The sequence below is a fragment of the Nitrospira moscoviensis genome, from assembly GCF_001273775.1.
In the GTDB taxonomy this organism is placed as follows: domain Bacteria; phylum Nitrospirota; class Nitrospiria; order Nitrospirales; family Nitrospiraceae; genus Nitrospira_D; species Nitrospira_D moscoviensis.
In genome coordinates, this window is record NZ_CP011801.1 from 1,839,975 (window position 1) to 2,062,526 (window position 222,552).

A 222,552-nucleotide genomic window follows, 5' to 3' on the forward strand; every position below is an offset into this window, starting at 1 on the left:
GGACGTCGGGGGGAAAGTCCATCGCTTCCAACGGGATCGGCTCCTTGGCGGTGAGCAGCCGCATCACGACATCTTCGTTGCCGCCGGCCGTCGGCAAGGTGGCGATGCGCAACTCGATTTCGCGGGCCTGGGCGAGCTTGTAGCGGATCTTTCCATCCTGCGGCTTGCGGCGCTCGGCGATATCGAGATTCGCCATGATCTTGAGCCGCGATACGATCGCGCGGCGATAGACGGCCGGAATGCGCATGTAGGTGAAGCAGGTGCCGTCCACCCGGAACCGGACCGCGGTTTCTTTGCGGTCGGAGTAGGGCTCGATGTGCACGTCGGAGGCGCCCAGGCGATAGGCCTCGGCGATGACCTGGTTCGCCAGGCGGACGATGGCGGAATCGTTCTCGTCGATCTCGCCCTTGTCCGCGTCGGCGGCCCGTTCGGCGCCCGCCTCATTGACCAACTCGCCGAGGATTTCGCTGATGGAGCCGCCCGCGGCCTGGCCCCGGATCACCACAAAATACTGCTCGATGTCCCGGCGCAGGGCGACGGAGAAGCGGATCGTGTAGCCGGGGAACGCGCGGCGAATATCCAGGCCTTTTTCGACATCGTGCGGGTCGTTGATGACGATGTCCAGGACGGTACCCTGGCGCTTCAGAGGAATCCAGGCGTTTGTCCGGAGATAGTCGAGGCTGAGGTTCTTCAGGAGATCCGGGTCGACGACCGTTCGTTCGTCGTACGGCACGTAGGGGCACTGATAGAACTCGCTCAGCGCCGCGCCGAGGTCGGCTTTCGGGACGCAGTACTTGTCGAGCAGAATCGTCTCGAGCTCGACACCGCGGCTGAACGCCTCTTCCACCGCGGCATCCAGGTCGCTTTGGCTGACGAGCCCCCGGTAGGCCAGGCAGTCCAGCAGGCTGCGTTCCATCGCACGGCGGAATTTCTTCGGCATGGGATCGAGGTGACGGGCTGATAATCGGTACGCGGCCGTACCGGGGCGCAACGGAGGAAATTGTAACTTATCCGACACCATCCGCAACAAAAACGGCCAATCGCAGATCGCGATGGAGGCGCCGGAAGTGTGGAAGCCGTACCGTGAGGCAGTCCAGACGACTCACGAGCACCTCGTCCGAGGCTCTTCGACGCTCGTGGTCACGGCTTGCGCACCAGCCGGCCGAGCGTCCCGCCGGCCGCCAGCCGGGCGAACTGCCGCTGCATCGACTGGACCCGCGCGAGATAGGCCCTCGCGTCGTGGTCGCCGCAGCGCTCGCGGGGAAGCAGGCGGAAGCCGCGTCGGGCAAAGGCCTGTCCGGCCCCGGCACCGCACAGATGGATGACCGCGGCCAGGTCCTGTTTCTGATGCAACGTCGCCGCAGTCAGACGATGATCGGCGAGCGCGCGAGCCACCCGCCGGTCCAGATAGGCGGCCGTCATTTCGATGGCGTGGGTGGGGAGTACGCGGAGGTAGAGGCTGTTGAACCAGCAGGAGCGCAGGTCGTGCCACGGTCCGTCCTCGACGACCGCATGGTCGTGAATGCAGAACCGCTTCGCTTCCTGGAACGTCCCGTCCGTCATCTGAAACATCCCCACGGCGCTCGACGCCGGCCGATAGACTTCGAAGGGATTCCACGCCGGCCGCCAGCGCCAATAGGTATGCGCCACCGGATTGCCTGCGCCTTCCACCTGTGCCAGCGAGGCCAACAATTCGGGCGTGATGACCGCGGTCGAATGTTCCCGAAAGAGCGCGCCGTACTCACGCCACGTGTCGGCCAAGCTCTTGTCGAGCGCAGTGTCCAACGGAAAGAGGACTTCGGCCGGTTTGTTGGCGGCGTGATAGACCCAATTGACGGTGAGCCAGAGCGCGACGGCCAGCGCCGCGCCGACGACGAGGCGAAGCGCCGGCGGCGACTTCCACCACGCACGGAGAAAGAGGCGCAGCTCGCGCCAACGCCGGCGCGCGAAGCGATAGAGGGATTTGTAGAGCCGGCGGCCGGACCGGCGGCGCCGAGCGCGGCGATTCCGACGAGTCGAGCGAGGCGGCATGGGGGAAGAGTAGCAGAAAAAGAGCGCGCCTAGCCCGCATTATTCATGACGGTTCGTCGCGAAATCGCGGAGCCGCGTCGCGAGACCGGCGCGCGGAGCCCTGAGGACCCGACGCGTACTCGTGCAGTACGTGGAGGATCTGAGGGGCGAGCCCGCCGGCCGAAGGCTCGTCGCAGCAGCGGATCGGCGATTGCAGCAGAAGCGCTCATGAATAATGCGGGCTAGTCCAGTGGCTCTCCAACACCACGATGGAGCTCAAGAACCCGTCCCATCCGTCTACGTCTTGGCATGGTGCCGAGCCAGTGCGTTCAACGCACGGACATAGTCGTCCGTGGCTTTCATCGCCTGGGCCAAGCAGGCGCAGGCCGCCCGTGCCAGCCCGCCGTGATCGGTAATCGTGATGGTATTGTAGGTCTTGTGCACCAGACCCCGATCCTGGAAGTCTTCGAGCGCCTCGGCGGCCGCCGCCCGCGGCACGCCCGCTTGCGCGGCGAGAAACTCCGTGGTGAAGGGGAACGTTGCAAGGCCGGTGCGGTGCCAGTGCGCCTTGAGCCATCGCGCCAAACGCTGAGGCGTGGAATGGAATTGACTGCAGCCCACGGAGACCACGGCATGGTGCATCAAGAGCAAGTTGTACCGTTTGAGCGCCGCGTGAAGATAGGGCAGCAGCGGAAGACCGTCCATCACCACGGCAGTCTGAAGGCGAACGGCCCTCCCGCCGATTTGGATCATGGCCATACAGGGAGACCGATCGCTTCCTTGGACCACTGAGGCCCCGGTACAGCCCTCTTTTCCCGTCACGGAAACTTCGACGATATGCTGTTCGTCGCGCATGTCCGTGACGCTGATCGCCGCATCGACGGGAAAGTGCAGGAAGCGGATGGGCTGCTCCATTTCATCGATGACCTCCCCCAAATGGACTTCCCGAAGCTCACAGGCGCCGATGATCTGCTCGCGTTCGACCGCAGGCAGACCGGCGAGGATCAGATTGGTCGAGAACGCATCCATAGTCCTCCATCCACGATGGCCAACCTCCGAAGGGGCGGCCACAAGGAAGGCCCCTGGCAGACCGCCGAATGGTACGTGGCGGACGGGTGTGGAAATACGGGACCGGGTCAGTCGGATCGAGTCAATGGACCGGCGGCTCGTGCGCCCAGATCTGTTCCGTCTCCTGCTCGAACGGATAGACGTGGAGCATCCAGCCGAAGACTTGCGGGTAGAAGCGCCCGCCGGCGCGGTCGCACTCCGCTTCCGTCGCGATGGAGCCTTTGAAGCCGAAGCGGGTCCAATCGACGTGGGTGCGGTCCGCTTTGCGCGGCGGAAAGCAGAGGTTCACATGGGCATGCCAGCGCGCCACGCTGAGCGGCACACGTTCGTCGAGCGTCTGCTCGCTGTACCCTTTCGGCGCCGTATACATGGCTCCCAGTAATTCGTAGCCGCCGCCGGTTTTCCGATAAAGCAGCGAGGTCGGCGCAGCGGGATCGAACCCGAAGGCGGCTTTGAAGCCGTTCCATTTCCGGGTGAAGTGATAGTGCGGCTGCCGGACGTCCGGCAGGAACGGCTCAAATCCCTCCGCAATCGCCACCCGATAGTCCCGATACTTCCCCAACGCTCCTCGCAACGCCGCGACGACGGCATCCGCCCGCCGCCGATCCTCCGCCGTCGCCAGCCGAGCCTGTGTCCACTTCATATGCAGGTCATGGTGATGATGCGACCCCGCCATCGCCTCGACGGCGTCTCCTTCATGATGATGCTCCGCCTCCGCCGGCGGCTCAGGCTGCGCATGCATGCCGGAACGGGCACAGCCGAGGGAAAGGAGCAAGAGGATGAGGGCCAGTGAACGGGTCAGGGAAGCGAGTATTTGCCGGGCGGGGATCATGAATGACGGAGGCACGTTACTGCGGCGCGGGGAGGGAGTCAACGGCGTTGATCGGTCGCTCAGTACAGCACGGAAGGGAGAAAGGCGCCGGCGGGTTTTTGGTAGAGGCCGCGGCTCATCAGCGTCATGGGCTGCACCACGCGGAGCCCCTGGGCGAGACACCAGCGGAGCAACTCGGCATTTCGCGTCGGAAGCAGGAAGCCGGGACCGGTGAACGCCGGTGCGGCGCCGATCAGCGCCTTCAGATCATCATTGGTCCGGCCCACCGCGTGGGCGAAGTAGCCGAGGTTCGTCGCATAGCCCGTGATCGCCCCGTCATGCTCCACCACCGTCGCGGTCCCGTCCGCGATCGCCTGCGCCACCTCGCCATGCCGGTCGTGGCCATGCACATTGGTACATAGTGCATCGCACGCGGCGAGATCTTCGGCGGTTGCCTTCCGCACGCGGTAGCCCGGCAGCGCCAGCCGGAGCGGCGGCCCCTGCAGCACGGTCAGCGGTTCCCGCGCCTGAAAGTCGAGCTTGGTATACACGGACAGGGATCGGTTGTGATACGCCGCCTGCACGAGCCGCACGCCGACCTGCCGCCGGCTGTGCGCCCGCTCCAACACGCGCTCCATCAACCGCCGCCCGATTGAGCCGTTCTGCGCAGCCGGCGCCACGGTGATCGGTCCCACACCGCCGATCGTATCGCCCTCCCAGAGGAAGTTGCTCCCCACCACGCGCCCATCCACTTCCGCGACGGCCGAGTACACATCCGGCCGCGAAAAGATCATCATGTAGAGACCGACAGCGACTTCGGGGGAGGGGAAGTCCGGGGGAAAGTTATGCTGTTCGGCGATCGCCTTGAACGCCTCGTAGCAAATGATGCCGCACGCCGAAGCGTCGGCTGTTGTGCCGGGTCGGAAAATGATGTCCATGTGACGCTCCCGGGAGAACTTAATGCCGTGGAGGGACGGCAGTCAATGGAGCGGGAAAGGATTGTTGAAACGCAAGACTGGGGGGCGTCACCGGATCTCGCTAGCCGCACGCATTACTTCCAAGTCGTACCGTCCACCTCGTGATAGGAGTCGGCTCTCGGCGACGTGCGCGGCATTATCGCCTACCTTCGAAAAACATAACCGCGACACAGAAGGGTCCCGGAATGAGCTGGCTCGGGCTTAATGATTCGCGAGGCGCATCTGCGGCGTGAGGCCGCGGCCGGACGCTACAGCCCGGGCGGGTCTTCGCGGTCTTCTCCCGTGAGCATCCCGACTTCCTTCGCTTCCATGTCGGTCATTTCGGTCAAGATGCCCAGCAGCACTTGCCGGCGCTGCTGGACAGCGGTCTTCGGCAAATCCCGCGCCATCGGTTCCTGCGCCGATGTGGGCAGGTTCACGAGCGCTTCCGCTTCGGCCAGCGTCGCATACTTGTAGGCTTCCACGTACCGGTGACTGTCTCCGTACAGGCGCACGAGCAAGGCTTCCGTCTCGCTGTCGAAAGCCAATAACATGGGCTGGACCGGCGCACGGTGATCCAACGCCGCCAGCTTCTCGATCTGCGCCTTCAGCTCGTCGCTCCGCATGCGGGGTGAAAATGACGCGTTCGTGTTCGGCATGGCCGCACTCCTTTCTGTGTCCGCACCGTCTCACACGATGGTCGTTCATCCTCTCTGACGCGCGTCAGGGAGAGGACTAGGAAATGCCCGAGGGCGAGCCGGCACCGGTGACCCAACCCGACTTGAAACTATCTGTCCTCTCTGTTGGGCGTGAAGGTAGATCTGGTAATGAGGGACAGTCTCAAGCCGTTGATCGACCGACGGATTCTCAGCGAAGTGGTCGGTCTGTGACGCGCAAGCGAGAGTTTCTAGATTACCTCTCCAATATCCAAGATGCCGCCCAAATATCTCACAGTTCATTGCAGGCATGACGTGGGCCGACTTCGCGCAGGACCAGAAGACCCTCTACGCTGTCGTTAGAGCCTTCGAGATCATCGGAGATGCATCCACGCGCTTCTTCGTGTCCGGTACATTCCAAAGACCAACTGCTGTAGAACCGCCACTGCCGGCGTGCGAATCGCCAGTGCGGCGTTCCGGGAAGCGTTTCCTGCTGTGATCCTTTGGCTTATTTGCTTTGGCTTCTCAGAAACGTCACAACATGGCCTTGAAGTGCGGCCACGAACCGTTGAAAAGTTAAATCCTGAGCCGGCTGTGTGATTGTGGTCCGTGCCGCGTTAGTCGCCATTAGAAAACAGGCGGACGTATAGAGGCGTTCCAAAACCAAGCGGCGACAAAGTAGCTCATATCTCTTGCTGTAAGAGACTCCTCTGTACCGCGGCGCGCCCTTCTTCTTGAGTGCTTCCCCGCGAAATTCCGGATCAACCTGGAAAAACGGCTCCTTATTGCCGACAGGCGTTTTCACGTTGTCTCGATCTTCGAGCAAGAACAGATAGCCGAGAAACGGAGGAGGGGATGGCCCGAAACGGCCCTCCCGGAATGCGGTCCAGATGTCCTTCGCGCTGCCTACCGCTTCTTCGGATCGATTGTTGACGTTGTTCCCGATTGACTTGCCGGCTTGGGACTTGAACTCCATCGCCAGAACGAGTGCGCCGTTTGAGACGACGATCAGGTCCCACTTTTTTGTGGCCCTGAAATAACCGGGCAGCTCCAGGGCCGTTCGTGTCCGGACATCGAGTTTCTTGAGACCGGCTTCGCAGAGGATGTCGGAAACCAAAACCTCAAGCGCACCCATTTGGGTACCTCCGGTCACCTCTCCCCTGGTCCCTGCATCGATTTTTCCGGATTGGACTTGTTTTTCCTTGTTCTTCCTTCGTGCGTCCCAGTAGCTCTGGATGGCGGCTTGCAGCCTCTTCTCAATGTTCAAGCGCCGCCTCCATCAGATTCGGATCGATCCCATACACCTCCAAGGCAATTTGCGTTGCGAGCTGCCGATTGCGCTCGCGGAAAGCGTTTCTCAATCCCTGAACATGGTCGGCTGCTATGGTGTGCGGCGCAGGAACTCGGATGCGTCGCAAATATTGGGCTTGGAAACGCAAGTAGCCGCCGCGCATCCGGACTCCGTACGACTCCACAAAAAATTGCCCGATGGCGGACATCAGGAGACCGCCAAGGACTTCGAGATCCCACTCGTCTGACTGCACGAAATAGAGATTGTGGTGCGGATAGGTTTCGCCGCGATCTAACACCGGCTCCAAGGTGTTCTTGATATCCGGGATATACAGCTTGTGCTTGCCGAGCAGCCCGTGGTTGACACGATCGATGGTCTTATACCATCCGGCCGTATTCTTTTCGGCGGTGTGCCGTTTTCTCAGCGCTGAAGCATGGTATTCGACATACGCTTTCAGCTTCGGATAGGCGTTCAGGTTCACTAAGCCCTCGCTATCCCATGGATTGACAAGATAGTGTCCGGACCACTGCACTGTGCCGCTGGACAAATCTTTCGCAAGCGCAAGTTTCAGGAGGCGGGATGGCTCGACTAAATTGGGGTCTTGTGTGATGTAGACGCTATCGTTGCCGGTGGCAACGCCGATGCCTACTTTGGCGCTCGCTTCCAGCGGAGGGTATTGATCTTCCAGTCGACGGAGCAATGCCAGTTGGTCCGGTGAGTAGCAGGGCCATGGATCTGCGCCTTTGAACCAGTGTCGGACCTGAGCCACTCTGATGCCCGGCAGCGGACGAGACGACATCTGTTTCGGTTCTGCTTTGAGGATCGCCACTAGCCGGTTTGTCTGCACGCGTTCCGCTTCGGGGCCGGCACTTGCGACGACCACCGACTCTTGCTTCATATGTCGAATGATCGTCACAGCCGGATACGCGTCCACCTCGTCATCGAACGCGTTCACGGTATGCATGCTGAGCAGCATGTCGATGCTATAAGCGGATGTGACAAGCTGTCGCAGCTCCGCGCCATATTGGTTGCGCATCCAACGGTCGGCACAGATGAATGCGCAGACACCGCCGGGCTTGAGTTGGCGCAGCGCCGCTTCAAAAAAGGCCACGTAGAGATCAGCCCTTCCGCGCATCGTCGGATACATATTTCTGTACACGATGGCTGTTTCCTCGGGAATGTCCTCCAACCGCACATACGGAGGGTTGCCGATCACAAAATCCGCCGGTCTGTTGCCCGCGTCAAACAGGTAATCTTTGGCAACGACCCATCCCTCCGCCAGTTCGTCGGCTAACCTGCCGGTCACTCCATGCTGGACGAGAATGTTCTTGGCCAGCGCACGTGCGCGCGCAGCGCTGAGCTCATCGAGTTCATATGCAAGCAATGACCCGCGACAATCGGACAGGGACCGCCCGACTCTCCGACATGACTCCAGGAGACGCTCGATCATGGGTCCAAGAAACGCACCATCGCCGGCGGCGGGCTCAACCGCTAAAGCAGCAGCCAAGTTTCTCTCCGGGCTATAGCCGCTCAAATCAAGAATGAGTTCAACCACCCAGCGTTTGGTGTAGACAACGCCCTTGGGCTCGACTGCCGCAATCGTGGGGGAACCTGGCGAAGGCGTCAGCAGCTGGAGTTGAATGCCCTGGGTCGAAATGGACGAGGCAGTCTGCCGGTCGGTCACTGAGCCCTCAACCTGTAGCGTGGAGGTGATGAGCGGCTGATAGTAGCCCGTCCAATATTTTCGTTCAAGGAGTGAATGGCCGAAGCTGAGATTGGCGCTCAGGCCTCCGGAGGAATTCCGTTCTTGAGACGATCTTCCGATCGCCGCTGTGCCTTGGAAGTCAGGAATTCTTTGCCAGGTTCATAGAGAGTGATGGCGGCACAGCAATGCAGGCAGTATCAGACGCTCATCCGCGAACTATTGGAAAAGGCAGCTTCCCTCGAGCATGAGTCTTTGATTGCAATACCTGAGGTAGGCCTGAGTCGCTGGGCCCTACCCCGGCAATCGTATCGTCCTTCCACAGGAAGTTGCTGCCGACGACTCGCCCATCCACTTCGGGGCGACCGGGGCACATATCCGGCCGGGAAAAAATCATCGACAGCAGGCCGATGGCGATATTGGGGAGAAGTGGCAGTCGTGACGTCCCCCCGGAAAACGACGACAGGTCAAAACGAGAGTACAATGCCGCTTCGACGGTGCCATGGGAACAGGAGGGGCCCCATGAAGCGGTCGAGGTTTACCGAAGAGCAGGTGGTCTACGCGCTTCGTCAAGCGGAGAGCGGGACGCCGGTGGGCGACGTCTGTCGGCAGCTGGGCGTGGCCGAAGCGACGTTCTATGCGTGGAAGAAGACATACGCCCATCTGGGCGTGAGCGAGCTGCGACGCTTGCGACAACTCGAAGAGGAGAACGCTCGGCTGAAGCGGCTGGTCGCAGATCTCTCGCTCGACAAGCACATGCTCACGGAGGCGCTCCGACAAAAAGTCTGAGGCCCGCCCGGCGCCGAGAATTGGCCCACTGGTTTCGGGAGACCTTCTCGGTGAATTGTGCGCGGGCCTGTCGCTTAGCCCAGTTCAGTCGCGCCTCCTGGTATCGGCGGAGCCGGGCGAAAGATCAAACCGCCTTGCGGGTGCGCATTCGCGATCTGGCCCATGCCCGACCGCGGTTTGGGTATCAGCGGATCTGGGTGTTGCTCCGGCGTGAAGGCTGGGCGATCAATCGGAAGCGCGTCCGACGCTTGTATCGCCTGGATGGCTTGCAACTGCGCATGCGGGTCCGCCGACGAAAACATATCGCGCTCCACCGGGGGCCAGCGCCCGTCCCTGGAGGCCCGCAGGAACGGTGGAGCATGGATTTCGTGCATGATACGTTGGCCGATGGACGGCCGTTTCGGATTCTGACCGTGGTCGATAACTGGAGCCGCCACAGTCCGGTGCTAGAGGCCGGGGTTCGGATGTCGGGCCGCTCGGTGGCGGCGGCCTTGGATCGAGTATTGGGCGATGGCCCAGGCCCGCGCTCGATCACCGTCGATCATGGCACGGAATTTCAGTCGCGGGCACTGGAAGATTGGGCCTATCGGCGCGGCGTGCAGTTGGACTTCATCCGACCAGGGAAACCCGTGGAAAATGCCTTTATTGAATCGTTTAATGGCCGCTTACGCGATGAGTGTTTGAACGTGCACCAGTTCGCGTCACTGGCCGAGGCCCAGCGGATCATCGACATGTGGCGGGTCGATTACAATCAGCGCCGGCCTCACAGCTCCCTTGGGCACCTGACCCCGGAGGAGTTTGTTCAACAACGTCAGGTCAGCATGGGCGCCGAAGAAGCGGTCTGCTCCAGTTAAGAGTTGTCTCGGAACGGGACCAACGTCACATGCACTATTCACGCTGGCAGGATATCGAGGAACCGATGGCCCTCCAGTAGGGGGTTCAGCTTACAGGTCGCATTCAACTCTACTGCTTCAGAGGATCGATAGGCACCTTGCAGACAGGGCAGTTCCACTTACCATCCTTCACTGCCAATAACTGATCGACCTGAAATCGGACCGTCCGTTTACAATTAAGGTTAGGGCACAAAACGAGGATCGCCTCCCTTGCCTCGTCTAAAGCTGTAGCCTGTTCTCGAAGCAGAGCTTGATAGCCAGGGGAATTTTTCGTCCTCTCATCCATTATAGTTTTTATGATTGCTCCTACGGCTGCCCCGCCTAGAACAGACAGCCAAAAGAATCCCTGATCGGTAATCTTGGGGTCGGTGAAGGCTAGAAGCAATGCAACAACGACGATCCCGGAAGCCCAGTACTGCCAAAACGGAAGGTCAATAAAATGGGATTTGAGCCTTGCATCATATCTTAATTGCAGTGCTAATTCCTGTGCGGCAAGTTTCGCATCGATTTCTTTTTTGCGAGCAGCGGATTGCTCCTGTGCATATCGTATGGCAGCCGACCTTTCTCGATCGGCACGTTTAAAAGATTCATGAATCACTCCGCTGCCCGCAGAGCGCTGTATTGCCGCAATCGCTTCCTCACATGAGCATCGGAACCATTCCTTCCGTTCCCGCCAGTTCTTAAGGGCATTATGTGCCTGTTGCTCTACGCGAGCCGGCTGCTCGATAAGCATCTCATACTCAACGATGTAGGGATGTGGGCTCCCGGTACTGCTCAGTTCGCGTGCCCGCAGTTCTGGATCTTTGGTGGAGTGTCCGACTTTTATTAACCCCGGCATGGCGGGGTTTGAAATAACGTATACCCAACCTTTCATGGCACCTCATGCAGGTTCGGGTTTGGGGTGAAAAAGTACGGCTTAATTGGTTACAAAATCAAGTCGGGTGCATAGCACGACAAGGAGCCCAATACGTGATCCGGTCTTTCAATCACACACTTGCCAACCACCGTGTCTGGCGACTCGGCCGGCGCGTGGCTTGGCGGACGGCGAGGTGTTGTCGACGGGGAAATACCGGTTCCGCTTTCTGGCGACGCCGCATGTGCCGCACTGCTGGGAGGCCGGGCTTATGTTCGAAGAAACGCAACGGACGCTGTTCTGCTCCGACCTCTTCCATCAAGCCGGCGATGTGGAGCCCACCACTGAATCCGATGTGATCGGCCGATGCCGAAGCGTGTTGATCGAATACCAGCAAGGCCCGTTCGCGAACTACATGCCCTACGGCACGTTGACCGACGCGACGCTCAGGCGGCTGGCGGAGCTTCGGCCGAAGACGTTGGCCACGATGCATGGTTCGGTCTATGCCGGCGACGGCGGCCAAGCGCTTCGGGACCTGAACCAGGTCTTTTGGGAAGTGTTCCAACCCTGAAGGGCAGAATGACTGTAGTGTTCGGTGTAACCCATCAGCAAGGATTCGCGGTGTCTCCGTCCATCATCATCGCGCACCTCGCGGCGACATAGTCTGCGGGACTTCGCGTCTTGACCGCTTCTTCATGCGGGGCGTAGAGTAAAGATCCTTCGAGCCGCCTCAATCCGGAGGTGGTGCCATGATCCTCCGTGGACGAACGATCCATCGAGACGGACATGGCAGGTGCGGCCTCCTCTCTATCAAGAGCTTTTTCCCACAACATAGCGAGCGTGCCCTGTTCACGTCCTCCGAGGCGACGACTGCATGCAGCCTAGCCCTGGCGCGTGCCCAGGCCCACGCATCGTTCGAACGGAGCACGCTGTCTATGGGTGGAATGGCCGCAAGGTATCGGATGGCGGATAGCCGCCATAACAAGGACTCGCGTGGCGCTCACGCGAGCGTGTGACGTATGTCATGGGTCTATTGGGGAATCGTGGCAGGTTTGGTCGCGATGGTGGTGGACTTGCTCATCTGTATCGGTCTGGCCTCTCCCAGAACCAAGGCGTCGCATGAGGCCGGGAGCGGCGGGGCTGATCAACCGAGCCGGGCCGTCAAGCCGACCATGGCGGTCCATGGTCGCGCTGCGTAGGACGTGTACGACAAGACGGAAGGGGCGCACAGTCGAGACAAGAGAGGTGACCTATGGTCGAGCTCATCGGTCTCGGAACAATGGGGATGCTGATATGGCTGATCGCCTGGTCGATGGCGGGAGAGAGCGAGTCGGAGAAAAGGCGGATCTCGATGGATCACGAGAACCGTCAAGCCGGAACGGGGACGATACGGGCCAAGTACGCAGCCTGAGCCGGAAAGTCCCGCCGGCCACGCAGCGCGCTCTGATTCGAACCGCGGCGGTGGTGCGTCCTGTCGGCGATCCGGCGTGACCGTCTCACCGAGCGCCGCACAATCGGCTCGCGGACACCGCGCAGCTGAGGAGAACCACTGTGCGCGACGGCCGTCTACTTCGCGATGGAGGAGCACGACTCGTGCGTCTTCATCGCCGCGTCGTATAGGGGGACGGAAAGAGGAAGGAGACGTAGGAAATGTTGTGGTCCCAGAACCACCAACTCTCAAACACGATCACGAGCAGCGTCGGGACGATGAGCAGGAACAAACCGGCCATGTCCAGGATGGTGAGAGGGGAGTGCACCAGCGGACAGGCGCCTTCGGCGCCCTCCTTCACCGCCCGAAGCAGCAACGCCGCATTGATCGCATTGCTCTTGAAGTGAAAGGAGTAGATATCGCCGATGATCGGCACTGCTCCGAAGACCCCGTTCTTGAAATAATTCCATCCCATTCGCGCCACGACAGGCCACGGTACGTTGAGTTGGCGGGCGATTACGAAGAGCGAGGCGCCCAGCAAGGCGACCAGGGCGTCGCCGATGACGGGCAGGAGTCCCACCAGCGGGTCCACTCCCATGCTCATCCGTGAGCCGGGAAGGCGGACGAAATTATCGAGCACGCGCGCGATGGCTTCGGCGGATCGCTCCTTGGAGCGGACGAGCGCCATCGTCGGATTCTACGCCGGTCGAACGGCAAACGCAGCCACTCCTGGGGTCGGTGCGGGCCCGTTCGCCGCCTCCCCGTGACGCTCTGTAACGGTTCGATCCGTTCGGCGGCGCAGCACCGCCGAACGGATCGCAGGGTTGGTCTCTAGCTCTTCTGTCCGACAAACAACAGATAGTCGGTCAGCTCTTCCATGGCGAGGCAGGGGAGGTCGCAGGAGATGCGATAAAACTCTTCCCCGCGCTCGCCCACGGTGAATTCGACGGCAGAGCTCTTCGGCCCGTCCGCCGTGATGCGCTGGGCGGTCACCTCCGTCTGCGCGGAATGCACCGTGAACTGATGGGCGTTGCCGTTGCGGTCCGCATAGTCGAAGACCAGCCGGACGCGGACGCCTTTGGGGATCGTGATCTTCTTCTCTTCCATCTTTACGTCGCTGGTGACCAAACCGTCTTTCGTGACCTTGAAGCGGATCGTGTGCTTCTCTTGGGCGTGGGCGGGAAGCGGACGATTACGACGCGATCAAGCAGCATCTTCCGCGCCCGCAAATCGGGTAGGCTTTGCGATGCACCGCCGCTTCGCCGGCCAACTCCCTCTTCCCCTCGCACTGAGCTCGTTTGGGGTTTGCCCGATATTCCCCGAAGGGCGTATCGCGTACACTGCCGTATAAAGGATTCGCCGGATGTTGAGACGGTATGCGTTGTTCGCCGGGTTCTTCGCCGCCGCGCCGCTTGCGGCGTCATGCTGGCCTTACCGCGTCGGACCGGCGGTGGAGGTCATCGAACCGGATGACAGGGAAACTGCCGAGAAGAATCTCGCCGCGGTGCGCGCGATCGCGCGGGAATGGAGCAGCCTGCCTCTGACCGGTCCGCCGGCGGAGGGCGCCGCGCCACCGCAGTCTTTGACGGCGGTGGAGAAAGCTCCGCTCCTCCGTGTACCCCCCGGCACGCCGCCGTCCGAAGCGGCGGCCTCGCCGCAGACCCGCAGTTCCACGGCCCTGCCTTGGGTTCCGCCGCAGATCCCGCGACCGAGTCCTCCCGACCGCCCCGTCCCGGCTTATACCGTGCCCGCGCCAACCGGCCCGCAGGACGCCGGATCGACTCGCTGTGTACCGGACGGGTTGGGAGGACAGCGCTGTTTGCGACCGTGAAGCCGCCGGACCTCTTCACTTGAACGTCGTACGGGCCGGATGGCGCTTCCCGAGTGTCTCTCCCGGTTCGTGCAGTATATCGAGAGGATCACGCTTCGGTTCGACGGCTGCTTCGGTGCTCCTTCGGCTGAGGTCCTTGTCCAGATTCTTCAGGACCTCCTCCGGGGTTCTCGGACCGATGCTGTCGAGGAACTTCATGGAGTCCGATGGGAAGCCGGCCGCCTCCGGAAACCGAAGCGGCGGGGCGCTGATGGGTCGATCGGGCGTTCGGACGTCGCCGGAGGTTCCGCCCATCCGGTCGAGCTGGGCCTGCGCGGGAACCGCGGCCATGGCGGTGCCGAGTATCGAGAAAGCCAACAGCCGTCGCATGGGAGTCGTCTTCACGGTGGTCAGCGGAGCTAGGGTACGTCGCAACTGAATCCCAACGCCAGCCGGATCGTGTCGTGAATCCTCATGACTTGATCCTTGGAGACGAAGGCGACTGCGCCCGCCGTCCGCATCGCGTTGTACGTGGGCGCGGCATACTCGCCGGTGATCCCGATGACCGCCGTATGAGGACAGGTTTTTCTGATGCGGTGCGTCGCTTCGATGCCGTCGATATGCGGGAGGGCGATGTCCATGAGGATGACGTCCGGCTGATGGACGGCGGCTAAGACCACCGCTTCTCGTCCGTCGCCGGCCTGCCCCACCACCTGCATGTCCGGATAGCTTTCTAAAATATCGCGCCATAACTGGCGCGTCCATTCGTCGTCGTCGACGAGGAGGATGCGACAAGGGGGCTGGGTGGAGGAGGACGGGTGGGGCTCTCTCGCGGGAGCCGGCCTCTGTTCTACGGGACGATCACTGGCCGCACAGGCGATCATCGATGGCCTCGCTTTGCTCCGGTCTCCGATTTCGGCACACTCTTTCCGCTGTCTCTTTATAAGATGAACACCCTTCCGCTCAGCCTAGGGAGAACCCGAAAGGAAAGGCGGAGGGACATGGAATCGCGCCGGCATGGTATCCGGGATTCGTCGGGAACTCGCCGCGCCGCCGGCGCCGTTCTAGGGAACTGAGCAGTTTCTGATCGCGCCCAGATCGGTCATGGTGGCTGGTCTTGAACCTGAACGGAGGAGGACACCCTATGGCGACAGAAGTCGGCATCCAGGATCCGGTGCAGGCGAAGCGGTATTTCGAAGCCAAGATGGCCTTTACCACCGGCCCGGTCGAGCTGGAACGGATGATGAAAAACAACGAGGTGAACATCGTCGATGTCCGGGCGGCGGAAGACTATGCCGAGGGCCACATCCCCGGCGCGATCAATCTGCCGAAGGAGCAGTGGCGGACGCTGAACGGGCTGCGCAAGGACAAGACGAACGTTCTCTACTGTTACTCGATCGTCTGCCACCTCGCCGCGACGGCCGCGGTGGAGTTCGTCGGCAAAGGCTATCCGGTCATGGAACTGGACGGCGGTTGGCGCTGGTGGAAAGACGACGGGTTCGCCGTCGAAAAGTAATCACTCGCGGAGGGCCCGGACAGAGCCGCAGCGGCTCTGTCCGAGGCGCTGACAGCGCGACGCTTAACCCGGTGGGAGCATCAGATACGTTCCGATGGCCAGAAGCGGGGCGCCGACATACAAGGCCTTCTTGCCGAACGTATCGTACAGCCCGTAACACAAGACGACCCACATGAGCGTGTAATACATCGATGCGATGCCGCGGTAGCTGCCGCCGGCGCCCTCCGCCCACGCAAGCGAAGGAACCCAGACGGCAAATCCTGCCAACAGACTGAGCACCAGCCTCATACATTCCTCCTTGGTGACGATGGACTCCTGTTCGCTGGCACAGGGAGGAAGGAAAAAACAAACGCCCTCACGGCGTGATCCTGCCGTGAGGGCGTCGTGGTGTACCGGACCGGCTCAGTCTCGTAGGATCACCCAGGACTACCCCGGTTCCATAGGTGCCTCTCGGAAAGCAGCTAACGCCAGATCATGCGCCTCCGGCGGCGCGCTGTCAACTGCCGTGCGACGGGTTGCGAGGAGTCAGGGAACGGGCATCCTCCAGTTGATATTGCCCGCGCGCGAGCACGGGATAAAACGAGAAGAGGGGCGTGTTCGCCGGCACGACGGCGGCCGTCACGTCGGGCAGCAATTGGAGATGCATATTGATGAAGTTGAAGCTCAGGCCACGTTGCCACGGCTGCGCGCCGGCCCCGGCATAGGCGGGCGTTTTTTCGGTGGCATAGGTCCTGGTCAGCAGGCCGGCGCCGCCCTGCAGCCCGTACTCGTGCAGGTCCGGCGCGCCTTGGATCAGCAGGGAGACCGAAGCGGCGTCGAACCAGACTTTGATGTTGCAACTGACCTGGACGTACGGGCCCAGCGTGTTCGTTCCTTCCAGGTAGGCGCGCGGCAACCCGATGTCGAAGGGCAGCTCCGGCGACATGGCGCGCTCGACGGCGCCCACGTTCTGCTCTTTCAGCGGCGAGACGGAGACGAACAGCAGATGCTCGTCCGTCATGTCGAGATCCAGCACCTGGTCGTCGTAATAGCTCACCAGCCGGCCCATTTCGTACCGCAGCGGAAACGAATAGCCGGTCTTGGCGTACCAGATGCGGAGCCCGGCATCGAGCGGATCGTCCGGCGTCCGGCTGATCTTCAGATCGAAGGGCAACATGACGTGCCAGGCGCCGGTGCGGGCCTGGACGAACGGGGCGCAGGCTCCGGGAAATTCCTTCTGCACGGCGGGATTGTTCGGCTCGAACGTACGTGTGCGGCCGGCAAAGTGTTGGGCGATTTTCGCTTCCTTCGAGAGCCGGTATTTCTGTTGGTAATACTCGGCAGCCCGCTGCTGCGCGATCGAGAAGAAGTAGTCCGGCATGTCGGTTTCGACGATGATCCGCTGCCGGGCGGCGGCGTCTCCGGCTTTCGGCCGGTCCGGCTTCAAGGCGGCATTGTAGAAATCGAGCTCCGTCGTGAGGCGCTGGATCTCCTGTTGGATCTGGCGCGCGACGGCCGGATCGTAAAAGACCGTTTTGGGGAAGATCTCGAGCGCTTTGTGCAGGCAGTCGAGCTTGTGACCGTAGCGTTTGGGCTCGTCGGCGAAGGCGTCGGTGATCGCCATCAAGAGGTTGAACTGTTCTTCAGGCGTCAGGCCCGCCGTGGGATAACTGTGGTCTTTGATGAAGGCGAAGGCCATCGGGCCGAAGGATTCGGCCTTGCGGATGCAGAGCGTGAGCAGGAAGTTATAGTGCGCCCGCGCTTCCTCCGGGGTCATGGTATCGCTCCGATCGCCGGATTGTAGCCAGCGGGACCTCGGCCGGGCAAGCGGGAGCCTTGTCGAGCCCGCCGCCCGCAAACGCGCTTTCGCGCCATGGAGCCGTTCCCTTATGATGGAGCATGAGAGGCGATCGAGCCATGAAGGACATCCTGCGCGTTCACACCGGCCGGGTGAAAGAGGTCGTCGACCTGACCGATCGAATCGAATCGCTGATCAGTCGGGCGCAGATCGCGGACGGCCTCTGCACCGTCTTCGTCACCCATACGACGGCCGCGGTCACGACGGGCGAGATCGGAGAGGGGACCGAGCAGGATTTCCTCGAAGTCGCTGAACAGATCATCCCGCGCATCCGGTTCCGGCACCTCCACGATCCCTCCCACGCCTGGTCCCACATGGCGGCGTCGCTCCTCGGTCCTTCGCTGACGATCCCCGTCTCCGGCGGAAAGCTGATTCTTGGCACATGGCAGTCGATCATGCTGGTCGAGTTCGACGGCCCGCGCGAACGGGAGGTCCATGTCGCGGTGATCCCTGCGTAACGGGCTCGCGCCGGTGGCTCCGGCCGTTTCACGGCGCCAGGAGGTTTTCCCAGTGTCTCCGGCCGTCCGAATCTGGAACGCTCTTCTCAGGCTCGCGCCGTGGGGGCGTGAGCCGCTTCACCGGAACGAAGCCTATGACCCCTGCCGCGAACCCGCTGCCCGCCGGCTATCACACCGTGACGCCGCATCTCATCACCGCCGATGCGTCCCGCGTGATCGAGTTTCTGCAACAGGTATTCGGCGCGATCGAACACTATCGCTTGTCGGGCCCCCAGGGGCGGATCCTCCATGCGGAAGTGCGGATCGGGGATTCGCTCATCATGGTGGCCGAGGCGACGGACGAACAGCCTCCGCTGCCGGGCTCCTACGCCCTCTATGTGGACAACGTTGACGATGCGTACCGGCGCGCGCTGGCAGCGGGCGCGCGCTCGCTGCGGGAGCCGGTGGACCAGTTCTACGGAGACCGGAGCGGCGGCGTCGAAGACCCGGCCGGCAATCGTTGGTGGATCGCCACCCACATCGAAGACGTGCCGCCGGACGAAATCAAGCTCCGCGCGGAGCGCTGGCTGAAGGCGCGGACCCGCGTCGGGGCGTAAGCAGGAGAACGAGAAGGGAACGCATGCGCATTCTGGTCGCGGTGGATGACTCCGAAAACGCCCGGCGCGCGGTGCAGTATATCGGCTCCGGTTCTTTCACCCCTGACGCGGCGCGCCGGAACCCGGCAGCTCGGTGAGGAGCGATTGCACCGTCTCACCCGCCAGCGCCCGGGCGACGGCGTCGTCCCGGCGGCGGAGCAACGCCTCGAGAGGGTGGTGGAGATCGATGGGGAGGGACGCGTCCGTCCGATGACCGTCCCGAACGGTATCCAACACCTCTTTGACGGAGATCAAGTCGGGTGGTTTGATCAGCGCCAAGCCTTCGGGCTCCTTCAGGACGCCGACCAAGCCGCTGTCCACGAGTCGGTCGACCTGTTCATCCACCAGCGAGGCGGGGAGCTTCAGCGTGATCGCAAGATCGGAAGGGCGCAGGGGCGGCGCGCCCTCCCGGTATCGACGCGCGAGCGCCTGCAGAACCGTCAGCGCCAGCCGCTCACGAAAGGCCGGGGTGCCCTGCTGCCATAACAGCCGGGACAGATAGGCGGTCGGATGCTGGTGGAAAAACGAAAACTGTGCGCCGATCAGCACGATCAGCCACCCGGCGTAGAGCCAAAGCAAGAACAGGATCAGCACGGCAAAACTGGAGTAGATCGCGCTGTACTTCGCGGAGGCGGCGACGAATTTCGCGAACGCCTCTCCCGCAAGGCCCCAGAGGACGGCGGCCGACACTCCGCCGACGAGGGCCGAGCCCGTAAACACCGTCGTATTGGGAATGAACTTGTAGAAAAAGGTGAAGACGCCGCAGAGCAGAAGAAACGGCGTCAGCTCGGCGATCCAGAGGAGGAGCGTGCCGAACGGTTCCGTCTCCATGAGGCGCTGCACCACCGTATGGCTTTGCAGCGATGCCAGGAGTCCGAGCGCCGTGAAGACGAGGACCGGCCCCACCAGGACCGCGCTCAGGTAGTCCGTAAACTTCCGCCCCCAGGGACGTCCGTGCCGCACCATCCAAATGGCGTTCAAGGCCTGCTCGATCTTATCCACCAGCGAGTAGGTCGTATAAAAGAGACCGGCGACGCCGACGACTCCCAACACGCCGATCTTCAGGTTGTCGACGAAGCCCACGATGCGGTGCGTGATCTCCACGCTCTTCGCCCCGAGCGGTTCCAGCGCCTGAGCCAGAAACGGCTCGATCAGATGATGGACGTCGAAGGCCTTCAACGCCGAAAACATGACGGCGAGAAACGGGACCAGGGAGAGCAGCGTCGTAAACACAAGGCCCGCGGCGCGGGCGTCGAGCAGCCGGTGGCGGAATTCGAGGCCGACGGCGATCGCCAGCCGCAGGGCGTGAACGCCGAGCCGCCTGGGGAAAGGCAGGGTCGCGAGATCCAGCGTCCACATGTCGTGCTTGAGAAACCGGGCGATGCGGGCGCTGGTCGGCATGCTTCACGCTCCTCGGGGGCTCACTGTACCTGGAATCGGGCTCCTTGTGAACCGGCGCATCAATTCTTCGCGCTCGCGCGGCTCCCGGCCCCCGCGTCAGGCCGTCCCGCGATCCGGTTGACATCGGCGCTCCGCGAATCGTAGCCTCGCTCGTCCGCATCTGTCTGTATCCATATCCGAAAGGAATCAGCGCCTCCATGAAGCATGATCACATGCCGTCCTCCGCCGTGCCGGCCGCGACCGGGTTTTCGCCGGGCTTCGCGGCATTGGGTCTCGAAGCGTCGCTGCTCGCCTCGCTGGAGGCGTTGGGCTACGAAGAACCGACGCCGATTCAGCGCGAGGCGATCCCTCCGCTCCTCGCCGGCCGCGATCTCCTCGGACAGGCGGCCACCGGCACCGGCAAGACGGCGGCCTTCACGTTGCCCCTGCTGCAGCGCATCGCGCACGGGACCCCGGCGCGCCCGGCGGCGCTGATTCTGGTGCCGACGCGCGAATTGGCGATCCAAGTCGCTCAGGCGGTGCAACGGTACGGGAAGGAATTGCGGCTCGGCGTGCTGGCCGTCTACGGCGGGCAGGCCATCGGCCCGCAGCTGCATGCCTTGAAGCGCGGCGTCGAGGTCGTGGTGGCCACGCCCGGCCGCGCGCTGGATCATATCCGGCGCGGGACATTGAAACTCGAGCACGTCGGAATCGTCGTGCTGGACGAAGCGGATGAGATGCTCGACATGGGATTCGCCGAGGATCTGGACGCGATTCTCGACCGGACGCCCGCGGCCAAGCAAACGGCCTTGTTCTCCGCCACGATGCCGCCGCGCATCCGCTCGATCGCCCACCGGCATCTCCGCGATCCGGTCGAGATCACCATCGCGAAAGAACCGGTCAAGGCCGGCACGGCGCCGCGCGTGCAGCAAACCGCCTATGTTGTCGCGCGATCCTATCGGGAAGCGGCGCTGGCCCGCGTGCTCGACATGGCGGGCCCCAAGTCGGCGCTCATCTTTTGCCGCACCAGAGTGGAAGTCGACGACGTGACGTCCATGCTGAACGGCCGCGGCCATCGGGCCGAGGCGATTCACGGCGGCATGAACCAGGCGCAGCGCGACCGGGTCATGCAGGCGTTCAAGAGCGGCCGCACCGAGCTGCTGGTCGCCACCGACGTGGCGGCGCGCGGCCTCGACATTCCCAGCGTGTCGCACGTCGTCAACTACGACCTGCCGTCCTCCGCCGAAATCTATGTCCATCGCATCGGCCGCACGGGCCGGGCGGGCCGCGAAGGCGCGGCGATCACGATTCTCGACCCGCGCGAGCAGCGCCTCTTGCGGAGCATCGAGCAGCACACGAAGGCCCGCGTCACGGTCCTGCCGATTCCGAGCGTGGCCGACCTCCACGCCAGGCGGCTGGAACGGACGCAGGCCGCGGTGGAAGACGTCTTGAAAGACGGAGATCTGAAGGGCTTCGCGGACGTGGCGGAGCGGCTTGCCGCCGCCTATCCGCCGGCCGATGTGGCGGCGGCCGCGTTGAAGCTGCTGGTCCGGGCACAGGGCGGAGAGCGGCCCGAGCAGGAAATTCCTGCGATGCCTGTCCGGCCGCCGGAATTCGGGCGGCCGGCGCGGGAGGCCGGCCGGCACCGGGACGCGCCAGCCGACGCGCGGCGGCGGCCGGCGGGATGGACGGCTCAGCGCCGGCGGGAGGCCGGCATGGCGCGCGTCTACATCGGCGCGGGGCGGGCGGCGGGTATTCGGCCGGCCGATCTCGTCGGCGCGATCGCGAACGAGGCCAAGGTGAGCTCCAACATCATCGGCGCCATCGAGATCGAAGACCGCTTCTCCGTGGTCGATGTGCCGGAACCCATGGCGCCGGCGATCATCGAGGTGCTCGGCCGCGCCCGCATCAAAGGCCGGAAAGTTCCGGTGCGCTTGTTTCGAGACTGACGAGACCGATCGGAGCGTTCGTGGGCAGGATTCCAGGCCGCGGCGATGGGACGGGCGGGAGCGGGTGCACGAGGCGGCAACTCCTGAAGGGGATGGGAGGGGCTTCGCTCCTCGCGTTCGGCGGTTCGTGGCAGTCGAGTCCGGCTAGGGAGTCCGTGCCGGAGGATGCCGGCGGCGCCGTTCCTCTGCGGATCCTGGGGCGGACCGGGGTGCGCGTCTCGGCCTTGGCCTTCGGGGGCGCCCACTGGGCCTATAACGCCGGTCCGAAGCCGGCGGCCATCCGCCTGTTGCACGAGGCGCTCGAAGCCGGCATCACCTTCATGGACACGGCCTGGGAATATGCGGACGGCCGGTCGGAAACCATGATGGGCGAGGCGCTGCAGGGCCGCCGGGCGCAGGTGTTTCTCATGAGCAAAGTCTGCACGCACGGGCGGGGCAAACAGGTCGCCATGCGGCAATTGGAAGAATCGCTGCGCCGTCTCAAGACGGACTATCTCGATCTCTGGCAGATCCACGAAGTGAGCTATGAAGGCGAGGCCGCCCGGCACACGGCTCCGGGCGGAACCGTCGAGGCGCTCCTGGAGGCCAAACGCCAGGGCAAAACCCGCTTCATCGGCTTTACCGGGCACAAGGACCCGGCCCGGCATCTCGACATGCTGGCGCACGAGATTCCGTTCGACACCTGCCAGCTGCCGCTGAACGTGTTCGACGCCACGTACCGCAGCTTCGAGCGGGAGGTGCTGCCGGTCCTCGTGAAGCGCGGGATCGCGCCGCTCGCGATGAAGAGCTTCTGTGGCAACGCGGAGCCGATTGTGCAGGGGATCGTCACGCCGGAAGAGGCGCTGCGGTACGTGTTGAGCCTGCCGGTCGCCTCCGTCGTGAGCGGCATCGACTCGCGCGAAGTCCTCAGGCAAAATCTCGATATCGTCCGCCGGTTCACGCCGATGGGCGAGACGGAGATGCAGGCCTTGCGCGCGAGGGTCGCGCCGCACGCCGCGGACGGGCGCTACGAGATTTTCAAGACGACCAGGGACTACGACAGTTCCATCGGACAATCCCTCCACATCCGCTGATGACGCACTCCGATTGACAGCGCCCTCAGGGCTATGGGCGGTTCCGATCGGTTGACGATCCCCGCGTGCAGGACGTAGCCTAATCATAGGGGGCTGAAAGGATTCCGCATGAAGGAACGGAGCGTTGAGCCGCATCTCTTTATCATCCTCGGCGCGACCGGCGATCTCACGCGCCGGAAGCTGCTGCCCGCCCTCTTCCATTTGCGCACATACGGCGAGCTGGAGAAACACAACACGCTGATCGTCGGCGCCTCCCTGCCGGAGCTGAGCGAAGAAGCGTTTCGCCTCTGGGCCTACGAGGGCTTGAGAAACTCCGGCGCGAGGAATTCGGGCGAGCTGAGACAGTGGTGTGAGGACCACCTGCACTACCAGACGATGCGGGAGGGCGACCCTTCTGACTATGACGCACTGGCCCGCTTCATCCGGCGGCTGGAGATCGCCCGCAATCTTCCGGAGAACCGGGTCTTCTATCTCGCGCTGCCTCCGTCCACCGTGCCCGACACGGTGGAGCAGCTCGATGCGGCGGGATTGCTGAAGAGCCACGGCTGGGTGCGCGTGGTCTTCGAAAAACCGTTCGGCCACGACTTCCCCTCCGCCCGGGCCTTGAACACGCTGCTGCACCGCTACCTCGACGAATCGCAGATCTACCGCATCGACCACTATCTCGGCAAAGAGACGGTGCAAAATCTGTTGGCGTTCCGGTTCGCCAATCCGATCTTCGAGTCGCTCTGGAACCGCGACACGGTGGACAACGTGCAGATCACGGTGGCGGAGGATCTCGGCGTCGAGCACCGCGGCGCCTACTATCACGAGGCCGGCGCCTTGCGCGACATGGTGCAGAATCACCTCACGCAGCTCATGACCGTGGTCGCGATGGAGGTGCCGGTGTCGTTCGAAGCCGGCGCCGTGCAGAGCGAGAAGCTGAAAGTGCTGCACTCGGTGATGCCGATCGATCCCCGCGACGTCGTGTTCGGCCAATACACCGCCTGGCATCTCGACGGCCAGACGATCCCCGGCTATCTCGAAGAGCCGGGCGTGCCGAAAGACTCGCGGACGGAGACCTTCGTAGCGCTCAAGGCCGAAATTCACAATTGGCGCTGGCGCGGCGTGCCGTTTTATCTCCGCACGGGCAAGCGGCTGCCGCGGAAAATCACCCAGGTGGCGGTGACGTTCCGCGAAGCCCCGGCCCAGGTGTTCCGTTCCGTAGAGCCCGGCCAGATCGGCCAGAACAAACTGCTCATTACGCTGCAACCCAGCGAAGGATTTTCCCTCTGCTTTTCGGTCAAGACCCCCGGCCGCCCGTTCAGCTTCACCGATCGGGCGCTGAGCTTCGATTACGCCACGGCCTTCGGCGGCGAGTTGCCCGAAGCCTATGAGACCCTGCTGCGCGACATCATGATCGGCGATCAGACGCTGTTCGTGACCGCCGACTTCACCGAAACGGCCTGGCGCCTCTATGACCCGCTGCTGGCCCGCGAGCGCGTCGTATATCCCTACACGGCGGGCTCGTGGGGGCCGCGCGAAGCCGACGGGATCGTGGAACGCAACGGCCATCGCTGGCAGCTCGGCTGGTAGGACCTGTCCGCCGGGCCGGCTGCCGCCGGCAGGACGACCCGCCGTGCCGGCTTCCCACCGTGCTACCATGGGAACATGGCCGTCGAACCCAGCGCCTTGGTCACGACCAACATTCCGCAGCGGCTGGACCGCTTGCCCTGGTCGCGCTGGCATTGGCTGGTCGTCACGGCGCTCGGCATCACGTGGCTGCTCGACGGGCTGGAGGTCTCGATCGTCGCGGCGCTCGGGCCGGTGCTGACGCACCGGACCACGCTCGGCCTCACCGAGTCGGAAATCGGCCTCACGGCGTCGGCCTATCTGACCGGCACCGTGCTCGGCGCGCTCGTGTTTTCCTACCTCACCGACCGCCAGGGTCGGAAAAAATGGTTCATGCTCACCCTCGCGCTGTATCTGGCGGCGACGGTGCTCAGCGCGTTCGCGTGGAATCTCTGGAGCCTGATGGTGTTCCGGTTTTTCACCGGGGCGGGGATCGGGGGAGAATATGCGGCCATCAATTCGGCGATCGACGAGTTGATTCCCGCCCGCCGGCGCGGCCATACCGATCTGGCGATCAACGGCAGTTGGTGGCTGGGCTCGGCGGGCGGCGCGCTGCTCACGCTCGTTTTGCTCAATCCCGATTGGGTGCCGGAATGGCTCGGCTGGCGACTGTGCTTCGTGTTCGGCGCCACGCTCGGCCTCGCCATCGCGCTGGTGCGGCGCGTGCTTCCGGAGAGCCCCCGCTGGCTCATGACCCACAACCGGGTGCAGGAAGCGGAGGCCGTCGTCGCGCGGATCGAGCGGCAGGTGGCCGCCCACACCGGCGTCGATCCTTTGCCGGTTCCCGAAGGCTCGATCCGGCTCAGGCCGGCGGCGGGCGTCACGATCGCCACCGTGGCCCGCGAATTGTTCCGCTCGTATCGCCGCCGCACGGTCCTCGGCATCGCGCTGATGGTCACGCAATCGTTCATGTACAACGCGGTGTCCTTCACGTTTCCGTTCGTCCTCACCAAACACTACGACGTGCCGACGAGCACCATCGGGCTCTACATTCTGCCGTTCGCCCTCGGCAACTTTCTGGGACCGCTCCTGCTCGGCCGCTGGTTCGACACCGTGGGCCGGAAGCCGATGATCAGCCTGACGTACGGAGTTGCGGGCTTGCTTCTGGCCGTCACCGGCTATTCGTTCGCGCAAGGCTGGTTCAGCCTGTCGACCCACCTGCTGGCGTGGTCGTCGATCTTCTTTTTCGCCTCCGCCGGCGCGAGCGCCGCCTATTTGACGGTGAGCGAAGTCTTCCCCATCGAAATCCGCGCCATGGCCATCGCGTTTTTTTTCATCGTGGCGCAAGGGGCGGGCATCGCCGCCCCCTGGCTGTACGGCCGTATGATCGAAACCTCGATCGCCAGCATCGCCTACGGCTACCTGGTGGGCGCGGGCCTCATGCTCATCGGCGCCGTGGTGGAACTGGCTCTGGGCGTCAAGGCCGAGCGGCGATCGCTCGAGCATATCGCCGCGCCGCTGTCCGCGCACCCGGACTCCCACGAGCGCTCCTCCTGACGGCCGCTGCCGCCGGTCCGGTCGGCGCGCGCCCAGGGGTCTCCCCAGTTCGTGTCCGGTTCCCGGCGTGTTACCGCATACGATGTCGCTCGTTGTCTCCGTGCGAAAGGAGCCGTTATGCCGCCGGTCGAGCAGGTCGTGAGAGTTGATGGACAACCGGCGCCGCTGTCGGCCGCCCATGTGAAGATCGTCTACGACGGCACGATGGCGACGCCGCAACTCGACCATCCCGAAGGGTTGGCGTTCGATCACGCGGGCCGGCTCTATTGCGGCGGGGAGCGCGGACAGATCTTCCGCCTGTCGCTGGAGGACCGGATGCTGGAACAGGTCGGTGACACGGGCGGCTTTTGTCTCGGGATGGCCTTCGATGCGGCGGGCGATCTCTTCATCTGCGATTCCCGGCACGCGGCGGTGTTTCGCTTCCGTCCGGACACCGGCAAACTGGAGCGGTTCGCCGAAGAGGCGGCGGGACGGCGCCTCCGCATCCCGAACTTTCCGGCATTCGACGCGCAGGGCAACCTGTATGTCTCGGACAGCTATGAGTTCAAGGAGCCGGGCCCCGGCATCTACCGCTTCACGCCGGACGGCCGCGGCGAACTGTGGTGCCCCGAGCCGCTCAATTTCGCCAACGGTCTCGCCGTCGCGCCCGACGGGTCGGCGTTGTACGTCGTGGAGAGTTTCGCGCGGTCCGTCAGCCGCGTGCCTATTTTGGCCCACGGGGAGGCGGGAGCCAAAGAACATGTGGCCGTGGTCGGCACGGTGCCGGACGGGCTCGCGTTCGACGCCGAGGGACGGCTCTATGTGTCCTGCTACGAACCGAGCGCGGTCTACCGGCTCACGCCGGACGGAACGGTGGAAACCCTGTTCCACGATCCCGAAGCGATCCTCTTGTGCCACCCCACCAATTGCGCGTTCCGAGGAACCGCCTTGTACACGGTGAACCTCGGCAAATGCCACATCACCGAGCTGGCAATCGGCGTCGGCGGAGCCCCTCTGCCGCCGGTGCCCGCTTAGCGAAGATTCAAGGCGGGCAGGATCACCCGCACAAACTGGTTGGCGATTTCTCGGTGGCCGGCATTGTTCGGATGGAAGCCGTCCGGGCCGAAGACGAGGTCGTCCCGAACGGGGCCGGCGAACAGATCGACCAGGGCGGCGCCCACCGCCTTGGCTTCTGCGGCGATGATCCGATTGAAGGTCGCCACCCGCTCCGCCGTGACGGAAGGATTGGAGCCGTTGCGGAAACGGGGCAGCCGGGTCAGATCGGGAAGATTGGCGATCACGATGGTGCGTGCAATGTCGTCGTCCACCATGCCGAGCAGCGCCCGCAAGTCTTCTTGAAATCTTTGCGCATCGTCTCCGTTCACCAGATCGTTGGCGCCGGTCCAGACGGTGACCAGGTCCGCTTTCGCGCCGGCTTGTCTGGCGAGGCGAACTTGCTCCTTGATCAAATCGATGCGCGCGCCCGGCACCCCCAGATTCATGAGAAAGACCCCCGGCATCCGGCGGTCCAGGTCGCGCTTGATGAGATAGACGTACCCCTCGGTCAGCGGCACGGCCCCCACTCCGGTCGCATCGCTGGCGCCGAGCGCCAGGTAGACGAATTCGATCGGCCGGTCCCGAGGCCCCGCACAAGCGCTCAGACTGACGGCGGAGAGCAACAGCGCCGCAACCCATCTCACGACTGTTTCCGCAGCGTGCATGGTCCCTCCGCATGTAGTACTCTCCCGATCCTACGCCGCTGCGCCCGCCGCCATGCCTGGGAATTCCCCCGGCCGCCGCATACTCCCGACCGCGACCCCCGCTTCCGAGGGATCTTGACGAAGCACGGACGCCGTGCTATCGATTAGGAGTCCTGAATGACAAACCGGCTGCGGATAAACGAAAGGAGCGGGCATGGAGACGGTGAAGGTCTTCGATACATGGGTCGAGGTGCCGGGGCGGACGCTGCATTTCGACGTGATGACGGGCGATGAAACGACCGCCTTGAAGCTCGCCAACGAGCACGTCGCGGCCTTGGGGCATCGCGCCGTGACCGTGACGGCGCAGGAGTGCCGGTTCTGCCATGCGGAGCCGTTGGTGATGTTCAGCGAGCAGCAGCAGGCCGAGTTCCGGCGTTCGGGAGGATTCATCGTCTCGTTGCCGGCATAACGACCGGAGGTCGTCGGGGATCTCCGAGAGAGGACCGCGATCATGAGCACATCCTTGCCGATGCACGGAGACAAGTCGGTGGCCGATCACATCACGATCGGCCTGTCGAAGGTGGCCGCCGCCTTGCGGAGCCAGGCGTGGGAAGGCGGCACGGCCCGGCGCTTGACGCCGACGCAGGGTCAGATCCTGGCGCTGCTGGCGGAGCGGGCGGGCGAGCCCGTGCGGCTGAATCAGGTGGCGGCCGAGCTCTGCATGACGGCCGCGACCGCGAGCGACGCCGTCGCCACGTTGGAACAAAAACGGCTGGTCACCAAAAGCCGTTCGTCGGACGACCATCGGGCGCTGACGATCGCACTGACCGGCGCGGGCCGGCGCGAGGCGCAGCGGACGATGGGATGGACCGACGTGGTGCGGGCCGGAGTCGCGGGGATGACGCCCGACGAGCAGGCGGTCTTTTTGCGGGGCCTCACCAAAATCATTCGGTCGCTGCAGGAGCAGGGCGTCATTTCCATCGCCCGTCAATGCGCCGGCTGCACCTATTTCCAACCTTACGTTCACGCCGACGCCGCGAAACCTCACCACTGCGGGTTCGTGAACAAACCGATGGGCGAGGGGCAGTTGCGGCTCGATTGTCCGGATTTCATCCCGGGATCCGAGGCCGAGCAGGCCGATCGATGGCGGCAATTTCTGGATGGCAGCAAGGGGCGGTGACGCCCGTTTTTTAATCACTCGTAAGGAGGGACACGATGAAGCGGTTGAGCATGATGAGTGTGGCGGTCATGAGTGTCGTGTTGACGGCGGGAGCGGCGACCGCAGCCGCCGGCGCGAAGGGCAAGTCGTTGTACGACCGACTGGGCGGCAAAGGCGCGATCACCGCGGTGGTCGACACTTTCGTCGGCAATGTCGGCGGCGACAAGCGGATCAACGGGTACTTCGCGACCACGGACATTCCGAAGCTGAAGATGCATCTGGTGAACCAGATTTGCGAAGCGGCCGGCGGCCCGTGCACATACACCGGCCGCACGATGAAGCAGACCCATGCCGGCATGGGTGTGGACGAGGCGGCCTTCAACGCGCTGGTGGAAGATTTGGTGAAAGCCTTGGACCATCACAAGGTCGGCAAGGCCGAAAAGGATGAGCTCCTGGGCATCCTCGGCCCGATGAAGAGCGACATCGTCGAGAAGAAGTAATCCTCACCAACCAGCCGGCGCGGAAGCTCTCCGGAGGTTCCGCGCCGTCCTGTTCATGGCGATCGGCCCGGCACGGTCGCCACTGTCCCGAGAGAGCCCTCAAAAATCACATCAGAAAAAGATGGGTTGACTCATCCGGCGAAGCGACGTACGGTGCCGCTACCGTGGACCGGATGGCGGGCAGGACAAGCCTGTGGGTGCTCCTGTTGGGCTGCGTGCTGTGGGCGGGGCGCACCGCCGGGGCCGCGGATCCTCTGCCGGGGCACGAGCCGAGCCTTGAGCCGGAGTTCCAACGACTGCGCGAGACGTTGCGAGGGCTGCCGGAATTCAGGGGCGCCGATGCGCAGTCCAGTTTCCGCCTCGCCGAGGAATTGGCCCATCGCGGCGATGTCCATGGCGCCGTGGCAGCCTATCGCGACGCGATCGCCCTGAATCCGAAATGGGCCGAACCATACCGCGGTCTTGGGCAGGTGTTCCTGGACCACCACGACTATGCGCCGGCGGCTGACGCGCTCCAGACAGCCATCAGACTCGGCACAGGCGACCCGCAGACCTTCCATTGGCTGGCCCGCGCCTTCATGGGGAAACAGGACCTGCCGGCCGCCGCCGCCGCTTTAGAACGGGCGACCGGACTGAAGGCGGACGACGCCGACGCGTTCGCCGATCTGGGCCTGGTTCGGATGGCGCAAGGCAAGCTGTCCGATGCGGAGCAGGCCTTGTCCCGGGCCATCATGCTGAAGCCCGATTACGCCGATGCGCATCGGCTGCGCGATGTTCTGATGAAGCACCGCCGGGACCCGGAGCAGGCGAAGCAGGCGGCGCTGGCCCTGCTGGCCGCGCTCTTTACGAGACCGTGAGGTCAGGGACTCCACTCGGGCCGGACATCGTCGGACGACAGCACGACGGCCTGCACGAAGAGTTGGTGGCCGTCCGGCTGTTCCCACGTCTTGAGCCACATGAGATGCCGTGTTCGGACTTCGATCCATCCCAAAGACACCCAACCAGGCTCTTTCGGCAAAGCGCCCTTCACGCAGGTTTTGGCGCAGAGATTGATCCACGGATGGCCGGGATCGCCCGCCCCGAAGACCCAGACGGCATAGCGTCCTTCCGGGAGATGCGAAGTGGCCCGGAGCGGCGAGACGCCCGGCAGGGGCTGGCGGAACATCACGACGCGCTCGGCCTGTTCGCGCGGCACGCCGCACTTCTCACGCGTGGCGTAGACCCAGAGGGTGTATTCCCCGGAGTTCGCCGTGCAGCCTTCAAACGCGACGTCGGAACCGCCCCGCCAATCGGCGGCGCGGAACACCTCGGAGCGCGACTCAACCGCCCGTTCGTCGATCGGCTCCTGCGCGCCGGCACCTCCTTGATACGTGAGACAGAGCAGGAAGGCGGCCTGCGGCAACCACCGGCGCGATAGGAAAGATGTCGCCATCGTGAGCCTGAGTCTTCTAGCGAAGTCTCAGGTTCCCGTCAATCGGAACATCGCGCAGGGAGAAGACACGACGAGAAGCGGGACGGGCTGCGACCGGTTGGGAAGTCTGTTCAGCGGCCGGAGTCCTTGGACGCCGACTGTTCCGATGAGTCGCGATAGAATTGCTCCAGCCGTTCGCTGATCCGGCCCTGTGCGATCGGCTCGTCCATCTGTCCGCGCCGCAAGCGCTCTTCCAGGAACTCGCGGGATAAGGGCGGTTGGCTCGGTTGGTCGGAGGGCCGCGGGGCGGCGGCCGGTTTCCGGCTCTTCGGCTTGGCCTGCGGAGGGTGGTCCAGCGCGCTCCCGCGGGAGCCGGCCGAACCGGTCGCGGCCGCGAGCGACGGCGGGTCGAATCCGACGCTGAGGGCGACGCCGACGAGGGCGGCGGCCATAGCCGCAGATTTCACCACGCTGGTTTCCTCACACGTTCGTGAGAACGGTCCATCTTACGGGATGCGGGCGACCGGGTGGCCTAGCGAAATCCCGGATCCTCCATTGACAAGGTCGCACCGCTCCCCGTAGCCTTCCCTTATTTTTCCAAGCGTGAGGAGGCTCATGGCGACACGTCGGCTCAATCCGTCACAGATCATGCAATTGGGGATGGGCTTCTGGGGATCCAAAACCCTCTTGAGCGCCATCGAGCTGGGTCTGTTCACCGAGCTGGCGAAGGGCCCGCTCGATGCGGAGCAGTTGCGGGCCCGCCTGGGGCTGCATCCGCGGAGCGCGCGGGATTTCTTCGACGCGCTGGTCGCGCTCGGCATGTTGAAGCGAACGGGCGCACGCTACGCCAACACGCCCGAGACCGCCCGCTTTCTCGACCGCACCAAACCGACGTACGTCGGCGGCATGCTGGAAATGGCGAACGCCCGGCTCTACCGGTTTTGGGGCTCGCTTACCGAGGGGCTGAAAACCGGCAGGCCCCAAAACGAAGCCAAGACCGGCGAAGACTTCTTCGGCGCGCTCTACGCCGACCCCCGGCGGCTCGAAGGCTTTCTCAAAGCGATGACGGGTCTCAGCCTCGCGTCCGCGCAGGCGATCGCGAAGAAGTTTCCGTGGAAGCGCTACCGGACCTTCACGGATGTCGGCTGTGCGCAGGGCGGGGTGGCCGGCGAGATCGCCGCCGCCCATCGCCATCTCACGGGATACGGGATGGATTTGCCGGTGGTGCAGCCGGTGTTCGAGGCCTATGCCATATCCAAGAAACTCGCCGGGCGGCTGCGATTCCATCCGGGCGATTTTTTCAAAGAGCCGCTGCCGCAGACCGACGTGCTGATCATGGGCCACATCCTGCACGATTGGAATCTCGAAGAGAAGACGATGCTGCTGCGCAAGGCCTATGACGCGCTGCCGCCCGGCGGCGCGTTGATCGTCCATGAATCGCTGATCGACGACGCGCGCAAGTCGAACGCGTTCGGGCTGCTCATGAGCCTCAACATGCTGATCGAAACCCACGGCGGGTTCGACTTCACCGGCGCGGACTGCCGCACATGGATGAAAGACGCCGGGTTCCGCCGCACGAGCGTCGAACGGCTGGCCGGCCCGGACGGGATGGTGATCGGCTTCAAGTGATCCCGCCCGCCGTCCGGGAAAGGAGGCCCGATGAGCGAAGAGACGCCGGGGCGCGTGGACGAACCGGGTCCGACGGCCGATGTGCCGTCCTGGGATCGGCGCCGGTTCCTGGCCGGGAGCGCCTCGCTCATGGCGGCGGCGCTGATCGGTGCGGCCGACACTTCCGAGATCGAGCGGACCCCCGATCCCATGCGCGCGCCGGGAGCGGGGGCCAGGCCCTACGGCGAGCGGTCCCCGTTTGACACCGCGGCGCGATCCGGCGGCGGCTCCCTTTCGCTCACGCCGCTTCAGGACCTGCACGGGATCATCACGCCCTCCTCGCTGCACTTCGAGCGGCATCATAACGGCGTGCCGGCGATCGATCCGTCCCGCCATCGCCTGCTCATTCACGGTCTGGTCGATCGGCCGTTGGTCTTTACGGTCGAGGAGCTCATGCGGTTCCCGCCGGTCTCGCGCCTGGCTTTCATTGAATGCTCCGGCAACACTGCCCAAGCCTGGGGGGAGGAGCGGAACGCCACAGTGCAGGAGACGCACGGCCTGACGAGCACCAGCGAATGGACCGGCGTCAAGCTCTCCCTGCTGCTTGACGCCGTCGGCATGCAGCGCGGCGCAACCTGGATGCTGGCCGAGGGGAGCGACGCCGCCGCGCTGGCCCGCAGCGTGCCGCTCACCGACGAGATCCTGCGCGACGCGCTGGTGTGCTACGGCCAGAACGGCGAGGCGCTGCGGCCCGAACAGGGGTATCCGCTGCGGTTGCTCCTGCCCGGCTGCGAAGGCAACATCAACGTCAAATGGCTGCGCCGGCTCAAGGTGGGAGCGGCGCCATTCATGACGCGTTGGGAGACGGCTAAGTACACCGACCTCATGCCGGACGGCACCGCCTACCAGTTCAGTTTGGTCATGGAAGCCAAGTCGGTGATCACCAGACCATCCGGAGGGCAGCGGATTCACCGGGGCGTTCAGCTCATTCAAGGGCTGGCGTGGAGCGGGCGTGGGGCGATCACCCAGGTCGAGGTCAGTGTGGACGGAGGGCGCACGTGGCGTACGGCGGCGCTGCAGGAGCCGATCCTTCCGAAGTGCCACACCCGCTTTCATTGGCCGTGGCGCTGGGACGGCCGCGAGGCGATCCTTGAAAGCCGCTGCGTCGATGAGACGGGCTATCGACAACCGACTCGGCGCGCGCTGCTCGCCGTACGAGGCAGCGAGTCCCGCTACCATTTCAACGGCATTCAGGGCTGGAAGATAGAACGGGACGGCACGGTGCGGAACATCCATGCCTAAATCGCTGATTGCGAGAGCGGCCATGGTGCTGATCGTGGTCGCGCCATCGTCCGCGTTACAGGCCCACATGGACGGCGCCGGCCTTGGCCGGCCCGCGACGGAGGCCGAGATCCGAGCGTGGAATATCGACGTGAGTCCCGACGGAGCCGGCTTGCCGCCGGGACAGGGCGGCGTACAGCAGGGCCGGCAGGTCTATGCGGCGAAGTGCGCCCGGTGCCACGGGCCGACCGGCACGGAAGGGCCGTACGATGTCCTGGTCGGCGGGCAGGGGAGTCTCCGCACGTCCAAGCCGGTGAAGACCATCGGCAGTTACTGGCCCTATGCCACGACGCTGTACGATTATCTCCGTCGCGCCATGCCGCTCGACGCGCCGCAGTCGCTCGCGCCCGACGAAATTTATGCCCTGGTTGCGTGGCTGCTCCATCGGAACGGCATCGTTCCCGAGGAGGCCGTGATGAACGAACGGACCCTGCCCGCCGTGCCGATGCCGAACCGGCAAGGGTTCGTCCCAGACCCGCGCCCGGACATCGCTCCTCCATAATAGGGCACTTCCACACGATCGAGCCGACGACAGAACCATTCACCGACAGGAGGCCATGATGAAACGCAAAGGGTCCGCAGTCTGGCAGGGCGACTTGAAGACCGGCAAAGGGACCGTCTCAACCGACAGCGGCGTACTCTCGCAGACGCAGTACTCGTTCAGCACCCGCTTCGAAAACGGCGCCGGGACCAACCCGGAAGAATTGATCGCCGCCGCCCATGCCGGCTGCTTCACGATGGCGTTGTCCGGCCAGTTGGGGAACGCCGGATTGGTGCCGGACAAATTGGAGACGACCGCGACGGTGACGTTCGACAAGGTCGACGCCGGGTGGACGGTGACGAACATCCATCTGGACGTGACCGGCAAAGTCCCGAAAGCCGACCAGGCCGCCTGGGACAAGGCCACGCAGGGAGCCAAGACCGGCTGTCCGATCTCGCGGCTGCTCAACACGAACATCACCATGGACGCCAAGTTGGAGCGCTAGTGACTGCGCCGCCCCGGTCCGCTCCCGAGCCGTTGGCCTTTCTCTTCGATCTGGACGGCACGCTCGTGGACAGCGTCTATCAGCATGTGCTGGCCTGGCGCGAGGCCACGCAGGCCGCCGGCATCGAGCTGCCGGTCTGGCGCATTCACCGGCAGATCGGCATGAGCGGCGGGTTGATGCTGCATGCGTTGCTGCGCGAAACCGGCCGGCCGGTGTCGCCGGAGGAGGCGGAGCAGATCCAGCGGGTGCACCGGGAGGCCTATGCAAAGCAGGCTCCGTCGCTGCGCGTCCTGCCGGGCACGCATGAGCTGCTCGACACCTTGGCCGCCCACCGCGTACCGCATGCGGTCGCCACCAGCGGCCGGATGGAGAACGCCAGGCACGCGCTCAAGCTCCTGGGGCTCCGCGACGACGTGCCGGTCGTCACCCGGGACGACGTACGCTTCGCGAAGCCCGATCCCGATCTGTTTCTCGCGGCCGGGGAGCGGCTCAAGGTGCCGATGAACCGCTGCGTCATCGTCGGCGACAGCGTCTGGGATCTGCTCGCCGCGCGCCGGGCCTTCGCCTTGTCCGTCGGTCTGCTCTCCGGCGGCTACGGACAAGACGAGTTGGAGCGGGCCGGCGCCTATCGCGTGTACCAGGATCCGGCGGATTTGCTGCGCCATCTCGATGAAGTCGGGGTGCGGTTGGGATAGCGAATGACAGAGAGACCGGGTCCTGTCGCCCCATCCGCCTATTCGTCCTCGGTCATGGGAAATATGCAGCGGCTACGCGACAAGGTCGCCATCGTGACGGGCAGCAGCAGCGGCATCGGCAAGGCGATCGCGCTGCGCTTCGGCGCGGAGGGAGCGAAGGTCGTCGCGACCGCGAGGCGCTTGACGCTCTGCGAAGAGACGGTGCGGCAGATCCGGCAGCGGGGCGGAGAAGCCTGGGCGGTGCAGACCGATGTGGCCGATGAGCGGCAGGTCGATCGGCTGATCGCGGAGACGGTGAACCGATACGGCCGGCTCGACGTGCTCGTGAACAATGCGGGCGTCGGAGGAGGTGGACGGCTGGCCGAGACGACGACGGAGGCCTTCGATGACGTGATCAACGTGAACTTGCGGGGCACCTTCTTCTGCTGCCGAGCCGGGTTTCAGCAGATGAAACGCCAGGGCGGCGGCGTGATCATCAACATGTCGAGCGTCGCAGGGGTGCAGGCCTGGGCCGGCACCGGAACGTACAGCGCATCCAAGCACGGCATCATGGCCCTCACCAAATCGCTCGCCGACGAAGGCCGGCCGTATCACATTAAAGTGAGCGCGATCTGTCCCGGCGCGGTCGCGGACGAGCTGGTCGACGCCTCTCCGGCGGAGATCGCGCGCAGTGAAAAGATCGATCCGTTCGATGTCGCCGAAACCGCCGTCTATCTGACGACCCTCGGGAAGTACGCCGTGGTGCACCAGATCGTCATCGACCGTTTGGGGGCCGACTGGTAACACGTTGCCGCACAGCAGACCGCGTCGAGATCCATGATTCACCATCCCAGGCGCCAACCGCCGCTGCACATCTATCCCCCACACGAATGGGCTCTCGTGGAACGCGAGTTCATGCCGGAGTTCGTGAGCCAGGGCGAGACCATCTTCGCCCTCGGCAACGGCTATCTGGGGATGCGCGGGTGCTTCGAGGAAGGGGGGCCCATCGGGCAAAACGGCACGTTCATCAATGGGTTTTACGAATCCTGGCCGATCGTCTATCCGGAAGCGGCCTATGGCCTGGCATCGACCGGCCAGACGATCGTGGACGTGACCGACACGAAAATCATCAAGCTGTACGTGGACGACGAGGTGTTCTGGCTGCCGCACGCCCGCCTGCTGCATTTCGAGCGGCGGCTCGACATGCAGGCGGGCACGCTGGATCGCGAGGTGGTCTGGGAAACGCCGTCCGGCAAGCATGTGTCCATCAAGTCGCGCCGGCTGGTGTCGATGGCGCACCGGCACATCGCGGCCATGTCGTTTCAGGTCACGCTGCTCAACGCGGACGCGCCCATCGTTCTGTCGTCGGAAATGATCGCCAACGGGCCGTCGCCCCGCACCAACGGGACCGATCCGCGGCAGGGTAAGGTGTTTTCGGGCAAAGTCCTGCACGCCGAACAACGCGTGGTGAGGGACCACCGGATGGTCCTCTGCCACACCACCGCCAAGAGCCGCATGATCCTCGCCTGCGGCGTCGATCATCGCCTGGACGGCGGAGAGATCCTTTCGTGGCGCACGGAGGCGGCGGAGGACGTGGGCCGCTCGGTGCTGAACGTCGAGGCGCGCCAAGGCAAGCCTGTGACCCTCTACAAGTACATCGCCTATCAGACCAGCCGGACCGCGCCGCCGGAAGAAATGTGCGCGCGCGCCGAGCGCACGTTGGACCGCGCGGTGCGCATGGAGTTCGGCACGCTGCTCGACGAGCAGCGGCGGTTTCTCGACGCGTTCTGGGCCGGCAGCGACATCGAAGTCGCGCTCCGTTCGGTCCCCGGGTGCCCTTCGCCGACGGCGATGCAGCAGGCGATCCGCTTCAATCTCTTCCATGTCATGCAGGCCTCCGCCCGCGCGGAGCAGAACGGCATCCCGGCCAAAGGGCTCACGGGACAGGCGTACGAAGGCCATTATTTTTGGGACACGGAAATCTATGTCCTGCCGTTCCTGCTCTACACCGCGCCCCAGGTCGCCAAGCACGTGCTCCGCTTCCGCTACAGCCTGTTGGACATGGCTCGGAAGCGGGCCCGGGAGCTCAATCAGAAGGGCGCGATGTTTCCCTGGCGCACGATCAACGGCGAGGAGGCGTCCGCCTATTTCCTGGCGGGCACCGCGCAGTATCACATCAACGCCGACATCATCTATGCGCTCAAGAAGTACGTCGAGATTGCGGACGACGTCGAATTTCTCTTCGACGAAGGCGCGGAGATGCTGATCGAGACCGCTCGGTTGTGGCAGTCCCTGGGCTTCTATTCGCCGGACGGCCGCTTTTGCCTGCACGGCGTCACGGGGCCCGACGAGTACAACGTGCTCGTGGACAACAACGCCTACACCAGTCTCATGGCCCGCGAGAACCTGCGCTATGCGGCGGCCTGCGTCGAGCGGCTGCGCGGGGAGCGCCCGGATCGCTTCGAACGGGTCGTCCACAAGACCGGCCTCCGGTGGTCCGAAGTGTCGGAGTGGAGCCGGGCGGCGGACCGGATGTACGTGCCGTACGACCAGACGCGCGACATCACGGCGCAGGACAGCCACTTCCTGGAGCAGGAGCGCTGGGATTTCGAGCATGTGCCGCCGGACAAGTACCCGCTGCTGCTCTTCTTCCATCCGCTGACCATCTATCGGTATCAGGTCATCAAGCAGGCCGACGTCGTGCTGGCCATGCTGCTCCTGCCGCACGAGTTTCCGCCCGACCTCAAGCGGCGGAACTTCGACTACTACGATCCGCTGACGACCGGCGATTCGTCGCTCTCTCCCTGCATTCAAAGCATCCTCGCGGCGGAGATCGGCGATCTCGACAAAGCGATCGACTACGCCTGCGTGGCCACGCTCATCGATTTGGGGGACGTCGGCGGCAACGTCAAAGACGGCTGCCACATTGCCGCCATGGGCGGCGTCTGGATGCTCTATGTCTATGGGTTCGCCGGTCTCCGCGACTACGGCGGGCGGCTGCGGTTTGCTCCCCGCATGCCCGCGAGCCTGGAGAAACTCCGCTTTCGCCTGATCGTCGGCGACCGGCTCTTGGAGGTGGAGATGGAGCCGGCCGTCTCGACCTATCATCTGTGCCGCGGCCGGAACCTCCTCCTGTGGCATGAGGACAAGGAAGTCCGGCTGTCGCCCCAGACCCCCTCGGTGACCATGCCCAATACGTTTCGCTGGACGGCGGAGCCTCCCTCCGCCGAAGAGGCGGCCGCATGACCGGAGCGGCGGAGTGGAGCCGGTTCACGGCGGCGCTCTTCGACATGGACGGCGTGCTGACGCGCACCGCGTGCCTACACGCCCAGGCATGGAAGTGGCTGTTCGACGACTTCTTGCGGAGGCGGGCGGGCGCGGCGGCCTTCCGGCCGTTCGACGAGCAGGACGACTATCGGCGGTACGTCGACGGCCGGCTGCGGGAGGACGGCGTGCGGGCGTTCCTGGCTTCACGCGGCGTGGTGCTGCCGGCCGGCGGCGCCGGCGACCCGCCGGACGCGGAGACCGTCGCCGGCCTCGCGGCGCGCAAAGAAACATATTTTTCGGCGCTGCTCGATGAGCGGGGCGTCGCGGTGTACGACGACGGTGTGGCCTTTCTGCGGGCGGTGCGGGCGGCGGGCTTGCGGACGGCGGTGGTGTCCGCGAGCCGCCATTGCAAAGCCGTGCTCGCGTCGGTGGGGCTGTTGGCGGAGCTCGACGCCGTGGTCGACGGAGAGGACAGCCGCCGCTTGCGACTGCCGGGAAAACCCGATCCCGCCTCCTTCCTGGAAGCGGCGAGGCGGTTGGCCGTGCCGCCTGCCGACGGTATCGTGCTCGAAGACGCGCTGGCCGGCGTGGAGGCCGGCCAGCGCGGCGGGTTCGGTCTCGTGATCGGCGTAGACCGATCCGGCCATGCCTCGGCGCTGCGCGCGCATGGCGCCCACCTCGTCGTGTCCGATCTGCGGCGCCTGTTGCCCGCCGCAGCATCGCCCGCCGCATGATCGGCGCGCGAGGGGCTAGCCCCACTCGCCCGACCGGCTCGTCATGAACGCTGCGTCGCCGACCTCCGCCGATTCGAGCATCGGCTCCGGTTCCAGGTCCGGTTCAGGGAGCTTCCGCAAGAGCGCCAGCAAGCCGACACAGAGGAGGGAGCCGTAGAACGCCGCCGCCATGTCGCGCTGCGGGTCCCAGATGTCCCCTTGATGGCCGACCAATGCCCGTTCTAAATCGGGATGGGCGATTTGCCCGGCCCAGGCTTCGATCATTTCCCAGAACGCGCTGAAGCCGAGGATCGTGATGACGACGAGATAGGGGAGCAGCCACCCCTTCACGCCGCACCGGCGGCGGAACAGTTCGGCGAGCGGCAGGGTCAGAAAAAAGCCGAAGCTGAAGTGGACGATCCGGTCGAAGTGATTGCGGTGAAAATCGAACCATTGGTCCAGCCAGAAGCCCAGCGGAACCTTGGGATAGGTATAATGAGCGGCGACGGTATGGAGAGTGAGCCACGCCGTAATCATCACGTAGGAGGCGTTGGACAGCGGCATCCGGCGGCGGGTGCCGATGAGCACGGCGACGAACAGGACCGGCAGGATGTTCATGGTCCACCAGACTTTGTGGTCCAGCGGGTGCCACGCCATGATGGCAAACCAGGCCGCATACCATGCCAACAGCAGCGCCGGCATGACGCCGGCTTCGGACACCCGCTCGTCGTTGTACGACCGCATACGCACGCTGTACCTCCTTTGTGGGTGATGCCGCCGAACGAAAAAAGCGCAACACCATACCACATGAACGGCGCGGCGATAATTCTGGGCGCAGACCTTAAGGGCAAGCCGAAAGCCGACGCGTGGGTCGTCGGGCTCGTCGCGGCGCTCTTCGCCGCCTGCGCGGACACGCCGCCGCCGCTGACCCTTCCCGACTTGTCCATCGGGGAGCCGGCATTCATGACGACGATGCAGGCCTTCAGCGGCGCGCCGATCAGCGGCGACAACCGCGTCGACATTCTGTTGAACGGCCAGGAAACGTTTCCCGCTCTGCTGGAAGCGGTCCGCTCCGCGCAGAAGACGGTGACGTTCGAAACCTATATTTTCCGCGAAGGCGCCATCGCGGACGATCTCGTGGGCGCCTTCGTCGATCGCTGCCGGGCCGGCGTGCGGGTTTCGATCCTGTTGGATGCCCACGGCGCGGCCGACGTGCCGGCGCGCGATGTCCGCCGGCTCCGCGAGGCCGGCTGCGCGATCGTGCCGGATTTCCGGCCCTTACGGATTTGGGATTTCGAACGGAGCAACAACCGCAATCACCGGCGGATTCTGGTGGCGGACGGACGGGTGGGCATCACCGGCGGGTACGGCATCGACGACGCCTGGGACGGCGACGGCCGCACCAAAGGGCAATGGCGGGAAACCAACGTCCGGATCGAAGGTCCGGTCGTGCACGACCTGCAGGCGGCTTTTCTGGAGCACTGGCGGGAAGCGACGGGCGTCCTGCTGGGCGGCGCGGACTACTTCGCCTATCCGCCCGTGGAAGTCCGGGACCGGCCGGTCCGGGCGCAGGTCGTGCGCAGCTCACCGATGAAGGACGATTATGCGATCCACCGGATGTTCCTCCAAGCCATCCGGGCCGCACGGAAAACCGTCTACATCTCGACGCCCTATCTGTTTCCGGGAGACCAGCTGACCGCGGCGCTGCTGGAGGCCGTCCGGCGCGGCGTGGACGTGCGCATTCTGGTTCCCAGCGTGGTCCGAAGCTCAGGAGTGGAATTCATCACGCAGGCCTCGCAGCGGATCGGCTTTGCGCCGCTGCTGGAGGGCGGGGTCCTGCTGAACGAGTACGAGCCGGCGCTCCTGCACACGAAGACGATGGTCATCGACGGCCGATGGGCGACCGTCGGCAGCACGAACTTCGACAACCGTTCCATGGCGATGAACGACGAGCTGAACCTCTGTGTGTACGATGAGCGGATCGCACGGGAACTGGAAGAGGTCTTCCTGGACGACCTCCGGCATTCCAGACCCGTCACGCGCGATCGATTAGAAGAGCGCCCGCTGCTCGGCCGCCTGCTCGGCTGGCTCACCAGCCCGCTGCACGATTATTTCTAGGACACTTCGGCGGTCTATGCATGTCGATCGTCATGAACGGAGTGTTCAGGGGTGCGGGGATCAGATGCGAATGATGGGGAAGGGGTAAGGACGATAAGCAGGAAACTGGACGGGGCGGGCGCAGCGGCCCGCCCGGATCCGGTTCTGCTTCATTCGACCGAGACGACGATGCGGCGGGAGCGTTCTTTGGCCTCTTCGCTCCATGGAATGCGGATCATCAGCAAGCCGTGCTTGCAGGTGGCTTCCGCTCTGAGCGTATCGAGTCCTTCCGGCAGCGCGACGCTCCGATGGAACGCCGCATAGCGGCGGCCGGCGCCCTGGCCCCCGTTGTCCCGCCATTCGTGCTCCTGCTCGTAACTGATCTGCAGCACGCCGCTTCGGACTTGCACATCGAGCCGCTTCGGATCGAGGCCGGGCACTTCGGCGCGGATGATGACATGCTCGTCCGTCTCGGTCATGTCGAGGCCCTGACCCGCACGAGCGAAGCCGGTCTCAAAGGGCGACATCAGAAACCGATCGAACAACTGATTGATGTCGTCGCGCAAGGACATCACGTCCTGGGTTTCCACGGATTTCCGTTTCCACGGGATGATGTCTTTCAGTTTGGTCATCAATTCCATCGCATCCTCCTTCTCGTTTCGTTCGATGAAGAGCCTACCGCCCGGTAGCCTCAGGCCGCCTTCACATGCCGCTCGCCCAGGCCGCCGGAGGACCGCGGGCCGGCTTCGTCATCGGACCATGAGGCCCACACGGCCGCCGCCCACATGAACCACATCAATGCCGACAACAGTGTGATCGGAAGCATCGGATCTCACCTCCTTTCCATGGACCACTGCGCCGAGTCCGCAAAGACCGGCTGCCGGGCGCCATGGTCTGAAACGGTCCGGTGTCGCCGTGCGGCGGCCTGACGCTCCCGCCGCCAGGAAACGAAAGCGGCCACGGCGAACGCCGCGACGACGCACGCCACCATGACGAGCGAAAAGACCTCCGTCCGCGGCAATTGGGCCCATAACTCGTTCATAGATGATCGTTCCGCTTGCTGCCACGCGACACGCCGCCGTTGCAGGCGACTCTTATCCCGCGCAGGGGAACGGGCAGAGCCGAGAAAGCGAGGACACCCGCGGACGACCGACAGCTGGTCCAGGTAGCAAGCCCTTCCAACGCTCCACCCGGTCTTGCGCCGGCAGGCAAACAATAATCTTCCCTCGACGAGAGTCAAGAGGACACCCGAGGGGGAGCAAGAGCAGCAGGAGACCTACGCCTCACTGCTGTGGGGCAAGACAGGGAAGAAACGACCTATCGTCAGGCGGACAGGGTGTGTGCGGCGGCGGAGCTGTGCGCCATGAGCTCTGCGTATTGCCCGCTGCACGAGGGGCACTCCGTGTGTGAGACCCAGACTTCCCCTGCCAACAGTCCATACTTGGCCCGGTAGTCTTTCAGCGGCACCCATCGGGGAGCCGCCCCGCCGACGTCCTCATCGAGCACCTGCTCGCAGAAGCAACAGATCGGCACGACGACATACATGAGGCCCTCCACTGTTGATGTCAGGCGCGGAGTACCACGCCTATGCCCTCATCTTCAGGGGGCGGATTGTAGCGGACCTGCTGTCCGGCGCACCTAGGATTTCCCCTAGTAGCGGGCATGACCTCTTGGCCAGGGGGTCTCCCGGTATAACGCCGGGGCCGAAGCGGCTATCGTGAAGACCACCATGCTGGTACCCTTCGGCCATTCTGTCGATGTGTTGGCCGCCCATTGGTGGGCTGTGGCCGTGCGCGGCTTGGTCGGCATTCTGGTGGGGGTGGTGGCGTTCTTCCTGCCGATCCCCACGCTGATCGCCCTGGTCTATCTATTCGGCGCCTATGCGCTGCTCGACGGTCTGTTCAATCTCGTGGCGGCCTGGCGCCGCACCGGGAGCCGGCGGCCCTGGTGGGCGCTGGTGCTGTCCGGTGTGGCCGGGATCGCCGCCGCCGCCGTCAGCTTTGTGTGGCCGGGTATTACCGCGCTCGCGCTCGTCTATGTCATCGCCGCCTGGGCCTTGATTACGGGAGGGTTGCAAATCGCCGCGGCGATCAAGCTCCGCAAGGAGATGGAGGGGGAGTGGCTGCTGGCCCTGACCGGCCTCGTGTCGATTCTGCTCGGCGGCTTGCTGGCGGTGTTTCCGGAGGCCGGCGCCATCGGGCTGGTGTGGTACATCGGGGCCTTTGCCTTCCTGTCCGGCGTCCTGATGGTGGCGTTGAGTATGCGGTTGCGAGCCCGCCATGAACACACGCGGTCGGCATCCACGCCGATGGCCGCCTGACGCCGCGCCGGCCGTTCTTATTTTGCGCTGGATTTTGTCCTCCCGCTAGGCGTACAGCGTAGCGATGGCAAAGCGGCTGAGCGCCGGCATTCTGCTCTATCGCCGTCGGAGCGACGCGCTGGAAGTGTTCCTCGTCCATCCCGGCGGCCCGTTCTGGGCGAAGAAAGACGACGGCGCCTGGTCGATTCCCAAAGGGGAGTACGCGGAAGGCGACGACCCACTAGCGGCGGCCAAGCGGGAGTTTCAGGAAGAGACCGGCTTTGCGCTTGACGGCACGTTCACGCCCCTCGCGCCGGTGAAACAACCGAGCGGCAAGATCGTCTCCGCATGGGCGGTGGAGGGCGACGTCGATCCCGCTTCCCTCACGAGCAATACGTTCGAGCTCGAATGGCCGCCCAAGTCGGGGCGGCGGCGGGAGTTTCCGGAGGTGGACCGCGCCGGATGGTTCGATCTACCCGCCGCGCGCCGAAAATTGCTTCCGGGCCAACGGCCGTTGCTCGATCAATTGGAAGAACGGATTCTCCGGCGCTGGGCGGATCGCTGACCGCTCGTCACACGCCGCTCAATCGATGGACGGTCTGCGTCAGTTCATCGAGCTTGGCGAGGACGTGGGCGCGCTGGGCCGGGGTGGCTATGTGATCCAAGGCGAGGATCAGGCGCGCGATGTGCCGTTTGAGCTGTGCGGCGGCTTCCAGAAACGTCGGGTCCTCCTCCGACTCCTGTTCGAGCAGCCAAGCGCGCAGGCGGGCTCCGGTGTCGCCGTCGGTGTTCGATTCCAGCAAGGCGATCAGCCGCTCGTTCCGCTGCCGCTGGCGGGCATGGAAGAGCGGCGCCGTATCGGGGAACGCCATGGCAAGCCGGGTGACGTCCTGCTCCTGCTGGCGGGTCAGCGGGCCGAGCCACTCCGTGGCGAGCGACAGAATCCGGTCGGTCCGTTTGGCGAGCCGCGCGTCGCTGCTGTCGCGCACCGACGGCTCCTGGGCGGCGAGCCGCGCCTCGAGGGTGCGCCGGACGCGCCCGATTTGCGACGCGTCCACCAGGCGGACGAATTCGGTCCCGTCCGGCACGAAGCGGGACAAGAGATCCGCGCGCAGCTGCTCGTACTGCGTGAAGGCCCACTCGAGGTCGTCGTCCATGAGGCCGCGCTGGACGCGCGCGCGGACCTGCGACAGAACTGTTTCGTAGCGGGGCAGCGCTTCACGACGGTGGCGATCCAAAATCCGATCGAGCCGCGCCGCGACAAAGGCTTTTTGGGGGCGCGTGAGGCCGACATAGCCGTCCAGCTGGCGCGCGATCAGCCAGTCGGCATGGTTGTACATCACGGTGGTGCCGAAGGTCGTCGCGCAGCCGGCGATGATGCAGGCCATGAGGCCGGCACAGAACACTGAGGCGGCTCGTCTGGTGGCGGGAAACATAACGGGAGACATAAATGGGACGCCTTCCTGGACCGGGAGACGCTACCATAGTGGACTCCGCTCCGCTACCAGGCAAGTTCCGTAAGGCCGTGGCAGGGCCGGGTGCGCCTGGACGGGAGCGCCGCCCTTGCACTAATCTTGGGATAGTGCCCGTCCCTGGAGGCGGGTCGATCGGAGGTGGGCCATGAAAAAATGCGCCGTCCCCTTGTGCACCTGTCAGATATCCGAAGGGAAGGAGTTCTGCAGCGATGAATGCCGGAACGGGCTGCCTTCCGGCCTCTGTCATTGCCCCCACCCGGACTGCCGGGGGCGTGCCAAGTCGAAATCTTCCCGAGCGTAAGTCGGCCACCGCGCAAGGGCATCACCGTCAGATCGACCGACATACCCGCCTCCTCTGTGCCGGCTCACCCGTTGGACGGCGTCGGGCTTCCTGGCGGCTTCGAAATCTCGCGTAACAGACTGAAGACCGGTTCCGCCTCGGGGACCCGCAGGGCGAGGTCTTTCTGCGCGATGATGCCGATGCAGACGCCCCGGTCGTCCACGATCGGCATCCGCCGCACCTGGGCCTCCTTCATCCGAGCGAGACAGAGCTCGATGTCGTCCTCGGCGTGGCAGGTGACCGGGTTCGGATGGAGAATCGAGAACAGGCGCACCGATTCCGGATGTTTGCCGGGCGCCACCACATCGAGGCACAGGTCCCGATCCGTCACGACGCCCACCAATCGGTGCGTGTCCGCATCGACGACCGGGACGATGCCCACGTCTTCTTCGGACATGATGAGGGCGGCCGCCTGCGCCGTCGCCTGAGGCGTGCAGGTGGAAGGATGCGGCGTCATGACCTGCTTGCACTTCATGGGAAGCGGCTTCCGCTACAAGGTCGCGGTCCTCTATGGTATGCTGCGCGGCGATTATGACGACGACACAGGCATCGGTGGACGGCGAATTGGCGGCCGCGACGGCGCAGCGCCGGACCTTCGCCATCATCAGCCACCCCGACGCAGGGAAAACGACGCTGACGGAAAAGCTGCTGCTCTATTCGGGCATGATCCGGACGGCCGGCATGGTGCGCGGCCGCAAGGGCGGCAAAGTCACGGCATCCGACTGGATGGGCATGGAGCAGGAGCGCGGCATCTCCATCACCGCCTCGGCGATGCAGTTTCATTATAAAGACGCCGTCATCAACCTCCTCGACACGCCCGGCCACCAGGATTTTTCCGAAGACACGTACCGCACGCTGACGGCCGCGGACAGCGCGATCATGGTGATCGACGCCGCCAAGGGGGTGGAAGCCCAGACGCGGAAGCTGTTTGCCGTCTGCCGGCTGCGGCGCATCCCGGTGCTCACGCTGGTCAACAAATTGGATTTGCCCGGCCGGCCGCCGCTGGATTTGATGACCGAAGTGGAGCAGGCGCTCGACATCCAGGCGAGCGCGATCAATTGGCCGGTGGGATCGGGGAGCGAATTCGCCGGCATCGTCACGCGGGCCGACGGGCGCGTGCACCTGTTCAGCAGGACGGCGCCGGGCGGGGCGGCGAAAGTCGGTGTCGAGACCGTGCCGCTCGGGGAGCTGGCGCGGAGCGGCCGCGTGTCGGCGGACGTACTGGCGCAGGTGCGGCACGATCTGGAACTGCTCGACATCGCCGGCAATCCGTTTTCGCGCGAGCGCTTTCTCGCCGGGGAGGTCACGCCGGTCTTCTTCGCCTCCGCCCTGACCAACTTCGGCGTCGAGCATTTTCTGGACGCCTTCGTCGCACTGGCGCCGAGCCCCGGCGCCAGGCCGGCCGACGCCGAGGACGGGCGGGAGCTCACGGTCGATCCGATCGAGACCCCGTTCAGCGCCTACGTGTTCAAGCTGCAGGCCAACATGAATCCCAAGCATCGCGACAGTACGGCCTTCCTCCGCATCTGTTCCGGCCGCTTCGAGCGCGACATGGTGGTGAAGCATCACCGGCTCAATCGCGAGGTGCGCCTCGCGCGCCCCCACAGCATGGTGGCGCAGGCGCGGAGCACGGTCGAGGAAGCGTTTCCCGGGGATATCATCGGCATCATCAATCCGGGGCTCTTCGCCATCGGCGATACCATCTCGCTCACCGGCGGGTTCAACTTCAAACCGCTGCCGCAGTTCCAGCCCGAGCTGTTCGCCCGGATCCGGCCGACCGACGTGGGCAAACGCAAAGCCTTCGACAAAGGCCTGTCCCAAATGGCTCAGGAAGGCACCGTTCAGATCATGCGCAGCCTGAACGACCTCGAGTCGCTGGTCGCGGCCGTAGGACGGCTCCAGTTCGACGTGCTTCAATACCGGCTGCGCCACGAGTATCGCGTGGAGACGGTGCTCGATCAGCTTCCCTACACGTGCAGCGCCTGGCTCGACGGCGATCCGGCGACCTTCAAGCCGCCCTCCGCGTCGATGATCGTGAAGGATCAGCGCAACCGCGTCGTCGTGCTCTTCGGCGATCAGCTCATGAAAACCATCGCGCGCGACCGCAACCCCGATCATCTCTTGCGGGACATGGGCTAGCTCACCGGGGCGAGCGGCCCTGAGCCGATCACGCCGGCGGCAAGAGCAAGTAAATGATGATCGCCAAGATCGGCGCGCCGACGTACAACGCTTTCCTGCCGAACGCATCCAACAAGCCATAGGCGAGGATGGCCCAGATGAGCGTGTAATAAATCGTGGCGATGCCGCGATAGCTGGACTCCACCGCTTCTTCCGCCCAGGCGAGACCGGGCCACCACAGCAGCAGCCCCAGCATCAGGTGCAGCACGGCTTTCATGACTCCTCCTTGTGGATGGATGTGCTGTTCATCAAAAGAAAAAGAGTGTTCGCAATGGATGTGCCTGGTTGGCCCGGCGGGGCCAGGGGTTCGCCTAGTACTCGCCCGGGGGCCGGTCCAGTAGAGTGCACCCGCCATGCGCGACGAAGTGAAACAATTCATGCGGCAGTGCGAACGGCTGATCAGTCTGGCGCTCCAGACCAGGGAGCTGTCCGAGGAAGAGTGCGAGGTGATTTCCTATTACGCCAAGGAGCTGCACGAGAAAACTCATCCGTTCTGCTCCCAGGGAAATCCCGCGCACACCCGGCCCTCCGTCCCGTCGAATTGACCGGACGTCCCGGCCGCCCGGGGACCGGGCGGCCGAGCGGCGATGGCGCTACTTCTTCTTGGCCTTGCCTTCTTCCTCGACGTCAATCACCGTGCCCGACATGGAATCCACGTGGACTTCCATGATCCTGTTGTCCGCCGTCGCGATCTCCACTTCCCAAACCGGCTTGTCGTGCTTCTTTTCCAGCTCGGCTTCGATCACCTTCCCCGGCACCTTTTCAGTGGCGGTCTTGATCGCTTGATCGATCGTGATCGTCGCGTTCTGCGACATCTGCAACTTTTCCTTGGTCTCGGATTTCGCCCAGGCCGTTCCACCGAACGCCACCGCCAACCCGACCGCCAGCACCACCAGTCCTCGTCGTGTCATTGCAACCCTCCTTGCTGAATGTGGGGGACGCGCCATCGTTCCGGTCGAACAGTCTCGCCAGAATCGTGCCGGATCGTGCATGCGAGGCGGGCGCCGGAAAGAAAAAGTTGGGAGAGATTCAGCCTGGGTCGCGTACGGGCAGCCGCTTCGGAGAAGACAAGTTGCTCCGCGCGGCACAGCCTGTCCGGCGCAGGACGGGCTCGCGCCGGCGGGCCGGATGGTGCTACAAGGTCCTATGGCCGTATCGGACACCGCGGTTCGGGATCGACTGGCGCGGCAGCGGACCGAGCTCGCCAACGAGCGGACGTTGTTGGCCTACATCCGGACCGCGCTGGGGTTTTTCATTGTCGGCGTGCCGGCCGTCTGGTGGCTCGATCACCCGCATGTCCAAGGACTCGGCGTCGTGTCCTTGGCGGCCGGCGCGGCCTGTGCGGCGATCGGCGTCCGGCGGTTCCTGGCGATCAAGCGGGTCATCGCCCACGCAGCCGGCTTGGAAGAACGTCGCGAATGAAGACGGGTGGGACCGCCCTCCGCTGTCGCGCGATTTCACGGGCCCGGCCGCGACGGCGTCACGCGGACCCGATCAACGCCAGCTTGTCGGAGCGGCGCAACGCTTTGATCGCCGCTTCCCGCTTCAGCGCGGCGCTCCGCGTGCGGTGGCGTTCGCTGTACCGGAGCACGAAGGGACCTCGGCGCCTCGTATACTTGGCGCCCCGCCCCAGGCGGTGCGCGTCGAGCCGCCGCGCAAGATCGGTCGTGATGCCCGTGTAGAGGCTCGAGTCCGCGCACTCCACGACGTAGACGATCCATGCGCCGGTTCGGCGGGCGAGGCGCGGTCGTCTCCTCCTATTCGTCGGTGTGGACGCCATCGAACTGATCCAGTGATTGGCCCAGCGCGCGGCGCAGTTCTTTCAGTTCCGGCCTGCTGTCGGAGCGTGTCCGGTCTTGCACGACGCGATTGAGGGCGCGCAACGGTTCGAGAATGCGGCGGTCCGTCGTCGTGCCGAGCGCGCGGACGATTTCCGTTTGCGTCGCGACCGGCTCGTGAGGAAGCTGCGCGAGCAAGGCCGGCACGATCGGGCTGTTCGGGTGCAACGGCGCCAGGCGGCCGAGCCCCTTGATCGCCGCCAGGCGGGTCCGCGGGTCGCTGTGCCGGAGCCGGTCCAGCAAGACCGGAATACAGGCTTCGTTGCCGATGGCGCCGAGCGCGACCGCGGCCCGCTGGACCAGCTCCGGATCCTGCTCGTCCAGCGTCCGGCTCAGCGCGGGAATCGCCTCCACGGCGAACATGTTGCCGAGCAGCGTGATGATCGTCGCGCGGTGGTCGGGCGGCGTGGACGGCTGCTCGAGTACGGCCAGCAACCGATCCGGCTGCCCCCAGACGCCCGCAAGCAAGAATGGAAAGGGATCGTCGGCCAGCCGGGCAGCCAACTGCGCGAGCGCCTGCCCGCCGGCCGGGCCGTCGGCCGGTCCGTCCGCCGCATTTCTCTCGGCGTCCCCGCGGATTTCGTGCCGCCAGTCTGATGATTGGTTGTCGATCCGATACGTGATCTGACAGGCCGGGCCCTTCCACAAACGCGCGGCGGCATCCATTCGATCCGCGTCGCCTCCCGAGGTGACCGGGCCTTCCCACGTTTTGCGCTCTTCGCACTTGATTTTGACCGTCACGTCGGGCGGCCGGCCCGGCTCGTTCGCCACCCGGTACCCCAGCGCCTGAAGACGGCCGGCTGCCGCGGCGGCGATGCCGGAGGCATCGGCGCCGCCGTCAGCCGTCAAGGCGACGACGTCCAGCTCGATCCGCTCGGCGGCTTTCAAGCGCGCCTTTTGCTCGGTCGTAAACAGTTCACGGTGGGCTTGTGCCGGGCCGGCGGCGGCCAGCATCAGGGCGACGGTCGAGAGTATGGCGCAGGAACGAATCATCGGTGGTCTCGCCTCCGGTCGGTTCATGTCCGCTCCGGACAGCCGAGTACGTACCGCGCGCGCCCGGAGGCGTCCGTGGACTGGCGTGAATGAAAGGGCGGCACGTCGGCCTGCAGCCGGCGGAGCAGCGACGGGACCTTCATGGCCGCCGGTACTTCACAGAGCCAGACATGCGCGCCGGACTCCAGATCGTCGAAGTGCCGCTGGACGCGAAAACCGGGATGCTCCATGAAATACGCGGACAGGAATCCGGTCACCGCCTGTACGACCCACGGATGCTCCTTGAGGTAGGGATAGCTGAGCCACAGCTCGACTACGGCAAGGTCACGTTCATCGTCCACGCGAGGCTCCATGCGGCTGTCTTGGCCGCACTCTACCAAGTCTCGCATTGAGACCGCCACCGGGATCTGTGTATGGTACGGAAATTCCAGCGGAGGTTCGTATGACGTTGACGGCGTACAACGGGGTGTCCATTCCCTCCTTCATGTACGGGACGGCGTGGAAGAAGGAGGCCACCACCGGTTTGGTCTTGCAGGCAGTCCAGGCGGGCTTCACGGCGATCGACACGGCGAATCAGTTGATCCACTACGACGAAGCCCGGGTGGGGGAGGCCTTGCGCCGGTTGGCGGAGGAGGGCGTGCCGCGCGACCGGCTGTTTCTGCAGACGAAGTTCACCCCCGTGAACGGGCAGGACCATCGGCTGCCCTATGACGGTACGGCGCCGGTCGGGACCCAAGTGCGGCAATCGTTCGAGAGCTCCCTCGCGCATCTGCACACGGAGTATCTGGATTCGTATGTCCTGCACGGGCCGTATTACCGCCGCGGGCTGGGACCGGAAGATTGGGACGTCTGGGCGGCCATGGAGCAGCTGTACGAATCCAAGCGGACGAGAATGATCGGCGTGAGCAACGTCTCGGCCGAGCAACTCGCGCTGCTTTGCGAGCGCGCGACGCACAAACCGATGGTCGTGCAGAACCGTTGTTATGCCGCCTTCGGGTGGGACCGGGCGGTGCGGGACCTCTGCCGCGCTCACCACATCCTCTACCAGGGCTTTTCATTGTTGACGGCCAACCGCGACGTCTTCACTGAGCCGGATGTGCGGGCCATGGCGGCGAAGTACGGCGCCACGCTCGCACAGATCGTGTTCCGGTTCGCCATGCAGGTCGGCATGCTGCCCTTGACCGGCACGACCGACCCGCAACACATGAAAGAAGATCTGGAGTGCGGCCGGTTGACCCTCACGCCCGAAGACGTGCAGCGGCTCGAGACGATCGGGATGTGACAGACGGGGACGATCGGACCCATGAGCGTCGCCATCAAACGTGTCTACGAGCCGGCGGGCACGCGCGACGGGTTCCGCGTGCTGGTCGACCGTGTCTGGCCGCGCGGCATCTCGAAGGCGAGCGCCCGCGTCGACCTCTGGCTCCGCGAGATCGGTCCTTCGACCGCGCTGCGGAAGTGGTTTCAGCATGACCCGGCCCGCTGGAAGACCTTTGCGTCCCGTTACCGCGCCGAGCTCCGCGGCAAAGGCGAGCTCCTCGCGTCGCTGCGCGAACGAGCCAAGCGCGGACGAATCACCCTCTTATATTCCGCACGCGACGAACGGTTCAATCAAGCGGTGGTATTGCGGGACGTTCTCGGAAGGCCGCGGCGGGCACGCCGCACTCGACCGTCTTGAACGGGAGAGTCGTACGGCCGGTCGCCATCGTATCAACCACGACAGCCGCGCCCGGCAGGTGAATCTATTACCTCCAACAGTCCTCTCTCGGCCTTCCCCTGGTCCCCTGGGGCACAAGCCCCTAGCCGGACGGAGCCGCCCTTGGCGTAAGGCGTCGTCTGGCTCGGGGATAGGCGCTCCGCCTGACCGCCCATTCAGACAACTTGTCCGTCGCCCGGACGTTTTGTCCATACACCGTCCCCCCCGGCTGCGTGAATCCTAGAGAATGTGATCGCACCGGTCGGGTCAAAAAGGGAGCGGTTTTTGCGAAGCGTCGCGGCAGTGTCGGACAACATTTCCACAGGCACAGGAGGGAGCCGACCGTGACAGAAGAAGCGTTGCGGGACGTCATTCAGAAATGGATCATCGAGCGGAGTCCGTTGCACCAACCGGTGGACGAGACTGTGGATTTGATTGCAAGCGGGGCGCTCGACTCCATGGGATTCGTCGAATTGTTGTCCCATGTGGAGTCCTGTATCGACCGGAAACTCGATCTGCAGGAGCTCGATGCTGAGGCCTTTACCTCCATCGAAGGCCTCGTGCGGTGTGTGCTCACGCCGAAAACCCCGGTCTAAGAGGAGGCGAAGAGGATGCGATGAACAGCGTGGTGGAAGCCTATTCGCAAGTCGCCGAGCGGTACGATGACGAACGCAATCACATCTCATGCTGGGGCCGATCCGCCGATCACGCGTTTGCGTCCATTCGTCCGGTCGACCATGATCGTCTGGTCGCCGACGTCGGCTGCGGCACCGGACGGCATCTCGCCCGGCTTGCCGCGCAGTATGGACGTCGGATCCAATTTGTCGGGGTCGAGCCGGCCGAGAACATGCGGACAATGGCCGTCGAGAGGACGAACCCGTATCCCAGTGTCGAGATTCGCGACGGCGCCTTCGAACAGCTGCCGATGACTTCGGCCTCGGTCGACTATCTCTACAGCCTCTATGCCTTCCATTGGACGACCGACCTGGAGGCCTCCGTCCGAGAGCTGGCGCGGGTGCTCAGCCCGACGGGACGCCTGGACCTCTTCTTTACCGGCCGGCACAACGGCAAAGAATTCCTCCGCGTGACGACGCCGATCTTCCTGAAATACATGGGCGCGACGGCTCTCCTCCAATCGACCCTGTTGCGGAAGCAATTGACCAAGGAGGCGGCCGGCGCCCTGTTTTCCTCCGTGTTTCCGCCCGAGCGTGTCGTGGTCACCGACTCCTATGAGACCTACTACGATTCGCTCGACGGCCATTGGAGCTGGTGGATCCGCGCTGAGGGACATTTTGCCCAGATGGACCCCGAGCGTAGAAAGCGTTGCGACCTCGACATCAAGCGGGCGCTCGCCGGCCTGATGACGGAGAAGGGGATCCCGTATACGATCCATTGCGTTCACGTCCAGATAGAAGCCGGACCTGGATAGCAGGAATCCCGCCACGCGTCTTAATGTGTCGTGAGCCGACTTAATCCCAAGCGCATCGACGAGCCGGCGGCCAAGCCCGACGGCTTCCGCGTGTTGGTCGTCCGGCTCTGGCCCCGCGGCATCTCGAAGGCCAAGGCGAAGATCGACCTGTGGCTCCCGGAGTACCTGCAGAGTATCCGCGAGGCTCGCCGGGAGTATAAGGCGGGCCGTGTAAAGTCTCACGCCGACGTATTCGGCCGATGAAGTACCGGCTGATCTATACCCACCGTGCCATCAAAAACCGTTCAGGAAGCCCACTTAAACGCAAGCTTCTTCTGATTGAGTGCACAGTCTCGTAGATACAGATTGATGAGGTGCTGGTAGGGCATGCCGAGTTCCTCGGCGAGTCCCTTGAAGTAGGAGATGGTTGAATTGTCCAGCCGAATGGTAATGGGCTTCTTGATCAGACTCCGATACGGGTTTCGCACATCCTTCATCTTTGAGAAATCATACTGTGCTCTCATACATCACCTTCTCGTATGATCGAGTAGGCCATTGGGAGCCTAGAGGCCGAGGTCTTTCAGAATCGCATCGAGTGACTTCGCTCCTTTCTTCTTCGTTTCTGCCAGAGCCGCCCGCGCGTCGGCGAGATCGATCCGATCTTCCAATTCTTCCATGATCGCGCCGGTGCTCACGTCATCCGGTAGCTTCTTAATGAGTTCCAGTGCTTCAGGCTTGGCCTTCGCCATGCGTTCCTCCTCCATCAAATGCTGGTGTTTAGGCTATGCCTGGAAGGCTGAAGAAGCAAGTCAGCCGCGATAGGGGACCGGAAGGTGTGGCAGCTGGGGCAAGGGCGGAATGGTTCCTGCACCTTGTCTTGGCCCTCATACCGCTTTTCTTAGGCCGCAGAGCGGCTGACTTTCACGTCGACCTTCAGGCCGGCGTGGGTCAGCATGGTGATGAGGGTATCGACACTGAACAGATCGATCTTCCCTCGCATGAGGTCGCTGATCCGAGGCTGAGTAACGCCCAGACGCTCGGCGGCTCTTTTCTGCGTCAGGCCCTTCTCTCGAATGTGTTTTTCCAATTCGACCATCAGCATAGCCCGCAGTTTGAGGTTTTCTGCTTCCCCCGCTTTGAAGCCTAAGTCACGAAAGATGTTGTTGCTCGATACTCGCTTCTTCATGTGCGCCTCCGCTGACTCAGTAACAACTGAAGCCGCTGGCGTGCGACATCCAGCGCTGTTTGTGGAGTCTTGCGTGTCTTTTTCTCGAAAGCATGCAGGACATACACAGCCTCAGCCAATTTTGCCAAAAAGATAACCCGATACTCGTGGTCACAGTGAATCCGTAATTCCTGAACACCGCTGCCCACACTCGGCAGGGGCTTCCAGTCCGATGGCTCCAGTCCTGACTGGACCTTAAAGAGCTGATAGCCAGTATCTCGCTGGGCCTCATCCGTCCAGTTGCGGACCTCATCCAAAGATGGGCCTAGCCACACGAGACGTTTCACGGAATGCAGTGTATATAAAATATTGTATAGCCGTCAACTGGCATACCGCTGGTTTGATTAGTCCATCAGTATGAGGGAGCCATCAAAGCGGGAGAGGATCAGAAAGAAAAGATAGGCTGCTCGCCGTAGGACACGCTCCTTCGGCGAGCTCATGGCAAGCAGGCAGGGGGAATGGGGGTTGGAGGGCGTCTTCTGGAGCTCTGCCAGAAGGCGAGGGCGGCCTGCGAAGCCGTTAGGAAAGTAGCCTGTCCCCCTTTTCTTCTCCCACGCTATCTACTTTTTCTTTTTCGACTTCCCAGTAGTTAGTCATGGTCAGCTAGCTTCGAAGTGCGGGAAACAGTTTCCAACCCCCAATTGCCATGGCCAATCCGATGGCCAGATTGAATAAAGAGTTTGCCGGTCCGTGGAATTCGCCATAGTAGAGTCCCATGAATCCCATCAATGTCATGAACGCGCCGAAGAGCATCATGGCGATGGAGGCGAAACCTCTGATCGCATAAGCAAGCCCCTTCATGTACTGAATAGTAACGCCTGGCGGTTGAGAAGGGGAGACAATAAGATTTTGGAATCGATCAAGTTATGGTAGGAGAGGTTGCTTTCTCTGTGGCGATGTTCTTTCTGAGAGGTGCGAGCAGCCACGGCATGCCGGCGAAGAGTAAAAGGCTTAGGTAGTAGGCCGTGCCTGAAATGGGATCACGGTGAAAGAGCGCGTCGCTTGGTGACATGCCGCGAAGGGCGATGCCAACCAGCAAATCCGCGGCGAGTACCAGCCCCATTGCGATCAGCCCAACGATCAGTCTCTTCCGTGCGTCCGCCTCAGCCAGCGGGTGCCGGTTCATCCAGCGAGCCGCGAAGACGATGACCGTCAGCATGAGCGGCATTTCCAGCAGTTCGGCAGTTCGCTCGCCTACGAGCGGAAGAATCAGCAGCACACGGACAGTCCCCAACACGAACCCTGCCCCAAAGACGAGCAGAAAATAAACGACCGCCGGTTTGAACACGTTCATGGGACCGCTAGCGTAGCGGAGAAGGTGAATTTGCTACAATCCCGGCACCGGAGGGTGGGGATGCCGTACGGGACGCTGCCGGTTGTTGTGGGGATCGATCTTGCCGGGTCGCCGCGCCGGCCTACCGGTCTGTGTCTGCTCGACGGGACGCGGGCGGTTACGTCTGTGGCGTTCGGCGATGAGGAGATTCTCGCGCTGGTCAAGCTGGCGCGGCCGGCGATTGTCCCCATCGATGCGCCGTTGAGCTTGCCATCCGGGCGGCGCTCCATCCATGCCCGCACGGGCGAGCATCTGCGGGAGTGCGATCGGGAATTGTTGCGCCGCAAGATTCGCTTTTTCCCCATCACGCTCGGGCCCATGCGCATGTTGACCGCGCGCGGCCTTGCACTGAAACGGCGGCTGGTGAAGATGGACTATCGTCCGGTCGAGTGTTACCCCGGCGCGGCGCAAGACGTCTGGGGCTTGCCCCGTCAACACCGTGATCTGTTCGGGCTGCTGGCCGGGCTGAGACGGCTGGGGCTGCGGGGATTGAAGAAGACGGCGACGAGCGATGAGCTGGATGCGGCCACGGCGGCCCTGGTGGGCCGCTGGTTCCTGGATGGACGGGGAACGATGTTGGGAGGGGAGGAGGGGATTCTCGTCCCGGTCATTGCGGGGTGCGGTCGTGTTGTTTGAGGTGCTGAAGAGTAGACGGCGCTAGGATCTCCCATGCGAATCGACATCCATCAGGCGCAGGCGGACGATGCGCCGGTCATCACCAAGATGGTCGGCGAGCTGCTGGGCGAGATCATGACGGCCATCGGTGAACCGGTCTTCGGCTTTGATCCCGTCGCAACGGAACGACGGGCAAGGACCTGGATGGCGGATGGTTCATCGTTGGTATGGCTGGCCCGCGATTCGGAGTCTCGGCAGATCGTCGGGTTCATGGCTTTTTACGAGGGGTATGCGCTCTATGCGGAAGGGGCGTTCGGGACGATGTCAGAATTGTTTGTGCGCCGTGCCTTTCGATCACAGGGAGTCGGGGCGGCATTGATACACGAAGCGAAACGAGTCGCGAAGGCGCGGCGATGGACCAGGATCGAAGTGACGACCCCGCCGCTGCCCCAGTTCGATCGGACGTATGAGTTCTACACACGCCATGGGTTCACCGTCTCCGGAGGCCGTAAGATGAAAGTCACGGTGACATGAAGCCGGTCGTGCAACTCGATCGAACCGGCTGTGGAATCGCGAGCGCCGCCGCCATCGCCGGGATTTCCTACGGCCGCGCAAAGGCAGCCGCGGCTGCGCTGGGAATTTCCATCGACGACGACAGGCTCTGGTCGGACACCGCGTATGTGCGACAGCTGCTGGGGCAATTGGGACGACGTGTCGACTCTGTACCGAGGCCGTTTCGTTCATGGGACACGCTGCCGGGCTGCGCGCTGCTCGCGATCAAATGGCATCGCCAGGGGACGCGGGCCGCTTGGCACTGGGTCGTCTATGTGCGAGAAGACGGACGGCGATACGTGTTGGACAGCAAGCGGGCGTTGAAGAGCCATGTGCGGCGGGACTTCGGCCGCATGAGGCCCAAGTGGTATCTCGCCGTCATGCCGAGAGGTAGCCGCTGAAGATCGCGATCATCGGGGGAGGACCGGCCGGGTTGATGGCGGCGGAAGCGGCCGTCGAAGGCGGCGCGCAGGTGGACCTCTACGATGCGATGGCGTCGGTCGGGCGAAAATTCCTCTTGGCCGGGAAAGGCGGCTTAAATCTCACGCATTCGGAACCGCTCGAACCGTTTCTCGCGCGCTATGGCGATCGCCGCCCGCAGCTCGCGCCGTTCCTCGCGGGATTCGCTCCGGAGGCGCTGCGGCAGTGGGCCCGCGGCTTGGGCGCGGAGACGTTCGTCGGCACGTCCGGGCGCGTGTTTCCTGCCGACATGAAATCGGCGCCGCTCCTGCGCGCGTGGCTCCGCCGCTTGCGCCGGACCGGTCTGCGCCTGCATGTCCGCCATCGGTGGACCGGCTGGCATGATGAAGGGCTGCTCCGCTTCGAGACGCCGGACGGCCCGCAGAGCATCGATGCCGATGCGGTCATTCTGGCGTTGGGCGGCGCGAGTTGGCCGCGGTTGGGGTCCGACGCCGCATGGGTGCCGATCCTCGCCGGCCGCGGCGTGCCGATCGCGCCGTTGCTTCCTGCGAACTGCGGATTCGACGTACGGTGGACGGACCACTTCCGCATGAAATTCGCCGGCCAGCCGGTCAAGAGCGTCGGCGTGATCGTGAAGACGGTGAGCGGGGAGGTGCTGCGGCGGCGGGGGGAATTCGTCGTGACCGAGCACGGTCTCGAAGGCGGGGTGATCTATGCCGTATCGGCTCATCTCAGAGACGCCGTGATGTCCACGGGCTGCGCGACAATATGGCTGGATCTCTCACCCGATCGGGATGTCACCCGACTCATCGCGGATCTCTCGCAGCCGCGCGGGAAGCGGACACTGGCCACGCATCTCGAACGCCGGGCCGGGATCGCGGGCGTGAAGGCGGGCCTGCTGCGCGAAGCCGTGCCGAAAGAAGCCTTCCTGCATCCGGAGCAGCTGGCCGCCGCGATCAAATCCTTGCCGATCAGCGTCGTCTCTCCACGGCCGGTGGACGAGGCGATCAGCACGGCGGGAGGAATTTCGTTCGCAGCGCTCGACGATCGGTTGATGATTCGCGCGCTGCCCGGCGTCTTTTGCGCCGGCGAGATGTTGGATTGGGAAGCGCCGACGGGCGGCTATCTGCTCACGGCCTGTTTCGCGACCGGCCGCGCGGCCGGTGCCGGGGCCGTGGCGTGGCTGAAGGAGCAGGCGAAAGGGCGGGCGGTGCGTCGATGACGGAGAGCCCCGTGCTCATCGTGCCGGGTATCGGCGACTCCGGACCGCGCCATTGGCAAACGCTCTGGCAAGCCCGGCACCCTGGATGGCAACGGGTCGAACAGCGGGACTGGGATCGGCCCCGGTGCGACGCCTGGGTGCAGGCGCTGGACGCCGCCGTCGCCGCCTGCGCTGGTCCGCCGCTGCTCATCGCACACAGCCTCGGCTGCCTCACCGTCGTCCATTGGGCCGGGCGAGCGCCGCGGCGCGTCCGCGCCATGTTTTTAGCGGCCGTCCCCGATCCGCGCAGTCCCCATTTTCCGGCCGGGGCGGAAGGCTTCGAGCCGCTGCCGCTCGATCGCCTGCCGTGCGCGAGCCTCGTCGTCGCGAGCCGCAACGATCCCTTCGGATCGAGCGGACACGCGCGCCGATGCGCGAAGGCGTGGGGCAGCGAGTTCATCGACATCGGCGAGGCCGGGCACATCAACGTGGCCAGCGGCCATGGCGCATGGCCGGAGGGTTGGGCGCTGCTGAGCCGCCTGACGCAACGAGCCGCCCCGGCGCCTTCTTGACTGTCTTCCCCGCGCGGGCGGCACGATCGGAGGGTCCATGGAAAATCTGCATCAGCTCGAGATCATCATCCTGCTGCTGGCGGCGGTCTTCGCCCTCACGACGATGTCGCAACGCCTCGGCGTCGCCTATCCGATCCTGCTGGTCGTCGGCGGCCTGGCGCTGGGCCTCGTGCCCGGCTTGCCCACGGTCATGTTGCATCCCGACCTGGTCTTCTTGGTGTTTCTCCCGCCGATCCTGTGGGCCGCCGCCTACTTCACGTCGCTGCGCGAATTTCGGCAGAACCTCCGTCCGATCTCGTTGCTCGCAGTCGGCTTGGTGCTGGCGACCACCGCCGGAGTGGCCGCCGTGGCGCATGCGGTGTTGCCCGGCATGGGGTGGGCCGAAGCGATCGCGCTGGGCGCCATCGTGTCGCCGCCCGACGCGGTGTCCGCGACGGCCATCGGCAGACGTCTCGGCATTCCCCGCCGGGTCGTGACGATCCTCGAAGGCGAGAGCCTTGTGAACGATGCGACGGCGCTCGTCCTCTATCGGGCCGCGGTCGGCGCGGCGGTGACCGGCGCCTTCAGCTGGAGCGGCGCGTTGCTCGAGTTCGTGTTTGCGGCGCTCGTCGGCGTCGCGATCGGCCTCGGCGTGGCGCTGATCACGCGCTGGACGCTGTGCGCGACCGAGGACAGCTTTACGCAGATCGGGATCACGCTCCTGGCCCCCTACATTGCCTGGGTGGCCGGCGAGCTGGTCCATGCGTCGGCGGTGCTGGCCTGCGTGGCGGGCGGCCTGCACCTGCGGCGGCATTTCAGCAGCGCCGTGTCGCCGGCGACCCGCATACAAGCGCGGGCCGTGTGGGACGTGGTGGTGTTCCTGCTCAACGGCGTGATTTTCATTCTGATCGGGCTCCAGCTCGGCTCCCTGCGCCAGCAGATTCCCGCCGGGCAATTTCAGCCGCTGCTCGCCGCCGGGGCGTTGATCAGCGCCACCGCGATCGGCGTGCGGCTGCTGTGGGTGCCGCTGGCGGCCGTCTTGCCCCGGTGGCTCAGCGCGTCGGTGCGCCGGCGCGATCCGCTGCCTCCCTGGTCGCATATCTTTCTGACCTCATGGACCGGGATGCGCGGCATCGTGACCTTGGCGGGGGCGATGGCCTTGCCGGTGATGACGGCCGCCGGCGCGCCGTTTCCCTTCCGAGCGGAAATCGTGCTGATCAGCTTTGGCGTGATTCTGATCACGCTGGTCGGACAAGGGCTGTCTCTGCCGCCGTTGATCCGCCTGCTGCCTCATCTGGAAGACGACCGCGCGCCCGAAGAAGAGGAACGGCTCGCCCGCGAACAGGCGGCGACCGCGGCGCTCAGCCGTCTGGATGCGCTGGCGGGAGAAGACTGGCTGCGCGCCGACCAGGCCGATCGCTTACGCGCCTATTACGGCCGACGCGTCGAGCGCTTCGCCGGGAACGGCACGGTGGACGAGGACTGTTCGACGGAAGCCGGCCTGGCGTTCCGGCGGCTCCGGCATGAAACGCTGTCAGCCGAACGGAGGGCGGTGATCGCCCTGCGCAACGACGGCAGGATCAGCGACGAGGTGCTGCATCGCCTCGAGCACGAGCTGGACGTCGAGGCTCTGCGGGCGGGGATCGGCGAACGGCGGAGTGAGCGGCCGGCGCCGTCCGGATAAGAGACTGCCCGATCACGCCCGTCATCCGAAGATCCACTCCCAGATCGTCGTGACCCAACCCTTGATCATGCCGGTCCACGACTCCTCGGTCTCGGCCGGCTCCGCTTTGGTCGGGCGCGGCGCGATCGGCTTCACCGGAGGAGAGGAACCGGCTTGGGCTTGTTGCGGCGGCGCGGCGGGGGCCGCCGGCGACGCGACGATGGGCGCGGGGATCGGTGCAGGGGAGGGTGACGGAGAGGGGGGTGGAGCGAGCTGGGACGAAGAAGTCGAAGGCATGGACCGAGCCGGGAGCGGGGCCAAGCGGAACTCGTCCAGTTCCCGTTTATACTGTGCCACCGAGCCTTGCAACGATGCGCCTTCCTGTTTCGCGTCGGCCAGCTCACGCCCGAGCGCACGGTTCTGGTTCACCAGATAGGCCAGCTGCGTCTGCAGCGCCGCCAGCTTGTCATCCGCCCGCTGCCGGTAGAGGGCCGCGGCGTCCATCTCGCGCTGGATCGCCGCGCGGGTCTCGGTGGTCACCGCATCGGCCGTCCGGTTCAGGGCCTGGAGCGACGCAATCTGTTGCTCCATCTCACGCAGCTCGGCTCGTTCGCTCTCAAGGATCTGCCTGGTCTCATCCGCCTCCGCTCTCGTGTTGTCGTACGTCTGTTGGCTGACGCAGGCGGTGGCGCACATCGCGCTGGCGCAGGCGAAGACGGCAAGGCTCTTCATGGGGATCTGACCTCGTGCTGGACCGGCGTGACTCCGTGGTGCCCGAAGCATCGGCCGGCCGGGTGAGTAGCTGTACGTAGTGTCTCAAAAGCGAAGCGTTCTGACAACTGATGCGCTGAATTTCGTCGCGGCTGGACGGTCTCTGAGCGGCGATCCCTTGGTTTTCGTGCGGGCCTCACGTAGGATACCGCTTGCCTATGAGACCTACCTCTGCGCGCGACAGGACGATGCGCCTCACGCCGGACTGCGAGCCGGCCTTGCTCGAGCGGTTTCTGAAGGCCGAAGCCATGGCGCTCTGGGCGGTGCGGTCGGCGCAACTGCAAGCCGTGCCGGCCAACGTGCAGGTCTTTTTGCGACAGCACGAGGAAGACGAGCGGGACCATCTCCGGCAATTCGAAACCCTCCTCGGCCACCGGTCGCATGAACGCGAACGTCTGCCGGCCGTGCCCCGCCAATGGCCGGCGCTCGCGGTCCAACTCTACGGGTATGAAGCGCTCGGCCTGGAGTTCGCCCACCTGTTGGCGACCGTGCGACCCGACCTGGCATCGATTCTCGCGGACGAAGAAACGCACGTGGATTTTTTCGAGCGCGAAGTCCGGAAGCTTCTCACCGGCGGCGGAGGTCCCGCCGAGCAGGCGAGGCTCTCCGCCCGCGCCTGGTGGCGGAAACTGCCGGGGACGGTCGACCGGTATCTCGACGGCGACTCGCTGCGTCCCTTCAAAGACCGGCTTGCCGCGGACATGCTCGCCGCGATCGGCCGTCGATTCGCCGGAGCAGGACTGCTTGAGGCTGACCAGCGAAGAATAGCGGCAGGTCTTTCCCCTCCTTCGTAAGAAGGGGTGAGGGGAGGCCGAAGCGGAGGAATGGTTCTCGCGAGATTGTCCTAGCCTAGAGCGGCGAGCCCTTCGACCGCTCCGATCGCGCGGTACTTGCGGTCTCGTTCGGCGAGGAGGCGGTCGGGCGGCAAGTCCATCAGAGAGAAGAGATGATTCGTGAGCGCCTTGGCGACCCGGTCGGACACGGCCTTCGGATCCCGGTGCGCGCCGCCGAGGGGCTCCGGGATGATCTCGTCGATCACGCCCAATTCAAGGAGATCCTTCGCCGTCATTTTTAAGGACGAGGCGGCGTCCGGCACTTTGGCGGGATCGTCCCAGAGAATGGCGGCGCAGCCTTCCGGAGAGATCACCGAATAGACGGCATGCTCCAGCATGAGCACGCGGTCGGAAACGCCGAGCGCCAGCGCGCCGCCGCTGCCGCCTTCGCCGATCACCACGGAAATGATCGGAACCGTCAGACGGGACATGACCAACAGATTGCGCGCGATCGCCTCGGCCTGCCCGCGCTCCTCGGCACCGATGCCGGGATAGGCGCCCGGCGTATCGATGAAGGTGACGATCGGCCGATTGAACTTTTCCGCCATCTTCATCAGGCGCAGCGCCTTCCGATAGCCCTCCGGATTCGGCATGCCGAAGTTCCGCTGCATCCGTTCTTTCAACGTCTTGCCCTTCTGATGCCCGATGATCATGACGGTGCGGTCGTTGAACCGGGCGAATCCCCCGACGATGGCGCGGTCGTCGGCGAAGGCCCGGTCGCCGTGAAATTCGAGGAAGCCGCGGGTGAGCTCATGGATGTAATCGAGCGTGCTCGGGCGCTGCGGATGGCGGGCGAGCTGCGTGCGCTGCCAGGGTGTCAGACTTTGATAGAGCTCGTGCTCGGTCTGCGCGAGCTTCGTACGAAGCTTGCGGATGTCGTCTTGCGCGGAGGATTTGCCGGACCCGGCGGCCGAGAGCTTCTCGATTTTTTCTTCGATCTCGCGAATCGGCTTTTCAAATTCCAAATAGTCGCGCATAGACCTCGTGTGGTGAAGGGTGGCGCCGTGAGGGCCGGATGAGCCGCATCAAATACCCGGCTAAGATAGCAAAGATAGGGAGCCTTTGCCTAGCACTTCTTCAACATCCGCCACGAAATGCTCGCTGGCGCTGACGGCCAGGTGAGGCAGCGGCGCCGTGTCGGCCTCCAGCGCGCCGTCGGTCCGGAACGTCATGGAAATGGTGCTGGTGCCCGGGTGGCGCTTGAAGATGTCGAGCAGCTTGGGCAACTGCTCCCGGACCTCCGGACGATCGGTCAAGCAGATCCGGACGCGCTTGATCGACTGGGTCTGCACGTCGGCCAGCGGTTCGATCTTGGCGCCCCGCAGCTTCGTCCCCTTGTCGCCGCGATCGATGGTGCCGGTGATACGCACGAGGCGCTCCGGCGCGATCAGGTCGCCGGCGGATTTGAAGAGGTCCGGAAAGGCGATCACTTCGACCGTGCCTTGCAGGTCCTCCACGGTCAGATAGGCCATCCGGTCGCCTTTCTTGGTCAGCATCGATTTCACGGTGGCGATGATGCCGCAGATCTTCACCTCTTTGCCGTCGGACAGCTCGGCGAGGCCCGCCGTCGTCGCCGTCGAGAGGGCCTGGATCGTCGCCTCGTAGCGCGCCAGCGGATGGGCGGTGATGTAGAAGCCCGTCAGCTCGCGCTCGTACTTCAGCCGTTGGGCCTGGTCCCACTCGGGGATGGCCGGCAGCGGCGGCGTCGCGGCGTGCGCCGGGGTCTCATGCCCGGCCATCGCATCACCGAAAATGCTCGTTTGGCCGCAATCGCGCTCGTGCTGGGCGGCCGCGCCGGCCTCCACGGCCTGATCGAGCACGGCCATGAGCTGCGCCCGCTTCGCGCCGGTCGAGTCGAACGCGCCGGCTTTGATCAGGCCTTCCAGCATGCGCTTGTTCACTTTGTGCAGGTCCACCCGCCGGCAGAAGTCGAAGAACGAGGTGAACGGCCCGCTCTCGCTGCGCACGGCCAACACGGATTCCACCGCGCCTTCGCCGACGTTCTTGATGGCGGCCAGGCCGAAGCGGATCGCGCCGTCGGCGACGGCGAAGTTCTTCTGGCTGGCATTGACGTCGGGCCCGAGCACTTTGATGCCGAGGTCGCGGCACTCGGTGAAGTAGCCGACGATCTTGTCGGTGTTGCCCATGTCGCTCGTCATGAGCGCCGCCATGAACTCGGTGGGGTAGTGGGCCTTGAGATAGGCCGTGTGGTAGCAGACCACCGCGTAGGCCGCGGCGTGGGACTTGTTGAACCCGTAGCCGGCGAATTTTTGGATCAGCTCGTAGAGCTTCTCGGCCTTCTTCTCGGGAATCTTGTTCTGCTTCGCGCCGTCCAAGAACTTCACGCGGAGCTTTTCCATCTCCTCCGGCTTTTTCTTGCCCATCGCGCGGCGGAGAATGTCGGCTTGGCCGAGCGAAAAGCCCGCCACCTTGTTGGCGATCGCCATCACCTGTTCCTGATAGACGATCACGCCGTAGGTGTCCTTCAGGATCGGCTCCAGCTCGGGCGTCTCGTAGGTGATCGGCACCTTGCCCTGCTTCCGCTTGATGAAGTCGGGGATCAGGTCCATCGGACCGGGGCGATAGAGCGCGATGATGGCGATGATGTCCTCGAACCGGTCTGGTTTCAGGCCGGTGAGCAGATCCCGCATGCCGGAGCTTTCGAGCTGGAACAGCCCGGTCGTCTTGCCGGACGACAAGAGCTGAAACGTCTTCGCGTCGTCGAATGGAATTTCCTCGATGATCAACGGGGGGCGGTCGGGGTCGCCGGCGTTGATGAGGTCGACGGCCCGCTTGATCATCGTAAGCGTTTTCAAACCCAAAAAGTCGAACTTCACGAGGCCGATCTTCTCGACGTCGCCCATCGTGTATTGCGTGACGATTTCGTCGTTGGCCCCCTTGTAGAGCGGCACGTGATCGGTCAGCGGCCCTTCCGAGATCACGACGCCGGCCGCATGGGTGGAGGCGTGCCGGGCCAGGCCTTCGAGCGACTGCGCCACCTTCATCAGCTCGGCGATCTTGGTGTCGGTTTCGACCAGCTCGCGGAGCTTCGGCTCCTGCTCGAGCGCCTGCTGGAGCGTGATGTTCAACTGATTGGGGACCAGCTTGGCGACCTTGTCGCACTCGGCATAGGGGATTTCGAGCACGCGGCCCACGTCGCGGATGGCGGCCTTCGCGCCGAGCGTCCCGAACGTGATGATCTGCGCCACGTGGTCGGAGCCGTATTTCTCGACGACGTAATTGATGACTTCGCCGCGGCGGTCCATGCAGAAGTCCATGTCGATATCCGGCAGCGACACGCGCTCGGGATTCAGAAAGCGCTCGAAGAGCAGGGTGTAGACGAGCGGATCGAGGTCGGTGATGCGGAGCGCGTAGGCGACGAGGCTTCCGGCGGCGGAGCCGCGGCCCGGTCCCACCGGAATGCCGCGCAAGCGGGCGAAGCGGATGATGTCCCACACGATGAGGAAGTAGCCCGCGAATCCCATCGAGCAGATCACCATCAGCTCTTCCCGCAGCCGCTGCTCGTACACGGCGGACGGCACCTTGCTCGGCCGCTCCTTCAGCCGTTCCTTCAAGCCGGCGATCGCGAGATGTTCGACGTACGACTCGCGGGTATAGCCCTCCGGTACTTTGTATTGGGGAAGATGGGTCTTGTTGAGCGTCAGCTCCAGCTCGCAGTGATCCGCGATGCGGCAGGTGTTGCTCACGGCGCCGGGGAATTCGGCGAACGCCGGCGCGATTTCTTCCGTCGATTTCACGTAGAGCTGATCCGTATCGAACTTCATCCGGTTGGGATCGCTCAGGGTCTTGCCGGTCTGCAGGCACAACATCAATTCGTGGGGCCGGCTATCTTCCTTGTTCAGATAATGGCAGTCGTTCGTGCCGGCGAGCGGGATGCCGAGTTTCTTATGGATCTCCATCAACCCCGCGTTCGCCACCCGCTGGTGGTCCAGCCCGTTGGCCTGGACTTCGAGATAGAAATGATCTTTTCCGAAGATCTCCTGAAACTCCCCCGCCACGGCCATCGCGCCGGCCATGTCTTTTTGGCCGATGAGATACGGAATCTCGCCGCTCAGGCAGCCGGAGAGGGCGATCAACCCGTCGTGGTGCTCCTTGAGAATCTCCTTGTCCATCCGAGGCTTATAGTAGAAGCCTTCAAGGTAGGCTTTACTGACGAGCTTGATGAGGTTTTGATACCCGGTCAGATTCCGGGCGAGCAGGATCAGATGGTAGTAATCGTTGTGCGCGAGCCCGCTGTCCTTCTTCGCCAGGCGGCTGCCGAGCGCCATGTAGGCTTCGCACCCGATGATCGGTTTGACGCCCGCCTCTTTCGCCTTCCGGTAGAACTCCACCGCCCCGAACATGTTGCCATGGTCCGTCATGGCCACCGCCGGCTGCCCGTAGGCTTTCACTTGTTGGACGAGCGGCTCGATCTGATTCGCGCCGTCCAACAGGCTGAACTGCGTGTGGAGATGCAGATGGACGAAGGATGACGCCACGGGCAGGTGGTCCTCTAAGTCCTGAAAGGTGACACGGAAGGTCGGCGGGATTTTAGTGGCGAGGGGAGGGGAAGTCAAATCGGCATTCCAGGAACACTCCTCGCTTGATCGCGGGCTCTCTGCGCCGCCGTATGAGCCATGATGCTGATGACACAAGGCACACGCTCCGCTATCATGGCGCTGCGAGGATCAACATGAAGAAATTGAATCAGGAAGAAAAAGAAGTGGGTCCGGTCCACACCGACCGCTGACGGCCGAGTGGCCAGAGCCAGCTTCGCAACAACTATAGGAACTTCTATAGGAACTTCAAGTTCCCCAGAGGGCCACACAAAATCCTGCCCGAGGTAAGCCAAGGATGAGTGACAAGGCGCTAACTGCCTACCGCGAAGCTCGTGAAGACCAGCTTGTCCGCAACGAGGCTCGCCACATCCGGTCCAAAATTAACGACGCCCGTGGCAGCCGGCACGACGCCGGAGTCCGTTGGCCGTTCGAACTCTTGCAGAACGCACTTGATGCCGGGCCACGACCAGGTTGTGATCGAGTGTCAGTACGGCTGCGTCAGAGCGGCGAAACATTCGTCTTCCAGCACGATGGCGCGTTTTTCACGCTGAAGGACCTAGCGGCGCTCCTCTCGGGGGGCTCCAGCAAGGAGTTTGAGTCCGAGCACACTACCGGACGCTTCGGCACCGGCTTTCTGGTGACCCATGTGCTCGCTCCTCGGACAACGGTCTCTGGGATCCTCACAACAGGCGAGGGTCTCGAAGACTTCTTGCTCACGCTCGATCGCGCTGGTGATGAGGAGTCGATCGTGGCCAACATGGCTATCTGCGATGCAGCGATTCGATCCGCCAGCCCGTTACCAGCCGCCGATGGGGTTCCATCCGCCAGCTTCACGTACACTACCGACGACGCCTCTGCTCTCCATCTCGGCATGACCTCGTTTCGCGCAACTGTCCCGTACCTGTTCGCGACCTGCGAACGGCTGAGCAGCGTGATCTTCGAAACCGAAGGCGGCCTCCCGGAAACTTGGGAGGCAGAACCGCTGACCTCGAGGATCGTGAATGACGCGCTGGTGCAGGAACGCCTTCTTTTCTTTCGGCACGATGATCGGGTAGCCGAATACCGTGCCGTTCGAGTGGCCGCAGCCTTATCTCCGAGCCAGGCTGCAATCGCAGTTCTCCTTCGTGTCGAGGGCCGCTGGCAACTACAGGTACCTGGCCACGACTTCCCACGCGTGTTCTGTCGGTACCCGATCCGCTCTTCGACGTTTTTGCCCATCAACGCGGTTCTGAATGCGCTGTTCGACCTCGATCAGGAGCGCCGCCGCATTCTCTTGGACAACGAGAAGGTGAGGCGGGTTTTTCACTCAGCGGTAAGCGCAGTCGTGCCGCTCGTCTGTCTCGCCTACGAAGAAGGCTGGGAGGACCGACACTGGCTCGCTCGTGCAGCACCTTCCCCATCATCGTTCGCCGACAAGGAGGACGAGCAGGAGACGAACTGGCTGACGAGCGAGATGGCTTTCCTCGGAAGTGAGCTGGCTCGGCTACCGCTCGTGCTGACAAGGAACGGCCTCGGCGTGTCGGTCAAGGGGGCGGACAGCGGATGGTACGCGGACTTCGTCGATCCGCACACCGACGCCACGACCATGAGCCGGTTGTGGCCCCTCGTTAATGACGCCGAGGAACTATACCCACCTGTTGCTGCGCTCGCTGACTCGTGGGCGACCATCGCTTCTGGATGGCAAGCGCTTGGCGTCCCTGTGAACCAGGTCGGGCTCGTAGCCCTCGCGAAAAATGTGCGTGCTGACGCCGAGCAGGTGGACGACCTACGCGTCCGCTGTGACAAGCGGACATGGCTGGCGGGTTTCCTGGACGTTGTTGGTGAGTGCTGGGCTGGGCGTGGCGTTAACGCCGATCTCGTGGAGCGGATGATTCCCAACCAGAACGGTACGCTCGTTCGACTAAAGGACCTTAAGCGCGACGACGGTATACCCGACTCCTTAAAGGAGATTGCCGAAGCCCTGGGGTGTGGAGTCCGATCGCGGCTGGTCGATCTAGCGATCCTCGACATAGCGCTTGAGCAGTCACTCGAGCATGTCGAGAGCGTGTTGAAGTCCGCCGTGCCTATTGCGATGACGGAAGACAACGTTCTCGACGAGTGTGTCCGCCAGCTTGAGAAGCGGTTCCCCAAGACCGACCGACTCTCCGACTCAAACCGCGCGCTCATCCTCGCTAGCATCCGGCTTCTCGACTACCTCGCACAGAAGGGAGATACGGCCATCTCATTGGCTGCTCGCGTGCCGCTGCTGGCTCGTGACGGGACGTTTGCTCGTACATCGGCTCAGCGAAAGATGATCTCCCCCGCGGAAACTTGGGACGAGCGGGCCCGGGCATTCGTGGCCGCATATCCGTCCGACCGGGTGCTCGCAGCAGAGTACGTCGGGACAAACGTCGTCACAGCGCTCGTTGCTTGGGGCATCGCGTTTCGCGAGCCGTTCATCAAAATGGCTCCGGCCGACCCCATCAAGGACGATCGGCTCCGGTGCCTAGCGACCGATGGTCAGGACACAGACGGCATCCATGTACATGGTGAGGAATTCTCGCAGATCGCACTCCTTCACGAGCTGATCCCTCGCTGCCAGGACCGAGAAGAAGCTGCCTCGCTGTTGGGGCTTGCCCTATGCTACATGACTTCGGCTGACACCTCTTGGCGGGAGACGCGCATCGTAACAGGCCGACGCTCAGGTGCCGACGTTCCTATCACGGTCAGAGGAGCTCTTTGGCTGGCGGACCTTCGGGCAAGAGCGTGGGTTCCCGTGCGTAGCGACGAGGGCAAGACAAGCCAGGTGATGCCGACGCCTGAGTCATTGAGATCTCTCCTCGACCCTAGGTGGCTTCGTGGCAACGCTGCCGCCCTCGAATTGCTGGGTCGCTTTTTCGGATTCGACGCCCTCGATCTGCAACTTCTTGCTGCCCCTGATGACGAGAGTCGGCAAGAGCTTCGCGACCGCCTAGCACGAATCGTGGAACTCGCCGGTGCCAATCCAGAGATGCTGGCCGAAGTGGAGGCAGAGTTCGAAGTGAAGAAGAAGCGGGCGCAGGATGTCGTGCGCTGCCAAAAGCTCGGCCTCGAGGTTCAGGCCGCGATCAAGCTTGCCCTTGAGGCGCAGAACTTGACCGTGAAGATCGTCGACGTCGGCTACGACTTTGATGTCTCGTGTGCAGATCTCGATGATGCGGCAAGCAGGCTCGAGGTCGGCTCGTATTTCATCGAGGTGAAGGCCACAACTCAGGGCGACGCGAAACTGACACCCAAGCAGGCCGAGATCGCCTCGCAACGGGCCGAACGATACGTCTTGTGCGTCGTCGATCTCAGAGGAATTCCCGAAGAACGACTCGATATGCCGTGGTCGATCAACGATGTGCTTTCGATTGCACGTCTCGTTCCCCAAGTCGGCGTGCTAGTGCAGGGGACGTGGGAGCTTGTGGCGGAAGCACGAACCAACGCTGTGGCTCTGCGCAATGAGAATGCCCTCCGATATGCCGTACGTCCTGATGTTTGGGGGAAGGGTTGTTCGATCCGCGAGTGGGTGGCGTCGACATTCGAGGTGGGGACTGCGTGACCACTATCCAAGTGCCGCATAAGACCAGCATGCAGCGGAACGACGGCGACTGCCTGCGTTGTTGAGGAGCGCGATTGAACTTCAAGACAAAGACTTCGAAGCACAACCTGGGAATGGGAAGAACCAATTTCTCTGATATTCAAATAACAGTGAAGTAAGAATAGATAGTTAGAACGGGGGCATCTTGGCTCAAGTTATGGCTGCCACTCTGTCAGACATCGCGAATCACCTGCAAGACGACCTGGTCCAATTCCAGGAGGAAGTGCGCGTCGTGAATGCAACGATCGTTCGGCCAAGCTGGCAAGTTAGTTCTCATCACTTTCCTGTCACCTTGTGGGGGTATGTGATGGCCGGGTTTGCACGACTTGATCTCTATTCGCAGCTCTGGGACGGAAATGTGACGAAGAAACAGACCGCTCGGATGCGCGCATTCCTCAGAAGATTCCTCCCGCGAGACCCAACGGCCGACGCCGTTGCCATTCAGCTGTGGCGTCACACGTTGATGCATACCTCTAGACCGCGTCGATTGCGCGACCGGGTAACCGGCCGGGAATACTCATACCTTCTCCATTGGGGGATTCCTGAATTACCGGCCCATCAGCACTACCAAATCGTCGATGGCAACAAACTCGACTTCGGGCTCGAACACTTCCTCAATGACCTCCAAAATCTGTTGAGTGCATACCTGTTTGCCCTCAGAGAGTCTCCTGATCTCCAAGCCAAAGCCACAGCAACATGGCAAACTATCGTCACTCAAGAATTCGGAGCGTGAAGGCGGGGCCGTCATTGACAGGGCGCCGGATCCGTCGTTTTGAGACGCGTTCACGAGCAACGGCGAGGGAGGAGAAGGGGGTAAGAAAAGGTGTCGGGAGCTGTTAAGAACCATTTCTAGAGCTGATGGCGCAAGGCAGGACGAGCCAAATCTGGCATGATGGAGAATGCAGCGAGTTCGAAAGGTCTCGGGCCGGCTCTTAATAAGCCGCGGAAAATGGTACCTGGCGCCTTTTTCCGGCCTCTTTTTCCGGCCTGGTTCGAAGGAAGTGCCGACTGGAACCTGTTACTCTATTCTAAGGGCGGCCGGGCTCAAGCATCGAGAGGAGTAATATGCTCAACCTCAAGTACTCGCTCGTCATCGAAGCGACGGACGACCCTACCTTCTTTGGGTTTTTCTCCACAGATCTTGAGGGCTTCAGCGGGATCGGCCACTCCATGAAGGTTGCCTGTACCAGGCACGCTGGGGGATGGAAGAGCACCTGGCTCTTCTGAGGGAAAAGGGGCTACCCCATTCCGCCCCTAAGTCCCAATCCCAGCGTCGTCATTCAAAACGAAAAGCGAGCCGGCCAAGCGGTCTGACGGCCTTCCCGCCTACCGGCTCGCTGTCACCGCCAAGCGGAATCCTAGCGCGTGCAGGAGCGCATCGAGGCTTCTGAACTCGGGATTGCCTCACTCGGAGAGTACTTGGGCTAAGAGATGGTGTGAGCCATGACCGGAGCGACTGGAGTGTTTAGTAGTTATCTGCCTCGCCTTGAACTTGCCCCATCCATTTGCTATTCTCCGACACCTTCCGACCGGCGAACCACCATTAGATGGGCGAGATAAAGGAGTGTGCCATGGCCAGCATCAAGCGGGCGTTGATCAGCGTTTCGGATAAAACGGGAGTCGTGGAAATCGCGAAGGGCCTGGAAGCCCTGGGCGCGGAAATTTTGTCCACCGGCGGCACGGCCAAAGCGTTGCGCGAGGCCGGCGTGAAGGTCACGGATGTCGCCGCCTATACGGGCTCGCCGGAGATTCTCGACGGCCGCGTGAAGACGCTACACCCGAAAATCCATGGCGGGTTGTTGGGCCGCCGCTCGGTCCCGGCGCATGTGGAGCAGATGCAGCAGCACAATATCGGCCCCATCGACGTGGTCGTGGTGAATCTCTATCCCTTCGAAGCGACGATCGCCAAACCCAACTGCCATTTCGACGACGCGATCGAGAACATCGACATCGGCGGCCCGTCCATGCTTCGCTCGGCCGCGAAGAATCACGAAGACGTGCTGGTGCTGGTCGATCCGGCCGACTATGGCCGTGTGCTCGACGCCCTGAAGGGTAACACCGTGACCCGTTCGCTGCGCCGGGAACTCGCCATGAAGGTCTTCCAGCATACGGCGCGCTACGACAGCGTGATCGCCGGCTATCTGGAAAAGCAGGTCCAGGGCGGCGAGGTGAAGTTCCCGAAGGTGCTGTCTCTACAGTTCGAACTGGCGGAGATACTCCGGTACGGGGAGAATCCCCACCAGCAAGGCGCCTTCTACCGTGAGCTGAATTCCAACGAGCCGTCGGTGTCGCGGGGGAAGATCCTCCATGGCAAAGCCATGTCGTACAACAACTTCCTCGACGCCAACAGCGCGCTCGAATTGGCCAAGGAGTACGACGAGTGCGCCGTAGCGATCATCAAGCACAACAATCCCTGCGGTGTGGCGCTCGGCGGGACGCCGGTCGAAGCCTATGTGAAGGCACGCGAGACGGATCCGGTCTCGGCGTTCGGCGGCGTGATCGCGTTCAACCGGCCCGTGGATCTGGCGGCGGCGAAGGAAATCACCTCGACGTTCGTCGAAGTGGTCATTGCGCCTGGGTTCGCTGACGATGCCCTGGCCGAGTTGAAACGGAAGAAAGATTTGCGGCTGCTCGACGTGGGGCCGCTCACGAAGGTGAAACAGGAAGGGTATGATCTCAAGAAGCTCGTCGGCGGCCTGATCGTGCAGGATCGCGATCTCGGGACGCTCACCGATTTGCGGGCGCTGCAAGTCCCGACCGTCCGCAAGCCGACCGATGAGGAATACGCCGCCTGCGCGTTCGCCTGGAAGGTCTGCAAACACGTGAAGTCCAACGCGATCATCTATGCCAAGCCGGGTCAGACCGTCGGCATCGGCGCCGGGCAGATGAGCCGGGTGGATTCGGTGAAGCTCGCGGCGATGAAAGCCCAGATGCCAATCAAGGGCTGCGTGATGGCGTCGGACGCCTTCTTCCCCTTCCGCGACGGCCTCGACGCTGCGGCGCAGGTGGGCATCACCGCGGTGATCCAGCCGGGCGGCTCGATCCGCGACGCCGAGGTGATCAAAGCGGCCGACGAGCATGGGCTGGCGATGGTTCTTACCGGGATGCGCCACTTCCGGCACTAATCGGCTTCTGAAAATGATCCCCTGCGGCGTTCTCGGCTCGCCAAAATCCTCAACGTACCCCAGAGGGTACGCCTGCGGTTTTGACTCGCCTGCGGCCTTGCAGGATGATCATTTTGAGAAGCCGTGTCTGCAATGAGTTTGCCTTCAATGAAGATTCTGGTCGTTGGCGGCGGAGGGCGGGAGCACACGATCGTGTGGAAGCTTGCGCAGAGCCCGCGCAAGCCGCAGTTGTTCTGCGCGCCGGGGAATGCGGGGATCGCCGCGCTTGCGACCTGTGTGCCGATCACAGCCGACGACATCGCGGGACTGAAGGCCTTTGTCGTGCAGGAGGGCATCGATCTCACCGTGGTCGGCCCCGAGGCGCCGCTGGCGCTCGGCATCGCCGACGAATTCCGCAAAGCCAAGCTCAAAATTTTCGGCCCGACGAAGAATGCGGCGCGGCTCGAAGCGAGCAAAATTTTCTCCAAGGCCGTGATGGCACAGGCGAAGATCCGCACGGCACGCGCCCAGAGTTTCGAGAAGGCGGCGGAGGCGTTGGCGTATGTGGAGCGGCATGAGCTGCCGGTCGTCATCAAGGCGGACGGCTTGGCGCAGGGCAAAGGCGTCATCATCGCGACCACGCGGGACGCGGCGCGCCAGGCGATCGTCGATGCGATGGAAAAGGCGGTGTTCGGCCAGGCCGGGAAACAGGTGTTGATCGAAGAGTTTCTCGACGGCGAAGAGCTGACGATCATGGCCTTCACCGACGGCCGGACCGTCGTGCCGATGCTCCCGGCGCAGGACCATAAGCGGGTGGGGGACGGCGATACGGGGTTGAACACGGGCGGGATGGGCGCCTACTGTCCTGCGCCGCTCGGGACGCCGGCCTTGCGCGAGCAGGTCACGCGCGACGTTCTGCAACCGATCGTCGATACGATGGTGCGGCTCGGCTCGCCCTTTCAAGGCGTCCTCTATGCGGGGCTGATGGTCGTGAAGGGCCTCCCCTATGTTTTGGAGTTCAACGCGCGCCTGGGCGATCCCGAAACCCAGGTGGTGCTGCCGCTGCTCAAGACGGATCTGCTCGACGTCCTCGAAGCGGTCGTCGAACATCGGCTCGATCAACTATCCGTCGCCTGGCACGCGGACACCGCGGTGTGTGTCGTCATGACGTCCGGTGGGTATCCGGGGGCCTATGCGCAGGGCCTTCCGATCCACGGCTTGCCGTCAGCCGGGTCCGCTTCGACGATGGTCTTTCATGCGGGTACAGCGCGTACCGGACAGGAGATTGTCACCGCCGGCGGGCGTGTTTTGGGCGTGCTCGGCCGGGGGGCGACGCTCGCGGACGCACGGCGCGAAGCCTATCGCGTGGTCCAGTCCATTTCGTTCGCGGGCGGTCATTACCGCACGGACATCGGGGCCCGCGCCCTGGGTTCTGCACGCTAGCCGCGCGTCCGCGTCTCGTCCATGGCCGCTATCCTTCCCTTCATCCCTGGCGAACTGCCGCACCTCGCCCAGGCGGTCGCTCGCACACTCGAGGCCGGCGACATCGTGGCGGTGCCCACGGAGACGTATTACGGCTTGGCCGTGAATCCGTTCGCTGCCCCGGCGATCGACCGGCTGTTCGCCGCCAAGGGACGCGCGGACGGCAAGCCGCTGTTGGTCCTGATCGGAGAGCCCTCACAGCTCTCTCTTCTCGTGCCGGCCGTCTCTCCGGCTGCGCGGGTGCTCATGGAGACGTTCTGGCCCGGCCCCCTCACGATTGTGCTCGACGCCCATCCGTCGCTCCCCGAGAGCCTCACCGCGGGGACCGGAACGGTCGGGGTGCGGTTGACCGGCTGTGTCCCGTTGCGGCAGTTGTTGACGCTTGTCGGCCCGGTCACCGGCACGAGTGCGAATCCCGCCGGCGCGCCGCCCGCGGCCACCGCCGAGACCGTGCAGCAGACGCTGGGCGACCGCCTCGCGCTGATCGTCGATGCGGGCCGCACACCGGGCGGACTGCCTTCGACGGTGCTCGAGGCGCGGGACATCGTGCGCCTCGTCCGCGCCGGCGCCGTCACTCGACATCAGATTGAGAACGTGCTACAGACACACGGCATTGCGGTGACGTGAGTCAACGCATGAACGCCGTATCTTTCATGACGAGAGGAGGGCCATGATGGTGACGACGCGACAGGCACGGGCGTCTTTCGGAATGGTCGTCGGCGCGGCGCTGATGATCGGTGTGAGCGGCTGCGATTACTGGCCGCCGGCGCTCCAGGCGCAGATCGAGCAGCTGCGATCCGAAACCCAGTCGCTCACGTTGGAGAAAACCCAACTGCAATCGCAGGTGAACGAGCTGGCCAGAGCCAAGCAGGATCTCCAGATTCAGCTCGACGATTTGAGCCGAGTGAATCGAGAGAAGACGGGGACGATTGCGAGTTTACAGCATCAGGTGGATCAGCTGCGGGCCAAGGCGGTGAAGGCGATGGCGCCGAAGGCACCGGCCAAAGCGGCCGCGAAACCGACGACGAAGCCCGTGGCCAAGCAGCCGGCGAAGAAGAAGACGTCGACGAAGAAAACTTAGTGTTGTATCCAGAAAGGTCGTGTCTGAAGCCGCTCACCCTGAGCCTGTCGAAGGGCATACAACTTCAACCGTTCCGTTCGTGGTTCGGCCCGCGCGCCACGAACGGACGTCTTGGACGCAAGACTTAAGACGCCTTGGGAGCCGGCGTCGTGCTGCCGGGCGAAGAAGCCGGTGCGGCGGCGGGCGTTGAGGATGCGGTCGGCGCGCCGCCGTTCGACGACGATGCGGCCCCTGCCGGTGCTGTTCCCGCCTCCGAGGTCCCGCCCGACTCTTTCTTTTGACCGTTGGATGAGGAAGCCGCTTCGCCGGACGGCGGTTTCAGCTTGTCCGAATAATCCGTGATGTACCAGCCGCTGCCCTTGAACATGATGGCCGGCGCCGAGATGATCCGTGTGACCGACTTGCCGCAGCGGGCGCAGACGGCGACCGGCTCTTCCTTGATGCTCTGCTTCAGTTCGAAGGTATACGCACAGTCCTGACAGGCATATTCATAAATCGGCACGACATACCTCCCCTGAGTCCGAGACGCCTCCTACAATAAGACCGACCGTGGAAGAGTCAAGAGTGGGCGCGGTCAGATCGTCAATTTTTCAAACGCCGCCGCGATGCGATCGAGGCCCCGTTGGATCGTCTCCATGCCGGTCGCGTAGGACAGCCGCACGTGGTCCCGGCTGCCGAACGGTTCGCCGGGGACGACCGCCACATGCGCATGCTGCAATAGGTATTGGGCCAGCTGGTGCGGCGTCTCGATGGGGCCGTCGGGACCGCGCCGGCCGAGCACCCCGCGGATGTTCGGAAACGCGTAGAAGGCGCCGTCCGGCATCCGGCACGTCACGCCCGGGATCCGGTTGAGCCGGTCGACCATCGCCGTGCGCCGCCGATCGAATTCCCGGACCATGGCGTCCGTAAACAGAGCGCCCAGCCGTAACGCGGCGACGGCGGCTTTTTGCGAAATCGAACAGGGATTCGACGTGCTCTGGCTTTGAATATTGGCCATGGCGGTCAGCAGCTCTTTGGGCCCGGCGGCATAGCCGATCCGCCAGCCGGTCATGGCATAGGCTTTGGAGACGCCGTTGATGATGACCGTCTGGGCCGCGACGTCCGGGCCGAGCGTGGCGATGCCGACGTGCGTGGCGCCGCCGTACACCACCTTCTCGTAAATTTCATCCGAGATGAGGAGCAGCCGATGGCGCAGCGCGAGCGTCGCGATCGCCTCCAGCGTCGGGCGGTCGTACATCGCTCCGGTCGGATTGCAGGGGCTGTTGACGATGATGGCCTTCGTGCGCGGCGTAATCCGGCGCTGCAGCTCCTCCGGATCGATCGCATACCCCTGCGCTTCGTGCGTCGGCAGCAGCACGGGCGTCGCGTCGTTCAACAACGCTTGATCGGCATAGGAGACCCAGTAGGGCGTCGGAATGATGAGTTCGTCGCCGGCCTCGAGCAACGCTTCGGCCAGGTTGTACAGCGAATGTTTGGCGCCGCACGAGATCAGAATTTGCGATTTCTCGTAGCGCAGGCCCTGTTCCACCCGGAGCTTGTCGATGACGGCCTGGCGCAGCTCGTCGATCCCCGAGGACGGCGTATATTTGGTAAATCCGGCGCGGATCGCGGCTTCGGCCGCCGCCTTCACCGGCTCGGGCGTGTCGAAATCCGGCTCGCCGGACGAAAAGTCGATCACGTCCAACCCTTGCGCCGCCATGGCTTTCGCCGTGGCGGTCATGGCGAGGGTCGGGGAAGGGGCGATGCGGCCGACGCGGGCGGCGAGCTTCATGGTTTGAGACTCCGGATGCGGGCTTGCAGCCGGCGGGCGACCTCCGGATGCAGAAATTCGGTCAACGAGCCGCCGTGAATCGCCACATCCTTGATGATGGTGGAGGAGAGATAGGAATATTCCTCGCTCGGCATCAGGAAGACCGTCTCGACGGTCTTGGCGAGTTTGCGATTGATCAACGCCATTTGAAATTCGTGCTCGAAATCCGAGATTGCGCGCAGCCCGCGGATGATCGCGTGCGCGCCGGAGCGCTCCACGTAATCCACCAGCAGCCCCTCGAACGACGTGACCTCGACCTGCCCCACGTCCTTCATGACGAGCTTCACCATATCAAGGCGCTCGGCCAAATTGAAGAGCGGATGCTTGGCCGGATTGGGCGCGACCGCGACGACCACTTTGTCGAACACCCGCAGGCTGCGCGTGATGATGTCGGTGTGGCCGTGCGTGATCGGATCGAAGGTGCCGGGGTAGATGCCGATCTTCATGGCGCGGCTCCCGCCGCCGGCGCATAGAGCGACAGGGACGTGTCGCCGTAGCGGTAGGCGTGAAGGAGCGCCCAGGCGCCGAGGTGCGCCGGCGGCGGAGTCTTCGTCGCATGTTCGATGATCACGCGGGCGTCCGGCGCAAGCAGAGTGTCATCCGCGACGGCGCTCACGAGCGCGGCGAACGCCGGCGCGTCGGCATAGGGCGGATCGGCAAAGACGATGTCGTAGGGTCCGTTCCACCGATCGCGCTGCCTGAGGAATTGCTGCACCGTTTGCGCCCGCACCATGATGTTCTTCGTCAGACCGCAATCCGCCACATTGTGGCGGAGCAACGCGAGCGCCTCGCGCTGGGACTCCACACAGGTCGCCTGCGCAGCGCCCCGGCTCACGGCTTCGATGCCGATCGCGCCGGTTCCGGCGTACAAATCGAGCAGGCGACAGCCGACGACGCGCGGGCCAAGAATGGAAAACAAGGCTTCCCGAACACGGTCAGAGGTGGGACGAAGCGCCGTCCCCCGAGGCCCGCGCAGCCGCCGGCCTCGATGGGTGCCAGCAATGACACGCATATCCCTGGACTTCTGCCTTTCGAAAAGCAGGAGACTCTAACATAGCGATTTTGAAGGGGTCAATAATGAGGAAATAGAGCGGGCGAGTGATGAGCTGCATGGCGATCCGGAAGAGTGCGGGTCACGCGGCTTGGATAATGGCCTTTCCGCAGCGAGAGGAGCGGGCTATAATGGGCGCTCCCGGATCGGCCGATCGTCCAGACCCGATCCGAGCAGGGGCCGGGCGCCGGCGGGCGGATCGGGTGGTGCGGGGGCCGGGGGTGTCAGCGCGCCGCGACCGGCTGGGGCTCACGCGCGGCGAGGCTCTTTCTCCGATTGTTGGAGATCGTGCGATCGATGATCGCGCCGCAGTTGATGCACTTCCAGGCGTAGAAAATGAGAAAGAAATCGGAGAACCGCTCCAGCATCATCAGGCCTTTGCACTTCGGACATTCCATCGAACCCTCCCAGGGTGACAACGTGTACAGCTGGTGCCGCAATCAAGCAAGAGCTGCACCAAATTGTCATGAATCGACAATTCAATGGTTTAGAGCTACGTAGTTGTCTCAGGGGGAAAAAACGGCCCGGTCCGGCAGTACAAAAACGTTCGAGGTGTCATTTTTTTGTGCACTGAGGCGGGGGATTCATGACGGTCAACGGGCACCGGCGGGGAATTACGTACTGGCCTGAAACGGAACGGCCCCGTGAACGGTTGCTCGCCAAGGGCCCGCAGGCGCTCACCGAAGCGCAACTGCTCGCCATTCTGTTGCGGACGGGCCGGCGCGACTCCTCCGCCGTCCAGGTCGCCATGGAACTCCTCCACCGGGTGGGTGGGGTGGGAGGGTTGGCGAAGTGCGGCATCGAGGAGCTCTGTCACATTCCGGGAGTCGGACCGGCGAAGGCGGCGCAACTCAAGGCGGCGATCGAACTGGGCCGGCGGACGCTGGCCGAACCCCTCTCGACCGGCACGCGGATCACCTGCAGCCAGGATCTCTTCAAACATTTCCATCCTACCCTCCGCGATCTCAAACATGAAGTCTTCAAAGTCGTACTGCTCGACGCCAAGCACACCATCCTGAAAGAAGCGACGGTGTCCGAGGGAAGCCTCACGCTGAGCATCGTCCACCCGCGCGAAGTCTTCGCGCTCGCCGTGCGGGAGTCCGCCGCGAGCGTCATTGTTCTCCATAACCATCCGAGCGGCGATCCGACGCCGAGCCCCGAAGACCGGCAGTTGACCGATCGGTTGGTCGCCGCCGGGCGGGTGCTCGGCATTCGCGTCCTGGATCATCTCGTCATGGGCGACGGAAAGTATGTGAGCTTTGCGGATCAAGGCTGGCTCACGGGACAGGGGAATGACTAGCTGTTCACCGACCGGGCAGCGGCCTACATACTAAGCTAAGCGAGAAGGAGCGCGATGCACTAACGCCATTTATTCATTGAGGAGGGCACGCCATGGAAGCACCCCGTGTGGAGCCCGTCAGAAATGTCGCGATTGTGTCCAGCGCCGGCGCGGGTAAGACCTCGCTCAGCGAGGCCTTGCTCTATGTGAGCGGTGCGATTCCCACCCTCGGTTCCGTCCCCCACGGCACGACCGTCTCCGACTTTGAGCCGGAAGAGCTCCACCACCATAGTTCGGCCAGCACCAGCCTCCTGCACTACCGATGGGGCACGATCACGATCAACCTCCTGGATCCACCGGGGGCGCTCAGCCTCCTGGGCGAACCGCTTGCGGCGTTGCGGGCCGTCGATGCCGTGATCATCGTCCTGAACGGCCAGGCGGGGGTCCGCACCGAACTCGCACGGGTCTGGGCCCGCATCCACGCGCTGGCATTACCCTGTTTAGTCTTCGTCAACGGCTTGGATCGGGAAGGCGTGTCCTTTCCGGAGGCCCTGGAGGTCTGCCGGAAACAGTTGGACTGCCCGCCCGTCCCGATGACGCTGCCTCTCAATCCAGGACCCGGGATCGACGCGGTCCTCGACGTCCGTCGCGGGACGCTCATCCGATCCGGGCCGGCGTCGCCCAAAGCCGACCAGCTGCCGATTCCGCCCGAGCTCGAGGGGCTCTATCGCGACGCGCGCAAGCAGCTGATCGAGGCGGTCGCGGAAAGCGACGAACAGCTGCTGGAGGCCTACGTAGGGCAAGGGGACTTGAGCCACGAGGATCTCCTGCGCGGCCTGCGCGCCGACGTCCTGACAAGGCAGTTTCTTCCCGTCTATGCCGGCTCCGCCATACGAAATGTCGGCGTCTGGTCGATCGCGGACGCCATCGAGACGCTTCTGCCCTCTCCCGAGGAGCGGGCGGCCGGCCATCCCTTTGAAGGCCGGCATCCGGAGACAGGGGAGGTCGGTGTCCGCAAGGGGAACGCCACGGAACCGTTCTCGGCCTACGTCTTCAAAACGCTCATCGATCCCTTCGTCGGGCGACTCTCCTACTGCCGAGTGGTGTCCGGGACGGTCCAGGCGGATACCACCGTCTTCAACGCCACGCGGCACGTGCGCGAGAAACTCGGACACTTCTACGCCGTTCTCGGAAAGAGACATACGGCCGTGTCGGCGGCCCGGGCGGGGGAAATCATCGCGATCGGGAAATTGAAAGACACGCAGGCCGGCGACACGCTGTGCCAGGAGAGCGACCCCATCTGCTATCCGGGGCTCGATTTGCCGCGGCCGGTGTTGTCGTTCGCGATCGACGCCAAGTCGAAAGCCGAGATCGACAAAGTCAGCCTGGGTCTGCACAAGCTCATTGAGGAAGATCCGACGCTCGCCTTCGTGCGCAATGCGGACACCAAGGAGATGGTCCTGAGCGGGCTCGGCCAATTGCACATCGATCTGGCGCTGGAGAAGCTCCACCGGAAGTTCGGCGCAGATGTGACGCTCCATACACCGAAAATTCCGTATCGCGAAACGATCAAGACGGCGGCCCAGGCGCAGGGGAAATATAAAAAACAGACCGGCGGACACGGGCAATACGGCGACTGCTGGCTGGAGCTCACGCCGCTGCCGCGCGGGGAGGGGTTCGTCTTCGAAAGCCGGGTCGTCGGCGGGGCGATTCCGCGCAATTTCATTCCGGCGATTGAGAAGGGCGTGGTCGAAGCGATGCACGAAGGCGTGCTCAGCGGCTTTCCCGTTGTGGACGTGCGCGTCGCCGTCTACGACGGGTCCTACCACGTCGTGGATTCGTCGGAAATGTCGTTCAAGATCGCCGGCTCGATGGCGTTCAAAAAGGCGATGGAGAGCGCGCATCCGGTGCTGCTTGAGCCGATGATGACGGTCGAGATCGACGTCCCGACCGACGCCGTCGGCGCCGTGATGGGGGATTTGAACGCGCGGCGCGGGCGGATCCTCTCCGTCCGCGCCAACGACCACGCGGAGCAGATTACGGCGCTGGTGCCGCTGGCGGAAATGCTCAAATATGCGCCGGCGCTGAATGCCATGACGGGGGGACGAGGGAGCTATGTGATGGACTTCGCGCGCTATGAGGAAGTGCCGCGCGAGCTGGCCGGCAAGCTTATCGAGCAGCACAAAGCCGACCGCCAGGCGGTCGCTGCCCATTGATCGAACGTCCAGTTGGTACAGGCTGCGGGTGGACCTTTTAGAGCCTGTCATTCGGTCGATTTGAGGACGACGTAGAACGCGCGGTTCTCGCGGAGGACGCGCAGCAGCACCGTATCGCCGCGCCGGACGCGGGACAGGGCGGACGTGAACTCGCCGACGGAGCTCACCTCGGCGCGATTCACTTCCTTGATCAAGTCGCCTTCCCGCAGGCCTTCGGCGTGCGCCAAGCTGCTGGGCTCCACCTTCGTGATGAGCACGCCTTTCGGCTCGCGCAGTTTGAACTTGTCGGCCAATCCGGCGGTGAGATCCTGGACGTCGAGCCCGAGCTTCATTTCGGTCTTGGCCTGCGGGATGGAGGCCACGACGGCCGCATCCCGGCGCTCGCTCAAAGGGACGTCGAGCACGACATGCTGTAAGTCACGGACGACCTCGATCTTCGATGTGGCACCCGGAGGCAGCGCGCCGATGAGCCGCGACAGTTTGTTGGGCGAATCCACGACCGCGCCGTCGATCCGGATAATGATATCGCCCGGTTTGATGCCGGCCGCCGCCGCCGGGTCTTTGTCGAACACCTCGTTGACTAAGACCCCTTCGCCTTCGTTGACGCCGAACTTCTTGGCGAGCTCGGGCGTCAAGGGCTGAATCCCCACGCCGAGCCAGCCGCGGACCACCTTGCCCTTCGCGATGAGCTGATCGATAACCTGTTTCGCCATGTTCGATGGAATGGCGAACCCGATGCCCTGCGCGAAGTTGATGATGGCGGTGTTGATGCCGATCACCTCACCGCGGAGATTGAAGAGCGGGCCGCCGGAATTGCCGGGATTGATCGACGCATCGGTTTGAATGAAATTCTCATACCGTGACAGATTGATGTTTTCCCGCCCGATCCCGCTGACGACGCCGAGCGTCACCGTCCGATCGAGCCCGAACGGGTTGCCGACCGCGAGCACCCACTGGCCGACTTTGACCGTGGAGGAATCGCCGAACCGCGCGCTGGGGAGCGGCCGATCCGCCGTCACTTTCAACAACGCCAGATCGGTGTCCGGATCCTTGCCGATCACGTGGGCGATCAGCTTCGTCTTGTCGGACAGTCGCACTTCAACCTCGGCGGCATCGCCAATCACATGATTGTTGGTGACGATATGGCCCTCGCTGTCCACGATGAGGCCGGACCCGGATCCCGGCGTGTTGGGCGGAATGCGTTCACTTCCCAGCTCGCGGCTGCGGCCGATCCCTTGCAGCGGAAAGAGGTTCACGACGGAGGGCTTGGCCTGTTCGGCGAGCTCGGTGATGACGGTCTGGATTTCTTCCAGCATGCGGATGCCGGGCGAGTCTTTGAGCCCCACCCCGGCAGCCGGGTCCGCGGTGGCAACCCCGGGGAGCACGAGGCACAGGCTCACCGCGGTCACGCAGGAGCCGATGAAGCGAGATGTCGTCATGCGCGCCCTGTCGTCTATCGAGGCGTCATTGTATCCGAATCCGGGGCGATGTGCCTACTGGCGGCCGGCACACAGTTCATCCCGACTTTGAAACCGTGCGGCTCATGATGGTCGGACCGGTGAACCACGCCGTGACCCGATCGAGGTCCGCTTGCAGGCCGATGAGCACGACGATGTCGTCCGGCCGGAATACCAAGTCCTCGCCCGGAGGCAAGAGAAAGGGCCCGCGCAAGACGGTGGCGATATGGACCGAGGGCGGCCGCGGACAGGCGCGGACGCGCTGGCCGACCGCCGGCGCGCCGCGCGGAACCAAGAGCCGTTCGATGCCGGCCGACCGGAGACTCAGGTCGCATTGCAGGCGCAGCAAATCCTGATGGATCGCTTCAAGTTTGAGCGCGCGGATTTGGGCGTCGATCCGAACCAGCGACTGCTTGAGGTCCTGAACGCGGCCGGCCGCGCGGGTCAGCACGGCATCGAATGCGCTCAGACCTGCATCGGCCTCTCCGCGTACGAGAAACCGGCGGGCGACGCGGTCCACCACGTCCTGACCGACGTCGCCCGCGATCCGGTCCATCCGTTCTAAAAGCATCGCCGCCTGCCAGTGCAGGCGGATGATCTGCACCTTGCGGTTCACACGCTCGGCGATCGCCAGCAGGGTTTCGTAGAGCGCGCTGCCGGTGATCGACAGCTCTTTATGGACGCGGCCCAGTAGCTCAAGACTCATGTCTGATAAGGATGATTATGTTAACTGTCATCTCTTCCGGCTACGCGACCTGCCGCGCCATCTCCCCGGACGACGCTGGTTTCATTTACTCTCCTCCCCCTGCGGCGTCAACCTCCGCGTGCCTTTCTCACCGCCGGTCAGCGTTCTGGAAAGAAACGTTGACACCGGCCGGTCACGCCATGCAACGTACGCCTGTAGCGATCACAGACTGCGCCCAAGGAGATGTTTCGCCATGTCGCTCCATCCATTGGCCGGCAAGCCGGCTCCCGTATCCATGCTGGTCGATGTCCCGCACCTCCTGGCGGCCTATACAGAGCAACCCGATGTCAATGTCCCGCAGCAGCGGGTTTCATTTGGCACATCTGGACATCGCGGCTCATCCCTCAAGCGCAGCTTTAACGAGCGGCACGTTCTTGCCGTGACTCAAGCGGTCTGTGAGTATCGTGCGGCGCAGAAGACCACCGGACCATTGTTTCTCGGGATGGATACCCATGCGCTGTCGCGGCCCGCATTTGAAACCGCGCTCGAGGTCCTGGCGGCCAATCGCGTTGAGGTCAGGATCGACCGAGACGGCGGCTTCACGCCGACGCCGGTCATCTCCCATGCCATTCTGACGTATAACCGCGGCCGAACAGCGGGATTGGCCGACGGCATTGTCATTACCCCTTCCCACAATCCACCGGAAGACGGCGGCATCAAGTACAACCCGCCGGAGGGCGGTCCGGCCGACACGGACGTCACCAAGTGGATCGAGTCGCGCGCCAACGCGCTCTTGGCGGCGCAACTCCACGGCGTCGCTCGGATGCCGTACGAGCAGGCCCGGCGCACGTCCACCGTCCATGGGCACGACTATGTCGGCGCCTATGTCGGCGACCTGGCGCAGGTGATCGATCTGGACGCCATCAAACAGGCCCGGCTTCAGCTCGGCGTCGATCCCCTCGGCGGCTCAGGCGTGGCCTATTGGAAGCCGATCGCCGATCGCTATGGACTGAACATTGAGATCGTGAATCCATCCGTGGATCCCACCTTCCGCTTCATGCCGCTCGATTGGGACGGCAAGATTCGGATGGACTGCTCATCGCCCTATGCCATGGCCAACCTCATCGCGCTCAAAGACCGCTTCGATGTCGCCTTCGGCAACGATGCGGACAACGATCGGCATGGCATCGTGACGAAGTCTGGCGGTCTGATGAACCCCAATCATTATTTGGCGGCCGCCATTTTTTACCTCTTTTCTCACCGACCCGGGTGGACGGTCGGCGCCGGCATCGGCAAAACGCTGGTGAGCAGCAGTCTCATCGATCGCGTAGCGGCCAAACTGACTCGTCGACTGGTGGAGGTGCCGGTCGGCTTCAAATGGTTTGTGCCGGGTTTGCTGGAGGGATCGCTGGGATTCGGCGGGGAAGAAAGCGCGGGAGCGTCGTTCTTACGGCGCGACGGCACCGTCTGGACGACCGACAAGGACGGGATCATTATGGATTTACTGGCCGCCGAGATGATGGCGAAGACCGGGCGCGATCTGTCCGAATGGTATCGGCAGCTCACCGAGGACTTGGGCGAGCCGGTCTACGAGCGGATCGACGCCGCCGCGATGCCGGAGCAAAAGGCGATTCTCGCCAACCTATCCCCGGATCAAGTGAAGGCGACTCACCTCGCCGGGGACCCCATCACCGCCATGCTGACGACCGCGCCGGGCAACGGCGCCGCGATCGGCGGCCTCAAAGTCGTCACGGAACACGGCTGGTTCGCCGCCCGCCCGTCGGGCACCGAGGATGTATACAAGCTCTATGCGGAAAGCTTCCGCGGAAAGGAGCACTTGAAGCGGATTCAGGTGGAAGCGCAAAGCCTCATTGGTCGTGTGCTATCCGGCAAATAAATCAGGAAATCTGTTGCTCCGCATGGTAGGAGCTGCGGACCAGCGGGCCGGATTCGACGTGGTGGAAGCCCATCGCGATGCCCTCTTCTTTCAGCACGGCGAACTCCGACGGGTCATAAAAGCGGGCGACCGGCAGATGGGCTTTCGTCGGCTGAAGGTACTGGCCGATGGTGAGGATGTCGCACTCGACCGCGCGCAGATCGCGCATCACCTCGCGGGCTTCGTCCAACGTCTCGCCCATGCCGACAATGAGTCCCGATTTTGTCGTCATCCCCTCCCGCTTCGCGCTGTGAAGGAGCGCGAGCGACCGCTGATACTTGCCTTGCGGCCGGAGGGATGGGAACAAGCGCCGCACCGTTTCGATATTGTGATTGAGAATCTCCGGCTGTTCCCGGCACACGATGCGCAGCGCGGCTTCATCGCCTTCAAAATCCGGAATCAACACCTCAATGGTGCAGGCGGGGCTCAGCCGTCTCACCTCACGGATGGTCGCGGCGAAGGTGGCGGCGCCGCCGTCGTCCAATTCGTCCCGATTCACGGACGTGATCACGGCATGGCGCAGTCCCAACGCCTGCACCGCCTCGGCCACTCGGCGCGGCTCATCGGGATCGACCGCCTTCGGCCGCCCCGTCTCCACCGAGCAGTAATGGCAGCGTCTCGTACAGATCTCGCCCAGGATGAGAAACGTGGCCGTGCGGGCGTTCCAACACTCCCAGCGATTCGGACAGCGGGCCTCTTCGCAGATGGTGTGCAACCGAAGCCGGTCCATCGTCTGCTTGATATCGAGATAATCCGGGCCGGTCGTCGCCCGTACCTTGAACCACGCGGGTAACCGCGGGCGGTGTGCAGTGCGAAGCTCGTCGACGGGGATCAAACGCATCGGGCTACTCGTTCGCCGCAGAGGGACGGAACCATGCGGCCAGCTTGACCCACCATCCGTTCGCCTGCGGCGCCGGTGGCGGGTCCGGATACTCGACCCAGGGCTCCTGCGAGCCGAGATACTGGCCGGAACGAAAAGTCATTTGTGTGCGGAGCCGGCGATATCCCTCCGCATGGAGCTGCCGGATCAACCGGTGCAGCGCCTCGTCCTGTCCCCGGCACACTTCGGTGGCAAGGCGAAGCGTTTCGTAGCGGAGCACGGCGCGGTAGCCCGCCTCTTCCGGTTCCAGTTCCACGGGACGGCTGAAGCCGCGTTCCTTGTGATCGAAGCCGGCGAGCTGGTATCGGTCCGGGCTGCACGGCCCCATAGACGTTACTCCAGCGCGCGAAACACCGCCACCACATCGCTGAGCGCAATGGTCTTGCTCCGGAGCACGGCTCGTTCCGCGTCGATCGTCTTGCGGCGTTGTGCGTCGGCCGGGCCGGACGAGAGGCAGGCGGCTCCCAGAGCCAGGATGCGGTCGCACTCCTCCGCCAGCTTTCCTTTCACGACCGGATTCACGGACAGGATGTCCATGAGTTGGCGCCTGGTTTCGGTCAAATGCGCCTGCAACTCCGCCTCCGGATAAGTGGCGCGCGCAGCCTCATCGAGGCAACGGTCAAGATACTGCGTAAGAAACACGTAGAGCCGGACGAGCGCGGCGGTGATGTCGGTTTGCTGTTTCGCGGAGACAGCCATGGCGCTCCTTTCTTGCCTTGAGCACCGGGTTAGATCAGCACCTTGACCTCGTCGCCGTCGACCTTGACTTGATACACCGCCACCTTGGCGGATGGATTTTTCACGCATTCGCCGGTGGCCACGTTGAACTGCCATCCGTGCCAGGGACAGGACACCACGCCGCCTTCGACTTCCCCTTCCCCCAACGGGCCGCCGCGATGCACGCAGGTATTGTCGATGGCGTGAAAGGTGCCGTCCACGTTGAACACCGCCAACGTCTTGCCCTGAACCTCCGCGACGATTCCGTGACCCGGTTTGACATCCGCCGTGCCCGCGACCCGGACGAATTCCCCCATTGCCCCCTCCATGATTTCATGCGCGTCAGTTGGACGAAAACGGCTGCTTGATTTTCTTCAGCAGGTTCTCGATCGGCACAGCCTGGCCGGCGCCGCCGAGTGCTCGGATAATCTTCTGGGCGATGTCTCGAAAGGCGGCCGCCTGCGGGGACGCGGGATCGGCCACGACGATCGGATGGCCGGTATCGCCGCCGTCCCTGATGGCCGGATCGATCGGAATGCGCCCGAGAAACGGCACGCCCAGTTTTTCGGCCGCCCGCTCCCCGCCGCCATAGGAGAAGATCTCCGTCCGTTCGCCGCAATGCCCGCAGACAAAATGGCTCATGTTCTCGACAATGCCCAACAGCGGCACGTTGACCTTTTGGAACATCGCCATCCCCTTGCGGACGTCGTACAGGGCGACTTCCTGCGGTGTGGTCACGGTGATGGCGCCGGCGAGCGGCACCATCTGGGACAGCGAGAGCTGCACGTCTCCCGTCCCCGGAGGCAAATCGATGAGCAGATAATCCAATTCGCCCCAAAGCACGTCGCGGAAGAAGGCTTGCAGATATTGATGGACCATCGGGCCCCGCCAGACGAGCGGCGCCTCTTCCGGCACGAGGAACGCCATGGAGATGAGTTTCACCCCATGGTTTTCCACCGGGAGAATCTTGCCGTCCTTCTGCTCGGGCCCGGTGGTGCTTCCCATCATCATGGGGATGTTCGGCCCGTAGAGATCGGCGTCCAACAGCCCGACCTTCGCGCCCGTCAGGGCCAGCGCACAGGCCAGATTGGCCGCCACCGTGGATTTGCCGACGCCTCCCTTCCCGCTGCTGATCGCGATGACGTGTTTCACGCCGGGAATCAGCGTCTCCTTGCCCTGCGCCTGCGGGCCGCCCTGAGCCTGTTCGTCAGCCATGGTGTCTCCTCCTCACGAATTGCCTCGCCTGAGGGTCATCATAAGGGATGGGGGGAAGGAAATGAAATGGGCCGGTCGGCCCCTAGGGTCGTAGCCCGACCGGATCACGACCAGGGAGGCGCTAAAAGACGGAGGGATCGAAGCGGCGCAGATTCGTCGCCAACCCCATCAGCGAGAGCGTGTAAATGATCCATTTGGATGGATCGAAGTTATACCATTTGGGCCCGTTGCGGTAATCGCGGGCATAGGTGTGGTGATAGTTATGATAGCCCTCCCCGAAGCTCACGAACGAAATCAGCCAGCTGTCACGGCTGCTGTCCTCCGTGCCGTGCGGCTGCGTGCCGATCATATGGCACAGCGAGTTGATCGTGAAGGTGGAGTTGAGCACCATGAACATGCGGAGCAGGCCGCCCATCAGCAGCGCGCTCACGCCGCCCATCCACGCGCCATGCCACCAGACTCCGATGGAAAAGGGAACGGCGAGCCCCGAAAGGACGATCAGCCAGTAGTAGCGATGCTGCCAGATCACGATGGGATCGCGGCGCAGGCGGATCTCGTACTTCTCCGAGCGGTGCGGCGTCTCGTAGAACAGCCAGCCGCAGTGGCTGTGCCAAAAGCCCTTCGTGACATTATAGGGATCTTCCTCGGTGTCCGTGCGCGCGTGATGCCGGATATGGTCGGCGCCCCAGATGAGCGCGGAGTTCTGCAGCGCCCAGCCGCCGGCAACGAGCAGGCAGCGCTTGACCCAGTCGGGACAGTCGAAGCTCTGATGCGCGACGAGCCGATGATAGCCGACCGTGATGCCCAGCCCCGTCACGATGTACATCACCAGAAAGAGCAGCCAATCGAAGAGGGTGAAGCCGATATAATAGCCGTACAGTGGGATGCCGATGAGCGTCGCGGCGGCGACGGCGCAAAAGAGCCCCAGTGTCCACCACGAAAACACGGCTTGAGCGGGCACGGTCATTCGTCCTCCTGGTTCTGATGATCATGGGTTCACCGCGCAGCTCCGGTGAACAGACGATTGCCGGGGCGCATGGTAGCGAACCATCGGCGGTTTTTCAACGAAATCTTGCCGACCGGTAGGGGGGATCCCCGTGTGCGACGCCCGTTCCGCCGTGTATACTGAAGCCAGGCGCCTCATGACGACATCTCCGGCTTCTCTCGAACCGGCCATCCTGCGTATCGGTCAGCAGCTCGCGCAGCTGTCCGCGGGGCTCTCCCCCACCCTGTTTGACGGTCGATGGTGGTCCCAATCGGCCATCCATCTCGCCATGAAGGATCCCGTCTTCAAAGCCCGGCTCTTCCATTTCATCGATGCGTTGCCCGCCGTCGCCGACGACGCCCGGGTCGTCTCCCTCGCAGAGGAATACTTCGGAGATCTGGGCCATGACCTGTTCGGGTTGCAGTGGGGACTGCGGGCGCTGGCCGCCACGGGCATCGGCGCGCGCTTGACCGGCAAATCGATCCGCAAGCAAGTCGAGCAGATGGCCCGCACATTCATCGCCGGCGCCACTGTCGAAGAGGCGGTCCCCGTTCTGGCCGCCCTGTGGAAGGAGGGGCGCGCCTGGTCGGTCGATCTCCTGGGGGAGGCGACGATCAGCGAACGGGAGGCGGATCGCTACCGCGATCATTGCCGCCATGCGCTCGCGCTGCTGGGAGACGCCGTGCGCGCATGGCCGGGCGCCGGACGATTGGAGCGGGATCATCTGGGCGATCTGCCGCGCGTGCAGCTCTCGCTCAAGATTTCAGCACTCACGTCGCGCCTCGATCCCATCGACCCCGACGGCGTCTACCGCGCGGTCGCCGCGCGGCTCCGCCCGCTCGTGGAACTGGCGGTAGCCCTGCCGGCCGGACTCACCTTTGACATGGAACAAGCGGACACCAAGGATGTCCTGTTGTCCATTTTCACCCGGCTCTTTGACGAGCCGCCCTACCGAGCGTTTCCTTTCGCCGGGCTCGCCCTGCAGGCCTACCATCGGGACACCGAGCGAGACATTCGGCATCTGCTCCACTGGACCAAGGCGCGGGGTACGCCGATCACCGTCCGGCTGGTGAAGGGGGCCTATTGGGATTCCGACACGGTGCGCTATCGGCAGGCTGGGTGGCCGGTTCCACTGTTCGAGCACAAGGCGGAAACCGACGCGAATTACGAACGCCTGGTGCCGCTGCTCTTCGAGGAGCCGCAGCTGATCCGGCCGGCGTTCGGCACGCACAATCTCCGGACGTTGGCCGCCATTGAAGCCGCCGCTGAGGCGCGCCAGCTGCCGCCGGACGCGCTGGAATACCAGATGATCTTCGGCATGGCGGAGCCGTTTCAACAGGCCATGGTGAAGCTCGGGCGGCGGGTGCGTTTGTACACGCCGGTGGGTCAGCTGCTCCCCGGGATGGCGTATTTAGTCCGGCGGCTGCTGGAAAACACCTCGAACGAATCCTTCCTCCGCAAGGAATATGTGGAGTCGCAGCCCCTGAGCCGGTTGCTGGCGGCTCCCGTTGTGGCCTCGCCGGCCGTGCCCGCCGCCTCCGCGCCCGCCGAGCGCTCCTTCGTCAACGAACCGCACAGCGATTTCGCGCGCGCCGAGGTTCGGCAGGCGATGAGCGCCGCCATTGCCAAGGTCCGCTCGCAACTGGGCGGCCGATGGGAGCCGGCTTCGACCGAACTGGCGCTGGCCGGTTCTTGGTTGGAGTCGCGCAACCCCGCCCGGCCGAACGAGTTGGTGGCCACCGTGCGCGGCGCGGCGGTGGACGATGTCGTCCGTGCGGTTCAGATGGCGTCCGAGCGGCACGAGGCCTGGCGTCGACGTTCGGCCGCGGAGCGGGCCGATATGCTTAGGTCCGCCGCGACACTGATGAACGAGCGCCGGTTCGACATCGCCGCCTGGGAGATTGCCGAAGTCGGCAAGCCCTGGCGTGAGGCCGATGCCGACGTGGCGGAAGCCATCGACTTCCTCCGTTTCTACGCCGATGAAATGGAGCGGCTCGCGCCCCCGCGCCGATTGGGAGACCGGCCCGGCGAATTGAACCACCGGGTGTACGGCTCCCGCGGCGTGGCGGCCGTCGTGGCGCCCTGGAATTTTCCGTTCGCGATTCCCACCGGCATGGTGGCGGCCGCGCTGGTCACCGGCAATACGGTCGTCTTCAAACCGTCCGAGCGATCGTCGCTGCTCGGGCGGATGATCACGGACATCTTCTTCGCCGCCGGCGTCCCGCCCGGCGTGTTGACCTGCCTCCCCGGCGGACCGGAGATCGGGCAGGCGCTCGTCGCCCATCCGCAGGTCGCGACCATCGCATTTACGGGATCGAAGGCCGTAGGCCTGCGGATCATCCAAGAAGCCGCCCGCGTGGCGCCGGGGCAGCCGATGGTGAAGCGGGTGCTCGCCGAAATGGGCGGCAAGAACGCGATCATCGTCGACGAGACGGCCGATCTCGACGAAGCGATCACCGGCGTCATCACTTCGTTTACCGGCTATGCCGGCCAGAAATGCTCGGCCTGCTCGCGCGTGATCGTGCACCGTGCGATGTATGATCCGTTCATCGCCCGCTTGCGGGAGGCGGTGATGAGTCTGGAAATCGGCGATCCGATGGAACCCGGCACGCAAGTGGGCCCGGTCATCGATGCCAGGGCGCAGGCCGGCATTGAGCGCTATATCGAGATCGGCCGGCAGGAGGGCACCGAGTTGGTCCACTGTCCGGTCAACCGGCCCGGCTATTTTGTGGGCCCGACGGTCTTCACCGACATCCGGCCGCATCACCGGCTGGCGCAGGAAGAAATCTTCGGGCCGGTGTTGTCGGTGATGACGGCGGAGAGTTTCGCGGACGCACTGCGGATTGCGAACGGGACCGAGTACGCCCTCACGGGCGGGGTCTATGCGCGGAGCCCGGCCAATCTGGCTTTGGCGCGCGAACAGTTCGACGTGGGGAACCTGTACGTGAATCGGCCCATCACCGGCGCGATGGTCGGGCGCCAGCCGTTCGGCGGGCACCGGTTTTCAGGGGTGGGTGCGAAAACCGGCGGAGAGGACTACCTGGCGCAATTCGTGGTGTCGCGGGTCGTCAGCGAAAACACCCTCCGGCGGGGCTTCGAATCGGCTGAGTGACTCCTTCACCGGCTTCACGTCGTACTCTTCCAATTCTTCGGTGATTTCCGTCACGACGCCGCGATCTTCTTTGGCGGCCGAGAGCTCCTGCCGTTCCACATACTTCACGAGGCCCACGCCCTTCGCAAACCAGGCCGTCATCACGTCGGTGCCCATGGCGGTGCGCTTGCCGCCGGACAAATGGATGCGCATCGTCATGCGCGCCTCCACCTTGATCGCTTCGTCGAACGCCCCGGCCGGAACAACGACCGACTCGCGCCCCACCAGACTGGTCCAGCCCCGCACGTCGACTTTTTCATCCCTGCCGTCCCGATCCATGTCCGTGCCGAAGTCGAGGCCCGTGCGGTCGAACTGCTGAAACGACGACGGGACGGTCAACGGGAAGCGGACGATTTGATAGGGAATGATTTGCTTTTCGAGCGGCGTGCCGGGATCCGACCCGTAATAGACGATCCCGACGACGTCGCGCCGGTAAAAACTGTCGGAGGGGCCGTGATTGCCCGGATTAGTATCGTGAAAGACCGTTACCGTCACACCCTTCAGCGTCTTCGTGCCGGTGACGGTCGAAATGTTCGTGAAGGTTTTGTGATCAATAGTCTGCAGCGGGCCTTCGCTGATTTGCCCGCGATAGGTCCAGCGATTCCCGATGGCGTCCGGAAAATAGTCGGCGGACTGCGAGATGGTGATGGCTTCTTCGGCCTGGACGAGTGGCGGCAGACAACCGAGGGTGAACAGCAGCACGCTGAGAAACACGAACCATCGAGCGAACGGATGATGACACGCCATAGAAACAGATCTCCTTCTCGCTGGATACGACCGTACCATAGGACTCCCGAGAGCGGCAAGCCAAGTGTGCAGGGCGCCATGCTGAACGCTTGCGTTGGCGCGCAGTGCGACCCATAATCCCGCGCATGCCTCCCGAGCGAGATCAGACTGACCCCTCGCGACATGCCGGTCCTCCCGCCGTGCTCGTCACCGGCGCGTCCGGCGGGATCGGCCGTGCGATCTGCCGCGAGTTCGGGAGGGCCGGCTGGCATGTCGGCGTCCACTATGGGCGAAACAAGCAGTCGGCCGAAGCGGCACTGGACGAGCTCGTCTCGGCCGGCGGAACGGGATCGTTGTACCAAGCGGATATTCGTGAAGCCGAGTCCGTGCGCCGAATGGTCCAAGACTTTGCCGGTGCCGTCCCCGTTCCGCCGGTCCTGATTTGCAACGCCGGCGTCGCTGCATCGGCCGTGGTGCTGCGGCAACGGGAGGAACAGTGGACGGACGTCATGGCGACGAACTTGTCCGGGACGTTCCACTGCCTGCGCGCGGCCGCGCCCGTGCTGATCGAGCGCGGCGGTGGATCGATCATCGTCGTGGGCTCCTACGCCGGATGGCACGGGGCCTCCGGACAGGCGGCCTATGCGGCTTCGAAAGCGGGCTTGATCGGACTGGTCAAAACGGCGGCGAAGGAGTGGGGAGCCGCCAACATTCGGGTGAACATGGTGCTGCCAGGTTGGCAACGGACCGGACTTTCTGAAGAAGCGATGCCCGAAGCGGGGTGGCTGGATCATGCGCTCCGCCGGCCGGCCAGGCTCGAAGAAGTGGCGCGCACGATCCTGTATGTCGCGCAGCTCGGAGACCTGTCGGGCCAGGTCTGGAACTGCGACAGCCGGGACCTGTGACCGCGCCGCCCATGAAACGAACCATTGTTGTGACCGCCACGGACACGGGCGTCGGAAAGACCGTCACGACGGCGACCTTGGCCGCGGCGCTGCGCCGATGTGGATACTCCGTCGGTGTGATGAAGCCGATTGAGACCGGCGTGGTGATCGAGCGCCGATCCGATGCGTGGTTCCTGAAGCAGGTGGCGCAGGTGTCGGATGCCCTCGAGCTCATCAGACCCTATGCCTTCCGGCTGCCGGTCGCGCCGCTGGACGCGTCTAGGGTCGAACGGCGCCCCATTCGATTCTCTACCATCAGGCAGGCGTATCGCCGGCTGCAACGCAGGCACGACCTCCTCTTGGTCGAAGGTGTGGGCGGCCTGCATGTGCCGCTCACCGCGGCGGCGGACGTGTTGGATCTCATCGCGATGCTCCAAGCGCCGGTGCTGGTGGTGGGGCGAGCCGGATTAGGCGGAGTCAATCACGCGCGGTTGACCGTGGATACGCTGCGCCGGCGCAAGATCCCCGTTCTGGCCGTGGTCTTGAATCATCCCACACCGGCGCGGACAGCTCTGGCGCGGCGGCAAGCACAGTCGACGGTGAGTCTGCTCCGCGAGCGCGCGGGAGTGCCGGTGGTCGGTCCCCTCCCCCATCACCCGGGGATGGCAGCACGAACCGTGCAAGCCTTGTCGAAGTTGGTTGAGAACAGGGAGATGGGCAAACTTATGAAGCTGGTGTTGGCAGCCGCTCGAGAAAGTCGCCGACGGCGCGCGAAATGTCCGGCGCCGTCAGGATCGCCGAGATGATCGCGACGCCATTCGCTCCGGCGCACATCACCTCCTGCACGTTCTCCGTCGCAATCCCGCCGATGGCGAAGATCGGCAGCGACGTGAGCGACCGGGCCTGTCTGAGGCCTTCGATGCCGGTCACCGGATCGTGATCCTCCTTCGAGCCGGGCTTGAAGATCGGCCCGAAGCCGATGTAGTCCGGCCGCAGCCGCTCCGCTTCCTTGACTTGGTCCGCATTGTGCGTCGAAAGCCCGATCAGCTTGTCCGGCCCCATGATCTTCCGTGCATAGGCATACGGCAAGTCGGATTGCCCCAGATGGACCCCGTCAGCCTCCACCGCCGAGGCCAAATCGCAGCGATCGTTCACGATAAAGGTCACGCCGAGGTCCGCCGCAATGTGCCGCAACGCCAAGGCCTCGGCATAGGCCTCTTTCATCGAAGCGGATTTATTTCGGTACTGAACGAGCCGCACGCCGGCTGATGCACTCTCCCGCAACATATCGGTGCACGGACGAGTGCGACAGACCGTCGGATCGAGAATGAGATACAGACCGGATAGCTGGGGCATCGGAGACATGGGGCTCGATTGTAGCCGGGAGCGGGTGAGAGTCGCTAGGTGCCAAGGAATGGAACAAACGTTACCCCGCCAAAAACCGTTCGAGGAACGTCGTCGAGACGTGGCCTTTTTGGAAGTCGGGGTCGTCGAGGATGCGGCGGTGGAGAGGGATGGTGGTCTTGATGCCGTCGATGATGAATTCGTCGAGGGCCCGGCGCATGCGGGCCATGGATTCCTGGCGGTCGCGGCCGTGGGTGATCAGCTTGGCGATCATGGAATCGTAATGCGGCACGACCACGGCACCGGATTCCATCGCCGAATCGACGCGGACACCGAATCCGCCGGGCGCGCAGTACTTGGTGATCTGACCGGGCGACGGCGTAAATCTTTCCGGATCCTCGGCGTTGATGCGGCACTCTAGGCTGTGGCCGTTCAGCGCGACGTCCTGTTGTCTGAACGACAAGGCATGGCCGGCCGCCAGCCGGATCTGCTCCTTGATCAAGTCGATGCCGGTCACCATTTCGGTGATCGGATGCTCGACCTGGATGCGGGTGTTCACTTCCATGAAAAAGAAATTGCGATCTTTGTCGAGCAGAAATTCGACCGTGCCGACGTTCCGGTAATGCGCGGCCTTGACCGCTTCGACGGCGACCCGGCCGATCTCTTTTCGCAGTTTGTCGTCGACCGCCGGCGACGGCGTTTCCTCCACGAGCTTTTGATGCCGCCGTTGAATCGAACAGTCCCGCTCGCCGAGATGGATGACGTGGCCGCGATGATCGGCCAGCACCTGCACTTCGATATGGCGCGGTTCGAGGAAGTACCGTTCGAGATAGACGCCTTCGTTCCCGAACGTGGATTTGGCTTCGGCCTGCGCGGCTTGGAACGCCCTCCCCAGGTCCTCGGCCTTGTTGACGACGCGCATGCCGCGCCCGCCCCCGCCTGCGGTCGCCTTGATGATGACCGGAAAGCCGATCTTCTGCGCGGCTTGGAGGGCCTCTTCCTCGCTGCGCACCTCGCCCGGGCTGCCCGGCGTGACCGGTAGCCCGCGCCGCGCGACGATTTCGCGCGCCTTCGCCTTGTCGCCCATCATGGCGATGTTTTCCGAGGTCGGGCCGATGAACTTGATCCCGATCGACTCGCAGACCTCGGCGAAGTGCGCGTTCTCGGACAAAAACCCGTAGCCGGGATGGATGGCGTCGGCGCCGGTGATTTCGGCCGCGCTGAGGACGTTCGGAATGTTGCGATAACTCAGGGCGGCGTCGGCCGGACCGACGCAGACTTTCTCGTCCGCCGCCCGCACGTGCAGGCCGGCCGCGTCGGCTTCGGAATGAATCGCCACGGTCTTGATGCCGAGCTCTTTGCACGCACGGATCACCCGCAGGGCGATTTCTCCGCGATTGGCGACGAGGACTTTCTTAAACACGCGTCAGCTCCACCGGCGATGGCGAAGATGGTTCAGCGGACTGCAGGATGCTCAAAAAGGCCGGCCAGCAAGGCCGCAGCGAGCGAAGGGCCGAGGCGTACCCCCCGGGGTACGTTGAGGATCTGAGCGACGCGAGAACGCCGCTGGCGGTTTTTTTCAGCATCCTGCTAAGCGGTGGCTTTGGGATCGATGAGGAACAGCGCCTGTCCATACTCGACCGATTTCGTGCTTTCCGCCAGGATCTTCACGATGCGGCCATCGGTTTCGGATTCGATCTCGTTCATCAGCTTCATCGCTTCGACGATGCACAGGACCTGCCCCTTTTTGACGACGTCGCCCTCTTCGACATAGGGATCGGCGTCAGGCGAGGGCGAGCGGTAGAACGTGCCGACGATCGGCGAGGTAATGGTCACCATGCCGCTGGCGTTGTCCTGCGCCGGGCCGGCGGTGGCGGCCGGCTGCCCGGCTGTGTGAGCCGCCGGCGGCAGGGATTCCTGCACGGACGCCGTGACGGTCTTGACGCCGACTTCGTGCCGCACGCGGATGCGGACACCCTGGCGTTCCAACTCCAATTCGGTGAGATTGTTCTTTCGGAGAAGATCGATGAGCTCTTGGATCTGCTTCGTCTGGGAGCCGGTGAGCAGGGCCTCCGGAACCGGCTGCGATCCGCCGAACTGCTGCGGAAGGATGATGGGACGCGTCTTCCGTTTGGATCGGGTGGATCGGCGCGGGCTCACCGGACGCGCTCCACATAGGCTCTGGTGCGGGTGTCGATCTTGATCACGGTCCCGACCTCCAGATACAGCGGCACTTTGATCGTCGCGCCGGTTTCGACCACGGCCGGCTTGGTGCCGCCCGACGCCGTATCGCCGCGCACGCCCGGCTCCGCATCCACGACTTTGAGCTCGATGAAGATCGGCAGCTCCACCGCGATGGGTCGGTGCTCGTAGATCAGAATCTTAACGACCATGTTTTCCTTGAGCAGGTCCGCATTCTCGCCGAGCTGATTCTTGCCGAAGGTCAGCTGCTCGTACGTTTCGGTGTCCATGAAGGTATAGTCGTTGCCGGTCGCGTAGAGAAACTGCATCTCCCGCTCTTCCAAGTCCGGCTCGTCGAACCGTTCGCCGGACCGGAACGTCCGGTCGAGCACGTTGCCGGAAAGGTAGCTCTTCAGTTTGGTCCGGACGAAGGCGCCGCCCTTGCCCGGCTTCACGTGTTGAAACTCCACGATGTAAAACGGCTCGCCTTCCACCATGAGGCGGACACCATTGCGAAAATCGACGGTCGAAATCACCTTGCGCGTCCTTTCCTTGACTCGGCCCGTGTTCGGCGTGGTTCAAATCACTGTTTGCCGGCCCGGGTCCGGGCGGCCGGCCGGGATCGAGCCGCAGGCTTGGTTCCGTTCGAGGCCAGATGCTCGTGCAGGCCGCGTAAGGCGAGGAGATAGCCGGTCGGTCCGAAGCCGGAAATCTGCGCCAGCGCAACCCCCGAGATATATGAATGCCGGCGGAACTCTTCCCGCCGGTGGATGTTCGAGAGGTGCACCTCGATCGTCGGCAAATCGACGGCCGCCAGCGCGTCCCGTATGGCCACACTGGTATGGGTGTAGGCGGCGGGATTGATTACGATGCCGTCGTACCCGGTGCGCGCTTCTTGAATCCACGTGACCAATTCGCCCTCAAGGTTCGATTGCCGGATGTCCAGCTGGATCCCTAACTCGTCGCCCAGCTCGGCGAGCGCCGCGTCGATCGCGTCGAGCGAGGTCTTGCCGTAAATGGATGGTTCCCGGTTCCCGAGCAGATTGAGATTCGGACCATGCAGGACCAACACGCGACGCATGGCAGCTATAAGCGGCCTCCGACCCAGGGATTTCCGCACACACGATTGATATGAGGCGGCATTCTAGCAGTCCCGTCACAGGGGGTCAAACGAGAGACCTTACGAGGCGGCTGGATACCGAGGGGGTTCGCGGTCCCGCCGGCGCGCCTGAAGGGAGCCGAGCCATCGCTCGAGCCGGAGTGCAGCGGCCGGACGCGCCGGAGCCGACGAGGATTCGGCGCCGGTCGCCCGCGGAGGCGGGTCCATCGCGATCGGTTCCTGGCTATCGGATTCGTCGGCCGGGCGCCCACCGGTTGCAGCGGCCGGCGGCTCCACGTCCGTCACCGCCTGCGCGGTGGCCGGTTCGGGGGTCCCCAGCGCGGCGCGCAGCGACAAGGCTTCTTCATCCTGCGCATTGACTGAGAGGATGACCTGGCAGGAACGCAACGCCGATTCTTTGGCGCCTTGGGCGACGTAAATCTTCGCCAGTGTCCGGTGCGCCCGCAGATTCTCGGGACTGAGTTTCACCGCTTCTTCGAGAATCGCCTTGGCCTTGACCGGTTGATTCAGCTGGTCGTAGACGCGGCCGAGCGCGACCATCGCGGTGATGAAATTGGGATAGGCCTTGAGCCCGTCCTCCAAAACCGCCGCCGCCGCCTGCCACATCCCGGCCTTGCCGTATTCCTCCGCCAGCGGGATGAAGGCCTTGGATCCCGGCTCCTTGGCCAAGGCCAGCGCCAGGCGGTCGATCTCGGCGGCATTGCCGCCTCTGGATGGCCCCGAGGGCATAGGCCTACTCCGTCACCGTCATGGGCCGTGATACTGTCCCGGCGCGCGCGAGCTCCAATGCTGCGGTGAGGAGTTCATCCGCGAGCCGGCGTTTCGGCATCAAGCCGAACTCTCGGGGCGGGCCGGTTCTCGACAGCACGACCGCCGCGTTGTCGTCGCTGCCGAAGCCCGCCCCAACTCTGGTCACATCGTTCGCTACGATCAGGTCCAGGCCCTTCGCGAGGAGCTTGGCCTGTGCATGAGGCACCAGGTCCTCTGTTTCGGCGGCGAAGCCGATCAACAATTGCGACGTGCGCATGGCCGAGAGCATGGCCAGGATATCGGGCGCCGGCTCGAGCTCCAACGACAGCCGGCTCTGTCCTTGTTTCTTGATTTTCTGCCGCGCCGGCTCCGTGGGACGGAAATCCGCGACAGCCGCCGCCATGACGACCACCGTAGCCCAGGCAAACCGTTGGGAGAGGGCATCCGCCATTTCCTGCGCCGTCGTCACCGTGACGACGGCCATGCCAGCCGGCGGCGGGAGGGCTGTTGGTCCGGTGACCAGGACGACCTCCGCGCCCCGGTCGCGCGCCGCTTCCGCGACGGCATAACCCATTTTGCCGGAAGACCGGTTGGACAGGAAGCGAACCGGATCGAGTGCTTCTTGAGTAGGCCCGGCCGACACCAGGACGCGCTGCCCGCGCCAATCGGCCCGTGGCATCACGGCCTGCCGTACGGCCTCCAGGATCTTGTCTTCCGAGGCGAGCCGCCCTTGCGCGATGCGGCCCGACGCCAGCGGCCCCTCGTCGGGATCGATCACGGCCACGCCGCGCGCGCGCAACTCGGCCACGTGTCGCACCACCGTCGGATGGTTCCACATATCACCGTCCATGGCGGGCGCGACGACCAAGGGGCAGCGCGCCGTCAGGAGCATGGTCGACAACACATCGTCGGCGAGCCCGACGGCCGCCTTGGCGAGAAAATTCGCCGTGGCCGGCGCCACGAGCACGGCGTCGGCCTGTTCCGGAATCGACAGATGCTTCATCTCTTGGTGCGCCTCGAACAAATCGGTCGTGACCGGCGCGCCCGACAGCACTTCGAACGTGAGCGGGGTGACGAATCGCGTGGCGGATCGGGTCATGACGACCGACACTGACGCCCCTTCGGCGGTCAGCGCGCGAAGCAGGCTCACCGCCTTGTACGCGGCGATGCTGCCCGTGACGCCCAAGACCAGGCGGCGTCCGCGCAGCGCGGCACGCTGAGGGGCGTCCGCCGTCACAGCTACTCCTCGCCGGAGGCCTGCGCGGGAGCCGGTTTCGCCGTATCGTCCACGTAGACGCTCAGCTCTTTCTTGATCTCCCGGGCGTCTTCGCCGGTCATCATCGCCAACCGCTCGCTCTCGCCTTCTTTGCCGCGCTTCGCTTCCTTCATCGCGTCCCGCGCCTCCTTGCCGGTGAGGAACTTCACCTTGCCGCGCAAGACTTCGTCCAAGGCGGTCGTCGTTTCCTTTGCGAACCGCGACGGGCCGGTCGGTTTGGCGCCCTGGGTCAAGTGCTTGGCCCGCTGGGCGGCCACGATCACCAGCCGGTGGCGCGAATCGAATTCCTTCGGAGAGTACTGGGGCAACAAGCTCAGCATGTCAATCATGGTCGCGTCTGCTCCCTGCTATTTGGTGGATGGACTGTCACGATCGGTCGGTTTCGTCTCTTTTTCGAGAATGAAGTTCTGCTCCAGCCACTGCATGTCGAGCCGCTTGGTCTTGAGGCGTTCGGCCACAAAGATGCTTTGCAGCTCGCGCAGCGATTGGGTGAGGTCGTCGTTGCGGACGATGTAATAGTATTCGCGGTAGCTCCAGACCTCTTCCTTGACTTTCTGCAGCCGGCGCAGGATTTCTTCCGGCGCATCCGACGCCCGGCTCTGCAATCGGGCGCGGAGGGTGTCCATGGACGGAGGCAGAATGAAAATGTAGACGCCGTCCTCGAATTTCTTCTTGACCTGCATCGCGCCCTGGACGTCGATTTCCAGCAGCACGTCGATGCCCTGCTCCATCTTGTCCATCAGGGCTTTGCGCGGCGTGCCGTACCAGTTGCCGTAGACGTGCGCGTATTCCATGAACTCGTTGCGCTCGATCATGCCTTGGAAGGTTTTCTCGTCGATGAAGAAATATTCCCGCCCGTGCTCTTCTCCCGGCCGAGGCTTTCGCGTGGTGTACGAGACGGAATGCCAGAGACCGGCCACCGAGGTGGTGAGTTGTTTGCACAACGTCGTTTTGCCGGTCCCGGAGGGGGCCGAAATGATGAAGAGGATGCCCCGCCGTTCGGGCCCATGATGCCCCTGATTCGGCGCGGACGGCAGGCTGCTTGTGGTGGCGGCGGTCGTCATTCGACGTTTTGAATCTGTTCGCGGATGCGCTCCAGTTCAGCCTTCATCTGGACGACGGACGCCGTGATGGTCGCGTCGTTGGCTTTGGAGCCGACGGTGTTCACTTCCCGGCCCATCTCCTGGACCAGGAAATCCAATGTTTTTCCGACCGATTCGCTGCTGTGGATCGTCTGCTCAAACTGTAGCATATGGGCGTCTAACCTGACCAATTCTTCTGTAATGTCGGACCGATCCGCGTAGACGGCCAACTCCTGATGCAGGCGGGGCAGATCCGGAATCGCCTCCCCCAGCAGTTTCTCGACCCGCGTCTTCATCCGGTCGAACGCCTCTCCGGCCACCGACGGAGCCCGGACGGCGACCGCCGCCTTCATGGTCCGTAACGTTTCCAGCCGCCCCAAAATATCGCGCGCCAGCAGGAGGCCTTCCTTCTTGCGCATGGCGGCCAAGTCCTGCACGGCCTGCAGGCCGTGCTTCTCCACCATCTTGGCAAGCTTCGGGTCATCGGCCGGTTGATCGGAGAGTCCGACAATGTCGCGAAACCCGGCCACCAGCCCTATGTCGATGGAGCCCCCGAGCTTGAGGGTACGCTGGAGGGAGCGGAGTGCCCGATGGTACTGTTTCGCCAACTCAGCGTCAAGCTGCAGGGACCGCTGGCCCCGGCCGCCCTGCAGCGAGACCGTCAGATCCACTCGGCCTCGCGCGCAGCGTTGCTGGATGGCCTTCTTGAACGTCTCTTCCAGGGCGCCCATCGATTTGGGCAGTCTGATGGAGGTTTCCAGAAAACGATGGTTCACCGACTTCACTTCGACGGTCACGGCGCCATCCGGGCTCTGCCGCCGTCCGAAGCCGGTCATGCTGGTGATCATCGCGGCAGTTTTCCTTTCCACGTGCATTCGTCATAGATGGGACAGACGCCGCAACGCGGCGTCCGGGCCACGCAGGTGTAGCGCCCATGGAGCAGCAGGCGCTGGGACACGCCGGTCCATTCCTCCCGAGGATAGATCCGCTGCAGATCCCGCTCGATCTCCACCGGATCACCGGACCCGGTCAGCGCCAGCCGGTTCGCGACGCGGATGACATGCGTATCGACGACCACGGCCGGCTGCCCGTACGCCCCGCCGAGTATGACGTTGGCCGTCTTCCGCCCGACGCCCGGGATGGTGGTCAATTCGTCCATGGTCCTTGGCACCTCGCCCTGGAACCGTTCCACGACCGCCTGGGCGCATCCGACCAGGTTCTTGGCTTTGCTCTTGTAGAAGCCGGTGGATTTGATCAACGTTTCCAATTCGGCGGGCTTGGCCTTCGCCATCTCGTGGGGACCGGGGTACCGGGTGAAGAGGGCCGGGGTCACCTGATTGACGCGTTGATCGGTGCATTGCGCGGACAGGATCGTGGCGACGAGCAGTTCCCAGGGCGAGCGGTGGTTCAGTTCTACCCGGGCCTCCGGCATGGCGCGGCGGAGGTTCTCGGCGATCCGCGCGGGGCGATCCGAGGCTGCGGCTGAGCGACGGCGCATCACGTTCTTCACAGCGGGCTGATTGTGCAGGGGTCAGCGGCGAGATGCAAGCGCGACCAGGTCGCGGTCTGGATGGAAATCCGGCCACGCCGGAGTCTCCGCCGTCAATGAGCGCACGTGCGCTTCCAACTGCGCCAGCAGCGGACGCAGCGTTGCCGGATTCAACGCCGAAATGCCGATGGCCCGGTAGCGGCGGCAGAGCGGCTCCACCTGGTGCGCCGGCAGCCGGTCACACTTGTTGAAGACCAGCAACCTCGGAATGGTATCCAGATGCAGTTCTTGGAGAATGTCGGTGACGGCGGTGATCTGTATGTCGATGTCCGCCGCGCTTGCGTCCACGACATGCAAGAGGAGATCGGCTTCGCGGAGCTCCTCCAGCGTCGTGCGAAATGCGCCGACCAGCTCTTTCGGCAAATCCCGAATGAAGCCGACGGTATCGGTCACGATCACTTCGCGGTCTTCCGGGCAGCGCAGCCGCCGGCTGGTGGTATCGAGTGTTTCGAAGACGCGGTTCTGCGCGGAGACCTGGCTCTTGGTCAGCACGTTGAGCAGCGTCGATTTGCCCGCGTTCGTATAGCCCACGAGTGAGATCACCGGCAAGCCGTGGCGGCCGCGCCGCGCCCGGCGCTGATCTTGATGCCGCGCGAAATGGGCCAATTCGCGCTCCAGATGCGTGATCCGATCGTGGATGCGCCGGCGGTCGGTTTCCAATTTCGTTTCGCCCGGCCCTCGGGTGCCGATGCCGCCGCCGAGACGGGACAGGTGCGTGCCTTTGCCCGACAACCGCGGCAACATGTACCGGAGCTGCGCCAGCTCCACCTGCACCTTGCCTTCTCGGCTGTGCGCGCGGCGGGCGAAGATGTCCAGAATCAGCTGGGTCCGGTCGATGACTTTGATGTCGGTCATCTCGGAGATCGCCCGAGACTGAGCCGGCGTGAGCGTCTGATCGAAGATGACCATGTCGGCGCCCTTGTGCAGCGTTTGGATCAGCACTTCCTTGAGCTTGCCGCTGCCGAGCAGATACCGCTGATGGCCGTCCGGCGTCCGTTGCGCCATCCGGTCGATGACCGTCACGTCCGCCGAGGTCGCGAGCTCGGCCAACTCCACCAGCCGATCTTCCTGCTCGGCCTTCCCCTGCGGCGAGGCGCTGACCAAGATGGCCGACTCCTTGCCGCCCCCGACGGTATGGTGTCCGCGCGCGGCTTGCAGGTCGGCCTCGAGCTCTTCAATGAATTCATCGAAGGCGATCGTACAGTGATGGAGCGGGACGGCCTTGAGGACCTTGAAGAGCTGGCCCGTCTCGCTGGGGGGGAGCAAATGGGCCAGATACAGGTTGCCGGGGTTGCCGTCCGAGGTCACGGAGAGGACGCCGATCAGGTCAAGGCGGAGATAGGCAAGATCCGTGAGGGCTTCCTGGCTCAGCGGTTGGTCGTGCAACTGGGTGCGAATCAGCCGGAGGCCGCGCAAGGACCTGACGCCGGCGCGGAACTTGGCCAACGTCGTGGGCGACAGCGTGAGGTCCGTCCCCACGATGATTTCCTGGACCAAGCCGCGCCGCGTGAGCAGTACGGCGAGCGGCCGGCGGATGTCAAGCGACAGCTGGCACAGCGTTCGCGCCAACTCGGGGGAAAGGATTTTATCCGGCGCAACCCGGCGCCGATACAGGCGCTCGATCGCCGCCAGTTCGCTCGCGCGGAGGCCGGTAATGTGGCCGCGTATCTCCGGAATAACGTCTCCTATGAAACCCGTGCGACGCGTCCGGCGGGCCGGACGCGCCCCTGTCCATTCGGCACGGTCGTCGGATGAATATCCAATGGCAGAAGCGGTTCGACGCCGCGCTGCACAAGCACCTGACGCCCCGCGGCGGCGATCATGGCTGCATTGTCCGTACAGTACGCCATCGGCGGCAGCGAGAGACGCACCTGTTCACGCTCCGCCCGTTCTTTCAACAACGCTCTGAGGCGGGAGTTGGCGGATACTCCTCCCACCACCGCGAGCGCGGACAGTCCGGTTTGAGACAGGGCGGCGAAGGCGTTGTCTACGAGCACCTGCACGATGGACTCCTGGTAGCTGGCGGCGAGGTCGGCGACCTGCACCGGCGTCGGCGGAGCCGGCATGTCACGGAGCTTATAGAGCAACGATGTTTTCAGACCGCTGAAGCTGAACTCCAAGTCGCTCTTGCGCAGCCGGAATCGAGGAAACGCAATGGCCTGCGGATCGCCCGAACGAGCGATCCGGTCGATCGCCGGCCCGCCGGGGAATTCCAGTCCAAGCATCTGCGCGCCCTTGTCGAAGGCCTCGCCCGCCGCGTCATCTCTGGTACAGCCCAACAGGGCGCTGCACCCGTCGGCCTCGCGCCGATACAGATGCGTATGGCCCCCGGAGACGACCAGCACCACGCAGGGCAAGGGAAACGTGGGATCCGCAAGCCAGGCCGAGGCGATGTGGCCTTCCAGATGGTTTACGCCGACCAGCGGAAGCTGCAAGCCGTAGCTGAGCGCCTTCGCATAGTTCACGCCGACCAACAAGGCGCCGGCCAACCCCGGGCCCTGCGTTACGGCCACAGCGCCCAGATCACGTTTGGACACCTGCGCCTGCTGCAGGGCTTCCGCCACGACCGTATCGATCGTCGTGATATGGGCCCGGGCCGCCAATTCCGGCACGACGCCGCCGAATTTGCCGTGCACCGCATGCTGGCTGCTGACGACATTGGCCAGGACGCGGCCCTCGCGGTCCAGCACGGCCCCCGCGGTCTCGTCACAGGAGGACTCGATCCCGAGGACAGGACTCGGTGTCCAGGGTGACGAAGCGGCAGAGCTAGGCATTCACGACCCTCGACGTGAAGCGGGGGAGGAGAAGAAGACGACACGACCCCTGCGGCGGACCGCCGCAGGGGTCGTGCATCGGTGTGGACTGGGGCAACGTCGCGCTCTTCACAAGCCGTGTACTAGACTCCCGCCATCGCCTCCTGTTCGATAAAAGCCGGCGCGCCGTCCCGCAGCACGACCTTAACCTTCCGACTCTCTTTGAAGCGGCCCCGGATCAGCTCGTCCGACAACGGATCGCCGATCGCGCGCTGGATCGTCCGGCGCATCGGCCGCGCGCCGTACAGCGGCTCGTAGCCCTCTTTGATGAGCCACTGCTTCACTTCGTCGTCGACCTCGATCTCGATCCCCTTTTCCAACAGGCGGAGGTTCAGCTCGCGGATGAGGATATCCAGGATGCTGTAGAGCTGTTCCTTCTCTAATTGGTGGAAGATCACGATCTCGTCGATGCGGTTCAGGAATTCAGGGCTGAACGACTTCCGCAACTCGCCCAACACCTCTTCCTTCTTCCGGCGCGCCGCCTCCCCTTCCGTGCTCTGGAAGCCGAGCGAGACGCCTTTCTGAATCATCTTGGTCCCGATGTTGGACGTCATGATGACGACCGTGTTCTTGAAGTCCACTTTCCGGCCGAGGCTGTCGGTCAACACGCCGTCGTCCAGCACTTGGAGTAACACGTTGAACACGTCCGGGTGCGCCTTTTCGATTTCGTCGAACAGGACGACCGAATAGGGACGCCGCCGAACTTTTTCCGTCAACTGGCCGCCTTCTTCATAGCCCACATAGCCCGGAGGAGCTCCGAAGAGCCTCGAGCTGGTGAACTTCTCCTGATACTCGGACATGTCGACCCGGATCAGGGCGTCTTCGCTGTTGAAGAGGAATTCCGCCAACGTGCGGGCCAATTCCGTCTTGCCGACGCCGGTGGGGCCCAGGAATATAAAGGACCCGATCGGTTTTCTGGTCTCTTTCAACCCCGCGCGCGACCGGCGGATCGCCCGGCAGACTGCCGAGATGGCCTCGTTCTGGCCGATGACGCGCTTGTGGAGGAACTCCTCCATACGGAGCAGCTTGTTGGACTCTTCCTCTTCGAGCTTGAACAGCGGAATGCCGGTCATCTTGGAGACGACGTAGGCCACGTCTTCTTTGCCGATCACCGGCTTGTTCTTCTCCTGGTTCTTTTTCCATTCCCGCTTGGATTCGTCGAGCAGCTTCCGCAGCCGTTCTTCTTCTTCCCGATGGCGCACGGCTTCTTCGAAGTTCTGCATCGAGATGGACAGCTCCTTCTCGCGCGACACCTTCTTCAGCTCCTGCTCCATGGCCTTCAACTCGGAGGGCAGCGCATAGGTCTGCAGCTTGGCGCGCGAGCCGGTCTCGTCGATCAAGTCGATCGCCTTGTCCGGTAGGAACCGATCGGTGATATAGCGGTCGGACAGCTTCACGGCTTCGACGATCGCCTCTTCGGTGATTTCGACGCCATGGTGCTCTTCATAGCGGTCCCGCAGACCCTGGATGATCTGCACGGTCTCATCGATGTTCGGTGGCTGCACATGGATGGGTTGGAAGCGTCGCTTCAGCGCCCCGTCCTTTTCGATGTGCTTGCGGTATTCATCCAAGGTGGTGGCGCCGATGCACTGGATCTCGCCGCGCGAGAGGGCGGGCTTCAACATGTTGGACGCGTCGATCGATCCTTCCGCCGCGCCGGCGCCCACGAGCGTATGCAACTCGTCGATGAAGATGATGATGTTGCCCGCTTGGACGATCTCCTTCATCACGACTTTCAGCCGTTCTTCGAATTGTCCCCGGTACTTCGTGCCGGCGACGAGCGAACCGAGATCCAACGCGATGACTCGCCTCGAGAGCAGATTGTCGGGCACTTCCGATTGGACGATCCGCTGCGCCAACCCTTCGACGATCGCCGTCTTGCCCACTCCGGATTCGCCGATCAGCACGGGATTGTTCTTCGTTCTGCGGCTGAGGATCTGGAGAACCCGTTCGATTTCGTCGGCGCGGCCGATGACGGGATCGAGCTGACCTTCCTGCGCCAGCTGGGTCAGATCGCGGCCGAATTCATCGAGGGCCGGCGTGTTGCTCTTGCGATCGCGCTCGCGCGGAGCGGACTTTCTCAGGAATGTCACGGTCAACTGGCGGGCGGTCAAAAGATTCGCGCCGAGGCTCCGAAGAATCTTGCCGCCGATGCCCTCCTCTTCCCGCAGCAGGCCGAGGAGGAGGTGCTCGCTGCCGATATGGTTATGGCCGAGAAGGCGCGCTTCCTCGACGCCATACTCGATGACTTTCTTCACCCGGGGGCTGAACGGGATTTCTCCGAACGTCATCGTCGTGCCGCCGCCGGGCAGGTTGCGCTCGATCTCCAGTCTGATCTGTTCCGTCGAAAGCCCCATTTTTTTGAGGATCATGAGGGCGATGCCGTCGGACTCACGGAGGATGGCCAAGACGAGGTGTTCCGTCCCCAGATAGTCGTTCTGGTGCCGTTCAGCCTCCTCGCGCGCGAGGATGATGATCTTTCGACCCTTGTCCGTGAATCGTTCGAACATCCTGCCTCCTTCTGGATTGGCTGCTGTGATGGATGCGTTCGAGCAAAACCCGCTGAAAAACTTGGCCTAATTCTAACTAGAGCATTTGCGAGTGTCAAGGTTGCGCCGAAAAGACACGGCGCCGAATCGCCTGCCCGGCGGCGGACATTTTCTCCTTACGCACTCGCCAGGATGGCGCCCCGCTTCGTTGACAGAAAAAGAACGGTCCCTATACAATCCCGCACCTTTTGACCGGCGTTGATCGCGATGAAAAGCAAGAGCATCGGCATTCTTACCAAGCCGAAATTCCCCGAAGTCAAAACGACGCTGCACGCGGTCGTCTCCTGGCTGCGGGAGCGCCGCATCGACGTGATTCTTGATCACACGTCGGCGACGCTGCTCGGCGAGCCGGGCGGGCTGCAGAAAACGCAGTTGGCCGGCAAGGCGGACGTGCTGCTGGTGCTGGGCGGAGACGGGACGATGCTCAACGCGGCGCGATTGGCCGGCGAACGCGGCATTCCGATTCTCGGCGTCAACATGGGCGGGCTCGGCTTTTTGACGGAAGTCCGACTGGAGCATCTCTATCCGTCGCTCGACCGGGTCTTCGCGAACGAGTTCGTGCTCGATGAACGGCTGATGCTCAGGACGCACGTGCACCGGCACGGCGAAACCGTCGCGCACGGCGTGGTGCTGAACGACGTCGTCATCAGCAAGGGCACGTTGGCGCGCATGATCGAACTGAAGATCGCCATCCAGGGACGGTTCGTGACGAACCTGCGCGGCGACGGCCTCATCGTCAGCACGCCGACCGGCTCGACGGCCTACTCGCTCTCGGCCGGCGGGCCGATCGTCAATCCGGCGGTGCAGGCGTTGATGCTCACGCCGATCTGCCCGCACACGCTGACCCATCGGCCGTTGATTGTGCCGGGCAATGTCGAGATCGAAGTCACGCTGACCAGCCGGGATGACGGAGCCATGGCGACGCTCGACGGTCAGGTGGGGATCGCCATGAGCCAGGGCGACACGACGGTCATTTCCGCGTCCGAGCATCGGACGCGACTGATCCGCTTTCCCGAGAGCGACTATTATGATGTGCTCCGCGAAAAACTGAAGTGGGGCGACGGGTGACGCGAAGGGGATTGGCCCGTCAGACTTTCTGCCGCTCGATCAACGCGATCATCTCCTGATTCGTCACGTACTTGAACTCGCCGATGGCGTCCGTCGTTCCCTTGTGCACCTTTTCCGCTTCCTCCAAAATGCGGAGCTCTTTGACGGTGACCGGCCGGCTTTTCTTCTGTTTGAGCGTGGCGAGAAGCTTATCGAGCACCACCTTCGGTTCCGCACCGGCCGGCTTGCCGGCCAGATAGCGGCTCACGACTTCGGCGCACCAATCGCCGTCGCGCTTTGCTACGCCGACCAGCCCTTCGCTGGCTTTCCTCGCCCACCCGGCGAGAAAGACGCCCTCGACGACTCTGCCGGTCGCTTCATCATAGGCTTGAAAGAGCGCGTCGTCGGGGTCGTTGCCGGTCTTGTTGGGGTTGGTGACGAAGACGCCGCCTTTGTAGGGCAGCCCGACCGTTTCATCGACCTTGTCGCCGACGGCGAAGACCACGCTGTCACAGGGAAACTCATAGTACTGTCTGAGCCCGACGGCGGCGGTATCCTCCCCTTTGGTCTCCAACTTGTTGTCTTCCATCTCGAGCGCGCGCACCCGGTTATTGCCGTCGACGAGGATTCTCTTGGGCGAAGCCAGGAAGCGGAAGCCCATCTTCGTCTCGCTTACCTTAGGCTCGCACTTGGTGAATTCGTCGACCAGCCCCTTGTAGATCTCATCCGGGTTCTGGCCGACCGCAATCAGGCGATCTTTGATCCGGGCAAACTCGGCCTTGATGCCGTCCAGATCCATATTGGCGCAGACCGCCCGGATCTCTTTCGGGTTGTATTTCCGTTCGGCCGGTCCGCGCCGTACGATGGCGGTCACCCGGTCGACCTTCTTATACCGCGTCAACCAGTGCGCGATATCGACCATGACGTCGCCCGCACCGATCACGGCGACGTGTTTCCCCATGTCGAAGGGGCGGTCGCCGAAGCCCGGTAGGCGGCAATAGTGATAGACCACGTCTTTCGCGTGGAAGACGCCCTTGGCGCTGTCCCCTTCCACGCCGATGGCTTTGGTGCCCTGCGCGCCGATCGCGAACACGACGGCGCTAGCGCCGAGTTCCCGGACTTCGTCAACGGTGAGATCCTTGCCGTTCCCGATCGAGACATTCCCAAAGTAATGGACGTTCGGCCGTTCGAGCAACTCCCAGTATTGCTTCTTCAACCCGCCGCGCAGCTTCAGCTTGCTCGGAAAGATCCCGTATTCCGCCAACCCGCCGAACTTGATGTCCCGATTCAGGATGATCACTTCGTGGCCTGCTTCCGCCAATGATCCCGCCGCGGCCAGACCGGCCGGTCCGGCACCAGCCACAATAATGACATGGGGTTTCTGTGCGCTCATTCGTTTTCCCTGGGAGAAGTGAGTAGAGGGTGTCTAGAACCTCAACAATGGCGCGGACTTTAGCATAGCCGCCGAGAGACTGTCAAAAAGAACCGTCGGCCCGCGAGACGCCTTCCCTATCCCCCCGCGCTGCCGACCGGACCGCCCGGTTCGGTCATGCGCCAGGGATCGAGCAGTTCGGCGAGGCGCTTTTCGGGCAGCACCTTTTGCTCGCGCGCCACCTGGCGCACGGTCTTGCCGGACTTGTACGCCTCTTTCGCCAGCTTGGCCGCGGCCTCATAGCCGATTTCCGGCGCAAGCGCCGTGCACATCGCGAGGCTCTCTTCGATCAGGCTCTTGCAGCGCTCTTCGTTGGCTTTGATCCCTTCGATGCACTTGGCGGCGAAGTTGTTGGAGGCCGCGGCCAGTAACTCGATCGATTGCAGCAGATTGTACGCCATGACCGGCAGCATGACGATCAGCTCGAAGTTCGCGGCCTGCCCGCCGACCGTCACGGTGACGTCGTTGCCGATGACCTGCGCGCACACCATCGTGACCGATTCGGCGATGACGGGATTCACTTTGCCGGGCATGATGGACGAGCCCGGCTGTGTCTCGGGCAGATTGATCTCGCCCAGGCCGCACCGCGGCCCGGACCCGAGCCAGCGGATGTCGTTGGCGATCTTGGTGAGGCTCACGGCCAGGGTCCGCAACTCGCCGCTCGCTTCGACCAGCGAGTCCTGCGCGGATTGCGCTTCGAAATGGTTCGCCGCCTCTTTGAACGGACAGCCGGTCTCCTTGGAGATGATCGCCATCACTTTGCGCGCGAACTGCGGGTGACAATTGAGACCGGTCCCCACGGCGGTGCCGCCCAGCGCCACCTCGCTCAGCGCTTCCTGCGCGCGCCTCATGCGTGCGATGCCCAATTCGATCTGGCGCGCGTAGCCGCCGAACTCCTGGCCGAGCCGGACCGGCGTGGCGTCCTGCAAATGGGTGCGGCCGATCTTGACGATCTTGTCGAACTCGCGGGCCTTCTTCGCGAGCGCCTTCTGTAGACGGGTCAATGACGGGATCAGCTGTCGCTGAATCGTTTCGGACGCGGCGATGTGAATGGCGGTCGGAATGACGTCGTTGCTGGATTGGCCCAGGTTGACATGATCGTTCGGATGCACGAGCTTGCTGCCCCGCGCGCCGCCCAGCAGCTCGGTGGCGCGGTTGGAGATGACTTCGTTCGTGTTCATGTTGGTGGAGGTGCCGGAGCCGGTTTGAAAGATATCGACCGGAAACTCTCCGTCGAGCGTCCCCTCCACGACTTCGGTCGCCGCCTGTTTGATCGCATCGGCCTGGCGTTTCTCCAAGAGGCCGAGCGACTGATTCACCGACGCGGCGGCGCGTTTGATCAATCCCATGGCGCGGATCACGGAGCGCGGCATGCGCAATGGGCTGATCGGAAAATTTTCGATGGCCCGGGCGGTTTGGACGCCGTAATAGGCTTCGGCCGGGACGGCCAACTCGCCCATCGTGTCGCGTTCGATGCGCGTCGCTCCGCCCGGCTTGCCGGCGGGCGAGGGCCTGACCACTGAACCGTTCTTCATGCGTGCCGCTCCATCGTAAGGGTTACCGTAAAGTTCGTGCGGATGCGGGCGGCATGATAAACGTTCATGCGCCGCGGACACAAGGGCAGGGTTCGGCGCGGGAGACGGCCGGCCTCGGGAGCGGCGCGAAAAAAAGAAAGGCCCGCTCCGCGCGGGCCTTTCGTAGGGGACTGCAGGTGTCGCTGAAGCGGCGTTTACGCGACCTTCACTTCGATCGCTTTCGGCTTCACCTTCTCGCTCTTCGGCAGATGCAGGTTCAGCACGCCGTCCTTGTATTCGGCCTTGACGCCGCCTTCCTCCACCGACTCTGGCAGGGTGAAGCTCCGCACGAAGCTGCCGTAGGACCGCTCCACCCGGTGGAACTTCTTGCCCTTTTCCTCCTTTTCCTGCCGGCGCTCGCCCTGCAGCGTCAGTACGCCGTTTTCCACCGTCACCTTCACGTCTTCCTTCTTCACTTCCGGAAGCTCCGCCTTGATCAGATACTCCCCGTCGGTTTCGCTGATGTCGACGGTCGGTATCCAATCGGCGACCGTGAGATTTTCTTTCCCATTGGTCCGCAACGCGGGCCGGGAGAACACACGATTCAATCGATCGGACATTTCTTCGAGCTCACGAAACGGATCCCACCGTACGAGTGTCATACACACCTCCTCCTTCCCCGATGATGCGTATCGTTGATTATTGTCCGGAGGCGCTGCGCCAGTCCTGCCGTCTGGAGGGCAGATAAATCGCAGTCCGACCGAGTCAAGGGGGATTGCCGGCTCAGCGCTCCGAGAGCGGGACATACGGCCGGTTGTGCTCGCCGGCGTAAATCTGGTCCGGCCGGAACAGCTTGTTCTCCCGCAACTGTTCGAGCCAGTGGGCGAGCCATCCCGAGACGCGCGCCATGGCGAACAGCGGCGTGAAGAGATCCGTGCTGATGCCCATCTTGTCGTAAATGATGCCGGAGTAAAAATCGACATTCGGATAGATCGGCTTGCCTTTGAGGAGGTCGGCCGCCGCCCGCTCCACTTCCAGCGCCACGTCGTACAAGGGCGAGCTGCCGCATTCCTTGAACAGCCGCTGACAGAGCCCTTGCAACACGGTGGCCCGGGGGTCTTTCACTTTGTAGACCCGGTGGCCGAAGCCCATCAGTTTCCGCTTGCTCCCGAGCGCCTGCTCGACGTAGCCGCGTGCCTTGTCCGCCGTGCCGATCTCCTTCAACATCACGACGACCTCTTCGTTGGCGCCTCCGTGCAACGGACCCTTCAGCGCCCCGATGGACGAGGCGACGACGGTATAGGGGTCGGCCAGCGTGGAGGCCGTCACCAAACCCGTGAAGGTCGAGGCGTTCATCGTATGCTCGGCATGCAGAATGAGACAGTCATCGAAAATCTCCGCCCACAGCGGCAGCGGCGCCGATTCGGTCAGCATGTAAAAGAAATTTTCGCTGAATCCCAACTCGTCGCGCGGCGGAATCGGGTCGTCGCCGTGGCGCAGACGCGCCCAGGCGGCCACGATGGTGGGCAGTTTGGCGACCAGCCGGACGGCGGACCAATAGTTATTGTCGATGTCTTTGACGTTGCGCCCGGGATAAAACATGCCGAGCGCCGCCACCGCGGCCTGCAGGGCATCCATTGGATGGCCCTGCTCGGGCAGACACTTGAGCAGATCGATGATCCGGAACTTGATGCGGCGGTGATGCGTCACGTCGTCGGTCCACCGAACAAACTCGCTCCGGCTCGGGAGGCGGCCGAACAACAATAAATAAGCCGTTTCCAGATAGGACGACTGGGCGCACAAGTCTTCGACGCGGATGCCACGATATTCCAGCACCCCGTGTTGGCCGTCCACGTCGCTGATCGACGACGTCGCGGCCGGCACCCCCGCGAGCCCCGGCATAAAGTCATGTGGCATGGCGCACCTCGTCTCCGCTGATGGACCGATCGTCCGCTGGCGTCTACCCTATCATGAACCGGTCGTCATGGGGCATCCTTGAAAACGATGCGGGCGGATTGGCATACTGCCGGGCAAGTGGAGGAATCCCGTGCTGCGAGTCCTGCTCGTGCTGGGTCTGTTGGTGTTGGTGCCCGCCGTCCTGGTCTTTTGGCGCACCCGTGATCGCGCCGGCATCCACGCTTCTCCTTCGAACATCGTCGGCACGAGCACGCTGAGCCACGGGAGCCCGCCGCCCCGGCCGGCACGCCATCCGGGTGAAGCGCCTTCCGGCTCGCCTCCAGCGGATGGCAGGTGAAGGATGAAAGGTGCTGCCGGCCTCGCCCTCTGGGTCCTTGCCGCGGGGTGCCTTGTCGTTGCGCCCGCCACGGCCGAGGAGGACGTCATAGCCTTTGCCGTCGTCAGCGAGATGCCCAAGGACAAGAGCCGCGTGCCGGCCAAGTTGGCAATCGATGGCACCGTGATGGATCTCAAGCTGCTGGCCTCCGAGCAGATCCTTGCGAACCCGATCTGGAAAAAACTGGAGATCTGCCACGCGATGAAGCTGGAAGGCCAAAAATCTCCGGAAGGATTTCGGGTCAGCTCGGTGCGAGTGATCGACGGCGCGATGTTGCCGATGGTGCTGCAGGGCTTTGCCGGAGACTGTCTGTTGAAGAAAGCGCTGGAAGTGGCGCCGCTGGTGGACTAGCGACAATCGGGACAACGGGTCGGTTCCTGATCCGCGTCGCTCTCCTCCCGGGTGAGCGAAAACAGGACGTCGCACCCGCCGCATCGCCGGATCTCGAAGTAGGGAACGCCCTGCTCGTCGATCTCCGTAGGCAGGAGTAACTCCATCGGATCGTAGCCGACGATGGCGCCGTCGGAGAACTTCACCAGGGCGATGCGATCGTTGAAGACCTCGAAGGTCGCTTCCTGGCCTTTGCGTTCGAGCAAATGGCCGAGCACGAAGACCGGCTGGCCTTTCCGCTTGGTCTTGAGATCTTTGAGGGTATGCTGCGCGGCGGAGGCGCAAGAGAACTGACCGGATGAGCTGGTTCCGACAAGAGGCATAAGACACCGGATGCCGCTGATGGGTGTGATCTAACACAGCCCGAAAAAATCCGTCAAGACGAGCGATTGACCAAGGAGCGCGCGATGGCCGACATCACGATCTATCAGAAGCCCACCTGTACCACGTGCCGGCAGGCGGTGCAGCTGCTCAAGGAGAGCGGCAAACCGTTCACGGCGATCAATTACTACGAACGGGCGTTCACCAAGGGACAGCTGAAGAGCCTTTTGAAGAAGGCCGGTCTCTCCCCCCGGGACGTGCTCAGGACCAAAGAAGAAATGTATAAGGAGCTGGGGTTGGCGAAGAAGGATCTGTCGGACGACGCGCTGCTCGATCTGATGGTCAAGCATCCGGACTTGATCCAGCGCCCCATCGTCGAGAAAGGCGACACCGCGATCCTCGCCAGGCCGGCGGACGCGGTGAAGAAGCTTTTATAGAGGTCTCACGCGTCGAACTCACTGTAGGCCACGATCCGGCCGGTCTCGGCCCGCGCCGGCTTGGCGATCTCTCCCGCGACAGTGCCGCGCCGGACCACGTTCCCGCCCGCTCCCTTGGCTTCATAGAGCGCGCGGTACGCGGCTTTGATCACCAGGCTGAGCGACGACTTGCCTGTTCCCGCCTCGGCGACGCCGATGCTCGCGGTGAGGGGCAGGGTTTCCGTGCCCGATCGCGAGCCTTCCCAGACCCGCTCGCCCCGCACATACCCTTCAAACTGGTCCACCGCTTTGCGGATCGCCTCCAGCGTGACGAGGGTGTCTGTCGCCGTCTTGCGGGGAAAGAGGATGGTGATCTCTTCGCCGGCCAATCGATAGACCTGGCCCTGCCCCGCCGCCGCTTGGATCTTGGGCGCCACCAGACGCAGCAATTGCTCGCTGACCGGCTTGCCATGTTGGTTGCCGTACTGTTTCAGTTGATCCAGGCCGACGATCGCCACCGTGTATTTGGCGCCGAGGCCCGCGAGAGCCTCTTCATAGGCCTGTTTGCCGAGCAGCCCGGTGAGCTCGTCGCGATACGCCCGCTCATGCGAGGCCTGCACCAACGTCAGGAACAGGATGAGCCCGGCCGCCGAAAAAAAGTTCGTCGGCGTCCATCCATACTGAAGTCCGTGCAACGCCGTGAATGAAGCCGTCAACGCCCAGAGCGCGCCGGCGTCAAGCGGATTGCGCTCGCAGGCGAACCGGACCCCGATCATCGCCAGGGCGCCGAGGAACGCGAGCAGCGCCGGCTGCGTCACCTGGGACCACGCGGTCAGGGAAGCGGGCAGGAGCGGCTGGCGCAGCGCGCGCGCGAGGTCCGCCTGATCCGGCAAGGACAGCCACAGCACCAGAAACGGCTGGGCCAGAATCGGCGCCAACCGGACGATGCCGCGCCAGGTCGAAAGGGCTTCGTCCCTGACGAGCGAGAGCGCCAGAAGGTTCAAGGGCAGCAGAAAGGCCGTCGCCGCAAAGACCGTCGGTCCCATGGATGCGGGATCAGGGTCGATCGGAGGAAACAGCAGCAGGCCGCGATCGGCCAAGGCGAGGACGAGGAGCGACAGGATCAATCGACTGCTGGAGACATACCACCCGAACAGGACGCCGAATCCGAGCACGATAGGGGGCAGGGCACTGATCGGCGTCTGGGCCCATGGCGGCGACCCATGTGGGCGGAGAAATCCTAGGGCGGCGCAGAAGACCAATCCGCCGGGGATGAACAGCGCAGAAACCGTCTTCAGCATGAAAACCCGGCCCCCTCAAGGGTCTACAAGGCACGCGCGGCGGGAAGGAGCGAGAACCGTACCAGCGGGACCGGCTGTCATGAGCAGAATCCGCTAGGAAACTTGGCGGTTGAATGAGAACTTAGGGGAACCGGCGGGGCGCCCCTATCGGCAGCCTGAAGTCGAGAGCGGCCGGATTGTCCGGTTTTGAACGAACGGAGAGAGATGCCCGCTACGTCGAGCGGTCGGCGCAGATGAGCGTTCCGGAAGCGGGATCGATACGGACGGACAATTTTCCTTCGAGCAAACGCAACAACGTGTCGCCCAAGAGTTCCCGGCGCCAGCCCTTGAGCAAGGGCAGATCGAGTTGGGTGCGATCTTTCGCATCGACCAGCGCTTGGAGGTCGGCGGTCGTGGCGAGCAATGCGGGAGCGATCTCCTCCTCCAGCGCGCGGGCTTTCATCACGGCTTGCAGGAACTCCACCAAACCGGCGGACTCGGGCTCGGGTTTGCGCTCTTTCGGCACCTCGGGCCAAGCCGACGGCGGCAGGGCCAATGCCGCCTGGATGGTGCCAAGGATCGCCTCCCCGTTCCGATCGACCTCCGATCCATGCAGACCGCGCACGACGCGCAACTCGTGAAGATGGCGCGGCGGATGGCGGGCCAGTTGCAGTAACACCTCGTCGCGCATCACGCGGCCGCGCGGTACGTTGCGGCGCTTCGCCTCCCCTTCCCGCCACGCCGCCAACTCGCGGAGCACGGCGGCCGATTTCGGTTTCAGCGTATCCCAGCCGCGGACCCGCTGGTACCGTTCCTGCGGCTCACGTCTCGTGTCGGCCACTGCGCCTTCCAGACGCGAAAATTCTTCATGAACCCATTCCAGCCGTCCCAGTCTGGACAGGCGTCCGTGCAGGTGGTCATGGATCGCCAGGAGAAAGGTCACGTCCTCCAGCGCATAGGCCAGCTGATCGGGGGAGAGGGGCCGGGCGCTCCAATTCGTAAAGGTATGGGCCTTGGCCAGCTTGGTGCCGTGGACCCGCTGCACCAGGTTGGAATAGGCCACCTGCGCGCCGAAGCCGACCATGGCGGCGGCGATCTGCGTATCGAAAAACGGTTTGGGAATTTCTCCGGCATGGACGGCGAAGAGATCCAAATCCTGCCGGCCGGCATGCACCACCTTCTGGATGGCCGGATTGCGGATGATGTCCCAGAGCATATCGAGTGGACCCTCGGCCTGCACCGCCGGAAAATCAATCACCGCCGCGGTCGTCTCCGTCGCAACCTGAATCAATTCGAGCTTCGGCACAAAACTGTCTTCGCCGACGAACTCGGTATCCAGAGCCAGCCGCCGGCTGCCCTTGAGGTGGCCGCACAGCTCGTGGAGAGCCTCCCGGCTCGTAATGTAGTGAGGGTGTCGGGACATGCTTACTCGGTATTCACTCGGCCGGGCTGTAGGGGCGATCGGGAGGCCGCATCGGCTCGGTGTTGGAGAGACTCAGATATTCTTTCAGAAACTGGTAGGCCTCCAACATGCGGCGCAGTTCCGGCTCGGAGCTGCGATCGCCGTTGTTCGCATCCGGATGCAATTGCTTGGCCTTGTGCCGAAACGCCGCCGTGACGTCGGACAGGGAGCTGCCGAATTCCACTCCCATGATCGCGTAGGCGTCCACGGCGTTGTTGACTCCCCCGGAGGGATTGGAGAGGTCGCCGCCCCCGCCGGCCGCTTTCAGCATGTCGGCCAAGCTGATGCGTTTCCGGCGCCGCCTCGGCCGTTCCCGGATTTCGCTGTCGAACTCGTCCCACCGGTCCTCGACGAACTCCAGCCTCGATTCGAGCCGCATGGCGCCGGAGAGGTCCCGGACGATGCCCAGCTCCTCTTCGATTTCAATCAGCGACCGGATCACTTCCTCTAGCCCCTGTTCCACGCGGAAGAAGCTGTCCACGCGCGCTTCCATCATCGTATCGACGGCCAGCTCCAAGCTGTCCTCGGTTTTCATGCGCAACGACTCGATGCGCCTTCTCATCCCCCCCTGGAACTTGATGAACTTACTGGTGGAAAAGGGCATGGGCCGTCCGAGCTCCGCGCAAGGCGGCATTCTAGCATAGGCGGTTTGTCCGGTTCATTGGGTTTGTCCGGTTGCCTGAAAGGCACCAGAGAAACCGGACAAACGAAAACCGAGAACCAGGCTGGGCCCTCACTCAATGAATGATGGGCCCAGCTTGGCGCGCCGGCGGGCGACGCCGGTATCCCGCGCCGCCGCCGCCACGGCCCGCGCCACCCGCGGGACGACTTCTTTGTCGAAGAGGCTGGGAATAATGTAATCCTCGCTCAAGGCGCCGTCCGGAATCGCATGGGCGATGGCCTGGGCCGCCGCCAGCTTCATGGCTTCGTTGATCTCGCGGACCTGGACGTCCAAGGCTCCGCGGAAGATGCCGGGAAAGGCCAGCGCATTATTGATTTGATTCGGATAATCCGACCGCCCCGTGGCGAAGATGCGGCAGTGCGTCATGGCGATCTCGGGCGGCACTTCCGGGTCGGGATTCGCCATGGCGAAGACGATGCGATCGGCGGCCATGAGCTCGAGATCCTCCGCCGTGAGCAGATGGCCGACCGATAAACCGATGAAGACGTCCGCGCCTTTCAGCGCGTCGCGCAGCGTGCCGGCCGGCTTCCCGCGTGTGAGACAGGGCTCGAGATCGCCGCGGCAGGCCCGCATCCGCTCGGCCTCACCCGAAAGAATGATGCCCTCCTTGTCGCAGCCGACGAGATGCGACACGCCGGCCGCGAGCAACATCCGGCAACAGGCCGTGCCCGCCGCCCCCAGTCCATTGACCACGACGCGGACATGGTCGAGCTGCTTCCCTGTGACTCTCAGGGCATTCGTCAGCGCAGCCAGAATGACGACCGCGGTGCCGTGTTGGTCGTCGTGCATGACGGGCAGGTCGAGCGAGGCTTTGAGCCGCCGTTCGATCTCAAAACAGCGCGGGGCGCCGATGTCTTCCAGATTGATCGCGCCGAACCCCGGCGCAATCGCCTGCACCACGCGGACGATCTCGTCCGGCTCTTGCGTGGCGAGACAAATCGGCCAGGCATCGATCCCCGCCAGCTCCTTGAACAACATCACCTTGCCTTCCATCACCGGCAGCGCAGCTTCAGGACCGAGGTTCCCGAGCCCCAGCACGGCCGATCCATCGGTCACGACCGCGACGCTGTTGCTCTTGCTGGTGAAGGCATAGACTTTTGACCGGTCTTTGGCGATGGCCTGAGACACCCGGCCCACCCCGGGCGTATAGACCATGGAGAGCAGATTGCGCGTGTTCACCGGGAATTTCCCCTGGACGCTGATCTTGCCGCCAAGATGGAGCAGAAAGATCCGGTCGGACGCCGACAGGACCGCCACGTCGGGCAAGTCGTTCAGCCGGGCCAGGACACGTTCGCCGTGCGCCTCGTCCTGCACGTCGAACGTCACGTCCCGCACCATGCGCGTTTTCGTCGCCGAGACGATGTCCACGGCGCCCAGGTTGGCCCGCTCCTCCGCCAGGACCGCTGCCACGCGGGCGAACATGCCCGGCTTATTGGCCAATTCCAGCCGGACGGTGAGGCGATAGTTCGAATAGGGAATTTCGAGCATGGTGCTATTGTAGCGCCGAACGGACCGCTGCACTATAGAAAGGCCCTCCTCTCCCCGCCGCCGCGACATTTCCAAAGTGGGTGGATAGCGAGCCGAAGGTCTGTTGACTTTGGCCGGCAGTTTGGCTTACGCTCCGCCCACTTTGCCTGGAGTGGAACGGGCACTATTTCATAACCAACAGGGGGGGCAGCATGAAGAGTCTGTTGATGGCGGTGATGGCGGTGGCAGTGGCGATCACGTTCAGCGCACCTTCTTTCGCCGGTGAGGAGAAGAAGAAGGAAGAGAAGAAGGGCGGCCACGTCGTCGTCTACGGCGAAGAGAAGAAGAAGGAAGAAAAGAAGGGCGGTCACGCGGACGAGACCTTCGCCGACAAGAAGGAAGAAAAGAAGAAAGACGCCGGCAAGTAGCCCGTCGTTACAACTTCTCAAGGTTCGAAAGGCCTATGATCTTCACGATCATAGGCCTTTTTTCTTGTCCGCCTCCGTTGACCCCCGTCCGACGCCGATGCTAGCGTGATTCTATGTCTTCCTCCGCGGGCGCTCGACCGAACCGGCTGATCAACGAAACCAGCCCCTACCTGCTGCAGCATGCCTACAACCCGGTCGACTGGTACCCCTGGGATCCGGAGGCGTTGACGGCCGCCAAGGCGGCGAACAAGCCCATTCTCCTTTCCATCGGCTATTCCTCCTGCCACTGGTGCCATGTAATGGAGCGCGAGTCCTTCGAAAACGAGGCGATCGCCGCCCTCATGAACCGCCATTTCATCTGCATCAAAGTGGATCGCGAAGAGCGGCCCGATCTGGATGAAATCTATATGGCGGCCACCGTGGCGATGAACGGCCAGGGAGGCTGGCCGATGACGGTGTTCCTCACCCCCGACCAGGAGCCCTTCTATGCCGGCACCTATTTTCCGCCGGAAGACCGCTGGGGCCGGCCCGGCTTCGGCACGCTGTTGCAGAAAATCGCCGACTATTGGGAGCAGGACAAGGCGGGCGTCACGGCGCAGGGAAAGGAGATGGCCAAGCGTTTGAAGGGCGAAGGCCGCATCCCCTCTCCTGTGTCGGTCAGCGAGTCGGCGCTCGACGACGCCGTCGCGCAATTCAAGGAGGAGTTCGACCCGAAGCACGGTGGGTTCGGGTCCGCGCCGAAGTTTCCTCCCGCCACCGGCCTCTCGTTGCTGCTGCGGTGCCATCGCCGAACGGGTGATGCGGAGACGCTGAAGATGGTCACGAAGACGCTCGATATGATGGCCGCCGGCGGGATCTACGATCATATCGGTGGCGGCTTCGCGCGCTATTCCACCGATGAGCGCTGGCTCGTTCCACATTTCGAAAAGATGCTGTACGACAACGCCCTGCTGGCGCGCGTCTACGTCGAAGCCTATCAGGTCACGAAGAAGCCGCTCTATCGCCGCGTGGCGACCGAGGTGCTCGATTACATCCTGAGGGAAATGACCGGGCCGAACGGCGGCTTTTATTCCGCGACGGACGCGGACTCGGAAGGCGTGGAAGGCAAATTCTTCGTGTGGTCGCCGGCCGAGGTTCGGGCGGCCGTACCGAACGAGGAAGACGCGCGGCGCTTCTGCGCGCTCTATGACATCACCGAGTCGGGCAATTGGGAGCACACCAACATTCCGAATCGGCTGCGGCCGATCGAAGAAGTGGTCACACAGCTCAACGTCACGACCGACGAGGTGCTGGACACGGCCGCGCGGGTGAAGCCCCTGCTCTACGAGGCGCGACGACGGCGCGTGCCGCCCGGCCTCGACGACAAGATCATCACCGCGTGGAACGGCATGATGCTCTCCGCCATGGCGGAAGCGGCGCGGGTCTTCGGCGAGAACCGATATCGCGACGCCGCGCGACAGACCGCAGACTTTCTGCTCAAGACCCATGTGAAGTCGGACGGCCGGCTGCTTCGCACGTCGCGCGCCGGGCGCGCGCACCTCGACGCCTACCTCGAAGACTATGCCTACCTCGCCGATGGTTTGGTGGATCTCTACGAGGCGGGCGCCGGCGAATCCTATCTGCAGGCCGCCGCCCGGCTGGCCGACTATCTGATGACCGATTTTCACGACGCCGAGCAGGGCGGATTTTTCACGACCGCCAAGAACCACGAGTCGCTGATTCTCCGGGCGCGCGAAGGGGCCGACGGGGCGACGCCGAGCGCCAACGCGGTGGCGGCCTCCGCGCTGGCCAAGCTTTCGTTCCACTTCGATCGGCAGGAGTGGCGCGACGCCGCGGCCGGCGCGATTCGCGCCTATGGCCGGCAGATCACCCGCTATCCCAGAGCCTTCGCCAAGAGCCTGGCGGTCGTGGACTTCCTCACGGAAGGACCGGTGGAACTGGCCTTCATCGGCGACGAGGGCCGGGAAGGGCTCATCGCATTGCAACGGGCCGTGGCGGACCGCTATCTGCCCAATCGGATCGTCGCAACCGGTCGTCCGACAAGTCCCTCCGAGCTTCCGCTTCTGAAAGGAAGAGGATTGGTCGGGGGCCGGCCGGCCCTGTACATCTGCCGCAACTTTACCTGCCGTCAGCCCATCACTGATCCGCAACTGGTCGATCAAGCTTTGAGCGCCGCGATGCCGGAAGCGAACCGGCGCAACACCACGATGCTGAGCGGCGCCGAGTTGCCGGGCCGGGCGACGAAGCAAGGCACAGCGGAATATGCGGCGCGCATCATCGGACGAACGGCGGATCGGGACCTCGCCCGCGGCTATACCGAGCTCGGCGGGACGGGCCTCACCGTGAGCCGCCTGGGATTCGGCACCTATCGGGTGGATACCGGGGATCAGGCGCATCGCGATGCCTTGAAGAAGGCCTTGCGGGAAGGCTGTAACCTCATCGATACCTCGACCAATTATATGGACGGCGACAGTGAGCGCTTGGTCGGCTCCGTGCTGCGCGAATTGACCAGCGCCGGAGAGCTGCGGCGCGACGAGGTCGTGGTGGTCTCCAAGATCGGCTACGTGCAGGGGCAGAATCTGAAAGCAGCCGAAGCCAGGGAAAAAGCCGGCCGCCCCTACCCCGAGATGGTCAAGTACGGCGACGGTGTATGGCACTGCATCCATCCGGATTTTCTTGCCGACCAACTGCGCTTCTCGTTGGATCGCCTCGGGCTTGCCACGTTGGACGTCTGCCTCCTTCACAATCCGGAATATTTCTTCTCGGAGGCCGCCCACCGCGGCGACCAGGATCTTCCGAAACTGAGAACCGCGTTTTATGACCGGCTGGCCCGTGCCTTCACCTACCTGGAGTCGCAGGTCGCCGCCGGGCGGCTTCAATATTATGGCGTGTCGTCCAACACCGTGACCGCTCCGTCAGATAGTGCCGAAGCCACGTCGTTGGGCCGGATGTTGAAAGCGGCCATTGCGGCAGCGGCGGCAGTTGGGTCCGCGACCCATCATTTTGTCGTCCTGCAATGTCCCATGAATCTGTTCGAGTCCGGCGCGGTCTTTATCCCCAACACCGGTCCGGAGAATCGACAGACCGTCTTGGAGTCAGCCCAGCAAGCCGGCGTCGCCGTGCTCGTCAACCGGCCGCTGAACGCGATGCCTGCTCCACGCAGCGGCATGCTCCGTCTGGCGGATCTGCCGCTGGAAAACGAGGCCGTCGATCTCGGGAAGCAACTGGAGACCGTGCGGGCGCTCGAACAGGAGTATCGCGCGACCGTTGCGCCGGCGATTCAGCACGGAGGGCACGGGATGGCGCCGGCTGAGTTTTTCAATTGGGCGCAGGAACTGGAACGGGTCCGACCTCAGATTCAGGGACTGGAACATTGGGAGCAGATCGAGCACCACATGATCGCGCCGCAGGTCAATCAGGTCCTTCGGGCGCTCTCGGGCTACCTGGCCGGAGGCGTGGCGGAGCAATGGGAGGCCTGGCGCGATCGGTATATCCCGGCGCTGCTCACGCTTTTGAGCGGGTTCAGGCGGGAGGCGACGGAACGCAGCCGCGCGCGCGCGCGAATGATTACGGCTGTCATCGATCCCCTCCTGCCGGCGCAGCGCCGCGGCGAATCGCTCTCGCGCAAGGCCCTGTGGATTCTTGCCGGCACGCCGGGTGTGACCTCCGTCCTGAACGGCATGCGGACGCCCGCTTATGTCGACGATTCGCTGGCGGTTCTCCGATGGGCGTCACCTCCGGATGTCCGGGCGGTCTACGAGCAGGTCAAGGGTCTCGCCTTTCCATAAAAAATAACTGGTCGCGAGGGTTCAACCCTCCTCATCCCTCTCGCGTGTTCCGAGTGCCCGGAGCTGAGCCGGGAGGAGCCACCACCGGAGAAGGCCGCCACCCGGCTTCACGTCGTTCGGAATATGGATGCAGCCGGCTCCTGATTTTTTCATCGCAAACCCCGGCGCCGCTTGTCCGCACAACAGGAGCCCGGCAACCAGCCCCAGTAAAGGCTCATGTCCCACGCAGGCCAAGACTGAGTCGCTTGGATAAGCGCGGAGCATGGCGACGATCCGCTCCGGCGTCGAGCCGACCGCCAGTTCTTCCCTGACCTCCACCGGGACCGAGCGACAGAGGACGTCCTGGATGATGGCGGCCGTCTCTTTCGCCCTGGTCAAGGGGCTGGTCAGCAGATGGGTCGGCGCGAGCCGAAGCGCGACGAGGCCGCGGGCCGCTTGGCGCGCTTGATGAATGCCCTTCTCCGTCAGCGGACGCAGCGATTCTGAGCCGGTCCATTCCTCCGGTTCCACCGCAATGCCGTGGCGAATGAGGATGCAGTCCATCGGCGGGCCTCGCTTCAGAAAAATAGCATAAGACGGCGCATACCGGTGAGAGGTTCAGCGTGCGGATCAGGAGCGGAGGTCTGTGATCAGGCCGAGAGGCGGAGCGAGGGAGCCTGCCTCATCAGCCGGTACCCGCTGCCCGGGATGCCGGCGATCGGGTGCCGGCCGTTCATGTCGCCGGCGAGCTTGCCGTTGAGCGACATGATCGCCTGATCCAACGCCCGGTCGTGCGAGAGCCCGTCTTCTCCCCACAAGGCGGCGCGCAACTCTTCCCGGGGAACCACCTTGCCGGCGGCTCGCGCCAGACGGGTCAAAATCATCCATTCCGCTGTGCTGAGAATCGCCCGGAGGCCGCGGAACGATACGACGTACTGCGTCTCTTCGAGCACCAGGTCATCGGCCATCCCTTCGTCGCCCATCGGCGCCGCGGCCGCGATGCGGCGCAACACCGCTTTCACGCGCGCCACCAGCTCACGGCCGGCGTAGGGTTTCGCGATCACGTCGTCGGCGCCCGCCTCCAGGGCCGCGACCCGGTGGTCTTCGGACGTCATCGCGCTCATCACGATGATCCCCATGGATTTGGTCTGAGGATCGGTGCGGAGCCGGGCGCAGATTTCTTTGCCGCTCATGCCCGGCGGAAGCAGATCGAGCATGACCAACGCCGGTTTCAGCCGCCTAATATCCTGAATACCGGTCGGGCCGTCACAGGCGACGTTGGTCCGGAAGGACGCTTTGCGGAGGAGCTGATCGATGGCGCGGGCCTGCTCTTGCCCCTCTTCGATGATTTGGATGAGCTCCAGACCCACGCCGACACACTCCTGCACGACTGTATCGGCTGTCGAAAGAAAATCTTGAGGTCCGCGGCGCGAAGAATAATGAGCGTCACGTTTGCGGACGCCCGCGAGGATGGTGAGCGGGGCCGTGTCCCGTGAGCCGACTTGTCCAGCGGCCTGCTAGTGCTTCAACAGGTCTTGCCACGACTTGAACATACCGCCGACCCAGGAGGAATCGCCGGCGGCGGATTTCTTTCCCGGAACCGATCGCCGAGAGCTGAGCTGCTCGATCCGGCCGGCCACGTCCCGATAGCCGGGATCTTCCCTCCTGATCCACCGATACGCCTCGAGGGTTTCAGCAATCCGTCCCAACGATTCCAGCGTGCGGCCCAGCACATAGAGAATCTGGACCGTTTCTCTGGACGATCTCGCGGAACAATGTAGAGCCTGACGAAAGGCGGCGATCGCATCATCGTTGCGCCCCACCGATTTGAAACACAGCCCGATGTTGGCATGGGCCTTGAGAGCCAAGGCCGGATCGCAGGCGGCCGCCTGGAACTGTTCGATGGCGGCCTTGTACAAGCCCGCCTTTTTCAAGGCGAGACCACGTTCGTAGCGTTCCGCCGGATCGATCGCCCGTCCACTGACCTCAGGCGTGATCCCGTCAATCTCAATGTCATGCTGATTTTCACGCATGTGCGCCCTCTGACCCAATAGGATAGCATCATTTTTCCTATGGTCGAGGAATTCACCCTTACCTCCGCGAAACTATTGAGCACTCAAATCGCCCTTCCGATTTCGATGGGAATCACATAAGAACGCTCGAAGGATTGCGATGGCCGGCCCTCTGCGGGTAGGATGAGGGCCCACGATGACGACGATGTCAGCCGCACAGCTCCGGCGCCTCGGTCTGGCTGCCTGCCTCGCGGTGGGCGGTTTTCTGATCGCCCATGCGCTGAATGCCTTTGTCGCCGATGCGCTGCATCTCCCGCCGGATCGCGTGGGGGCGCCGGCCGCGGGCGACGTCGGGCTGCCGGTGTCCTATCAGCCGAAGCAGGCGGCCGAGGATATCCGGGCGAGCGGCTTGTTTGTGCTCCCCGCCGCTCCCCAAGGAGGCGCGGCGCAGGGAGGACCGTCCGGCGCCGGACCGGCCGTGCGCGCCTCGATCGGCGCGGCGGGGAAGATCCGGATGATCGGCGTGGTCTTCAACGAGCAGCGCGGCATCTTCGCGATCGTCGAAGAGCTGTCGAGCAAGAAGCAGGCGCTCTATCGGCTGCATGAGGAAATCCCCGACGTAGGCGAGGTCAGCGAAATTCACCCCGGCAGTATGGTCGTTCGGCAAGGAGATCAGGAGGAGTTGCTCACGCTGGCCGTGACCGAGAAACCTCCCGCGCCGGCCGGCCCGGCCGCGGCCGGATCCCCGCCCGTTCCGGCGCAGGGCTCGCCGCTGCGCAAAGTGATCGATCGTCGCGAAGTCGAGCAAGCGATGAGCGATTTGCCGAAACTGCTCACGCAAGCGCGGGCCGTGCCGAACATGGTGAACGGCGCGCTGAACGGGTTCCGCATCGACTATGTCGCGCCGGCGAGTTTTTACGAGAAGATCGGCATCCTCGCCGGCGACGTGCTGCAGCGCGTCAACGGCGTCGACATTCGCGACCCCACCACCATGCTGAATCTCCTTCAGCAGCTGAAAAATGAACGCATGGTGAAGTTGGACATGGTCCGCAACAATCAGAAGTCCACCGTGACCTACGAGCTTCGATGAGGGATGCGGTCTCCGCCGCATCGCCGGACCTCCGCTTCAGCTAACATCGCGCTAATCGGATCGAAACATAAAGTTTATATTGAACCTTGTTGAGAAGGGCCCAGGCGGCACTTATCCTTGCCTCCGGCCAAGGTCTAAGAGTATGTTGAACCAGGTTCCGGGGCTTTCCCCAGGCGCTCCAGGAGCGGCGCCTTCCACCGACGCGCCTGCATCCATCGAAGGACTCATGACGGTCTCCAACGACAATCAGACCGAGCCGGGATACGGCCGGCCCCTGCTCGGGCGCATCCTGGGCGACAAATTCAATCTGCTGGATTCCAAGCTGGAGGAGGCCCTCGCGTACCAACGCGAAAAGGGAGGCCGCCTGGGGGAGGCGCTGCTCCACCTGCGGCTCTTGCGCGAAGAAGAGCTGCTGGAGGGGTTGGCGCTGCAGTTCGAGTTGCCCTGGATGCCGCAGTTGGAGACGGCCAACGTCGACCATGAATTGATCAAGAAGGTGCCGATCGCCTTCGCGCGGCGCTATCGGGTCCTGCCCCTGCGCCAGGAGGAAGGAGCCATCATCGTCGCCGCGACCGATCCCTTGGAGACCGTGGCCCTCGACGACCTCCGCCTGCTGCTCGGCAAGCCGATCAGACCCGTCCTCACCACCGGCGTCGCCCTCCTGGCCTGCTTGAACCGGGTGTACGACGAGGTCGCGAGCCCCGCCGGCGCCGAACAGGTGATGGAAGACATCGCGGCCAACCGAAATCTCGACGAGCTCGCGCACGAACTCGACGAGCCGCAAGATCTGCTCGACGCCACCGACGAGGCGCCGATCATCAGGTTGGTGAACAGCGTCCTGTTCCAGGCGGTGCGCCAGCGGGCGAGCGACATCCACTTCGAGTCGTTCGAGCGCGGCTTGGTGGTCCGCTACCGCATCGACGGGGTGTTGTACCCGGTGCTGACGCCGCCGAAACATCTGCAGGCCAGCATCATCGCCCGATTGAAGATCATGGCGGGGCTCAACATCGCGGAAAAACGGTTGCCCCAGGACGGCCGGTTCGCCATCCGCACGGCGGGCAAGGACGTCGATCTCCGCGTGTCCGTGCTGCCCACGTCGCACGGCGAGCGCGTCGTGCTCCGCCTGCTGGAAAAGGAAAACCGCCTGTTGAACCTGAACGAAATGGGTTTCACCGGCGAGCGGCTGTCGGCGATCCACCAGCTGATCCAATTGGCCCACGGCATCATCCTCGTCACCGGCCCGACGGGCAGCGGCAAGACGACGACGCTGTACGCGGCGCTGAGCCAGATCAACGCGCCGGACAAAAACATCATCACCGTCGAGGATCCGGTCGAGTATCAGTTGCTCGGCATCGGCCAGATGCAGGTCAATCCGAAGATCAATCTGTCGTTCGCCGCGGGGCTGCGCTCGATTTTGCGCCAGGACCCGGACGTGATCATGATCGGCGAAATCCGCGATCGGGAGACGGCGGAAATCGCCATTCATGCATCGCTCACCGGCCACCTGGTGTTTTCCACCCTGCACACGAACGACGCGGCCAGCGCCGCCACCCGGCTGATCGACATGGGCATCGAGCCGTTCCTGGTGGCGTCCTCGGTCGTGGCCGTGCTGGCGCAGCGGCTGCTCCGCAAGATCTGTCCCGACTGCAAGAAGCCCTATACCCCGAGCGCGGAGGAGTTGAGCCGCCTGGACCTGCCGCCCACGTCCGCCGTGACCCTGTACCGCGGAGCCGGCTGCGCGGCCTGTTCGCAAACCGGTTATCGCGGGCGCACCGGGATCTTCGAACTGTTGATCCTCGACGACGAGGTCCGGCGTCTGATCGGCGCCAAGGCGGATTCCTCGGCGATCAAACAGGCGGCCATCGCCAAGGGCATGGTGACGTTGAAGCAGGAAGGGGCGGAAAAAGTCATCCAGGGCCAGACGACCCTGGAAGAAGTCATGCGCATCACGCAGCAGGAGATCGAGATTTAATCTTATGCCGGTCTATCAGTATCGCGGCTATCGGACCGACGGCGGCGCGGCGACGGGAATCGTCGACGCCGAGAACGTCAAGGTCGCGCGGCTCAAGCTCCGCAAGGACGGCGTCTTCCCCACCGACGTGGTGGAGCAGGGCCAAGGGGCGCGGCGCCAGGAGGCCGGTCGCACCTATGCGCCCCCGCCGCCGGGCCGGGCGTCGCTCACCGCACACGACCTGGCGCTGATGACCAGGCAGTTCGCCACGCTGCTCGTGGCCGGCTTGCCGCTCGTCGAGGCGCTCGGGGTCTTGGTGGACCAGGCGGAGAAGAAGGCGGTGAAAGGGTTGTTCGCCGACATCCGGGAACAGATCCGGGGCGGCAAATCGTTGAGCGCGGCGCTGGACACGCATGGAAAGGACTTTTCCCCCATCTATATCCATATGGTGCGGGCGGGCGAAGCGAGCGGCGCGCTGGATCAAATCCTCTTCCGCCTGGCGGAGTTTCTGGAAAAGCAGCTTGCGCTGAAAAACAAGGTCACCAACGCCATCCTGTATCCCGCGCTCATGTTGATCGTGGGGGTGGCGGTGCTGTTCTTTTTGATGACCTTCGTCGTGCCGAAGATCACGGCGGTCTTCGCGAGCATGAAGCAGGCCCTGCCCTGGCCTACGGTCGTGCTGATGTCGGCCAGCAGGTTTTTCGCGGATTATTGGATGCTGCTGATCGGCCTCGTCGTCGCCGGCATCGTGGCCGTGCGGCGCCTGACCGGGACCGAGGCCGGCCGCATGGCGGCGGACCGCTTGGTGTTGCGGCTCCCGCTGATCGGCGACGTCGCGCGCATGGTGTCCATCTCGCGCTTGAGCAGCACGCTGGCCACGATGCTGGCGAGCGGCGTGCAGCTCCTCGACGCCATGGACGTCTCCAAGCGCGTGATGAACAATCGCGTGCTGGAAGAAGCGGTGGAAGGCGCCCGCCAGAACATCCGGGAAGGGGAAACGATCGCCGACCCGTTGAAGCGCAGCGGGGAATTTCCCGCGCTGGTCACCCATATGATCGCCGTCGGCGAGCGCAGCGGCGAGATGGAAGAGATGCTGCGCCGCGTGAGCCAGATCTACGACGGCGAGGTGGAGCGTGTGATCACCCGGCTGACGTCGCTGCTGGAGCCGATCATGATCTTGGTGATGGGCGTGATCGTCTTTTTCATCGTGGTGGCGATTCTGCTGCCCATCTTCGAGATGGGCCAGATGGTGCGGTGAAACGCGTGATGAGTGATCGGTGATGAGTGATGAGCGCTGAAAACAATGGGAGGTTTCTATGAGTGCGAGAGTGGCGGCGGTGAAGGCATGGGTGTGGTGGAGCGAGGGGCGCAGGCCTCTCCGCGCATCACGCATCACGCATCACCCATCACTGGGCCGCGCATCACTGAGTTCGCAGGGTTTCACGTTCATCGAAATCATGGTGGTCGTCGCCATCCTGGCGATCCTGGCCGCCTTGGTCGTGCCGCGCATCATGGGGCGGACAGACGACGCCAAACGCACCGCCGCCAAGGTGCAGATCCGCAACATCGAAGGCGCGCTGCAGCTCTACAAGCTCGACAACGGCGTCTATCCGTCCACGGAGCAGGGCCTCAAGGCGTTGATCGAAAAGCCTTCGGTCGGCGTCATCCCGAAGAAATGGAAGCTCGGCGGCTACCTCCAGAAGCTGCCCGAAGATCCCTGGGGCAATCCCTACAAGTACCTGAGCCCCAGTCAGAGAGGCGACTACGAGATCATGTCGCTGGGCACCGACGGGGAAGTCGGCGGCGAAGGAGTCAACGCCGACATCACGAATTGGAATCTGGATAAGGACTGAGGTAGTCATCGGTCATTGGTCATCGGTCAATGGGTTGGAAAGGTAAAAGAATGGCTTGCCCTGAGCAAGGTCGAAGGGGCATCGGTCATCGGGGACAGGCGACGTCTACGTTGCACCTGCCGCCTGTCACTTGTCACCCGTCACTCATCACGCATCACTCTTCACTCGGCTGCGGCGGCTTCACCCTGCTGGAGATGATCTTCGTGCTGTTTCTGCTGAGCGGCGTCTTGCTGCTCGTCATGCCGCGGATCGTCACGGGCGACAGCCTGGCCTCGACCGGGCGGCAGCTGATCGGCGTGCTGAGAAATCTCCAGAGCTTCGCGATCGGCCTGCAGAAGCCGGTCAAGCTCTACGTCGATCTCGACAAGGGGACCTATTGGGTCATGATCATCGAGGGCACGGAAGAAAAGATTCCATTGCGGACGCAGTGGGCCGATCGGCGATCGTTGCCTGAGTCGATTCGATTTGCCGACGTGGCCGTCGGCCCCGCGAGGCGGATGTCCGGCCGCATCGATCTGTCGATTTTTCCCAACGGCCGCATCGACCCGCTGACGCTTCATTTGACGGACCAGAGCAACAATCTGCTCGGCATCGCGGTGGAATCGGTGACCGGCGCCATCCGGACCAGCGACGAGCGCATCGAACCGCCCCGCACTCAAGCGATTCCCGAACGCCTGAAAACGCTGCTGCAACCGGCCCAAGGGCCCTCGCCGGCCGCGCTGGGAATCCGGTTTCAATAGGACGGATGAACGGAGTCTCTTCCATACCGGCCGGCGACGAACAGGGCTTTACCCTGCTGGAAGTGTTGCTCGCCATCGGTCTGCTGGCGATCGCCCTGCCCGTCCTACTGGGGCTCAGGAATTTCGACTTGGACCTGCAGGCCAAGGCGGCGGAGTTGACGAAGGCCACGTTGTTGGCGCAGGAAAAATTGCTGGAGACCGAGATGCTGGGCGTCTATCCCATCGGCGAAATCACGGGAGATTTCCAGACCCCGCCGCTCGGCGTGCAGAGCGCGGTCGCCCAGGACCGGGCGATCGAATACAAGGGCTATAAATGGAAGCGGACGATCTCCCCGACGCCCCTTGAATTGATCCGGGAAGTCCGCGTCCAGATCTCCTGGCCCCGCGGCGAGTTCGAGGACACGCTGGAAGTGAGCACGTATGTCTTCGCCGGCCTCACGTTTTAGCAGGCTGTTGAAAATGACCTCCGGCTTCGTTCTCACGTCGCTCCGGTCGTCAACGTACCCCAGAGGGTACGCCTCCTCCCGTCGCTCGTTGCGGCCTTGCCGGACGGCCATTTTGAACAGCCTGCGAGACGCACATGCGTCAGAATCCGGGTTCACGCTCGTCGAGGTGCTCGTGGCGCTGGCGCTGTTGGCGACGATCGGCGCGATCGTCTTCGGCTCGCTCGTCACGACCACCCGCGTCGTGGATGCGGGGCGCGAGCATGCCGGCAAGGAGCAAATGGTCCGGCGCATTTTTCGTTTGATGGCCGATGAGCTGTTGGTCAGCCGCAGTGTGCAGCAATTCCCGTGGGTCGGCGTCAACAGCATGCAGGACGGGCAGCCGGCCGACACGGTCGCCTTTCTCGCCCTGTCGGACGGACTCGGCCGTTCGACGGGCGCCGAAAGCGAAACCAACCGGGTGATCTACACCAGGGAGCGCGACCGGCTCCTGCGGGTGACGCGCAAAAACGTGTACGGGCTCACCGACGAATCGGTCGAGCAGATCGAGTTGGCCAATCAGGTGAAATCGTTCAACGTGCGCTACTACGACGCGCTCAGCCGGGTCTGGACGGACGAGTGGAACAGTCCGCCCCCGAAATTGCCCAAAGCGGTCCTGTTCGAGATCACGTTCCAGCCGCCGGACGCCGATCCCTGGACGGTGCGCGAGTGGGTCACGATCGGAGCCAGCTGATGGCCTTCACCGCCGCCTGGACCGGGCCGTCAAAGGAGATCGCCGCGTGGATCGTCGCGGGGCTGGTCGTGGTCGGTCTCTCGCTCCTGGCGACGTTTCCCTACGACGCCCTGCATGCCCGCATCCTGGGGGAAGCGCGCCGTGTCACCGGCATGGACGTGCGGGTGGCCGACTGGGCCGTCGGCGTGCCGCTCGGGCTGGAATGGCGGAACGTCACCCTATCGAAGCCGCCCTGGGAGCCCATTCAACTGGCCGCTCTGGATGCGCGCATCGGTCTCCTCAAGCTGCTGACCGGTGGCGTGGGCCTCGATCTCGTCGTCCGGCTGGACGAAGGGTCCGGCAGCAGCGGCTTCGCCAAAGGTGCGCTGACTGCGTCCTCGTGGTCGTTCACCGGGCCGGTGTCCGTGAAAGGCGAGTTTCGGCAGGTGGATCTGTCGAAGCTGCTGCAGCGCTACGTGCGCCACGGCCTGCTGTCGGGAGAGTTCACCCATCGCGTGAACAATGGGCAGGTCTCGGCCGGATCCCTGCAGGGAGACGGAACATGGAGAGCCACGATTAAGGATCTGACGGTGGACCAGATTCCGGCCGGCAACGGCCGCACCTTTTCACTCACCTTCAGCAGCCTGTCCGCGGGGCTCGCGTGCAAGGATCTGGTCTGCACGGTGACCGAGCTGAAGGGCGATGGACTCGATGGGTCGTTTACGGGAGAGGGAACAGTGACGCTGCAACAGCCGGTGCACGACAGCCAGCTGGCCTTGACCGTCACGGTGGTGCCCGGCGCAGGGTTCGCATCAAAGGCGACGTCCATCGGACTCCCGCCCCTGCCCCCCGGCACGCCGATGACCGTGAAAGTCGCCGGGACGCTGGCGCAGGCGAGAATCGCATTGTAAAGTACCCGTTCCCAAGCGCATCATTCACCATCTATGGCCATTGTCACTGAATGTGTCGGGTTGGACGTGGGGCAGACGGGCTTGAAGGCCGTCCGCTTCCGTCGGCGTTTGAGCGGGCGGGAGACGATCGATTACTTCCAGCATCCCATGCCCTTCGCCAGGCCGGAAGATCTGGAGCCCGCCCGGCGCGTCCGATCGCTCCGCGGCTTTCTCTGGCAGCACGGGCTCTACGCCACCGACCGGTTGGTGACCGCGATTCCCTGCCAGGATCTCTTCGTCCGGACGCTCTCGTTCCCTTTCAAGGATGCCGCCAAGCTGGCGCAGGTCGTGCCGTTCGAGGTCGAGAACCTGGTGCCGATGCCGCTGGAGGACTTGGCGATCGGCAGCCTCGTCTTGCCGCCGGGACAGACCGGAGAGGGCGCCTCCCGCCAAAGCAAGAATTCGGACGTATTGGTGACGGCCGCGCCGAAGGACAAGGTCGCCGAGCATCTGCGGTTTCTCGCGCAGGCGGATGTCGAGCCGAGCGCGATCAACGTCGATGCCATGGCCCTGTTTTCGGTCACGCAATATTTGCGGGAAGAGGGCGCGCAGGTGCCGCACGATCTCGCCATCATCGACGTGGGGGCCTCGAAGACCACGCTCTGTCTCGTCCGCGAGGGCCGTCCGGTGGTGCTGCGGACGATTCTGTGGGGCGGCAACCATCTGACGCACGCCCTCGCCGTCCGGCAAGCCTGCAGTTTCGCCGAAGCCGAGCGGCGCAAGCGCACCATGGCGGTCCAACAGGTGGAAGCCTGGCTCGAGCCGCTGCTCAAAGAGCTGCGCGTGACGCTGCATGCGTATGAGGGAGCCGAGCGTGGGCGCCTCACGCACTGCTGGGTGTCCGGAGGCGGTTCGAAATTGCGGGAAATCGGGACCTACGTCGCGCGCCACTTGGGCCTCTATCCCGTCGGGCCGCGCCAGGGATTCGGAGGAAACAGCCCCCGGGCCTTTTCAGTCGCGTTCGGGCTGGCGATCCACCCGAAGATCGTGCGCCCGCGCTGGCGCTTCAAACCCTCCCCCGACGGCCTGGCGCTGGATCTGAAGAGCGTCACCGACGCCGCCGCGCCGAAGGGCGCCGTATCGAAGGCCGATCGCCGGCTTGCCATCGGTGCGGCGCTGGTCATCGGCGTCCTGGCCCTGGTCGACGTGTCCGTGCATTGGACGCTGAACGATCGGCGCGTGACGCAGCTCAAGCGCGCGCTGCAGCAGCAGTACGAGCAGGTGTTCGGCTCGAGCGCCGCGCCGGGCGACGAGCTGGACCAGGCGCGCGTCCGTCTGGAGACGGTGAACAAGGCGCTCGCGCAGGTGGACAGCTCGCAGGGCAGCGCGCTCGCCACGCTCGCGACCTTCGTAAAGCACCTGCCGCCCGGCCTAGCGGTGAAAGTGCGCGAGCTGACCCTCGACGGCACCATCATCTTGATCGAGGGCGAAACCAGCTCCTTCGACGCGGTGGAAAAAATCAAACAGACGTTCGCGTCTGCGTCCCCGTTCCAGGACGTCGCGGTCACCGAAACGCGCGTCGGCGCGGCGCCGAATCAGGTGGTCTTTCGCATGACGGTGACGGTGAAGCCATGACCCACGCCCTGCGCGAGCGCTGGCGCCATCTCTCGTCCCGGGAGCGGGGAATTCTGCTCGTCGGCGGCCTCGTGGTCGGGCTCAGCCTCCTGTTCCTCCTCCTCGTGGATCCCCTGCTGGCGACGTTCGATCGTCTGGAGCGGCAGGCCACCAGAAAACAGAAGGACATGGTGGAGCTGGCGGCGCTGGGCCAGGAATATGCCAAGAAACGGGCGCGGCTCGAAAAAGTGGAAAGCCGCATGCCGCCGCAGGACAGCCAGTTTTCCCTCCTCACCTTCATGGAGGAGGCGGCGACGAGCGCGCGCGTGCGCGAGCGGATCACGGGCATGCAGCCGCAGGCCCAGACCCTGGCGCAGGGCTACCAGGAGAACGCGGTCGATCTGCGGCTCGAAGGCGTGGCGCTGCCGGACTTGCTCGCGCTGCTCGTGGCGATCAACCAGGCTCCGTACGATCTGCACGTCCGCCATCTGCAAATCCGCCCGAAATACGACAACCCCGCCAACTTGGACGCCACGCTCCGGGTGTTGAGCTATGCCAAAGGCTGACGAACGGGGCGTCGCCCTGCTCATGGCCCTGCTGGTCCTGGCGCTGCTCGTCGCGCTCATCCTGGAATTCGACGCCGAAGCCCGGCGCGAATACCGCGAGGCGGCGGCGTTCCGCGATACCTTCAAGGCCCGCATGCTGACGCGTGCGGCGGTGCAGGCGGCGCGGGCGGTGCTGCAGCAGGACTTCTTTCGCGACCGGCAACTCGGCGTGGCGTACGACGGCCCGACCGACATTTGGGCCTTGCCCATCAAGAATTACGCCATCGGCGACGGCCTGCTGAGCGCGCAGATCGAAGACGAACAGGGCAAGCTGAACATCAACGACTTTGCCGCGACGGCCGGCAACGACGCGGACAAACTGAAAAAAATTCAGCGGATGAAACGGCTGTTCGAGCTGCTGCAGTTGGGCCCCGACCTGGTCGATGCGATGGTGGATTGGGTGGATCAAGACGATCGGCCCGAACCGGCCGGCGCGGAAAGCCTGTACTACCAGTCGCAAAAACCGCCCTACCGGGCCGCGAACGTGCCTTTGGAGACGTTGGGCGATCTGCGGCTGGTCAAGGGCTTCACGCCGGAGATCATCGACAAACTGTCGCGCTACGTGACCGTGTATCCCGACGCCGGCCAGATTCCGGTGAACCTCAATACCGCCGATCCGCTCGTCATCCAGTCGTTGGACCCGCGGATCACCCAGACCATGGCGATGGAAATCGTGCAGGGCCGGCCGTACAAGACCAAAGTCGATCTCGACCGGGTCGGCAGTTTTCAGCAGATCGGACAGGCGATGCGGAGCGACTACGAGATCAGATCCGATTACTTCCTGGCCCGGCTGATGATTACAGTGAATGAAACCACCAAATCGGCCGTGGCGGTGCTGCGGCGCGATCGGAATCGGGGCGAAAGCAGCGTCCTCTATCTCCGCCTGTCTTAGCCGGCCGTTCTTCGGTCAAGCCACGAAATCTGACCATCGTAAAAAGTTAACAGTCCCGTAACAGCTCCGTCACCCTATCGATACATCGTCTCTCTAGATTTCCCTACCGAGAACGTTTCGGATAGCCGGCACAGCCGGACGCCGAGATGATAATCGGACGGGCGAGGGTGTAAAAGGGAGGCACAAGTGGTGGCAATGAAGAGACGGACAAGTGCGAGTGCGAGTTGCGTCGCGTTGTGGTGTTTATTTGGGATGGCTTTTGTGGTGGCATCGGCAACGGCGTGGGCGCAAGAAGGAGCCAGAGCGCCTGTCACCGGCTTGCCCATGCCTCCGGCAGGCCCCCCCCGGCGGGCCGCCTCCCGTCGCTATCGGACCGCCCTCTCAGATTCAACAGGCCCAGCCCAGCCCGTTGGAAGACATCCTCCTCGAACGGGGCGTCATCACGACGGACGACTGGATCAGGATCAAGGCCGAAGAGGAAAAGAGAGCCGAGCTGGCGGGCGCCGAGATCGGCATCTTGAGCAGCCCTCGGTGGTACGAGCGCATCCGCGTCATGGGGTATATCCAAACCCGGTATGCGCTCCTCGATAATCCGATGATGGACATTCCGCTCAGCGATCGTCTGGCGACCACTGATCCGAATACCTTCTACATCCGGCGTATTCGGATGGTGTTTATGGGACAAATCTCCGATCGCCTCGCCTTCTACTTCCAGCCGGCCTATGAAGGGACCCAACAGGCGCTGTCGAATCTCGAAGTCGTCGACGCCTTTGCCGATTTCTTTATTACCAAGGACAAGGAACATCGCATTCGCTTCGGGCAACAGCGTGTCCTGAATTCTTTCGACACGTTGCGATCCAGCAGCAACCGGCTGGAGCTTGATCGCCATGAATCGATCCAGAGCGGCGCCCCCGGAGAGCGGGACCTCGGCGTTGCCTACTACTGGTCCCCCAAGATCTCGCAGCTTCGATACGCGCAGTTGGCCACCTATCACAACGGCCCCGGCGACTATGGCGATTTCGGAATCATGGTTTACAACGGCCAGACGAGAAACAGGCCCGAGTTGAATTACGACAAGCACGTGTCACTTCGTTTAGCGCACCCGTTCGAGCTGCCGGACGGGCGGCTTCTCGAAACCGGCCTGTTTGCCTATCGAGGACAGTTTGTGGTCGATCCAGGCACGCGGTCCCGCTGTCCCGTCGCGCTCCACGTGCAGGATGGTGGGACGACCGGATGTCAAGTGCTTGACGAGCGGTTGACCTGGTATCTCTGGACCCCGCCCCAGCCCTCCTGGGGACTGTTGGCGGAATACACGGTGGGACGGGGACCCGAGCGGGATTCCCAGGGCTTTATCAGGGAATCGGCTCTTTACGGTGGCTATGTTCAGCCCTATTACACCTGGCGTACTCTCCCTATAGGGCTACTCACAACGTATGTGAGATACGGCGAGTACTACGGAGGGATTAAGACCATCAACGGCGTCAACGGGCGGTCTACGACAATCAATTTGGGACTCGTGTGGGAACCGGACACCCATTGGCGCTTCGTCGCCGAATGGGAATACAAGGAGGGGCTGCACTCCTCTCTCATTCGACCCGGCGTGCCGTTGACCAGTACGGTTCCTCAGGCGGAATTCACCGGCAACCTCTTCCGCTTCCAAGCGCAATGGTTCTGGAACTGATTGAAGGCTGGGAAGCTTATCGGCTTCGTGAAGGGCGCGGGAGCAAGGCCGTGTTGATCACGACGACCTTGCCTGGGTCCGAATATTCCCACGTCCATGTTCCGGGAACCCCGTGGACCTCCGCTTCTTTCGGGACGAAGCCGACGGTGTAGCCGGCCCGTCTCAACGGAAGGAGCGGATCGTCCACGGGATCCATCTCGTAGGCCGGAATGCCGAGTGCCATCGCGTCGGCCGGGATCTGGCGAGAATTGGCTAGGATGACATACACCTCATCGCCACGTACAAAGATCCCGCCCGTCGTGAAGGCCAGGCCTACCGTCTGGTCGGACACCCGACGGTAGAACGTCACGAGTTCGTCCGGCTTCGCTTGGGCAAGCGCCTTGGCAATCGGAGCGGCCAAGGCCCAAACCTCCTCGGATGTGAACGCCGGACGCTCCTCCGCCTCGCCGGAAAAGAGCCGATGAATCGCCTCGCGATCGCTCCGTACCCGGACGCCGGAGAGAATCGCGACCATCTGGTCCCGAGTGAGGCCGGCCGGATGGCTATGACCCGATTTCGCTCTCTGGTCGATCCTCAGCTGCACGACGGTGCGCGAGTCTTGGTGCACGGTCCGTGGTGCTGGAGCGCTGGCGCAGCCGGCCAGCAGGGAGAGCAGAAGAGGCACGACGGCGAAGCGTATCCGCAGCATTACGTCATGTGGCACGATCAGGCCTCCTCGTGACAGGATGCGGTCGAACAATCGACCGCGCGAACGGTCAGGGACGGCAATGATAACCTTCGCGTTGGAAAAGCAAAAGCGCGTCCGGCCATCGGCCGGACGCGCTTGCTGACCTGTCTGCCGCTCTTACCGACGGTCGTTCTTGACCCGCGCCGTGAGTGAGACGCCGACCAAGAGATCGCGATTCTTGGCCACCATGGCCTCCGTCAACGGGAAGAAACCGCTCCTGGCCGCAATTTCCTGCCCTTCACGGCTGTTCACGAAGCGCAAGAAGCTTAGTATCGCGGGATCGATCGGCTGCTTCTGGCCCGCGGCCACATACAGGTACAGCGGCCGGCTCAGCGGATACGCGCCGGAGGTCACGCTGTCCTGCGTCGGAAGCACGAACGGAGCCCCTTCCGATTCGGCGATCGGCACCATCCGGGCTAAGGACGTCTGAACGCCGGTACCCGCGTACCCGATCCCGAGCGGGTCTCGTGCGATGGCAAGAATTTCCGAAGCCGTCCCCGCCTGCTCACGAATCTCATTTTTCAATTCGCCGCCTTGGAGGACTGCGCGGACGAAAAACTCCCTGGTGCCGGATTCTTTGTTCCGACCGTAGAGATGGATGGCTTGATTCTCCCAGCCGGATCGCTTCATAACCTGTCCCCATGTTGTGATATCAGCCTGGGCGCCGCGCTTGCGACTCGTTCCGAACATCGCATCCAGTTGCGCCAGGGTCAGGCCTTCAATCGGATTGTCGGCATGGACGAAGAGCGTCACGGCCCCCATGGCGACCGGGATGCCGATGGGCGCGAATCCATGGTGGGAGCGAAAGGCCGCCGTTTCGGCATCGGTCAGCTCCCGGGATGCCGCCAGCAATTGCGCCGCCGCCCCGCCTCCGTGCCCTTCCCTGGCCTTATCCCCTCGTCGCTGGAGTGAGATCCCCATGGCGAACTCACGGATCGCGGCGCTGGAACCGGTGCCTTCTACCGTGAAGCTGACCGACGGATGCAGCCGCATGAACTCGGCCGCGAGTTTCGTCATCATCGATTTCATCGTTTCCGACCCTGCGATCGTCACAGAGCCGCTCACATTCGGCTGAGCTTCGTAGGATTCGATTGCCTGCGCCACGACCGGCCTGGAGTCCCCAGGCGGCACAGTCTCCGCCCGCCCGGTGACGGCCGTGGTTATACAGGCGACGGACAACGCAAGGATCACGGTCCAATGAGTGCGCAGGATCGGTAAATTTATCTCCACAAACTCCTCCTCTGAGATAGGGAACAGCGTCTGGACAAAGAGACTAGACGTGAGACATTGCAGCCGGGTGACGGCCTTGTTACAGAATTGTTAACTTTTTATTGATGCGCCGTAACCGGCACAGAGTCGCTAAGCGGCGTAGTGGCGGGAGAACAGCGTGTAATCGAAGCGATGCCGGCGCAAGACGATACGGCCGCTGCGGGCCAGCCGGTCGACCGCGTGAAAAATTTGATTCCAGCTGTAGCGGGGCATGAGCGACACGAGGACATCCAAGTTCAGAACGGTGTGCTCGTCGAGGCGCATAACGATCTCCTGCTCCAGCGCCTCGGCCGCGTGGTGTAAGGACAGGGGTTTGGCTTCACAGACATTCGGCATAAGCCCTCCTTCAGCCCCGGCTTGATGGGTGAACCGCCGTCGGCGATGATCGAAGAACATAGCGCTTCATGGCGCCCTCCTGGCTAAAACTCGTCGATCGAGACAGGGTGGAGCAGATCCCGCACGGAAAGAATGCCGACGATCCTGCCGCGCCGAAACACCGCGAGGTGTCTCGTGCCGTGTTGCTCCATCAGGTCCGCCGCTTCGGTGATCGGCCGCTGTTCGTCGATTCCCACCACCGGACTGCTCATGATGTCTTCGACTGGAATGAAGTACGGGACACGGTCGGTTCCCACCACTTTACGGACGATATCGGGCTCCGTCACGATGCCGACGATGTCGTCGTCCCGTTTCACCAGCACGCTGCCGATCTTGTGCGCCTTCATGAGCTTGGCCGCGTCGATGGCGGACGTGCCCGCGTCAAGCTGGACGATGTGTCGGGTCATGATCTGGCCGACGGTCACCATATGGACCTCCCCTGTGCGTGTGGCGGTGCAGTTTGGGCGAATCGAATATACGGTTGCGATCGACCGTCCGCGCTGCGAGCCCGTAAGAGCGGATAGACGGTCTTGTGACGCAGGCCGAGCAAGGTTCTCACGGCGTACAGGAGGGGCACGCCGAGTGCGGATCCCAGGAGACCGACGCTGAGCCAGTCGGCGAACGTCATGGGCCCACTCTATCCCGGCCGTATTCCGGCCGTATAAACGGACCGTTAATTCTGAGTTAATCGAGAGGATTCTGACGAGGAGCGAAGGTCGGCGGTGAGGGCGATCGAATGTGGGGCTGCCCCCTACGGCAAGGTGCCGCTAGGCTCAGTCTTTTTCGACCAGCCGCCAGCCTTCGCGCTGTACGCACCGTTCGGTCGCGTTGAGAATCATGAGCTGGCTGCCCTGCTGGAGCTTGGGGTCGCGCAGCACGAGCGTCTGGCAGCGGTTGTAGTCGGTGGTGAATTCGGAAGACGGCTTGGTGGGATGAACCCAGTCGGTGGAGGCGCACGCAGTAAGCAAGTCGAGCATGAGGGCGACGACGGCGGAGAGGATGAGGTTCATAGAGCCGTTCTCCCGGGTGATGTGGTGCGAGAAGATAGACGGAGGCGAGGGAAGAGTCAAGGAGTGAAGTCCGGTTTGTTTGGTTTCTCTGGTTTGTTTCGTTTGTTTGGTTCAACCAGACAAACAAGACAAACCAAATAAACCAAATAACATCTTTCAGTCTAGCTGCACTGCAAACCGCACTTCGTTGCCGCGGTCGTTGTACGAGAGACCGGGGAAGAACGACTGGGCGAGGAAAATACCGCGTCCGTTGATGTCCTGAGGCCGGCAGCCGTCTTGCGACCGGTTCAGGATGCTCCGCCACTTGAATCCCTTGCCCTCGTCGGCGATGTGATACTCCAGCAGTTTTTTGGCGCGGTCGAAGCGCACGTGAATCGTGACCAGGCGATCCTTCAAGTGCGGTTGGGACAGCCGCTGCGAGAGCAGCTCGTCATAGCGCTGCTCGGCGAGCGCCTGCTGCTTCTCCTGATAAAACACCTCCAGATTGCCGTGCTCCATCGCGTTGAACAGCAGCTCCGACAGGGTGCCCCGCAGATGGAGCCGTTGGATCTCCGGCAACGTCGCGGCGGTGGTGTTGATCAACCAGGACACGATGCCCGGAATGTGGGCCGGGTTGGATCCGGCGGTGAGGGTATACTCGCACCACTGCACGCCGGGCGTTTCGGCGAGGGTCGCCGGCACGTGTCGCCTGGCCCGCTGGAGCGCGTGCGCCAGCTCCTCCACGCCGACCGGCTTGTGCAGCACATCCACCGCCCCCGCACGCAGCGCTTGCAGGATCGTGCGCTCGGACGGTTGCTCCGCCATGAGAATGAGCGGGCAGACGCGATGGCGGGCGCGCAGCGCCGCCGCCAGATCTATCCCGCGTCCTGCGGGGAGGAACAAGTCGACGATCACGATATCGGGCGCCGTGAGATCGATCATTGCGAGGGCCGCCTCTGGGTCGGCCGCGGTGATGATCGAGCAGCCGCGCCCATGCAAGTGCTCATGGATTCGGGCCTGCGTGTCGGCGCAGGGATCCACGACCAGCACCGTGCAGGAGGGGCGCACGCTCGTCATGCCGCCTCTCCTGCGAGGAACCCGCGCAGCGCGGCCAGCAGCTGAGGCAATTCCGCCTCCAGCCGGGCATACACGGCGCGCGCCGCCGCGATATGGCCGCTCTTGCCCAGTGCCTCCAGTTCTTTCGTCGTGTCGAGAGCGGCGGGGGCGCAAAACTGCAAGAGCGCGCCTTTTAAGCGGTGGGCGGCGCAGGCCAGCGCTGCGCCGTCGCCCGAAGCCAGCGCGGCCTGCACCTGCGCCAAGTCCTGCGGGCCTTGCTCGACGAACAATTCGACCATGGTGCGGAAGACCTCCAGATCATGGTCCACCCGGGACAAGGCGTCGTCGAGATGAAAGACCGCCGATCGAGTCATGCCTCACCGTGCAAGGCCGGTTGCCCACCTGTCAAAGCGGCTCGAAGGGTCACGCATTGATCGCCACCCCCATCAATGCCACGTCGTCCGGAAAATGAGCGTGTCCCTGCCATCGGACTGCCTGATCGATGACACGGGGGACGACGTCGGCCAGCGGCTCCTGCCGTAAGGCGCGAATCGTCTCTTCCAGCCGCGCCGGTCCCCACAGCTCGCCGCCTGGGTTCGGCACTTCATACAGACCGTCGCTGAACAGAAAGAGGCGATCGCCGGGCCGCACCGGGAGATGGACCGAGCGGTAGGCGGTGTCCGGGCCGAACCCCAGCGGCAAACCCGGCTCTTTCAACCACGTGAGGTCTCCGTTCCGATGATGGAGCAGCCCCCCGCCGTGCCCGGCGGCGGCGTATGACAAACTGTGCGCGCGCAGATCCACGCGGACGAAGAGGATCGTAAAATAGTCGCCGTCCTCGGTGATGGGGAATTGCCGGTTCGCCTCGGTCAGAATCGCGCCGGGATCGTCCGAGCCGACTTGATGCAACAGGCTGTCGCCGCGCAGAAACGTCGAGACCGACGCCGACCGCAGCGCGGGCGAAACCCCGTGGCCGGACGCATCGAGCATGTAGAGGCCGAACAGCTGCAGGCCCCAGGGCACGACATTGAACAGGTCCCCGCCCAGCGCCAGCGACGGCCGATAGGCATGCACCAGCTGCACGCCGGGAAGGACGGCGCCCGCGGCCGGCAACAGGGATTCGACATAGCGCGCGGCGGACGCGAGCTCGCGCTCCCACACTTCCTGCTTGCGGCGGATTTCGTCGCGGGCCCGTTCGAGCGAGCGCACCAGCGTGGCGGCGCGCATGCCGGCCTGGACGCGCGCCGTGATTTCCTGCTTGCTCGCGGCCTTGCTGAGAAAGTCGTCCGCGCCGCGCGTGAGCCCTTCGGCGATCTGCTCCGGCTGGTCGTGGCCGGTCATCAATAAGATCTGGCTGGATCGTAATTCCGGATCGCGGCGGACCTGTTCGCAGAGGGTCGGGCCGTCCAGTTCGGGCATCATCCAGTCGAGAATCGTGAGGTCCGGCCGCTCCCGCCGCAGAAGGTCCAGGCCGCTCTTCCCGTCGCCCGCTTCAATCACGCGGTAGCCCAGGCGTTTCAGCCGGGCGGCGAGGCTGACGCGCGCGACCGGCTCGTCATCCACAACGAGCACCGTTTGAGGGGGCGCCGAAGCATCAGCCGGCGGGGGATTCATGGCGAGCGTCATGCGGCTTGTGCGCGTCCGGCCAGCGCGTCGTCTTCGTTCTCGTAGATCTGAATGAGCTTCGGGATGTTGGCGAGGCTCAGGATCTCGCGCACGTAGCTCTGCGGCCGCAGCATGCTGATCCGGCCTTGAGTGAGCTTGAAATTCTGCGCCACCAGCGCCAGCAGCCCCAGACCGGAACTGTCGACGAACCGGACCTCGGCCATGTTGAGGAGGAGATGCCGGCAGCCTTTCTGGCGCAGGGCTTCCACGGCCGTCTTGAATTGCTCGCGATTGGTGTAGGTCAGGTCGCCGTTCATGTCGAGGACGACCCCGTTGGGCACCGGACGCTCTTTGATTTGCATCGCCATAGCGTTCTCCTTTGTGAATAACACAGCTCCCTGTCTCTTCGCGGGCGGCGGAACCGTTCAGGGCTCATCACGAAAGAAGACGTTCGCCCTGAGTTCTTCGACTAGCTCGGGACAGGCTTGTCGAAGGGCGGCCTCCTAGGCCGCGCGCCTGGCCACAGCAGCCTCATCCGTGGGATACAGGGGCACCATCTTCGGGATATTGGCCAGCTCCAGGGTTTGCTTCACCGTGCCTTGCGCGCCCACGAGACTCAGCGTGCGGTGCTCGATCTGGAATTGCTGCGCCGTGAGGGCGATGAGGCCGATGCCGGCGCTGTCGATGAAGGTGACCAGCCGGAGATTGAGGATCAGATGCCGGCAGCCGGCCTGCTTCACCTTTTCGACCGCCGCCGTGAACTCTTTGCGGGTGCTGTAGGTAAACTCATCGGTGATTTCGAAGATCACGGCGTCCCGATTCGTCCGTTGTGCGATCCGCATCGAACCCTCCTTCCTCCTCCGACCTAGTGGCTTCTGTAATTGAGGCGCGGATTCTTTCGCCGCTCATACTATATCGGCCCGTATCTTCGATTCTTGACGCCGAAAAGGGGAGTCCGGATCGGCAATGTCAGCTCGATTGCCTGCAAGACGCTGCAGAGGGCGATTCAAGACGCTTCGAAGGGTGCCTCGTGCCGTTGAGCGATTGCGGCGGATCGCCGTGTTCAGTGGCTGGTAGATCGCGATGCAGCACCGTCAATGCCTCTATGATCCGATCTAATGTGCTTCGCGGGGTATCCGGGAACCGAAGGGCCGTCGCCACCGAAGCGATGTCGTGGGCCAATTCCTCATGTCGTTCACTAGTTTTCGCCACTATGCTGCCGAGTGTAATGTTGCGGTCCGATAACCGCTTGGTCAGTTGATCGAGGCTCGCTTTGGTGTTGAGTGTCTTGGTGAGGTCGACGGAGGCCATGTCGTGAACCTTCGTCTTCGCGTGTTGGCTGTTGCGCTGGACGTCCTTGGCGAGCGCTCTGATGGTACTGGCAGCTTGCCCGGAACGATTCGCGAGTTTCGTAACTTCATCCGCCACCACGGAGAAGCCGCGACCGTGCTCTCCCGCCCGCGCCGCCTCGATCGCCGCGTTCAGGGCGAGCAGCCTCGTTTGATCCGCGATAAACTCGATCTCCCCCAGGCTGCCGACGATCGCTTTGGTGCTGTTTTCCACGTCGTCTATCACGGCGGCGACGTTCATGGCGATCTGCGCACTGGCGACGACATCGGCGACGAAGATGTCCAGCATTTGCTTGACTTTACTCAGCACATCTTCTTCGTTGGAGCCGTCCTCCTGGTGCAGCCGGATCGACTCCGTAGACTGTTGGTGGGCCCGTGCGGCAATGGCTTGGAACCGGTTGCCCAAGTCAACCATCGCTTCTTCGGTCTGCTTGATGACGGCGCGCACCTGATCGCGAAGGACGGGCAACAGCGGATGCAGCGTGTCCACGATCGCGCGCAGCCGTTGGCCATGGAGCGTGCCGGCGTCATCCTTGGTGGACGAGGCCGCATGAGCGGCCACGAGCCGGCGCACCGCACGGCGGTGCCGGAAAAAGGCGCCCAGCCAGCCGAGCAACGCTCCGCCCAGGCCATACAGCACGGCATCCGGCATCACGCGGCGTTCCTCCCGGCCTCCAGGTGTTCAAGGAGGAGCCGCTTCACATGCATCACGTCGAAAATCATGCAATCCCTCGACGGGGAGACGACGGACAGCTGCAGCATGCTTCAACTCCTCGGCCTCACGTGAGAATACGATGGTTGTCTTATCGGCAAGGTAAGTCGAATCTTTAGAGGGGGATCGCCTGTTTTAGAGCCGTCTGAACCTGAGACAATCAACTAGGTAAATAGGCCGTTTCAGCCGACTCGTTCGGACGGTTCTATTTGTTCAACGGTCGCGAATGAGTGGAGAGGCCAGAAGGATTCAGGAAGAGTCGCTGGCGTATTGAAGGCCCTTGTGCGAATGCTGAACTGCCGGGACCTATCCATGTGGGGAACGGCCGGCCGGCTCACACTTCCCGCAGACAGCGGATGCAATGCCGACATCGAGGCGCTCTTCTAAATAGTCTTCGATTCGCTGCCATATTCCCTCCGCCGTCCGCACCCGCTTGCACTTGCAGCAGACGCTCATGCTTTCCTTGCGACTCTTCAACTCGGCGACGGCCCGCCCGAGTTCCGTGACGGTGCCGGTCAAAGCGTGCTCCCGTTCGATGCGATCGTCCAACTCCTGCTTCAGCGTGATCGCCATCGAGACGCGCGCGATGAGTTCCGCGGCGATGACCGGCTTGCGGATATAGTCGCTGGCGCCGGCTGTGTAGGCGGCAGTGATGTCCGCGGCGTCGGTCTTGGCTGTGACGATGATCAGGGGCAGGTGGGCGTAGTGTTCCTCTTCCCGCACCCGCCGGCAGAAGGCCAGGCCGTCGATCCCAGGCATCATGACGTCGACAAGCACCGCGTCGACGCTCGGCACTTCCCCGTGTCCGGACAATCCAAGACACCCCAACGCGCGGTGAGCAGAATCGGCGAAGAGAAGCGGGCCGTATCCGGCGCGACGAAGGACTTCACTGAGGAGCGTCCGCTCTTCTTCACTATCGTCGACAATGAGAATGCTCATGGGCCGTCCTGTCCCTCCTCTATAAATGCAGAGCCGTAGAGATCTGGTACACCTACTTAATACTAAAAGCAAGTGAGTTCACACCGGCGGTCAGCGGGACATCATGTGGCAGACGAACGACTCGTCGTTCTAATGGATGGGTACGACCGGAGGCAACAGGTCGGCCGGGAGCTGCTCCCCCGGCGATTCCGGGGCGCCTTCCGGATTGAGCGATCCGTCGGGCGGAGCCGCCGTCATCTTGTCTTCGAGAATGATGACTTCGACGCGGCGGTTCTTGGCGCGCTGCTCGGGATTGAGGTTGGCCGTCAGTGGGCGTGAATCGGCGTAGCCCAACGCCGCCAAGTGGGAGCCGGGCACTCCATACAATTCATGGAGCACCCGCACGACGATGACCGCGCGGGTGGCGGACAGCTCCCAATTCGACGGAAACTGCGCCGTGTGGATCGGCACATTGTCGGTATGGCCTTCGACGCGCACCTGGCGGTCCAATTCCAACATCGCCTGGGCCAGCCCCTGCAGAAACGGCAGGGCTTCCGGTTTGAGCGCGGCCTCGCCGCTGTTGAACAGGACCTGATCGGGGATCGTGATGACCACGCTGCCGTCGAGGCGCTCCAACATGTGGATCAGGGCGAACTGCGACATGGACTGCATGCTTTTCACGAAGTCGCGAAGGCGCCGGATGGCGACTTCCTTCGTGCCGGGCAGGTTCGGCGAGATCAACGCCGGGCGGTGTTGGCCGACGTTGAAGGCCAGCGCGGAGGCCTCGCGGCTGGCGATGGGATGCAGCGCCGCTTTGATCGATTCGCTCACCGTCCGGAATTTGCCCTCGTTCACCGCCGAGACGGAATACATCACGACGAAGAACGCGAACAGCAGCGTGATGAAGTCCGCATAGGACACCAACCAGCGTTCGTGATTCTCGTGTTCCTCGTGCTTTTTCTTCGCCATATGTCAGAAGTGATGGGTGATGGGTGATGAGTGATCCGTGGAATCACGGAACCCCTCCGGAAACTCATCACTCATCACTGATCACCCATCACTTCTTCTGTTCCTTCGTCCGTTCCCCGTGGGGCAGGAAGCTTTCGAGCTTTTCCTGGAGGAGCCGCGGGTTTTCGCCTTGGGCGAGGCCGACGAGCCCGATGATGATCATGGTGCGCGAGCCGGCTTCTTCCTTCAGCTTGTATTTGATCTTGTTGGCGAGCGGCAGGAAAAACAGGTTCGCCGCGCCGACTCCATAGACGGTGGCGACGAACGCGACCGCGATGCCGCCGCCCAGCTTGGAGGGATCGGCGAGGTTTTCCATGACGTGAATCAGCCCCAGGACGGCGCCCAGAATGCCCACCGTCGGCGCATAGCCGCCGGCGGCTTCCCAGACCTTCGCGGCGATCACGCCTTCCTCCTCGTGGTGCTCCACCTCGATCTCGAGGATTTCATGCACGGCTTTCGGATCCGTCCCGTCCACGATCAGTTGCACGCCCTTCTTCATGAAGGGATCTTTGATGTCCTTGAGCTTCCCCTCCAGGGCGAGCAGCCCCTGCTTGCGGGACACGTTCGCCAGATCCAGGATGAGCTTGATGATGCCCTTGTGGTCGATGTGCGGGCCGGAGATTGCCAGGGAGAGCGACCCCACCGCTTTGAGCACGACCGGGAGCGGATTTTGGACGCAGCAGGCGCCGATGGTGCCGCCCATCACGATGATGAAGGCGGTCAACTGGAGAATCGAGCTGAGGTGGCCGCCTTCCAGCGCCTGCCCGCCGATGATCGACCCCAGGGCGATGACGATGCCTAGTATGGTGGCGATATCCATAGTCTGGCTGGTCTGTTGGGTCTATCTCGTCTATTTGGTCTATTTGGTTCCGGTCGTTTCGTCTATCTGGTCTCCTGACGAGATAGACAAGACAGACGAGACAGACCAGATAGACCCTCTTGCCTTCACATCAATGGCTCTGCTACCGTGCGGCTCCACTCAATTGGAGGGCGGCATGACCCCGGTGGACTGTCTCCTGCTTGACGCCAAGCAAGCGATCCTCGACGAGCAGCATCGGCGGTTCCAGGAGCTGCAACGGGCGGGAAAGGTCGCCGAAGCGATGCGGCAATTCCAGGCCACGATGAGCTGCGCCTCCGACCTGCTGAGCGAATCGCTCGCGCTGCTGGAGCGCGTATTGGAAAAGCAGCGACGGAACCCGCCGGGCCCGTCCGCCCGCTAGCGCGTCACCGCTGCCTCGTCGCCGCGTCCAGAGCGGCCTGCTCGCCGGGAAGCAACAGCCGGTTCAGATCCAGCACGATCAACAGCCGATCGCCGATCCGCCCGACGCCCTGGGTAAACTCGGCTCCCGCCGAGCTGCCCACCGACGGCGGCGGTTCCACGGTCGACTTGGGAATCCGCAACACTTCCACGACCTCGTCGACGATCAGCCCCACCATCCGCTGCCTCACCAGAATCACCACGATCCGCGATTCGTTCGTGCGTTCGGCGACCGGCAGGCCGAAACGCCGCCGGAGATCCAGCACCGGGATGATGCGGCCCCGGAGATTGATCACACCCTCGACGAAGAACGGCGCCTTCGGCACGCGGGTGATCTCCACCATGCGATTGATTTCCTGGACGCTCAGGACGTCCAGCGCGAATTCCTCGTGCCCCACGCGGCATGTGACGAACTGGCAGAGGTTGTCCCCGGCGCCGATCTCGCGGGACGCGGCGGCCGCCCCCGGCGTCGCCGGCGCGGCCGTTTTTTCTTCGACGATCATGGCCTCTTCCTTTCCCGTCGTCGTCAGACCTTGAAGGAGCCGACGATGCCCTGCAGCTCGACGGCCAGCTGGCTCAGGTCGTGGCTGGCCTTGGCCGACTCGTTGGCGCCGGACGCCGATTCCTTCGTGACCTTCGCGACGTTTTCGATGTCGGTGGCGATCTGCTGGGTGGCGACCGACTGCTGCTCCGACGCCACCGCGATCTGCCGGATCATGTCCGCGCTCTCCGACACCATCTGCACGATACGCGTCAAGGCTTCGCCGGTCTTGTTGACCAGCTCGACGCCGCCCGAGACCTTCTGCGTCCCCTGCTGCATCGAGTCGACCGCGCCGCGTGTGTCCTGCTGGATTTGGCGGATCATGTCGCCGATTTCCTTGGTGGCCTTGGTGGTGCGTTCGGCCAGCTTGCGCACTTCGTCGGCGACGACGGCGAAGCCGCGCCCCTGTTCACCCGCGCGGGCCGCTTCGATCGCCGCGTTGAGCGCCAGCAGATTGGTCTGATCGGCGATGTCTTCGATCACGCGCACGATCTCGCCGATCTGGTCGGAGGACTTGCCGAGCTCGGCGATGATCGTGGCGCTGTTCGACACGGCGTCCGACAGGTGTTGCATGCCGGCGATGGTGTCGGCGACGACTGTGCCGCCGTCCTTGGCGGTCTTGACGGTTTCCTGCGCCAGGGTGGCGGCTTTGCCGGAGTTCTGGGCCACCTGGCTCACGGTGGCGTTCATCTCTTCGATCGCCGCGGCGGTCTGCGACGCGCGGGAGGTCAGGTTGTCGGTGCCCTTCGAAATCTCCTCGGCCGTCGCGGACAGCTCCACCGACGCGGAGGCCACCTTGTCCGTCACGTGCGCCACCCGCCCGATCATCTTCTGCAGCTTCTCGATGAACAGATTGAAGTAATCGCCCAACTGCGAGATCTCGTCCTTGCTGCCCACCGGTACGCGCTTGGTCAAGTCCCCTTCCCCCTGGGCGATGTCCCGCGTGATGGCCGCCATATGGCTGAGCGGTTTCAACACGATCCTGTGCAGCAGGAAATAGGTGACGACGACGATCGTCAAGACGACCCCCGCCATGAGTCCGCCGGTCGTCACCATCGAGCGGTCCGAGGCCGCCTTGCCTTTGGTCATGTTCATGCCGACTGCGAGCACACCGAGGGTGTCACCGACTTGCTTGTCCGTATGGCATCCGATGCAGGCCGTGGAGGTCGCCTTATCGGGCGAGGCGCGACGATAGGTCAGGACGCCGTTCACCTCTTCGATGCGGGAAAAGCTCTCGGCGCCGCTCATAATCGCCTTGACGGCGTCGGTTTCGAACGGATCTTTGGGCAGATTGGCCGGATTGATCGGCGTCTGGCTGATCATGCGGGCGGTGAACAGACCGCTCTTGTTCGCTTCCTCGCCCATCTCCCGCGTAGCCGTCGCCGGGAACGGGATGGCGTCCGGGTTGTTCACGTGATCCTTCGCCACGACGATGTCGCTGCCGGCCTTGCTCTTCTTCAATTTGCCGACGTAGTTCTGGGAGATATACGAGCGTGTGATCTGGATTTGCGTTTCCAGCAGCTTGCCTCGTTGCTCCAGCAGGAGCTCGAGTTTGTCCTGCTCTTGTTTGTAGAGAATGACCAAGCCGACCGCGATGACGGCGACCGCCACCGCGCCGATGGACAGGGCGAATTTCGGACCGATTTTCAAGTTCCCAAACAGGCTGCTCATAGTGCCTCCTACATGTCGCTGTTGTTGATGACCGCTGCCCCGATCCTCTCCTACACCATGTTCAGAATCTCTCCCACCACGCCGGACAACGGGACGACCTTGTCCGCATACCCGGCCGCCACCACCGCCTTCGGCATGCCGTACACGACACAGGTGTGCTCGTCCTGTGCGATGGTCCGTCCGTTCGCCGCCTTGATGGCCTTCATCCCCTCCAGGCCGTCGTGTCCCATGCCGGTCAAGATGACCCCGATCCCGCGTTCTTCGTACACCGCCGCGACCGACTGCATCATGATGTCCACCGACGGCGCGTGCAGATGGTGCTCCAGATTGGCGCTGAGCGCGACGACCGTGCTCGTGATGGACCGTCGCTTCACCCGGCACTGGAGCCCGCCGGGCGCGATCAGGATCCGTCCCGGCGCGATCTCGTCGCCGTCGGCCGCCTCCTTGACTTCCAGCGGACAGGCCGCGTTCATGCGGTCGGCGAACGGCTTGGTAAAGGTCTTCGGCATATGCTGCACGATCAGCACCCCGGCGGGAAAATCCGGGGGGAACGTCGGCAGCACATCGAGCAGGGCTTTCGGCCCTCCGGTGGAGCAGCCGATGGCGACGATCTTCGAGCCCCGCGTCGCCGTGACGGTCTGGGACGACAAAGACGTGATGCGTGATGGGTAATGGGTGATGCGTTGAGGACGGTCCGCGTGACGCACCACGCATGACGCATGACGCAGTTTGTCCTTGGCGCTCGCCGCCGTGACGATCTTGGCGATCAATTGCTCCTTGATGTCGGCGATCCGCGTCACGACCCCGTCGAGCTGCTTCGGGATGTAATCCACCGCTCCCATTTCCAAGGCCTTCAACGTGTCCTCCGCCCCTTCCGCCGTCAGCGAGCTGACCATGACGACGGGCACCGGATGGTCGGCCATGATGTGCTGGAGCGCGTCCAGCCCGTTCATGCCGGGCATTTCCACGTCCATCGTGACGACGTCCGGGTTCAATTGCCGCACTAACTGCAGCGCCTCTTCGCCGTTTCTCGCGGTTCCGGCCACGGCGAGCCGGGGATCGGCCGCCAACATGGACGACAGGCTTTTCCGCATGAAGGTCGAATCGTCGACGACCAGCACCTGAATCGGCTTCGCCAGCACCGCGCTCACGCCTCTGACGCTCCCCTCAGTTGATGTACCGCATCACGGTTTCGCCCAGCAGCTTCGGATCGAACTTGGTCACGTAATCGGTCGCGCCCACCTGCCGGCCCTTGTCCTGATTGCAGGTGCCGGTGAGCGAAGAGTGCAGGACGACCGGGATGTGGGCGAGCCGGGGATCCGACCGGATCTGTTTCGTCAGCGTGAACCCGTCCATATCGGGCATCTCGATGTCGCTCAGCACCATGTTGATGTGTTGGACTTGCGCCAGACCTTCCTCGGCCGAGTGGCGGGCGAGTTGTTGGAGATAATCCCACGCTTCCTTGCCCGTCGTCGTTTGGACGAACTGGAGCCCCAATTTCTCGAGTGCTTTCCGGATCTGCGTCCTGGCGACTGCCGAATCGTCCGCGTAGAGGACGGTCTTCTGTTTCAGCTCGGGCTTGGTCGTGACGCCGGCGTAGACTTCCTCGTCCGGACGAGGGCAGATGTCGCTGAGCAGTTTTTCGACGTCCAGGATGAGCACCATCCGGCCGCTGTCCAGCATCGTGACCGCCGTGACCGCGCCCTTGTTGTTTTCGCGCACGAGCGGAGGCGGGGTCTTGATGTGCGACCAGGAGGTGCGGATGATGCGGTCCACCGCGGCCACGTGAAAGGCCTGCAGGCTGGCGTTGTACTCGGTGATGATAAGGATGCCGTTCTCTTTGGCGTCCGGGCGCGCCAGGTCGACGTCGTGCTCGCCGAGGCCGAGGCTGCGCTTGAGCGCGATGACGGGCACCATCGTGCCTCGGATGTTCGCCATGCCGACGACCCGGCTGTCCGCTTCCGGCACGCGCGTGAGCTGCGGCAGCTTCATCACCTCGCGGACCTTGAACACGTTGATGCCGAACAGCTCCTGCGTGCCCAAGTGAAAGAGCAGCAGCTCCATTTGGTTGGCCCCGGCCAGTCTGGTTCGGGCGTCGATTTCACTGATGAGGGTGGACATGATTCCTCCGTCCTCTGCGTGAAGCGTCGTTCGTCTCCCGTGAAGCGTGAGATCCGCATACGACATACGCTCCACGCGTCACGAACCACGTGTTCCGTTCAAGCCGCCGCGGCGGCGGCGGCGCCGTGCCAGGCGTGGGCGTTTTCGACCAGCTCCGAGATGTCCAGAATCAGGACGACCTTGCCGTCGCCCGTGATCGTGGCGCCGGAAATGCCTTTGATGCTGTCCAGGTAGTCCCAGATCGACTTGATCACCACTTCCTCCTGCGACCGCAGCTCATCGACGACGACGCCGATCCGCCGGTCCCCGAGCGCCGCCACGACCACGTTGAACCGCTCGCGCTTGGTATCCACCGGCAGCTCGAACTCCTGGGCGAGCCGGATCAACGGCAGCACGCGATCGCGGAGGTGCAGCACTTCCCGCCCGTTGATCGTCTTGATGTCCGACTTGGTGATGCGCACGGCTTCGATGACCGAGCTCAGCGGGATGGCGAACGTCGCCCGCTCCACTTCGACCATCAGGGCCTGGATGATGGCGATCGTAAGCGGCAGCTTGATCGTGATGAGACTGCCCTTGCCCTGCTCGGATTCGATTTCGACCGTCCCGTTCATCTTGCGGATGTTCGTCCGCACCACGTCCATGCCCACGCCGCGCCCCGACACGTCGGTGACCTTCTCCGCCGTGCTGAAGCCGGGGAGGAAAATCAGGTTGACGATCTCGCGCGGCTCCATCGAGGACAGCTCGGCCTCGCTGACCAGTCCCTTGGAGAGGGCTTTGGCTTTGATTTTGTCGAGCGCGATGCCCCGCCCGTCGTCCTGAATGCGGATGACGATGCTGTTGCCTTCCTGGCTGGCCGCGATCCGCAGCGTGCCTTCGCTCGGCTTGCCCTTTTCATGCCGCTCGGTCGGGCTCTCGATGCCGTGATCGATGGCGTTGCGGACCAGATGGACCAGCGGATCGCCGATTTCATCCGCTACGGATTTGTCCAGCTCCGTGTCTTCGCCATGGGTCTCCAGCCGCACCTGCTTGCCGAGTTTCTGGGACAGGTCCCGGACCATGCGGGGGAGCTTGGCGAGGACTTTCTTGATCGGCAGCATGCGGGTCTTCATGACGGCGAGCTGCAGGTCGGTCGTGACGAGGTTCAATTGTGTCAGGGTTTCGCCGAGCGCCCGCACTTGCGGGTCCGACTCATGCTGGTGCTCCAGAATGCCGCCGATCTTGATGAGGCGATTGCGCCCGAGCACCAGCTCGCCCACGAGGTTCATCACCGAATCCAGGCGCCGGGTCTCCACGCGGATGGTCTGATCTTCTTCGGACGCCTTGGGCTGCTTCTCCTGCTTCTCCTGCTTGTGCAGCGCCTGATCCAATGCACGTTCTGTAATGGCCTTGGCTTGAACCAGCAACTCCCCGATCGGTTGTTTCGGCTCCGGTTGTTTGTGCTGCTGCGTCAAGGCGTCGAACACCTGTTCCTTCGTCGCGAGGCCTTCCTCGACTAGAATCTCGCCGATCGTCGGCGGCACGGCGGGAACGGGGCCAGGAACCATTTGCGCGCAGCGCCCTGCGGGTTGTTCCGACACATGGTTCCTGACCCCCTCGCCCTCAGCCGGGGTCTGGCCCCCTTCTTCGCGCTTCGCGTGGGGCCTGACCCCTTCCGTCGTCGCCGTCGGCAGCGCGCCCGCCAACACGTCGTCCAGCCTTTTTGCCATCGCCTCGGTCTGGACGTGCTGGTCCGTGCCGCTCTGGCGGATATCGGCCATGAGCGCCTTCACCACGTCCACCGTCTCCAGAATCACGTTGATGACCGCCGGCACGACCGCCATTTCGCCCTGGCGCATCTTGTTCAGGATGCTTTCGGCGCGATGCGTCACGTCGACGAGGCGATTGAAGCCCAGGAATCCGGCGGAGCCTTTCATGCTGTGCATCGCGCGGAAGATCTCGTTCAGCAGATCCGCGTTGTTCGGATCGGATTCCAGCGCGATGAAGCGCTGATCCAGCACCTCGATCATCTCCGTCGATTCGGTCAGGAAGTCGTTCAGAATTTCCTGCATCTCATCGCTCATGGCTGCCTCCGGGAAAAACGGAAGTGATGCGTGATGGGTGATGAGTGATCAGTGAAGATAGGATTCTCATCACCGTCTGCTCATCACTCATCACTGATCACCCGTCACTGTGTTCAGTTGAACCCGAACTGCTTCAGTATCTCGTCCGCCAAATCTTGATTCATCGCCGTGCTTTTCGAGGCTTCCAGCTGCTTCAGCATCTCCGACGCCTTGCCCGCCTCCGTTGCGCCGGCGCCTTTCGTGTAGGGGCCGAACACCACGACGAGCTCGAGCAGCTTGTGCTCCACTTCATCGACGATCGTGACCAGCTTGTTGATGCGCTGCGCGACGAGGTCCTGAAACGATAGCGCCGTGATGATGTCGGTCAGCCGCCGGTCGTCCTCCGCCAAGGCGGCGAGGCCCTGCTCCAATGCGGCGAACCGACCGGCATCCGGCGTGCCGGCCGTCTCGACGGCCAGCCGCGTGAGCAGGCGCGTCAGGCTTTGATGGTTGTCCTGGATGGACTCGACCAGGCGCATGACGGTGTGCGTACCCTCCTCCGTCAACTTCTTCAGGTCCCGCAGATGGGTCACGGCCTGCGGCAACTGCTCCGTCGTCGCGCTCACCGGATCCCGGAACTGGCTGATGGTCTTCAGCGTCGTATCGATGAACCGCGCCAACTCCCCCAGCTGCTCGTAGAGCTGCATGTCGATGGGGGCGCCGTCCGGATCCACCATCGGCGGCGGCGGGATGTTGTTCACTGCGGACGGTTTCGAGCTCATGCCGGCGGTCCTTCCTACTTGTTGAAGATTTTGGCGATCTTGTCCTGCATCGTTTCCGCGGTGAAGGGCTTCACGATGTAGTTGTTGACGCCCGCCTGGATCGCCTCAATGAGGTTTTCCTTCTGCGCCTCGGCCGTGACCATGAGCACGGGAATGTGCTTCAGCTTCTCGTCGGCGCGGATCGCGCGGAGCATCTCGATGCCCGGCATCACCGGCATGTTCCAGTCGGACACCACGAAGCCATAGCTGTCCGCCCGCAGCTTCGCCAGCGCTTCCTGTCCGTTTTCGGCTTCTTCCAGGTTCGAGAACCCCAGCTGCTTGAGAATGTTTTTGACGATGCGCCGCATCGTCGACATGTCGTCCACGACGAGAATCTTCATGGTGGGATCCGCCGGCATAGCCAACCTCCTTACACTTTCTGATAGACCACCGCGCGCCCCGCGTAGACGGGCCGGAACCCGGTGGACATGTTCGTGAGCGACTCCGAAAACCCCAGCACCAGGTAGCCGTCCGGCTTCAGCGCCGCTCGGAGATCGGTCACGATCTGGCGCTTGGCCCGGTCGTCGAAGTAAATCAGGCAATTGCGGCAAAAAATCACGTCCATGCCCGTGACCAGTTTCAGACGCGGACGGTCGTACAGATTCAGGTTCATGAACTTCACCCGCCGTTTGACGTCCGGCTTCAACGCAAAGTGCCCTTTCTGTTCGTGGAAATATTTGCGCTTGATCGCCTCGGGGACATGGCGGAGCGTGTGCCCGCCGTAGACGCCTTCCTTCGCCTTCGCCAGCACCGCGTCGCTGATGTCCGTCGCGAGGAGCTCCACGGTCCAGCCGGCGAGCGGCGCATGCTCCATCAACATCATCGCCAACGTGTACGGCTCGTCGCCCGTGGAGCAGGCCGCGCTCCAGATCCGCATCTGCCGGGCGTCCTTGTTGGCCTGCATGACGGCCGGCACGATCGTCCGCATGAACGTGTCGAGCTGCGGGAGATCGCGGTAGAAATACGTCTCGTTGGTCGTGATCAGGTCGTACAGCGCCGACAGTTCCGTGTCGCGATAGGTGTCGAAACAGAGGTACTGATAATAGGCGTCGTACGAGGCGAGCTTGTGCTGCTTCAGCCGGGGCAGCAGCCGGCTCTCCAGCAGATACTTGTGATGATCCTGAAACGAGATGCCCGTCTGCTCGTAGACGAATTCGCGGAGCCGCGCAAAGGTCTCCTCGCTCATGGAGAGATGCTTGGCGGCCTCGGCTTTGGAAAGCGCGTGTCCCATTCAGTCTTGTGTCTCCGTCCACCGGAGTATCCGGCGGACACACCGGCCCTTGGCCCGCGGTGCGGACCGGCTCCGGGGCCAATGGTTGCGGCCCGGCGGCGGACGCCGGGCTACGCCGCGTGGGAGCGATGGCGCATCCACTCATGGATGTCGCGACGGAGGAAGCGCCAGTGCTTCCCGATCTTGGAGGCCGGCAGCTCGCCGAGCCGCGCCAGCTTGTAGACGGTGGATTTGGGGACCCGCAGAAAGCGGGCCACGTCCATGACCGTCAGAATTTCGCCGTCCGTTGCTGACATACCGTCCGAGTGGTGCGCCGTTGTTGCAGGCACGGTCGTATTCATAGCGAATGTGGTATCGGCCTCGGGATTGGAAAACTTGAATCGGGTCTGTCTCGTCTATCTGGTCTATTCGGTCTGTCCGGTCTTCGGACTAGCGAGTTCGCGAACCAGATAGACGAGACAGACGAGACAGACCAGATAGACTGCTCTCAGGTTTCACGAGCGACCGACCGACACAGTCATAACCACCAGAGACGGACAACAATGGCTCGGATCATTTCCGTCGCCTCCGGCAAGGGCGGCGTCGGCAAGAGTGTCGTGGCGGCGAACCTGGCGCTGTTGCTCGCCAAGCGGGGGCGGCGCGTGGTCCTGGCCGATCTCGACATCGGCGGGGCCGACAGCCACATTCTGTTCGGGCTCTTGAATCCGCCGACGACGCTGACGGATTTTCTCAGCCGGCGCGTCGAACGTCTCGACGACGTGGCGCAGACGCTGCCCGTCCATCCGGGCCTGCGCATCCTTCCCGGCACCGGCGAGACCTTGGCCACGGCGAACATGGCCTATTCGAAGAAAAAACGGCTGATCCGCCATTTTCGGGACATCGAAGCCGACGCGATCGTCGTCGACATCGGGGCGGGGACGAGCTATCACGCGCTGGATTTTTTTCTCATGGCCGACCATCACCTTGCTGTGGCGACACCGGATCCGACGTCGGTGTTGGATCTCTACCGCTTCATCAAGCTCGCCGCGATCCGCCGGGTGTTGTCCTCGTTCCTGGCGCGGGACAGCATGGCGGAAGCGCTGGCCGACCGCGACTTCAGCAGCGTGGAAGAAGTGCTCGACGTGGCGGGAAAAACCGACGAGGCGGGGCGCGGCATCGCGGAGGCGGCGCTCCGGACGTTTCAACCGGCGTTGATCCTCAATCGGATTTCGGGCCGCTCCCGGGTTAACGTGCTGCAGCTCCGCAAGCTGCTCAAGGAATACGTCGGCGGGGATCTGACGCTACTGGGGGAAATTCCGGACGATCCTGCGATGGAGCGGGCGGTCCGGACCTACCTGCCCGTCGTCGAAAGCGACCCCCACTCACCGGCCGCCCAGGCGCTCAGGCGTATCGTCGACGCACTGGAGGTGGTGCTTTCCGGCTCTTCAGCCTCGGCTCAAGCCGCTTGATGGCGGCGGTCGCTAGTCATCGTGCCGGTCATCAAATGACCGATGACCAATGACTATCTTTACGCCGTCTGCTGGCGGCGCGCCCGCAGCCGCTCGGCTTGCGTGCGGATAATGTGCTGGATGATGTGTTCCTGATCGTCGGCCGAAAGCTGCTCGAACTGAGTGGCCACGTCGAAAGCCTGCCCGTTCGCCAGGGCCGCACAGCGGATCACCTTCGCCACCGTATGCACGGGTGTAAACGGTGGCAGGATGATTTTCACGGACAATCGATCGCCGGATTCGAACCGTCGGGCGGAGGCGAAACCGATGCCGCCCCCGCTGATATTGACGTCCGTCACGCGGGCGATATCCATCGATTCCGGATGCAGGACGGCCATCGCCTTCAACATGACCTCCAGCAACCAATCGACTTTCATGATCCAGGGAAGAATGGGTGAACCGGCCAGCAGTTCGCCGTTTCGAGCCAGGAGCTCGGCCGTCGGTTTCGCGACCGCGGCGGCGATCATATCCTGCGTGACGGCGGGCACGCCCGGAGCCGGCCTATCGGCCGGCTCCGTGACGAGGCGATATTCGAGCAGCAGTCGATCGTCGATCCGAAGCCACTCGCGGCGTTCATCCTGCGCGACGGATGGCGGAACAGACGGCAGATTCGTCGACGATCGGGGCATGGCGGCGTCCTAAAAGTTCTTCGCAGGCTGTTCAGAACGGGGCGCTCACCATCTCGCGCCCGTGCGCAGACGTGACGCTCGTTATTCCTCGCGTCGCGCGCCTACGCGGCCACGCAGAGGGCGGCCGCTGCCGCCGGACTTGAGGAGCCTGGACGCTGCGTCACCACCCGGTTGCGTCCTTGCGCCTTGGCCAGATACAAAGCCTGATCCGCGGCGGCGATCCAGTCGGCGACGCTGGCACTATCCGCTCGCCGAGGAGCAGCCACACCGAAGCTGGCGGTGATACGGACCTGGCCGTCGCTCAATTGGAAGGCCCGGCGCTCGATCGCGGCCCGGATGCGCTCCGCCAGTCGATCGGCCTGGGCGAGGTCGGTGTGCGGGAGCACGACCGCAAACTCCTCGCCGCCGTAACGGGCGACGCTGTCCACGTCGCGGACCGTCGCGCTGAGTAAGGCCGCGACGTCCCGCAGCACCTCGTCGCCGGCTTGATGGCCCAACCGATCGTTGACGGTTTTGAAATAATCCAAGTCCAACAGGATGAGGCAGGCCGGCGCGCCGTACCGGAGACCGGCCTTCAACTCGCGGGCCAAGGGCCCGTCCAGCGCCCGCCGATTCAAGAGGCCGGTCAAAGGATCCCGAAGCGCCAAATCTTGAAGATGCCGATGGCTGTCCGCATTGCGCAGGCTCAGGGCCACCGAGGTGCCGACCGTCGCCAGCAATTGCCGCTCTTGATCGGTGAACGGGCCGCGCCCGGCCCGTTCGAGATGCAGCACGCCGAGGCTCTGCGGACCGAGCGACAGAGGAATTTGTATCGCGGTCGCCGAATCGACCTTCGTGCCCGGTGGCGTCGCGGCGGCCTTGGGAACGAGCGTGAGGCGGGCCCGTGGAGAGAAGCCGGGTTCGGGCCGAGCCGCGCGCGGCTCCGTGTGCGGCGCGCCGACCAGATCATGCAGGCGTCTGCGAAGCTCCTCTGCGTTCTGCGCGTCGGCTCGGCGAGTCCAGGCCCAGGCGTGCGCTGGATTATTCTTCGCCACACCGACGGCATCGGCTTGAATGAGCTCCGGCAAGCCGTCGAACAGCGTGCGGACGACGGCGTCTGGATCGAGTGAGGCCGCCAGGGCCTGGGTGAGGTCGGTGAGGCCGGCGAGTGTCCGGTTCCATCGACTCAGCGCGTCGCGGTCCTGCGCGAGCGCCTGGTTCGTCCGTGCCAATTCATCGGACAGATTGCGGACTTCCAAAAACATCCGGCGGTTCGCCAGCCCCTCGACGATGGCTCGACGAAGGCGGGCCGACGAGCAAGGCCAGGTCAAATAATCGAACGCCCCATGCCGCAGCAGCGTGGCGACCCGCTCGGCGCCGATCTCCTTCCCAAGGAGAATGATGCAGAGATCGCTCTGGATGGCGGATGCTCGATCGAGGAACCGCAGCGTATCGGTGGATCGGCGATCCATCTGATAAATCACTAGGGGCATGTCGGGAACAAGATGTCGGCCGACATCGAACGCCCGATGACTGTAGGCCGCGACCGGAGCGACGGAGAGCGTCTGCCAGAGAGGGGCCTGCCGTACCGCGGCATTGGCGACCAGGAGCATCGGAGTTCGGCCTGTCATCGGCGCTACGCCTTCTGCCCCCGTTCCCGGGAATGCTCCGCATGCTGCCGCGCCTCCTCGGAGATCGATACGCGATCCTCCCGAGAGGCAACCGGCGACTCCGGCTTCGGGTGCGCAGGTTCTTTCTTATCCTCTAAGGCCCGCTGATAGGTCCGTACGACATTGTGAATCTGACCGACATCGATCGCCATGATGGCTCCTCCGGATTGAGTCATGCTTGCAAGAGGATCATCCGTGAATCGGAGGCCGGCGCGCCCTGCCCCCGGCGCAATCCGGCAAGCCGCTGCCTGATCGCCGCCGCGTCGCGCATGGAGGACGCCAGGACGGTCTGTGCGAGCTGAGCCCGCGCGTGAATCTCCCGATCGATAGCCAACAGCCGTGCCGCTTCTTCGGGGGTTACCGCCTCGTCGGCCAATGATTGTTCCCGCCTCTGGTAGCAGTCCCGCACGATGTCCCATCGGCCCTGTGCGGCCGCCGTTCTCGCCGCTTCGGTCCACTGTGCGCGACGCGCCGATTCAGTCATGGGGATTACCGGCCGGCCGCCACGGGCGTCTGTTGCTGCGCCGCCACTTCACGCCAGCCGTCGCGCAGGGTGGTCAGGCACCGCAGCGGACCGTCGAGATGCCGCGTGTTGTGGCGGGCGTTCGCCGCGACGAGTTCCGTGAGCATGTACTCGTAGAGCCGGCGCAGCGACCGGGCGATCTCCCCGCCCCGCTCGAAGTCCAGCACGCTGTTGAGCTCGCCGACGATCGAAATGGCGCGGCCCAGAAAGCGGCCCTTGTCTTGAAGATTGTTGGTTTCGATGCCGCGGCGCGCCAGCTCGATCGATTGAATGGCGGCGTCGTACAAGAGGACGACGATCTGCACGCCGGACGAGGTCATGATCTGGGTTTGCTGATACTGCCGCGTGTACGAGGTCAACATGGTCCGTCCCTGGAGAGGGCCTCCTACTTCTTGATCGAACTGGTCGCCTGCAGGAATCCGATCTGGCTCTGCAACTGTCCGAGGAGCCCGTCGAGCGCGGCGTACTGGCGCCGCAGGCGCGCTTCATACTGTGCCAGGAGATCTTCCTTGCGGGCGATGTCGTCGGTCAGATCGCCGATCTGATCCGTGAGACCGTTTTTCCGAAGCGTCAGCGATCCCGACGCCGTGTCGTCGAGCGCATCGACCGCGTCGACCAGGAGCTGGGCCACCCCGGTCACGCCGCTCTGTCGGGTGAAGAGCGTCTTGACGGCCGCATAGCTCGTACTGAACGCCGCATCGAGCTTCGCATCGTCGATCGTCATCGTGCCGTCCCGCTCCGTCTTGAAGCCGATTTGCCCGACCATGGTGAAGGTGCTTGCGCCCGAGACGCTGGTCGAGAGGGCGGCGCCGATTTGGCTCAGCACCCCGCGCACGGTCGGTTCGTTGAAGAAGATGCCGCCCTTCTTCGTCGTGATGTCGTAGGTGTTCCGTTCATTGATGAACTTGACGACGTCGTTGTACGCCGTGGCGAGGGCTTTGATGTTCGCCTTCACCGCGGCGGCGTCCTGCGTGACGTTGACGGACACGGTCCCGGCTCCGGTGGTGTCCGTCAGGGTGAGCGTCACGCCCGCGATGGCGTCGGTGATCGTGTTGCCGTTCCGCTGGATGGTCACGGGATTGAGCGCCGGGTTCCCGACGACGATGATGGAGTCCTGGGCCGCCTGGAGCGTATCGATGCCGCCGGTGCCGCTGGCGTTGAGGAAGTCCAGCGTCGTGTCGTCGGCCGTGACGGCGATGTCGTTCACGTCCCCGGTGCTCGTCGCCGTCAACACCAGCCGATAGGCGGGCGCCGCATCGGTTCCCGTATTCACGATGGAGGCCGTGACGCCGGCCCCGAGATCGTTGATGCCGGACCGAAGATCTTCCAACGTGGCCGTGTCGCCGAGCGTGACCGTCTGTGTCGTTCCGCCGGCGACGGTGAAACTGAACGTGGCGGAGGAGCCGCTGACGATATCCGTCGTCGTCGAAGCCACGGCTTTCGCCGCCTTGTTGGTGATCTGATGCGCCTGGGCCAGCTGCGTGACGCGGACGGTATAGGTGCCGGCCGTCGCCGTGGACGAGGCGGTCGCGCTCAAGACGGTGGCATCGCTCACGGATACGCTGGTCCGGTCGAAGAGGCTCGGCAGGCGCAGCGCGTCGGCCGCGCTCTGGAGCGCGATGAGCTTCGTGCTGAGGGTGGTGTAATCGGTGAACTTGGAATTGAGCGCGGCCTTCTTGTCGGTGAGGCGGTTGATCGGAAGGCGGGAGACCTTGACCATTTGGTCGACGACCTGGCCGAAGTCGAGCCCGTTCCCGAGCCCTCCAAAACTGACGGTCGGCATCAATACCCTTTCGTCCGACTACGCCCGCTCTTGCAAGAGCAAGCCTTTCGAGCCGGAAAGGAATTTCTCCAGCTCCAGCAGCTCCTCGGGCGGAAACTGTCGGATCACCTCGCCGGACTCCTCCTTGATGATCTTGACGACGACTCGGTCGGTTTCGTCGTCGACTTCGATCTTCAGGCGGGGATCCGTCGAATCAAGCACCTCACTGACCTGCGCCACCGCCCGGTCGATCGCGGCGCGATCGACCGGCGCGGATGGGGTCTCTCCGGAATCAGGTTGCTTCCGTGCTGCCTGCGGCGGTCGCTTCGCCGCTGCGTCTGCCGGGTCACTCCCTCGGACGGGCGTGGTCAAGAGATCTGCCGTCGGCGCGATGGTACGAATCATGGCAGCCTCCTTGTGAACCTACCGAGGCCGCGCGCGCTCTTCGAGAGCGCGCGCGGCGCCGGAAGACCACGGTTACTGGAGTAACGCCAGGGCCTGCTGCGGCAAGGTGTTCGCCTGCGCGAGCACGGCGATACCCGTCTGCACGAGCACCTGGTTCTTGGTGAACTGCGAGGTCTCATAGGCGATGTCCGCATCGCGGATCCGGGATTCGGCCGCGGTGAGGTTCTCGCTGGAGATCTCCAAGTTCGCGATCGTGGCTTCGAACCGGTTCTGCAATGATCCGTATTCGGCGCGGGCGGTGGCGACCGCGCTGATCGCGCTGTCGATGTTGCTCAACGCGCTTTGCGCGTTGGCCGACGTGGACACGTTCACACTGCTGATGCCCAGTGCCGAGATGGTCAGCTGGTTCAAGTCCATCGTCAGAGTGTTCCCCGTGCCGCTCTTGAACCCGACCTGCATCGTGAAGCTGATGGTGGACCCGCTGGTCAGGGCCTGACCGTTGAATTCCGTGACCTGCGCGATGCGGTCGATTTCCGAGCGCAGCGCCAGGAACTCTTGATCGATGTAGGAGCGTTCGGTGGCTCCGACCGTGCCGCTGGACGACTGGGACGCGAGCTCACGGAGACGGCCGAGGAGATTGCCGATCGTCGAGGCCGCGCCGTCGGCGATCTGCGTCAAGCTGATGCCGTCGGACGAGTTCCGTACCGCCTGATTGATGCTGCGGATGTGCGCACGCAAGGTTTCGGACAAGCCGAGACCGGCGGCGTCGTCCGCGGCGCGGGTGATGCGCAGGCCGGACGACAGGCGCTCGACCGAGCGGCTGAGGCTGCCCGTGCTCACACCCAGGTTGCGCTGGGCCGAAATGGACGCGGGATTGTTGTTGACGATAAGTGCCATGGACCCTTCCTCCTTGATACCAGAACTGGATCAGCGTGCCGCGCTTCCGGCATCCGTGCAGAAGCGGTTGCCCCGCTCACACCTGTGAGCTGGTTGCTTGCCTTATCGGCTGGTCCAAGAGGGACTTGAGCGCATCCACTATCGAGATCCGAGCAGGCCGAGCCGGCGCCAACGGACAGCAACCGATACTCACGGACGCCCCCCCACCCGGGGAAGAATCTCGTATTCCAGCAGGTCGGCGATGCGGACCGTATCCCGGGCGGTACGCGCCTCCAGCAGTTGTCGGACCCAGGTGGACAGGCCGTCGGGTCCGTTCCCCGCCGCGCCGCGAGTCCCTTCGACCAACTCCAGATAATCGGCCAGCTTGCCCAGCCAGGCGTCCAAGGCGGAGAGGCCCGGCGGGCCGAACCGCAGCGGCGGGATCAGCGCGGTCCCTTCGGCGCGCAGGGTGTCGGCGTATTTTTCAAAAGAGGGTTGCGCCGCGCGCAGAATATCGCCCATCGATTGCGACTCGGCCGTCAGCCGCGCGAACCGCGCCGCCGGCTCAGAAAGAAACGCCTGGTCCAAATCCCGATCGGTGATCGCACGGTGGTCGAGGCGCAGGGAGGTCACGATGCGCGATCTGGCGTGGGCCCGTTCGCTGATGTCCGCCAGCACCTCTCCAACCGTTGATGCCGAGCCGGCTTCCCACTGGTCCTGATCCAACGTGACGTGCATAGTCTCTCTCCTCTGTATCCGATTTATCCGATGACGGCCTGTGGCGAGCCCGTCATCATGCTGAGTCGCTTGGGTGCGCGCTGCGCCGTGGAAACGAGGCGAGAAACGGCCAGCGTCTCGTCGCGCCAGCGGCGATAGGCGTCGGCGTGATGCCGAGCCATCCGCACGAGCCCTTGCACATTGTCCTGGTGCAGGTCGCGAAGAAAGGTGGTCGTCAGGGGTCTGGTGATCCAGGCCGCCATGCCGGCATGGACGGCCCGTTCGCGTTCCTGCGCCTGTTCATGCTGAAGGGATTGAATCGTGTGCGCGGACACCGGCATCTGGCCGGCCAGGCGCACGATGTGGTCCGCGCGGCGGCAGAGCCCTTCGAGCACCGGCAGCAAGGTCTCGGCATGCGCGGAAGCCGTGTCTGCATCCGGCGGCGATCCCGCCGGAGCCGGCCGCTTGCTGGGCCGTCCGCTGAAGCGCTCATACCAATAGCGGCGCCAGAAGGCCGCATACCAGGCGATGGTGGGATCTTCGCGGCCCGCCGCCAGATGGAATGCACCCAACTGATCTTCGTCGACGTCCGAGCGATACAGTCGAAAGCCGGGAGCGACTGTCGGAGCCGGCCCTTTGCCCAGCACATGCCGCATGACATCCGAAACGGCGTCGATTGGAATCCGGTCCTTGCAGGCCTGATGCGGGCAGACTTGTTCGAAGCCGCAGGGCGCGCAGTCCAAATCCGGCTGCAGGACCCAATGGCCGGGGCCGTAGGGACCGGTCTCCTGAAAATCGACGTGGCCGACCGACAGATCGATCACCGGTGTCCGGACGCCGACGGCCAGATGCATCGGGCCCGTATCGTTCGTGAGGAGCAAGCGGCACTGCGCCAACAGAGCGACGAGCTGCGCCAGCGTCGTCCGCCCTGCCGCATTCCTCATGGCGTTCCTGCCGCCCCCCTCCCGATACACCTGGATCACTTGTGCGATCGTCTCCTGTTCCGATGCCGAGCCGATGAACAGGATGCCGCCCGTCCATGCGGCGCTCAGCCTTGCCAAGGCCGCGCCGAAATGCTGCGGCCGCCAGGCCTTCATCACGTCGCTTGCCCCCGCCTGCACCGCGATCCATTCGAGATGCGGCTGATCCGAACTCGATAAAAAGCGGCACGCCCAGTCCCCGCTCTCGGCCGGCGCCGTCACAGACAGCGGCGCGAACGAGCCGGGCCTGCTCCCGCCCATCGCGTAGACGTCCACGAGGTTGAAACGGTTGATCCGGCGGATCTGGTGGATGTCGGTGAAATAGGCCATCCAGGGATTGTCGATGACCGTGCCGCCGTCCCAGGCGCTTCGCGCGCCGCGGATGTCGGGCGCGCCGACATACTCGGCCAGCAGCGCGCTGGGCCGGTTGAACGTCAGATTGATGATGCGGTCGTAGCGGCGCTCATGGAGATCGCGGGCCCAGGCCGCGACCTCTCGATACAGGGCGACGGCATCTTTGACGCAGGCGCGGCTCTCGTCGATCAACGCGTGGAAGTCATAGGCGACGACGTCGCGCAAGCCGTTCAGCATCGAGGCGACCGGAGTGAATTGCCGATCCACGATCAGATCCACCGCCGCGCCAGGCCATTCTTCTTGCAGCCGGGCCAGCAGCGTGCCCATCTGCACAAGATCCCCCATGCGCGTGATGTTGATGATCAGGACTTGCTTCACGTTCTACCGATTTGTAATTGTTAATTGTAAATGTGGCATTTCACACCAGGTCGCGCGTTTCTGATCGATAACTATCCAACATGAGAATCAGCAGCTCCTCCCGCGCCAGTTCCCGTCCCGCGCCGTTCGCTCTGATCCCAGCCGCCACGTCTTTGAGCTCCACTCGTTGATCGGATGGAAAGCGGCGCAGCAGCGTGGTCAGCTCAGGCGGTGAGTCGGCCCGCCGCGCCAGCGCGCCGGCGTTTCGATCTCCTCGCACCATCGCGCCGATCCGATCCGGCTGCTGCATGCCAATCGCCGCCAGCAGGTCCTTCATACGATGCTCATAGGTATGGTGTGCCAGCACGCGGCGGCGCGCGGCGGCGGCGATTGCATGCCGCCCGGTTGCATCGGCCAGCCACGTGCGGATGAGCGGCGGCACCTGAGCGGCAGAGGTGAACCGGATCATTTCGTCCGAGGCGAAGAGATCGGGCAAGAGCGATCGGTCGTCGACGAGCTGGAAGGCGCCGCAGGCGGCCAATTCAAACGTCCGGGGATTGACGAAGTCGGCCTCCGGATCGAGCCCGTCGCCTGAGCAGGAATGGAGATTCAGATTGACGGCCGTGGCGTTGAAGACCTTGATACAGGTCTCGGTATCGATACGGGCGCCGCCGCGTTGAAGGACGGGTTTCACATCGTCCGCCCCCTCCCATTCATTCCCCCAGAGCTTGAACGACCAGTCTTTCGACAGCCATTCAGGCAGCAGCTTCCGCCGGTTGGCGTAACCCGCCCCGACGAAGGACACGTCCGCGCCGTACTCGTTCTGTTCGGACGGCGTGAGCGTGAGCGGCCGATGCTGGGCCGGATCGGCCGCCATCGGCAGATACTGGACCTGGCGCGCGCCGGCTCGCTTGAGCGCGTCGAAACATCCGGCTTGCTGGATCACGAACCAATAGTCGTAGCCGCCGGCAAGCTGCTGCCAATAGGTGAGATGCCGATGGTTTTCGACGAACCACATCGCAGTGAGAAATTTCTTCTTGCGCAGATGTTCGAGGACCGACAGGTTCAACGGCGCCTGCGCGAGCGCCAGCACGAGATCCGGGGGATCTTCGGCGAGATGGGTGATGACGCCCAGGCTCAGCATGTCGGCAAACCGACCTTGCATCGTGAGCCGATGGCGCGGTTCGCGATAGGACCCGAACAGGTCGTAGCTGGCTCGATGCGGGCTTTGATCCAGCCAAGTGACCCGATGGCCCAGCGATTCCAGCGCCGTGACGACGTGGCGGGCGACCGGCAGCGAGCCGCCGTAAATCGGCCCGACGACGGCGACGTGGAGCTGCCCGCCCTGCCGGGCCGCGATGACCCGGCGAAGGCGTGCTTCCATGTCGCCATGCGCCTCGGCGTGCAGGCGGGCCGCCGGCGCGTACGTCATAAAGCGGAGCGGAGCCGACTTCGCGGCCAATTGCTCCGCCATGGCTTCCGGCGTCCCCCAAATCCATTCGATCGCAGTGAACCAGGCGCCCATGGGCCTGACCGACGCGGCGTCTTTGAGCGCCGCCGCGTCCGGCACCACGACCGCCAACCGTGATCCCGGCGATTTTATGGAGGCCAACGCTTCGACGTGATACAGCAATCCGACGCCGAGCACGACGCCGAGCTCGCCCTCTTTCCATTTGAGCAGCCGGGCTTCGGCCCAGGCCCGCGCTTCTTTGCGCGGATCGTATCCGCTGTGGACCCAATGTCCCCCCTGCGTGGCCGACGGGCTGCCCTCCTTCGACGCCACGATCGTCAGGGACCCGCCGGCGCTGTCCTGCGTCGCTTGGACGAGGGCGGGATGGAGCTTGCGGAGGCTGTCGAGGTTCTGCGCCAGATAGTTCATGAGTGCGCCGGCTCCAGCTCTCGCCATAGCGCCTCCCGTTCGCACGGCGGATCGGGCGGCCTCCCCGCTTCGGTGTAATAGGCGCCGAAGCGATCGCAATGGCTCTGCCAGACCGTCCAGCCGTCGGAAGCCTCGGCGGTTCTGCTGAGAACAGCGGCGATCGTTTCATCGACCGGCCAGCGAACGGGTGAAGCGTGATGCGTGAAGCGTGATGCGGCCGACAGATGTTCATTCGCTTCACGCTTCACGCATGACGCCTCACGCATGACGCATGACGCGTCGCGTTTCACGTCCTCGGCTTGCCACACCACGTGATGTATGCCGTACGGTCCCGTCTCGTGCACCCGCGCGCGGGCGAAATACCAGCCGATCACCGGCCGGCCCAGCGCCGCGGCGAGGTGCAAGGGGCCGGTGTCGGCGCCGATGATCCGATGACAGCGGGCCAACATCGCGGCAAGTTGCGTCAGCGACGTGCGGCCGGTGGCATCCCAAATCCGTCCCAGCACTGACGGCGGCAGAGGGGCCTGGATCTCCGCCGCCCGCTCCCGTTCCGTTCCCACCAGCACGACACGGCCCCGCGGCGCGGACGCGAGAAATGCGACGATCCACTGGCGCCAAATTGCCGCCGGCACGAGCCGCTCTGTCTCCCCTGCTCCCACGATCAGCGCGATCCACGGAGCGCCCTGCTTGCCGATGCGGTCCAGATCGTCGGGCAACCGGACGTCCGGAGGGTCGAGCGTCACGACCCGTCCCGGCGGAGAGCAGCCGCAGAGCCCGCAGAACGCATCGGCCAAGTGGACGCGCTGTCCTGTTGCCCGTCGCGCCACATCTCGGACATAGGCGGCCCAGGGTGTCAACGTGCGGTCGAGAGGCCCATGCTCAAGCGGCCCCGTCACATCGTATGCCAGCAAGGAAGCCGCCACGAGCGCCCGCGGGTGTTGATTGAGGACGTACGCGCAGTCGTACCGTTCCGGCGCCAGCGCCGCCAGCGCCGCTTCGACGTCCACGAGATGGTCGGGCCGCAGATCGTGCCCGGCCGCCTCGGCCCGCCGCCGCCAGGCCGCTCCGTCCCACTCCAGGACGTTCTCAATGCCGGGCAACATTCGTCCTACTTCCGCCAGCTGCGATGGGCAAAGCAGATCCAGTTGCGTCTCCGGATGGCGGGCACGCAGCGCAGCAATCGCGGGAAGGCTCTGTACGAGATCCCCTAAACGAGCCAGTTGTATGACGAGTGCGCGTGGCACGGTTCCTACTTCCATTCACCCTGAACGGTTCGGCACATTACGAACTCGTGGTTTCGATTGCCATCGCCAGCACCGCTTCCTTGCCGGCGATCGCCTGCCCCAATTCGGCCAGCCCATCGTACGTCGGCGCGAGCGCGCGGAGGGTTTCGTATTCCCGGCGCGCCGCCTCGATCTGTTCGGCGCGGACGAGCACGCCGGCCAGCGCGAAGCGGGTTGCCAGGTCGGCGGGATTGCGCGAGAGATACTGGCGCAAGTGCCGGCTCAGCTCGTCCCAGCGATTTTGCGCGGTGCCGGCCCGCAACAGCCAATGGACGGCCTCCGCATCGTCGGGGTGTTCGCCCAATACTTGCAGAAACCGCTCCCACGCGCCTTGATGATACGCCTGCCCGAGCGAGGCCATGCCCATGCCCATCAGGCATTTCCGCCGATCCGCCCCCTGCCGCAACGCCGACGAGAAGGCCCGCTCCGCGTCCCGATACTGTTCCCGTTGCATGCACAGAATGCCCCTGAGCAGCAGCCCCTCCGCATGGTCCGGTGCGGAAGCGAGCAAGATGCGCAGGTGCTCCTCCGCGGCAGGCAGGTTCCTCTGCTCCAACAGCGTCCGGGCGAGCGCGAGCCGCTCGGCCGGCGCATCCACGAGCGCCAGATAGCGCGAGAGGAAGCGCGTACGGCAGATCGGCTCCTGGAGCCGTTCAGCCACCATGGCGCCCCAGGACAGGACGAACCGGTCGTTCGGCCAATCGTCCACCAGGCGCAGCTCGCGTTTGACGGCCGCCCAATCCTTTTTGAGCGCTGCCGCCTGCGCCGCCGCGACGTGGGCCCAGGCTGCGCGATCGCGGACGTCGGTCATCGGCGTCAACTGCGTCGCAAACTTGATGTCCTGCGGTCCTCCGACCAACTTGAAGCCGTCGGCGTGGTAGTGGAGATCCTCATCGCTGAGCCACCAGCGGTCGCCCCAGCGCTCCTGCAGGAGCCGGCTGTTGTCTTCATCCCGCGCATTGCGACCGGGCGTCTGGCTTTCCAAGTGACAGAGGACGCTGCGCGGCTGGTAGATGACGTGATAGCCCTTGTCGCGCACTTTCAGGCAGAGATCGACGTCTTCGAACCCGTTGATGAACGCCTCGTCGAACCCCTGGACGGCCTCGAACAGCTCGCGCCGGATCAGCATGCAGGCGGCGGTGACCGCTTGGAATTCCCGCCGTTGGTTCACGGCCGGTAAGTCCGCCGAAGCCATCCGATAGATATGGTAGGGACTCAGGCGGCTCCGCATGAAGACGACGCCCGCGTGCTGCACCGTGCCGTCGGCGTACAGCAACTTGCTGCCGACGATGCCGACCTCGGCATGCTCTTCCACTTCCCGCACCAAGGGTCTGAGCCAGTGGGCCTGCGGGATCGTATCGTTATTGAGAAAGACCAGATAGTGTCCGCGCGAGGCGCGGGCTCCCTGATTGCACGCCTTGGCGAAGCCCAGATTGTGCTCGTTGCGGATGATCCGCACGTCGCCCGTGAGCTTGTTGAGGAACTCTGCCGTCCCATCGGTCGATCCGTTGTCGATGATGATCACCTCGAACGTGACATCCTTCGTGACCGATGCCAGGGCCTGGAGGCATTGAGCCGTCAGTTCAATCTTGTTCCAGACAGGGATGATGATGGAACAGGCATATGCCGGCGCGCGCTGTGCAACGACATGAAGCTCCTGAAGCGCGCGGGCCTGCATTTCCCGCACGCCGGGAATGGCATCGGAGATCATGCGGTATTTCTCGAAGATGATGGCGGCGGTGCGCGCAAAATCGGATTTCTTCCCGCTCGTGGTAGAGCTGCCGTCCGTGCGCCAGGTGAATTCCGCGGTGAGCTGTTTGAGATGGGCAAACGGAAACCGCCTGGAAAGACGGATCCACAGATCCCAGTCCTCGTGCGACGTCAATTGTTCGTCGAACAGGCCGACCTCATCAAGGCAGGCGCGTTCGTGCATGACCGACAAGACCGGGATGTAGTTTGAGATCAGGAGACGAGTGGCGTCGAAGTCGTAGGAATACGGCACATCCCGTTTGGTCTCGACGTACCGGTCTTTCCGGCGCTCTTCGTGCACGCGCCACGCGTCGCTGTAGGCGACGCGATAGTCGTGGGTCTCCAGAAACGCAACGAGCGTCTCCAGATGGTCCGGCAGAAAGCGGTCGTCGTCGTCCAGGTACGCGATGTACTTGCCGCGGGCGAGCTTGAGGCCGCTGTTGCGCGCGGCGGCGCGGTCTCGGTTGACTCCGTACCGCACAGAAACGATCTTCTCGGGATGCGGCACCGCAGCCAGCACACCGGCGACGTCCTCCCCGCCGTCGTTCACCACGAGGATTTCGACATTCATATAGGTTTGCGCCAACACGCTCTCGACGGCGCGCTGCAACTGGTGGGGACGGTTGAAGGTCGGAATGATGACCGACACCAGCGGTCCCCCCGCCCGCCGCTCGGGAACCGGCGTGCTCTCCGCCGAGAGTTGAACAGCCGGCGCGCCGAGGCTCTCGCCGGCTGTTGCCGTCCGCCCGACGGACGACGTCTGGAGACCGGCCAGCGGCCAGCCGCGGTGGCTGCGATCGACGGCGTCGTCGTACGGGGGGTCCAGCCGCCGCAGCAGTTCGCTCGTCGCCGCACTTTCCCGAAGCAGCACGAATCCCCGATCCGCCGGCTCGTGGCCTGATTGGAGAGACCGAAGAAGAGCCAGGTTATGCCGCACGGCTGGTTCGACCGTGCGCTGTGCCTCAAGGGCGGCGAAGAGCGGCAGACTCTTCTCCCGCGCGCCGATCAGCCAGAGCGCCACGGCGGCATTGTTGAGCGCCTCGATGCCTCCGGGCTTGTGGTCCAGCGCACGGACATAGTCCAGGACGGCCAAGGGCGGCACCGGTACGTTCGCCGTGCAGAGCAGGTTGCCGAAGTGCAGATAGGCGCTGTACAGGGCCTGCTGCGAGTCCGCGCATTCCGCCAGCTCCGGATAGAGATCACGGATCGTGTACTGCTGTCGCATCCTCGTCAGCAGCCCGATGGTCTCCGGCACCGTGCGGTTGCGGGAGCTGGTCGAGGATCCGCCCTCGTGGATCCGGTACTTGATCAATTTCCGATCGAGGTACCGAAAGCGGACATGCGGCGCCGCCTTCAGCCAGAAATGCGGATCGGTCGTATAGCCGTCCTCAAACCCTCCGAAGGCGTGAATGGTCGCGCGCGTCATCATCACGGTGGGATGGGGCACGATGTTCTTGGTGAACAGGGTTCTGAGGAGACTCCGTCCGGTGAAGGATCGGGACTCGGCGAACCGAAAATCGGACGGCAACGTTCGTCCTTCGGCGTCGACGTGGTACCCGTCCGAAAAGGCGATGGCGAGCTCGGGATCATCCTTGAAGGCGGAGACTTGGACGGCCAACTTCTCCGGGAGCAGCACGTCGTCCGCCCCGGCGAAACAGACATACGGCGCGGTGGTCAATGCGACACATCGGTTGATCAGCTCGTGAAAAGCGTCGAGATTGCGGCCGATGTTCTCCTGATGGACGTATCGGATCCGCGGGTCGTGGCGATACCGGTCCACTACGGCTCGGGTGTCGTCGGTGGAGCCGTCGTCCAAAATGAGAAACTCGAAATCCTGGAACGTCTGCGCGAGCACGGAGCGGATCAGCTCGTCGATGTACCGCCCGCCGTTGTACACATAGGTGAGCACGGCGACCGTGGGAGCGGCCACCTCCGTCGGCTGGGACTCGCTCCTGCGTGGCCGGCGCGACCCCAGTCGGGACACCTCGTCCATGACCTGCTGCAGCCGGCGCGTCCATGTATGGGACGCCAAGGCCCGCTCGTACGCCCGCTGCGCGATGGCGTCGCGCTCACGCTCGTGGACCAGATAGTGGCGGATCTGCTCCGCCAGGTGTTCGCGGTCCCGGTAGAAGACGATCTCCTCCCCCTCTTGAAACAGGGCTTTCAACCGCTCGTCGTACGTGGTGAGCTGGAACGCCCGGCAGGCGGCATATTCGAACGTGCGTCCCTTGATCTGCAGCGTCACGCCATCGCCGGAGACCCAGGACATGCCGAGCACGATCTTGGATCGGGCAAAGACCTCCAACATGGCCTGGTGGGGAAGACGGCCTCCCGCAACGTCGCGGAGCGCCCGATGCGCTTCCCAGCCTTGCCCCCACACGCGGACGCGGATTCCCTGCTCCTTGAGCCATTGAATCAATTCCGGCCGGCCGCGATAGGCCTGGCCCACGAACGTCACATCGTAGTCCTTTGAGCGGCCTTCCAGGGGATAGTAGAGGTTGGGATTGCAGGCATAGGGCGCATATACCACATCCGTGACGCTCCGCGAGCGGTACTCGGCGACCGCCTCCTGGCACGTCGTCACGACGAGGTGATAGCGGCCCGCGAGCGTAAGGGAGTCCTGCAGCCGCCAGTCGTCGTCGCTGAAGAATACTGCGGACAGCGTGTCGGTCTCGTCCGCGATGAAGGACAACAGATCGGTGGGCACTTCGTCCGTGCAGTGCATATGGAAGAAGAGCTCCGGACGTTCACGGCGCAAGAGGTCTCGCACCTGATGCTGCACTTGGCCGGGTCCGCCTTCTTTGAGCCCCCGCCGGAAGTCGTAATCGACGATCTCGTGTCCCAATTGGAGGAGGCTGGCCCGGATGTTGTGGTGCACATAGGCCCCTTCGCCGTTGGGACGAACCGCGTCGGGCGCACAGAACAGAATCTTCATGGACGTCCTCCAACCAGGCGCGCCGGCCGAACGGCCGTCGCCAGCTGTCGGACGACCTGCTCCTGCTCGGCCTCGCTGATGTCCGGAAAGATAGGCAGCAGGATGGAGCGGTCTTGCGCCCGCTCGCTCCGTGGCAAGGGGCTCCCGGCCCGCCATCGTTCCCGCGCATAGGCCGGCTCACGATGGGCGCACATGATACCGCGTCGCGTCATGACGCCCTCATCCAGTAACGCCTGCATCACCGCTTGCTGATCGCAGGCATCCGGCAGCCCCACGCAGTAGCTCTGCCAGTTGCTGCGGGCCCAAACCGGTTCATACGGAGGCGCACAGTCCGTGCGTTCGGCCAGGAGATCGTGGTAGCGCGCGGCCGCTGCCCGTCTGGCCCGGACCATCGCCGGTAGTTTAGCGAGTTGCGCCCGGCCGATCGCGGCGTGCAGATCACTCATGCGATAGTTGTAGCCCGCCTCGTCGTAGCGCTCGAAGACGACCCGGCTTGCGTCATGCCGCTGCCGGTCCGTGACGGTCATCCCGTGCTGGCGCCACAACCGGAACAAGCGGTCATACTCCGGATTGGCGGTGGTCAGCATGCCGCCTTCCCCTGCCGTGATCACTTTGCGGGGATGAAACGAAAAACAGGCGATGTCCCCGTGCGGCCGCCCGAGGCGCTCCCAGCTGCCATTGAGTTGAATCTCGCTCCCGATCGCGCATGCGGCGTCCTCGATCAACGGCAGCCCGTGGGCGCGGACGATCGGCAGGATCGCGCCGAGGTCGCAGGGCATACCCATCTGGTGCACGCAGAGCACCGCTCTGGTGCGTGCCGTGACGGCGGCGGCGATCAGCGAGGGATCGAGGTTGAAGCCATCCCTTTCAATATCGACAAAGACCGGCACGGCGCCGCAGTAGCGGATGCTGTTCGCCGTGGCGATGAACGAATGGCTCACCGTGATGACGTCGTCGCCGGGACCCACGCCGACCGCGCGCAACGCCAGGTGCAGCGCCGTGGTGCAACTGGAGACCGCGCAGGCATAGGGAGCCGACACGGCTGCGGCAAAGTCCCGCTCGAAGGCCGCGACTTGCGGCCCTTGCGTGAGCCAGCCGGAGCGGAGCACGGCTTCGACGGCCGAGCATTCTTCTTCGGCGACGGACAGTTTCGTCAAGGGAATCGCCATGGCTTCTTCCGGCTCCTACGCCGCGCGCAGCGCGTGCGCCTCCATGAATTCGGCGATGCAGGTGATCAAATGATCTTCTTGGGCGTCCGTCAGATCCGCATGGTTGCCGATCATCAGACCGTTGTGGTGGACCAGATCGGCATTGGACAAAAGGTCGGCGACGCGGTGCGGGACATGCCGCATCACCGGCTGCCGCGCGAGATTGCCACCCACAATGGGCCGCGTCTCGATCCCCCGTGACTCCAAGAACGCTTGCAGCAGGCGTCGACTGAACGGAGCGTCGGGTCGCACGATGAGCGACAGACCGAAGGCCGAGTGGCTGTGGCCGGGCCGCTCCCGCTGAAGGGCCAGCCAGGATTCATACGGCCGCAGCCGTTCCAGCAGTCGCCGGCGGATCGCCATGCGCTGTTCCACGAAATGGTCCAGCTTGGTCAGTTGCACGCGCCCGATCGCGGCGTTGAGCTCCGTCGGCCGCACGTTGTATCCGGTCGAGACGAACAACCAGCGGGGGTCGATGTCGGGATACTGTCCGGTCCACTGGTGCTGATCGCTCCGCCCTCTGATCCAGCCGTGCGCCCGCTGCGACACGAGCGCATCGCGCCAGCCGGACCGATCTTGCCCGCAGACCATGCCGCCCTCGATACTCGTCATGTGGTGCGAGTAATAAAAGCTGAACGACGAAAGGGCGCCGAAGGTGCCGACCTTGCGTCCGCCGATCGAGGCTCCATGGGCTTCGCAACAGTCTTCCAACAGATAGAGACCATGGCGGTCCGCGATTGCTCGGAGAGCCGGGATGTCGCAGGGATTGCCCAGCAGATGGATCGCCAGAATGGCCCGCGTTTTGTCGGTGATGGCCTCCTCGACTTTCTCGGGACTGAGGTTCAGGGTCGCGAGATCCACGTCCACCAGCACGGGGACACAACCGGTCTGGGCGATCGGAAACAACGACGTGGACCAGCCGACGGCGGGCAGGATGACTTCATCGCCCGGCTTCAACCCGTTGGGCTGCCCCGGAAACGTCAAGGTCGACAGCATCAGCAGATTGGCCGATGACCCGGAATTGACCATCAGCGAAAAGCCGGCCGGCAGCCAGGCCGACCACTCGTCTTCGAAGGTTGCCGTCTGCGGTCCCATGGTCAGGTGCCCGTCGAGCAAGACTTCGAAAGCCGCGAGGAGCTCTTCTTCGCCCAGCGTCGAGCGGCAGAGTTCCAAGGCCTGTGCCGCGGCAGGTCTCGGCCGAGCACGGACGGAGGAGGCCAGCAGTCGTTGCAGCCGCCTTCGGAGCATCGGGCGGCCGATGGTCCCTCTCTCCGCCGCATCTTTTCTTGCCATCGTGCTTGCAGCCTTCATGAGGCGACCAAGGCCGGTTGCTGTGCGCGATACCATCGGATGGTCTCACGCAGCCCCTCGCGTAAACGAACCTCCGTGCGAAAACCCAGGAGCCGTCTCGCCTTCCCCGTATCGCAGGCCCGGCGAGGTTGTCCGATGGGTTTCGACGGATCGAACACGATCCGGACCGACCTGTCCGACTCTTCAGCGACGACTTGGGCGAGGTGGCCGATCGTCACTTCTTCGTCGCTGCCGATATTGATCGGCTCCGCGTCAGTCCCACGCTCGACGGCCGCCAGCAGGCCCCGAGCGAAGTCGGTGACGTAGAGAAAACTGCGCGTGGCACCGCCGTCGCCCCACACCACGAGCGGGTTGTCGCCCCGCACCACGCGCCGGATCAGCGCCGGAATGACGTGGCTGGAGGATTCGTCGAAGTTGTCCCGCGGCCCGTACGCGTTGTAGGGCCGCACGACGTGGATGCGCATTCCGTATTCCTTCGTATAGGCGCGGCCGAGGAATTCTTCCATGCGTTTGGCCCAGCCGTAGCCTTCGTTGCTCGGCTCCGGCCGTCCCGCGAATCCCTCCTCTTCCGGCGTCGGGACCGAACAGTCGCGCGGATAGACGCAGGCGGAGCTCGTGACCAGAAAGCGTTCGACAGACTCACGCCGCGCGGCTTCAATCACGGATAAGAAGCTGTTCAGGTTGTCGCGAAATATCGAGCCGGGATGTTCGAGGTTGTACTGCAGGCCGCCGACCCGCGCCGCCAAATGCAGCACGATCTCCTGGCCCGCTACGGCCTCCTCCGCGCAGGCTGGATCGGCGAGATCGCCGACGAGCGTGCGAATCGCATGGCGCACCCGATCGAGATAGCGGTATCTCGTCGCCTCGGACGACGCCGTGGACGTGACGAGCGCGCCTTCCGTCACCAGCCGTTCCACTACATGGCTGCCGATGAAGCCGTTGCCGCCGGTGACCAAGACTTTGCGCCCCGTCCAGAATCCCATGTCGTCCTCAAGCGGCGAGCGAGGCGACCGGTTTACCGGTCAATGCAGACGGCACTCTAGACTCGCCGCGCACGGCCTGGACGTCATGATCGACCATGATTTTGACCAGCTCGCGGAACGTCACGGTCGGTGCCCAGCCGAGCGCCCGTTTGGCTTTCGAGGCGTCGGCCAGCAGATATTCCACTTCCGTCGGCCGGTAGTACCGTGGATCGATCGCCACGTGCTCGCGCCAATCCAAACCCACGTGGCCGAACGCCGCTTCGACGAACTCCTTCACGGTCCGCACTTCGCCGGTCCCGATGACGTAATCGTCCGGCCGGTCCTGCTGGAGCATGCGCCACATGGCTTCGACGTAGTCCGGCGCATAGCCCCAGTCGCGGCGCGCGTCGAGGTTGCCGAGATAGAGCTTGTGTTGTCTCCCGGCGAGGATATTGGCGACTCCCATCGTGATCTTGCGCGTCACGAACGTCGGCCCGCGGCGGGGACTCTCGTGGTTGAACAAAATGCCGTTGCAGGCCCAGATTCCATAGCCTTCACGGTAATTCGCCGTCATCCAATAGGAGTAGAGCTTGGCCGCTCCATAGGGACTGCGGGGGCGGAATCCGGTCAGCTCGTTCTGCGGGGCCGGCGCGTCTCCGTACAGCTCCGAGCTCGACGCCTGGTAAAAGCGCGTCGCGATGCCGCTGCGCCGGATGGCTTCCAGCAGCCTGGTAGTCCCCAGTCCGGTCACGTCGCCGGTGTATTCCGGCATGTCGAAACTGACCTTGACGTGGGATTGCGCGCCCAAGTTGTAAATCTCATCGGGACGGACGTTGTAGACGATGTTGGTGAGCTGCTCGGAATTGCAGAGATCGCCGTAGTGCAGATGCAATCTAGCGTCCGGCACATGCGGGTCTTGAAACAGATGATCGATCCGTCCCGTGTTGAACGTGCTGGCCCGGCGGATGAGCCCGTGAACTTCATAGCCTTTGGATAGCAGCAGCTCGGCCAGATAGGACCCGTCCTGTCCACTGATGCCGGTGATGAGCGCGCGTTTCATACGTTCTTCCTTTGTTAGGCCGCCGTCGCGGCGAGCGACGACCGCCACCACCGCACCAGGGCGCTGAGTCCTTCTTCCAGGGATGTGCCGGCTCTGAAATTCAGGAGCGCAGCGGCCTTCTCGGTGGAGGCCCATCGCCGCGGGACGGGATTGACCGCCCGTGGAGGGCCGTACTCGGGCTGCAGCGTGGAACCCATCACGGCGAGAAGCTGCCGCGCCAAGTCGTTCAAGCTGGTCTCGACGCCGGTGGCCACATTGAAGACCTGATCCGTCACGCCGGCTCGCGCGGCCAGAATGTTGGCGCGGGCCACGTCCTCGACATAGACGAAATCCATCGTCTGCGTGCCGTCCCCCAAAATGAGCGGCCGCTTTCCTTGTGCAATGCGCTCCATCCAGCGGATCAGGACTTCGGTATAGGCTCCGTGCACGTCCATGCGCGGGCCGTAGACATTGAAGTACCGGAGCGCGACATAGTCGAGCCCGTACATCTCATGAAAGCTCCGCAGCAGCCCTTCATTGAAGGCCTTGGCCGCTCCATATAACGTGCGGTTGCTGTAGGGATGGTGAGATTCGGTCGTCGGAAACTCATCGGCCAAGCCATAGATCGACGCGGAGGAGGCGGCGACGACCTTTTTGACGCCGGCGTGAACCGCCGCTTCCAGCACGTTGAACGTGCCGTCGGCGAGTACTTCCAATGCCAGCCGCGGCTCCTGAGCGCACTGCGTGATGCGGATGGCCGCTTGATGGAACAGCACGTCGATCCCACGCATAGCTTGCCCCACCGTGGCACGATCACGAATATCGCCCTCTATCATCGAGATGCGTCTCTGCGACAGCGCCCAGGAGAGGTTCTGCCGCCGACCGCGGGACAAATTGTCGAGCACCACGATGTCACGCACACCTTCGCGGATGAGGTGATCGGCGATATGGGAACCGATCAGCCCGGCCCCGCCGGTGATCAAGACACGCGCATCAGCGAGTTGCATGGGCGGTCAGCGCCTCCAGTCGCCGCTCCATCTCAACCAAACGCAGTTCCAGATCGCGGAGCCGCAATCCCAGACTCGTCTTCACCGAGCGGATCACGTCCTCCGCCGGCCGAGTCGTCCGTCCATCACTTGAAACGTGGGTGACTCGAAGCATGCCGTCGCCCGTCAGCACTTCCACACCCTGTCCTGGAAGGATCTGCACCACCCGCCCTGGGATCCGGCCGCGATAGCTTGGCGGCCCTTCGATTTCCTCGGCGCGCAACACACAGATCCGCTGTCCGCGATAGTAGGTATAGGCCCCCGGATACGGAAAGGTGAGGGCGCGGACGAGGTTATAGATACGGCGGGTCGGCTGGCTCCAATCGATTTCACCATCCACCGGCGTCCGGGCGCAGGCGAATGAACCGGCGGTATAGTCTTGTGGCCGGGGCGCGGCCGTGCCGTCCTTCAATTGGCGATACGCTTCGCGCACGACGTCGACGGTAGCGGCGCACACCCGCTCGTACACCTGCGGCGCCGTGTCCGCCGGTCCGATCGGCACCGCCCGCTGCAACAGGATCTCCCCCCCGTCCATCCGTTCCGAGATGCGAAAGACCGTCACGCCGGTTCGTGGCTCGTCGTTGATGATGGACCAGTTCAACGGTGCGAAGCCGCGATATTCCGGCAGGAGACTGTCATGCACACCCCAGCAACCGAGCTGAAACGCGGTATAGAAGGACGGCGGGAGCAAAATGCGGACGCCCACGCCGATAGCCGTGGCGGCTCCGGTGTCCTGCGCCCATCGGGCGAGTTCGCGGTCCCGCACGAACTTCGTTTCCCGGAAGGGGATGCCATGGCTCAGGGCCAGATCCCTGATCGGTCCCTCGTAGCGCTCCTGCTCGTGCTCGTCTTGGGTCAAACTGAGGACGCCGCACACCTCCGCGCCGCTCGCCACCAACGCATCGAGGGTCTGGAAACCCCGTTTCGTGCCGCCGATGAACAAGACTTTCATGCCGCCATCTCCCCGGTTGGGGCAAAGCGAGCCAGCGCGTCCGCCACTGTGTCGATATGGCCCGACGTGATTTCCGGATAGAGCGGCAGCGAGAGCACTTGGCGCGCGGCCGCTTCGGCGTGCGGCACGGACCCGGCGGGATAGGCCGGATCGGCATAGCCCGGTTGCAGATGTACCGGCACCGGATAGTGAATACCGGTGTGAATGCCTTCGGCCTGTAGATACTGCCGGAGCCTGTCCCGTTCGTTCGTGCGGATGGCATAGATATGGAACACCGGCTCCGCATAAGACATGGTCCGAGGAAGGCCGTACGGTTGGTTCTTCAACCCTAGTGTATAGAGTCCCGCGGCGGCTCGGCGGCGGGCGTTCCATTCATCCAGGTGGCGCAGCTTCACACGCAGGATGGCGCCTTGCAGTCCCTCCATTCGATAGTTGTAGCCGAGCATGTCATGGTGATACTTCTCCTTCGCGCCCCAGTCGCGTAAGAGCCGGAGCCGTTCCGCCGCTTCAGGATCGCTCGTGACAATCATCCCGCCTTCGCCGTACGCCCCGAGGTTCTTCCCCGGATAGAAGCTGAAGCAGCCGAAGTCGCCCAAGCTGCCGACGGGACGACCTTTGTAGCGGGCGCCGTGCGCCTGCGCCGCGTCTTCAATCACCACGAGATTACGGCGCCGTGCCAGAGCCATGAGAGGGTCCATGTCGGCCGGCTGTCCATAAAGATGGACCGGGATCACGGCCTTCGTCCGTGCAGTCACCACAGACTCGACGCGCGTGACGTCCATCGTCAGGGTACACGGATCGATGTCGACGAAGACCGGACGGGCCCCGGTGTACCGGATCGCGGCCACGGTGGCGACGAAGGTGAACGGGACGGTGACGACCTCGTCGCCGGGGCCGACGCCCGCGGCGAGGAGGGCCAGATGCAACGCGCTGGTGCCCGAGTTGACTCCGACGGCGAACGAGGTTTCCACATAGGCGGCAAACTCGTGTTCGAAGGCCGCGACTTCCGGTCCCAGCACGTACGCGCCGCCGTCCAACACGCGGTCGACGGCGGCACGGATGTCGTCCCGGATGGATCGGTACTGGGTCTGGAGATCGACGAAGGGAATCATGCCGTGACCTGCATGCGGTCCAGTTCGATCAATCGTCCCCGTTCCGCCATGGAAAGCGTCGCGGCTTCGAGAATCTGCACGATGCGGGCGCCGGCCTCGCCGTTCGTCATCGGAGCGGCCCGCCCGGCGATGCAGTCGAGAAAATGCCGGGCTTCCCTCTTCAACGCTTCGGTGGCGTCCAATTGGGGCGCCCACATGTCGCCCGCCCGGTAGCCCACGAGCATCTTGTACACGGCTTCGCTGTGGGCCTGCTGGCGTTCGGTCGTCACGCCCTTGTCGTAGACTTTCACCTTTTCGCTGGGCTCCACATCGTCATAGATGATCATCTTCCGGCTGCCGCCGATAAGCGTCCGCCTGACCTTGACCGGCGCCAGCCAGTTCACATGGATGTGCGCGATGAGCGAGGAGTCGTAAAAGAGGGTCAGATAGGCGATGTTTTCGGGCTCTTGCGCGACATGCCGCATGCCGGTCGCCGAGACCGCGCGTGGACGGCTGGGCAGCAGATAGTCCATGATCGAGAGATCGTGCACGGCCAGGTCCCAGAGCACGTTCACGTCGTGCTGGAACAGGCCGAGGTTCACCCGGACGGAATCGTAGTAATACAGGTCCCCGACTTCGCCGGCCCCGATCAACTCCTTCATCTTCCGCACGCTGCCGGTGTAGACGAAGGTGTGATCCACCATGAGGACCCGCCGCCGCTTCTCCGCCTCCTCGATCAACTGCCAGGACTGTTCGCCAGTCATGGCGAGCGGCTTTTCGACGAGGACGTGCTTCCCCGCCTTGAGCGCCTCCATGGCCAATTCGAAATGCGTGGAGACCGGCGTCGCGATGACCACCGCGTCGACGGCGGGAGACCGGATGAGGTCGGTCGGGCTCTGCATGATGCCGATGCCGGGATAGCGGGCGGCGGCGAGCGCCAGGCGGTCCATGCGCAGATCGCTGACCGCCAGCACCCGCGAGTCGGGCATCTCGTGGAAGTTGCGCACGAGGTTGGGTCCCCAATAGCCGAATCCGATGACGCCGACGCCGATCATGTCAGACGCTCCCCCGGTTCACTGCCGAGACGCGCGCGGGCACGCCCATCACGGTCGCGTGGGCCGGCACGTCATGGGTGACGACCGCGCCGGCGCCGATCTGCGCCCCTTCGCCGATGGTCACGCCGCAGAGAATGACCGCCCCGCTCCCGATGGACGCCCCCCGCTTGACGGTCGTGCCGATGACGGTCCAGTCCTGCTCCGTCTGCAATCGGCCGTCGGTCGTCGCGCGCGGATAGCGGTCGTTGATGAAGACGACGCCGTGGCCCACAAAGACCTCGTCCTCGATCGTCACGCCTTCGCAGACGAATGAATGCGAGGAGATTTTGCACCGCCGGCCGATGCGCGCCTGCTTTTGAATCTCGACGAAGGCGCCGATCTTCGTCTCTGCGCCGATCCGGCATCCGTAGAGATTGACCAGTTCCGGATGGTGGATGACGACGCCGTCGGCCAGCGACACACTAGGACTGATCGGCATATGCCCACTCCTTCCACCGCCCCACCTAACAAGTTGTGTGCCAATCGCAGACAGACGAAGCGACGGGAAATTTGCTCGGAAACAGGCGCCGGCGCGGGCGTGGCACGCTTGGTCGGCAAAAATTACCGGGATGAGTCAGGCAGGAGTTTCCGGTTTGGCGAACCGGCGCGCGGTGTACGAACAGATGACATTTACCGCGGAAGGGCCGGAGGCGTCTTCTGCGTCGTCCATTGCTCGACCGCCTGTCTGACCGAACCGCCCCATCCGCGGTACTCGATGTATTCCATGCGGTCGAATTGAAACTCGAAGCCCGCGAGGCAGTGGTCGTCCTTCGCGTCGGCGTTCTTGACGATGCCCGTCAGATTCGTGACGTGCCCCAAGCCCGGCAGCTCGAATTCGAGACGGATCGTCGCGCCGGGGCGCAGCCAGGACGGCCGTTGCGAAAGGGCGACGCTGCATCCGCCGAGGCTGAGATCTTTCAGCATGCCGCCGGCATAGTTCGATGAAGCCGAGCCGGATCCGGCATCCTGGCGCATGAGCAACACCGGCTCGCAGGACGAGACGCGCGCGTGCTTGCGGAGGTGCATCTCTTCCACATTCTGCGGGAACGCGATGAACAGCAGCGGCACCGGCGAGGTGACAAGATCGCGGATGTCGGTCCGGTAGCCGACGAGCTTGCCCTCGTGCAGATAGCTGATCGTGCAGGGCGTGCCCCGCGGAATGTCCGCGTCGTGGCCGAGCTGGGCCGGCCATTCGCAGACCAGCCAGGCATGGTCTTTCCACCCGAGCAGCGTCGAGCCGTACATGGCCTTGTGGGGCCCCAGAGCCAGCGAAATCTTCAGGGCATGGCCCACGGTGAGGAACGATGCGGGCGACAGCGCCGAGGCGATGACGTCGTTCATGGCGACTCCTTTGTCACAACGATTCCTGATCGAGGAACAGACCCGGATTCACGCCGACCAGCAGCGGATCCTTCACCACGGCGATCGACCGGTGCGGCCTGCCGGACTGACGCCGCAAGTCGATTGTGACGGGATGAGCCAGGAACGTCCGGCCGGCGCCCTGGACGAGGATCACGCTGGGCTCGAGCGGCGCCTCACGCTCGAGCGTGCGGACGACGGCGACCTCGCCCGTGTTCAACTCGACGACCGATCCGACGGGGTACACGCCCACGACCTGGATGAACCGTTGGACGATCGCATGGTCGAGATGGCCCTTCTGCGAGATCAGATAGAGAAACTGCAGGGCCTCATGCGCCGGCTTGGCCTTGTGATAGCAGCGGTCGCTGGTGATCGCGTCATAGATGTCCACCACGGCCGCGATCAAGCCGTGCGGGCTCAGCTCCGTTTTCCCACGCCGGTGCGGGTAGCCGGAGCCGTCAACCCGTTCATGATGCTCCAGCGCGGGCTTCAGGTACGGATCGGCCAGGCCCGTCATGTCCGACAGGACTTCGGCGCCGCGCATCACGTGCTGTTTCATCAGTTCGAATTCGTGGGGCTCGAACCGCCCGGGCTTGTTCAGGATCTCCAAAGGAATTTTGGTTTTACCGATATCATGGAGCAGCATGCCGACGCCCAGTTGATGCAACTGCTCGCCGTCGAATCCCAGCGAGCGGCCCAGCGACAGAGCCAGCAGCGCCGTGTTGACCGAGTGGTAGAAGGTGTATTCGTCAAAACGTTTGAGGCGCGACAGGCTCGTCAACGCATCGGGATTGCGGAGCACGCTGTCCGCCATGTCGGCGACGACTTGATTGACCGCCTCCATGTTGATGGCCCGGCCCATCCGCACGTCATGCATCGCACCTTCGATGATTGACTTGGCGGCCCGATAGACCTGCCTCGCCGCCGGCAGCTCTTCGTCGAACGGCACGGGGTCAGGCACCCTTCCTCGCGCTTCGCGTGGTGCCTGATCCCGTTCTTCCGGCCGGGACGACCCGGACGGCGCTACGCGCACATGGTGCCTGACCTCGTCCTCTTCCTCTGCGCGTTGCGCGTGGGACCTGCCCCCCTCGTCCGGTGGAAGGTGGCCGGGAGCCGGTCGGAAGGACTCCTGACCCGGAAACTCCTCATCCTCGAGGAGCACTTCCAACGTACGGACGCCGCAGGAGCGGAGCTGTTCGATCTGCTCGGCAGACGAGACGACCATCCGATGGCGGAGAAAGGGTGTCGCGAGCCAGGACCGGTCCAACCGTGCGATCCGCATCCCGGGCCGCAGTTCGTCGATTGCAATGCGCTTGGTCATGTCGGGTCACGGAAAGGGGTCAGGCACCATGTGTCGAGGGGTCGGGAGTCCTTCCGCCCGACTCCTGACCCCCTGCTTGACCAAGGGGTCAGGTCCCACGCGCAACGCGGGGAAGGGGACCAGACCCCCGGCTGCGCGCACATGGTGCCTGACCCCTTCGGTCCGGTATCGGCTTGCCTGTGGGAATTCTTGAGATCAAGTTCTCCGGTCAACTACCGATACCACATCGGTGCCTTTGTGCGCGTGGGATCTACGCCCGCCGACTGGGCCAAGAGGTCAGGCACCATGTGTCGGAACGACCCGCAGGGCCCTGCGCGCAAATGGCGCCTGACCCTTTCAGGACCCTTTCAGGACCGATGAAACCGAAGCCCCCCCTCAAAGAGATCGTCATCGATCAGCTGGTTCCCGGCATGTTCGTTGTTGAAATGGACCTGCCTTGGTATCGCACGCCGTTCCTCTTCCATAAGCGCCTGATCAAAGACGCCGAGACCGTCCGCCTGATGAAACAACACGGTATTCGAACCGTGACCATCGACACGAGCAAAGGCGTGGATCTTCCGGTACAGGCGGACAGGCGCCCGCCGTCCGCGCCCGACGATCGCTCCGTCGACTCACCGGAGGGAAGCGCCGGAAAGCAGGCCCATGCAGGAGCAACTGGACCGGTGGAGGCCCGTGCTCGGCAGCTCTATGCGGAAGCGCAGCAAACGATGGAACGGATCTTCGCCGATCTGGAGCAAGGCGTCCCTCCTCCTCCGGCCGCCACGAAAACGGTGGTGTCGAACATCCTGGCGCACCTGCTCGATGACCGGACCGGACTGTTGACCCAGTTGGCTTTGGCAAAGATCAAGCAGTTCGACCGGTCCCTGGCCGGGCATGGCCTGGACACGTGCATTCTTTCGCTGATCGTCGGGGTCGAATGCGGCCTGAGAGAAGAGTCGCTGGCGCCACTCGGCGCCGGAGCACTGCTGCACGACGCCGGCTACGTCCGCCTGCCGCGCAATCTCGTCCGCCGTCGCTGGGACTGCACCGAGTCCGAGCGCGCCCTGCTGGAGCAGCACTCCACGCTCGGGTTGGCGATGCTGGCCGACCAGTCGGACTTACAGGAAGAGGTGAAGCGGATCGTGACGGAGCATCATGAACGGAGCGACGGCAGCGGCTTTCCGGGGAAGCTCGCCGGCGAAGCGATCTCGCAGGCGGCAAGGATCGTGGGGGTGGTGGACCTTTACGACGGCATGGTGAGCCGCCGCAGCGGCCGGCCGGCCATGCTGCCGCACGACGCGATCAGACAGTTGTTCCTGGCCGGCGAACGGGGACAGTTCGAGAAATCATTGGTCGAGATCGTCATCCGCAGCATCGGCGTCTATCCGGTCGGCAGTCTGGTGCGGCTGAACACCGGCGAGCAAGCGGTCGTCGTGGGCGTCAATCCGGAGCAGCGGCTGAAACCCCGGGTCAAGATCACCGGAGGTCCGCAAGGAGAATCGTACACCGATCCGCTGGATGTGGATCTTGCCACGCAGGCGCAGGATCGCAGCGTGCGGAGCGTCTTGCGCGTCCTGGACCCGGGGCAGGAGCGGGTCAACATCGCCATGTATCTCGATGATCCGCCTTCACAGGCCGCCTGATGAAACGCGCCCGGAGGACACCTCGCCGCTCCGTCGCCCCGCGTCCCGGACGTACGGCTCTCGACCCCTCGCTTGCGAATCTATGCGACGGACTGCCGTTCGCCCTGCTGGTTCTGGACCGCACCGGCGCCGTGACGTTCGCCAACGCCGAAGCCCGCCGCCTCCTGCGGCTCCCCTCCGCCGCACCGGCCGGCTGCACCTTCCCGGCGCTCTGGTCCACTCTCACCGGCGGCGACGAGACGCACGTCGCGGGACAATTGCGCGCGGTGCTGACGACCGGACGCCCCCTCCATGGACCCGTGATCCATTTGAACGATGGCACCGGCCGGCCGACGCCGGTCGAATGGATCTGCACGCCGGTCGGCGATCAGAAGCGGCCGGGATTGACGGTGACCCTGCGCGATCTCTCCCGCGAGCGGGAGCTCCGGCAGGATCGAGACCGGCTGGCGGCGATTGCGGAGGAAAGCCCGAGCCCCATCATCGAAGTGGATCGCCACGCCCAACTCCTCTATGCCAATCCGGTGATGACGGCCCTGTTGTCCCGGCTGGGGTACGGAGCGGACGGCTTTCCCAAAGTGGTTCCCCGCGGCCTGCCTGCGCTGGTGGAGCGGTGTCTCCAGTCCGGCCAGGCGGTGCGCGGCGAAGACGTGTTCCTGCCGGAGGCCAGCTTTTCCTGGACCTTCTGCCCTGTGCCGGCGCAAGGGATCGTGCGCGGGTACGCCCTCGACATGACGGAGATCCACGCCACCCAGCAGGCGTTGCGGCGCTCCGCGGACCAACTCGCCGACAGCAATCGGCGTCTGGACGAAGCCCTGGCCGCCGCGCGGGAATCCGCGGAGGCGAAAACGGCCTTTCTCGCCGCGGTGAGCCACGAGCTGCGGACGCCGATGAACGGCGTGATCGGCATGACCAGCCTGCTCGCGGAGACGAGCCTGTCGTCCGAGCAGCGCTCCTACATCGAAACGATCCGGCAATGCGGGGAAGCCTTGCTGCACCTCATCAACGATCTGCTCGAAAGCAGCAAGATCGAAGCGGGCAAACTCGAGCTGGAGGAGCTCGACTTCAACCTGCGCACGACGGTGGAACAGGTGCTCGCGCAATTCGCCGAGCGCGCCGAAGCCAAAGGATTGGAATTGGTCGGGCTGGTGCATGCGGCGGTGCCCACCGCCCTGCGGGGCGATCCGGGGCGGCTGCGCCAGGTCCTTACGAATCTGGTCGCCAACGCCGTGAAATTCACCGACCGAGGGGAAGTGACCCTGCAAGCCTATCTGGAAGAGGACGGCGGCGACGCGGCGATGATCCGCTTCGAGGTCGCCGACAGCGGCATCGGGATCGCGCCGGAGACACAGGCGAAGCTCTTTATGCCGTTCGTGCAGGCCGACAGCTCGACGACCAGAAAATACGGAGGGACGGGACTCGGGCTCTCGATCTCCAAGCAGCTGATCGAGCTCATGGACGGACGGATGGGGGTCGTGAGCGCCCCCGGCAAAGGCAGCACGTTTTGGTGCACCGCCCGCTTCGTCAAACAGCCGAGCTCGCCGCGGGCCATCGTGCCGGCCGGCGATCTGAAAGGCCGGCGGGTCCTCATCGTGGACGACAATGAATCCAACCGCATGATCCTGCACCAGCTCGTCTCGGGCTGGGGCATGACGGACAGCGTGGCGCAGGACGCCGGGATCGCGCTGACCCTGGTGGCGGAGGCCGCGCTGCAGGGCCGCCCGTATGAGCTGGCGATCCTCGACGTGATGATGCCCGAGAAAGACGGGCTGCAGCTCGCGCGCGAGCTGCGCCGCCACCCGGCCTGCGCCGGGCTGCGCATCGTCGTCATGACTTCCCTGCTGCAACGGGGCCACGCCGAAGAGGCGCGGAAAGCCGGTGCGATGGGCTATCTGACCAAGCCCGTGCGCCACGACGAATTGCGCGACTGCCTGCGGACGGTGCTCGGCGTGGCGCCGATCGAGCCGGCACAGCCGGCGCCCGCCGCGCCGCGTCTCGTCACCCGGCACACGCTGGCGGAGGCCGCGCGCCGGCCGCGCATTTTGGTCGCCGAGGACAACGTCGTCAATCAAAAGCTCGCGGTGCGGATGGCCGAAAAACTGGGTTATCAGGCCGACGTGGTGGAAAACGGCCGGGAGGCGCTGGCGGCTATGGCCGCCGGAGAGTACGCGGCGATCCTCATGGATTGCCAGATGCCGGTGATGGACGGATTCGACGCGACCCGAAAAATTCGGGAACGTGAAGCGATGCACGCGAAGCGCGACGCGGAGGACGGGGTCAGGCACCATTTGTCGAGGGGTCGGGAGTCCTTCCGCCCGACTCCTGACCCCCTGCTTGACCAAGGGGTCAGGTCCCACGCGGAACGCGTAGAAGGGGACCAGACCCCCGGCTGCGCGCAAAAGGTGCCTGACCCCGTGACCCGCCACGTTCCGATCATCGCCGTGACGGCCAATGCCATGGCCGGCGATCGGGAGCGGTGCCTTGCGGCCGGCATGGACGACTATCTCCCGAAACCGGTCAAGCTCGATGACCTGCGCCTGGTGCTGCAGCGATGGATTGTGCCGCCATCTGAGAGCCCGATGGACGAAGAGGTCAGGTCCCACGCGAGACGCGAAGAAGGGGACCAGACCCCTGGCTCCGCGCAAAAGGTGCCTGACCCCTTGGCCGGCTCCCTCAGCGACGACCGGAGCATCTTCGATCCGGCCAGAATGATTCAGAACATCGGCGGCGATCGGCAGCTCTTCGCCCAACTGGTGAGCCTGTTCCTCACACGGTACGAATCGATGCTCGCGGATATCAAGGAGGCGCTCGCCGCCGGCCACGCGCTGAGCGTGGAGCGGGCGGCCCATACCCTGAAAGGCACCGCCGGCAACCTCTGCGCGGCGGCCGTGTCCCAGGCGGCCGGCCGTCTGGAAGCCGTCGGCCACATCGGCGCGCTGCACGACGCCCCGCCCGTCTATGCCGAACTGGAGTTGGAAGTCCTGCGGCTGGTCCGGCTGCTGGAGCAGTACCGGCAAGGCCGGGAGCACGTCACCACGGCCGCGGCGTGACGGCATAGTAGTCAGCCGTGCTCATGCGATTCCCCCTTCTCCGGATGCCGCACCGCCAGCCGGGTGGCGGTCCCCGTCGATCTCAGGTGACTTTGACTTCGATCGCTTTCGCACGGGCTTTCTCGGATTTAGGCAGCCGCACCGTGAGAACGCCGTTCTTGAACTCGGCCGACACCTTGTGCTGATCCACGAGGTCCGGCACAGTGAAGCTCCGCGCAAAACCTCCGTAGGCCCGCTCGATCTTATGATACCGCTTGCCGTTTCCTTCCTTCTCCTGCTCGCGCCGGCCGGAGATCGTGAGGACGCCCTCCTCGACGGATAAGCTCACCTGCTCCTTTTCGAGGCCGGGCAGCTCGGCCTGGATCTGAAATTCCGTATCGGTTTCCAGCACATCGACCGCCGGGGCCCAATCCGCCAGAGCCATGGATTCCTTCTGCCCGTCGCCGGCTCCGGACCGGCTGGCAGCGAGCAGGCGACTGAGACGTTCAGAGACATTTTCGAGCTCACGGAACGTCTCCATAGGCGTCATGCGCATGACATACATGGGGGCCTCCTTTCGATTGAGGTGGGGTGGAGTTCTTCCTGAATAGCCATTTTCGGATTCCCGTCAAGAGGGGGATGAGCCTGGCCCACATGGCAAGACCGGGGAAGGGCACGGCGCCGGGAGGTAGTATGTCGGCTTTACGCGGGGCAGGCTACGGTGGGAACCGGCTGAGGATTGGATCCTGACTCCAGCGACTCGACGGGAAAGAGCGGATAGCGGGTTGGATAGTCGTCTGAGAGCACGAGTTGCTTACAGAGGTTCGTGCGAGGGTTCATCAAGAGCGGCCCCCGTAGATTGGCGGTGATGCGGCCGGGATCGTCCGATGGAATCGTCAGGATGACGGCGAGGGTCAATTCGTCCGCCTCCATGCTCCCCACTTCCTCCAACGCCTCGGGGGAATACGTCACCCGATAGTCGGTGTGGAACAGGGCCGGATCGATCACGACGAAGGCGAGCGCCGGCTCGTCGAGCGACTGCAGCCATTTGAACGGCGCGTCGGTGTCGTGATCCAGCATGACGTAGCGCCGGTGATCGGGGAATCCGAGCAGGCCGGAGGGAAAGGCGAGGATTGACTTGTCGTCGATTTCAAAAGAGCCGAAACGGCTTGAGGTACATTTCATAACCGGCACTCACTGGGCGGCGCGGCGTTTCGGCGGTGTGAGCCGCCGGAAGGCGTCGAGCGGAATGACGCCGGTTTGCGCCGCCAGCTGATTCTCACTGAGGATGCGGGCATGCACTTCATCACGATGGACCTCCACGGTTTTCGGCGCTTCGATGCCGAGACGGACCTGTCCGCCCTTGGTGCCGAGCACGATGACCCGAATGTCGGGCCCGATGGTCACGCCTTCTCCGCGTCGGCGTGTGAGGACCAGCATGGAGCCTTCCTTGGCGAGAACGATCCCGCCCTTTATCGGCCTGTCGATTCGAAACCTTAGGGGGCAGGCACCATTGCCAGCGGGGTCAGGTCCCACGCGAAACGCGAAGAAGGGGACCAGACCCCTGGCTGCGCGCAAATGGTGCCTGATCCCTTCTCAGAGATAATTCAACAACGAGTTTTCGAACACTTTCGCCAGTGTTCGGCTCGCCGCCTCGATCGCATATTGCTGGAGCGTCAGATCGGAGATGGCTTTCGCCAGATCGACGTCCTCCGTTTCGGACAGCGTCTGCACGAAAAAGCCTTTGGCCTCATCGAGCTGCGCGGCGCTCGTCGTCAAGCGATGGGACGTCGCACCCACTTCTCCCTGCATCGCGCCGATCTGCGAGAGGCCTTGGTTCAATCCGCCTAGCGCCTCGCTGATCCCCTGCCGGTCATTGCCCCGCAGCGCGCCGACCAACTGTTTCACGGTTGCAAAGATATCTACGGTGCCGGCGGTAAAGGCGCGGTCGCCGGCGACATTGGTGGGCACGGTCTGGTTCGTCCCGATTTCAATCGCGTGGACGCCGGCGTCGCCTTGGTACTGCAGGCCCGAGACGACGGAAAAGAGATCGCCGTTCGCCGGCGCGCCGGTCCCGTTCGTCAGGGTCAGGCGGATGCCGTCGAAGCTGATTTCGCTCCCCGACGCATAGGCTTGATTGGACAGCACCGTGCGCGGCGCCAGGCTGACGGAGAACGTGTCGCCGGTCTGCGGGCCGCCCTGCTGGCCGTTCGCCAGGACGACGCGCAGGCCGGCGAACGAGATCGCCTCGCCCGATACGTAGGTGTTGCCGGACGACAAGGTCGTGCTGGTCGTCTGGTCCACCACCGAGTACTGCGTCGCGGACGTAAATTGGATTTGATAGGTGTGCAGCGTGAGCTGCGCCGCGTTCACCATGCCGGCGTCCACCACGGCGGCCGCGCCGGTGTTGGACGAGCCGCGGGCGGCTGAAACGGGGGCGGTCACGTTCAGCACGTCGTACGTGGTGGCCGAGGTAAACCGGATCAGATAATCGTCCAGGGTGGCCGCATTGTCGTCCACCACCCGCCCCTGTCCGGCGACCGCGCCGCCGGTGTTGCCGGCGGCCGGAGCCACCGTGGCGGTGAGCGCAAACGGCGCGCCGCCGGTGGTCCCGCTGCCGCCCATGAACCCGAGCGCGTTGCGGGCCAGGCCGCCCGTCACCGTCACCGTGGATGGTGAGCCGTTCGAGTCGGAGGCGATGGCGAGGCGATTCCCGTCGAAGGTCACCGTCACGGTCTTGCCCGCGTTCACCAGCGCCGAATCGGCGTTGATCCGGCTTTGCAGGCGGGCGGCCAGTTGAGCGCCGGTCAAGGACTCCGTCCCCGAGGTCAGGTCCACCGTGCCGGACGTGACGCCGTCCACGTTCACGATGAGCGTATCGGTGGCGCCGTTCGTCAGGGTCACGGGTGCCGTGATGGCGAGGCCGGTGGCCCGCCCGTGCGTGCTGGTGCCGGTGAAGATCGGCTGGCCGTTCAACTCGGTATTGGCCGACTGTTGGAGCTGTGCAAACAGCTGCCGCACTTCTTTGGCGCCGATGGTCCGCTCCGCCGCGCCGTTCGTATCGCTGCGGAACTGCACCGCCAGTTGCTGCACGCGGGACAGCGAGGCCGTGGCTTGGCTCAGCATCTTGTCGGACAGATCCAGCCGCGTCTGTCCGAACACGATGTTGCGCTGCCGCTGCTCGATGGACGCGAGCGACGCCTTGTCCAGCGCGATGTGGCTGAACGCGCTGGGATCGTCGGACGGCTGCCGGACCAGTTTGCCGGTGGACACCTGCTGCTGGAATTCCAGCGCCCGTGCCCGCGCGCGGGCCAGATTGTTCGCGAGGACGCCGAAGGTTTGTAATTCCGTGACGCGCATGGGAGCCTCGATCCTAGGGTTTAATGGACAACAGCGTCTGGAACATTTCGTCCGTGATACGCACGAGCCGCGACGCGGCTTCGAAGCCCCGCTGGAACTTGATGAGGTTCACCAGTTCTTCGTCGATGGAGACGCCGGACACCTGCGCACGCAGGGTGTCGATCTGATCCTTGAGAATCGCTTGGGCTTCCTGTTCGCGGTCGGCCGTCTGTGCGGCGACTCCCAGGCCTGCGGCCGCCGTCCGATACGCGTCGTTCAAGGTGCCGTTGTTCAGGCTGGCAAACTGCCGGTGCTGGAGTGCGACCAACGACAGGAGATTGGCGTTGTTGCCGGGAATGCCGGTTCTCGTCGAGGACGTCGCGACGGACGCCGGGTTCGTGAGCGTCACCGCCAGATCGCGGGCGGCGTGGCTGTACGCATCGACTTCGAACCGGTCGCCGGCGGCCGGTGCGCCGGTGAGCGTGACGCTGAGGCCGTCGAACGCCAGGGTCGCCGGGCTGGTGTACGTTCCCGAGGCGGCCGTGGCGGTGCCTCCGGTCAATCCCAGCGAGGCGCGGGCCGTGCCGCCGGTCACATCGACGGCGGAGGCGGTCGTCGTATTGTTCGAGGTGATGACCAAGCGGCTGGTCGTGGTGTCATAGGTCACCGCCACGGTTTTGCCCGCCGCCTGCAGCGCCGCGTCCGCGTTGATCTTGGCCTGCACCTCCTGCGCGAGGGCCGCCCCGGAGGTGTACGACAAGCCCGGACTGACGGCGCCGGCCAGGGTGATCGTGCCGGATGCCACGCCATCCACGCTCACCGTGAGCGTATCGTTCGTCCCGGTCACGAGGGACAGCGGATTGTCCGCCGAGAGCGCGGTGATCGCCGTGCCGGTATAGTTGCCGCGAATGGTGGCGCCGGTCGTGACGTCCACGATGGAATAGGCCGTCGCCGACGAGAAGCGGATCTCGTAATCGTGAAACGTGAGGAGACTGTTGGCCGTGATCGCGCCGCCGCCGATCGCCGCGGCTCCCTGATTGGCCGTCACGGGCCGCGTGGTCACCGCCGGAGGTCCGAACACATTAAGCCCCGTCGATCCGTCGAGCCCGTAGCCTTGCCGGTGAATGATGTTCACGGCGTTGGCCAAGGTCGCCGCGAGCCGATCGAACGACGCCTCCAGGTCGCGGACGGTCGTATCGCGCACGTCCAGCAGGCTGCGCAACCGGCCGTTCGAGATGAGCGCGTCGATGCTCAAGGGACGCGTGCCGCCGGTGGAATAGCCGATCGAAAACAGCCCATCGTTCTCCGGATCTTCCACGGCATTCAGCTGCCGGACCGTCGCGCCCTCCACGAGGACTTGCCCCCGCGCCGCGAAGACCGTGAGGGCGCCGGTGCCGGATTCCACGGTCGTGATGTCGACGCGCGTCGCCAGCTCGTTCAGCGCGAGTTCGCGCTGATCCCGCAAGTCGTTGGCGTTTTGGCCCGCCACCTCGGCCATCACGATCTTGCCGTTCAGCTCGGCGATCTGGTTCGACAGGCTGTTGATCTCCGCGACGGTCTGTTGGACTTGGAGGTTCAACGATTGGCGGGCCGTCGCGAGATCGGACGCAGCCTGATTCACGCCGGAAGCCAATTGTCTCGCGTTCGCGAGCAGCACGGAGCGGGCCGCCAGTTCGCCCGGATTGGTCGAGACGTCCTGCACGCCGCGGAAAAAGTCATTCAGCCGGGCGGCGATGCCCTGATTGTTGCTGTCTCCGAACAGATTCTGCAGCCGGAACAATTCTTCCCGTGATACGGTGAGGCGGCCGAGATTCTGCTGCACGGTCGTGAGCTGGCGGTTGACGAATTGATCCGTGTACCGGCGGATGGCGGTCGCCCGCACGCCGGTCCCCGCCATCCCCGGCTGACTGTTGAGCGGCGGCCGTTCGGTGAGCACCGCTTCCTGCCGTGAATATCCCGGCGTATTGACGTTGGCGACGTTATGGCCGGTGACGGCCAAGGCTTGCTGCGAGGTCGTGAGCGCGCTGCGCGCGATGTCGAACAACGAGGTCAGGCCGATCATGATTAGCCCCGCTGGTGGATGAGCATGTTGAGCCGGCCGGCGCCGGAGGACTGCCCGTCGGCGGTATACAGTTCCTGTCCCGGCACGACCGCCGTGCCGGCCGACAGCGCTTGGTCGACCACCCCGCGAATGCCTTCGATGAGCACGACGTTCTGCTTGATCTCGTCACGGACCGTTTTGGCCGCGGCCATGTAGCTCCGATAGACGGCTTGTAATTCGGCCGATGCGGCGCTTTTCAAGTGGTCGAGCAAGCCGTGAATGGACGTCGCCGGCGGCAGGCCCTGCCGGCCGGCCAATTCGTGGACGATCCGCTGCCGCTCATCGGCCAGGGCCTGCAGCGATTCGAGAATCGACAGCCGCCGGCAGTTGATGGCGTGGAATTCGGTGATGGCGAGCGCCCGGATGGCGGCCCGTTCTTCGTGGACCGTATCGAGCAGCCGGCGGCAGGCGGTTTCTTCCTGGCTCAACAATCGGCAGAGTTGGGCGGTGGTCGGCGAAAACGTGCGCGAGGACATACAGACTCCTTGTGATGGTGCAATGAACGCGTGTCCACCGTCCCAGCACGCATCGGCAAGGAGCCAGGAGGGCGTCTTACAATACGGCGTCGGTCAAGACCTGCTTGAGGATCGCGTCTCCGACCTTTCGTCCGCTGACATCGTACGTGCCGCTGTCGATGGACTGGCGGATGCGTTCCACCCGCTCGGCGCGCGCCTCATCCGGCTCGCCGGCGAGCGCGCGGATTCGCTGCAGCTCCTTGGCCTGCTCCGAGATGTGGACTTCGTCCTTGCCGGTTTGCTTCTGCGCAGCGGGGTGCTTCGCACCGGCCTGCTCCGTTTCCTGCACGCCGAGCAGCAGCTTGGCCAGATGATCCGCTTTGCCGTGACCTGATATCTGCATATTCGCCTCCCGTTCGCCCCATGGCCCTAGCGGGCGATGGCGGCTTTAACCCCTGTCGAGTCCCTTATCGGTTCTCCCCGAGCGGAACTTGAGGGGCCGGGGCAACATATTTGTCCGCATACTCCTGGACCATCCGGGTGATGCCGATGCCGCCCGCTTCAGCCGCCCGGAGTCCGATTTCCTGGTCGTAGAACGAATGAAAATAGGCCCCATGTTTATTGGCGACCGCTCCATCCGGCACTGTCTCCCGCATCACCTTCATGAGATAGGAGATGAAGTAGGCCTCGAACTGTCGGCCTGCTTCCACGAGCTGTTGGCGCTGAGCAGCGGCATCCATCGGACGAGATCGGTCGAGCTGGGTCGTGATCCCCGCCGGGAGGGCGATCTGAGTCGCTCCTCCATATAATGGTAGTGATGAGAGAGATGATCCGGTACTTCTTGTTAAATCATCCATATCTATCAGTTGTTTCCGTTAAATAATTTCAAGATTCGCTTGAAGGGCTCCGGCGGACCGGAGGGCGGAGAGGATGGCCACGAGATCGCGGGGCGTCACCCCCACGGCGTTGAGCGCCCGGACCACCTCGCCCAGTGTAACGGTCTCATCCACCACCATCAGTCTGGACTCCTGCTCCTTCACTTCCGTCTGCACATCGGGCGTCACCACCGTCTGACCGGCTGAGGATCCGATCACCGGCGCCGGCGGCTGGGAGACGTTCAGCGTGTTCTTGACGGAGATGGTGAGGTTGCCGTGCGAGATGGCGCAGGTGGAGATGCGGACATGCTCGCCGAGCACGACCGTGCCCGTCCGTTCATTGACGACGACCTTCGCTGCCGCATCGACCGATACGTCCAGCCCTTCGATCGATGCGATGTATTCGACGACCCGGCCTTGAAACGACGCCGGAATGGAGGCCTTGACGGCCCCGGCGTTCACCGCCACCGCGCTGCCTTTCCCGAAGACCCCGTCGATCGCTTCGGCGGTGCGGATGGCGGTGGTGAAATCCGGCTGCCGCAGCAGCACCGAGACCGTCTCCCAGGAATCGAGATTGACGACCACTTCTTTTTCGATGATGGCGCCGCCCGGCACCACACCGGCGGCCTGATGATTTTTTGTCACGGTCGCGCCGCCCGCCCCGCCCGTGCCGCCGAGGAACCCTCCGATGGAGATAGGGCCTTGCGCCACGGCGAACACTTGTTGATTGGCCGCTTTCAACGGGGTCAACAGCAGCGTACCGCCCTGGAGGCTTTTTGCGTTCGCCATCGATGACACGACCGCGTCGAGCGTCATGCCGGGTTTGGCGAAAGGCGGCAGCTTCGCGGTGACCATCACGGAGGCGATGTTCCGGGTCAGCAATTGGATGGGATCGATGACCAGGTTGACGCCCATCTTGTTCAACATGGACATCATCGCTTGGATCGTGAACTGGCCGCCGATGACCATGTCGCCCGTGCGGTCCAATCCGACCACCAGGCCGTAGCCGATCAATTGGTTTTCGCGGACTCCTTCGATCGCGCCGATGTCCTTGATCCGCACGGCGTCGGCCGGCGCGGGGTTGAAGAAGACGGTGCCCAGGAGCAGCGAGAGCAGGAATCGGCAGGCATAGGTGGTCATAGTACGGTGATCTTTCTCCATTATCATCGATTGGCCGTCGCCTGCGCCCTACGCCCTAAGAACATGCGCGAGAGCCATCCCCGTTCCGAGGCCGAGTCTTGCGGCGACGCGCCATGCGGATTGTCCGACGGCTCATACCGCTGCGGCGCCGGAGGCGGATTCAAGTCGGCTCGGCGCACGACACCGCTCATCACCATCATCTGCAAGGTGCCCAGGCTGAGCGGGCGTCGCAGGCGGCCCATTGCGGGAACCGGTTTCCGTCTGGGTGCAATCGTCACAGGGTTCCTCCTTCGATCAGAATGGATAGATCCAGTCGAGGATACGCACCAGCCAGCCGGGCCGCTGCACGTCGTCGAGCACGCCGAGGCCTGAATATTCGATCTTGGCGTCGGCGATGGCGGACGACAGCACGGTATTCTTTGTATCGACGTCCACCCGGCGGACGATGCCGGCGATCGTCATGAGCTGCTTTTCGCTGTTCACCGTCACATCGCGCCGGCCTTCGATCCGCAGATCGCCGTTCGGCAGCACCTCGGTGACGATCACGGAGATGGTGCCGGTCAAGGTTCCCTCACGGCTCGTGGCGCCTTTGCCGCCGAATTTGTTCTTGGAGCTGGCGTCGATGCCCAGGCCACGGCGCGCTTCGTCCCCGAGCCGGATGCCCGGGAGGCCGATATAACCCATCCCGGTGCCGGCCAAACTGTTCTCCACCGTCGATTCGCGCTGCGCCGCCGTGTCGGCCGACTTCGAGCCCTTGTGCTTTTCGACGATCTTCACGGTCAGGACGTCGCCGACCCGCATGGCGCGCAGGTCTTCATACAAGTAGGCCCGCCCGTTTTCCTCCTGCCATAAGGACCCGATCGTCTTGGGCGGCGGCAAGGGCGGCACGGTGATCTTGCTCGACACCGCCGGCGTGCTCATGCAGCCATAAGATAGAAGTATGAATATCAGAAAATAAGGGCAGTATGTACGTGTGCTCGTACTTCCAAAGAGGATGCTCAAACAGGCCGTCCAGCAAGGCCGCAGGGAGGCGGACGGCGTCACGAATAAGTGACGCCACGTTTGTCCACGCCGCCGAGATGGTGAGGCGGCAGTGTCTTGCGACTGAGGCGCACCCTTTTCACCCGCCCGATCCCCGAGCCGCCAAGACGGCTCGTTTCCCGGTGGGGTACGTCGCAAGGAGACGCGCGACTGAGAACGCCGCTGGCGGTCCTGTTTCAGCATCCTGACTAAAACTCCACTTGGACTAAACCGGGTGCCACAATCTTAGCCCGCAGCTCCCTTCCCGAATCGAGGTTCGCCACCATGATCGACTGGCCGATGTGGCCGCTGGATCTGGTGACGCCGGAGGTTTGGATCGACAACCCTCCCCGTTTGGCCTCGATCAGGACTCGATCGCCTTTCTTGATCGTCAGAGGTGTCTTGAGAAAGGTCGGACGCAGCGGCGTGTCGGCTTGAAGGGGCCGGGCCGCGCTCTTGCCGACCGCGTCCTCCCGATCAGTGAGATAGGGATGGTTGAGATCGTAGACTTTGATGCGCTGCGTCGTGAGATCACCGGCGTCGATCAGTTCCTCCGACTTCAGATAGCGGTTCGGCACGACGACGTCCACCATCGCCGCCACATCGGCCAGCGCGTCGACGGTCGTCCAGGCCTTGCCGTCCGCCATGACGGTCACATGAAACAGCCGGCGACCCAAGCCTTCCTCGAACGAGGAAGGCGCGACGCGCAGCTCGACGACGCCGGACGGAATCTTCACCGGCTCCGACGGCTCCAGCAGCGCCACGTGAACGCCCTGAACCCGCCCGCTCCATTCGCCTTCGAGATATTTCTGAATCGTTTTTGTGAACAGGTCCGGATGGAGCTCCCGCGCGCCGGCCCGCTCGGCGGGCGGCTTCTGCGGCGCGCGCCCGTCCGCGCGGCCCGCTGCGCCGGCGGGTTCGCCGGCCCAGAGCAGGCTGACACCCAGCACACCGATCGATGCAACTGTTTGCCACAACATCGCGGCTCCTTTGACACTCATCGACGGAGGTTATTGGCGATCGCCATCATGTCGTCGGAGGCTTGAATCGTTTTCGAATTAATCTCGTAGCTGCGCTGCGCGATGATCATATTGACCATCTCTTCCGCGAGATTGACGTTGGAGCTTTCGAGAAAGCCCTGCTGAATCATGCCGAAGCCCGTCGTGAAGCCGCCGGTGCCTTGAATGGGCGGCCCGGACGAGAAGCTATCGATGAACAGGTTGTTGCCCATCGCGACGAGCCCCGACGGGTTGTCAAATCGCGTGAGCTGGATTTGACCGATCTGCGACGCCTGCGTGACGCCGGGGAGCAGGACGGAAACCGTACCATCCTGGCCGATATCGACTTTCAATGCGCCCGACGGAACGGTAATCACGGGGTTCAGCAGATCTCCGTCGCCGGTGACGAGATTGCCGACGTTGTCCCGCTTGAACGACCCGTTGCGCGTGTACATGATCGTGCCGTCCGGCCGCGAGACTTGGAAGAAGCCCGGTCCGTCGATGGCGAGATCCAGATCGTTGTTCGTCTGGCGCATGTTCCCCTGCAGCCATTCCTTGGCGACCGTCGTGGGCCGCACCCCTGCACCGACCTGGATGCCGACGGGAAAGACGCCGACGTTGGACGCGTTGGTACCGGGCAGCCGCTGGATTTGATAGAGCAGGTCGGCGAATTCCGCTCGGCTGCGTTTGAAGGAGTTCGTGTTGACGTTGGCGAGATTGTGGGCGACCGTATCGACGTTGATCTGCTGCGCCGTCATACCGGTCGCCGCCGTCCACATGGCTCTGATCATCGTTTACCTCCGTGACAAGTGATCAGTGACACGTGACGAGCAAAGATCGGTTGGCTTTTTCTCGTCACTCGTCACCAGTCACTCGTCACTGTGTTAAAGCACTCTTCCCACGTCCTGAATCGCCACTTCGGCCATGCGGTCCAGCGTCTGAATCAGCTTTTGCGTGGATTCGTAGCTCCGCATGCCTTGAATCATCTTCACCATCTCGCCGATCGCGTTGACGTTCGACTCTTCGATGTGCCCCACTTGGAGCAGCGGATTTTTCGCGGCGGTCCCCTTGTCGGACACGAACAGCCCTTCGGCGAATTTGGCCGGCATCTGATCGTCGGGGAATTCCATAATCTTGATCGCCGCCACCGACTTGTCGTCGACCTTGATGTCGCCTTGCGTGGAGATCTCGAGCTTGCCGGCCGGGATCTTGATCTCACCCTTGGTTCCCATCACCGGATAGCCGAGGTTGGTCACGAGCCGCCGCTGGTTGTCGAGCGAGAACATGCCGTTGCGGGTGTAGCGGGTGCCTTGCGGCGTCTTCACTTCGAAGAAGCCTTGTCCTTGAATCGCCAGATCCAGCGGATTGCCGGTGAGCCGGATTCGTCCCGGCTCAAAGGTCGTCTTCACGAGATGCGGGGCGACGAAGGCGCGTTCGGCCGGCCCAAACGGCCGTGCGCCGATCTGTTGCGCGAGTCCGGCGGTATGGCCGGAGGCCGGCAGGGCGAGGTGGGGTTTCGGGAAGACGGCTTGAAACGCCTGCTCGTCCTGCTTGAAGCCGGCCGTGTTCACGTTCGCCATGTTGTTGGCGAAGACCTGCATGCGCCGCTCGTGGGCCAATGCGCCGGACAGGATCGGATAGATGCCGCGATTCATGGTGCTGGTGCTCCGTTTTGCTCGTGCGGAGACTCAGCAACCCCCGTGCCACACGGGCGGTTTTGGCGAAGGCCGGCGAAGGAGCGGAAACGGCGAGGTTTGCTTAGGCGTGCTGCGCGTAAACGGGGCCGGAAAGACGGCGGAGCGGGAGATTTCTACCGGCGGCCCTGCAGAATCTTCCTAGCGGCCGGTGATGAGCTGGTTGCTGAGTCGATTCTCCGTCGCGGAGAACCGGCCGGATGTCGGCCGTCCGAATGCGTGGCCTGTCGTGGGATCTGACGCAAACGCGATGGCGCCGTCATTGTCTTGACTCTGCGAGAGCATGAGCGCCGCCTTCTTCAGAAGCCCGTCGGCCTCGACGCCGTCCCAGGGCGCGATCGCGCCGCCGATGCGGCAGGACAACAGCAGCTCTTGGCCTTCGATCTGAAGCGGCAATCCGATCGTCTGGCGAATCGCGCGCGCCGTGGCGAGGAACTCGGCGGCTTGCTGCACGTTGTCGAGCACCACCGCAAAGCGCCGTTCGTCCAGCCGCGCCAGAGCGTCCTGCGCGTGGAGCACGCTCTTGATGCGCGCCGCCTGCACGCGCACGACGAGCGGGGTCGGGAGCCATCGGTGGGAAGCGCCCGGGGTCTGGTCCCCTTCTTCGCGTCTCGCGTGGGACCCGACCCCGTAGTGGACCAGATCGATGACGAGCACGGCGACGAGGCGCGACGTGGCCTCGGCTCGGGCCAGCGCTTGAGTCAGCAGCACGTCGAACAGGCGCCGGGTCGGCAGCCCGGTCATGCCGTCATAGGTCGAGAGCGGCGGAGCGCCGCCGTGCGTCGTGAGCCGGCTTTTCCTGGGCCAGCAGAGCACGCCGATGATGCCGATGCCGAGGCTCATCACCGCGCCGATTCCTCCGAGCAGGAGCCGCTGCTTCACGTCCTTGAGGGCCGCGGCCGAGACACGCGCCTCCAGACGGCCGTCCGGCGCCGTCAACATCCAGGCCAGGCTGGCGGCGCAGGCCAGCGCGGACAGGCCGACGCAGATCGAGGCCCAGGCTCGCGAAAGGGTGCGGCCGGACCGGGATCCGCGGGCGCGCGCGGATGGAAGACGGAAGTCATGGATGGAGAACTTGCCTTGGGCCAAAGACGGCGGCGGAACGTCGTGGTGCTGCATGGTCGCCATGGCAAATGTGTGTACTTGCGCGGTACAGCTGAATCGGCGGGCGCGAGCGGAAACTGAAGTCAGGAAGGACCTGGTGCGAGGAGCAAACAGCAACGAGCAGCAACGAACTGAGGAATAGAGCCGCCCTAGAGCCGATCAGTAGGCCAGATCAGCCGGTTTGTGGACCCAACCTCTTCAATGGGCTGAGACCTTCGGGTTGAGAAAATGGTTCCAGGCACCTTCAGATTTTCTCGGTGGCCGAGAACTTCTTCAGTACGTTGAAAAACGAGCTCGTGCATCACCAGACGTATCACACCCGGGACGAAGCCAGTCGGGAGATCTTTGCGTTTATTGAGGGGTTCTATAATCGCCAGCGGCTCCACCAGAGCCTGGGCTATCTCAGTCCACTGGCGTTTGAGCGACAGGTGGGTGACTCTTAACCTGGTGTCTACGAAACCCGGGCCAGCTCATCGTCCTCCCGAAGCTGCCTCCCACTTTGATCCGGTTGCCACTCCCATCGTAGGTGTAGAGCAAGTCTCCCACTGTGACAGTCCCTTGCTTGTACGTCAGGCTTGTCAACTGCGAAGCTGCGTCATACGCATACAGGATGCTGGTCCCGGTGGGGAGGGTGAGGCTCGTGCGCCGACCCGCCGCGTCATAGGCCATCGCGGTCGTGCTGGTTCCCTGCTGGATCTGTGTCAGCCGATTCGCATTGTCATACGTGTACGTAACCGCCGGCTGGCCGACGACCGTCATGCTCGTGCGCCGACCGGCATTGTCATAGGCGTAGTCGATCTGCCCTTGGGCCGTCACTTCTTGCGTCAGCCGATCCAGACCGTCATACGTGCGAGTGATGGTGGCGGTGACGTTGTTGCTCGCATCCTTTTCTTGGATTTGAGTCATCCGATTGCCCGCATCATAGGTGTAATTCGTCGAGGTCCCGTCGTGATAGGTGGTCTTGGTGCGCCGATTCAAGGCATCGTACGTGGAGGTCGTCACCTGCCCTTTGGTGAGCGTCGTCGTATTGTTCAGCGGATCTTTAAAGGTGAGCGGCTGGCCCCTGGTCAATAGCCTAATCGATGAGCAAGAATGATTATCCTTTGCACAATTAGAGCCCCTGCTACCAATATGAGAAGAGCTCCCACCAAGTAGAAACTACGTGCCTCCCATTTCCTTGGGAGAAGCCTCTTGCCAAGTTTTGACAAAACAGGCTGTAGTGAGGCTGGCGGATCAAGCAAAATATTCCAGCCGTTCTTTGTTGAAATGATCAAAAGGAAGCCGACTACAATTCCAATTTGAAGAAATGCTATTTCGTAAAGCAGTTGGTAAACTGTGTACTCCATAGACATATTTTCTGCCTCAGTGCTTTGACTTTAATATCGTAAATCTCTCCAAGAGATCTTGCCCTACTTCTGAATGCTACCTGAGAAGCCAGCACCTACTCCTAAGCCTATAGATAGGCCCTGCTGCAGCGTTGTCTGACCACCTGTGCCCTGATTCGGATTGTCGTAGAAATAAGTCCCGATACTGGCTTCTACTCCGATTCCGAGCCCCGGTATCTGAAAAGTGTAGATATTTACGTTTGCATTAATAGGATTGAGATTGTTGGGAGGCTCGTTATAGGAGCCTTGAATTTGAATTTTAACTTCTGGAGGAAAGGTCGTCGTAGCCCTGCACCCCCCTCCAGCGGTACACTGCATTCCATTTGTTCCCCAGGTAGCGCTAATACCACCATCAAGTTTTTTCCCCTTCGACGGGTCTAATCCAAGAGGATCATTGTATATCATTACTTTATTACTGACATAAGCGTAAAAGTTCGGCCCTGCATAAAACCCGATCGGATCTTCGCTGATAAACCGCTGCAGCCTTGGATGATAATACCGCGCCCGATAGTAGGAGAGGCCGCTCCCATCATCCTCCCGCCCGGTGTATTTGTATGAGTTCGTGTTCGCCTGGCCCAGCGTCGTCGCATAGCCAAATGGTTCATACGTGTACTGCGTTTGGAGCGTGCCCGTGGCATCCCCCAAGGCAATCGTCGAGCCTAAGGCGTCGCTTAAGAGGGTACTCGTTCCAACTCCATCGGTTCGCTGGAAAAACTCGTCAATGCCTAAGCCCGTGATCAGATTGGCTGTCACAGTTGCGCCGGACTTTTCCTGTACCGGATTGAGCCCATCGTACACATAATTGGTCACCACACCATTCACGGTTCTTCCCGTTCTTCTCCCAAAGGAGTCATAGGTAAAGCTGGCGGAGAAGCCCGTTGCGCTGATCCCCGTGAGTTGGTCGCGTGCATTCCACGTGTAGGTTGCTGTTCCGCTCGGATCGGTGACCGTCGCGAGGTTCCCGTTGAGATCGTACGTCTCCGTGTTGGCGCCAAACGTCAATTGCTGATTGTTGGCGTTGTAGGAAACTGTAGTTAATGCTGGAGGAATGGTTGTTCGGGCGAAGGCACCACCGACCTTAATTCGATTGCCTGCACCATCATACGTGTAGGTCAAGTCGCCAATGACCGTGGTGCCAGACTTGTACGTGAGGCTCGTGAGCTGGCTCGCGGCATCATAGGCATACACGATGCTGTTGCCGTTGGGTAATGACAGACTTGTCCGTCTGTCCGCATCGTCGTACGCGATCGTGACCGTGCTCGTGCCTTGCACCACTTGCGTGAGCCGATTGGCATTGTCGTAGGTATAGGTGACTTGCGGCTGGCCCACGACGGTCATCGTGGCGCGGCGGGAGGCGTTGTCGTACGTGTAATTGATTGTCCCTTGCGCGGTCACTTCCTGCGTCAAGCGATCGAGGCCATCATAGGTCCTCGTGATGGTCGCGGTGACAGTCTGGCTCGCGTCCTTTTCTTGTACCTGCGTGATTCTGTTGCCCGCATCATACGTGTAATTCGTCGAGGTGCCGTCGTGATAGGTCGCCTTGGTCCGTCGGTTTAAGGCGTCGTAGGTATAGGTGGTGACGTGCCCTTTGCGATCCGTCACGGTCGCGACATTCCCGTTGTTGTCATACGTATAGGTCTCAGTATTGAGTAACGCATCCTTCCGCGTGGCCAGCCGATCCATAGTGTTGTACGTGTAGGTCGTCACCTGGCTCTTGGCATCGGAAACGGTCAGCAGATTTCCATTCGCATCGTAGGTGAATTGCGTCTGGCCGTTCAACGCGTCGGTCAATTTCGTGATGCGATTCAGCGTATCCACATCATATTGTATGCGTTGTCCGAGGGCGTTCGTGACGGCCAGCAGGCGGCCCACAGAATCAACGAATCTCGTGGACGCCCGATTCAGTGGATCCGTCGTGCTCACAAGATCCGCGGCCGCGTAACTGAGCGTCGTCGTATTGTTTAGCGGATCTTTGATTGTCAGCGGTTGGCCTTGGGCGTTCACGGTGATGGTTGACACTTGGTTCAGGGCATTGGTGATGGATGTCAAGTTGCCCTTCGAATCATAACCAAAATTCGTGGTGTGGTTCAGTGGATCAGTGATGGATGTCACTTGATTCCACGTCGAATCGTAGGTGAATGTCGTTGTCACCGCATTCGGTGTGGTTGCCAGGCGGGTAATGGTCAAAATGTTTCCTTTGGTGTCATAGGTGTACGCCGTCTTGCGGGTGAGCGCGTCCGTGACGCTGAGGATCAAGTTGGTTCCGGCCTGTCGTTCGAATGTGGTCGTCTGGGCTTCCGGCTGACCGAACGCGAGGGTATCCGTTAACGCATAGCCGGCACTGTTAAACGTCAGCCGCCGCACGAAGCCGCGCGGGTCCGTGACGTCGGTCTGTATTACTTTTCCATTCCCATCCAGCACGTACGCGAATTGATAGGTGGTGCTGTCCGCTTGAGTCTGGGTACTGACACGGCCGTTCGTGTCGTACGTATTGGTCAAGAAGACAATGCCCTTCGGATCTTTGATCGTCAACATCAGGTGGGCGGCATCGTAGCTATATTCGGTGATCCCATTAGCCGGGTCCGTCACTTTCCAAAGGCGTCCACTGGCATCATACGTGTAGGTCACCGTGCGTCCGATATTATCGACCGCTTGGGTGATGCGGTTGCTGGTGTCATAGGTTAATTGGAGGAACTTGGTCGAGGGGCTGATGATGCGGGTGAGCCGGCCCAGCGAGTCGCGGAGCAATGTCGTGAGATTCCCGTTTCGATCCTCGACCTCCATCAGCAGCAGGCGCGCATAGGCGCTCAACGAGGAAAATCGATAGGTCGTGCCGTCCTTGCGCTTGAGGCTCCATCGCTGGCGGGCATTGTCCCAATTCAACGTTGACTGCAAGGCGGGGCTCGGAGAATTCTGATTGACCAGCGATGCGGTAAAGCAATCCGTGCCGCTGGTGCGCGTGTAAGTCTCGCGGGCTCCATCTGGCTGGATGAGCTGCATGACGCTGCAGTCGTTATCGCGGGCAAGCCACAAATCATACGGATGGGTCGTGCCGATTCCGAGGGTACGCGAAGCGGTGTCGTTCTGCCGATACGTTCTTGTCAAAGCCAGGGGCATGATGTCGGGGACCGCTAAGTCGGTCTTCTCCAGGATAAAGAGTCCGGTCGCAAGATCGACCGGATCACCATCCTTCTTCTTCTCTCCGTCCGTCGCTTTCTGGTCCGGAGGATCAGGGGCCCACTTTGGAGGATTTGGATTGTTGACCGGATGCCTGGCTTGATCCCATATGTCGTAATGCCCTCCATTGGCCGCGTCACCCCACGAACACCACTGTACGGGAATAGGAAGTCCTATGTCTGCCACCACATTCCCATTGATGTCGCTGACCCGCATGGCAAAGAAGGACCCATAGGTAGGCGGTTGTTCGATGCTTGATTTGCAGTCCCAAATATATCCGTTTATTGACTGCCATCCCGCTGGTATTCCGGATGTGTAGGGGTCCGGCCGCTTGAAAAAGGAGAGGCCATCGTAGTTAGGATTAGTGCCGGCTGAGTAATTCACCGTGTAATTACCTTTTTGGCCTACATAGTTCAGCGTCCCTGAACCACCAGGCGGCATCGCTAATCCACTGGCAACACTTTGTCCCCCAATATCAGCCCCGCCTGGCGCAAGAACCTGAGCCAGGCCCAAGGATGAACCCATAGCTGTATGCAGGAGGAAGACCACTAGAAATCCAGCATCCTTGCTTAATGCACGTTGGGTTTTCATGGGTTCGTCACCTGCAGGTTGAGGGTTCCGGTCGTTGTGCCTGGGCTGATTGTGACCGTATAGGTACCGGTCGTCCCCAGTGTCACGGTCGGTAAGTTGAAACTGGTTGCTGAATTTCCTGCCCCAGTTTGCCAACCTCCGCTAGGGGTATACAGGTTCACCGTAAGCGCGCCCAGCGTATTGCCCGTGATTCGTACCGTGACTTGCTGCCCAGCCGTGCCGGCGAAGGTATAGCGGGCGTTTTGTCCTGGTCTCCCGATAGAGATCGTCGTCGCAGGGTCATTGATCGTGACTGACCCGGTCACGTCCGAAGACAACGTGAGGGTCATGTTGCCCGTATAGTGTGCGGCGGGGTTGACGGTGATGGTGTACGTGCCGGTGGTCGGCAAAGCCGGCGGATCGAAGGTCGCGCCGGCTGTGGTCACATTGGCCGACGATAACGTAGTGCCATCTGGTTTCAGCAGCATCACTGTACTGGACGTGATGGTCACGCTCGTGATCCCGAGACCAACCCACTGCCCCGCTGTGCCACTAAATGTGTACAGGGCATTCTGGCCGATCGTTGAAATCGTGGAGACTGTCGCTGCGCCGTCCAGATTCAGCGTACCGGTGAGGTAGGACATCAAGGTCAGCGTGATATTCCCGGTGTACGTCCCTGCGGGATCCACAACGATGGTGTAGGTTCCGGTGGTCGGCAGCGTACTGGGCGGTTCCAGTCCTCCGCCGCTCGTGCCCACTGAAGCAGAGGTCAGCGTGGTGTCATCGGGTTTCAGCAGGGTCACATTCACGGTGGTCAGTGTCACGGAGGTGAGACCAAGGCTCACCCACTGACCCGCCGTTCCGCTGAACGTGTAGCGGGCCGTTTGCCCGGCGCGCGCGAAACTGATCGGCACCGAGGCGCCGTCGAGCGTGATGGAGCCGGTCAACGCTGATGAGAGGGTCAGCGTCATGCTGCCTGTATACAACCCAGCGGGATCGACCACGATCGTATAGGTCCCGGTGCTGGGCAAGACCGGAGGATCGAGACTGCCACCGCCGGTGCCGACACTGACCGAGGACAAGGTGGTCCCATCCGGCCGGAGCACAGACACGGTGCTGGACGTGATGCTCACGCTTGTCAGGCCGACGTTGACCCACTGACCGGCCGTTCCGGTGAAGGTGTAGCGCGCTCGCTGGCCTGGCACGGTAAGGGAGGAGGTGACGCTGGCTCCATCAAGCGCAATCGTGCCGGTCACATCCGCCGCTCCGTAGAGCGTCAGCGTCATGTTACCTGTGTAGGTGGAGACCGGATCGACCAGAATGGCGTAGGCTCCCGAGACCGGTAACACCTGAGTATCGAGTGCCCCCCCAGATGTGTTGATCGAAGTCGCCGGAATGAAGACGCTTCCGTCCGGTTTATACATGGACACGTTGGATTGCGTGATCGTGACACCCGTCATGCCGAGGCTGACTGTTTGTCCAGCCGTGCCGGTAAAGAAGTAGCGCGCGTTCTGCCCTACGCGGGTGATGGATACCGTGGCCGGCGTCCCTGCAATCGTGAGATTGCCCACAAGCTCGGCGGACAGCGTGAGCGTCATGTTCCCAGTGTAAGTGCTGGCCGGGTCAATCAGGATGGTGTAGGTCCCCGTCACGGGGAGCACGGGTGAATCGAGCGAGCCGCCACCGCTGCCGATGCTTGCGAAGGATAACACCGTCCCATCTGGCTTGATGAAGGAGACCGTGCTGGATGGAATGGTGACGTTCGTTAGGCCCAGATTGAGGCGTTGGCCGGCTATCCCATCAAATACGACCAATCCCACTTTATTGGCAGTGGTAATCGAAGCCACCACCGTCGCTCCCCCGACCACAATGCGGCCGGTGAACTGCACGTCGGCAGGAGGAATTCCGGCGGGACTGACAAAGAAATCTTGAGAGCTCGTGGCGTTGCCGTTAACCGTCGCCACTCCGATCGGGCCGGATTGGGCTCCGACAGGGACTGTGACACCGAGTGATGTGGCAGACGCCGTCGTGACGGTCCCGTAGGCGGGATTGAACGTGACCTTGTTCTTCGTCGGCGTCGCATCGTAGTTTGTCCCGGTCAGCGTGACCGTCGTTCCGAATGCCCCCACTGTTGGAGAAAAACTGGTAATCGTCGGGGCTGCTCCACTCCCTGTGGTAAATGAGGACACGCTCGTGGCCGTAGTGCCGGCTACGGTCACGCTAATCGGGCCCGTGGTCGCGCCGTTCGGCACCGTCGCCGTCAGAACCGTGGTCGAGGCGGTCAGCACCGTCGCTGTCGTGCCGTTGAACTTCACCGTATTGGACGCCGGCGTGGCGCTGAAGCCGGTGCCATAGATGGTGACGGTCGTGCCGACCGGTCCGCCGGACGGCGTGAACTGGAACACCGCCAACGTGCCGGAGCTTTGCCGTGTGATGCCGGTCAGATTGCCGACCGCATCGTAGGAATAGACGGCGGTGTCGGTGGCCGGATCGATGACGGCGATCAAGCGGCCGAGATGGTCGTAGACGTAGCTGATGTCGGCGGCTGAACCGGAGAGGACCCCGGCGAGTGCCAACGCCGCTGAAAACAGGACCGCCCTTCCGCGGTAGCCCATGCTCTGCCCGAATACCTGACTCATCGTCCTCATGCATGATTCGACCTGGCGCACGCCAAGCCGCTCCCTTTGTATCGCGAAGCGTTCGATTCCCGACCGACAACGGCCGCGCAGTATAGACAATTCCAAAAATTGCACAATCCCACGTTTGAGGGTCCCCCCTCGAACGTGGGTGGTGATTTTGCTGATATGCAAATCGATTTCAGGCGAGTAATAGCGTCGTGCAGGAAAAACAACGGGTGGGGTAAGCGCGATTCTGGTTCGATCAGCCGCCTTGGTGTAACGCTGCCTTCAAACGCAGGATCGCTTTCGTGTGGATCTGGCAGACGCGGGATTCCGTGACTTTTAACAGCTCGCCGATTTCTTTCATCGTGAGCTCCTCATAATAATAGAGCGTCAGCACGAGCCGCTCTTTTTCGGGCAGCAGTTGGATCGCGCCGGCGATCAGCTCGCGCTCACGCTCGTTCACCAGCATGGAGAGCGGATCGGGATTGTGGGTGTCGGCGAGCATCTTCACGACCTTGTGGCCGTCGGGCTCTTGCAGGCTGAGGTCGTCGATGCTGATCATCACCGCGCCGCGGGCGCGGGTGAGGAACTCGTCCAATTCCTCCAGCGACATCTTCAATTCGGCGGCCACTTCTTCGTCGGAGGGCGGCCGCCCCAGGCGGCTCAGCAGCTCCGTATGGGTCTTTTGCAGCAAGCCGATGCGTTCGTGCACCGAGCGCGGAATCCAATCCATCGAGCGGATTTCGTCCAGCATGGCGCCGCGGATGCGGAATTCCGCATAGGTTTTGAATTTCGCTTCGCGGGTCGGATCGTACTTGTCCATGGCGTCCATGAGGCCGATCGTGCCGACCGAGATCAGGTCTTCCGCGTCGAGATAGGCCGGCAGGCGGAAGGCCAACCGGTGCGCCATGGCCCGGATCACGTGCGCGAACTCTTTGATCAATTGCTCGCGCCCCGCCTCGTGTTTCGAACCGGATCTCCGCTCCCGCGATACCGCCGTTTTGCTCATGATTCCCTTGTGTCTCCCTGGGATGTTCCGCCGCCGTCAGCCCGCCTGCACGAGTCGCCGCCACAACAGTTGCACGGAACTTTTCGGGATGCCGGGGCGCGGCCACTGGATCACCTGCCGGGCGAGTGCGGCGAAGGCCCGGGAGGCCGGCGCTTCGGGGAACAGGTCCGCGACCGCCCGCTGCTGCATGACCGCCAGCGGCACATAGTCGTCGTGAGGAATACAGCCGACATAGTCGAGGGCGACGTGCAGGAACCGGTCGGCGGCGGCGTCCAATTTCCGGAACACGTCGGCCGCCTCCCGCCGGTGCTTCACCTGATTGACCAGCACTTTGAAGCGGCGCTCGCGGTACTGCCGGGCGAGGACCTTGATCAAGGCATACGCGTCGGTCAACGAGGTGGGCTCCGGCGACAACACCACGATGGTCTCGTGGGCCGACGACGCGAAAAACGTGACGAGCGGCGAAATGCCGGCGCCGGTGTCGACCAATAGAATGTCCGCGCCGGCGGCGATCTGTTCGAGCTGCTCATGGATCAGGAGCTGCTGCGACTCCGTCAATCCCGTCAACGCCTGGACGCCGGAGCCGGCGGGCAGCACCTGGATGCCGGCCGGTCCTTCGATGAGGATTTCGTCGAGACGCCGCGCGCCAGCCAGCACGTGCTCGATCGTATAGCGCGGGACCAGCCCCAGCAGTACGTCCAAGTTGCCCAGTCCGAGGTCGGCGTCCAAGACGAGCACCCGTTTGCCGGCCTGGGACAAGGCCACGGCGAGATTCGCGACGACGTTCGTCTTGCCGACGCCGCCCTTGCCGCTCGACACCGCGATCACCTGCGTGTCCCGTTCGGGCTCTGCGCGATCCGCCGCGACGGCTATCGGGCTCTCCGGTCTGCTCTGCATAGCGGTTCCTACCTTTCGTTCGGTGCGGTCGCGGCTGCGACCGGGTTCATCCGTGTCAATGCCGGAGCAAGCGGCTCATGGGACTGTGGAATTTGGTAATGCTGTGCCGTCAGGAACGACGCCAATCGCTCGGGCGTGGCGATCTCGAGATCCTCCGGCACCCGCTGTCCGGCGCTCCAGTACGACAACGGCGCGCCCGTCTGGTGCATCAGCTCGAAGAGACCGCCGAAGGACGCCGTTTCATCCAGCTTGGTGAAGAAGAGGCGCAGCAAGGGCAGCGTGCTGACCCGATCGTAGATGCGGAACAGATCCTGTTCGCGCATCGACGCCGGCACGACCAGATGGACGTCCAGCGCCGCGTCGTCTTTCAAGAGCTGATGCAGCTCCTGGGCCGCGGCCACCTCCTCCGGTCCCGCGCCGGGCAGATCGATCAGCACCAGCTCCGCCTGGCTTTGGCGCTTGAGACCCTCGTAGACCTGGCGAGCCGACAGGGCGGAGGCGAACGGGACGCCGAGCACGTTCGCGTACATGCGCAGCTGCTCCACCGAGGCTTGGCGATACGTGTCGAAAGTGACGAGGGCGACCGATTTCTTTTCTTCCAACCGGTAGTGCGCCGCAAGCTTCGTGACGGCGGTCGTTTTGCCCGATCCGCTCGGGCCGAGCAGCAGGGTGACCGTCCGGTCGCCGGTGCCGGCCAGGAGCGGCCCGCTCACACGAATGCGCCGCGCCAGGACCGTCCGCATTCCCTCTTGAACGGCCTCGCGCGACAGGGTTGGCCGGCCGTCCACCAGGGCGTGCAACTCCCGGCCCAGCGATTCGGCCGTCGAGGGTCTGATCCCTTGCGCAATGAGCGATCGGCAGCAGGTCGCCACGTCGCCGGAGAGACGGCCGCCCAATGATTGGGCCTCCGGAGGCAACGACGCGCCGAGCAGATTGCACAGATCGTGCAGCTCCGTGCGCAGCCGGCCGAGGCGCTGTGCTTTCCACCCGGCCGTCGGCCGCCCACCCGTCGACCGGGGAGCCGGCGCCTCAGCCGCGGCGGAAGACGGTTTCAGCAGCGACGCGAGCGTCTCTTGAAACGCCGAGACCGGGGCGAGCGGCGGGTCGGGCGCGGCGGCGGACGGTGGAACGTCGGCGGCTTTCGGCGGCGCGCTGACCGTTCGGTGCACAGCCTCCGGGTGCGGCTCTTCGGCCGCCGCCATAACTTCCAGGACGGGCTTGTTGAAGAGGCGCAGCAAGCGGCCGCCTTCCTGCACTTCTTTCGACGACAGGATGATGGCGTCCGGCCCGAGCTCGTCCTTGATGGCCCGGATGGCGTCTTGCATCGTCAGGGCATGAAACGTTTTGACCTTCATGGCTTACCTCATGACGGTTGCGCGAGCTCGGCGTCGAGGCGCACCGTATCGAGCGACTGCAGGCGCACGAGCGCGTCGACTTCGTTCAATCCCATCACCGGCACCGAATGCAGGATGCGGTCCGTCAGGCGCCGCAGATGGCGGCGGACGCCCGGCGAGCAGAGCACGACCGGTTGATACCCTCTGGCCGCGACCCGCTCGGCGGCTTGCTTCAAGCTGCTCAGCAGCTTGTGCGAGACGGTCGGATCGAGCGTCAACGCGGCGCCCTGCGGCAGGCCCGCGGCCTGCTCGGCCAGCGAGCGATCGAGCCGCGGGTCCAACGTGATGACCGGCAGCGTGCCGTCGGGCTGCTGGTACTGTTTGGTGATCGTTCTCGCGAGCGCCTGGCGCGCGGCTTCCGTCAACACCTCGGCGTCCTTGGTGGCGGACGCCTGATCGGAGACGGCTTCCAGGATGGATCGCAGATCGCGGATCGGGATGCCTTCCTTCAGCAGGTTGCCGAGCACCCGGACGACCGTGCCCAGCGGCAACAGCGTCGGAATCAACTCCTCCACCAGCTTGGGATGGACTTTGCCGAGCTCGTCCAAGAGGGCCTGCACTTCCTGCCGCCCCAGCAACTCGTGCCCGTGGCGCTTGATGAGCTCGGAGAGATGGGTCGTGATGGCCGAGCTGGCGTCGACGACCGTGTAGCCCGCCATCTGCGCCTGCTCGCGCGCGTCTTCCGGCACCCACAGAGCCGGCAGGCCGAACGCGGGCTCCTTCGTCGGAATGCCCTGCACGAGCCCCTTCTGCCCGGTGCCCGGATCAATCGCCAGCACGTGGCCCGGCAACACGTCCGCTTTCGCGACTTCGACGCCCTTGAGGATGATGGCGTACTCGTTCGGACGCAATTGCAGATTGTCGCGGATATGGATCGGCGGCACGACGAAGCCCATCGTCTCCGCAAACTGGCGGCGCAAGCCTTTGATCCGATCCAACAGGGCCGTGCCTTGCGTGCCTTCGACCAAGCCGATGAGCCCGTAGCCGACCTGCACTTCCATCAGATCCAGCGGCGCCACGCGGGTCATGCCCTCGTCCGGCTTGGCCGGCGCGGCGGCGGCGGGCGGAAGGATCTCCGGCGCCTGCTCCTGCCGATGGAGATAGTAGGCCGTCCAGGCCACGAGCCCGCCGAGCACGAGGAACGCCAGGTGCGGCAGACCCGGGATCAATCCCAAGGCCAGCAGAATCCCCGCGGCCGTGCCGACCGCCTTCGGCGACATGAGCAGCTGCTTCGTCATCTCGCCGCCCAAATCCGTGTCCGACGCCGCGCGGGTGACGACGATACCGGCCGCCGTCGACACGATCAGGGCGGGAATCTGCGCGACCAGGCCTTCACCGACCGTCAGCAGCGTATAGGTCTGCGCGGCGAGACCCGGGCTCATGCCCTGCTGCAGAATGCCGATCGTCAAGCCGCCCAGAATGTTGACCAGGATGATGATGACCGCCGCGATCGCGTCGCCGCGGACGAACTTGCTCGCGCCGTCCATGGCGCCGTAGAAATCCGCTTCTTCCGCGATCTCGCGCCGCCGCCGGCGCGCCTCATCCTCTTTGATCAGGCCGGCGTTGAGGTCGGCGTCGATGCTCATCTGCTTGCCCGGCATCGCGTCCAACGTGAACCGGGCGGCGACTTCGGCCACGCGCCCGGCGCCTTTCGTCACGACGACGAAGTTGATGATGACGAGGATCGAAAAGACGACCAGCCCCACCGTATAGTTGCCGCCGACGACGAAGTTGCCGAAGGCGCGGATCACCTCGCCGGCCGCGCCCGCCCCTTCGTTCCCGTGCAGGAGGATCAAGCGGGTGGAGGCGATGTTCAGCGACAAGCGCAGCAGCGTGATCATCAGGAGGATGGAGGGAAAGACGGAGAACTCGATCGGCCGGCGGACTTGCAGCCCGACCAGGAGGATGATGACCGACAGCGTGATGTCGAAGCTCAACAACAGATCGAGCAGAAACCGCGGCAGCGGCAGCAGCATGACCATGAGAATGGCCACGACGCCGACCGACACGGCGATGTCCGGATGCTTCAGCAAGGGAGCGTGTGCCTGATCTTTCACAGTCTCTGTCATGTTGCTCCCAAGGTGCTCAAAATGGCTGTTCAGCAAGGCTGCAGGCGCTGCACGAACCGGAGGCGTACCCTCCGGGGTACGTTGAGGATTCGTGCAAGCCGAGAACGCCGCTGGCGGCCATTTTCAGCACCTTACTACCCCGGCGTGATGCCGCGCGCGCGATACACGAACGCCAGAATTTCCGCCACGGCGCGATAGAGGTCGGCCGGGATTTCCTTCCCGATGTCCACCAGCTTGTACAGGGTGCGCGCCACGAATTTGTTCTCCACCACCGCCACGCCATGATGGCGCGCCAATTCCCGGATCCGTTCGGCGACGAACCCGGCGCCTTTGGCGACGACGTAGGGCGCGGCTTTCTTGGCCGCGTCGTACTTCAGCGCGACGGCCAGGTGCGTCGGATTGGTCACCACCACGTCGGCGGTCTTCACGGCCGCCATCATCCGCTTTTTCGCCAGGTCGCGCTGCGCGGCCCGCACGCGGCTGCGGATGAGCGGGTCGCCTTCCGCGGCCTTGTGCTCTTCCTTGATCTCTTCCTTCGACATGCGGAGGCCGCGCTCCCACTCGTAGCGCTGATACAGATAATCCAGCCCGGCCAGGAGCGCGATCGCCCCCGCGATCGCCAGGGCGGATTTCAGGGCCAGCCGGCCGGTGACCAGCAGCGCCGAGTCCATGTCGAATGCGATCAGCGCCGGCACCTGGGCGAGATCGTCGCGCATGACGTACAGGCCCGCTCCGGTGATGAGCGCGATCTTCAGCAGCCCCTTCACCAATTCCATCACCGAGCGCAGGGAGGCGAGACGCGAGAGGCCCTTCATCGGATTGAGGCGGGCGAAGTCCCATTGCAGCGCGTTGGGACGCCAGAGGAACCCCGTTTGCGCCAGCGACGCGCCGGCGCCGATCAGGGCGATCCCCATGAAGATCGGAAGCACGAGCAGGAGTACGGTCTCGCCGGTCTGCACGATCACGTCGTGGACGCGGTCGATGGTCGCGCCGTCCAGCGCCGCGCGGTCGACCGACAGCGTCAATCCCCGGCGCGTCACGTCCGTCATCTTCCGCATCCCGACCGGCAGGAGCGCCGCGAGCAGGCCGATCCCCCCGAGCAGCACCGCCGCCGTGGAGACGTCGCGGCTCATCGCCACCTGGCCTTGGCGGCGGGCCTCTTCCTTGCGTTTCGGGGTCGCCGCTTCGGTCTTATTGTCGTCCTGGTCAGCCATGTCCCAGCACCTTCATCAGCGCCTCGATCGCCATCTGCAGGCGCTCGATCTCGCCGGCCAGCAACGAGACGGTAAACGGCATCGCCAGCCCCATCACGATCAAGCCGCCCGCGATGGTGATCGGAAAACTCAGCACGAACACGTTGATCTGGCTCACGGCCCGGCCGAGCATCGCGAGCAGAATGTTGAGGAGCAAAATGGTGATCAGCACCGGCGCCGCCAGTTTCAATCCGAGCGTGAACATCTGCTGGGACAGATGCACCACGTCGTCGCCCAACGCGGACGGCAGCGAGGCGCCGAACGCCGGAATCGCCTCGTAGCTGGAGACGATCGTCGCGACGGCCAGCATGTGCGCGTTCAGGGAGAGAAACACCAGCGAGGCCAAGAGCGTGAAGTACTGCCCGACCAGCGGCGTCTGGTGCGCAGTGGCCGGATCGAACAGCTGCACGACGCCGAAGCCCATCTGGACGCCGATCATTTCGCCGGCCAATTCGAGCGCGCCGAAAAACAGACGCACGGCCAGCCCGATCGTCAGGCCGATCGCCATCTCGCCGACCAGACCGGCCGCCAGCAGGAGCGGGTCGTGCGACACGGCCGGCAGATGGATCACCGGCGCCAATGCGGCGCCGAGCACCAGCACCAGCGCGATCTTCACCTTCATCGGCACCG

The 222,552-nt window shown here is 63.7% G+C and carries 230 protein-coding genes and 2 pseudogenes (2 of these 232 running past the window's edge); 81 read left to right on the top strand and 151 right to left on the bottom strand.

The window, feature by feature from the left end; all coding sequences use genetic code 11:
- The 6 genes from NITMOv2_RS09010 to NITMOv2_RS09035 form a co-directional block, all read right to left on the bottom strand.
- On the bottom strand, positions 1–940 hold the 5' portion of the coding sequence (locus NITMOv2_RS09010; RefSeq protein WP_053379550.1) for a GspE/PulE family protein. It extends 812 nt beyond the left edge of the window; the window shows 940 of its 1,752 coding nt (coding positions 1–940); the start codon lies at positions 938–940; its stop codon lies beyond the left edge, outside the window.
- Positions 941–1,140: 200 nt separating this feature from the next.
- Positions 1,141–2,031 (bottom strand): lysozyme family protein, encoded by an 891-nt coding sequence (locus tag NITMOv2_RS09015; protein WP_145976247.1) that lies wholly within the window; start codon positions 2,029–2,031, stop codon positions 1,141–1,143.
- 276 nt (positions 2,032–2,307) lie between these two features.
- Positions 2,308–3,039 carry a Crp/Fnr family transcriptional regulator gene (locus tag NITMOv2_RS09020; protein ID WP_053379551.1) on the bottom strand — a complete coding sequence of 244 codons (732 nt, stop codon included), beginning with the start codon at positions 3,037–3,039 and terminating at the stop codon, positions 2,308–2,310.
- 121 nt (positions 3,040–3,160) lie between these two features.
- Entirely contained in the window at positions 3,161–3,820 is a 660-nt protein-coding gene (locus NITMOv2_RS09025) for a hypothetical protein (RefSeq protein WP_145976248.1), read from the bottom strand.
- A gap of 149 nt (positions 3,821–3,969) precedes the next feature.
- Complete coding sequence (locus NITMOv2_RS09030; RefSeq protein ID WP_053379553.1) at positions 3,970–4,827, bottom strand: GNAT family N-acetyltransferase; 858 nt, start codon at positions 4,825–4,827, stop codon at positions 3,970–3,972.
- 287 nt (positions 4,828–5,114) lie between these two features.
- Positions 5,115–5,504 carry a hypothetical protein gene (locus NITMOv2_RS09035; RefSeq protein ID WP_053379554.1) on the bottom strand — a complete coding sequence of 130 codons (390 nt, stop codon included), beginning with the start codon at positions 5,502–5,504 and terminating at the stop codon, positions 5,115–5,117.
- Positions 5,505–5,630: 126 nt separating this feature from the next.
- On the opposite strand from NITMOv2_RS09035, the pseudogene NITMOv2_RS25010 reads away from it, so the two are divergent.
- Both NITMOv2_RS25010 and NITMOv2_RS25015 read left to right on the top strand, forming a co-directional pair.
- A pseudogene (locus NITMOv2_RS25010) lies at positions 5,631–5,735 on the top strand (nucleotidyltransferase family protein); the annotation flags it as partial.
- A gap of 67 nt (positions 5,736–5,802) precedes the next feature.
- Positions 5,803–6,000, top strand: a complete 198-nt coding sequence (locus tag NITMOv2_RS25015) for a ribonuclease HepT family protein (RefSeq protein ID WP_420799897.1) — start codon at positions 5,803–5,805, stop codon at positions 5,998–6,000.
- A gap of 9 nt (positions 6,001–6,009) precedes the next feature.
- On the opposite strand, the gene NITMOv2_RS09040 is transcribed toward NITMOv2_RS25015, so the two are convergent.
- Both NITMOv2_RS09040 and NITMOv2_RS09045 read right to left on the bottom strand, forming a co-directional pair.
- The gene (locus tag NITMOv2_RS09040; protein WP_053379555.1) at positions 6,010–6,768 is read right to left on the bottom strand and encodes a PaeR7I family type II restriction endonuclease; all 759 of its coding nucleotides are present in this window, start codon (positions 6,766–6,768) and stop codon (positions 6,010–6,012) included.
- Positions 6,758–8,476 carry an Eco57I restriction-modification methylase domain-containing protein gene (locus NITMOv2_RS09045; RefSeq protein ID WP_202967341.1) on the bottom strand — a complete coding sequence of 573 codons (1,719 nt, stop codon included), beginning with the start codon at positions 8,474–8,476 and terminating at the stop codon, positions 6,758–6,760. The genes NITMOv2_RS09040 and NITMOv2_RS09045 overlap by 11 nt, the downstream gene beginning before the upstream one ends.
- Positions 8,477–9,016: 540 nt before the next feature.
- Between NITMOv2_RS09045 and NITMOv2_RS09055 the strand changes: the two genes are divergently transcribed.
- A protein-coding gene (locus NITMOv2_RS09055) for an IS3 family transposase (RefSeq protein ID WP_145976249.1) occupies positions 9,017–10,137 on the top strand; the annotation gives its coding sequence in 2 pieces (ribosomal slippage) (positions 9,017–9,278 and positions 9,278–10,137; 1,122 coding nt in all).
- Positions 10,138–10,246: 109 nt separating this feature from the next.
- On the opposite strand, the gene NITMOv2_RS09060 is transcribed toward NITMOv2_RS09055, so the two are convergent.
- A complete protein-coding gene (locus NITMOv2_RS09060; protein WP_053379559.1) occupies positions 10,247–11,050 on the bottom strand; it encodes a GIY-YIG nuclease family protein in 804 nt (267 codons plus the stop codon).
- Positions 11,051–11,210: 160 nt separating this feature from the next.
- On the opposite strand from NITMOv2_RS09060, the gene NITMOv2_RS09065 reads away from it, so the two are divergent.
- The 3 genes from NITMOv2_RS09065 to NITMOv2_RS23430 all read left to right on the top strand — a co-directional run bounded on the left by NITMOv2_RS09065 (position 11,211) and on the right by NITMOv2_RS23430 (position 12,520).
- The gene (locus tag NITMOv2_RS09065) at positions 11,211–11,600 is read left to right on the top strand and encodes an MBL fold metallo-hydrolase (protein ID WP_187299415.1); all 390 of its coding nucleotides are present in this window, start codon (positions 11,211–11,213) and stop codon (positions 11,598–11,600) included.
- Positions 11,601–12,048: 448 nt separating this feature from the next.
- Positions 12,049–12,228: a hypothetical protein gene (locus NITMOv2_RS09075; RefSeq protein WP_053379561.1), complete on the top strand. Its 180-nt coding sequence runs from the start codon at positions 12,049–12,051 to the stop codon at positions 12,226–12,228.
- Between the two features lie 94 nt (positions 12,229–12,322).
- Positions 12,323–12,520, top strand: coding sequence for a hypothetical protein (locus NITMOv2_RS23430; RefSeq protein ID WP_145976250.1), 198 nt, complete (start codon positions 12,323–12,325; stop codon positions 12,518–12,520).
- A gap of 110 nt (positions 12,521–12,630) precedes the next feature.
- Here NITMOv2_RS23430 and NITMOv2_RS09080 read toward each other — a convergent pair whose 3' ends face one another.
- A complete protein-coding gene (locus NITMOv2_RS09080; protein WP_053379562.1) occupies positions 12,631–13,146 on the bottom strand; it encodes a DUF4112 domain-containing protein in 516 nt (171 codons plus the stop codon).
- Positions 13,147–13,289: 143 nt separating this feature from the next.
- Complete coding sequence (locus NITMOv2_RS09085; protein WP_053379563.1) at positions 13,290–13,565, bottom strand: hypothetical protein; 276 nt, start codon at positions 13,563–13,565, stop codon at positions 13,290–13,292.
- A 256-nt stretch (positions 13,566–13,821) separates the two neighbouring features.
- Here NITMOv2_RS09085 and NITMOv2_RS09090 point away from each other — a divergent pair, with 256 nt between their 5' ends.
- A complete protein-coding gene (locus NITMOv2_RS09090; protein ID WP_053379564.1) occupies positions 13,822–14,289 on the top strand; it encodes a hypothetical protein in 468 nt (155 codons plus the stop codon).
- A 15-nt stretch (positions 14,290–14,304) separates the two neighbouring features.
- Here NITMOv2_RS09090 and NITMOv2_RS09095 read toward each other — a convergent pair whose 3' ends face one another.
- Together NITMOv2_RS09095 and NITMOv2_RS22695 are read right to left on the bottom strand one after the other, a co-directional pair.
- Positions 14,305–14,658 carry a hypothetical protein gene (locus NITMOv2_RS09095; protein ID WP_053379565.1) on the bottom strand — a complete coding sequence of 118 codons (354 nt, stop codon included), beginning with the start codon at positions 14,656–14,658 and terminating at the stop codon, positions 14,305–14,307.
- A gap of 29 nt (positions 14,659–14,687) precedes the next feature.
- On the bottom strand, positions 14,688–15,152 hold the full coding sequence (locus NITMOv2_RS22695) for a response regulator (RefSeq protein ID WP_083447887.1): 465 nt from the start codon (positions 15,150–15,152) through the stop codon (positions 14,688–14,690).
- 260 nt (positions 15,153–15,412) lie between these two features.
- Here NITMOv2_RS22695 and NITMOv2_RS09105 point away from each other — a divergent pair, with 260 nt between their 5' ends.
- A complete protein-coding gene (locus tag NITMOv2_RS09105; RefSeq protein ID WP_053379567.1) occupies positions 15,413–15,784 on the top strand; it encodes a rhodanese-like domain-containing protein in 372 nt (123 codons plus the stop codon).
- A 63-nt stretch (positions 15,785–15,847) separates the two neighbouring features.
- Here NITMOv2_RS09105 and NITMOv2_RS09110 read toward each other — a convergent pair whose 3' ends face one another.
- On the bottom strand, positions 15,848–16,072 hold the full coding sequence (locus NITMOv2_RS09110; protein WP_053379568.1) for a hypothetical protein: 225 nt from the start codon (positions 16,070–16,072) through the stop codon (positions 15,848–15,850).
- Between the two features lie 208 nt (positions 16,073–16,280).
- Entirely contained in the window at positions 16,281–17,540 is a 1,260-nt protein-coding gene (locus NITMOv2_RS09115) for a hypothetical protein (protein WP_053379569.1), read from the bottom strand.
- A gap of 122 nt (positions 17,541–17,662) precedes the next feature.
- Here NITMOv2_RS09115 and NITMOv2_RS09120 point away from each other — a divergent pair, with 122 nt between their 5' ends.
- Both NITMOv2_RS09120 and NITMOv2_RS09125 read left to right on the top strand, forming a co-directional pair.
- Complete coding sequence (locus NITMOv2_RS09120) at positions 17,663–18,079, top strand: secondary thiamine-phosphate synthase enzyme YjbQ (RefSeq protein WP_083447888.1); 417 nt, start codon at positions 17,663–17,665, stop codon at positions 18,077–18,079.
- 134 nt (positions 18,080–18,213) lie between these two features.
- Positions 18,214–18,675, top strand: a complete 462-nt coding sequence (locus NITMOv2_RS09125; RefSeq protein ID WP_053379571.1) for a VOC family protein — start codon at positions 18,214–18,216, stop codon at positions 18,673–18,675.
- A 96-nt stretch (positions 18,676–18,771) separates the two neighbouring features.
- Here NITMOv2_RS09125 and NITMOv2_RS09130 read toward each other — a convergent pair whose 3' ends face one another.
- Positions 18,772–20,115: a YhjD/YihY/BrkB family envelope integrity protein gene (locus tag NITMOv2_RS09130; protein WP_053379572.1), complete on the bottom strand. Its 1,344-nt coding sequence runs from the start codon at positions 20,113–20,115 to the stop codon at positions 18,772–18,774.
- Between the two features lie 197 nt (positions 20,116–20,312).
- On the opposite strand from NITMOv2_RS09130, the gene NITMOv2_RS09135 reads away from it, so the two are divergent.
- The 5 genes from NITMOv2_RS09135 to NITMOv2_RS09155 all read left to right on the top strand — a co-directional run bounded on the left by NITMOv2_RS09135 (position 20,313) and on the right by NITMOv2_RS09155 (position 27,238).
- Positions 20,313–22,043, top strand: coding sequence for a DEAD/DEAH box helicase (locus NITMOv2_RS09135; protein WP_053379573.1), 1,731 nt, complete (start codon positions 20,313–20,315; stop codon positions 22,041–22,043).
- 20 nt (positions 22,044–22,063) lie between these two features.
- Complete coding sequence (locus NITMOv2_RS09140; protein ID WP_238590496.1) at positions 22,064–23,116, top strand: aldo/keto reductase; 1,053 nt, start codon at positions 22,064–22,066, stop codon at positions 23,114–23,116.
- A gap of 108 nt (positions 23,117–23,224) precedes the next feature.
- Positions 23,225–24,691 (top strand): glucose-6-phosphate dehydrogenase, encoded by a 1,467-nt coding sequence (gene zwf, locus NITMOv2_RS09145; RefSeq protein ID WP_053379575.1) that lies wholly within the window; start codon positions 23,225–23,227, stop codon positions 24,689–24,691.
- 75 nt (positions 24,692–24,766) lie between these two features.
- Positions 24,767–26,224 carry an MFS transporter gene (locus tag NITMOv2_RS09150; RefSeq protein WP_053379576.1) on the top strand — a complete coding sequence of 486 codons (1,458 nt, stop codon included), beginning with the start codon at positions 24,767–24,769 and terminating at the stop codon, positions 26,222–26,224.
- A gap of 117 nt (positions 26,225–26,341) precedes the next feature.
- Positions 26,342–27,238, top strand: a complete 897-nt coding sequence (locus NITMOv2_RS09155; RefSeq protein ID WP_053379577.1) for an SMP-30/gluconolactonase/LRE family protein — start codon at positions 26,342–26,344, stop codon at positions 27,236–27,238.
- Here the strand turns inward: NITMOv2_RS09155 and NITMOv2_RS09160 are convergent.
- Positions 27,235–27,924, bottom strand: coding sequence for an SGNH/GDSL hydrolase family protein (locus NITMOv2_RS09160; RefSeq protein WP_053379578.1), 690 nt, complete (start codon positions 27,922–27,924; stop codon positions 27,235–27,237). The two genes, NITMOv2_RS09155 and NITMOv2_RS09160, sit on opposite strands and share 4 nt — an antisense overlap.
- A 193-nt stretch (positions 27,925–28,117) precedes the next feature.
- Here NITMOv2_RS09160 and NITMOv2_RS09165 point away from each other — a divergent pair, with 193 nt between their 5' ends.
- The 4 genes from NITMOv2_RS09165 (at position 28,118) to NITMOv2_RS09180 (ending at position 30,419) form a co-directional block, all read left to right on the top strand.
- A complete protein-coding gene (locus NITMOv2_RS09165) occupies positions 28,118–28,372 on the top strand; it encodes a DUF2024 family protein (protein WP_053379579.1) in 255 nt (84 codons plus the stop codon).
- Positions 28,373–28,414: 42 nt separating this feature from the next.
- Entirely contained in the window at positions 28,415–29,083 is a 669-nt protein-coding gene (locus tag NITMOv2_RS09170) for a MarR family winged helix-turn-helix transcriptional regulator (protein WP_083447889.1), read from the top strand.
- Between the two features lie 35 nt (positions 29,084–29,118).
- On the top strand, positions 29,119–29,562 hold the full coding sequence (locus tag NITMOv2_RS09175) for a group I truncated hemoglobin (protein ID WP_053379580.1): 444 nt from the start codon (positions 29,119–29,121) through the stop codon (positions 29,560–29,562).
- 173 nt (positions 29,563–29,735) lie between these two features.
- Positions 29,736–30,419 (top strand): tetratricopeptide repeat protein, encoded by a 684-nt coding sequence (locus NITMOv2_RS09180; RefSeq protein ID WP_083447890.1) that lies wholly within the window; start codon positions 29,736–29,738, stop codon positions 30,417–30,419.
- A 2-nt stretch (positions 30,420–30,421) separates the two neighbouring features.
- On the opposite strand, the gene NITMOv2_RS09185 is transcribed toward NITMOv2_RS09180, so the two are convergent.
- Both NITMOv2_RS09185 and NITMOv2_RS09190 read right to left on the bottom strand, forming a co-directional pair.
- Positions 30,422–30,994 (bottom strand): hypothetical protein, encoded by a 573-nt coding sequence (locus NITMOv2_RS09185; RefSeq protein ID WP_053379582.1) that lies wholly within the window; start codon positions 30,992–30,994, stop codon positions 30,422–30,424.
- A 110-nt stretch (positions 30,995–31,104) separates the two neighbouring features.
- Positions 31,105–31,443 carry a hypothetical protein gene (locus NITMOv2_RS09190; protein WP_145976251.1) on the bottom strand — a complete coding sequence of 113 codons (339 nt, stop codon included), beginning with the start codon at positions 31,441–31,443 and terminating at the stop codon, positions 31,105–31,107.
- 145 nt (positions 31,444–31,588) lie between these two features.
- Between NITMOv2_RS09190 and NITMOv2_RS09195 the strand changes: the two genes are divergently transcribed.
- Genes NITMOv2_RS09195 through NITMOv2_RS09230 form a run of 8 tightly spaced genes read left to right on the top strand, consistent with a single transcriptional unit; the run spans position 31,589 to position 39,583 of the window.
- Entirely contained in the window at positions 31,589–32,602 is a 1,014-nt protein-coding gene (locus NITMOv2_RS09195; protein ID WP_053379584.1) for a methyltransferase, read from the top strand.
- 30 nt (positions 32,603–32,632) lie between these two features.
- Positions 32,633–33,883 (top strand): sulfite dehydrogenase, encoded by a 1,251-nt coding sequence (soxC, locus tag NITMOv2_RS09200; RefSeq protein WP_083447891.1) that lies wholly within the window; start codon positions 32,633–32,635, stop codon positions 33,881–33,883.
- Complete coding sequence (locus NITMOv2_RS09205; RefSeq protein ID WP_053379585.1) at positions 33,876–34,424, top strand: c-type cytochrome; 549 nt, start codon at positions 33,876–33,878, stop codon at positions 34,422–34,424. The genes soxC and NITMOv2_RS09205 overlap by 8 nt, the downstream gene beginning before the upstream one ends.
- A gap of 58 nt (positions 34,425–34,482) precedes the next feature.
- Positions 34,483–34,908 (top strand): OsmC family protein, encoded by a 426-nt coding sequence (locus tag NITMOv2_RS09210; protein WP_053382040.1) that lies wholly within the window; start codon positions 34,483–34,485, stop codon positions 34,906–34,908.
- The gene (locus NITMOv2_RS09215) at positions 34,908–35,603 is read left to right on the top strand and encodes an HAD family hydrolase (protein ID WP_053379586.1); all 696 of its coding nucleotides are present in this window, start codon (positions 34,908–34,910) and stop codon (positions 35,601–35,603) included. Before NITMOv2_RS09210 ends, NITMOv2_RS09215 begins: the two co-directional genes overlap by 1 nt.
- 3 nt (positions 35,604–35,606) lie before the next feature.
- Positions 35,607–36,386, top strand: coding sequence for an SDR family NAD(P)-dependent oxidoreductase (locus NITMOv2_RS09220; RefSeq protein WP_202967342.1), 780 nt, complete (start codon positions 35,607–35,609; stop codon positions 36,384–36,386).
- Between the two features lie 33 nt (positions 36,387–36,419).
- Positions 36,420–38,828: a glycoside hydrolase family 65 protein gene (locus tag NITMOv2_RS09225; RefSeq protein ID WP_053379588.1), complete on the top strand. Its 2,409-nt coding sequence runs from the start codon at positions 36,420–36,422 to the stop codon at positions 38,826–38,828.
- A complete protein-coding gene (locus NITMOv2_RS09230; RefSeq protein ID WP_053379589.1) occupies positions 38,825–39,583 on the top strand; it encodes a beta-phosphoglucomutase family hydrolase in 759 nt (252 codons plus the stop codon). Before NITMOv2_RS09225 ends, NITMOv2_RS09230 begins: the two co-directional genes overlap by 4 nt.
- Before the next feature lie 15 nt (positions 39,584–39,598).
- Here the strand turns inward: NITMOv2_RS09230 and NITMOv2_RS09235 are convergent, their stop codons facing one another.
- Complete coding sequence (locus NITMOv2_RS09235; protein WP_053379590.1) at positions 39,599–40,306, bottom strand: DUF2238 domain-containing protein; 708 nt, start codon at positions 40,304–40,306, stop codon at positions 39,599–39,601.
- Between the two features lie 63 nt (positions 40,307–40,369).
- Here NITMOv2_RS09235 and NITMOv2_RS09240 point away from each other — a divergent pair, with 63 nt between their 5' ends.
- A complete protein-coding gene (locus NITMOv2_RS09240) occupies positions 40,370–41,680 on the top strand; it encodes a phospholipase D-like domain-containing protein (RefSeq protein WP_053379591.1) in 1,311 nt (436 codons plus the stop codon).
- A 149-nt stretch (positions 41,681–41,829) separates the two neighbouring features.
- Here NITMOv2_RS09240 and NITMOv2_RS09245 read toward each other — a convergent pair whose 3' ends face one another.
- From NITMOv2_RS09245 to NITMOv2_RS09255, 4 genes are all read right to left on the bottom strand, one after another.
- Positions 41,830–42,300 carry an Hsp20/alpha crystallin family protein gene (locus tag NITMOv2_RS09245; RefSeq protein ID WP_053379592.1) on the bottom strand — a complete coding sequence of 157 codons (471 nt, stop codon included), beginning with the start codon at positions 42,298–42,300 and terminating at the stop codon, positions 41,830–41,832.
- Between the two features lie 50 nt (positions 42,301–42,350).
- Positions 42,351–42,485 carry a hypothetical protein gene (locus NITMOv2_RS24660; protein ID WP_274519516.1) on the bottom strand — a complete coding sequence of 45 codons (135 nt, stop codon included), beginning with the start codon at positions 42,483–42,485 and terminating at the stop codon, positions 42,351–42,353.
- A 6-nt stretch (positions 42,486–42,491) separates the two neighbouring features.
- A complete protein-coding gene (locus NITMOv2_RS09250) occupies positions 42,492–42,701 on the bottom strand; it encodes a hypothetical protein (protein ID WP_053379593.1) in 210 nt (69 codons plus the stop codon).
- A 281-nt stretch (positions 42,702–42,982) separates the two neighbouring features.
- Entirely contained in the window at positions 42,983–43,204 is a 222-nt protein-coding gene (locus NITMOv2_RS09255; RefSeq protein ID WP_053379594.1) for a hypothetical protein, read from the bottom strand.
- 172 nt (positions 43,205–43,376) lie between these two features.
- On the opposite strand from NITMOv2_RS09255, the gene NITMOv2_RS09260 reads away from it, so the two are divergent.
- Positions 43,377–43,979, top strand: a complete 603-nt coding sequence (locus NITMOv2_RS09260) for an HdeD family acid-resistance protein (RefSeq protein ID WP_202967343.1) — start codon at positions 43,377–43,379, stop codon at positions 43,977–43,979.
- 64 nt (positions 43,980–44,043) lie between these two features.
- The gene (locus tag NITMOv2_RS09265) at positions 44,044–44,523 is read left to right on the top strand and encodes an NUDIX hydrolase (RefSeq protein ID WP_053379596.1); all 480 of its coding nucleotides are present in this window, start codon (positions 44,044–44,046) and stop codon (positions 44,521–44,523) included.
- A gap of 7 nt (positions 44,524–44,530) precedes the next feature.
- On the opposite strand, the gene NITMOv2_RS09270 is transcribed toward NITMOv2_RS09265, so the two are convergent.
- Complete coding sequence (locus tag NITMOv2_RS09270) at positions 44,531–45,406, bottom strand: DUF6279 family lipoprotein (protein ID WP_145976254.1); 876 nt, start codon at positions 45,404–45,406, stop codon at positions 44,531–44,533.
- Between the two features lie 392 nt (positions 45,407–45,798).
- Positions 45,799–46,248 carry a CBS domain-containing protein gene (locus NITMOv2_RS09275; RefSeq protein WP_053379598.1) on the bottom strand — a complete coding sequence of 150 codons (450 nt, stop codon included), beginning with the start codon at positions 46,246–46,248 and terminating at the stop codon, positions 45,799–45,801.
- A gap of 56 nt (positions 46,249–46,304) precedes the next feature.
- Between NITMOv2_RS09275 and NITMOv2_RS09280 the strand changes: the two genes are divergently transcribed.
- Complete coding sequence (locus NITMOv2_RS09280) at positions 46,305–47,912, top strand: peptide chain release factor 3 (RefSeq protein ID WP_053379599.1); 1,608 nt, start codon at positions 46,305–46,307, stop codon at positions 47,910–47,912.
- Positions 47,913–47,940: 28 nt separating this feature from the next.
- On the opposite strand, the gene NITMOv2_RS09285 is transcribed toward NITMOv2_RS09280, so the two are convergent.
- Positions 47,941–48,168, bottom strand: coding sequence for a hypothetical protein (locus NITMOv2_RS09285; protein ID WP_053379600.1), 228 nt, complete (start codon positions 48,166–48,168; stop codon positions 47,941–47,943).
- Between the two features lie 136 nt (positions 48,169–48,304).
- Between NITMOv2_RS09285 and NITMOv2_RS09290 the strand changes: the two genes are divergently transcribed.
- A complete protein-coding gene (locus tag NITMOv2_RS09290) occupies positions 48,305–48,496 on the top strand; it encodes a hypothetical protein (protein WP_053379601.1) in 192 nt (63 codons plus the stop codon).
- 48 nt (positions 48,497–48,544) lie between these two features.
- On the opposite strand, the gene NITMOv2_RS09295 is transcribed toward NITMOv2_RS09290, so the two are convergent.
- The gene (locus NITMOv2_RS09295; RefSeq protein ID WP_053379602.1) at positions 48,545–48,862 is read right to left on the bottom strand and encodes a PepSY domain-containing protein; all 318 of its coding nucleotides are present in this window, start codon (positions 48,860–48,862) and stop codon (positions 48,545–48,547) included.
- A 235-nt stretch (positions 48,863–49,097) separates the two neighbouring features.
- Here NITMOv2_RS09295 and NITMOv2_RS23855 point away from each other — a divergent pair, with 235 nt between their 5' ends.
- On the top strand, positions 49,098–49,373 hold the full coding sequence (locus NITMOv2_RS23855) for a DUF202 domain-containing protein (RefSeq protein WP_187299416.1): 276 nt from the start codon (positions 49,098–49,100) through the stop codon (positions 49,371–49,373).
- Positions 49,374–49,431: 58 nt separating this feature from the next.
- Here NITMOv2_RS23855 and NITMOv2_RS09305 read toward each other — a convergent pair whose 3' ends face one another.
- The 3 genes from NITMOv2_RS09305 to NITMOv2_RS09315 are packed head-to-tail and all read right to left on the bottom strand — an operon-like array spanning position 49,432 to position 51,123.
- A complete protein-coding gene (locus NITMOv2_RS09305; RefSeq protein ID WP_053379604.1) occupies positions 49,432–49,731 on the bottom strand; it encodes a GIY-YIG nuclease family protein in 300 nt (99 codons plus the stop codon).
- A complete protein-coding gene (locus NITMOv2_RS09310; RefSeq protein ID WP_083447894.1) occupies positions 49,709–50,809 on the bottom strand; it encodes a HEAT repeat domain-containing protein in 1,101 nt (366 codons plus the stop codon). The genes NITMOv2_RS09305 and NITMOv2_RS09310 overlap by 23 nt, the downstream gene beginning before the upstream one ends.
- The gene (locus NITMOv2_RS09315) at positions 50,806–51,123 is read right to left on the bottom strand and encodes a hypothetical protein (RefSeq protein WP_053379606.1); all 318 of its coding nucleotides are present in this window, start codon (positions 51,121–51,123) and stop codon (positions 50,806–50,808) included. The genes NITMOv2_RS09310 and NITMOv2_RS09315 overlap by 4 nt, the downstream gene beginning before the upstream one ends.
- A gap of 101 nt (positions 51,124–51,224) precedes the next feature.
- On the opposite strand from NITMOv2_RS09315, the gene NITMOv2_RS09320 reads away from it, so the two are divergent.
- The 5 genes from NITMOv2_RS09320 (at position 51,225) to NITMOv2_RS09340 (ending at position 54,150) form a co-directional block, all read left to right on the top strand.
- The gene (locus NITMOv2_RS09320; protein WP_053379607.1) at positions 51,225–52,064 is read left to right on the top strand and encodes an aldo/keto reductase family protein; all 840 of its coding nucleotides are present in this window, start codon (positions 51,225–51,227) and stop codon (positions 52,062–52,064) included.
- 21 nt (positions 52,065–52,085) lie between these two features.
- The gene (locus tag NITMOv2_RS09325; protein WP_053379608.1) at positions 52,086–52,460 is read left to right on the top strand and encodes a DUF488 domain-containing protein; all 375 of its coding nucleotides are present in this window, start codon (positions 52,086–52,088) and stop codon (positions 52,458–52,460) included.
- Positions 52,461–52,822: 362 nt separating this feature from the next.
- Positions 52,823–53,074, top strand: coding sequence for an acyl carrier protein (locus NITMOv2_RS09330; protein ID WP_053379609.1), 252 nt, complete (start codon positions 52,823–52,825; stop codon positions 53,072–53,074).
- A 20-nt stretch (positions 53,075–53,094) separates the two neighbouring features.
- Complete coding sequence (locus tag NITMOv2_RS09335) at positions 53,095–53,907, top strand: class I SAM-dependent methyltransferase (protein ID WP_053379610.1); 813 nt, start codon at positions 53,095–53,097, stop codon at positions 53,905–53,907.
- Positions 53,908–53,937: 30 nt separating this feature from the next.
- Positions 53,938–54,150, top strand: coding sequence for a DUF488 family protein, N3 subclade (locus NITMOv2_RS09340; RefSeq protein ID WP_053379611.1), 213 nt, complete (start codon positions 53,938–53,940; stop codon positions 54,148–54,150).
- A gap of 41 nt (positions 54,151–54,191) precedes the next feature.
- Here NITMOv2_RS09340 and NITMOv2_RS09345 read toward each other — a convergent pair whose 3' ends face one another.
- The 6 genes from NITMOv2_RS09345 to NITMOv2_RS09370 form a co-directional block, all read right to left on the bottom strand.
- Positions 54,192–54,410, bottom strand: a complete 219-nt coding sequence (locus tag NITMOv2_RS09345) for a CopG family antitoxin (protein ID WP_053379612.1) — start codon at positions 54,408–54,410, stop codon at positions 54,192–54,194.
- A 39-nt stretch (positions 54,411–54,449) separates the two neighbouring features.
- Positions 54,450–54,635, bottom strand: coding sequence for a hypothetical protein (locus NITMOv2_RS23860; protein ID WP_187299417.1), 186 nt, complete (start codon positions 54,633–54,635; stop codon positions 54,450–54,452).
- 149 nt (positions 54,636–54,784) lie between these two features.
- Positions 54,785–55,072 carry a helix-turn-helix domain-containing protein gene (locus NITMOv2_RS09355; RefSeq protein ID WP_053379613.1) on the bottom strand — a complete coding sequence of 96 codons (288 nt, stop codon included), beginning with the start codon at positions 55,070–55,072 and terminating at the stop codon, positions 54,785–54,787.
- A complete protein-coding gene (locus NITMOv2_RS25020; RefSeq protein ID WP_053379614.1) occupies positions 55,069–55,398 on the bottom strand; it encodes a type II toxin-antitoxin system RelE/ParE family toxin in 330 nt (109 codons plus the stop codon). The genes NITMOv2_RS09355 and NITMOv2_RS25020 overlap by 4 nt, the downstream gene beginning before the upstream one ends.
- A gap of 316 nt (positions 55,399–55,714) precedes the next feature.
- A complete protein-coding gene (locus NITMOv2_RS09365; RefSeq protein ID WP_053379615.1) occupies positions 55,715–55,912 on the bottom strand; it encodes a hypothetical protein in 198 nt (65 codons plus the stop codon).
- 58 nt (positions 55,913–55,970) lie between these two features.
- On the bottom strand, positions 55,971–56,405 hold the full coding sequence (locus NITMOv2_RS09370; protein WP_053379616.1) for a hypothetical protein: 435 nt from the start codon (positions 56,403–56,405) through the stop codon (positions 55,971–55,973).
- Between the two features lie 60 nt (positions 56,406–56,465).
- Between NITMOv2_RS09370 and NITMOv2_RS09375 the strand changes: the two genes are divergently transcribed.
- The 6 genes from NITMOv2_RS09375 to NITMOv2_RS09400 are packed head-to-tail and all read left to right on the top strand — an operon-like array spanning position 56,466 to position 61,467.
- Entirely contained in the window at positions 56,466–57,080 is a 615-nt protein-coding gene (locus NITMOv2_RS09375) for a DUF429 domain-containing protein (protein ID WP_053379617.1), read from the top strand.
- Positions 57,081–57,113: 33 nt separating this feature from the next.
- Positions 57,114–57,593, top strand: coding sequence for a GNAT family N-acetyltransferase (locus NITMOv2_RS09380; RefSeq protein ID WP_053379618.1), 480 nt, complete (start codon positions 57,114–57,116; stop codon positions 57,591–57,593).
- Entirely contained in the window at positions 57,590–58,012 is a 423-nt protein-coding gene (locus NITMOv2_RS09385) for a hypothetical protein (RefSeq protein ID WP_053379619.1), read from the top strand. Before NITMOv2_RS09380 ends, NITMOv2_RS09385 begins: the two co-directional genes overlap by 4 nt.
- Positions 58,009–59,253 (top strand): TIGR03862 family flavoprotein, encoded by a 1,245-nt coding sequence (locus tag NITMOv2_RS09390; RefSeq protein ID WP_053379620.1) that lies wholly within the window; start codon positions 58,009–58,011, stop codon positions 59,251–59,253. Before NITMOv2_RS09385 ends, NITMOv2_RS09390 begins: the two co-directional genes overlap by 4 nt.
- A complete protein-coding gene (locus NITMOv2_RS09395) occupies positions 59,250–59,804 on the top strand; it encodes an RBBP9/YdeN family alpha/beta hydrolase (protein ID WP_053379621.1) in 555 nt (184 codons plus the stop codon). Before NITMOv2_RS09390 ends, NITMOv2_RS09395 begins: the two co-directional genes overlap by 4 nt.
- A 37-nt stretch (positions 59,805–59,841) precedes the next feature.
- Entirely contained in the window at positions 59,842–61,467 is a 1,626-nt protein-coding gene (locus tag NITMOv2_RS09400; RefSeq protein ID WP_053379622.1) for a Na+/H+ antiporter, read from the top strand.
- A gap of 21 nt (positions 61,468–61,488) precedes the next feature.
- Here NITMOv2_RS09400 and NITMOv2_RS09405 read toward each other — a convergent pair whose 3' ends face one another.
- Positions 61,489–62,178 (bottom strand): hypothetical protein, encoded by a 690-nt coding sequence (locus tag NITMOv2_RS09405; RefSeq protein WP_053379623.1) that lies wholly within the window; start codon positions 62,176–62,178, stop codon positions 61,489–61,491.
- A gap of 197 nt (positions 62,179–62,375) precedes the next feature.
- Between NITMOv2_RS09405 and NITMOv2_RS09410 the strand changes: the two genes are divergently transcribed.
- The gene (locus tag NITMOv2_RS09410; RefSeq protein WP_145976256.1) at positions 62,376–63,011 is read left to right on the top strand and encodes a ferritin-like domain-containing protein; all 636 of its coding nucleotides are present in this window, start codon (positions 62,376–62,378) and stop codon (positions 63,009–63,011) included.
- 50 nt (positions 63,012–63,061) lie between these two features.
- Here the strand turns inward: NITMOv2_RS09410 and NITMOv2_RS09415 are convergent, their stop codons facing one another.
- On the bottom strand, positions 63,062–64,027 hold the full coding sequence (locus NITMOv2_RS09415) for an acetyl-CoA carboxylase carboxyltransferase subunit alpha (RefSeq protein ID WP_053379625.1): 966 nt from the start codon (positions 64,025–64,027) through the stop codon (positions 63,062–63,064).
- 60 nt (positions 64,028–64,087) lie between these two features.
- Positions 64,088–67,549 carry a DNA polymerase III subunit alpha gene (gene dnaE, locus NITMOv2_RS09420; protein ID WP_053379626.1) on the bottom strand — a complete coding sequence of 1,154 codons (3,462 nt, stop codon included), beginning with the start codon at positions 67,547–67,549 and terminating at the stop codon, positions 64,088–64,090.
- A gap of 355 nt (positions 67,550–67,904) precedes the next feature.
- Here dnaE and NITMOv2_RS09425 point away from each other — a divergent pair, with 355 nt between their 5' ends.
- From NITMOv2_RS09425 to NITMOv2_RS09455, 7 genes are all read left to right on the top strand, one after another.
- A complete protein-coding gene (locus NITMOv2_RS09425; protein ID WP_053379627.1) occupies positions 67,905–71,171 on the top strand; it encodes a sacsin N-terminal ATP-binding-like domain-containing protein in 3,267 nt (1,088 codons plus the stop codon).
- 196 nt (positions 71,172–71,367) lie between these two features.
- Positions 71,368–71,943 carry a hypothetical protein gene (locus NITMOv2_RS09430; protein WP_053379628.1) on the top strand — a complete coding sequence of 192 codons (576 nt, stop codon included), beginning with the start codon at positions 71,368–71,370 and terminating at the stop codon, positions 71,941–71,943.
- A 332-nt stretch (positions 71,944–72,275) separates the two neighbouring features.
- Positions 72,276–72,437 carry a hypothetical protein gene (locus NITMOv2_RS09435; protein ID WP_202967344.1) on the top strand — a complete coding sequence of 54 codons (162 nt, stop codon included), beginning with the start codon at positions 72,276–72,278 and terminating at the stop codon, positions 72,435–72,437.
- Between the two features lie 344 nt (positions 72,438–72,781).
- The gene (gene purH / locus NITMOv2_RS09440) at positions 72,782–74,335 is read left to right on the top strand and encodes a bifunctional phosphoribosylaminoimidazolecarboxamide formyltransferase/IMP cyclohydrolase (RefSeq protein WP_053379629.1); all 1,554 of its coding nucleotides are present in this window, start codon (positions 72,782–72,784) and stop codon (positions 74,333–74,335) included.
- 147 nt (positions 74,336–74,482) lie between these two features.
- Positions 74,483–75,757, top strand: coding sequence for a phosphoribosylamine--glycine ligase (gene purD / locus NITMOv2_RS09445; protein ID WP_053379630.1), 1,275 nt, complete (start codon positions 74,483–74,485; stop codon positions 75,755–75,757).
- Positions 75,758–75,778: 21 nt separating this feature from the next.
- Positions 75,779–76,423 carry an L-threonylcarbamoyladenylate synthase gene (locus tag NITMOv2_RS09450; protein ID WP_053379631.1) on the top strand — a complete coding sequence of 215 codons (645 nt, stop codon included), beginning with the start codon at positions 75,779–75,781 and terminating at the stop codon, positions 76,421–76,423.
- Between the two features lie 43 nt (positions 76,424–76,466).
- The gene (locus NITMOv2_RS09455; RefSeq protein WP_053379632.1) at positions 76,467–76,877 is read left to right on the top strand and encodes a hypothetical protein; all 411 of its coding nucleotides are present in this window, start codon (positions 76,467–76,469) and stop codon (positions 76,875–76,877) included.
- Positions 76,878–77,001: 124 nt separating this feature from the next.
- Here NITMOv2_RS09455 and NITMOv2_RS09460 read toward each other — a convergent pair whose 3' ends face one another.
- From NITMOv2_RS09460 to NITMOv2_RS23865, 5 genes are all read right to left on the bottom strand, one after another.
- On the bottom strand, positions 77,002–77,379 hold the full coding sequence (locus tag NITMOv2_RS09460; protein ID WP_053379633.1) for an FmdB family zinc ribbon protein: 378 nt from the start codon (positions 77,377–77,379) through the stop codon (positions 77,002–77,004).
- Between the two features lie 72 nt (positions 77,380–77,451).
- The gene (locus tag NITMOv2_RS09465; protein WP_053379634.1) at positions 77,452–78,648 is read right to left on the bottom strand and encodes a pyridoxal phosphate-dependent aminotransferase; all 1,197 of its coding nucleotides are present in this window, start codon (positions 78,646–78,648) and stop codon (positions 77,452–77,454) included.
- The gene (gene coaD, locus NITMOv2_RS09470) at positions 78,645–79,133 is read right to left on the bottom strand and encodes a pantetheine-phosphate adenylyltransferase (protein WP_053379635.1); all 489 of its coding nucleotides are present in this window, start codon (positions 79,131–79,133) and stop codon (positions 78,645–78,647) included. The genes NITMOv2_RS09465 and coaD overlap by 4 nt, the downstream gene beginning before the upstream one ends.
- Positions 79,130–79,729, bottom strand: coding sequence for a 16S rRNA (guanine(966)-N(2))-methyltransferase RsmD (gene rsmD, locus NITMOv2_RS09475; protein ID WP_274519527.1), 600 nt, complete (start codon positions 79,727–79,729; stop codon positions 79,130–79,132). The genes coaD and rsmD overlap by 4 nt, the downstream gene beginning before the upstream one ends.
- A gap of 233 nt (positions 79,730–79,962) precedes the next feature.
- Positions 79,963–80,136 carry a hypothetical protein gene (locus NITMOv2_RS23865; RefSeq protein WP_187299418.1) on the bottom strand — a complete coding sequence of 58 codons (174 nt, stop codon included), beginning with the start codon at positions 80,134–80,136 and terminating at the stop codon, positions 79,963–79,965.
- 188 nt (positions 80,137–80,324) lie between these two features.
- Here NITMOv2_RS23865 and radC point away from each other — a divergent pair, with 188 nt between their 5' ends.
- The gene (gene radC, locus NITMOv2_RS09480; protein ID WP_053379637.1) at positions 80,325–81,038 is read left to right on the top strand and encodes a RadC family protein; all 714 of its coding nucleotides are present in this window, start codon (positions 80,325–80,327) and stop codon (positions 81,036–81,038) included.
- A 92-nt stretch (positions 81,039–81,130) separates the two neighbouring features.
- On the top strand, positions 81,131–83,233 hold the full coding sequence (gene fusA / locus NITMOv2_RS09485; protein ID WP_053379638.1) for an elongation factor G: 2,103 nt from the start codon (positions 81,131–81,133) through the stop codon (positions 83,231–83,233).
- Between the two features lie 47 nt (positions 83,234–83,280).
- On the opposite strand, the gene NITMOv2_RS09490 is transcribed toward fusA, so the two are convergent.
- Both NITMOv2_RS09490 and NITMOv2_RS09495 read right to left on the bottom strand, forming a co-directional pair.
- Entirely contained in the window at positions 83,281–84,672 is a 1,392-nt protein-coding gene (locus NITMOv2_RS09490) for a Do family serine endopeptidase (protein WP_083447896.1), read from the bottom strand.
- A gap of 76 nt (positions 84,673–84,748) precedes the next feature.
- Complete coding sequence (locus NITMOv2_RS09495; protein WP_053379639.1) at positions 84,749–85,396, bottom strand: TrkA C-terminal domain-containing protein; 648 nt, start codon at positions 85,394–85,396, stop codon at positions 84,749–84,751.
- A gap of 232 nt (positions 85,397–85,628) precedes the next feature.
- Between NITMOv2_RS09495 and pgm the strand changes: the two genes are divergently transcribed.
- Positions 85,629–87,272, top strand: a complete 1,644-nt coding sequence (gene pgm, locus NITMOv2_RS09500) for a phosphoglucomutase (alpha-D-glucose-1,6-bisphosphate-dependent) (protein WP_053379640.1) — start codon at positions 85,629–85,631, stop codon at positions 87,270–87,272.
- A 1-nt stretch (position 87,273) separates the two neighbouring features.
- Here pgm and lipA read toward each other — a convergent pair whose 3' ends face one another.
- The 6 genes from lipA to NITMOv2_RS09530 all read right to left on the bottom strand — a co-directional run bounded on the left by lipA (position 87,274) and on the right by NITMOv2_RS09530 (position 91,090).
- A complete protein-coding gene (gene lipA / locus NITMOv2_RS09505) occupies positions 87,274–88,152 on the bottom strand; it encodes a lipoyl synthase (RefSeq protein WP_053379641.1) in 879 nt (292 codons plus the stop codon).
- Positions 88,153–88,156: 4 nt separating this feature from the next.
- Positions 88,157–88,519 carry a hypothetical protein gene (locus NITMOv2_RS09510; protein WP_053379642.1) on the bottom strand — a complete coding sequence of 121 codons (363 nt, stop codon included), beginning with the start codon at positions 88,517–88,519 and terminating at the stop codon, positions 88,157–88,159.
- Between the two features lie 5 nt (positions 88,520–88,524).
- Positions 88,525–88,890: a hypothetical protein gene (locus NITMOv2_RS09515; protein WP_053379643.1), complete on the bottom strand. Its 366-nt coding sequence runs from the start codon at positions 88,888–88,890 to the stop codon at positions 88,525–88,527.
- 29 nt (positions 88,891–88,919) lie between these two features.
- Positions 88,920–89,225, bottom strand: a complete 306-nt coding sequence (locus tag NITMOv2_RS09520) for a Rieske (2Fe-2S) protein (RefSeq protein WP_053379644.1) — start codon at positions 89,223–89,225, stop codon at positions 88,920–88,922.
- A 25-nt stretch (positions 89,226–89,250) separates the two neighbouring features.
- A complete protein-coding gene (locus NITMOv2_RS09525) occupies positions 89,251–90,123 on the bottom strand; it encodes an Mrp/NBP35 family ATP-binding protein (RefSeq protein ID WP_053379645.1) in 873 nt (290 codons plus the stop codon).
- Positions 90,124–90,244: 121 nt separating this feature from the next.
- Positions 90,245–91,090 carry an acyl-CoA desaturase gene (locus tag NITMOv2_RS09530; RefSeq protein ID WP_053379646.1) on the bottom strand — a complete coding sequence of 282 codons (846 nt, stop codon included), beginning with the start codon at positions 91,088–91,090 and terminating at the stop codon, positions 90,245–90,247.
- A gap of 175 nt (positions 91,091–91,265) precedes the next feature.
- Here NITMOv2_RS09530 and NITMOv2_RS09535 point away from each other — a divergent pair, with 175 nt between their 5' ends.
- Complete coding sequence (locus NITMOv2_RS09535; RefSeq protein ID WP_053379647.1) at positions 91,266–94,220, top strand: proline dehydrogenase family protein; 2,955 nt, start codon at positions 91,266–91,268, stop codon at positions 94,218–94,220.
- Here NITMOv2_RS09535 and NITMOv2_RS09540 read toward each other — a convergent pair.
- The gene (locus tag NITMOv2_RS09540; protein WP_053379648.1) at positions 94,113–95,006 is read right to left on the bottom strand and encodes a hypothetical protein; all 894 of its coding nucleotides are present in this window, start codon (positions 95,004–95,006) and stop codon (positions 94,113–94,115) included. The genes NITMOv2_RS09535 and NITMOv2_RS09540 overlap by 108 nt on opposite strands.
- A gap of 125 nt (positions 95,007–95,131) precedes the next feature.
- Here NITMOv2_RS09540 and NITMOv2_RS09545 point away from each other — a divergent pair, with 125 nt between their 5' ends.
- Together NITMOv2_RS09545 and bioD are read left to right on the top strand one after the other, a co-directional pair.
- A complete protein-coding gene (locus NITMOv2_RS09545; protein ID WP_083447897.1) occupies positions 95,132–95,890 on the top strand; it encodes an SDR family NAD(P)-dependent oxidoreductase in 759 nt (252 codons plus the stop codon).
- 11 nt (positions 95,891–95,901) lie between these two features.
- Complete coding sequence (bioD, locus tag NITMOv2_RS09550) at positions 95,902–96,675, top strand: dethiobiotin synthase (protein WP_083447898.1); 774 nt, start codon at positions 95,902–95,904, stop codon at positions 96,673–96,675.
- Here bioD and thiE read toward each other — a convergent pair.
- The 14 genes from thiE to NITMOv2_RS09620 form a co-directional block, all read right to left on the bottom strand.
- Positions 96,593–97,234 (bottom strand): thiamine phosphate synthase, encoded by a 642-nt coding sequence (gene thiE, locus NITMOv2_RS09555; RefSeq protein WP_238590500.1) that lies wholly within the window; start codon positions 97,232–97,234, stop codon positions 96,593–96,595. The two genes, bioD and thiE, sit on opposite strands and share 83 nt — an antisense overlap.
- Before the next feature lie 61 nt (positions 97,235–97,295).
- Complete coding sequence (gene accC, locus NITMOv2_RS09560) at positions 97,296–98,636, bottom strand: acetyl-CoA carboxylase biotin carboxylase subunit (RefSeq protein ID WP_053379651.1); 1,341 nt, start codon at positions 98,634–98,636, stop codon at positions 97,296–97,298.
- 167 nt (positions 98,637–98,803) lie between these two features.
- A complete protein-coding gene (gene accB, locus NITMOv2_RS09565) occupies positions 98,804–99,373 on the bottom strand; it encodes an acetyl-CoA carboxylase biotin carboxyl carrier protein (protein ID WP_053379652.1) in 570 nt (189 codons plus the stop codon).
- A complete protein-coding gene (efp, locus tag NITMOv2_RS09570) occupies positions 99,370–99,930 on the bottom strand; it encodes an elongation factor P (protein WP_053379653.1) in 561 nt (186 codons plus the stop codon). The genes accB and efp overlap by 4 nt, the downstream gene beginning before the upstream one ends.
- 47 nt (positions 99,931–99,977) lie before the next feature.
- Positions 99,978–100,475: a type II 3-dehydroquinate dehydratase gene (gene aroQ / locus NITMOv2_RS09575; RefSeq protein WP_053379654.1), complete on the bottom strand. Its 498-nt coding sequence runs from the start codon at positions 100,473–100,475 to the stop codon at positions 99,978–99,980.
- Between the two features lie 99 nt (positions 100,476–100,574).
- Entirely contained in the window at positions 100,575–101,243 is a 669-nt protein-coding gene (locus NITMOv2_RS09580; RefSeq protein WP_053379655.1) for a tetratricopeptide repeat protein, read from the bottom strand.
- A gap of 4 nt (positions 101,244–101,247) precedes the next feature.
- Positions 101,248–102,501 carry a bifunctional phosphopantothenoylcysteine decarboxylase/phosphopantothenate--cysteine ligase CoaBC gene (gene coaBC, locus NITMOv2_RS09585; RefSeq protein WP_145976257.1) on the bottom strand — a complete coding sequence of 418 codons (1,254 nt, stop codon included), beginning with the start codon at positions 102,499–102,501 and terminating at the stop codon, positions 101,248–101,250.
- Between the two features lie 2 nt (positions 102,502–102,503).
- Entirely contained in the window at positions 102,504–102,869 is a 366-nt protein-coding gene (locus tag NITMOv2_RS09590) for a DNA-directed RNA polymerase subunit omega (protein WP_053379656.1), read from the bottom strand.
- 18 nt (positions 102,870–102,887) lie between these two features.
- On the bottom strand, positions 102,888–103,604 hold the full coding sequence (gmk, locus tag NITMOv2_RS09595) for a guanylate kinase (RefSeq protein ID WP_083447899.1): 717 nt from the start codon (positions 103,602–103,604) through the stop codon (positions 102,888–102,890).
- Entirely contained in the window at positions 103,601–104,470 is an 870-nt protein-coding gene (locus NITMOv2_RS09600) for a YicC/YloC family endoribonuclease (RefSeq protein ID WP_053379657.1), read from the bottom strand. Before NITMOv2_RS09600 ends, gmk begins: the two co-directional genes overlap by 4 nt.
- Positions 104,467–105,120, bottom strand: a complete 654-nt coding sequence (gene nth / locus NITMOv2_RS09605) for an endonuclease III (protein ID WP_053382044.1) — start codon at positions 105,118–105,120, stop codon at positions 104,467–104,469. Before nth ends, NITMOv2_RS09600 begins: the two co-directional genes overlap by 4 nt.
- A 33-nt stretch (positions 105,121–105,153) precedes the next feature.
- Positions 105,154–106,740, bottom strand: coding sequence for a GTPase HflX (hflX, locus tag NITMOv2_RS09610; protein ID WP_202967345.1), 1,587 nt, complete (start codon positions 106,738–106,740; stop codon positions 105,154–105,156).
- Between the two features lie 116 nt (positions 106,741–106,856).
- A complete protein-coding gene (tsaD, locus tag NITMOv2_RS09615; protein ID WP_053379659.1) occupies positions 106,857–107,945 on the bottom strand; it encodes a tRNA (adenosine(37)-N6)-threonylcarbamoyltransferase complex transferase subunit TsaD in 1,089 nt (362 codons plus the stop codon).
- Positions 107,946–108,067: 122 nt separating this feature from the next.
- A complete protein-coding gene (locus tag NITMOv2_RS09620) occupies positions 108,068–110,494 on the bottom strand; it encodes an ATP-dependent Clp protease ATP-binding subunit (RefSeq protein ID WP_053379660.1) in 2,427 nt (808 codons plus the stop codon).
- A gap of 246 nt (positions 110,495–110,740) precedes the next feature.
- On the opposite strand from NITMOv2_RS09620, the gene NITMOv2_RS09625 reads away from it, so the two are divergent.
- A complete protein-coding gene (locus tag NITMOv2_RS09625; protein ID WP_053379661.1) occupies positions 110,741–111,601 on the top strand; it encodes an NAD(+)/NADH kinase in 861 nt (286 codons plus the stop codon).
- A 19-nt stretch (positions 111,602–111,620) separates the two neighbouring features.
- Here the strand turns inward: NITMOv2_RS09625 and NITMOv2_RS09630 are convergent, their stop codons facing one another.
- The 4 genes from NITMOv2_RS09630 to NITMOv2_RS09645 all read right to left on the bottom strand — a co-directional run bounded on the left by NITMOv2_RS09630 (position 111,621) and on the right by NITMOv2_RS09645 (position 116,443).
- Positions 111,621–112,973, bottom strand: coding sequence for an FAD-dependent oxidoreductase (locus NITMOv2_RS09630; RefSeq protein WP_053379662.1), 1,353 nt, complete (start codon positions 112,971–112,973; stop codon positions 111,621–111,623).
- A gap of 116 nt (positions 112,974–113,089) precedes the next feature.
- A complete protein-coding gene (locus tag NITMOv2_RS09635) occupies positions 113,090–114,547 on the bottom strand; it encodes a class II fumarate hydratase (RefSeq protein WP_053379663.1) in 1,458 nt (485 codons plus the stop codon).
- 194 nt (positions 114,548–114,741) lie between these two features.
- The gene (locus NITMOv2_RS09640; protein ID WP_053379664.1) at positions 114,742–115,188 is read right to left on the bottom strand and encodes an Hsp20/alpha crystallin family protein; all 447 of its coding nucleotides are present in this window, start codon (positions 115,186–115,188) and stop codon (positions 114,742–114,744) included.
- A gap of 121 nt (positions 115,189–115,309) precedes the next feature.
- Positions 115,310–116,443: a citrate synthase gene (locus NITMOv2_RS09645; RefSeq protein ID WP_053379665.1), complete on the bottom strand. Its 1,134-nt coding sequence runs from the start codon at positions 116,441–116,443 to the stop codon at positions 115,310–115,312.
- Positions 116,444–116,573: 130 nt separating this feature from the next.
- Between NITMOv2_RS09645 and NITMOv2_RS23435 the strand changes: the two genes are divergently transcribed.
- Together NITMOv2_RS23435 and NITMOv2_RS09650 are read left to right on the top strand one after the other, a co-directional pair.
- Positions 116,574–116,780: a hypothetical protein gene (locus tag NITMOv2_RS23435; RefSeq protein WP_145976258.1), complete on the top strand. Its 207-nt coding sequence runs from the start codon at positions 116,574–116,576 to the stop codon at positions 116,778–116,780.
- Positions 116,781–116,783: 3 nt separating this feature from the next.
- Positions 116,784–117,170, top strand: coding sequence for a hypothetical protein (locus NITMOv2_RS09650; protein ID WP_053379666.1), 387 nt, complete (start codon positions 116,784–116,786; stop codon positions 117,168–117,170).
- Here the strand turns inward: NITMOv2_RS09650 and NITMOv2_RS09655 are convergent.
- On the bottom strand, positions 117,167–117,532 hold the full coding sequence (locus NITMOv2_RS09655) for a hypothetical protein (RefSeq protein WP_053379667.1): 366 nt from the start codon (positions 117,530–117,532) through the stop codon (positions 117,167–117,169). The two genes, NITMOv2_RS09650 and NITMOv2_RS09655, sit on opposite strands and share 4 nt — an antisense overlap.
- 84 nt (positions 117,533–117,616) lie before the next feature.
- On the opposite strand from NITMOv2_RS09655, the gene arsC reads away from it, so the two are divergent.
- Positions 117,617–117,967 (top strand): arsenate reductase (glutaredoxin), encoded by a 351-nt coding sequence (arsC, locus tag NITMOv2_RS09660; protein ID WP_053379668.1) that lies wholly within the window; start codon positions 117,617–117,619, stop codon positions 117,965–117,967.
- A gap of 5 nt (positions 117,968–117,972) precedes the next feature.
- Here arsC and NITMOv2_RS09665 read toward each other — a convergent pair whose 3' ends face one another.
- The 4 genes from NITMOv2_RS09665 to NITMOv2_RS09680 form a co-directional block, all read right to left on the bottom strand.
- On the bottom strand, positions 117,973–119,247 hold the full coding sequence (locus tag NITMOv2_RS09665; RefSeq protein ID WP_053379669.1) for a sensor domain-containing diguanylate cyclase: 1,275 nt from the start codon (positions 119,245–119,247) through the stop codon (positions 117,973–117,975).
- Between the two features lie 211 nt (positions 119,248–119,458).
- Positions 119,459–120,649 carry a ribonuclease D gene (rnd, locus tag NITMOv2_RS09670; RefSeq protein WP_053379670.1) on the bottom strand — a complete coding sequence of 397 codons (1,191 nt, stop codon included), beginning with the start codon at positions 120,647–120,649 and terminating at the stop codon, positions 119,459–119,461.
- A 13-nt stretch (positions 120,650–120,662) separates the two neighbouring features.
- Positions 120,663–121,223: a J domain-containing protein gene (locus NITMOv2_RS09675; protein WP_238590502.1), complete on the bottom strand. Its 561-nt coding sequence runs from the start codon at positions 121,221–121,223 to the stop codon at positions 120,663–120,665.
- Between the two features lie 198 nt (positions 121,224–121,421).
- Complete coding sequence (locus NITMOv2_RS09680; RefSeq protein ID WP_053382045.1) at positions 121,422–122,858, bottom strand: NAD-dependent malic enzyme; 1,437 nt, start codon at positions 122,856–122,858, stop codon at positions 121,422–121,424.
- 191 nt (positions 122,859–123,049) lie between these two features.
- Between NITMOv2_RS09680 and NITMOv2_RS09685 the strand changes: the two genes are divergently transcribed.
- A complete protein-coding gene (locus tag NITMOv2_RS09685; protein WP_053379672.1) occupies positions 123,050–123,265 on the top strand; it encodes a hypothetical protein in 216 nt (71 codons plus the stop codon).
- 113 nt (positions 123,266–123,378) lie between these two features.
- Positions 123,379–127,053 (top strand): aldo/keto reductase, encoded by a 3,675-nt coding sequence (locus NITMOv2_RS09690; protein ID WP_053379673.1) that lies wholly within the window; start codon positions 123,379–123,381, stop codon positions 127,051–127,053.
- Between the two features lie 21 nt (positions 127,054–127,074).
- Here the strand turns inward: NITMOv2_RS09690 and NITMOv2_RS09695 are convergent, their stop codons facing one another.
- The 3 genes from NITMOv2_RS09695 to NITMOv2_RS09705 all read right to left on the bottom strand — a co-directional run bounded on the left by NITMOv2_RS09695 (position 127,075) and on the right by NITMOv2_RS09705 (position 129,065).
- A complete protein-coding gene (locus NITMOv2_RS09695) occupies positions 127,075–127,596 on the bottom strand; it encodes a SixA phosphatase family protein (protein WP_053379674.1) in 522 nt (173 codons plus the stop codon).
- An 86-nt stretch (positions 127,597–127,682) separates the two neighbouring features.
- Positions 127,683–128,402 carry a response regulator transcription factor gene (locus tag NITMOv2_RS09700; RefSeq protein ID WP_053379675.1) on the bottom strand — a complete coding sequence of 240 codons (720 nt, stop codon included), beginning with the start codon at positions 128,400–128,402 and terminating at the stop codon, positions 127,683–127,685.
- Between the two features lie 147 nt (positions 128,403–128,549).
- The gene (locus tag NITMOv2_RS09705; RefSeq protein ID WP_053379676.1) at positions 128,550–129,065 is read right to left on the bottom strand and encodes a tetratricopeptide repeat protein; all 516 of its coding nucleotides are present in this window, start codon (positions 129,063–129,065) and stop codon (positions 128,550–128,552) included.
- A gap of 175 nt (positions 129,066–129,240) precedes the next feature.
- On the opposite strand from NITMOv2_RS09705, the gene NITMOv2_RS09710 reads away from it, so the two are divergent.
- From NITMOv2_RS09710 to NITMOv2_RS09765, 12 genes are all read left to right on the top strand, one after another.
- Positions 129,241–130,134, top strand: coding sequence for a PDZ domain-containing protein (locus NITMOv2_RS09710; protein WP_053379677.1), 894 nt, complete (start codon positions 129,241–129,243; stop codon positions 130,132–130,134).
- Positions 130,135–130,360: 226 nt separating this feature from the next.
- On the top strand, positions 130,361–132,106 hold the full coding sequence (gene gspE, locus NITMOv2_RS09715; RefSeq protein WP_053379678.1) for a type II secretion system ATPase GspE: 1,746 nt from the start codon (positions 130,361–130,363) through the stop codon (positions 132,104–132,106).
- A gap of 4 nt (positions 132,107–132,110) precedes the next feature.
- Positions 132,111–133,343, top strand: a complete 1,233-nt coding sequence (gspF, locus tag NITMOv2_RS09720) for a type II secretion system inner membrane protein GspF (protein ID WP_053379679.1) — start codon at positions 132,111–132,113, stop codon at positions 133,341–133,343.
- A gap of 58 nt (positions 133,344–133,401) precedes the next feature.
- The gene (gene gspG, locus NITMOv2_RS09725; protein ID WP_145976259.1) at positions 133,402–133,938 is read left to right on the top strand and encodes a type II secretion system major pseudopilin GspG; all 537 of its coding nucleotides are present in this window, start codon (positions 133,402–133,404) and stop codon (positions 133,936–133,938) included.
- A gap of 110 nt (positions 133,939–134,048) precedes the next feature.
- Positions 134,049–134,678: a hypothetical protein gene (locus tag NITMOv2_RS09730; protein WP_145976260.1), complete on the top strand. Its 630-nt coding sequence runs from the start codon at positions 134,049–134,051 to the stop codon at positions 134,676–134,678.
- Between the two features lie 5 nt (positions 134,679–134,683).
- Positions 134,684–135,124: a prepilin-type N-terminal cleavage/methylation domain-containing protein gene (locus tag NITMOv2_RS09735; protein WP_053379681.1), complete on the top strand. Its 441-nt coding sequence runs from the start codon at positions 134,684–134,686 to the stop codon at positions 135,122–135,124.
- Between the two features lie 112 nt (positions 135,125–135,236).
- On the top strand, positions 135,237–135,854 hold the full coding sequence (locus tag NITMOv2_RS09740; protein WP_053379682.1) for a PulJ/GspJ family protein: 618 nt from the start codon (positions 135,237–135,239) through the stop codon (positions 135,852–135,854).
- Positions 135,854–136,744: a type II secretion system protein GspN gene (gene gspN / locus NITMOv2_RS09745; protein WP_053379683.1), complete on the top strand. Its 891-nt coding sequence runs from the start codon at positions 135,854–135,856 to the stop codon at positions 136,742–136,744. The genes NITMOv2_RS09740 and gspN overlap by 1 nt, the downstream gene beginning before the upstream one ends.
- Positions 136,745–136,777: 33 nt before the next feature.
- On the top strand, positions 136,778–138,358 hold the full coding sequence (pilM, locus tag NITMOv2_RS09750; RefSeq protein ID WP_053379684.1) for a pilus assembly protein PilM: 1,581 nt from the start codon (positions 136,778–136,780) through the stop codon (positions 138,356–138,358).
- The gene (gene gspM / locus NITMOv2_RS09755) at positions 138,355–138,903 is read left to right on the top strand and encodes a type II secretion system protein GspM (RefSeq protein ID WP_053379685.1); all 549 of its coding nucleotides are present in this window, start codon (positions 138,355–138,357) and stop codon (positions 138,901–138,903) included. Before pilM ends, gspM begins: the two co-directional genes overlap by 4 nt.
- Entirely contained in the window at positions 138,890–139,834 is a 945-nt protein-coding gene (gene gspK, locus NITMOv2_RS09760) for a type II secretion system minor pseudopilin GspK (RefSeq protein WP_053379686.1), read from the top strand. Before gspM ends, gspK begins: the two co-directional genes overlap by 14 nt.
- A 409-nt stretch (positions 139,835–140,243) precedes the next feature.
- The gene (locus NITMOv2_RS09765; protein ID WP_053379687.1) at positions 140,244–141,515 is read left to right on the top strand and encodes a porin; all 1,272 of its coding nucleotides are present in this window, start codon (positions 140,244–140,246) and stop codon (positions 141,513–141,515) included.
- Positions 141,516–141,531: 16 nt separating this feature from the next.
- On the opposite strand, the gene NITMOv2_RS09770 is transcribed toward NITMOv2_RS09765, so the two are convergent.
- The 14 genes from NITMOv2_RS09770 to NITMOv2_RS09835 all read right to left on the bottom strand — a co-directional run bounded on the left by NITMOv2_RS09770 (position 141,532) and on the right by NITMOv2_RS09835 (position 152,343).
- Positions 141,532–142,218, bottom strand: coding sequence for a hypothetical protein (locus tag NITMOv2_RS09770; RefSeq protein ID WP_145976261.1), 687 nt, complete (start codon positions 142,216–142,218; stop codon positions 141,532–141,534).
- A 141-nt stretch (positions 142,219–142,359) separates the two neighbouring features.
- Complete coding sequence (locus NITMOv2_RS09775) at positions 142,360–143,472, bottom strand: PstS family phosphate ABC transporter substrate-binding protein (protein WP_187299420.1); 1,113 nt, start codon at positions 143,470–143,472, stop codon at positions 142,360–142,362.
- A gap of 129 nt (positions 143,473–143,601) precedes the next feature.
- Positions 143,602–143,847, bottom strand: a complete 246-nt coding sequence (locus tag NITMOv2_RS09780) for a hypothetical protein (protein ID WP_145976262.1) — start codon at positions 143,845–143,847, stop codon at positions 143,602–143,604.
- Positions 143,848–143,930: 83 nt separating this feature from the next.
- Positions 143,931–144,314, bottom strand: coding sequence for a CBS domain-containing protein (locus tag NITMOv2_RS09785; RefSeq protein WP_053379691.1), 384 nt, complete (start codon positions 144,312–144,314; stop codon positions 143,931–143,933).
- A gap of 345 nt (positions 144,315–144,659) precedes the next feature.
- Positions 144,660–144,896 (bottom strand): hypothetical protein, encoded by a 237-nt coding sequence (locus tag NITMOv2_RS09790; protein ID WP_053379692.1) that lies wholly within the window; start codon positions 144,894–144,896, stop codon positions 144,660–144,662.
- Between the two features lie 156 nt (positions 144,897–145,052).
- Positions 145,053–145,952, bottom strand: coding sequence for a response regulator (locus tag NITMOv2_RS09795; protein WP_053379693.1), 900 nt, complete (start codon positions 145,950–145,952; stop codon positions 145,053–145,055).
- Positions 145,949–146,305: an Hpt domain-containing protein gene (locus NITMOv2_RS09800; protein ID WP_053379694.1), complete on the bottom strand. Its 357-nt coding sequence runs from the start codon at positions 146,303–146,305 to the stop codon at positions 145,949–145,951. The genes NITMOv2_RS09795 and NITMOv2_RS09800 overlap by 4 nt, the downstream gene beginning before the upstream one ends.
- A gap of 49 nt (positions 146,306–146,354) precedes the next feature.
- Complete coding sequence (locus tag NITMOv2_RS09805) at positions 146,355–147,557, bottom strand: PP2C family protein-serine/threonine phosphatase (RefSeq protein ID WP_053379695.1); 1,203 nt, start codon at positions 147,555–147,557, stop codon at positions 146,355–146,357.
- The gene (locus tag NITMOv2_RS09810; protein ID WP_053379696.1) at positions 147,554–147,904 is read right to left on the bottom strand and encodes an STAS domain-containing protein; all 351 of its coding nucleotides are present in this window, start codon (positions 147,902–147,904) and stop codon (positions 147,554–147,556) included. The genes NITMOv2_RS09805 and NITMOv2_RS09810 overlap by 4 nt, the downstream gene beginning before the upstream one ends.
- A 135-nt stretch (positions 147,905–148,039) precedes the next feature.
- Positions 148,040–148,378, bottom strand: coding sequence for an STAS domain-containing protein (locus NITMOv2_RS09815; RefSeq protein ID WP_053379697.1), 339 nt, complete (start codon positions 148,376–148,378; stop codon positions 148,040–148,042).
- Between the two features lie 127 nt (positions 148,379–148,505).
- On the bottom strand, positions 148,506–149,537 hold the full coding sequence (locus NITMOv2_RS09820) for a methyl-accepting chemotaxis protein (protein ID WP_053379698.1): 1,032 nt from the start codon (positions 149,535–149,537) through the stop codon (positions 148,506–148,508).
- Between the two features lie 366 nt (positions 149,538–149,903).
- Positions 149,904–150,536 carry a response regulator gene (locus tag NITMOv2_RS09825; protein WP_053379699.1) on the bottom strand — a complete coding sequence of 211 codons (633 nt, stop codon included), beginning with the start codon at positions 150,534–150,536 and terminating at the stop codon, positions 149,904–149,906.
- A gap of 129 nt (positions 150,537–150,665) precedes the next feature.
- Positions 150,666–151,484, bottom strand: coding sequence for a flagellar motor protein MotB (locus NITMOv2_RS09830; protein WP_053379700.1), 819 nt, complete (start codon positions 151,482–151,484; stop codon positions 150,666–150,668).
- An 88-nt stretch (positions 151,485–151,572) separates the two neighbouring features.
- Entirely contained in the window at positions 151,573–152,343 is a 771-nt protein-coding gene (locus NITMOv2_RS09835) for a flagellar motor protein (protein WP_053379701.1), read from the bottom strand.
- A 175-nt stretch (positions 152,344–152,518) separates the two neighbouring features.
- On the opposite strand from NITMOv2_RS09835, the gene NITMOv2_RS09840 reads away from it, so the two are divergent.
- Positions 152,519–152,743: a hypothetical protein gene (locus tag NITMOv2_RS09840; RefSeq protein WP_053379702.1), complete on the top strand. Its 225-nt coding sequence runs from the start codon at positions 152,519–152,521 to the stop codon at positions 152,741–152,743.
- 4 nt (positions 152,744–152,747) lie between these two features.
- On the opposite strand, the gene NITMOv2_RS09845 is transcribed toward NITMOv2_RS09840, so the two are convergent.
- The 9 genes from NITMOv2_RS09845 to NITMOv2_RS09885 all read right to left on the bottom strand — a co-directional run bounded on the left by NITMOv2_RS09845 (position 152,748) and on the right by NITMOv2_RS09885 (position 161,501).
- Entirely contained in the window at positions 152,748–153,284 is a 537-nt protein-coding gene (locus tag NITMOv2_RS09845) for a chemotaxis protein CheW (RefSeq protein WP_083447906.1), read from the bottom strand.
- 23 nt (positions 153,285–153,307) lie between these two features.
- The gene (locus NITMOv2_RS09850; RefSeq protein WP_053379703.1) at positions 153,308–154,993 is read right to left on the bottom strand and encodes a methyl-accepting chemotaxis protein; all 1,686 of its coding nucleotides are present in this window, start codon (positions 154,991–154,993) and stop codon (positions 153,308–153,310) included.
- Positions 154,994–155,043: 50 nt separating this feature from the next.
- Positions 155,044–156,144, bottom strand: a complete 1,101-nt coding sequence (locus tag NITMOv2_RS09855) for a protein-glutamate methylesterase/protein-glutamine glutaminase (protein ID WP_238590504.1) — start codon at positions 156,142–156,144, stop codon at positions 155,044–155,046.
- A 16-nt stretch (positions 156,145–156,160) separates the two neighbouring features.
- The gene (locus tag NITMOv2_RS09860; RefSeq protein WP_053379704.1) at positions 156,161–157,114 is read right to left on the bottom strand and encodes a chemotaxis protein; all 954 of its coding nucleotides are present in this window, start codon (positions 157,112–157,114) and stop codon (positions 156,161–156,163) included.
- 98 nt (positions 157,115–157,212) lie between these two features.
- Complete coding sequence (locus NITMOv2_RS09865) at positions 157,213–159,174, bottom strand: chemotaxis protein CheA (protein ID WP_053379705.1); 1,962 nt, start codon at positions 159,172–159,174, stop codon at positions 157,213–157,215.
- Positions 159,175–159,287: 113 nt separating this feature from the next.
- A complete protein-coding gene (locus NITMOv2_RS09870; RefSeq protein ID WP_053379706.1) occupies positions 159,288–159,935 on the bottom strand; it encodes a protein phosphatase CheZ in 648 nt (215 codons plus the stop codon).
- A gap of 14 nt (positions 159,936–159,949) precedes the next feature.
- Positions 159,950–160,333 carry a chemotaxis response regulator CheY gene (locus NITMOv2_RS09875; RefSeq protein ID WP_053379707.1) on the bottom strand — a complete coding sequence of 128 codons (384 nt, stop codon included), beginning with the start codon at positions 160,331–160,333 and terminating at the stop codon, positions 159,950–159,952.
- 11 nt (positions 160,334–160,344) lie between these two features.
- Entirely contained in the window at positions 160,345–161,205 is an 861-nt protein-coding gene (locus tag NITMOv2_RS09880) for a CheR family methyltransferase (RefSeq protein ID WP_053379708.1), read from the bottom strand.
- Between the two features lie 110 nt (positions 161,206–161,315).
- Positions 161,316–161,501 carry a helix-turn-helix domain-containing protein gene (locus NITMOv2_RS09885; RefSeq protein ID WP_053379709.1) on the bottom strand — a complete coding sequence of 62 codons (186 nt, stop codon included), beginning with the start codon at positions 161,499–161,501 and terminating at the stop codon, positions 161,316–161,318.
- A gap of 246 nt (positions 161,502–161,747) precedes the next feature.
- Between NITMOv2_RS09885 and NITMOv2_RS09890 the strand changes: the two genes are divergently transcribed.
- Positions 161,748–162,653, top strand: coding sequence for a P-loop NTPase (locus NITMOv2_RS09890; RefSeq protein WP_053379710.1), 906 nt, complete (start codon positions 161,748–161,750; stop codon positions 162,651–162,653).
- 59 nt (positions 162,654–162,712) lie between these two features.
- On the opposite strand, the gene NITMOv2_RS09895 is transcribed toward NITMOv2_RS09890, so the two are convergent.
- The 24 genes from NITMOv2_RS09895 to NITMOv2_RS10010 form a co-directional block, all read right to left on the bottom strand.
- Complete coding sequence (locus tag NITMOv2_RS09895) at positions 162,713–163,321, bottom strand: PilZ domain-containing protein (RefSeq protein WP_053379711.1); 609 nt, start codon at positions 163,319–163,321, stop codon at positions 162,713–162,715.
- A 101-nt stretch (positions 163,322–163,422) separates the two neighbouring features.
- Entirely contained in the window at positions 163,423–164,931 is a 1,509-nt protein-coding gene (locus NITMOv2_RS09900) for a diguanylate cyclase (protein ID WP_083447908.1), read from the bottom strand.
- Positions 164,932–164,936: 5 nt separating this feature from the next.
- Positions 164,937–165,122, bottom strand: a complete 186-nt coding sequence (locus NITMOv2_RS09905; RefSeq protein WP_053379713.1) for a hypothetical protein — start codon at positions 165,120–165,122, stop codon at positions 164,937–164,939.
- Positions 165,123–165,142: 20 nt separating this feature from the next.
- Positions 165,143–165,454 carry a hypothetical protein gene (locus NITMOv2_RS09910; protein WP_053379714.1) on the bottom strand — a complete coding sequence of 104 codons (312 nt, stop codon included), beginning with the start codon at positions 165,452–165,454 and terminating at the stop codon, positions 165,143–165,145.
- Positions 165,455–165,459: 5 nt separating this feature from the next.
- Positions 165,460–165,855, bottom strand: a complete 396-nt coding sequence (gene fliS / locus NITMOv2_RS09915) for a flagellar export chaperone FliS (protein WP_053379715.1) — start codon at positions 165,853–165,855, stop codon at positions 165,460–165,462.
- Positions 165,856–165,878: 23 nt separating this feature from the next.
- Entirely contained in the window at positions 165,879–167,276 is a 1,398-nt protein-coding gene (fliD, locus tag NITMOv2_RS09920; RefSeq protein ID WP_053379716.1) for a flagellar filament capping protein FliD, read from the bottom strand.
- A gap of 18 nt (positions 167,277–167,294) precedes the next feature.
- Positions 167,295–167,660: a flagellar protein FlaG gene (locus tag NITMOv2_RS09925; RefSeq protein ID WP_053379717.1), complete on the bottom strand. Its 366-nt coding sequence runs from the start codon at positions 167,658–167,660 to the stop codon at positions 167,295–167,297.
- A gap of 72 nt (positions 167,661–167,732) precedes the next feature.
- Positions 167,733–168,557: a flagellin N-terminal helical domain-containing protein gene (locus NITMOv2_RS09930; RefSeq protein WP_053379718.1), complete on the bottom strand. Its 825-nt coding sequence runs from the start codon at positions 168,555–168,557 to the stop codon at positions 167,733–167,735.
- A gap of 189 nt (positions 168,558–168,746) precedes the next feature.
- Complete coding sequence (locus NITMOv2_RS09935) at positions 168,747–169,274, bottom strand: hypothetical protein (RefSeq protein WP_053379719.1); 528 nt, start codon at positions 169,272–169,274, stop codon at positions 168,747–168,749.
- A gap of 23 nt (positions 169,275–169,297) precedes the next feature.
- Positions 169,298–170,965: a glycosyltransferase family 9 protein gene (locus tag NITMOv2_RS09940; RefSeq protein WP_053379720.1), complete on the bottom strand. Its 1,668-nt coding sequence runs from the start codon at positions 170,963–170,965 to the stop codon at positions 169,298–169,300.
- A 40-nt stretch (positions 170,966–171,005) separates the two neighbouring features.
- On the bottom strand, positions 171,006–172,850 hold the full coding sequence (locus NITMOv2_RS09945) for a CgeB family protein (protein ID WP_083447909.1): 1,845 nt from the start codon (positions 172,848–172,850) through the stop codon (positions 171,006–171,008).
- A complete protein-coding gene (locus NITMOv2_RS09950) occupies positions 172,820–174,067 on the bottom strand; it encodes a glycosyltransferase family 9 protein (protein ID WP_187299422.1) in 1,248 nt (415 codons plus the stop codon). Before NITMOv2_RS09950 ends, NITMOv2_RS09945 begins: the two co-directional genes overlap by 31 nt.
- Positions 174,068–174,104: 37 nt before the next feature.
- On the bottom strand, positions 174,105–178,790 hold the full coding sequence (locus NITMOv2_RS09955; protein ID WP_053379723.1) for a glycosyltransferase: 4,686 nt from the start codon (positions 178,788–178,790) through the stop codon (positions 174,105–174,107).
- On the bottom strand, positions 178,787–179,959 hold the full coding sequence (locus NITMOv2_RS09960) for a DegT/DnrJ/EryC1/StrS family aminotransferase (protein ID WP_053379724.1): 1,173 nt from the start codon (positions 179,957–179,959) through the stop codon (positions 178,787–178,789). The genes NITMOv2_RS09955 and NITMOv2_RS09960 overlap by 4 nt, the downstream gene beginning before the upstream one ends.
- 15 nt (positions 179,960–179,974) lie before the next feature.
- Entirely contained in the window at positions 179,975–181,291 is a 1,317-nt protein-coding gene (locus NITMOv2_RS09965) for a DegT/DnrJ/EryC1/StrS family aminotransferase (protein WP_053379725.1), read from the bottom strand.
- Between the two features lie 14 nt (positions 181,292–181,305).
- The gene (locus tag NITMOv2_RS09970) at positions 181,306–182,292 is read right to left on the bottom strand and encodes an NAD-dependent epimerase/dehydratase family protein (protein WP_053379726.1); all 987 of its coding nucleotides are present in this window, start codon (positions 182,290–182,292) and stop codon (positions 181,306–181,308) included.
- Positions 182,293–182,299: 7 nt separating this feature from the next.
- Positions 182,300–183,331, bottom strand: a complete 1,032-nt coding sequence (gmd, locus tag NITMOv2_RS09975; RefSeq protein ID WP_083447912.1) for a GDP-mannose 4,6-dehydratase — start codon at positions 183,329–183,331, stop codon at positions 182,300–182,302.
- A gap of 14 nt (positions 183,332–183,345) precedes the next feature.
- Entirely contained in the window at positions 183,346–184,317 is a 972-nt protein-coding gene (locus NITMOv2_RS09980) for an SDR family NAD(P)-dependent oxidoreductase (protein WP_053379727.1), read from the bottom strand.
- Positions 184,304–185,308 (bottom strand): methionyl-tRNA formyltransferase, encoded by a 1,005-nt coding sequence (locus NITMOv2_RS09985; protein WP_053379728.1) that lies wholly within the window; start codon positions 185,306–185,308, stop codon positions 184,304–184,306. The genes NITMOv2_RS09980 and NITMOv2_RS09985 overlap by 14 nt, the downstream gene beginning before the upstream one ends.
- Entirely contained in the window at positions 185,305–186,420 is a 1,116-nt protein-coding gene (locus NITMOv2_RS09990; protein WP_053379729.1) for a DegT/DnrJ/EryC1/StrS family aminotransferase, read from the bottom strand. Before NITMOv2_RS09990 ends, NITMOv2_RS09985 begins: the two co-directional genes overlap by 4 nt.
- Complete coding sequence (locus tag NITMOv2_RS09995) at positions 186,417–187,454, bottom strand: Gfo/Idh/MocA family protein (RefSeq protein WP_053379730.1); 1,038 nt, start codon at positions 187,452–187,454, stop codon at positions 186,417–186,419. The genes NITMOv2_RS09990 and NITMOv2_RS09995 overlap by 4 nt, the downstream gene beginning before the upstream one ends.
- 1 nt (position 187,455) lies before the next feature.
- The gene (locus NITMOv2_RS24665; protein ID WP_053379731.1) at positions 187,456–187,932 is read right to left on the bottom strand and encodes an acyltransferase; all 477 of its coding nucleotides are present in this window, start codon (positions 187,930–187,932) and stop codon (positions 187,456–187,458) included.
- A 191-nt stretch (positions 187,933–188,123) separates the two neighbouring features.
- Complete coding sequence (locus NITMOv2_RS10005) at positions 188,124–188,834, bottom strand: flagellar brake protein (protein ID WP_053379732.1); 711 nt, start codon at positions 188,832–188,834, stop codon at positions 188,124–188,126.
- 13 nt (positions 188,835–188,847) lie between these two features.
- Positions 188,848–190,173 carry an HD-GYP domain-containing protein gene (locus NITMOv2_RS10010; protein ID WP_053379733.1) on the bottom strand — a complete coding sequence of 442 codons (1,326 nt, stop codon included), beginning with the start codon at positions 190,171–190,173 and terminating at the stop codon, positions 188,848–188,850.
- Between the two features lie 356 nt (positions 190,174–190,529).
- Here NITMOv2_RS10010 and NITMOv2_RS10015 point away from each other — a divergent pair, with 356 nt between their 5' ends.
- Positions 190,530–191,795, top strand: coding sequence for a cyclic di-GMP phosphodiesterase (locus NITMOv2_RS10015; RefSeq protein WP_053379734.1), 1,266 nt, complete (start codon positions 190,530–190,532; stop codon positions 191,793–191,795).
- Positions 191,795–194,842 carry a response regulator gene (locus tag NITMOv2_RS10020; protein WP_053379735.1) on the top strand — a complete coding sequence of 1,016 codons (3,048 nt, stop codon included), beginning with the start codon at positions 191,795–191,797 and terminating at the stop codon, positions 194,840–194,842. Before NITMOv2_RS10015 ends, NITMOv2_RS10020 begins: the two co-directional genes overlap by 1 nt.
- An 82-nt stretch (positions 194,843–194,924) precedes the next feature.
- On the opposite strand, the gene NITMOv2_RS10025 is transcribed toward NITMOv2_RS10020, so the two are convergent.
- From NITMOv2_RS10025 to NITMOv2_RS10095, 15 genes are all read right to left on the bottom strand, one after another.
- The gene (locus NITMOv2_RS10025; RefSeq protein WP_053379736.1) at positions 194,925–195,386 is read right to left on the bottom strand and encodes an Hsp20/alpha crystallin family protein; all 462 of its coding nucleotides are present in this window, start codon (positions 195,384–195,386) and stop codon (positions 194,925–194,927) included.
- 137 nt (positions 195,387–195,523) lie between these two features.
- A complete protein-coding gene (gene fliW / locus NITMOv2_RS10030; protein ID WP_053379737.1) occupies positions 195,524–196,006 on the bottom strand; it encodes a flagellar assembly protein FliW in 483 nt (160 codons plus the stop codon).
- 9 nt (positions 196,007–196,015) lie between these two features.
- Positions 196,016–196,261 carry a carbon storage regulator CsrA gene (gene csrA, locus NITMOv2_RS10035; RefSeq protein WP_053379738.1) on the bottom strand — a complete coding sequence of 82 codons (246 nt, stop codon included), beginning with the start codon at positions 196,259–196,261 and terminating at the stop codon, positions 196,016–196,018.
- 156 nt (positions 196,262–196,417) lie between these two features.
- Positions 196,418–198,181 (bottom strand): flagellin N-terminal helical domain-containing protein, encoded by a 1,764-nt coding sequence (locus NITMOv2_RS10040; protein WP_053379739.1) that lies wholly within the window; start codon positions 198,179–198,181, stop codon positions 196,418–196,420.
- A gap of 13 nt (positions 198,182–198,194) precedes the next feature.
- Positions 198,195–200,222, bottom strand: a complete 2,028-nt coding sequence (gene flgK / locus NITMOv2_RS10045; RefSeq protein WP_053379740.1) for a flagellar hook-associated protein FlgK — start codon at positions 200,220–200,222, stop codon at positions 198,195–198,197.
- 2 nt (positions 200,223–200,224) lie between these two features.
- Positions 200,225–200,737 carry a flagellar protein FlgN gene (locus NITMOv2_RS10050; RefSeq protein ID WP_053379741.1) on the bottom strand — a complete coding sequence of 171 codons (513 nt, stop codon included), beginning with the start codon at positions 200,735–200,737 and terminating at the stop codon, positions 200,225–200,227.
- A 76-nt stretch (positions 200,738–200,813) separates the two neighbouring features.
- Entirely contained in the window at positions 200,814–201,119 is a 306-nt protein-coding gene (gene flgM, locus NITMOv2_RS10055; protein WP_053379742.1) for a flagellar biosynthesis anti-sigma factor FlgM, read from the bottom strand.
- Between the two features lie 64 nt (positions 201,120–201,183).
- Complete coding sequence (locus NITMOv2_RS10060; protein WP_053379743.1) at positions 201,184–201,456, bottom strand: rod-binding protein; 273 nt, start codon at positions 201,454–201,456, stop codon at positions 201,184–201,186.
- A 135-nt stretch (positions 201,457–201,591) separates the two neighbouring features.
- The gene (locus tag NITMOv2_RS10065; protein WP_083447915.1) at positions 201,592–202,731 is read right to left on the bottom strand and encodes a flagellar basal body P-ring protein FlgI; all 1,140 of its coding nucleotides are present in this window, start codon (positions 202,729–202,731) and stop codon (positions 201,592–201,594) included.
- Between the two features lie 23 nt (positions 202,732–202,754).
- Positions 202,755–203,009 carry a hypothetical protein gene (locus NITMOv2_RS10070; RefSeq protein WP_145976263.1) on the bottom strand — a complete coding sequence of 85 codons (255 nt, stop codon included), beginning with the start codon at positions 203,007–203,009 and terminating at the stop codon, positions 202,755–202,757.
- 16 nt (positions 203,010–203,025) lie between these two features.
- The gene (locus tag NITMOv2_RS10075) at positions 203,026–203,652 is read right to left on the bottom strand and encodes a flagellar basal body L-ring protein FlgH (RefSeq protein WP_053379745.1); all 627 of its coding nucleotides are present in this window, start codon (positions 203,650–203,652) and stop codon (positions 203,026–203,028) included.
- Positions 203,653–203,960: 308 nt separating this feature from the next.
- Positions 203,961–204,731, bottom strand: a complete 771-nt coding sequence (gene flgA, locus NITMOv2_RS10080) for a flagellar basal body P-ring formation chaperone FlgA (RefSeq protein ID WP_053379746.1) — start codon at positions 204,729–204,731, stop codon at positions 203,961–203,963.
- A 17-nt stretch (positions 204,732–204,748) separates the two neighbouring features.
- Positions 204,749–205,540 carry a flagellar basal-body rod protein FlgG gene (flgG, locus tag NITMOv2_RS10085; protein WP_053379747.1) on the bottom strand — a complete coding sequence of 264 codons (792 nt, stop codon included), beginning with the start codon at positions 205,538–205,540 and terminating at the stop codon, positions 204,749–204,751.
- Between the two features lie 93 nt (positions 205,541–205,633).
- Positions 205,634–206,404 (bottom strand): flagellar basal-body rod protein FlgF, encoded by a 771-nt coding sequence (gene flgF / locus NITMOv2_RS10090; RefSeq protein WP_053379748.1) that lies wholly within the window; start codon positions 206,402–206,404, stop codon positions 205,634–205,636.
- A gap of 180 nt (positions 206,405–206,584) precedes the next feature.
- A complete protein-coding gene (locus NITMOv2_RS10095; protein ID WP_053379749.1) occupies positions 206,585–207,571 on the bottom strand; it encodes a GGDEF domain-containing protein in 987 nt (328 codons plus the stop codon).
- Between the two features lie 239 nt (positions 207,572–207,810).
- Between NITMOv2_RS10095 and NITMOv2_RS22700 the strand changes: the two are divergent.
- Positions 207,811–207,990, top strand: a pseudogene (locus NITMOv2_RS22700) (IS3 family transposase); the annotation flags it as partial.
- On the opposite strand, the gene NITMOv2_RS10100 reads toward NITMOv2_RS22700, so the two are convergent.
- From NITMOv2_RS10100 to fliR, 9 genes are all read right to left on the bottom strand, one after another.
- Positions 207,950–208,618, bottom strand: coding sequence for an RHS repeat domain-containing protein (locus NITMOv2_RS10100; RefSeq protein WP_053379750.1), 669 nt, complete (start codon positions 208,616–208,618; stop codon positions 207,950–207,952). The pseudogene NITMOv2_RS22700 and the gene NITMOv2_RS10100 overlap by 41 nt on opposite strands.
- Before the next feature lie 338 nt (positions 208,619–208,956).
- Positions 208,957–212,700 (bottom strand): RHS repeat-associated core domain-containing protein, encoded by a 3,744-nt coding sequence (locus NITMOv2_RS10110; RefSeq protein ID WP_083447919.1) that lies wholly within the window; start codon positions 212,698–212,700, stop codon positions 208,957–208,959.
- Entirely contained in the window at positions 212,697–215,318 is a 2,622-nt protein-coding gene (locus NITMOv2_RS10115; protein ID WP_187299424.1) for an IPT/TIG domain-containing protein, read from the bottom strand. Before NITMOv2_RS10115 ends, NITMOv2_RS10110 begins: the two co-directional genes overlap by 4 nt.
- 241 nt (positions 215,319–215,559) lie before the next feature.
- Positions 215,560–216,309 carry a sigma-70 family RNA polymerase sigma factor gene (locus NITMOv2_RS10120; protein ID WP_053379754.1) on the bottom strand — a complete coding sequence of 250 codons (750 nt, stop codon included), beginning with the start codon at positions 216,307–216,309 and terminating at the stop codon, positions 215,560–215,562.
- A 36-nt stretch (positions 216,310–216,345) separates the two neighbouring features.
- Complete coding sequence (locus tag NITMOv2_RS10125) at positions 216,346–217,206, bottom strand: MinD/ParA family protein (RefSeq protein WP_053379755.1); 861 nt, start codon at positions 217,204–217,206, stop codon at positions 216,346–216,348.
- A gap of 8 nt (positions 217,207–217,214) precedes the next feature.
- Positions 217,215–218,561 (bottom strand): flagellar biosynthesis GTPase FlhF, encoded by a 1,347-nt coding sequence (gene flhF / locus NITMOv2_RS10130; protein WP_053379756.1) that lies wholly within the window; start codon positions 218,559–218,561, stop codon positions 217,215–217,217.
- 8 nt (positions 218,562–218,569) lie between these two features.
- The gene (gene flhA, locus NITMOv2_RS10135) at positions 218,570–220,669 is read right to left on the bottom strand and encodes a flagellar biosynthesis protein FlhA (protein WP_053379757.1); all 2,100 of its coding nucleotides are present in this window, start codon (positions 220,667–220,669) and stop codon (positions 218,570–218,572) included.
- Positions 220,670–220,803: 134 nt separating this feature from the next.
- On the bottom strand, positions 220,804–221,883 hold the full coding sequence (gene flhB / locus NITMOv2_RS10140; protein WP_053379758.1) for a flagellar biosynthesis protein FlhB: 1,080 nt from the start codon (positions 221,881–221,883) through the stop codon (positions 220,804–220,806).
- Positions 221,876–222,552, bottom strand: the 3' portion of a protein-coding gene (gene fliR, locus NITMOv2_RS10145) for a flagellar biosynthetic protein FliR (RefSeq protein WP_053379759.1). It continues 112 nt past the right edge of the window; the window shows 677 of its 789 coding nt (coding positions 113–789); the start codon falls outside the window, past its right edge; its stop codon occupies positions 221,876–221,878. The genes flhB and fliR overlap by 8 nt, the downstream gene beginning before the upstream one ends.

Excerpts from the sequence above, each read along its gene's own strand:
- NITMOv2_RS09645 (WP_053379665.1), bottom strand. The coding sequence starts at position 116,443 with ATGCCACATGACTTTATGCCGGGGCTCGCGGGGGTGCCGGCCGCGACG.
- NITMOv2_RS09705 (WP_053379676.1), bottom strand. The coding sequence starts at position 129,065 with ATGCGTGAAAATCAGCATGACATTGAGATTGACGGGATCACGCCTGAG.
- NITMOv2_RS09810 (WP_053379696.1), bottom strand. The coding sequence starts at position 147,904 with ATGGCGATGCAAATCAAAGAGCGTCCGGTGCCCAACGGGGTCGTCCTC.
- NITMOv2_RS24660 (WP_274519516.1), bottom strand. The coding sequence starts at position 42,485 with ATGCTTCCGATCACACTGTTGTCGGCATTGATGTGGTTCATGTGGGCG.
- NITMOv2_RS09305 (WP_053379604.1), bottom strand. The coding sequence starts at position 49,731 with ATGGCGTCCACACCGACGAATAGGAGGAGACGACCGCGCCTCGCCCGC.
- purH (WP_053379629.1), top strand. The coding sequence starts at position 72,782 with ATGGCCAGCATCAAGCGGGCGTTGATCAGCGTTTCGGATAAAACGGGA.
- flgF (WP_053379748.1), bottom strand. The coding sequence starts at position 206,404 with ATGAATCGCGGCATCTATCCGATCCTGTCCGGCGCATTGGCCCACGAG.
- NITMOv2_RS10040 (WP_053379739.1), bottom strand. The coding sequence starts at position 198,181 with ATGCGCGTCACGGAATTACAAACCTTCGGCGTCCTCGCGAACAATCTG.
- NITMOv2_RS09295 (WP_053379602.1), bottom strand. The coding sequence starts at position 48,862 with ATGACACGACGAGGACTGGTGGTGCTGGCGGTCGGGTTGGCGGTGGCG.
- NITMOv2_RS09255 (WP_053379594.1), bottom strand. The coding sequence starts at position 43,204 with ATGTATGTCGTCGTGCCGATCTGTTGCTTCTGCGAGCAGGTGCTCGAT.
- thiE (WP_238590500.1), bottom strand. The coding sequence starts at position 97,234 with ATGTCTCCGATGCCCCAGCTATCCGGTCTGTATCTCATTCTCGATCCG.
- NITMOv2_RS09425 (WP_053379627.1), top strand. The coding sequence starts at position 67,905 with ATGAGTGACAAGGCGCTAACTGCCTACCGCGAAGCTCGTGAAGACCAG.
- fliD (WP_053379716.1), bottom strand. The coding sequence starts at position 167,276 with ATGCCGACCGTCAGTTTTGGAGGGCTCGGGAACGGGCTCGACTTCGGC.
- NITMOv2_RS09800 (WP_053379694.1), bottom strand. The coding sequence starts at position 146,305 with ATGACTCGATCGGCGGTCTTTCATCTCGACGACGCCTTGTCCCGGGTG.
- NITMOv2_RS09095 (WP_053379565.1), bottom strand. The coding sequence starts at position 14,658 with ATGCGACGGCTGTTGGCTTTCTCGATACTCGGCACCGCCATGGCCGCG.
- NITMOv2_RS09820 (WP_053379698.1), bottom strand. The coding sequence starts at position 149,537 with ATGCCGGATGCCGTGCTGTATGGCCTGGGCGGAGCGTTGCTCGGCTGG.
- NITMOv2_RS09995 (WP_053379730.1), bottom strand. The coding sequence starts at position 187,454 with ATGATCGGCGTCGGCGTCATCGGATTCGGCTATTGGGGACCCAACCTC.
- NITMOv2_RS10020 (WP_053379735.1), top strand. The coding sequence starts at position 191,795 with ATGAAACGCGCCCGGAGGACACCTCGCCGCTCCGTCGCCCCGCGTCCC.
- NITMOv2_RS09465 (WP_053379634.1), bottom strand. The coding sequence starts at position 78,648 with ATGAAGCTCGCCGCCCGCGTCGGCCGCATCGCCCCTTCCCCGACCCTC.
- NITMOv2_RS09035 (WP_053379554.1), bottom strand. The coding sequence starts at position 5,504 with ATGCCGAACACGAACGCGTCATTTTCACCCCGCATGCGGAGCGACGAG.
- NITMOv2_RS09325 (WP_053379608.1), top strand. The coding sequence starts at position 52,086 with ATGAGCGTCGCCATCAAACGTGTCTACGAGCCGGCGGGCACGCGCGAC.
- NITMOv2_RS09375 (WP_053379617.1), top strand. The coding sequence starts at position 56,466 with ATGCCGTACGGGACGCTGCCGGTTGTTGTGGGGATCGATCTTGCCGGG.
- NITMOv2_RS09970 (WP_053379726.1), bottom strand. The coding sequence starts at position 182,292 with ATGGGATTCTGGACGGGGCGCAAAGTCTTGGTCACCGGCGGCAACGGC.
- NITMOv2_RS09665 (WP_053379669.1), bottom strand. The coding sequence starts at position 119,247 with ATGCTGAAGACGGTTTCTGCGCTGTTCATCCCCGGCGGATTGGTCTTC.
- NITMOv2_RS09400 (WP_053379622.1), top strand. The coding sequence starts at position 59,842 with ATGGAAAATCTGCATCAGCTCGAGATCATCATCCTGCTGCTGGCGGCG.
- NITMOv2_RS09965 (WP_053379725.1), bottom strand. The coding sequence starts at position 181,291 with ATGGCAAGAAAAGATGCGGCGGAGAGAGGGACCATCGGCCGCCCGATG.
- NITMOv2_RS09600 (WP_053379657.1), bottom strand. The coding sequence starts at position 104,470 with ATGATCACCAGCATGACCGGCTTCGGACGGCGGCAGAGCCCGGATGGC.
- NITMOv2_RS09290 (WP_053379601.1), top strand. The coding sequence starts at position 48,305 with ATGCGCGACGAAGTGAAACAATTCATGCGGCAGTGCGAACGGCTGATC.
- NITMOv2_RS09235 (WP_053379590.1), bottom strand. The coding sequence starts at position 40,306 with ATGCGGTCGTACAACGACGAGCGGGTGTCCGAAGCCGGCGTCATGCCG.
- NITMOv2_RS09675 (WP_238590502.1), bottom strand. The coding sequence starts at position 121,223 with ATGAAAACCGAGGACAGCTTGGAGCTGGCCGTCGATACGATGATGGAA.
- NITMOv2_RS22695 (WP_083447887.1), bottom strand. The coding sequence starts at position 15,152 with ATGATCGCCTGTGCGGCCAGTGATCGTCCCGTAGAACAGAGGCCGGCT.
- NITMOv2_RS10025 (WP_053379736.1), bottom strand. The coding sequence starts at position 195,386 with ATGTATGTCATGCGCATGACGCCTATGGAGACGTTCCGTGAGCTCGAA.
- NITMOv2_RS10010 (WP_053379733.1), bottom strand. The coding sequence starts at position 190,173 with ATGACCAAGCGCATTGCAATCGACGAACTGCGGCCCGGGATGCGGATC.
- NITMOv2_RS09580 (WP_053379655.1), bottom strand. The coding sequence starts at position 101,243 with ATGCCCTCGGGGCCATCCAGAGGCGGCAATGCCGCCGAGATCGACCGC.
- NITMOv2_RS09870 (WP_053379706.1), bottom strand. The coding sequence starts at position 159,935 with ATGAGCTCGAAACCGTCCGCAGTGAACAACATCCCGCCGCCGCCGATG.
- NITMOv2_RS09155 (WP_053379577.1), top strand. The coding sequence starts at position 26,342 with ATGCCGCCGGTCGAGCAGGTCGTGAGAGTTGATGGACAACCGGCGCCG.
- NITMOv2_RS09630 (WP_053379662.1), bottom strand. The coding sequence starts at position 112,973 with ATGAGCGCACAGAAACCCCATGTCATTATTGTGGCTGGTGCCGGACCG.
- NITMOv2_RS09160 (WP_053379578.1), bottom strand. The coding sequence starts at position 27,924 with ATGCACGCTGCGGAAACAGTCGTGAGATGGGTTGCGGCGCTGTTGCTC.
- NITMOv2_RS09450 (WP_053379631.1), top strand. The coding sequence starts at position 75,779 with ATGGCCGCTATCCTTCCCTTCATCCCTGGCGAACTGCCGCACCTCGCC.
- NITMOv2_RS09640 (WP_053379664.1), bottom strand. The coding sequence starts at position 115,188 with ATGACACTCGTACGGTGGGATCCGTTTCGTGAGCTCGAAGAAATGTCC.
- NITMOv2_RS10095 (WP_053379749.1), bottom strand. The coding sequence starts at position 207,571 with ATGGCGACCATGCAGCACCACGACGTTCCGCCGCCGTCTTTGGCCCAA.
- gspK (WP_053379686.1), top strand. The coding sequence starts at position 138,890 with ATGCCAAAGGCTGACGAACGGGGCGTCGCCCTGCTCATGGCCCTGCTG.
- NITMOv2_RS09150 (WP_053379576.1), top strand. The coding sequence starts at position 24,767 with ATGGCCGTCGAACCCAGCGCCTTGGTCACGACCAACATTCCGCAGCGG.
- NITMOv2_RS09845 (WP_083447906.1), bottom strand. The coding sequence starts at position 153,284 with ATGATCGTCGAAGAAAAAACGGCCGCGCCGGCGACGCCGGGGGCGGCC.
- NITMOv2_RS09780 (WP_145976262.1), bottom strand. The coding sequence starts at position 143,847 with ATGCCGAATGTCTGTGAAGCCAAACCCCTGTCCTTACACCACGCGGCC.
- purD (WP_053379630.1), top strand. The coding sequence starts at position 74,483 with ATGAAGATTCTGGTCGTTGGCGGCGGAGGGCGGGAGCACACGATCGTG.
- NITMOv2_RS09435 (WP_202967344.1), top strand. The coding sequence starts at position 72,276 with ATGCTCAACCTCAAGTACTCGCTCGTCATCGAAGCGACGGACGACCCT.
- NITMOv2_RS09520 (WP_053379644.1), bottom strand. The coding sequence starts at position 89,225 with ATGGGGGAATTCGTCCGGGTCGCGGGCACGGCGGATGTCAAACCGGGT.
- NITMOv2_RS09180 (WP_083447890.1), top strand. The coding sequence starts at position 29,736 with ATGGCGGGCAGGACAAGCCTGTGGGTGCTCCTGTTGGGCTGCGTGCTG.
- NITMOv2_RS09875 (WP_053379707.1), bottom strand. The coding sequence starts at position 160,333 with ATGCCGGCGGATCCCACCATGAAGATTCTCGTCGTGGACGACATGTCG.
- NITMOv2_RS09395 (WP_053379621.1), top strand. The coding sequence starts at position 59,250 with ATGACGGAGAGCCCCGTGCTCATCGTGCCGGGTATCGGCGACTCCGGA.
- NITMOv2_RS09210 (WP_053382040.1), top strand. The coding sequence starts at position 34,483 with ATGAAACGCAAAGGGTCCGCAGTCTGGCAGGGCGACTTGAAGACCGGC.
- NITMOv2_RS09945 (WP_083447909.1), bottom strand. The coding sequence starts at position 172,850 with ATGGCGAGAGCTGGAGCCGGCGCACTCATGAACTATCTGGCGCAGAAC.
- NITMOv2_RS09625 (WP_053379661.1), top strand. The coding sequence starts at position 110,741 with ATGAAAAGCAAGAGCATCGGCATTCTTACCAAGCCGAAATTCCCCGAA.
- flhF (WP_053379756.1), bottom strand. The coding sequence starts at position 218,561 with ATGAAGGTCAAAACGTTTCATGCCCTGACGATGCAAGACGCCATCCGG.
- NITMOv2_RS09320 (WP_053379607.1), top strand. The coding sequence starts at position 51,225 with ATGACGTTGACGGCGTACAACGGGGTGTCCATTCCCTCCTTCATGTAC.
- NITMOv2_RS23860 (WP_187299417.1), bottom strand. The coding sequence starts at position 54,635 with ATGGCGAAGGCCAAGCCTGAAGCACTGGAACTCATTAAGAAGCTACCG.
- NITMOv2_RS09895 (WP_053379711.1), bottom strand. The coding sequence starts at position 163,321 with ATGCCCCGATCGTCGACGAATCTGCCGTCTGTTCCGCCATCCGTCGCG.
- NITMOv2_RS09135 (WP_053379573.1), top strand. The coding sequence starts at position 20,313 with ATGAAGCATGATCACATGCCGTCCTCCGCCGTGCCGGCCGCGACCGGG.
- NITMOv2_RS09890 (WP_053379710.1), top strand. The coding sequence starts at position 161,748 with ATGGCTCGGATCATTTCCGTCGCCTCCGGCAAGGGCGGCGTCGGCAAG.
- NITMOv2_RS10110 (WP_083447919.1), bottom strand. The coding sequence starts at position 212,700 with ATGAAAACCCAACGTGCATTAAGCAAGGATGCTGGATTTCTAGTGGTC.
- NITMOv2_RS09430 (WP_053379628.1), top strand. The coding sequence starts at position 71,368 with ATGGCTGCCACTCTGTCAGACATCGCGAATCACCTGCAAGACGACCTG.
- NITMOv2_RS09165 (WP_053379579.1), top strand. The coding sequence starts at position 28,118 with ATGGAGACGGTGAAGGTCTTCGATACATGGGTCGAGGTGCCGGGGCGG.
- NITMOv2_RS09535 (WP_053379647.1), top strand. The coding sequence starts at position 91,266 with ATGACGACATCTCCGGCTTCTCTCGAACCGGCCATCCTGCGTATCGGT.
- NITMOv2_RS09115 (WP_053379569.1), bottom strand. The coding sequence starts at position 17,540 with ATGACCCCGGAGGAAGCGCGGGCGCACTATAACTTCCTGCTCACGCTC.
- NITMOv2_RS09455 (WP_053379632.1), top strand. The coding sequence starts at position 76,467 with ATGATGGTGACGACGCGACAGGCACGGGCGTCTTTCGGAATGGTCGTC.
- NITMOv2_RS09905 (WP_053379713.1), bottom strand. The coding sequence starts at position 165,122 with ATGGCGATCGATGTCGGTCAGATTCACAATGTCGTACGGACCTATCAG.
- NITMOv2_RS09130 (WP_053379572.1), bottom strand. The coding sequence starts at position 20,115 with ATGCCGACCAGCGCCCGCATCGCCCGGTTTCTCAAGCACGACATGTGG.
- flgA (WP_053379746.1), bottom strand. The coding sequence starts at position 204,731 with ATGTTGTGGCAAACAGTTGCATCGATCGGTGTGCTGGGTGTCAGCCTG.
- NITMOv2_RS10015 (WP_053379734.1), top strand. The coding sequence starts at position 190,530 with ATGAAACCGAAGCCCCCCCTCAAAGAGATCGTCATCGATCAGCTGGTT.
- NITMOv2_RS09270 (WP_145976254.1), bottom strand. The coding sequence starts at position 45,406 with ATGTCTCCCGTTATGTTTCCCGCCACCAGACGAGCCGCCTCAGTGTTC.
- pilM (WP_053379684.1), top strand. The coding sequence starts at position 136,778 with ATGGCCATTGTCACTGAATGTGTCGGGTTGGACGTGGGGCAGACGGGC.
- NITMOv2_RS09385 (WP_053379619.1), top strand. The coding sequence starts at position 57,590 with ATGAAGCCGGTCGTGCAACTCGATCGAACCGGCTGTGGAATCGCGAGC.
- NITMOv2_RS09345 (WP_053379612.1), bottom strand. The coding sequence starts at position 54,410 with ATGAGAGCACAGTATGATTTCTCAAAGATGAAGGATGTGCGAAACCCG.
- csrA (WP_053379738.1), bottom strand. The coding sequence starts at position 196,261 with ATGCTGGTCCTCACACGCCGACGCGGAGAAGGCGTGACCATCGGGCCC.
- fusA (WP_053379638.1), top strand. The coding sequence starts at position 81,131 with ATGGAAGCACCCCGTGTGGAGCCCGTCAGAAATGTCGCGATTGTGTCC.
- NITMOv2_RS09540 (WP_053379648.1), bottom strand. The coding sequence starts at position 95,006 with ATGGCGTGTCATCATCCGTTCGCTCGATGGTTCGTGTTTCTCAGCGTG.
- NITMOv2_RS09815 (WP_053379697.1), bottom strand. The coding sequence starts at position 148,378 with ATGCGGATCGCACAACGGACGAATCGGGACGCCGTGATCTTCGAAATC.
- NITMOv2_RS10115 (WP_187299424.1), bottom strand. The coding sequence starts at position 215,318 with ATGAGTCAGGTATTCGGGCAGAGCATGGGCTACCGCGGAAGGGCGGTC.
- NITMOv2_RS10125 (WP_053379755.1), bottom strand. The coding sequence starts at position 217,206 with ATGCAGAGCAGACCGGAGAGCCCGATAGCCGTCGCGGCGGATCGCGCA.
- NITMOv2_RS23855 (WP_187299416.1), top strand. The coding sequence starts at position 49,098 with ATGGCCGTATCGGACACCGCGGTTCGGGATCGACTGGCGCGGCAGCGG.
- gspM (WP_053379685.1), top strand. The coding sequence starts at position 138,355 with ATGACCCACGCCCTGCGCGAGCGCTGGCGCCATCTCTCGTCCCGGGAG.
- gspG (WP_145976259.1), top strand. The coding sequence starts at position 133,402 with ATGAGTGCGAGAGTGGCGGCGGTGAAGGCATGGGTGTGGTGGAGCGAG.
- NITMOv2_RS09205 (WP_053379585.1), top strand. The coding sequence starts at position 33,876 with ATGCCTAAATCGCTGATTGCGAGAGCGGCCATGGTGCTGATCGTGGTC.
- NITMOv2_RS09515 (WP_053379643.1), bottom strand. The coding sequence starts at position 88,890 with ATGGCTGTCTCCGCGAAACAGCAAACCGACATCACCGCCGCGCTCGTC.
- tsaD (WP_053379659.1), bottom strand. The coding sequence starts at position 107,945 with ATGCCTAGCTCTGCCGCTTCGTCACCCTGGACACCGAGTCCTGTCCTC.
- NITMOv2_RS09240 (WP_053379591.1), top strand. The coding sequence starts at position 40,370 with ATGAACGGCGCGGCGATAATTCTGGGCGCAGACCTTAAGGGCAAGCCG.
- pgm (WP_053379640.1), top strand. The coding sequence starts at position 85,629 with ATGTCGCTCCATCCATTGGCCGGCAAGCCGGCTCCCGTATCCATGCTG.
- bioD (WP_083447898.1), top strand. The coding sequence starts at position 95,902 with ATGAAACGAACCATTGTTGTGACCGCCACGGACACGGGCGTCGGAAAG.
- NITMOv2_RS09960 (WP_053379724.1), bottom strand. The coding sequence starts at position 179,959 with ATGGCGATTCCCTTGACGAAACTGTCCGTCGCCGAAGAAGAATGCTCG.
- NITMOv2_RS09825 (WP_053379699.1), bottom strand. The coding sequence starts at position 150,536 with ATGAGCATTCTCATTGTCGACGATAGTGAAGAAGAGCGGACGCTCCTC.
- NITMOv2_RS23430 (WP_145976250.1), top strand. The coding sequence starts at position 12,323 with ATGGCTGATCGCCTGGTCGATGGCGGGAGAGAGCGAGTCGGAGAAAAG.
- NITMOv2_RS10120 (WP_053379754.1), bottom strand. The coding sequence starts at position 216,309 with ATGAGCAAAACGGCGGTATCGCGGGAGCGGAGATCCGGTTCGAAACAC.
- NITMOv2_RS09790 (WP_053379692.1), bottom strand. The coding sequence starts at position 144,896 with ATGAACCTCATCCTCTCCGCCGTCGTCGCCCTCATGCTCGACTTGCTT.
- gspN (WP_053379683.1), top strand. The coding sequence starts at position 135,854 with ATGGCCTTCACCGCCGCCTGGACCGGGCCGTCAAAGGAGATCGCCGCG.
- NITMOv2_RS09880 (WP_053379708.1), bottom strand. The coding sequence starts at position 161,205 with ATGGGACACGCGCTTTCCAAAGCCGAGGCCGCCAAGCATCTCTCCATG.
- NITMOv2_RS09525 (WP_053379645.1), bottom strand. The coding sequence starts at position 90,123 with ATGGCTGACGAACAGGCTCAGGGCGGCCCGCAGGCGCAGGGCAAGGAG.
- NITMOv2_RS09900 (WP_083447908.1), bottom strand. The coding sequence starts at position 164,931 with ATGACAGGCCGAACTCCGATGCTCCTGGTCGCCAATGCCGCGGTACGG.
- arsC (WP_053379668.1), top strand. The coding sequence starts at position 117,617 with ATGGCCGACATCACGATCTATCAGAAGCCCACCTGTACCACGTGCCGG.
- NITMOv2_RS09025 (WP_145976248.1), bottom strand. The coding sequence starts at position 3,820 with ATGCATGCGCAGCCTGAGCCGCCGGCGGAGGCGGAGCATCATCATGAA.
- NITMOv2_RS09280 (WP_053379599.1), top strand. The coding sequence starts at position 46,305 with ATGACGACGACACAGGCATCGGTGGACGGCGAATTGGCGGCCGCGACG.
- NITMOv2_RS09990 (WP_053379729.1), bottom strand. The coding sequence starts at position 186,420 with ATGATTCCCTTCGTCGATCTCCAGACCCAGTACCGATCCATCCGGGAC.
- aroQ (WP_053379654.1), bottom strand. The coding sequence starts at position 100,475 with ATGCGTCGCGTGTTGGTCCTGCATGGTCCGAATCTCAATCTGCTCGGG.
- NITMOv2_RS09125 (WP_053379571.1), top strand. The coding sequence starts at position 18,214 with ATGACCCCTGCCGCGAACCCGCTGCCCGCCGGCTATCACACCGTGACG.
- NITMOv2_RS09175 (WP_053379580.1), top strand. The coding sequence starts at position 29,119 with ATGAAGCGGTTGAGCATGATGAGTGTGGCGGTCATGAGTGTCGTGTTG.
- NITMOv2_RS09370 (WP_053379616.1), bottom strand. The coding sequence starts at position 56,405 with ATGAACGTGTTCAAACCGGCGGTCGTTTATTTTCTGCTCGTCTTTGGG.
- NITMOv2_RS09695 (WP_053379674.1), bottom strand. The coding sequence starts at position 127,596 with ATGGACTGCATCCTCATTCGCCACGGCATTGCGGTGGAACCGGAGGAA.
- NITMOv2_RS09620 (WP_053379660.1), bottom strand. The coding sequence starts at position 110,494 with ATGTTCGAACGATTCACGGACAAGGGTCGAAAGATCATCATCCTCGCG.
- NITMOv2_RS09080 (WP_053379562.1), bottom strand. The coding sequence starts at position 13,146 with ATGGCGCTCGTCCGCTCCAAGGAGCGATCCGCCGAAGCCATCGCGCGC.
- NITMOv2_RS09530 (WP_053379646.1), bottom strand. The coding sequence starts at position 91,090 with ATGACCGTGCCCGCTCAAGCCGTGTTTTCGTGGTGGACACTGGGGCTC.
- NITMOv2_RS09655 (WP_053379667.1), bottom strand. The coding sequence starts at position 117,532 with ATGCCTCTTGTCGGAACCAGCTCATCCGGTCAGTTCTCTTGCGCCTCC.
- gspE (WP_053379678.1), top strand. The coding sequence starts at position 130,361 with ATGACGGTCTCCAACGACAATCAGACCGAGCCGGGATACGGCCGGCCC.
- coaD (WP_053379635.1), bottom strand. The coding sequence starts at position 79,133 with ATGAAGATCGGCATCTACCCCGGCACCTTCGATCCGATCACGCACGGC.
- NITMOv2_RS10060 (WP_053379743.1), bottom strand. The coding sequence starts at position 201,456 with ATGGATGCCGCTGCTCAGCGCCAACAGCTCGTGGAAGCAGGCCGACAG.
- radC (WP_053379637.1), top strand. The coding sequence starts at position 80,325 with ATGACGGTCAACGGGCACCGGCGGGGAATTACGTACTGGCCTGAAACG.
- NITMOv2_RS09285 (WP_053379600.1), bottom strand. The coding sequence starts at position 48,168 with ATGAAAGCCGTGCTGCACCTGATGCTGGGGCTGCTGCTGTGGTGGCCC.
- NITMOv2_RS09090 (WP_053379564.1), top strand. The coding sequence starts at position 13,822 with ATGTTGAGACGGTATGCGTTGTTCGCCGGGTTCTTCGCCGCCGCGCCG.
- NITMOv2_RS09335 (WP_053379610.1), top strand. The coding sequence starts at position 53,095 with ATGAACAGCGTGGTGGAAGCCTATTCGCAAGTCGCCGAGCGGTACGAT.
- NITMOv2_RS09955 (WP_053379723.1), bottom strand. The coding sequence starts at position 178,790 with ATGAAGATTCTGTTCTGTGCGCCCGACGCGGTTCGTCCCAACGGCGAA.
- zwf (WP_053379575.1), top strand. The coding sequence starts at position 23,225 with ATGAAGGAACGGAGCGTTGAGCCGCATCTCTTTATCATCCTCGGCGCG.
- NITMOv2_RS09170 (WP_083447889.1), top strand. The coding sequence starts at position 28,415 with ATGAGCACATCCTTGCCGATGCACGGAGACAAGTCGGTGGCCGATCAC.
- NITMOv2_RS09925 (WP_053379717.1), bottom strand. The coding sequence starts at position 167,660 with ATGATTCGTACCATCGCGCCGACGGCAGATCTCTTGACCACGCCCGTC.
- NITMOv2_RS09865 (WP_053379705.1), bottom strand. The coding sequence starts at position 159,174 with ATGAGCGATGAGATGCAGGAAATTCTGAACGACTTCCTGACCGAATCG.
- NITMOv2_RS09690 (WP_053379673.1), top strand. The coding sequence starts at position 123,379 with ATGTCTTCCTCCGCGGGCGCTCGACCGAACCGGCTGATCAACGAAACC.
- NITMOv2_RS09415 (WP_053379625.1), bottom strand. The coding sequence starts at position 64,027 with ATGCGCGACTATTTGGAATTTGAAAAGCCGATTCGCGAGATCGAAGAA.
- flgK (WP_053379740.1), bottom strand. The coding sequence starts at position 200,222 with ATGATCGGCCTGACCTCGTTGTTCGACATCGCGCGCAGCGCGCTCACG.
- NITMOv2_RS09650 (WP_053379666.1), top strand. The coding sequence starts at position 116,784 with ATGAAAGGTGCTGCCGGCCTCGCCCTCTGGGTCCTTGCCGCGGGGTGC.
- NITMOv2_RS09735 (WP_053379681.1), top strand. The coding sequence starts at position 134,684 with ATGAACGGAGTCTCTTCCATACCGGCCGGCGACGAACAGGGCTTTACC.
- NITMOv2_RS09930 (WP_053379718.1), bottom strand. The coding sequence starts at position 168,557 with ATGGCACTTATCGTCAACAACAATCCCGCGTCCATTTCGGCCCAGCGC.
- fliS (WP_053379715.1), bottom strand. The coding sequence starts at position 165,855 with ATGTTGACCTCGTACACGCGGCAGTATCAGCAAACCCAGATCATGACC.
- NITMOv2_RS09410 (WP_145976256.1), top strand. The coding sequence starts at position 62,376 with ATGAGACCTACCTCTGCGCGCGACAGGACGATGCGCCTCACGCCGGAC.
- NITMOv2_RS09225 (WP_053379588.1), top strand. The coding sequence starts at position 36,420 with ATGATTCACCATCCCAGGCGCCAACCGCCGCTGCACATCTATCCCCCA.
- NITMOv2_RS09805 (WP_053379695.1), bottom strand. The coding sequence starts at position 147,557 with ATGACGCTCGCCATGAATCCCCCGCCGGCTGATGCTTCGGCGCCCCCT.
- NITMOv2_RS09365 (WP_053379615.1), bottom strand. The coding sequence starts at position 55,912 with ATGAAGGGGCTTGCTTATGCGATCAGAGGTTTCGCCTCCATCGCCATG.
- flhA (WP_053379757.1), bottom strand. The coding sequence starts at position 220,669 with ATGACAGAGACTGTGAAAGATCAGGCACACGCTCCCTTGCTGAAGCAT.
- NITMOv2_RS09185 (WP_053379582.1), bottom strand. The coding sequence starts at position 30,994 with ATGGCGACATCTTTCCTATCGCGCCGGTGGTTGCCGCAGGCCGCCTTC.
- NITMOv2_RS09590 (WP_053379656.1), bottom strand. The coding sequence starts at position 102,869 with ATGATTGACATGCTGAGCTTGTTGCCCCAGTACTCTCCGAAGGAATTC.
- NITMOv2_RS10005 (WP_053379732.1), bottom strand. The coding sequence starts at position 188,834 with ATGAACGACGTCATCGCCTCGGCGCTGTCGCCCGCATCGTTCCTCACC.
- NITMOv2_RS09850 (WP_053379703.1), bottom strand. The coding sequence starts at position 154,993 with ATGAGCAGCCTGTTTGGGAACTTGAAAATCGGTCCGAAATTCGCCCTG.
- nth (WP_053382044.1), bottom strand. The coding sequence starts at position 105,120 with ATGCGCCGTCGCTCAGCCGCAGCCTCGGATCGCCCCGCGCGGATCGCC.
- NITMOv2_RS09510 (WP_053379642.1), bottom strand. The coding sequence starts at position 88,519 with ATGGGGCCGTGCAGCCCGGACCGATACCAGCTCGCCGGCTTCGATCAC.
- soxC (WP_083447891.1), top strand. The coding sequence starts at position 32,633 with ATGAGCGAAGAGACGCCGGGGCGCGTGGACGAACCGGGTCCGACGGCC.
- NITMOv2_RS09015 (WP_145976247.1), bottom strand. The coding sequence starts at position 2,031 with ATGCCGCCTCGCTCGACTCGTCGGAATCGCCGCGCTCGGCGCCGCCGG.
- flhB (WP_053379758.1), bottom strand. The coding sequence starts at position 221,883 with ATGGCTGACCAGGACGACAATAAGACCGAAGCGGCGACCCCGAAACGC.
- NITMOv2_RS09120 (WP_083447888.1), top strand. The coding sequence starts at position 17,663 with ATGAGAGGCGATCGAGCCATGAAGGACATCCTGCGCGTTCACACCGGC.
- NITMOv2_RS09250 (WP_053379593.1), bottom strand. The coding sequence starts at position 42,701 with ATGAACGAGTTATGGGCCCAATTGCCGCGGACGGAGGTCTTTTCGCTC.
- NITMOv2_RS09785 (WP_053379691.1), bottom strand. The coding sequence starts at position 144,314 with ATGGTGACCGTCGGCCAGATCATGACCCGACACATCGTCCAGCTTGAC.
- NITMOv2_RS09020 (WP_053379551.1), bottom strand. The coding sequence starts at position 3,039 with ATGGATGCGTTCTCGACCAATCTGATCCTCGCCGGTCTGCCTGCGGTC.
- NITMOv2_RS09885 (WP_053379709.1), bottom strand. The coding sequence starts at position 161,501 with ATGTCAGCAACGGACGGCGAAATTCTGACGGTCATGGACGTGGCCCGC.
- NITMOv2_RS09265 (WP_053379596.1), top strand. The coding sequence starts at position 44,044 with ATGGCAAAGCGGCTGAGCGCCGGCATTCTGCTCTATCGCCGTCGGAGC.
- NITMOv2_RS09030 (WP_053379553.1), bottom strand. The coding sequence starts at position 4,827 with ATGGACATCATTTTCCGACCCGGCACAACAGCCGACGCTTCGGCGTGC.
- flgM (WP_053379742.1), bottom strand. The coding sequence starts at position 201,119 with ATGCAGATATCAGGTCACGGCAAAGCGGATCATCTGGCCAAGCTGCTG.
- NITMOv2_RS09490 (WP_083447896.1), bottom strand. The coding sequence starts at position 84,672 with ATGACGACATCTCGCTTCATCGGCTCCTGCGTGACCGCGGTGAGCCTG.
- NITMOv2_RS09680 (WP_053382045.1), bottom strand. The coding sequence starts at position 122,858 with ATGCTCGAAATTCCCTATTCGAACTATCGCCTCACCGTCCGGCTGGAA.
- NITMOv2_RS09060 (WP_053379559.1), bottom strand. The coding sequence starts at position 11,050 with ATGAAAGGTTGGGTATACGTTATTTCAAACCCCGCCATGCCGGGGTTA.
- NITMOv2_RS10065 (WP_083447915.1), bottom strand. The coding sequence starts at position 202,731 with ATGACCACCTATGCCTGCCGATTCCTGCTCTCGCTGCTCCTGGGCACC.
- lipA (WP_053379641.1), bottom strand. The coding sequence starts at position 88,152 with ATGCGTTTGATCCCCGTCGACGAGCTTCGCACTGCACACCGCCCGCGG.
- flgG (WP_053379747.1), bottom strand. The coding sequence starts at position 205,540 with ATGATCAGAGCCATGTGGACGGCGGCGACCGGTATGACGGCGCAGCAG.
- NITMOv2_RS09085 (WP_053379563.1), bottom strand. The coding sequence starts at position 13,565 with ATGGAAGAGAAGAAGATCACGATCCCCAAAGGCGTCCGCGTCCGGCTG.
- NITMOv2_RS23865 (WP_187299418.1), bottom strand. The coding sequence starts at position 80,136 with ATGGAATGTCCGAAGTGCAAAGGCCTGATGATGCTGGAGCGGTTCTCC.
- NITMOv2_RS10050 (WP_053379741.1), bottom strand. The coding sequence starts at position 200,737 with ATGTCCTCGCGCACGTTTTCGCCGACCACCGCCCAACTCTGCCGATTG.
- NITMOv2_RS09685 (WP_053379672.1), top strand. The coding sequence starts at position 123,050 with ATGAAGAGTCTGTTGATGGCGGTGATGGCGGTGGCAGTGGCGATCACG.
- NITMOv2_RS24665 (WP_053379731.1), bottom strand. The coding sequence starts at position 187,932 with ATGCCGATCAGTCCTAGTGTGTCGCTGGCCGACGGCGTCGTCATCCAC.
- gmd (WP_083447912.1), bottom strand. The coding sequence starts at position 183,331 with ATGAAACGCGCGCTCATCACCGGCATCAGTGGACAGGACGGGTCCTAT.
- NITMOv2_RS09635 (WP_053379663.1), bottom strand. The coding sequence starts at position 114,547 with ATGAAGAACGGTTCAGTGGTCAGGCCCTCGCCCGCCGGCAAGCCGGGC.
- NITMOv2_RS09405 (WP_053379623.1), bottom strand. The coding sequence starts at position 62,178 with ATGAAGAGCCTTGCCGTCTTCGCCTGCGCCAGCGCGATGTGCGCCACC.
- NITMOv2_RS09355 (WP_053379613.1), bottom strand. The coding sequence starts at position 55,072 with ATGAAGAAGCGAGTATCGAGCAACAACATCTTTCGTGACTTAGGCTTC.
- NITMOv2_RS09075 (WP_053379561.1), top strand. The coding sequence starts at position 12,049 with ATGTCATGGGTCTATTGGGGAATCGTGGCAGGTTTGGTCGCGATGGTG.
- NITMOv2_RS09110 (WP_053379568.1), bottom strand. The coding sequence starts at position 16,072 with ATGAGGCTGGTGCTCAGTCTGTTGGCAGGATTTGCCGTCTGGGTTCCT.
- NITMOv2_RS09495 (WP_053379639.1), bottom strand. The coding sequence starts at position 85,396 with ATGAGTCTTGAGCTACTGGGCCGCGTCCATAAAGAGCTGTCGATCACC.
- NITMOv2_RS09105 (WP_053379567.1), top strand. The coding sequence starts at position 15,413 with ATGGCGACAGAAGTCGGCATCCAGGATCCGGTGCAGGCGAAGCGGTAT.
- NITMOv2_RS09980 (WP_053379727.1), bottom strand. The coding sequence starts at position 184,317 with ATGCAACTCGCTGATGCGCGTGTCTTGATCACCGGCGGGGCCGGGCTG.
- NITMOv2_RS09220 (WP_202967342.1), top strand. The coding sequence starts at position 35,607 with ATGACAGAGAGACCGGGTCCTGTCGCCCCATCCGCCTATTCGTCCTCG.
- gmk (WP_083447899.1), bottom strand. The coding sequence starts at position 103,604 with ATGACGACCGCCGCCACCACAAGCAGCCTGCCGTCCGCGCCGAATCAG.
- NITMOv2_RS09910 (WP_053379714.1), bottom strand. The coding sequence starts at position 165,454 with ATGACTGAATCGGCGCGTCGCGCACAGTGGACCGAAGCGGCGAGAACG.
- NITMOv2_RS09230 (WP_053379589.1), top strand. The coding sequence starts at position 38,825 with ATGACCGGAGCGGCGGAGTGGAGCCGGTTCACGGCGGCGCTCTTCGAC.
- NITMOv2_RS09795 (WP_053379693.1), bottom strand. The coding sequence starts at position 145,952 with ATGACGAGCGTGCGCCCCTCCTGCACGGTGCTGGTCGTGGATCCCTGC.
- NITMOv2_RS09195 (WP_053379584.1), top strand. The coding sequence starts at position 31,589 with ATGGCGACACGTCGGCTCAATCCGTCACAGATCATGCAATTGGGGATG.
- NITMOv2_RS09935 (WP_053379719.1), bottom strand. The coding sequence starts at position 169,274 with ATGCACGTCACGTTGGATCAGGACCAGTGGGAAGCCGGCTCGGCATCA.
- NITMOv2_RS09310 (WP_083447894.1), bottom strand. The coding sequence starts at position 50,809 with ATGAACCGACCGGAGGCGAGACCACCGATGATTCGTTCCTGCGCCATA.
- fliW (WP_053379737.1), bottom strand. The coding sequence starts at position 196,006 with ATGAAATGTACCTCAAGCCGTTTCGGCTCTTTTGAAATCGACGACAAG.
- NITMOv2_RS09545 (WP_083447897.1), top strand. The coding sequence starts at position 95,132 with ATGCCTCCCGAGCGAGATCAGACTGACCCCTCGCGACATGCCGGTCCT.
- NITMOv2_RS09860 (WP_053379704.1), bottom strand. The coding sequence starts at position 157,114 with ATGTCCACCCTCATCAGTGAAATCGACGCCCGAACCAGACTGGCCGGG.
- NITMOv2_RS09275 (WP_053379598.1), bottom strand. The coding sequence starts at position 46,248 with ATGAAGTGCAAGCAGGTCATGACGCCGCATCCTTCCACCTGCACGCCT.
- NITMOv2_RS09840 (WP_053379702.1), top strand. The coding sequence starts at position 152,519 with ATGACCCCGGTGGACTGTCTCCTGCTTGACGCCAAGCAAGCGATCCTC.
- rnd (WP_053379670.1), bottom strand. The coding sequence starts at position 120,649 with ATGTCCCGACACCCTCACTACATTACGAGCCGGGAGGCTCTCCACGAG.
- NITMOv2_RS09830 (WP_053379700.1), bottom strand. The coding sequence starts at position 151,484 with ATGGCGAAGAAAAAGCACGAGGAACACGAGAATCACGAACGCTGGTTG.
- NITMOv2_RS09710 (WP_053379677.1), top strand. The coding sequence starts at position 129,241 with ATGACGACGATGTCAGCCGCACAGCTCCGGCGCCTCGGTCTGGCTGCC.
- NITMOv2_RS10075 (WP_053379745.1), bottom strand. The coding sequence starts at position 203,652 with ATGAGCACGCCGGCGGTGTCGAGCAAGATCACCGTGCCGCCCTTGCCG.
- NITMOv2_RS09245 (WP_053379592.1), bottom strand. The coding sequence starts at position 42,300 with ATGGAATTGATGACCAAACTGAAAGACATCATCCCGTGGAAACGGAAA.
- NITMOv2_RS09835 (WP_053379701.1), bottom strand. The coding sequence starts at position 152,343 with ATGGATATCGCCACCATACTAGGCATCGTCATCGCCCTGGGGTCGATC.
- NITMOv2_RS09985 (WP_053379728.1), bottom strand. The coding sequence starts at position 185,308 with ATGAAAGTCTTGTTCATCGGCGGCACGAAACGGGGTTTCCAGACCCTC.
- NITMOv2_RS09380 (WP_053379618.1), top strand. The coding sequence starts at position 57,114 with ATGCGAATCGACATCCATCAGGCGCAGGCGGACGATGCGCCGGTCATC.
- gspF (WP_053379679.1), top strand. The coding sequence starts at position 132,111 with ATGCCGGTCTATCAGTATCGCGGCTATCGGACCGACGGCGGCGCGGCG.